This is a genomic window from Lysobacter sp. DMC97, from assembly GCF_056313745.1.
Map to the genome: position 1 here is coordinate 115,344 of NZ_JBQUZR010000001.1, position 230,686 is coordinate 346,029.

Sequence of the window (230,686 nt, forward strand, 5' to 3'; positions counted from 1 at the left end):
CCGCGCGCGAGCTTGTCGAATACCGCGGCATCCAGCGTCTTGTTGTAGCGACCCTCGGCAGACAGCTCGCCGCCGACGTTGTCGTGGGTCATCACCGTGACGCCGATGTGTTCCTCGTACTTGAACATCCGCGACAGTTGCATGTACCGCAGCATGAACATGCGGAACGGCAGCTTGTGGAAGTTCGAGTCCCTCAGCACGAGGCCCTCTTCGAGCCTGGCTTCCATCGTGCCGGTGAAACTGTCCACGCCGCGTAGTCCCGGGATGCGCCCGAACAGCGTGAAGATGGGATCCATGAAAAAGCCGCCGGCGGCGACATGCTGCAGCCCGCTGGCGCGCAGCAGCAACGGCGTCGCCAGCGCACCGGCGCAGACGATGACCCGCTCCGCCCGGTAGCGGACGGCACGGCGGCCGAACGCACCTTCCTTGATCCGGCATTCCACGCCGACCGCGCGCCCGTTCTCGACCAGCACACGGTCGACGAGGGCATCGCACTTGAGCACCGCGCCCTGGCGCACGGCGTCATCGACGAAGGTCAGCGCCTTCCACTTGGCGTCGTACGCGTAGACACCGCTGCACTTCGACTGGTCGATCAGCATCAGCTTCTTCTTCCAGTCGTAACCGGCCGCGATGGCGGCCTCCCGCAGCCTGTGCGTCTGCGGGCTCATCAGATCATCGGGCATCTCGGCGAGCGGAACCTGCACGCGCATCGCATCGTAGGCGGGCTGCAGATCGATGCCGAGCGCGCGATAGGCGCCGATCGGGGGTTCGTCCATGATCGCCAGATACAACGCGCTCGAGCCGCCGGCGGCGTACACCACGGCTTCCATGAGCTTGTCGGCCACACGGACTTCCTTGAGCATGGACCCGAGCGTCCAGAGCGTCTCCTTGAGCGGGAGATAGGGCCCCCGCTCCAGGATCAGCACCTTTTGCCCGCGACCACTGAGTTCGCGCGCGATCGTGGCGCCGGCGGTACCGGAGCCAACCACGATGCAATCGTAGATTCCGTTCTCTTCGGACATGGTCATGGCTTGGCCGGCGCGCGCTGCGCCCCCCTCTTCCCTGAGGCAGTGACTTGCGATGGGCCTGTGTTCGGCAGGCCCCCGACCTGTCGAGGCCGGGGGCCATGCATCAGGCGCCCGGGAGCATCCGGTCAGCGGATGTCTTCGAGGTCGACCAGGTCGACCTTGGCGTGGACGTACTTGTCTTCCAGCAAGCTCGAACGCAGCGTCGTCGCGAAGAACGTGTAGCTGTCATCGACGAGACCCAGGTTCAGGAGCGGGTACGGCACGAAGCCGACGTCCGAAAAACCGACGTCCTGGATCAGCGCCACTTCGACCTTGCCGCTGGGCAGTGGGGTGTAGGTCCACTGGTTGTGGATGCGCTCCAAACGAACCGTGCCGGGCGTCGGCGGCAGGGCGTTGGGCATGCCCACCACGTCGAGCGTGACCTTCTTGGTCGCCTTGTCCTGATGGAAGATGGTCGAGATCAGCAGCTCGCGATCGGCGAACGGTCCCGGGATCGCCACGCGCCAGAGATCACGGTCGTAGCCGCGCTCCCGATTGAAAGGCATGATGCGCTTGAAATCGTTGCAGCCGGGAATCCATTCCTTGCACACCTGCAGCGTGTCGCCGACGCCGATGTGCTGCGAGACCAGCTGGTTCAGCGTGTAGTCGCCCTCCATCACCGTCCGCAGCTTCAGCATCGCGTCGCCCGGCGTCTTCATCGTGTAGACCTTGATGCCATTCTCGTCCTTGGCGAGCTTCCACTGGGCCGAGCCGGAGTTCACCCATGCGACATGCGCGACGAGCGCGGCCATCACGCAAAGGCTGAAGCCGAAATAGAGCCTCTTCCAGAGCGGATCCTTGACCTTCTTGGGGGCGGTGTTCGATACGTCCGTCATGTTGTCTTCCTGTCGTCGCGATGGGGTGGATTGATGGAACACGAGCGCCGCTCGCGCGGGTGCGGCGGTCAGGCCGACACACCCTGCACTGCGGCGGTCGCGTCCCGGGGTTGTGCGAGCGTGTCGGCGAAGTATTTCGCCAGGCAAAGCAGTGTCAGCGTCGGCGCAACCCGCCCGTTCTCGGGGATGAGCGAGCCGTCGCACACGTAAAGATCGCGCACGCTCGTTTCGAGTCTCGCGTCGACATCGCTGCCGACACGCAAAGTACCGAGGGCGCCACCGGAGAACATCGGCGCCTTGAAGATGTCCTTGGCACCGGCGCGTTCGAGGATCGCGCGTGCCGCCTGCTCGCCGCGCGCGAGCTTGTCGAACACCGCGGCATCGAGAGGCTTGTGGTAGCGCCCTTCTTCGGAGAGCCCGCCGCCGACTTCGTCGTGGGCCATCACCGTGACGCCGATGTGTTCCTCGTACTTGAACATCCGCGAAATCTGCATGTACTGCATCATGAACATGCGGAACGGCAGCTTGTGGACGTTCGCGTCCTTCAGGACGATGCCCTCTTCCAGCGTGGTTTCCATGGTGCCGCAGAAACTGTCGACGCCGCGGAAGCCCGGGATGCGCCCGAACAGCGTGAAGCTGGGATCGATGAAATAGCCGCCGGCGGCGACATGCTTCAGCCCGCTGGCGCGCAGCAGTTGCGGCGTCGACAGCGAACCCGTGCAGACGACGACCCGCTCCGCCCGGAACTGGACGGTGCGGCTGCCGAACGCGCCCTGCTTGACCCGGCATTCCACGCCGACCGCACGACCGCTCTCGATCAGCACCCGGTCCACCAGGGTCTCGCAATTGAGCACGGCGCCCTGGCGCACGGCCTCATTGATGAAGGTCAGCGCCTTCCACTTGGCGTCGTATGAATAGACGCCGTTGCACTTCGACTGGTCGATCAGCATCAGCTTCTTCTTCCAGTCGTAACCGAGCGCAAGGGCGGCTTCCCGCACCTTGTGCGCCTGCGGGCTCATGAGCGCATCGGGCATTTCGGCGAGCGGGACCTGCGCGCGGATCGCATCGTAGGCGGGCTGCAGATCGATCCCGAGCGCCCGATAGGCATCGATCGGCGGTTCGTCCATGACCGCCATGTACATCGCGCTGCATCCGCCTGCGGCGTAGACCTTGGCGTCCTTGAGCTTGTCGGCCACGTCGACTTCGTTGAACATCGACCCGAGCGTCCAGAGGTTCTCCTTGAGCGGGAGATATTTCCCCCGCTCGAGGATCAGCACCTTCTGTCCGCGAGCACTGAGCTCGCGCGCGATCACGGCTCCGGCGGTGCCGGAGCCGACCACGATGCAATCGTAATTTTCACTGTTTCCCGACATCGTCATGGTTTGGCCGGCCCCTGGGTCAAAGACTTGCGGTAGAGCTGCATCTGACGCTCGCGATAGGCGAAATCGGTCAGCGAGCGCTGGGTGTGGAATTCGCTGTCGATGGCGACGTTGAACGCGACGGCAGTCGTCTCCACCACGGTGATCCGGCGGCGGAGGAGATTGTTCATCGACGCTTTCGTTGCCAACCACAACTTGCCGAACTGTTTGACCTCGATCACGGAGTATTCCTTGTACAAACGACCGGACGGGTCGTACAGCTCATCTTTGAGCACGTTGAAGCGTTCCTTGTCCACATAGGTCACGATGCGGCTGTAGTACGAACGCTTGCGGCGGCTGGCCGTCGGGGTCATCTCGATCTTCCAGACCCGCCGCCCGCGATACGTCTCCTCTCCGAGCAACCTGTAAGTGTAGTCGCGGATTTTCCTGTCGTCGGACGAGTCCTCGGTCGACACCTCCGATCCGAACATCGCAGCCGCTTCCTTGCCATCGGACACCGCGACCAGACGCTTGACCTTGTTGAGGATGGGCAGGAACACCCAGATGTCGAAAGGCTTGTCGTCGTCGGCGTAGATCCACGAAAGCATCGTCGTCCCCTTGTCGCTGACGGGATCGACGATGACGTCGAGCGACTTGTGGTCGATGCCTCCCTGCGGAGCAGGTTTGTGCGTGCTGAATACTTCGAAGCGGATGTTGCGCGGCTTCTCCACGCAGGAAAGTTTACCGTTCGACAACGCATAACGACACGTCGAGAACTTCATCTGACGGACTGACGATTGATAAGTACGATTGAGTAGATCATCCACCTTGATCATGATCTCGCGGGCATCCTGCGCGAGCGACACGGTTGGTGCGGCCAGAAACAGCACCGCAAGCAAAAAACGGTAGGCGCTTTTCATCCAACTGTCCCCTTTTGAATCCTAGGTCGACGGGATGGGCAGCAACAACGGAAGTGTTGAGCAGACCCATGTGATTGCCGACACATCGAACATGCCAATACCGCACACGCCGACTGCGAAGGCGATCACATTATGCCGAAATTCAGGTTCAATACGAGTGTGTTGGAAGTTTTCCCGGTGACCAGAAAAATGCTGAAAAACAAGGATCCGGCCGTGTCGGAGGCAGCCGACGACCGACCACGATGCAGTGGTCGGTCGTGACCGTTTCATGACATGGTCAGGACATGATCAAGGCTTGGCCGGCGCCGGCGTCCCGCTCCCTCCCTGAGGCAGGAATTTGCGATAGGTCTGCATGTTGCGCTCGCGATACGCGAAGTCGGTGAGCGAGCGCTGGGTCAGGAATTCCTCGTTGATGTCGACGTTGAGCGCGATGTTGGGCTGCACCCAGGTGGTGATTCGACGTTTGACGAGGTTGTTCATCGCGGCGTTCGTGATCATCCAGACCTTGCCGATCTGCTCCACGTCGAGCACGGTGTATTGTTTGTACTGCCTGCCGCTGCGGTCGTAGAGGTCTTCCTTGAGCACGATGAAGCGCTCCTTGTCGACGTAGGCGACGATGCGGCCGTAGTACGAACGCTTGCGGCGGCTGGCCGTCGGGGTCATCTCGATCTTCCAGACCGGGCGGCCACGATAGGTGTCCTCGCCGAGGATCTTGTAGGTGTAATCCCGCACCTTTCTGACGTCGGCGTCTTCGGCCGACACTTCCGAACCGAACACCGCTCCGCTCTCGCCACCGTCGGTGACGGACACGACGCGCTTGACCTTGCTCAGCACGGGCAGATAGACCCAGAAGTCGGAAGGCCTGTCGTCTCCGGCGTAACCCCAGGACAGCATCGCGGTGTTCTTGTCGCTGACCGGCTGCATGATGACGTCGAGCGCCTTGAATTCGATGTCGCGCGTTCCCGGGGGGCTGCGAGTCTTGCTGTACGACTCGATCATCACGATGCGCGGCTTCTCCGCGCAGGACAGCTTGCCGCCATTGATGTTGTAGCGGCAGGTCGTGTACTTGATTTCGCGGACCGACGACGAATAGCTGTGATTCGTCGCATCGTCCACCTTGTTCATGATCTCGAGGGCATTTTGCGCGAAGGATGCCTGGGGGGCGGCGAGAATCATCGCCGCGAACAAAATACTGCAGGGGATTTTCATCCAATTGTCTCCGTTTTGAACTTCGGCTTGAATGTCAGCAAGAGGGCTGGCAAGAGGAACAGGTCGTTGAGCAGGCCCATGAGGATCGCGAGTGCGCCGAACTTGCCCATGTTGGACGTGCCGGCGGCGGAGGCGATCGACATGATGCCGAAGCCCAGGCCCAGAATCAGCGCCGTGAACACCACGCCCGGACCGGTTTCGGCCATGGTCCGCCGCAGCGCCGCGTTGATGTTCCCGTCTTCGGCGATTTGCAGCTGGTAGGTCGACAGGAAGTGCACGGTGTCGTCGATCGAGATGCCGATGATGATCGGCGCGAGCATCATCGTGAAGAAATCGAGCGGAATCCCGCTGATCCCGAGCAGGCCGAGGGTGAGCAACGCGGGGATCAGGTTGGGGAACAGCGCGATCATGCCGACCTTGAACGAGCCGAACACCAGCAGCAGGATCACGCTCACGACGACGAGTGCGATGCCGAAGGAGATGACCTCGTTTTCGGTCAGGTACTGGGCCGCCTGCATCGCCAGCGTGAAGATGCCGGTGATGGACACTTCGGTCTTGGGGTACTTCGCCTTCAGTTTCGCCATCATCTCGTCGATGTCGGCGCGCATCTGCTTGAAGACCTGGTAGTACTCGTACGACCCGTAACTGTGCAGCGAGATCTTGATGTTGGCCTTGCTGTAGCTGTCGTCGACCAGGCGCTGGCGCTCGCTCGGATTCGCGCTGTTGAACAGGAACAGCGTCTGCGCCAGCGTTTCGCGAGTCTCGGGGATGCGCTCGTACTCCGGCGCGTTGCCGTTGAGTTTCCGGTTGGCGTCCTTCGCCACATAGGCGAGGGAGTTGGTCAGCACCACGTACTTGCTGTACTTGGTCTCGAACTTCTTCTGCAGTTCGTCCATCGCCTTCAGCACGTCAGGATCCTGCAGGGCGAAGTCCTCGTGGAAATCGAGGTACAGCACCATGGCGTAGGCGCCCATCATGTGCTTGTCGGCGACCTGGACGCTCTGGGTGAAGTCCGAGTCCTTCGGATACTGGTCCAGGATCTGCGAGTTGACCTTCACCTGGGAGGCGCCGTAGAGCGACACGAGGAGCGTCAGGACGAAGGGAACGATGAACGCGACCGGACGCTTCTCCACCAGCGGGACGATCTTGTCCAGCACGGAGCGGAGGAACGGCAGCACATCCAGGAACCGCTTCTTGTCCGGCGTGTCGACGATCACCTTCTTTTTCGACACCGTCGGCCAGAAGTCGATCAGCACGGGCAGCAGGTAGAACGTCAGGAACAAGGCGAACAGGATGCCGAGGGTCGACATGATCGCGAAGTTCTGGATCGGCACGACCGGCGTGATGTTCAGCGCCAACGTGCCGGCCATGTTGGTGATGCCGGTCAGGAGCAGTGCCACGCCGGCGAACTTGTAGGTGTGGCGCAGCGCGTGCTGGTGGTCCATGCCGGTCGTGCGCAGGCGCGTGTAGCCGGTCAGCGCGTGCACCGAGTCGGCCACGCCGACGGTCAGGATCAGCAGGATGGTGAGGATCAGGAAGCCGGTGACGGTGAGGCCCAGCAAACCGGTGACGCCAAGCGTGAAGACCGTGCTGAGGATGACCGTCAGCATCGCCCACACCACGGCCGACACGGAGCGGAAGAGGAACCACAGCAGCACCATGATGATCACGAACGCGGCCATGTAGAGCATGCCCATCTCTTCGGACATCTGCACGTCGTACTTGGCCGCCGCGGTATTGCCGACCGCGTAGAAATCGAACTGTTTGGCGTATTCGGGCTTGTCGAGGATCTTCTGGATCGCTTCGGACAGTTTCAGGTAGTCGGCCTGGTCGGTGGGCTTGAACTCGACCGGCTTTTCCTCGCCCGTCGGGGCGGGGGCCGCCTGATCCAGCGACAGGACCGTGTCGTCGGTGACCGTCTCCGCATCGACCGGGACGGCGCCGAAATCGGTTTCGATGTAGATGCCGCCGTACTTGTGGTCACGCGAGAAGAACTGCAGCGGCAGCTGTTTCTCGGATTGCGCGATCGCCTTGATCTCGGCGAGCGCTTCGGGCGAGGTGGGCACCGTGTCGCCGACGAGCGGCCTGGCCGCCAGCACGTCACCGTCGACCGTCAGCACCGAGGCGTTGACCAGGGTATCGACCTTGACGATGTGTTCGAGCGCGGATTCCTCGCCTTCCTTGAGTCGGGAGCGGAAGTTGATCAGCTCGTCCTGGATGCGGCGCGCGGTTTCCAGCGAAGCCGGCGAAAACACGTCGCCGTCCTTCGCCTTGTAGACGATGTAGACGCCGTCCTCGCTGCCGAACTGCGCGTGGTAGCGATTGAACGCGACCAGCGTCGGATCATCCTTCTGGAACCAGCCCTCGATGGTCATGTCCATGCGCAGCTTGCTGATGCCGAAGATGCTCACGGCAAGCAGGCCAAGGAAGAAAATGACGACAAGGAAACGTCTCTTCCGCAATGCATCCGGGACGTTTTCGAAGTGCCTGGTCAATCGGTCTACCATTCGCGTTCTAACGGACATGAATGCACTTCCTGTTGATCATCGTGATTGCCATGCAAGGGGTCGCCGCCCCGGCAAAGAAAGACGGGTTGGACTTTCGACGCGGCGATGGGTTCCGCGCCCCGCCGGTGCCATCGGTCACGCGAAGCCGGCGGTTCATTGGAAGATCCCTGCGATCACCGCACTGCCCGCCTTGTTGACGACGGACAGGTGGTCCGCGTCGATGTCGATGCAGACGGGCGGCTTGACCAGGAACTTGTCCCACCCCAGCGACGGCGTCTGGTCGCCGTTGTTGCGCGTCGCACGGATGATCACCGTGTCGCAGGCCTTCGGCAGCTTCTTCACGCGATAGCTGCGGCAGGCGTTCTCGCTGGCGATCGAAAGCCGGTAGGCGCGCATGAAGAGTTCCCTGGACATCCAGAAGCCGTTGCGCCGGGTGACTTCGAGCAGATACTCGGCGCGCTGGTCTTCGGGCACCTGACGGAATTCTTCGACGTTCAACGGCCACTTGCCGCCGAGCTCGTTGATCAGGTCGGTGAACGCGACGGCGATCTCGTCTGTGATGGTGCGGACGGTGGAGGCCGGGCAGCGGCCGTCGATCAGCACCAGCCGCTCGACCGTGATCTTGTTCTTCATCAGCTGGTGCGCCATTTCGAAGGCGACGACCGCGCCGTTGGAATAGCCGAGCAAGCTGAGGCTGCTGCAGTCGCGCAGCGTCGCGAGGGCGCCGATGTTGGTTTCGGCCATCGCCTGGATGTTGTCGAGGGGTTCGCGCTTGCCGTCCAGACCCACGCCCTGGAACGCGAACATCGGCTTGATGCCGGCCATCGCACGGCTCAGCGGCTGGAGCGACAGGACGCTGCCGTCCGATCCCGGGACGGCGAACACGGGCGTCCCCGACGCCTTCATCTGCATCTTGACGAGGATGCTGTCGGAGAACGATTCACGGCTCGTGAACCACGTTTCGATATCGTTCTTCGGCGCCGTGGTCTGCTGCGGCTTCCCAGGCGCGGGCGCAGCAGCGGCGGGCCGGGCGGACGCGGAAGCGGAAGCGGCGGCGACGCGCACGACGTGGATGCCTTCGATCTTGGACTGGTACTGTTCGGCCAAGTGGCGGCCGAGACTGCCGATGTCGGTGTAATTGAACACGACGCTCGGGGACAGGTTCTCGTCGAGCAGGGCAATCATCTTCTCGATCAGCGATGCCATGCCGATCGAATCGAAGCCGAGGTCGATGAAGCTCTGGCCGACATCGATCTCCGCGCGCGGCATGCGCAGGAGGATGGCGGTTTCCTGCGAGAGGAAGCGCACCATCTTCTCCTCGGCATCGAGCGCTTCCGCCCGTTCACCGTCGGCGAGCTTGTCGACGAAGCGCCATTCGCGCGCGGCCTCGCCCTCGCCTGCGCCGCCGTCCTGCCCGTCCTTCGCCTTCGGCCTCGCCACGGTGGGGATGTCCACGCGCGACGACGCATCGTCGTTGGGGTCGAAATCCAGCCAGTAGCGATGCTTGGCAAACGGGTACAGCGGCAGGTCGACCAGCTGCGGCAGCGCCTGCGCGTTGCGACGACGCGTCACGACCACGTCGCGCCAATGGCGCTCCCAGGGCATGTCGATGCCGCCGACCCACAGCAGCGCGATGTCCTTCAGCATGCCTTCGCGCAGGTTTTCGAGCAGCTTGTCCTCGCCGATCTGCGACTTGATCACGTCGAAGACGCGTGCGTTCTCGCGCTCCTGCGGACCGCCGGCGAAGATCGGACCGTTGCCGTCCGACGGCTTGTTGGCGGCCAGTTGCTTCGATGCACGTCCCAGGAGTTCGACCAACTCCTTGTGGCTGGCGGCGATGATGGCGAGCCGATGCTCCATCGGCACGGTGGTCATCTGCAGGGTGTAGGCCATGTCTTCCAGCGCCGGTGCGGGGCGACCGGAGTAGAGGACCAACGATTCCTGCAGGGAATCCTGCGCAAGGGTCAGCGACTCCTGCAGGGATTCGCGCGTGCGCGCCGAGAAGACGAACAACTGGCGGCCGCCCTGCTCCGTGCGCGCGACGCTGCGATCGGTGCGGTATTCCTCGAACAGCAGGTGCACGTTGATGCCGCTGTCGGAGAAGGAGTTGACGCCGGCGCGGATCGGTTCGTCGCCGCGGCGCAGCGTGTCGAACGGCAGCGGATGGTCGGCGATGTACAGCGGATGGGTCGGCGAATCGATGTCGATGAAGCTGTTGAGCTTCTTCTTGGTGATCGTGGCGGGGAATTCCTTGTGGTGCAGCGACAACGCGACCTTGATCGCGCTGGCCACGCCGCTGGCCGGCTCGACATGGCCGATGTTGCCCTTGATGCTGCCGAGCGCACAGTGCTTCTCGCCCGAGGCCGACGTGGCGAACGCGTTCTTGATGCCTTCGAACTCGAAGGAATCACCCCACTTGGTCGCGTAGCCGTCGACTTCGATGTAGCGGACCGAGTTCGGCCCGATGCCGTGCTTCTCATAGCATTCGGCGATCACCTGGGTGATGGCTTCGTGCTTGATCTCGGAGATGAAGCTGGCACGGCCGCGGTTGTTCTGATGGGTCGCGACGACCTTGGCGAAGATGCGGCGGTTGTCGCGCTCGGCGTCATCGAGCCGCGTGAGCACCAGCAGACCGACGCCTTCGCCGCGAGTGAAGCCGTTGGCGGCGTCGTCGAACACGCCGCAGGTGCCGTCGGGCGACAGCAGGCCGTAGCGCGCGATCGCCGCGTAGTCGCTCTGGAAGAGATTGAGCGACACGCCGCCGCAGATGGCCACGTCGCACTCGCCCTGCGCCAGCGACTGGCAGGCACGATGGATCGCGAGGCCGGACGACGCGCAACTGGCGTTGACCACTTCGCTCGGACCCTTGAAGTCGTACAGGAACGAGATGCGGTTGGCGAGGTAGTAGATCGGGCTGGACGAGCTGAGCGCCGGCGCGTTCGGAACGCGGTGCAGATTGCGGCGCAGATGGTGCTCGTATTCGGCGTATTCGTAGCCGATGAAAAGTCCCGTGCGCGTGCCGCGCAGCTTGTCGGCGCGCAGGCCAGCGTGCTGCAGCGCATGGAACAGCGACTGGGTCACCAGGCGTTCCTGCGGGTCGCACAGGCGGGCCTCGTCTTCGGTGAGGCCGAAGAAGGCAGGGTCGAAGCGATCGACATCGTCGATCAGCGCGCCCCAGCGCGGCGCGGCCTCGGCGTCGACGGTGCCCCAGCGCACGCCCTTCAGCGGCGCGATCAGCGAGCGCTGGTCGATCAGGTTGTTCCACAGCGCTTCCGGCGTCCGCGCATCCGCGAAGGTGCAGGCCATGCCGACGATGGCGATGCCGGGGCTGCCGGTCGACACCGCGACCGTCTGCATCTCTTCCGGTTCGGCGCTGCGTTCGTCGACGGACAGACCGTAGTAATGCAGCAGCGCGTCGGCGTGGTGTTCCAGCAGGTGATCGATCAGCGCCTGCTTGGAGGTGAAGCGTTCGCCGCGCAGGTCGAGGCCGTATTCGTCGCGGACGAAAGCCAGCATGCGCCGCAGCCCCGCGGCATCATCGGCGGGCTTCGGCGCCGGTCGCGGCGTCTCCGCGCGGCGGCGCGGGGCTGCAGCCGCAGCGGCCGGTGCCGCCGGCGCCTTGGCCGCGGCGGGAACCGGTTGCGCGGCGGCGGCCGGCGGCGCCTTCGGCGCCGGCGCGGCCGGGGCTGCGTTCATCGAACTGTCGATCATCGCGGCCAACTGGCGGATCGAGTTGACCGTCGTCAGCTGCGCCGGCGTGATCGACACCTTGAGCTGCTTGCTCAGGTTCGTCATCAGCTCGATCGCGATGATCGAGTCCATGCCGAACGAGTCGAAGTCGGCGTCGACGTCCAGTCGCTCGACCGGGATCTTGAGGGTGGACGCGACCGTCTTCGCGATCGTGTCCAGCAATGTCGGTTCCGCCACAGCACTCATCTCACACTCCCTGATCTTCTGCCAACGCGAGGTCGGCGGCGAGCAGCGCCTTCAGGCGCTCCATTTCGTTGCGGTGCGGCGCGCTGCCGGATTGCGGAGGCGCGAATGCCGTGGTTTCCGGCTGCGTTTCCTCGTCCTGCACCGGTTCGTCTTCGGGTTCGACGAAGAACCCGCTCTGCTTCAGCGTCGACATGCTGGTCTTCACGCCGGCGATCACCGCTTCGATGTCCGCGTCGGTGTGGGCCGTGGTCAGGAAGCAGTTGCCCTGGATGTTGGTCTCCACGCCTTCCATGCGCAGCAGGATGAAGAACAGCGCTTCGGTCACGCCCCAGTAGCTGTCGACGAAGCGGAAGCGGAACAGCGAACCGAAGGTGTCGATGACCACCGGCAGGCGCTCTTCGCGGAAGAACGCATTCAGCGTGCCCGCCAGTTGCGTGGTCTTCTCGTTGAGCGTGCGCTGGAAGCAGGTGCAGTTGTCGCACGTCTGCACGCCGTCGCCGCAGCGCTTCTTGATTTCGGTCAGCACCGCCAGGGCCGCGGCGATCTTCAGCGGATTCTGCGAATGCGTGCCGGCCATGCCCGTGCGCTTGGAGCTGGGCATGCTGTCGTCGTCGAACTGCCAGGTGCCGCCATCGACGATGTCCATGTACTTCGCCGCACCGGCGATGACGCCGGTGGGCAGGCCGCCGCCGGGAATCTTGCCGTAGGTGGCCATGTCGGCCTTGATGCCGAAGGTGCCCTGCGCGCCCTGCGGGCAGACGCGGAAGCCGGTGATCATCTCGTCGAGGATCAGCGGGATGTTCTTCTCGATCGTCAGCTGGCGCAGCGCCTTGAGGAATTCCACCGGCTTGCGGTAGGGATGGCGCGATTGCACCGGCTCGACCAGCACGGTGGCGATCTCGCCGGCGTGCTGCTCGATCGTGTCGAGCGACGCCATGTCGCCGTAGTCCAGCACGATGATCTGGTCGGCGAATTCCTGCAGGATGCCGGGCGCCAGCGGGAAGCTGTTGCCGGCGAGGTCGCGGGTGGCGGCCACCGCGTCCGACAGGCCGTGATAGCTGCCGTCGAACAGCACGATCTTCTTGCGGCCGGTCGCGGCGCGCGCGATGCGCACCGCGAACATCACGGCCTCGGTGCCCGACTGCGTGAACAGCGCGCGTTCGTGGCCGGTGATCTCGCAGAACAGCTTGCAGGCCCGGAAGATCATGTCGGAGTAGCCGACCAGCGGAATGCCCTGGTCCAGGCTGTGCTTGACCGCGTCGATCAGGAACGGCGCGCGGTGTCCGAACAGGTTCACGCCCATGTCGCCGGAGATGTCGATGTACTTGTTGCCATCGGCATCGTGGACGTAGGCGCCTTCGGCCTTGGTGTAGGTGATCTGGAAGTGGAGCTTCTTCAGATCCTTGATCAGGTGGAAGGCGCGACGCTGGTCGACGAAGTGGACCTGGTGTTCCAGGACATTGGCCTTGGACTTCGGCACGAAGCGGTCGTACTTCTCGACGAGCGCGGCGATCCAGGCGCGGTGGTCATCGGTCAGGTCGCGCTGGTCGAGCGCCTTCAGGGCGCGCGCGGCGGCCTTGCCGTCGTGCGCCGGCATGATGCCGCCCGCACGGCGGACGATCGCCAGCACTTGCAGCTGCGACTCCTTGTCCAGCGACTGGAACAGGCGCATGGCGTCCTGCTTGTCGATCTGCTTCGACAAGATCTTGTTCGATACGTCTTCAACGGGCATCTGCATGGCGTGATCCATCTCGCGGTCGCTAGAATTGATATTGATATCGGAGGACGAACTGTTTCTGGTCGCGATACGGCCAAGTCCCGCTGCGTTCGTCCCGTTCGTCCGGATAGAACAGTTCGAAATAGACCGTGGAGTTGTCGTCGATCTGGTAGGAACTGAGGAATTTGTGCTGGAACGTGGTGTACGGCCGGTTGTAGATCGTGAGCCAGGTCAGGGTCAGATCGTCGTTGAAGAAGCGATTGGTCACCGACCCGATCAGCGAATACTCGTTGCGCTCGCGGCCGATGATGTCGTCGCGCCAGTCCAGCAACCGGCTCCAGGTGATTTCCGCGCTGTACGTGAGCGGGCGGCCGCCGGGCGAGTAATCGAAGCCGAACGAGGAGTCGAACTGATCGCTTTCCACGATCGTCGGATCGCTGCTGCTCGAGGAGCTCGCGAAGAACGCGCGCGGCTGTTTCAGCGCCACTTCCGTGCGCAGCATCAGGTTGTCGATCGCGAGGTTCGCGGTCAGCCCGAACATGCGGAACCGTTGCTGGCGCACCAGGTAATCGTTGTCGATCAGCCGCGCCGCCATCAGGCTGATGTCGCTCTTGCCGAACGAACGCTTCCAGCGGCCGCCGAATTCGTAGGTGCCGAAGTTGCCCCAGCCGTCATCCGGCGCGTTCTTGTCGAAGGAACCGGGGATGTCGTACTCGGACCCGCGATCCGGATACTTGTTGTAGCCGGGGCGCGGCACCAGGAACGCGGTCCACTGGCCGGAATCGCCGAAGTGGTCCACCGTGAGCATCGCCTGCCCGACCCGCGACTCTTCCAGCGAGATGAAGAAGTACTCGGCGCTGTTGCGGGGACTGACTTCGTCGGTGATCGCGCCGCCCTCCGAAACACCCCACGGCAGGATCTGGTAACCGAGCCGGAAGCTCGTGTTGCCGAAACTGCTCTGCAGGTAGGCTTCGCGAGTGACGAGTTCGTGCAAGGGATTTTCGTCCTTGGCCTGGGCGCGGTGGTCGTTGCCCCAGTGCAGGTTGTATTTGGTGTCCAGGCGGAAGTACAGGTTGCTGGTCAGGGCCTTGGAATACTCCAGACGGACCGACGAGCGATTGTTCACCACGCGCTTCGGCGAGGCGAACTTGTAGGACACTTCGTGCTTCAGGCTGATGCGCAGGGGTTCCAGCCAGGCCGAGAGCGGACTGGCGCCGTCCGCCGCGCCCGTGGTCGTGTCCGCATCGTCGGTCGGCGAGGTCGGGCCTGCAGGTGTCTGGTCCGCAGGCGTTTCCTCCTGGGGCGACTGGCCTGCCGGATCACGGCTCGTGCCCGGATCGCTTTCGGTGTCGATGTCGAGCTCGCCGGCACCGGCCGTCGTGTCGGTGCCCTGTTCCGACTGCGTTGCGGCAGGCGCCTGCTCGCCGTTCGCGACCGGTGCTGCCGGTGGCGTCTCCGTGGGGGCGTCGATGAGGACGCCCTCGAGGAAATCGTTGTCCGGATCGGGGGCAGGCTCGGTCTTCGGCGTCTGGGCACAGGCGCCGAAGGCCACGCCGAGGGCCAGCAGTGAAATCGCGGCGGACCGCAGGGATCCACTCTGCAGTCGATGCGGGCAGCGGCCATGCGGGCCCGTGCGCCCGGCGGGGAGCAGTACGGTCTTCATCGGGGAGGTGTGCGCCTTGCGGATGTCGCCAGGCAGATTCCCGGGTTCGACACCCCGAGGCCTCCGTGGCGTGCCGTCCTGCGGCAACGAAGCGTTCGACGCGCAGATCGATTCCGGCAGGGATGAGAGTGCGTCCTTGACCGCATACGGCAATTCCATGTCTTCGGGGAGGCTGACGCGCAGCCCCTGACGCTGGATGATGACACAACTCCCGGCGTCGTTCGTGTCGGCATCGATGACCGAGCCCCTTGTCCTGATGTGGTTTCGGCGAGGCGGCCGGTCCCGCACGAGACCTTTGCCGATCGTGTCCGACGACGGGATCCCGCGCCCGGTCGAAACCGGCTTGAGCAGAGCGGCATCGGCAGGGGCATGGCGCGTGCGCGACCTGCGTCGGTCTCCGACGGGCTCAGGCCGTTTCCAGCGCGCGCCGCCTTCATCGCGGACTCGACGGAGATCAAGAGCGCGTCGAGTGCGGAAGCGGTGTGCCGCGATGGCGATTCCATTTCCAATGCGTTCATGTCCGTGCGATTCACGATGCGATCGACGCCTCGCCGCCGTACCCGCCCGCTGCGTCCTGATCCCCGTAGTGACGGATTTCCTCCGACACCCACAGATCGTCGAGTGCGCGCTGGGAGAGCACCTTGATCAGCACCAGCTGGTCCATGTCCGAGGCGACGAAGGCTTCCAGCGCCTGCATCGCTTCGTCCGGCTCGATCGATCCGATCCCCCGGCTTTCCATGCGCTTGCGGAAGAACGCATCGGTGACGATGCCGACGCTGCCCCAGTAGCCCCAGTTGACGATCTTGACCGGGTACGGGTGACGCGCGCGCATGGCCTGCGCGAAGCTGTCCTTGAACGTGCATCCGGCGCAGTAGTTCGACTGGCCGGCGTCGCGGTGGAACGACGCCACCGACGAGAAGAACAGCACGAAATCGAGGTCCAGGCCGGCGAAGGCGCGCTCCATGTTGACGCTGACGTCGACCTTGGCCGCAAGGCTCTGGCGGAAGACGGCCTCGTCCATCGCGCGCACCGTCTGGTCCTGCAGCACCAGCGCGGAATGGACCACGCCGTCGATCCGCGGGAAGCGTTCGCGGATGGACGCGACGGCCGCCGTCAGCGCTGCCGCATCGGTGGCGTCTGCCGAGACGTAGTGCGGACGTCGGCCCAGCGTCGCGATCGCATCCAGCTTCGCTTCGATCGCGGCGTCCTGCGGCCGGCGACCGATCCAGATGATCTCGGCGTCGTAGCGCGCGACCATCTGCCGCGTCCAGACTTCGCCGAGGCCACCGGCGCCGCCGATCACGACGTAGACGCCCTTCTGCCGGTAGGCCGCGCGCGGGGACGACAGGCGGCCGACATCGGCGAATTCCTGGTGGAACCACTCGTCGCAGCGGAACGCCAGCCCCCTGCCCTGCTCGTCCCAGGGTAAGGCAAGCAACTCGCGCGGATCGAGATCGTCGGTCGCTTCGATGTCGAGCAGCCGGAAGCGCCACTGCGGCATTTCCTTGGCGACGCTGCCGACCAGGCCATGCACGCTGGCGTGATGCGGCGACACCAGTTCGTCGCCGAAGACCTGCAGCGCGCGGCGGGTGACGATCGTGAACTTGAGCTCGCGCTCGAAGCCGTCGAGCCCGCCCAGGACCTTGAGGATGCGGAACAGCGAAAGCACGCCCGCGTCCTGGCCACGAATGATCGCGTCGTCGTCGCCGACGTCCGCTTCGGGGGCGAACCACAGCAGATGGTCGAATGCGCCATCGGACAGCCACTGTTCGATCCGTTCGAGCGAATCGCCGGCCACGATCGGCTGGTGCCGCAGTTCGATCGGCGCCCGGCGCAGCCAGGCAACCAGCGCCTCGTCACCGCCGAGCAGCAGGCAGCGTTCGCCCGACGCCGGCGTCGTCGCCTCGTGTTCGAAGCGGACCGGATTCCAGATCGGCATCAGCGCGCGCAGCGAGGCGCTGGACGCCGAGGTCGGGACCGGCTTCGCGAGCGCCGGTGCAGCGTCGACGGCGCGCGTCGACGCCACGGCAGGCGCGGACGGGACGGTGCGCGAGATCAGACCACGGATGCTCACCCGCGCCAGCCCCTCGGCGTCGACCAGATCGATGTCCAGCGACGGCATCCCGGCGATGGCCGTGCCCGGCGCGCGACGAACCCAGACCCACATGTCCTCGGTGGTGTCGCCATGGACGATCATGTCGTCGAACGCGAACGGCATCACCGCCGCGCCGCCTTCGCCGTCCAGGCCCGCGATCAGGCAGATCGTGCACTGCATCGCGGAGTCCATCATCGCGGGGTGCAGGCCGAAGCGCGGATCCACGGCGTCCGGCAGGTGCAGGCGCGCGATCACTTCGTTGCCGTCGGTGCGCAGGTCGGCGATGCCCTGCATCATCGGCCCGTAGCGCAAGCCGAGCGCCTCGAAACGCGCGTACAGCACACCGCGATCACGATTCTCGCCATCGACGGCCTCGTCGACCGCTGCGAGATCCACCAGCTCGGCCTCGATGGCCCCTGCACTGCAGCGGACCGTTCCGCGGGCGTGGGTCGTTTCGCCGGCCGCGCCTTCGGAGAAAATCTCGTATTCGAGCCAGCGTCCGCCGTCTTCGTCTTCGCCGTTGTCCTGCAGCGCGACCTTCAGCGCGAACGCATCGTCGACCACCACCGGCTGGATCCAGGCGTGATCCCTGAATTCGAGCGTCTGCGTCAGGTCTGCCGGCAGCGCCAGCGCCACCGCGGCGCGCACCATCTCGACGTAGGCCACGCCCGGCAGCACGCGGTGTCCGAGCACCGCGTGGTCGCGCAGGAAGAATTCCTCGCCGTCGAACTCGGACGCGAACATCAGGCCCGACAGATCGGACACGTTGACGTGCAGCAGGGGATGCAGGTTCGCCGGTGCCGCTGCTGCAGCGGGTTTCTTCGGACTGGCGTCCTCGGGCAGCGCCGGAATCGCGAAGCGCCTTTTCTCGAAGGAATACGTCGGCAGGGCGATGCGCTGCGCTCCGGAGCCGGCGAACAAGGCGTCGAGCGGCAACTTCGCCCCGCGGCAGTACAGGTCCGCGAGCGCGAGCAGCTTGCTGCGCGCTTCGTCGGCCGGCAGACCGCCGAGAAGCTGTTGCACCACGAAATTCGCGAACTCGTCGAGGCCCGGCGTCGCCTTGCCCGAACGCTCGGCGTCGCCGCCGACGAAGCAGTCCGGCGCACGCTTGTGGCGGCCCAGACGCTTGAGCTTGGCGCTCAGTTCGTCGAGATCGTTTGCCACGACCACGCAGCGATGATCGAACTGCGTGCGGCCCGTGGCCAGCGTGAAGGCGATGTCGTCGAGATGCTCGGCATGGCCGGCATCGAGCCAGTCGGCGAGATCGCCGACCTTGCGCCAGAGCGCCGCTTCGGTCTTCGCCGACAGGGCCACCATGCGCGGCATCGGCGCCGCGCGCGACGGCTGCGCCCGCTGCGGCGGCTCTTCCAGCACCATGAAGGCATTGGTGCCGCCGATGCCGAGGCAGTTGATCGCGGCCCGGCGCGGCGTCGCGCCCTCCGGCCAATCGATCACCTCGGTGTTGACGTGGAACGGGCTGCTCTCGAAATCGATCTTGGGATTCGGCGTGGCGAAATTGATGCAGGGCGGAATGCGCCGATGCTTCAGGCACAGTGCGACCTTGATCAGGCTGGCCATGCCGGCCGCGATGTCGAGATGGCCGATGTTGTTCTTGACCGACCCGATCGCGCAGAACTGGCGACGATCGGTCTCGCTGCGGAACAGCCGGGTCAGCGCGAGGGTCTCGATGGGATCGCCCATCGCCGTACCGGTGCCGTGCGCCTCGATGTAACCGATGCTGTCGGCAGAGACGCCGGCATTGCCGAGCGCGGCACGCATGCAGTCGAGCTGGCCTTCGACCTTGGTGGCCAGGAAGCTCATCTTCTGGCCGCCATCGTTGTTGATGGCCGACCCCTTGATCACGGCATGGATGCAGTCGCCGTCGTCGATCGCCTTCTGCAGTGGCTTCAGCAGGACCATGCCCACGCCGCTGCCGAACACGACGCCGCGTGCGTTCGCGTCGAAGGCGCGGACCTGCCCGTCAGCGGAGAGGATGTTGCCGCTCTCGTACAGATACCCCGCCAGATGCGGCGTGCGCACGGCGACCGCGCCGGCCAGGGCCATGTCGCACTCGCCCGAGCGGATGCTCTGGCACGCCATGTGCGTCGCCACCAGCGAGGTCGAGCATGCGGTCTGGACCGCGATGCTCGGGCCACGCAGGTTCAGCTTGTACGACAGGCGCGTCGGAACGAAGTCCTTGTCGTTGGCGACATGCCAGCTGCCACCGGTCTTGCCGATGACTTCGGCGTAGTGCGCGGTGCACGACAGCAGGTGGCTGGACACGATGCCGCCGGACCCGGCGAACACGCCGACCTTTCCGGGTTGGGTTTCGGGCGGATAGCCGGCGTCTTCCATGGCCGACCACGCGCATTCGAGCAGCAACCGGTGCTGCGGATCCATCATTTCCGCATCGCGCGGCGGAATCCAGAAGAATTCCGCGTCGAAGCAGTCGTGGTCCGCCAGCAGCGGCGCGACTTTCACGTAATTCGGATCGGCCAGCGCTTCGGCCGACACGCCGTTGGCCAGCAGTTCTTCGGTGGAAAGCGCAACGATGCCGGAGCGACCGGCGCACAGGTTGGCCCAGAATTCATGCGTCGAGGCCGAGCCGGGAAATCTCCCGGCCATCCCGATGATTGCGATGTCGCTGTGGTGCTTTTCCATTCCGAATCCTGCTGCAATCCATGGTCAGGATGTCTCCGACCTCTCGTGGATTGCGTCCAATGAAACTGTTCGATCAGCGCTCGTAGGCGGCACAGAGATCGCCGACCGTGCGCAGGCCGGTGATCGGCACGTCGCCGCTCGCGAACGGATCGTAGGAAAACTCGATTTCCAGGATCGCGAGGATGCGGGCGATATGCAGCGAGCGGAACCCGAGCGTGTCGATCAGCGCGCTGGAATCGCTGATCGGGCCGAGTTGCACGCCCTCTTCCTCGGCGACGCGACGGAGGGTGTCGTAGATGATCTGCTTGTGTTCGCTCATGACGTTCCTGCAATGGGGTTGAACGGAGGGACCAGCGTGGGGCTGGACATCAGGCGGTGAAGCCGCCGTCGACCGCGAGGGTCTGGCCGGTGATGGCGCGCGTCGACAGCAGGAAGCGCGCGGCGTCGACGATGTCCTGCGTGGTGCACATGGCGCGCATCGGCGTGCGGTTGATGATGCGGGCGAGCTGCGCCTCGGTCAGGTGGCCGACCATCTCGCTTTCGAAGAAGCCCGGCGCGATCGCATTCACGGTGATGCCCTGCGGACCGACTTCGGTCGCGAGGCTGCGCGTGAAGCCCAGCAGCGCCGACTTGGTGGCGCTGTAGACCGCGAGGCCCTTGTGGCCGCGCAGCGCGTTGACCGAGGAAATGTTGAGAATGCTGCCGTGGCGGGCGGCGATCATGCCCTTGAGGCACGCGCGCGTCAGCACGATCGCCGACTCGAGGTTCAGCGTCAGCGACTGGTGGATGTCGCGCTCCGAGGTCATGGTCAGCAGGCCCTCGGTGCCGACGCCGGCATTGTTGATCAGGGCATCAATGCGCTTGTGGCGGCGCAGGACGTTCATGGCGAAGGTCCTGACGCCCTCCAGGTCGGTGCCATCGATCGCTTCCCAGTGGAAACGCGCGCCCTCCGGATCCTCGCTCCGCATCTTGTCGATGAAATCGTTGCTGGAGCGGCTGAACGTGGCGACGAAGTCGCCTGCGTCGAGCCGATCCCGTACCAATGCCTGTCCCAGTCCGCGGCTGCCGCCGCTGATGATGACCACTCGCTTGTCAGTCGACACTCTCTTGCTCCCTTGCGGCATGGTTGACGTCGCCCTGCGCTGCGGGCGCCGGGCGGCGAATCTTCTTGAAGCGTGCACCGAACATCGGGTCCTCGCTGATCTTGATCCCGACCGGCACCTTGTACGGCGGCAGATGCTCCCGGCAGTACGCGCGCACGCGCCGTTCCACGTCCGCTCTCGGCTCGGGGTTGACGAGCTGGACCGTCGCGAAGACCAGGGCACCGGTCAGCGGGCTCGGCTTGCCACTGACGATGACGTCGCTGATGTTGTCGACCTGCAGGATCAGGTCCTCGATCTCGCTCGGGTAGACCTTCTCGCCGCCGACGTTGATGATTTCCGACTTGCGCCCGAGGATGCGCAGGTAACCATCGCGCTCCTCGACCATGTCGCCGGTGTTGAGCCAGCCCTCGTCATCGAACGGCGATGGCGCATTCAGGTAGCCGATCATCGCGGCGTCGGTGCGGATCCAGAGGATGCCGTCGATGATCCGGATTTCGTGCCGCAGGCCGCCGACCTTCATCCAGGTCGAACCCGCGTCTTCCGATTGCGTCGGCAGGATGCCGACTTCGGTGAGCCCGTACGTCTGCTTGCAGCGCACGCCCGGCAAGGCTTCGTTCAAGGCCTTGAGCGTCGCCAGCGACATCGGCTCGGTGCCGTAGGTGATCAACTCCAGCGACGACAGATCGTAGGCCTGGCGCTGGTCCGAAATCAGCAGCATGTTGAGGAAGGTCGGCGTGGTCGGCAGCAGCTGGACGCGCTGCGACTGGATCGCATGGCACACCGTGGACACCGAGCGATCCGCGACGAAGACCGCGGTGCCGCCGTTGCACAGCACGTGCAGCAGCGTGTTGATGCCGCCGATGTGGTCGAACATCAGGAAAATCAGGGTGCGGTAGCCGGTCCCGGGCTTCTGCAGGACATTCGCGATGAGCCGCGAGAAACGATGCACCGAGGCCTTGTTCTTGCCGGTCGACCCGGACGTGAAGAGGATGAGCCCCGCTTCCTTGGGGTCGCCGCGCAGGCGATTGAGCAGCGGATGCTGCTGACCGTAGTCGCAGGACGTGTAGCGGCTGCTGCCGTCGTTCGAGAATTCGAACACGCCATCGACGCAGGCGGTCGCGAGCGCATCTTCCACTTCGAAGTCGGTCGCGGACAGGAACGGCACCACGATGTTCGCGTTCTCGACCAGCGCGAACAACAGCGCGATCATGTCGCCGGAGACTTGTCCGCGCATCGCGATGCATGCGCCCGGGGCGATCCCCGTGGATTGCAGTTGCCCGCGCCAGTGGGAAATCTTCGCGTGCAACTGGGCGTAGTCGAGCGGCGCGCCGTCGCAAACGACCGCCGTGCGCCCAGTCTGATCGGCCCAACCCTCGATGAGTGTCGCGAGATTCTGCATTCAACGCTCCGTGTTCGAAGACCCGCAATGCGGGTGGATCAGCCGATGTTCCGATTTGGATTATCGAGCTGGGGGATGGTTTGATCAACCAAGCTTTCGGCATGTGTTGCGCAGGCATTGCCTGCCTGCGCAATCGCCATGTCGAACGTCATGTGCACTACCGGCATACCTGCTGGAATCGATGCCTGCGTGCCACGGTTGCGGACACGACGGGAGCCATCCGGTTCCGGCTTCGCCGGAGCACATGCGATTCCCGTCATGTCGCGCCTGCTTCGTAGATCGCGTCGAGCGCATCCTCGAATTCGAGGCTCGCCGCACGCTGCGACGCGGGGTCGGGCGCGGCGCTGCGACCGGGTGCGTAGAGCGATTCGAGCATCGAAGCGAACTCGTCCTCGCGCACGCTTTCCGCATCCGGCATCGCCGGGTAGCCGACCATCAGGCCCTTGACCTTGATGAGCACGCGACCTTCGGCATCGAGCACGTCGATGTCGATCACGGCACGATCGTCGTGGCGACCAGCGCCGCGCGCCGGGCGAACCCAGATCACGCCTTCACGCGCACCGACTGCGGCGAACGCGATGCGTTCCAGTGCGAGCAGGGTTGTCGCCGACGGTTGGATGCCGCCGCGGGCCAGATGGTCGAGGCCGGCCAGATGCGCGAGCGAGAGCAGCGCGAAGCTGTCCAGTGCGCCCGCGGCATCGGTGGCGCCATCGCGCTCCGGCAGGCGGAATTCGAGCAACTGCTGCCGCTCGCCGCGACGGCAGGCGACGACGCCGTCCGGCAGGCGGTCGCGGACCATGCCCGCGTCGACCAGGGCGCCATAGAAGGCCGCGGCGTCATGGGTGTCGCCCGGGAACAGCGCGCGCAACTGGGACACGTCGATGCGACCCGGATCTTCGCTCGGCGCGTAGGTGCCCGTGCCTTCGCACAGCATCGACTCGCCGTCGGCACCTGCGGTCTTCACGTTGAAGTCGAAGCCGCTGCCGTCCGTTGCGTACAGATCCAAGGAGACGGTGCCGCTGCGCGATGCCGGCTCGGAGCCCGCCCACGTCAGGGAACGCATTTCGATGCGTGCCTTGTGCCCGCGGTCGCCGAGGGATTCCCGCACCGCCAGCCGCACCATTTCGACCGGCAGCAACTCCGGCAGTCCGGCGTCCGGCCGCAGTGCCGTGCCGCGCAGCGATTTCTCGAGCGTCGCGCTGTCCGAGGCGAACGACTGCCGCCCGAACACCGACACATTGCGATGCAGCAGCGGATGCATGACCGGCTGGTTGCCCGTCTTCTGCTTCTCGGGATCGACGCTGAACCAGTAGCGTTCGCGCGCGAACGCGTAGGTCGGCAGCGAACAGCGGTGCATCCTGTAGCCGGCGTACAGCACCTTCCAGTCGGGCTCCTGGCCCTTCAGCCACACGTCGAGCAGCGAAGCGAGATCGCGATCGCGATCGCCCAGCCACTGCGCGATGGTGCCGGCATCCGTGGGTTTGACGTCCGACTTGCGGCGGACGCTGGCCTGCTTCACGTCGGCCTTGGCTTCGTCGCCGTCGACATAGGCTTGCAGCCGTTCGATCAGGGCCTCGGTCGAGTCCACGATCAGGCCCATGCGCTCGGACATCGCGTCGCGGCCGATCTGCAGGGTGTAGGCGATGTCGGCGAGGTCGTCGTCGGTGCCCTTCGACAGATGCGCGAGCAGCCGTGCCGCGTTGGCGCGCAGGCGATCGGGAGTTTTCGCCGACAGCACGATGAGGTGGGGACCGGCCGGACGGGCATTCGACTGCGCCTGCGCGTCGAGGTACTCCTCCAGCACGATGTGCACGTTCGCGCCGCCGAAACCGAAGGAGCTGATGCCGGCGCGACGCGGGAACGGCCGGCCCTGGTCGTCCAGCGCCGGTTCCCAGGGCTGGGTCTTCGCGACCGGATAAAACGGGGTGTTGTCGAGATTGATGTACGGGTTGAGCTTCTCGAAGTGCAGCAGCGCCGGGATCTGCTTGTGCTTGATCGACAGCAGCACCTTGAGGATGCCGGCGATGCCCGCCGCGGTTTCGAGATGGCCGATGTTGGTCTTGGCCGAGGTCAGGCCGATGTGCGGCTTGGTCGGCGCGGGCAACTGGTGCTTGCGGTAGAGATCGGCGAACGCCTTCTTCATCGCCTGGATCTCGATCGGATCGCCCAGGCTGGTGCCGGTGCCGTGGCATTCCAGGTAACCGACGCTGCGCGGATCGACTTCGGCCTTCTCGTACGCCTCGACCAGCAGGTCGGCCTGCGCGTTCGGGTTCGGCGCGGTAAGCATCGTCGCCTTGCCGCCGTGGTTCTCCGCGGTCGACTTGATCACGGCGTAGATGTGGTCGCCGTCGGCGATCGCGTCTTCCAGCGGACGGATCAGGATCGCGCCCGAGCCTTCGCCGCGCACGTAGCCATTCGCGCGCGAGTCGAAGGTCTTGCACTTGCCGTCGTCGGCCAGCATGCCGGCGGCGCCGAAGGAGATGTGGCCGGCCGGCGTCAGCATGACCTGCACGCCGCCGACGATCGCCATGTCGGAACTGCCGGTGTGGATCGATTCGATCGCACGGTGCAGCGCCACCAGCGAACTGGAGCAGGCGGTGTCGAGCGGCGCGCTCGGCCCGTGGATGTCGAGCAGGAACGACACGCGGTTGACGAGGATCGCGTGCGAGGTGCCGGACGCCGAATAACCGTCGAGATCGGCGTGACTCATCGCCATCATGTCGATGTAGTCGCGGGTCGCCGCGCCGACGAACAGGCCGGTCCGCGTGCCGGCGAGGTCGGACACCTTGTGGCCGGAATCCTCGACCGCGCCCCACACGCTTTCCAGGAAGATGCGCTGCTGCGGGTCCATCATTTCCGCTTCGCGCGGCGAGATGCCCCAGAACAGCGGGTCGAACTTGTCGACCTCGCGCATGAACCCGCCCCACTTCGACAGCGTCTTGTTCTTTTCCTCCATCGGGTTGCCGTAGTACGCCTGCCAGTCCCAGCGGTCCGGCGGGACCAGCGTGACCATGTTGTTCTCGGCGTTCCGCAGCTTTTCCCAGTACTCGTCGACGTCATCGGCCTGCGGCATCACGCCGCTCATGCCGACGATCGCGATCGGGCGCTCGATGAACCGGCGCTGCGGGGAGAACCCGCCGCCGGAGACTTGGCCGCCCGCGGCGGCTGGCGCCGGCGCTTCGGCCTGGTCGAACTTCTTCTTGAACGCGATCGGGGCCTGCTCGGACACGACGGCCGCCGGCGCATCGGCGCGGGCCGCGGCCGCCGCGGCCGCCGCGGTGGCGGGCGCCTGCGCCTTCTGGCCATGCACCCGCAGGACGTTGTCGCGATGGTCCTGGGCGAGGTGCTTCGCGATCTCGCGGATGTTCGGGTATTCGAAGAACGTGACCGGCGTGATGTCGAGGCCGTACTTCTCGTTGACCAGATTGCTGAAGGAGGTGAGACCGATCGAGTCGAAGCCCAGGTCCAGCAGGATCGTGTCGAGATCGATGTCCTCGGCGTCGATCTTGAGGAAGTCCATCACGATCTGCGACAGCCCGCCCTGGACCGCCAGCGCCAGATCGTCGCCGCCGCCCGCGGACGCCGCGGGCGCGGCCGTGCCTGCAGGCGCACCGGCTTGCGCGGCCGGTGCGGTCGCGGCCGGGGTCGCGACGTCCGGCACGCCGATCCCCCAGGCGCGTTCGATCTTCTCGCGCACGCCCTGCATCACGGCGATGTGCGACAGCTCGGTCTGCAGGCCCAGCATGAAGGCCTGCACGCCGACTTCGCGCTGCAGCGGCTTGATGCCGAGGTTGCGTTCGAAGAACAGCGCCGTCTGTTCATCCAGGCGCATGCCGCCTTCGGCCCAGATCGACCAGTTGATGCTGAGCGCCTTGCCGTGGCGTGCGCCGTCGCGCGAGAGCGCGTTGCGCCGCGCGGCGAACGCATCCATGTAGTGGTTGGCGTAGGAGTAATCGCTCTGGCCCGCGTTGCCGGCCAGAGCCGCCAGCGACGAGAACAGCACGAAGAAGTCCAGCGGATCGTCGCGGGTGGCCTCGTCCAGCAGCACGGCGCCGAGGATCTTCGGGGCGAAGACCGCCGCCATGTCCTCCCAGCTCTTGTTGCGGATGTAGGCGTCGTTGAGCACGCCGGCGCTGTGGACGATGCCGTGCACCGCACCGTAGCGCTCGCGGCAGGTGGCCACCAGCCGTTCGACGTCTTCGCGCTTCGACACGTCGGCCTGGACGTATTCGACTTCGGCACCCGCCGCGCGCAGCGCCTCGAGCGTCGCTTCGATCTCCGGCTTGAGCGCACTGCGTCCGCTGAGGACCAGTCGCGCCTGGAACTCCTTCGCCAGGTGCTCGGCGAAGATCAGGCCGAGGCCGCCGGCGCCGCCAGTGATGACGTAGGCGCCGCGATGGCGGACCGGCATCGGGGCGTTGCCGGCGGCGTTGGGCAGAGCGTCAGGCGCCGGGCAGGATTCGATCCGGCGCAGCGAACGACGACCGTCGGCGTAACGGACGCCGAGCGCCTTGGTATCGACATGGTATTCGGCACGGAGCGCCGCGACCACGGACGCATCGAACGTCGTCGTCGGCGGCTGGAACTCGATCACCTTGCAGGCGAGCTTCGGGCTTTCCGCGCGCAGGATGGTGACGAAGCCCTGGATCGCCTCGTCCTGCGGCCGCGCTTCCGGACCATCGCTGAAGTACACGTAATTCAGGCGAACGGAGGCTTCGGCCTTCTGCGCGATGACCGCCTGGCAGAGGTGCAGGAAGGCGTGGACGCCGTTTTCGAGCGACTGCGCGGTGCGCGTCTCGACCGGGAGCGCGCCGTCGACCGGCACGCCCGACCAGGCGAAGCACACCTGCAGCACCGCGGGATGCGCCTCGCGCAGCGCCGAGAACAGCGCTTCGAAGCTGTCGCGACTGCCGCCATCGACGCGATACGTGCGCTCATCGATGCGGGCAAAGCCATCGCCCGGGTAGACCGCGATCAGCGTGCTGGCGTCATCGCCTGCGGCGGCCAGCGCGGCACGGTAGGCCTCGTGGCTGGCGACATCGGGGGCGAACAGCACGATCGTCTGCGGCGTGCCGGCGGCGGCCGCCGGTTCGATCATCGACGACTGCCATTCGGTGCCGTAGTACAGGCTCGAGAACGCGCTGTCGTCGGTGGCCGGCGCGTTCTTCGCGCCACCGCCCTGCCCCGGCTTCTCGTGCACGTCGAGCAGCGGCACGCCGACCGAGTCGCGCACCCGCACCAGCACCTTGCCGTGCTCGTCGACGATGAGCACGTTCATCTTCGAGACGTTCGACGACTTCTTGCCGTCGTTCGCGTCGGTCACGTAGCTGTAGCAGACCGGCGTGAGCGGATGCACGATCTCGACTTCGCCGAGCGAATACGGCACGAACATCTCGCCGCCGGCATCGGCCAGGCGCGCACCCATCGCCACCTGGAACGAGGAGTCGACCAGCGAGGGATGCAGCACGAATTCGTCGAAGCGCAGCGCGTCGAGTTCCGGGATCTTCAGCGCGCCGAGCACTTCGAAGCCGACCTGCGGATTGCGGTAGACCGTCTGCAGCGCCTGGAAGGTCGGACCGAGATCCAGACCCAGTTGCTTGAACTGCGGATAGGCGCGCACGGCGTCGCTGACCGGTTCGCAGCGGCCGCGGATCGCGGCGAGGTCGATGAACTCGTCCTCGGCGGCCTCTTCCTGCGCGGTCGCATACTGCAGCTTGCCCTGGCAGTACAGCTGACGGCCGCCGCCCTCGCGTTCACTGAAGACCTCGAACGACACCATGTCGCCGGACGGCTTCAGCTCGATGAAGACCTCGTTCGGAACGCCGTTCTGGACCGTCAGCGGACTGACCCAGAGGATGTTGCGGATCCTGCGGACCTTGCGCCCGGCGGCGATCTCGCCGGCCTTGCGCGCGAAATCGAGGTACGCGACGCCCGGCAGGGTCGGGATGTCCGACACCAGGTGGTCGTAGATGAAGAATTCGCGATCGTTGAACACCTTGCGGAACAGCTGGCGTTCGAACGTGGATTCGTTGGTGTCGATCAGCGGGTGCAGCGCGCTGGCCGAGGACGCGCCGATCAGCGCCGGGGCGCCGTCCACGGGCTCCAGCCAGTGACGCTTGTCGGCGAAGGGATAGCTCGGCAGCGAAATGCGCCGACCGCGGCCCTGCGCCTGCATGCCCTGCCAATCGGACGCCAGGCCATCGATCCACAGCTGCGACAGCTTCAGCGGATCGCGCGACTTGGCGAGCAGGTCGATGAACGCGTCCTTCTCCTGCCGGTTCAGCAGCTTGGTGATGCCCTCGGCGTTCTTCACGTGGCCGATCAGGATGTGCTCATCCCGGGTGCCGGCCAGGAACGACTTCAGCTTCTCGAGCAACTGCTCGCGGCTACCGGCGATGAGGGCGACGCGGTGGTCGAACGATTTGCGGCCGACCTGCAGCGTGAACGCGATGTCGTCCAGGCTCGGCGCGGAAGCGCTGTCGCGATCCTTCTCGACGAAGGCCTTGAGCCGTTCCGCCGCATGACGCAGCTGTTCCTCGTTGCGCGCGGACAGCGGGAAGATCCGCAGGCCGCGATGGTCCTGCTCGGCAGGCGCGTCGCTCTCGACCGCTTCGAGGATGACGTGGGCGTTCGAACCGCCCGCACCGAACGAGCTGATGCCGGCGCGCAGCGGCTGCGCCACGCCGTCGACCTGCTTGGGCTGCCACGGTTCCAGCTGCTGCTGCACCACGAAAGGCGAATGCGCGAAATCGATGAATTCGTTCAATTCGCCCGAATGCAGCGACGGCACCAGGGTGCGGTGGCGCATCTGCAGCAGGGTCTTGCACACGCCGGCGATGCCGGCAGCGGCTTCCAGATGGCCGATGTTGGTCTTGATCGAACCGATGGCGACGCTGTGCAGTGGCACCTCGTAGCGCTCGAAGGTCTGGTTCAGGCCGGAGATCTCGATCGGATCGCCGAGCTCGGTGCCGGTGCCGTGGGCCTCGATGTAGCCGATGCTGCGCGCATCGATGTCGGCCCGCTTCAGCGCCGCGGTGATGACATCGCACTGGGCCTTGGAGTTCGGCACCGAATAGCCGCTGTTGCGGCCGCCGTGGCTGATCGCGGAGCCCTTGACCACCGCGTAGATGTTGTCGCGATCGCGCCTGGCCTGGGCCAGCGGCTTGAGCAGCAGCGCGCCGACGCCTTCGCCCGGCACGTAGCCGCTGGCACCGCGGCCGAACGCACGGCACAGGCCTTCGTCGGACAGCAGTCCGCCGGCGACGGTGATTTCCTGCTTGCACTGGTGCACGTCGAGATTGACGCCGCCGACGAGGGCGGCGGCGCATTCGCCGCGCTGGATCGCGTCGCAGGCCAGGTGGATCGCGGTGAGGCTGGCCGAGCACGCGGTGTCCACCGCGATGCTGGGGCCGGTGAAATTCATGAAGTAGGAAACGCGGTTCGCGATGCTCCACAGGAAGGAGTTCGCGATCACCCGGTTGCCGGCCAGGCGCTCTTCGGCACCGACCATCTGGTACATCGCCCAGACCGCGCCGACGTACACGCCGATCTGGCGGCCGCCGAGTTCCTCGCTCTGGAAGGCTTCCGGATAGTAGCCGGCGTCTTCCAGCGCTTCCCACGACACTTCGAGGAACAGGCGTTCCTGCGGATCGAGGGTTTCCGCTTCGCGCGGCGAGATGTTGAAGAACAGCGAGTCGAAACGGTCGAGGTCGTCGATGAAGCCGCCGCGATACCGGCCCAGCGCATCGCGGTTGCGTCGGCGCGCGTAGCGCGACTGCGGGATCTCCGTGATGCAGTCGCGGCCGGAGACGAGGTTCTCCCAGAGTTCCTCGGCGTTCCTGGCCTTCGGCAGGCGCGCGGCCATGCCGACGATCGCGATCTCCATGCTCTCGTCGCGCGACGCGTCGACGCGCGAGGGCGCGACTACGGAGGTCGACGCCGCCGGTGCCTGGGCGATCGTGGAAGCCGCGGCGGCAGGCGCCTGAGCGACCGCGGCCTGCGACGTGCCGGTCGCGGCGACGGCGGAAGGGACCGCCGCAGGCGACAGCAGCCGGTGGAGCTGGTGCCGGGCGTTGAGATCCCCCATGCCTTCGGCCACGGCGAGATCCGGGATGTTAACCTTCTGCGCAAACGCCTCGATCAGGCGGTCGCCGAGCTTGCGCACTTCTTCGCTCTTGAGTCCGACCGGGATCGCCAGTCGCACGAGCTGGTTGAGCGGCGAGTTCTGCTGCATGCCGACGCTGTGCGCGCCGCCACGGATGCCGGTCGCGAGGTACAGCCAAGCCACGAACGAGGCCACCGGCGCGGCGAGATCGCGGAATTCGGGGATCCGCTTGACGTCGATGAGCACGCAGTGCGACAGCGACGGCCGCACCACCGGCAGACCGTGCTCCGCCAGTCGCTGCCCCAGCGTACGTACCGCATCGACGCGGCGGCGCACCTGGGTTTCGACGAAGCTGCGGTTCTGCACAGAAGCCGCGATGCACTTGCGGTCGATCGCGTCCAGCGCCTTGCCGCTGCGCTGCTGCAGGACCTGCAGCCGGTCGTGCAGCGCCTGGTCGTTGGTGGCGATCAGCCCGCCCTTGTCGACGCAGAAATCCTTGGCCAGGCTGGCGATCACCGCATCGGCCTGCGACAGCAGGGCCTCGACGACCTGCCACACCGTGGCGTTGCGCCATTCGGACTCGTGTTCGATGACCACCAGCGCGTTCTCGACCACGCGGGTGGCGTCCAGCACGAGGCGGACCGGGTGCCGGTCGCGATAGCGGTCCAGCAGTGCCCTGACCTGCTTGAGGTGGCCCAGCGACACCGCGCCGCCGCCGGCGGCGTTGTCGGTCAGCTCGATGCAGACGTAGCCGATGTCCGCGGCGTGCGCGTCGAGTTCGGCCTGCAGCGCGGCGAGGTCGATATCGCCCTTGAACGGCGCGTCCGACTGCAGGTCCAGGAGGGCCGCCGCAGGCATTTCCTTCGGCGAGAAACCCTTGTCGATCTGGTGGTAGAGGGTGCTCGGGAACAGGACGTTCTGCGGCACGCGGCCCTTCTTGTCCCAGGCCTGGCAGAACAGTTCCTCGGCGGCCCGACCGGAGCCGGTGAGCGTGAAGAACGAGAACGGGAAGACCCGGCGCAGCGACGCGTTGACGTCGACCGGGCGCTGGATCTGCGCGAAGAGGCTGGCCATCTGCTTGTCGATGGCGGGCAGGCTCAGTTGCGCCCAGGAATCGGTCTTGAGATCGAACTCGACCTGGCCCGAGGCGAGGTTCATCGGGTTGAAGCCGGCCGCCTCCAGCGCCTGCCAGCGCGGGCTGGCGGCGAGTTCGACGGTCTGCGCTGCGACACCCGGCGCGGCTGCGACGGCCTGCGTCGCCGGTGCGCTCGCTGCGGGCGCGACGACATCGGCCGCAGGCTCGTCGATCTGGTTCTTCGACGGATCGGCGATCATCAGGATGATGTCGAGCACGTTGTCCGCCCTGCCCGCGTCGGTCGCGCGGCACAGGAAGATGTCCTTGCTCTCCGGACGGAACTTGTTCTTGAACTGGAGGTTGCCCTCGTCGTTGAAGATGTTCTGCTGGCGCAGGTCCTCGAGGATGCGCTCGACCTGCGGGTCGGCGTCCGGCGAATCGCCGAGCTTGCAGCCGTAGGTGCCACCGAGGCTGAACATCCGGCAGCCCTCGTCGCGCAGCATCTTGATGATGTTGACGATCGCGAATTCCAGGCCGCCGAGAGGCATGTCCGGACCGTAGAACTCGAGGTCCATGAGATAGGCCGCGCCGTCCGCCATCGGCGACACCAGGATCGCGTTCTGCAGCGTGTCGTCGACATAGGTCACGAACAGGCGGTGCTCGCGGTCCAGCGTGCCGGCGAGGATTTCCTCCTTCACCACCGGGATCAGCGGATTGACCATCGTGCGCGAGGCGCACCACAGGTCGATGATCGCGGCGATCGCCTCGGCGGTCTTGCGGTCGCTGCCGCAGATGTATTCTTCGGTGCGGCAGGCGCCGGCGTTCGAGAACTTGGACACCAGATAGCGCAGGCGGCGCATCTTCTGACCTTCCAGCGTGAACGACGGCAGGTCCAGCACCCGCTGCATCACGCCGAACGGCGTCGCGGAGAAGGTCTTGCCGCACATCGGCGGAAGCCGGTCTTCCGCGAACAGGTTGAACTGCAGGCCGTTGGCCTCGCAATGGCGATACAGCTCTTCGGCCAGCGGCAGGAAATGTTCTTCGGGGCCGGTGTAGCCGTAGGCCAGCAGGATGCCCTTGCCCTTGCCGCAGTTGAAATACCCCTTCTGCCCAGTGCCGAAGAACAGCAACGGCGCGATCGTCGCGGTGCCGCGCGACACCGAGGACTCGTTCTTGTAGCGATGGAAGATCTCGCGACGACGCTGGCTGAGATCGGGATAACGGTCGAGGTGGCGGATCGCCACCATCGCGGGCGCACGTTCGACCACGGGCGCGGGCGCGGGTGCGGCGATCGCGGCAGGTGCGGGCGCCGGTGCCAGCGAGGCAGGCGCAGCAGGCACGACCGGCGCAGGCGCCGATCCGTCGCCGAACTTGCGCATCAGCGTGTCCGCGTGCGACTTGACGAAATACCGCGCGAGATCGCGAACGTTGAAATTCTCGAACAGCAGGGTCTTCGGCAGCGTTCCGAAATCCTCTTCGAGCCGCTTGAGGATTTTCAGGACAAGGAACGAATTGACGCCGAGCTCGCCGAAAGGCGTTTCCGCATCGAAAACGAGCGCGGTATCCGCGACTTCGCAGATCAGCGACTTCAGGTAGTTTTCGGTGCGTTCTTGCAGGGAATCTTGGTCCATCATCTTTCGGCAATCCTTGCGATCCGATCCTGGCGAGGGAAATCCCCCTCACCCTGAGGAATCATAATAAATCGAGTTTGGTATAACAACATTTCGGCGGAAAATGCAAATTGACAACGATTTCTCGGCCGAAACGACGGGATCATCCGCGATGGCGCCGGTGCGGCCTGCGAATGCTTGCAGATCGTTTGTTATATCGAGATGACAACTTTGCCACTTGCATGACCTGTCTCCACGTAACGGATGGCATCGACGACTTCCGAGAGCGGGAAGCGTCGACCGATGACCGGGCGAAATGCGCCTTGGGCGAGCAGATCGACGAGGGTCTTCAGGGCGGTGGCCGTGGTGTTGCTGCTGACGCAATTCCAGCGTTGGCGACGCGCGAAGAGCGACATCAGCATGACCCGCAGCGCGGGTCGCAGCGGGCCGAACAACCCGTTGGGGGCCGCGCTGCCGACCCAGACGAACCGACCGTCGGCGGCCAGCACGCGCCGGCACTGCCTGAGGCTGCGGCTGCTGACGAGATCGATGATCACGTCGTAGCGGATGTCTTCCGCGGTGAAGTCCTGTTGCCGATAGTCGATGACCCGATCCGCGCCGAGATCGCGCACCATCGCCGCCTTCTCCGCACTGCAGACCGCAGTGACGATGGCGCCGGCATGTTTCGCGAACTGCAGCGCATGGATGCCGATGCCACCGCCGGCGCCGTTGATCAACACCTGCTGGCCCGGGCGCAATCCGCCGAAATTCTGCACGGCGAACAACGCCGTGCACCCGGCGATCGGCAGCGAAGCCGCTTCCTCGAATGACAGCGCAGACGGCATCCGCGCCAGCTGGTCCACGGGAACGCAGAGATATTCGGCGAAAGCGCGCGTGAGGCCCGACAACGGCGTCGTCAGTTCGCCGAAGACGGCATCGCCGGGCCGCAGATCGGTCGTGGTGTCGCCGATCCTGTCGATCACCCCGGCGAAGTCCAGGCCCAGCCCGATGTTCTTCGGACGTCGCAGCCCGGTCAGGGCGCGAAACAGGTAGGGCCAACCGCGGAGCATGTAGACGTCCGCCGGATTGAGCGAGGCGGCACGCACGCGGATACGCACTTCACCCGGCCCGGGTTCGGGGACGGGCACGTCCTCGACCCGCACGCGGTCGGGCGAACCGTATTGCCGGTAGACGGCAGCCTTCATACGCCGCCTCTGACATCGGTTTCGATCTTGACGATCGTGCCCTGCGCGACCGCCACCAGCATCGACTCGCCGCCGCGCACGACGTAGAGCTTGCACTCGCACACCGCCTGGCGCAGCGCGAACGCCAGCACCGTCGCCTTGGCGACCAGCACATCGCCGATGGTCGGCATCACGTAGTTGATCTTGAACTCGGAGGTCACGCAGTTGCCGAGTACCGTCGCGCCCGCAAAAGTGAGGCAATTGTCGGCGAGGTAACTGACGACGCCACCGTGCACGAAGCCGTAGCTCTGCTTGAAATCCTCGCGGATGCGCAGCGACAGTTCGGCATAGCCTTCCGACAGTTCGCACAGCTCGGTGCCCAGCAAGCGACTGAACGGCTGCGAGACGAGGACGTGCTGACCTTTTTCGAAAAATTCACCCACCAGCGTATGTCCTTCCCTGATTTACTGCAGACGCGGATCGTTCAGGCCCATGCGGCCGAGTGCACCGGCACAGGTCTGAACGTCGCGACCGAACGGATTGATCACCTCCCCGAAGGACGCGCCGCTGCCGGCCGGGATGAGGTATTTGACGAACGTCGAGAGCGTGCCGCTCGGGCCAACGTCCACGAAATGGAAGTCGCCACGCTGCAGCAGGCCGCGCACGGTCGCATCGAAGGCGATCGGATGCCGGAACGTGGACCACAGCCGCTGCGGCCACACGCCCGGGTCGGTGTCGCGGTCGTACACGGCGCCGTCGCAGCAGGACACGAACGGGATGCGCAGCGGCTGGAAATCCTGGCGGCGTGCGAGTTCCAGGAACCTCGATTCCAGCGGCTGCTGCATCTCGGTGTGGAACCCGTAATTGACCGCCAGCACCTGATGCAGGATGCCCTCGCCCGACAGCACCTCGCGCAGGCGCTGGATGGCCGCGACCGGTCCGGTGACGACCTGGTGCCGGTCGAAGTTCCGCGCCGTCACCCAGCACCCCGCGAGCGCGTCGGCGTGGGTGTGCGCCAGATCCGGCGCATCGATCACCGCCAGCATCTGCGCCGCCGGGCTTTCGGCCTCGACCATCTTCGCGTACTCGACCGAGAACCGCAGGCCCTGTTCCAGCGACAGGGCGCCGCCGACGATCGCCGCGGCGAGTTCGCCGAGGCTGTAGCCGAGCAGGTACGCCGGTTTCGCGCCGGCCTCCATCAGCACCTTCGCGAGGCTGTATTCCAGGGCGCCCAGCGCCGGATTGGTGTACAGCAGGCGATCGAAGGGCCGGCTCTTGTCGTCGCCCCGATACAGGATCTCGCACAGCGAGCGACCGATCAGCGGTTCCGCGATTTCGTCGCAGTGATCCATCCACATCCGGAAACGCGGATGCCGGTCGTAGAGCTCCCGTCCCATGTGGTGGTACTGGGAGCCCTGGCCGGAGAACATGAAGACGACGGGCAGATCCATGGACGATCAGGCCACCGAAAGCTCGTCGAGGTCGAAGTAGCCGTTGAAGCCTTCCATGTAGACCGCGGCGCGATGGCCGAACAGCACGACGGCCGGCGTGCGCGTGGCCAGTTCGTCCTGCGCCATCGCCGTCGACTTGACGCGCGTGCCGACCGGATGACGGCTGTTCCACTCCGCGACCTTGCGCTCCGCGGCGGCGAACCGGTCGGCGCCGGTGCCGACCGGTTCGGCAGGCTTCGCGGCCGCGGCTGGCGCAGGCGACGCCACGGCGGCCGGCGCGGGTTCGCTCTTCGCCGCAGGCGCTGCAGGTGCCGGTGCGGGCGCGGGCGCAGCCTTGTCGGCGCTGGCCTTCGCGAGCTGCCGGATCTTGAGGATCATCTTCGCCAGCACGTCGCCGTGGCCGACCTCGACGAATTCCATGTCGTCGGCGCGCGACATCAGGTAATGGATCGAATCGCTCCACAGCACCGAACTGTGGATCTGCTTCGACAGGTACTCGACGACGGCGTTGTCCGGATACGGCTTCGCGGTCAGGTTCGCGATCACCGGGATCTTCGGCTTCGAGAACTTGCGCTTCTTGAGGAAGGCCTCGAACTTCTGCGCCGCCGGGATCATCAGCCGCGAATGGAACGCGCCGCTGGTGTTCAGCGGGACATACATCACCTTGTCGAAGTTGAAGATGTCCTGGCAGGCGGCGATGTCGGCGGACGGGCCGGAAATCACGGTCTGCATCGGCGTGTTGCAGTTGGCGATGTCGACGTTGACCAGGCCCTTTTCCTTGAGCAGGGTCTCGATCTGCTCGCGGGTGGCATTGACGATCGCCGCCATCGCGCCTTCGGTGGCCTGGCTCATCAGCTCGCCGCGCTTCTTCACCAGCCTCACGCCGGTCTCGAAATCGAAGCACTCGGCCGCCAGCAGCGCATTGAACTCGCCAAGGCTGTGGCCGGCCAGGAAGTCCGGGGCCCCGCTGTCCTTGACGCGCTTGTAGTACGACAGCGCGTTGACGACGAACAGCGCCGGCTGGGTGAACTGGGTCTTGCTCAGCTCCTTGCGCGGGTCGGTCAGGCACAGTTCCTTGATGGAATAGCCCAGTACTTCATCGGCCTTCGCGGTCAGCTCCGGAAACTCGTCGAACAGTTCGCCGCCCATCCCGCGCGCCTGCGAACCCTGTCCCGGAAACATGTAGGTCTTCATCGAATTCTCCTGAATGAAACGTGTGCCTTGCCAATGCAGACGATTGGTCGCGGCGCTATCGACAGCGCTCGAGACAGACCGCCGTGTTGATGCCGCCGAAGCCCATGCTCATGTTGAGCGCGCGCTCGATGGCGTGATCGACGGGGGACGCCCCCACCCAGCGGAACCCGTCGTCGAAAGGGTTCTCGAGATTGCGCGTCGGATGCAGCCGTCCGGCGCGCATCTGCAGCATGATCGCGATCAGTTCGACCAGGCCCGCGGCGGTCAGGCCGTGCCCGACCAGCGACTTGGTCGCGTTGATCCAGGCGTGGTCGAGTCCGCAGGCGCGCAGCGCCGCCAGTTCGGTCTCGTCGCCGACCCGCGAGGCGGTGCCGTGCGGGTTGACGTAGTCGATGGCGTCGGCCTCCAGGCCGGCCATCGCCAGCGCCTTCCGGATCACCGTCGACTCGCCTTCGAAGGACGGGTTCGGGTTGCGGTTGCCGTCCCAGGCCATCGCCCAGCCGGTCAGCGCCGCGTACGGCGGCGTCCCGTCCGGCCGTGGCGTGCCCTCGCGACGAATCACGACGGCACCGCAAGCCTCGCCGAAGATGAAACCGTCGCGGTCGCGGTCGAACGGCCGGCAGGCGAGCGCCGGTTCGTGGCCGAAACGATCCGAGCCCATGGCGCCCAGCGAGCGGAACGCCTGGCACTCGTAGAACGACAGGTCCATCAGCGCACCGAGCGCGATGCAAACGTCGACCTGCCCCGAGCGCACGGCCTCGATCGCCTGGATCGTCGCCAGCTGTCCGCTGGCGGATGCACCGCCGACGGTGATCGCCAGCCCGCGGATCCCGAACGTCTCGCTGCACAGGCCGCACAGGTCGGTGTCCATGAACGACATCGCGTAGGTCGGACGCAGGAACGCGACGTTGTCCTGGTACTTGAGCATCTGCTGCGCGAGTTCGCGCTGCTGGACGTTGGAACCGCCGACGATCAGGCCGATGCGCGCCGGATCGACCGCATCGAGCCCGGCGTCGTGCCAGGCTTCGTGCAGGGTCGCCACTGCGACCTGCGCCGACCACGATGCGTTGCGGAGCTTCGATGCCGGAATCGAATCCGGCACGCGCAACGCATCGATCTCGGCACCGATGAACGGCGCATCGCCCTCGCCCGCTTCGGGACGCTGGCGGCCCGCGCGCTGCATCGGCGCGAACCGGTGCTCACCGGCGAGCAGGGCGGCGGTGAACGCGTCGCGGCCCTGGCCGATCGACGTGGTCACGCCGATGCCGTCGACGACGAGGCGAGCGGGTGCGGAAGCCTGCATGCTCAGAGCCTTGCGTGCATCAGTCCGGCCAGCTCGCCCATGTTCTCGGCCTTGGCCAGCTCGATCATCGGCATCTTCAGCGACAGCGATTCGAGCGTCATCATGAGGATCTCGGAGCGGTCGATCGAATTGGCGCCGAGCGCGCGCAGCGAATCGGAGAACTGGAACGGATGGTCGTCGAGCCCGGGCACGACTTCCTTGGTATGGCCGGCGATGATGTCGAAGACGTCTTGTACGTTCATGCTGATGTCCTTTGAGGGCGATGGTCGGTGGATGCGCGGTATGCGCCCGTGGCCGACGTGAAACGAAAGGGAATGTGGGGACGGATCGACGATCAAGCTCCGAACAAGGTCGCGATCCTGGCCTTGACTTCCGGTTGGGCGAAGGTCACCCCGTGCATGGCGACTTCCTGCGCGATCGTCGCCGGCAGCGCCTCGCGCAGCGGTGCACTGAGGTGGTCCTTGAGCGCGACCAGCGACACGCGCGGCTTCTCGGCCAGCGTGTTCGCCATGTCGAGCGCGTGGGCCATGACCCGGTCGCGCGGCACGACCGGGAACGGCACGCCGCGCTGCTGCAGTTCCTCGCCGCGGTAGTTGTTCGCGGACAGCATCATTTCCGTGGCCAGGGCGATGCCCAGTTTCTGCGGCAGGATGAACGTCGCGCCCATGCCCGGGGTGAAGCCGTAGCGCATGAAGTTCGTGGTGTAGATGTTCTCGCGACCCAGCACGACCAGGTCGGCGAACAGGCCCAGCACGAACCCGCCGCCGATGCCGTGGCCCTGCATCGCCGAGATCACCGGCACCGGGCAATGCAGCGGCAGGCTGTAGAGGGCGCGGTCGGTGAACGCGCCGCGTCCGTCGGACAGGTTCAGCAACTGCTCCTGGGTGCCGCCGCTGGCGAAGTAGTTGTCGTAGCCGGTGAGGATCACGACCCTGCAGTCCGGCTGCCGCTCCACCTCCGCGAACGCGTCCATCAAGCCCTGGGTGATGGCTTCGGAAAAGGTGTTCTTGCTCACCCGGTCCTGCATCCTGATCTGCAGGACGTGCGGAGCGACGAACTGCAGGTCGACGGCCTTCTCCGTGCTCACGCCGCGCCTTCCCACGGGAACTGCCCCGTCTTCACGTAACGCGAGATGCGCTGCAGGTTCTCGACGTCGGTGAACACCTCGACGTTCGCGGCCAGCGCCTTCGGTTCGGCGGCGGCCAGCGAGCCCTCGATCGACGCCATATAGCGCTTGTAGCGGGCGATGCTGTTCTTGTTGAGGCGGCGCAGGCGCAGCAGGTTCTTGCGCAGCAGGTTCTCGCTGTTGTCCTCGAAGGCGTCGACCAGCCCCCATGCGTGCGCGGTCTGCACCGTCACCGGCTGGGTCGACAGGGTCATGGCGTTGGCCCGGGCGAAGCCGATCCGACGAATCAGGAACGGCAGGACGCAGGCCGGCATCAGCCCGAACAGCAGCTCCGACAGACTGAACACCGCGGCCGAATCGGCCAGCACGAGGTCGCAGGCGGCGACGAAGCCGATGCCGCCCGCATTCGCCTTGCCGCGGACGTGCGCGATCGAGACGAACGGCCCGGTGGCGAGCCGGCGCCACAGCGCGTACATCGGGCCGGGATCCTGCTGCGGCACGCCGTCATGGTCGAAGGTCTTCTGCAGCTCGGCGAAATCCGCGCCGAAGCAGAACACCTCCGGCAGCCCTTCGACCACCACGATCTTGGCGCGCGCGTCGCAGAGGTCCATCGCCGCGACGAACTCGGCGATCAGACGGTCGTTGATCGCGTTGTTCGCGCCGGGGCGATGGATCTGCAGATAGGCGATGTCGTCGTCGAACCGCACGCGCAGTTCGGTGAAGGCACTGGGATCCATCAACCGACCCACTCGTATTCGCGGTGGAATTCCTTGATCTCCTTCAGGAACAGCACCGGCTTGCCCATCGCGGTCCGGGCGCGGGAGATGAAGGTGTCGTCGAGCACGACGTTGCGGGTGCCGAACTTGACGGCGTTGCTGCCGACCAACAGGCGATCGTATTCCTCCATCGTCAGCTCGGTGCGGCGGTCGAGGTGTTCCTTGACGCCCATCTTGCGCAGGCGCTCCTGGCCTTCCTTCCGCGCGACGCCACTGAAGAACTCGGAGCAGCAGCCGGAGCCGTAGGAGAACGCGCCGATGCGCTTGGGCGTCTCGAAGTCGCCGTGCTCGATGGTGCTGAGGATCGCCAGCGACATGGTCGCGCCCATGATGTTCGCGATGCGCTGGCAATAGGCCATGCCGGGCAGGACGCGGTTCTCGAAGTCCTGTTCGATCTCGGCCGGCTTGGCGCGGACCATCTTGCGCATCATGTTGCGGTGCGCGCCCTTGACCATGCCACCGAACGGGCAGTGGTAGGCGATGTACGAGAAGGTCTTGGCGAAGTCCGCGTCCGGCACGCGCTTGCGGTATTCGAGGAAGCTGTTCTCGCAGCAGTCGAGGTACGACAGCAGCGACAGGTCGGAGTCGCCGGCGTCGCCATCGATGGTCGGGCGGCAGGTGTCCATCACCTCGTGGCCATAGTAGCCGTTGGCGCCGACGTCGACCTGGAAGATGTACGGCTGTTCGCTGATCAGCATCGCGACCGCACCCGAGCCGTTGCTGGGCTCGGCGAACGACCAGTCCGCGGTCAGCGCGTCGCCGCCCTCCTCGACCATGAAGCGCGAGATGTCGGTGGCGAGCACCAGCGCCTTCGCGCCCGGCGAGGCCTGCGACAGCACGAAGTTCACCGCCATCTGGATGCCGGCGGCACCGGAATAGCAGGCGTTCTTGATCTCGAACAGGCGGCAGTTGCGATTGAGGCCCAGCAGCGAGTGGCAGTAGGTGCTCATCGACTTGCCGAAGTCGAAGGACGACTCGGTGCAGGTGATCACCATCTCGATGCGGTCGCGCTCCTCGGGGCTCAGCGCATCCACGATCGGCTTCGCGGCGTTGACCGCGAAGGTGATGGGATCTTCGTACGGCAGCGCGACCGTCTTCTCCTTCATCAGCAGATTGTCGAACCGGGTGGTGTCGAGCTTGCGATGCTCGGCCAGCTTGCGGACGTCCAGGTACGCCGTGCCCGCGAAAACGTTCATTGCCTCGATGCCGACTGCTCTCATTACTGTTTCTCCAAACCTTGTAAGGTGTTGATTCCTGTCTTGCCCGCCGCGACCGTCGTCAGCAACGCCGGTCGTCGAGCAGAATCCGCCAATCCATCTTCGCGCCCTTCACCCAGAGTTCCGCGATCTTCTCGATCTCGCCGGTCTCGGCCAGTCGACGGATGAACTCCTGGCCGGCCTGGGTGTCGCCGATCTCGAGTTTGTCGCCGGCGCCGCTGCGGATCGAACCCCGGAACGCCTTGCGGTGATAGAAGTTGTCCTTTTCCTGCAGGAAGCCCTCCAGCAGCTCCTCGAATTCGTCGATCGTGCGGACGACGAAGGCCACGCGCTCCTGCATCTCGGTGCGGCCGGTCTGCAGCGTCCGGGCGATGCGGCGCAGGGTCTCGGCGCTGCGGTCGGTCTTCGCCAGGAATGCCGGATAGGCCTGCAGCGTGGCGTGCAGGGTGTCCGCGTTGCGCGCCGAAAACACCAGCAACTGCGGGGCGTCTGCGTCGTCGTCGTGCGCCGCGCTGCGATCGATGTATTCCTCGATCACGACGTGGGCGTTGGCGCCGCCGAAACCGAAGCTGCTGACGCCACCGATGCGCGTCTGCCCGGCCGGCACCTCCCAGTCGACCGCCTGCTGCGCGACGCGGTACGGCGTGCGGCGCAGGTCGATCAGCGGACTGACGGTGTCGCAGTGCAGGCTTCGCGCGATCTTCTTGTGGCGGATCTGCAGGATCACCTTGATCAGACCGACCACGCCGGCGCCGTATTCGAGATGGCCGATGTTGGACTTGATGCTGCCGAGATAGCACGGCGAGGACGCCTGCTTCTCGACCGCGGCGTCGGCATCCATCAGTTCCTTCGCGACCGTCTTCAGGCCGCTGATCTCGACCGGATCGCCCAGTTCGGTGCCGGTGCCGTGGCATTCGATGTAGCCCACGCGCTGGAAGTCGATGCCGGCGTCCTGGATCGCGCGCCGGATCACCGCCGCCTGCGCGTTCGGATTCGGCGCGGTCAGCGAGGTGGTGCGGCCGCCGTGGTTCTCGGCGGCGCCCTTGATCACCGCGTAGATGTCGTCACCGTCGCGCTGGGCCGCACGCAGCGACTTCAGCATCAGCGTGGCCACGCCCTCGCCGCGCACGTAGCCGTTCGCCTTGTCGGAGAAGGTCTTGCAGCGGCCGTCCTCGCAGAGCATGCCGGACTTGGCGAAGCTGATGTAGACGTCCGGCGCGAGCAGCGCGTTCACGCCGCCGATGATCGCGACCTGGCAATGCCCGCCGCGGATCGCCTGGATCGCGCGGTTCACCGCCACCAGCGAACTGCTGCAGGCGGTGTCGATGGGGTTGCTGGGCCCGTGCCAGTCCATGTAGTAGCTGATGCGGTTGGGTCCGACCGAGGACACGCTGCCCGTGACCGAGTAGGCCTCGACCGGCAGGTGCGCCGTCACGCTGACGTAGCTGGTCGGGCCGCAGCCCATGTAGATGGCGGTGTCGCTGCCCTTCAGGGTGTCGCCGCCGTAGCCCGCGTCCTCGAGGCATTCCCACACCGACTGCATCATGAGCCGCTGTTCCGGGCTCATGTACATCGCTTCCGCCGGGGAGATGCCGAAGAACAGCGGATCGAATTCCTTCATGCCGGAGATGAAGGAGCCCCAGCGGCTGATGCCCGGGTAATCGCGCCAGTCCCAGCGGTCCGCCGGGATCTCGCTGACCATGTCGCGCTCTTCGTCGAGCATCCGCCAGAACTCGTCCGGATTGTTCGCGCCGGCGATGCGGCAGCTCATGCCGATCACGGCGACGTCCTCGTCGCGATAGCTGGCGCGGTTGCGGTAGGCCTCGCGGAATCGGCGCGCGAACTGGGACACCGAGGCGCCGCCGGTCTCCGGCGCGCGTGCCGCCGGCCTGGCGGCGGCCGCGGCGGGAGCCGCTGCCGCATCGGCGACCTTGGCGCTGCCGACCGACAGCTTCCGGGTCATTTCCGCGCCATGGTTGTCGGCGAGGAACTGGCTGAAGCGCAGCAGGTTCGAGGCCTCGAACATCGCCGTCGGCATCAGGTTCAGGTCGTAGACGTGGTTCAGATGCGAGACGAAGCTGGAGATCAGGATCGAGTCGAAGCCGAAGTTGGTCCAGTCCTCGTTCTCGTTGATCTGGTTCGGCTTCATCTTCAGGTGCTGCGCGGCCTGCAGGCGCATTTCCTGCAGGATCTCGCGCTGCAGGCGGTCGAGATCGGCCGACGACTGCTGCGTCGCCGCCGGCGCCGCGGCCGCGACCGCCTTCGGCGGCGCGAACAGCGCGGCCTGCGCGCTCTTCTGCCCGTAGAGCGGCAGCAGGCCCGCATGCGGCGAGGCGATGGCCCGGCGCATGGCCTTCAGGCCTTCGGCGGTGGGCATCGGCTTGATCGCATAGGCGCGCGCCAGCGTCTCGCGGCTCGCGTCGTCGAGCTGCATCGCCCCCTCTTCCCACAGCGGCCAGTTGATCGAGACCGAGATCCCGCGGGCCTGCTGCGTGCGCACGCGCGCCGCGCGGGCCTCGATGTACGCGTCCATGTAGCCGTTGCCGGCGGCGTAGTCGAACTGGCCGGCGTTGCCGAGCGCACCGGCGACCGAGGAGAACGCGACGAAGACGTCGAGCGGACAGGCGGCGGTGGCGCGATCCAGGTTCTGGAGGCCCTGCACCTTGGGCGCGAGCACCCGCTCGATCGACGCGTCGGTCTTGTTGACCAGCAGCGCGTCTTCGAGCAGGCCGGCGGCGTGCACGACGACGTCGATGCCGGGGAACTCGGCCACGATGGCTTCAAGCTCTTCGAGCTTGGCGATATCGCAGCGACGATGGACCACGGTCGCGCCGAGCGCCTGCAGCGCTTCGATGGCCGCGTTCTCCGCCGTGTCCGGCGTGCGCCGGCCCAGCAGGATGAGCGTGCTGCCCTTGCTGCGTTCGGCGATGTCGCGCGCGACCAGCAGACCGAGCGCGCCGAGGCCGCCGGTGATCAGCGCGGTGCAGCCGTCGCGCCAGGCGAACTCGGCGCCCATGTCGGCGTCGGCGTCCTGGAATTCCAGGGCCACGTACTCGTCGCCGGACTTCAGGCGGAAGTCGATCTGCGAATGCTCGATCGACATGGTCTTCATCGCCGCCCACAGGCCGCGCGACAGGCGATCGTCCGCGGCAGTGTGCAGTTCCAGCAGCGCGGGGCCGCCCTTGTCCTGCGCCAACGCCTGCGCGGCCGCGAGCAGCGCGTGGGTCGTGGCGACGTAATCCTCGCCTGCCTGCACCACACGCACGTTGCGATCCCCGGCGGGCGGCGGCGTCGCGACCTTCCAGACCGGCCGACGGAAGTTGAGCGTGTCCTGCCTGGCGTTGAGATCGATCTCGCGGGTCTGGAAGCCCTCGATGATCACCAGCACCCGGCCGTGCTCGTCAGTGGCGGTGTAGTGGAAGCCGTCGGCGCGCTTGCGCGCATGCACGAACATCGTGTCGACGAGCGCATCGACGACCAGCGTGCTGGTCACCGCGAACGGCACCACGTTCGCTTCCGGGTTGTCGACCAGCGCAAGGCCGCTCTGGATGATGCTGTCCAGCGCACCCGCGTCCATCGCCATGCCGCGCGCGGACGAGCCGGGCAGACGGACCTTCGCGAAGCCGTCGTTGCGGTCCTCGGACATGAAAATGTCCTCGACGCCGCGATGCGACGGGCCCAGCTCGACGCCGCGGTTGCGGTAGGTCTGGTAGAACGCGGCCTTCGTCGGGCCCGGCCTGGAGCAGAGCGCACGCAGCGCGGCCAGATCCACGTGACGTTCGTAACCCTTGGCGGCCAGGTAGTCGGCGGTCTTCTGCACCGACACGCGCGACTGGAAGTGGACGCCCTGCTCGGTGCTCACCTCCACGCCGAACTGGCCGGGGCCGCCCGGATAGACCCGGATCGTGACCGTGCGCGGGTCCTTCACCGTCAGCGCGTTGACGAACACGCTGTCGCCGAGCACCAGCATCGTGCCCTCCTCGGGCGGCGCCGAGGCCGCGACCGCGGCGCGGGCGATCTCCAAATAGGCCATGCCGGGCAGGATCTTCTGCCCCTGGATGATGTGGTCGGCAAGGAACGGCTCGCTGCCGTCCAGGACCGCGCGGAATTCGCCGATCGGGTAGTCGCTGGGCTTGTCCATCGATGCCGTCGCGTTCATGGGTTCACCGCCAGGGAAGACGCGGCGCGATCGCCTGCGGCATCGCTGCGGAGCGGTGCCGTCGGCACTAGGGCGCGGACGTGGAAATGAGTGATCTTCACGAGCGATTCGCCGCTTTCGCTGAGGATGTGGATGTTGAACTGGAGGATGCCGGACCCGGCGCCGTGCGCGTCGCCGACCCGCTCGACCAGCGCATGGCAGTGCGGGGTGAGGCTGCCGAGGATCTCGATCTCGTCGATCGCGAACGGCAGGTGCGGCACGCCGCCTTCTTCCGTCGCGAGCAGCGCGACCACGGCCTGCAGGGCGCCGTCGATCAGGGTCGGATGCAGCACGTACTGCTCGAAGTCCTTCGACAGCGACGGATCGAGCACCAGCTTGGCCAGCGCGCAGCCGTCGCCGATCGCGACGCTGTCGATCACCCGGAACGTCGGGCCGTAATCGAAGCCGAGGTTCTGGAAGATGCGGTAGTAACGCTCGCCGTCGCGGGACTCGCCGCAGCGGTGCCGCCATTCCGCCAGCGAAGGCCGTGCGGCGGCTTCCGAGGCCGGGTTCTGGTCGAACAGCGCGCGGCCTTCGCAATGCAGCACCGTCTCCTGATCGTCGTCGACGGTGGTGATCGCGAATTCCGCACCGCTGCCGACGCCGGACTTGCTGCGCAGGCCGATCTTCAAGTCCTGCGGCGGCTCGGTCAGCGACAGCGGCTGCACCCAGTAGATGTCGCGCAACCGGCGCACGCGGCGCTGGCCGGCGATGCTGGCCGCGACGCAGGCCATTTCCAGGAACCCGGCGCCCGGGAACACCGCCTGCCCCTGGATCCGGTGATCGCGGGCGTAGTAGCGGTCGCCGTCGAGCGCGGCGGCGAAGCGGATGCCGTCGAGGGTCGAGACGTTGTGCGAGATGAGCGGATGCAGGCGCGCCGGAGCGGCTGCGGCCGGCGCCATCTCGGCGGTCGCGAAGTCGACCACCCAGTGGCGTTCGCGGGCGAACGGATACACCGGTGCGGCGACGACATGCCGGACCGACCCGTCGTCGAGGCGCGCCCAGTCGACCTTGCCGCCCTCGATCCAGAAGGCGGCGAGCCCGGCGTGATCGCGTGCCGCACACAGCGCCTGCATGCGCTCGCGCTGTTCGCGCGAAGCGAGGGCGGCGCGCGGATCGACACGCCCCTGCCACAGCCGATCGCGGCCGGCGACCAGCGTCGCGTCACCGTCCAGCCAGCGCTGCAGGGTCTGACGCAGCTGCTGCGCACTCGTGACGACCAAGGCCAGGCGTTCGGGCATGGCTTCACGACCGATCTGCAGCGTGTGGCACAGGGCGGCCACGTCGCAGTCCGGGTTGAGCGCCAGGAAATCGACATGGCGCCAGGCGTACTCTCGCAGGCGTTCGGCATTCATCGCCGACAGCACGAACAGCGCATCGCCGCCGCGGGCCGGGGTCGCGATCGCGCGACCTTCGGCGGGCAGGTACTCCTCCAGCACCGCGCAGGCGTTGACGCCACCGGCACCGAACGCATTGACCAGCGCCCGACGCGGGACGCCCGCGGGCGATTCCCACGCCGTCAGCGACGTCTGCAGGTAGCACGGCGCGCGCGCGAAATCGATGTCCGGATTGACGGTGTCGGCATGGATGCTGGGGGCGATCTGCCGGTGCCGGAACTGCATCAGGACCTTGGCGATGCCGGCGATGCTGGTCGCGGACTCGGCGTGGCCGATGTTGGCCTTCAGCGACGCCAGCGCGCAGAAGCCGGTCTCGCTGGTCTGCTGCGCGAAGGCCTGGGTGATGGCCGCGACTTCGAGGCTGTCGCCCATCCGCGTGCCGGTGCCGTGGCCTTCGATGAAGCCGATCGAGCGCGCCGGCACGTCGGCCTGCGCCAGCGCCTGCGCGATGACGTGCGCCTGCGAGTTCGGATTCGGCGTGGCGTAGCCGTTGGAACGCCCGCTGTGGTCGTAGGCGCTGCCGCGGATCACGCCGTAGATGCGATCACCGTCGCGCTCGGCCTGGCGCAGCGGCTTGAGCACGAGCGTGCCGACGCCCTCGCCCGGGATGAAGCCGTCGTCGCCCTCGCCATAGCTGCGGCACTGGTCGCCGAGCGCGAGCATGCGGCGATGGCAGAACGACTGGTACTTGGCGGGGTGCAGGTACAGGTTGACGCCGCCGGCCAGTGCGAGCTGGCACTCGCGACGACGCAGGCTTTCGCAGGCGAGGTGCACCGCGACCAGCGACGACGAGCACGCGGTGTCGATCGGCATGCTCGGTCCCTGCAGATCGAACGCGTACGACACCCGGTTCGCGATCGACCACGGCATGCCGCTGGGCGTGACCATGCGGCCGCGCTGCCAGGCTTCCGGGGCGAGCAGCTGGTACGTGTTGGTGGTCACGCCCACGAACACACCGACGTCGGCGCTCTTGCCCTTGGGATAGCGCTGCTTCAGGCGTTCGCGGGTGTAGCCGGCGTCCTCGATCGCGGACCAGGCGGACTGCAGGAAGCGACGCTCCTGCGGATCGATGATCGCGGCCTCGGCGTCGGCGATATTGAAGAAGCCGGCGTCGAACTTGTCGAAGTCCTCGATGAAGCCGCCCCACTTGCAGTAGATCTTGCCGTTGTCCGACTGCGCCGGATCCGGGTCGTAGAACTCGGCGTAGTTCCAGCGGTTCTCGGGCACGAGCTGGATGAGATCGGCGCCGGAGCGCAGGTGTTCCCAGAGCGCGTCGAGGTCGTCCGCCTGCGGGAACTGGGCGTGCACGCCGATGATCGCGATCGGTTCGGCGTGCGCCGGCACCGCTTCGGCGACGGCGACCGGCAGCGGCGCGGCCAGCGCGACCGGCGCATCGACGGCAGAGGCCGGCGGCGCAGTCGGGGCCGGTGCCGTCGCGGCGGGCGACGCATCGGTGGCGACGGCGAAATGACGGGCCAGGGCCACCGTCGCATGGTCGACGAGGTAGGCCGCGAGATCGGCGACGGTTTCGTATTCGTACATCAGGGTCTTCGGCAGATCGCCGAGATCCTGTTCCAGCGTGGCGTTGAGGCGACCGATCATGATCGAGTCGAAACCGAAGGCCTCGAAGCGTTCGTCGACATCGATCTGGTCGACCGGGATGCGGGTTTCCGCGTGGACCAGCCCGCTGACGTACGCCCTCGCCCGCGCCAGCAGCGCATCGCGGTCGGGCGATGCCGTGCCGGACGCGACGACGGGCGCCGGCGCGCCGGCCGATGCGGCGGCCGCGCCGGCCGGGTCGCAGTGCGCCGCGATCTTCGAGGCGTAGCCATACAGCGCCAGCGCCCGCGACAGATCGGACCGCAGCAGCGTGTCCCAGTAGCCGATGCCGATCTCGGTCGGCACCGCGCTGAGGCCGGTGCGGTCTTCGGTGCGCTGCAGGTCGGCCGCGGACAGCTGCATGCCGCCCTCCAGCCAGTATGGCCAGGCGATCGAGAGGCTCTTGCCGAAACGCTGGTCGCGGACACGGGCGCGTTCGCGATGCTCGGCGAAGGCGTCCATGAAGGCGTTGGCGTAGGCGTAATCGGTCTGGCCGACGTTGCCGAAACTGCCGGCGCCGGAGGAGAACAGCACGAACAGGTCCAGCGGCTCGTCGGCGGTCAGGCGGTCCAGGTGCAGGGTGCCCTGCACCTTCGGCGCCAGCACGCGACGGAAGCGCTCGCGGTCCTTGCGGATCAGCAGCGCGTCATCGCTGACGCCGGCGCTGTGGATCACGCCGTTCAGCGCACCGAAGCGCGCCTTCGCCCCCGCGACCACATCGCGGGCGCGATCGGCGTCGGTGACATCGGCCTGCAGGTAGATCGCCTCGGCACCGAGCGCCTGCAACTGCTGCAGCTTCTGCTCGCCGGCGGCATCGAGCGCCGAGCGGCCGGTGAGCACCAGCCGCGCGCGGTAGCGTTCGGCCAGATGACGCGCGAACAGCAGGCCGAGCCCGCCCAGTCCGCCGGTGATGAGGTAGACGCCGCCCTGCTTCAGCGGCACGTCGCCGGTCGACGAGGCCGACAGCGCCTGTTCGGCCAGCACGCGGACGCGACGCTGCGCGTGGGCACCCTCGCCCGCACGACGACGTACCTCGACCTCGTGCCGCGACGGCGCCTGCAGCTCCTCGACGATCGCGGTGACCGTGTCGATGGCGCGGCTCGCGGGATCGGCGTCGGTGGCGACACCGGGTTCGAGCGCAAGCACGCGCCCCTGGTAGCGGCTGTTCTCCAGCGCGAGCGAACGATGGAACGCGGCGAGGGCCTCGCAGGCCGCGAGATCCGCGCCCTCGTCGGCATGGAAGCACGACAGCAGCGCGGTCGTTCCCTTCTGCGCGCCGGCCGCCGAGAGGGCCTTGCACAGCCCGAACACGGCGTCGACACCGACCTGCAGCGCGCGTTCGGCGGCGCTGCCGTCGGCCTCCATCGGCAGGCGTGCGCCATCGGCGTTGTGGATGACGTGGGTGGGCACGTGGCCCGCGGTGCGGAGCGCGCCCAGCAGCGAGTCGAACTGCCCCGGCTGCGAGGCGTCGACGGTGAAACGGTCCGGCCCGTCCTGGACGAAGGCGCCCTCGCCCAGGCGGGCCAGCACGATCGCCTTCAGCGGCGCGGCGGCATGCAGGCGCGCGCGGATCTGCTCGAACAGCCGGTCGTCGGTGTCGAGGACCAGCAGCACGTCGTCGGCGCCGAAGGCGACCCGTTGCGCGGGCAGCGCGGCGTCGCGCCACACCGGCGCGTAGTAGGTCGCCCGCCTGGCTTCGCCGGCCACGACCGGCGCGGCGGCCGGCTGCGCCACGGCGATGGCCACGGGCACGGGGGCGGCAGGCGCCGGCAGCGGCTGCGGCCAGTAGCGCTCCTTCGCGAACGGATAGCCGGGCACCCGGTGCACCTTCCGCGGCTGCGCATCGCGGTGGTACGCGACCCAGTCGATCTCCGCGCCCTCCACCCAGCGCGCGGCCAGTGCAGTGGACTGCACCGCGCCTTCGCGGCGGAGCAGCGCGGCGGCCTCTTCGGTCGGAATCGCCGTGTCGTGCGTGCGGGTCACGCTGCCGCGCTGTCCGCTCGGACGACCGGCGAGGAAATCGCGCAGCTGCGACTGCAGGTCGGCGATGCTGCCGGCCAACCATGCGGCGCGTTCGCGCATCGGATCGCGACCCGTCTGCAGGGTCCAGGCGAGGTCGCGCAGGTCGAGGCCGCGCTCCTCGCGGTCGAGGAAGGCGAGCAGGTCCCGCACCATCGTCTGCAACTGGTCGGCGGTGCGCGCGGACAGCGGCACCACGCAGGGCTGCGGGCGCACTGGTTCACGGCGCAGCGTGGGCACGTACTCCTCGATCACCACGTGCGCGTTGGTGCCGCTGAAACCGAAGGCGCTGACCGCAGCGCGACGCTTGCGGCCGGAGGCCGGCGTCCACGCATGCGCGCTGCGGCTGACGTAGAACGGGGACGCGCCGAAATCGAACAGCGCGTTTTCCTGCTGGAAGTTCACGTTCGGCGCGAGGGTGCCGCTGCGCAGGCTGAGCAGCACCTTGTGCACGCCCGCGACGCCGGCCGCGCCGGAGGTGTGGCCGAGGTTGGTCTTCACCGCACCGAGGGCGCAGGCGTTGCGCTTGCCGCCGTGTTCCTTGAACACGGTGGACAACGCTTCCAGCTCGATCGGATCGCCGAGCTTCGTGCCGGTGCCGTGGGTCTCGACGTAGTTGATGGTCGAGGCGTCGATGTCGTAACGGCGATAGACGTCGCGCAGCAGCTCGATCTGGCTGTTGACGCTGGGCGCGGTGATGCCGTTGGTCTTGCCGTCCTGGTTGATGCCGGAGCCGATGATGACGCCGTAGATCTCGTCGCCGTCGCGCTCGGCATCCGAAAGGCGCTTCAGCACGACCGTGCCCACGCCCTCGCCGGGCACGAAGCCGTCGGCGCGGTTGTCGAAGGTCTTGCACTGGCCGTCGCGCGAGAGCATGCCGGCGCGGCACATGCCGAGGTAGGACTCGGGGATCAGGTAGAGGCTGACGCCGCCGGCCAGACCCATGTCGATCTCGTGGTTGAGCAGCGCCTGGCTGGCGAGGTGGATCGCGACCAGCGACGAGGAGCAGGCCGTGTCGATCGGGATCGCCGGCCCCTTGAGGTTCAGGTGGTAGGCGACGCGGCCGGCACCGATCGCGAAGCTGTTGCCGGTGGTCTCGACGTTGAGCGGATTGCCCTTCGCCAGCAGCAGCGAATACTCGCTGCTCATGATGCCGAGGTAGACGCCGCACTTGCGATTGCTCAGCGCCGCGCTGGAATAGCCCGCATCCTGGAAGGCGCGGTAGCTTTCCTGCATGAACAGGCGATGCTGCGGATCCATGACCTCGGCCTCGGACGGCGAGATCTGGAAGAACATCGGGTCGAATTCCTCCGCGTCGTCGAGCATGCCCAGCCACTTGCAGTAGACCTTGCCGGGCTTGCCGGGCGTGGGGTCGTAGTAGGCGGACACGTCCCAGCGCGACGGCGGGATTTCGCGGATCGAGTTGCGGCCTTCGATCAGGTTGAGCCAGAACCGTTCGAGGTTGTCGGCACCCGGGTAGCGCCCGGACATGCCGACGATGGCGATCTTCTCCGCGATGCGTTCGACGACATGCACAGGCTGCGCGGACGCAGCGACACCGGTCGCGGCCGGCAGGCTGCGCGAGCGGCGATGCAGCGCGTTCTGCGCGACGGGCGCCGCGGGGACGAAGCCCGGCAGCGGCGCGGGCGCGGGCATCGGCACCGCCATCGCGACCGGCTGCGACGGCGCCGCGACGGGCGCAGCCGTCTCGGTGGCGACCGGCTGCGGGAGGCTATCCGGCGGCAGCTTCGCGAGTTCCTCGTGGACGAAGCGCGCGAGCGCATGCAGGTTGGAATAGTCGTAGACGCGGGTCGCGGAGATCTCGAGCCCGTAGGTCTTGTTGATTGTCTTGACCCACTCGACGCCGACGATCGAATCCAGGCCGAGGTCGACGAACGACTTGTCGTAGTCGATCGCGGATTCGTCCAGATACAGGGCCTGCGCGAGACTGCCGCGCAGTTCCGGCTTCAGCGATTCGGCGGTATGGCGGCTGGCGGGCGCGGACGGTGCGCGCGGCGGCGCGGCGACCACCGGCGGATCGAAGGTCGGCAGATCGAGCACGACGCTCGGCACTGCGGCGGCCGCGGGCACGGGGGCCACGGGGACGGACGCGGCTGGCGCGGGCTGCGGAAGCGACGGCGTCGCCGGCGCCGTCTTCGCGGCGGCCTGCGGCAACTGGCTTTCGACGTAGACGGTCAGCGCCGCGAGGTTCGCGTAGTCGTAGACGCGGGTGGCGCCGATCTCGAGGCCGAGCGCCTTGTTGATGCTCTTGACCCATTCGACGCCGACGATGGAATCCAAGCCGAGGTCGACGAACGGGCGATCGTCGTCGATGCTCGCTTCATCGAGATACAGCGCCTGCGCCAGCGACGTCTTGAGCAGCGCGCGCACGTCGACGCGCGCATTCGCGGTGGCGACGGACGGGGCTGCCGCGACCGGCACGGACGCCGGGAGCGGCGTCGAGACAGACGTCGAGACGGGCGCGGCCGGCGCCTGCACCGAGGCGGTCGCGTCCAGCGCGGCGAGGCGCGAGGCGCTGGGTTTCGGCTGATGGCGGCCGACCACCGAGGGCACCGAGACCGGCTCGGCCAGCGTGATCGCGTTGGGCTTGCCCAGGATCGGCGCATCGAGCACGACGGCGAGCGGCATGGCGGCTGCGGGCTGCGCCACGACATCGGCCGCACCGGCCGGCACGAACCCGCGCCAGCGGAGGGCGACGACGCCGTTGGCGTCGCACCAGTCCATGTCGAGCGTCGGCGTGTCGCCGCCGCTCCAGCGCAGCCACACCCACGTCGGCGAACCGCTGGCCGACAGCACCGCCAGCGAGGCGAGATCGCGCGGCACGAGGCGATCGAGTCCCAGCAGCGGCGCGAGCGCGTCGAACACGCGATCGGCGAACGCGGGATCCAGCAGCAGGCCCGGCGTGGGCACCAGGCGCGCGTCGGTGGCGGCGATCAGCCACTCGCCTGCCCCGCTCCACACGCGCCAGTCGGCCGGCGCGCGATCGCTCGGCCAGGCCGTCGCGGACATGCGGGCCGCGAGCGCGGCGAGATCGAGCCGCTGGCCGGCATCCGAGGACGCCAGCTCGCCGCTGCCCTGCGCATGCACGCAGTCATCGCCGCTGTAGAGGTCGAAGTCGATGCCGCCGGTCGCGGACGGGAACAGCGCGATGTGCAGCGGCCGCGTGCCGTCGGCGACGAAGGGCGACGCGAACCGCAGCGCGCCGAGTTCGACCGCGGTGGTCGCCGTAGGCTCGCGCCGCGCGCAGGCCAGCGCGGCCCGCGCCATTTCCAGCAGCAGCGAGGACGACAGCCCGGCCTCGCCGGCGCCGGTCGCCGGGAACACCGACGAGAAGCGCAGCTGGTCGAGATCCGAGGTGTTCTCGTGCAGCAGCGGGTGCAGGACCGAGGCGCCCTGCACCGCGGGCTTCGGCCCGATGTGCGCGAACAGGCCCACGGTCGGGTCGATCCAGTACTTGTCCTTCGCGAACGGATACGTCGGCAGGTGCATGCGACGCGGCGGATGCTTGCCGTGGAACTTGCGCCAGTCCAGGTCCAGGCCTTTCGACCACAGCTCCGCCAGCTTGGGCAGCTTGCGCTGCGCGATCCATTTGTCGAGGACGGCCTCGTAGTCGTCGTCGGCGACGAACAGGGCGAGCATCTCCTTGTTCGCCTTGATCTGGCCGCGATAGGCGCCGGTCGCGTCGTCGTCGAGGAGCGCGCTCAGGGCCTCCTGCAGATGGGCGGCGGAGTCGACGACGAACGCCAGGCGCTCCTCCATCGCTTCGCGGCCGACCTGCAGCGTGTACGCCAGCGAGGCGAAATCGATCGCGCGTCCGGCATCCGAGGCTTCCTGCAGCAGGAACAGCAGGTCGCGGACCTTCTGCATCAGCTGCTCGGGCGTGCGCGCCGACAGCGGCACGATCGCCGGAAGACCGTCGGCAGCCTGCGCCTCGGGCGCGACGTATTCCTCGATCACGAAGTGCGCGTTGGCGCCACCCGCGCCGAACGAAGACAGGCCGGCGATGCGCGGCATGCGCTTGCCGCCGACGACCGGCGCTTCCCAGTCGCGCAGGCGCTGGTTGACCTCGAACGGCGTAGGGCCGAAATCGATGTTCGGGTTCAGCCGCGCCGAGTGCAGCGACGGCACGATCTGGCGGTGCCGCATCTGCAGCACGACCTTGGTCAGGCCGGCGATGCCCGCCGCGGATTCGCAATGGCCGATGTTCGACTTCGCCGAACCGATCAGGCAGAAACCCGTGTCCTGCGTGTGCTCGCGGAACGCCTTCGACAGCGCCGCGATCTCGATCGGATCGCCCAGCTTGGTGCCCGTGCCGTGCGCTTCGATGTAGCTCACGTGGCGCGCATCGACGCCCGCATCACGCAACGCATCGGCGATCACCGCCGCCTGCGCCTGCGGGTTCGGCACCGTGTAGCCGTTGGTCTTGCCACCGTGGTTCAGCGCGCTGCCGCGGATGATCGCGTGGATCGCGTCACCGTCGCGCTCGGCATCGGACAGGCGCTTGAGCACCGCCACGCCCACGCCTTCGCCCGGGATGTAGCCGTCGCCGCCTTCGCCGAAGCTCTGGCAGTGGCCGGCGCCGGAGATGAACTGCCCGGCGCTGAGCATGCTGTACTTGTCGGGATGGATGCTGAGGTTGACGCCGCCGGCCAGCGCCATGTCGGTGCGACCGAGGCGCAGGTCCTGGCAGGCGAGGTGGATCGCGGTCAGCGACGACGAGCACATGGTGTCGAGCGTCATGCTCGGCCCGTGCACGTTCAGCGCGTAGGACACGCGGTTCGCGATGCTGGCGAGGCTACCCGACCGGTTGTACTCGCCGTACATCACGCCGGCGTACACGCCGACCTGGCCCGGCAGGCCGTTCGTGCGCGGCAGGCGCAAGCTCTTGCGCGAATAGCCGGCGTCCTCGATCGCCATCCACGCGTGCTGCAGGAACATGCGCTCCTGCGGATCGATGTACGGCGCTTCGCGCGGCGAGATGTTGAAGAACTGCGGATCGAACTCGTCGGCGCCGCTGATGAAACCGCCCCACTTGCTGTAGTGGCCCGGCTGCTCGCGGTCGTCGGTGTAATAGTCGCGCCAGTTCCAGCGTTCGGCCGGGATCTCGACGATGCAGTCGCGTCCGTCGTGCAGGTTGCGCCAGAACTCGCGCAGGCTCTCCGATTCCGGATAGCGGCCGCTCAGGCCGACGATGGCGATCGACTCGGACGCCGTCGACGACGCGGACGGGCCGCGGCGCAGCAACACGCCCGGTGCGGCGGCCTTGCCGCGCAGCGTCGGCTTCACGGCCTGGCGCACCGCGGCTGGTTCGGCGGTGGCCTGCACCGCCGGCGAGGCGGTGGGCGCGGCTGCAGCCGGCGTGCCGGCGGCCGGGGCAAGCAGGGCCTGCAGGCGTTCGGCATGGGCCTGCACCAGGTGTTCGCTGAGCGCGGCGATCGTCTGGTATTCGAAGAACAGGGTCTTGGGCAGCGGGCCGAAATGCTTTTCCAGCTTGGCGGTGAGATTCATCGCCAGGATCGAATTGATCCCGTAGCTCTCGAGCGCTTCCTGGATGTCGATCTGGTTCGCGGCGATCTTCAGCACCGGCGCGAATTCGCGGCGCAGGAAATCGCGCGTCCGCGCCAGCAGATCGCCGGCCGGCGCGCTGGCGGCCGCCTCGGTCGCGGTCGCGGCAGGCAGCGGCTCGCGCGCCACGGCAGGGGCCGGCGCTTCCACGCGCGGCGCGGGCGGCGTCGGCGCATCGAACAGCCGGCGCAAGCGACGGGCGTCGCCTTCGATGGCGAACACCTGCGCGTGCGGCGATGCGAGCGCCCGACGGAAGACCGCCAGTCCCGACGCACTGCGCATCGGCACCATGCCGGTCTGCGCCTGCAGCCAGCGCACGGCCTCGGGGTCGGGGCGCATGCCGCCCTCGTCCCACAGCGGCCAGTCGATCGACACGGTCCGACCGCTACGTTCCTGCGCGACCACGCGCGCGGCGCGGGCGGCCGCGAAGGCGTCGAGGAAGCCGTTCGCGGCGGCGTAGTCGGCCTGGCCGACGTTGCCGAACGCGGCCACGCCGGAGGAGAACAGCGCGAAAAAGTCGAGATCGAGCCCGGCGGTGGCGGCGTCCAGATGCCAGGTGCCGCGGACCTTGGGCGCGAGCACCGCAGCCGCGTCCTGCACGGTTTTCTTGAGGATGACTTCGTCGTTGCGGGTGCCGGCGCAGTGCAGCACGCCGCGGATCGGACCGATCTCGCGACCGACCGCGTCGACGACCTGCGCGCACTGCGCGGCGTCGTCCAGATCCAGCTGGCGGTAGTGAACGCGATCGCTGTGGACGCGACCGACGCCGTCGCCGCCTTCGAAGGCGCTCGCGAGCCGCGCGCGGAGGGCCTCGTCGTCCACCGAACGACCGGTGAGCACGACCTGCGCGCCGCCGGACTGCGCCAGGATCTCGCGTGCGAACAGCACGCCGAGACCGCCCAGGCCGCCGGTGAGGAGATAGACGCCGTGTTCGCGATACGGCGACTCGCCCGCGTCGGCGATCGACGGCAGCACCGTCCAGACCTGCGCATGGCGACCGTCCGCGGCGCAGCGCAACTGCGCGAGATGCGGCCTGGCGGCGGCATCGGCGAGATCGGCAGCGAGCCGCTCGGGCGTGGCCTGCGGGTCGACGAGGACCAGTTGGGTCGTCAGCGCCGGATTTTCCAGCGTCGCGGTGCGCAGCATGCCGCCCAAGCCGGCCAGCAGCCGGCCTTCCGCGGTGTCCGCGATCACGCACTGCAGCAGCGTGCGTGCGCCAGCATGCTTCAGCGCGTCCTGCAGGCGTTCGAACACCTGCAGGGCGATGGATTCGTAGCGCTGCGCGGCATGGTCGCCGGCCGTCGCGGCCAGCGCTTCGATGTCGGCACTGGCCAGCTTCGCCGCCAGCCCATCGCGTCCCGGCACGTCGCACAGCAGCACGCGCACCCGGGCGAAGCCCGCGGCGGACGCGGGCTCCACCGACGGCAGCGCTTCACCCCAACCCGGCACCGCGATCAGGGTTTCGGCCGCGCCGGCCTCGGCAAGCGCCGGAACGCTGCGGGCCTCGAAGCGCCGCGCGCTGAAGCCGCGCATCTGCACGCAGAGATTGCCGTGTTCGTCGCAGAGATCCAGATCCAGCGTCAGCTGGGCGGTGTCGGTCGAGGCGCCCTCGGCGCGGCGCACGAACACGTACGGACGCGCGCCGCAGTCGCCGAGGATGCACAGCGATTCGAGCGCGAACGGCAGCATCGGGTCGCCCGGGACCACGCCGCGTTCGCCCAGGCCGAGCGCGGCCTGCAGTGCGCTGTCGATCAGCGACGGATGCAGGACGTAGGCGGCGTTGTCCTGGCCCGCCAGACTCTCGGGCAGCGCCAGTTCGCCGAGCACCTGGCCATCGCCGCTGTCGAGATGGACGATGCCGCGGTGCGCGGGACCGTATTCGATGCCGATCTGCGCATAGGTGGCGTAGACCGTGCCCGCGTCCCAGTGGTCGCGGGTCATCGCGGCGCGCACCTGGGCCAGATCCAGCGGCGCGGCGTCGACGGCGTCGTAGAAGCGCACGCGACCGGAGGCGTGCTCGGCAGGGTGTCCGGTCGCCGCGTCTTCGCTGAACACGCGGAATTCGAGGCAGTCCTCGCCGGCATCGATGTCGATCAGGATCTCGCGCTCGCTTTCGACCGCGAACGGCGACAGCCACAGCACGTCCTCGAACGCCAACAGCGCGCCGTCGGCGAGTTCCGGCACCGCGTCGACGACCGCCGCGCGGGCCATTTCGAGATAGGCCACGCCCGGCAGCACGCCGACCGCAGCGCCCGAGGGCATCCGTACGCGATGGTCACGCAGGAAGAACTCGTCGCCGCGCAGATGCGTGCGATAGCGCTGCTGCGTCAGGGTCGAGACATTGCGATGCACGAGCGGATGCAGTTGCTCGGGCGCCGTCCTGCGCACGGAAAACTGCCTGATCAGCTCCAGCGCACCGGCTTTCCCGAGGCGCTTGCTTTTCAGCTCGCTCACAACGTATTCGACGAAATCCACCATGACATCCGATCTCTAGAGTTTCCTGGATCGCGGCCTCTTGCCGCGAATCTGTGCTGCATGCCGCCTGTTTGACGCTTGATGCCGTGCCTTCAGGCCAACCGGTCCCGGCTCGCGCCGGGCGGCCGGAATCCGGCCCACCCGATTGTGCGGACCGGAGGTTTCACGCCAGTTGCCTCACCCGTGCCGCGACTTCCCCGGTGCTGAGCCGGTCCTCTTCCAGCGCTGCGAACAGCGCGGCGATGGCGTCGAAATCCGGCAGGCCGGCGCCGCCATGGTCGCTGCGCGTCGGCGGTGCCGTACCCGCGGAACTCGCGGCCACCTCTTCCTTCGACGGGATCCAGCAATGCACCCGGGCGAAGGCATAGGTCGGCAGATGGATCCGCTGGGCCCGCCGCGCGGACTCCGCTTCGGCCCCCTGCCCCGCGACGCTGTGCCGGTAGCCCTGCTCGCGCAGGTCGGCAACCTTCTCCTGCAGCAGCGGATGCCGATGCACGGGGCGGTCGCCGCGCTGCACCGGCTGGGCCGCGTAGACGCTGTCCCCCGGCGCGATCCAGTAAGTGTCTTCGGCGAACGGGTACGGCGGCAGCGCGAGCAGCGACGGCCGACGCTCGCCGTGCAGTTTCCCCCAGTCCAGCGCCAGGCCCTTCACCCACAGTTCGCAGAGCCTGGTCAGGTTGCCGTCCGCGATGCAGCGATCGACCACCAGTTCCGCCATGGTCGCATCTTCGTTCAGAAGACGCACGCTTTCGCGGCCCTGGCGCACGTGCGCGGCGAAGGCCCCATGCGGCAGCGAGCGCTGTGCGCCGGCCCCGTCGATGAAGCGGGTGAGCACATCGACCACCTCGCCGAGGCTGTGCGCGACGAAGCACAGACGCTCGTCCATCGCATCGCGATGCAGTTGCAGGGTGCCGGCCAGGGCAACCGGATCGAGCGCCCGGCCCGACTGGACCCCGGTCTGGATCCACTCGCGCAGGTCCTTCGCCTTCTGCATCAGTTGGTCGGCGGTGCGTGCCGACAGCGGGACGATCACGCCCGACGCGGGCATCGGCGCCGGCGCGGCGACGGCAGTGGCCGACGCCACGTGTTCGGCGATCACCAGATGCGCGTTGGTGCCGCTGAAGCCGAACGAGCTGATCGCGGCCTGGCGCGGCCCGTTCGCCGGCGTGGCCCAGTCGCGCAGGGTCGTGTTGACGAAGAACGGGCTGTTGTCGAGATCGAGGTGTTCGTTCGGGGTCTCGTAGTTGATGCTCGGCGGCAGTTGGCGGTGGCGCAGCGCCAGCAGCAGCTTGATGAAGCCGGAGACACCCGCCGCGGTGAGGCAATGGCCGATGTTGGTCTTCACCGAACCGATGGCGCAGTAGCGCTTGCGGTCGGTCGCGGGCAGGAAGGCGGACTTCAGCCCGTCGATCTCGATCGGGTCGCCGAGCTTGGTGCCGGTGCCGTGGGCCTCGATCAGCTCGATCGCGCCGGGGTCGATGCCGAAGCGCGCGTAGACGTCGCGCAACAGGCGCTGCTGGGATTCCGCGTTCGGCGCGGTGATGCCGTTGGTGCGGCCGTCCTGGTTCACGCCCCAGCCGCGGATCACGCCGATGATGTCATCGCCGTCACGTTCGGCATCGGCCAGGCGCTTGAGCATGATCACGCCGACGCCCTCGCCCGGCACGAAACCGTTCGCGCGCTGGTCGAAGGTGTAGCAGCGACCGTCGGGTGACAGCATGCCGGCATGCGCCGTCTTCAGGAACATGTCGGCGCTGGACATCACGTACACGCCGCCGGCCAGCGCCATGTCCGCGGCGCCGGTGATCAGGCTGTCGCAGGCGCTGGAGATCGCGACCAGCGACGACGAGCAGGCGGTGTCGATCGAGACGCAGGGGCCCTGCAGGTTCAGGAAATACGAGACGCGCGCCGCGAGGATCGAAGTGGCGCCGCCGGTGAAGCCCAGCGCGTTGATCTGCTGTTCGCGCGACAGCAGGTTGTAGTCGCCGTGGGCGCAGCCGACGAACACGCCGCAGCGGGTGCCCGACAGCTGTTCGGCGGTGTAGCCGGCATTCTCGATGCCATGCCAGCAGCACTCCATGAAGATGCGCTGCTGCGGGTCCATCGACTCCGCCTCGACCGGCGAGAGGCCGAAGAACAGCGGATCGAAGCGGTCGTGGCCTTCGAGCACGCCCATCCACTTCGAATTGCTCTGACCCACGCCGGGCTGGCCTTCGACGTAATAGGCGTTGGCGTCCCAGCGCGAGGCGGGCACCTCGCTGACGCAGTTGCGGCCGTTGGCGATGTTGTCCCAGAAGGCATCCAGGTCCTTCGCCATCGGGAAGCGGCCGGCCATGCCGATCACCGCGACCTCCGCCGCATGCAGCGCCGGGACCGCGGTCTGCGCGGGCATGACGATCTGCGCGGGAAGCGCCGCGTCGTCGCCGCGCCACGACTGCAGCGCCGGCCAATCGTGGTGCAGGACGTGCGTCGTTGCCGGGCGCATTTCGACCGGCGCCGTCGCGACCGGGGTCGCGGCCGCCTCGGACGTCGCAGCGGGCGCCTGCTCCGCGTCACGCTGTGCCAGCAGATCGCGGACGTGGCGGGCGAACTGTTCGACCGTCGGATAGGTGTAGACGCGTGTGGCTTCGACCTCGGTGCCGTAAGTCCGGTTGATCGCGCGGACCCAGGTGACGCCGGAGATCGAATCCAGGCCGAGTTCGACGAAACCGCGATGTGCGTCGATGCTCTCCGGTTCCTGGCGCAGTTCCTGCGCCAGCAGCTCGATGAGCGTGCGCCGCACCGCGCCCAGATCGACGCGGGCGCGCACCGATGCAGCGGCGGCCGGCGGTGCGGGCTGCGGCGCAGCCTGCGGCGTCGGGAGCGGCGCCTGACGGCTCGGCGGCGGCGTGGCAGCGCGCGCGGGCGCGGCGTCCGCGGGCGGGGCCGCGTCCGTGCCCGCCGACTGCTGGTCGGCCACGTGCTGGGCGAACTTCTGCAGGTTCGGGTAGCTGTAGACCTTGGTCGCCTCGATCGACAGACCAAAGCGTTCGTTGATCTTGCGGATCCACGCCACGCTGGAGATCGAATCCAGGCCCAGGTCGACGAACTGGGTGCGGGGATCGATCTCCCCGTCCTCGAGGCGCAGTTCCTCGGCGAGCAGCCTGCGGATGACCGGCAGGATGTCGGTGGCGGCGGCCGGTGCGGGACGTGCAGCAGTCGTGGTCGCGGGCGCGACCGTGCCGGCGGCCGGCGCATCGGCCTCGACCCGCTGGCCGGGCGCGAACCGCTGTTCGATGCGGTCGAGCGTGTCGCGCTGGCCCACGAGCGTGGACGCGTGCATCTCGACCTCGCGCGCGAGCAGCGCCTGCCACGCCGCGAAGTGCGGCGCCACGCGGGCGACCTTCGCGGCGCACAGGTCTTCGCGCGAACGGCGGGCGTAGCCGCGGGCGATCGCGAGGGCCTGGTCGAGCACCTGGTCACGCGGCAGCACGGTCAGCTGCGGATTGCGTCGCGCCAGTTCCTCGCCGGTGATCTCGCGGCCGGTGAACAGGCTGTCGCGGGCCAGATCGAAGCCCAGCCGCGCCGGCAGGATGCCGGTGGCGCCGGCGCCCGGGGTGAACCCGAAGTTCATGTACGGGCTGAGGTAACGGCTTTCCGCACTGAACAGCACGACGTCGCAGAACAGGCCGAGCGTCCAGCCGGCACCGATGCCGTGGCCCTGCATCGCCGCGATCACCGGCAGCGGGCAGCGCATCGGCAGCTGGAAGACGTCGTGGTCGGTGAAGCGGACCTTGCCTTCCTGGATCGCCTTCAACCCGTCGCGGGTGCCGCCGGAGGAGAAGTAGGTGTCGTAACCGGTGAGCACGACCGCCTTGTACGCCGGCGATTGCGCGATGCGCTCGAAGACCTCCTCCAGGCCGGCGATCAGCGCATCGGAGAACATGTTGCGCGCGTCGCGATCCTCCAGCCGCACCAGCACCACGCCGTCGGCGTCGACGCTGGCGCGGACCACGGTCGACGACAGCGACAGCGCTTCCGCGGTCGCGACGGCGGCAGGCTCGGCCGCGACGGCGTCCTGCGGCGCGGGGGCCGACAGGCGATACGTCGACAGCATGGGCGCGCGCTCGGCGGCGACCTCCGCGAATGCACGCAGGCGCGCCGCGAGCGCGTCGGCCTGCGACCCGTCCTGGACGGGCGCGGCGGCATCAGCGCCTTCGATCGAAGCAGCGGTCGCGGTGATCGCGGCTTCGAATTCACGCGCCAGATGCGTCTTGAGCAGGCGCAGGGCGTTCGCCGACTTGTCGGACAGACCGGCGCGCAGCGCGTCGACCGCGGCGGCGAAGGCCGAACGCGGCACCACGCCCGCGCCCCAGCCGGCGGCCTGCAGGGCGCGACCGTCGAGCGGCTGGGCGTCGGTGACCAGACGCAGCGCCAACGCTTCGCCGAAACGCGCGGCGAGCCACGCGGCGTCGGCGGCATCGAGCACGGACAAGCCGGCGTCGTCACCGGTGAAGCCGTAGCGCTGGTCTTCCACCGCCAGCACCAGATCGCAGGCACAGGCGATGCGGAAGCCGGCGCCGAGCGCCGACCCGGACAGCAGCGCGACGGTCGGCGCGGGGAAGGCGGCCAGCGTCTGCAGCAGGGCGCGCCCGGCCTCGTCGGCGAGGACGCCCGCTTCGCCCTGCAGGAAGACGTCGTCGGCGCTTTCGATCAGCAGCGCCTTGAGCGACGGCAGTCCGCCGGCGAACGCGAGCGCCTGGGCCAGCGCATCGACCAGCCCGGCGTCGACGCGACCGTCGGCGGCGGACAGACGCAGGGCGAAGACGCCCTCGCCTTCCTCGCGCAACGTGACCGAAGCCGGCGCAGCGGCGTCAGCAGCCGTGTCCTCTCGCCCCGCGAGGGACAGCGAGGGCTTGGCCGCGGGCGCGAGCTGCAGTTCGAGCGCCTGATCGGGCACGGACAGCGTGATCGCGGGCTTCGGCAGCACGCCGGTGGACGCGAACGCGGCCGTGCCGACCGCATCGGCCGCGCGTGCCGCGAAGCGGCGTTCGGGCATGGGCGTCGCCGGCGCGGGCGCAGGCAGAGCCGATGCAGCAACCGGCGCAGCGTGGGCGGCGCTCGACGGCAGGGCGACGGTGGCGGCCGGCATTGCGGCGCGCTCGACGCGCGGCGCCGCGGTCACGACGGCCGGCAGCAGCGTCACCGCAGTGAATGCGGCGCAGACCGTGCCGTCTTCGGCGCACAGGTCGATGTCGACGCAGAGTGCGTCGCCCTGCTGCACGCCATGCGGACGGATCGACGCGTGGCGCGGGCGGGCGGCGACGGGATACGCGCGCATCGTCGCGAAGCAGGCGGGCAGCAGGAGCGCATCGTGGCCGGAACGCAGCCAGGGCGCCGCGCACAGCGCCGCATCGACGAGGGACGGATCGATCGCGCAGTCGGCGAACGCGGACGACGGCGCGGCGGCGGCAAAGCTCAGCCACAGCCCCTCCGCGGTGCGCTGCACGGCGACCGTGGCCTGATGCAGCGCGTCCATGTCGATGCCCTGCGCACGATGTGCGGCGAGGATCGCAGTCCGATCGGCATGGAGGGGCGACGCGCCGCGCGTGGCGGCCGCGATGTCGACCACCGGCGCAGCGGCCTCGTCACAGGCGACGAGCAGGCCCTGCGAGAACACGTGGCCATCGCCGGCATCGACGAGTTCGAACGCGGTGCGGTCCAGGTCGGGCCATGCGCCCTGCCCGGGCGGCAGCACCGCGATCTCGAGCTCGATCGGGCCGTCGACCGTGCGCGGCGCGGCGAAACGCACCTCGTGCAGCGCCCAGGCGCCGGCCTGCGGCATGGCGTCCGCCAGCGCGACGCGTGCGGCTTCGATCTGCAGGCCCTGTGGCAGGCCCGCATGGCCCTGGATGCGCAGGCCGGCGATCCGCGGATCGTCGGCGCGGAAGGTACTGGAATACTGCTGGCGTCCCGGCTTCGAGGCGTTGCGGTGGACCAGCGAATGCATGGCCTGCGCCGCGCCTCCGGCGACGGGCGCGTCCGCCGGCGCTTCGCGCCAGTAGCGCTCGCGGGCGAAGGGATACACCGGAAGATGCATGCGCGCGGGCAAGGGCGCGCCGTGCAGCTTCAGCCAATCGAGATCGAGTCCCTTGGTCCAGACGTCGAGCAGTCGCGAGACCTTGCCGGCGACGAACCAGCCGTCGACGCTGGCCTGCAGATCGCGGTCGACCGCGAACAGCGCCATGCTCTCGCGGTGACGACGCGACTGGCCGTAGTACAGATCGTCGGCGAGCGCGCCGTCCTCGGGTTCGGCGAGGGCGAGGAAGGTCGCGAGCTTGTCCAGCAGTTCGGCGCGCGAATCCGCGCGCAGCCCGAGCCGCTCCTCCATCGGCTCGCGGCCGACCTGCAGGGTGTAGGCGAGGCTGTGCAGGTCGAGATCGGCCTTGCGTTCGATGAACGCCTTCAGGTCCTCGGCCTTCTGCCGCAGCTGCGCCAGCGTGCGCGCGGAAAGCAGCATGACGCAGGGCACGCCGTCCTCGCGCACGGCGCGCACGGCGTTGTCGACGTAGGCTTCGATGACCAGATGGGCGTTGCTGCCGCCGGCACCGAACGAGGACAGGCCCGCGATCAGGGGCAGCTCGCGGCCGTCGATCACAGGTGCCCGCCAGGGACGCAGGCGCTGGTTGACCTCGAACGGCGTGGTCTCGAAATCGATGTTCGGATTGAGCCGTTCCGAGTGCAGCGATGGCACGATCTGGCGGTGCTGCATCTGCAGCACGACCTTGGTCAGGCCAGCGATGCCCGCCGCCGATTCGCAATGGCCGATGTTCGACTTCGCCGAACCGATCAGGCAGAAACCCGTGTCCTGCGTGTGCTCGCGGAACGCCTTCGACAGCGCCGCGATCTCGATCGGATCGCCCAGCTTGGTGCCGGTGCCGTGCGCCTCGATGTAGCTCACGTGGCGCGCATCGACGCCCGCGTCGCGCAGCGCATCGGCGATCACCGCCGCCTGCGCCTGCGGGTTCGGCACCGTGTAGCCGTTGGTCTTGCCGCCATGGTTCAGCGCGCTGCCGCGGATGATCGCGTGGATCGCATCGCCGTCGCGCTCGGCGTCGGACAGCCGCTTGAGCACCGCCAGGCCCACGCCTTCGCCCGGGATGTAGCCGTCGCCGCCTTCACCGAAGCTCTGGCAATGGCCGTCGCTGGAAATGAACTGCCCGGCGCTGAGCATGCCGTACTTGCCGGGATGGATGCTGAGGTTGACGCCGCCGGCCAGCGCCATGTCGGTGCGGCCCAGGCGCAGGTCCTGGCAGGCCAGGTGGATCGCGGTCAGCGACGACGAGCACATGGTGTCGAGCGTCATGCTTGGCCCGTGCACGTTCAGCGCGTAGGACACGCGATTGGCGATGCTGGCGAGGCTGCCCGAACGGTTGTATTCGCCGTACATCACGCCGGCGTACACGCCGACCTGGCCGCCGCGATAGGTCTGCAGCGCACCGCGGGTGTAGCCGGCATCCTCCAGCGCCATCCAGGCGTGCTGCAGGAACAGCCGCTCCTGCGGATCGATCTGTTCGGCGTCGCGGGGCGTGATGCTGAAGAAGCGCGGGTCGAATTCGTCCGCACCCTCGATGAAGCCGCCCCACTTGCTGCTGTGCTGCCCGGCGTCGAGGGCCTCGCCCCGGGCCAGCTCGCGATAGAAGTCCTGCCAGCGCCAGCGCTCGGCCGGGATCTCGCGGATGCAGTCCACGCCCTCCGACAGGTTGCGCCAGTAGGCGTCGAGGTCCCAGGCATTCGGATAGCGGCCGCTGAGGCCGACGATCGCGATGGGCTCGTTCGAGACGAGCTTGCCGGCGATCGGCTCGCCCGGAACCGGCGACAGCGCGACCGCGCCCTCCTCCTCCGCACGCATCGCCTCGCGGCGCGGCGGCGCGGCGGTCTTCGTGCGCGCGGAGGCGGTGCGCTTGCCGGGCACCCGCGAGGTCGCCGCGGTCGGCATGGGCACCGCGGCGGGACGCGTCGCGACCTTTTCCGGCGCGAGGATCTCGATCAGGCGTTCCGCATGGGTGTCGCAGAAATAACCGTTGAGCTGCGCGATCGTCTGGTATTCGAAGGCCAGGGTCTTCGGCAGCCGCCCGAAGATCGATTCGAGATGGCTCACCAACTTCATCGCCAGGATCGAATCGATGCCGTACTGCTCCAGCGGCGCCTCCGGGCGCAGGCGCGCGACCGGGATCTTCAGCACCTGGGCGCACTGCACGCAGAGGTATTCGAGCGCACGGGCGCGCAGCGCGTCGTTCATGCCGGCCGACGCCGCATCGCCGTCGACGACGCCAGCCGCGCGCACCGGGGCAGTCACGTGCGCGGCGTCGGGCGTCGAGTCGGAGACTTCCAGCAGCGCCTGCATCGTCGGCAGGTCGCCTTCCATCACCAGCAGCCGGTCGACGCCCAGAGCGAAACCGCGGTAGGTCGCGCGCATCGCGGTGGCGGTGGCCAGCGGCTGCATGCCGGTGTGGTCCTGCAGCCGTTCCCAGGTCGCCGCATCCAGGGTCATGCCACCGTCCCGCCACAGCGGCCAGTTCACCGACAGCGTGCGGCCGCAGCGCTCGCCCCGCTCCGCCAGATGGTTGCGGTGCGCGGCGAAGGCGTCCATGAACGCGTTGGCGGCGGCATAGTCGATCTGGCCGACGATGCCCCAGCAGGCGGAAAACGACGAGCACAGCAGCAGGAAGTCCAGCGGCAGGTCGTAGGTGGCGCGATCCAGATGGACCAGACCGGCGACCTTCGGCGCCAGCACCGCCGCGAAGTCGTCCGCAGACTTGCGGATCGCGAAGGCGTCGCGGGTGATGCCCGCGCAGTGCACGATGCCGCTCGGCGGATGCCCTTCCGTGCGCAGTCGCGCCACCAGCGCTTCGACCGCGTCCGCGCGGGTCACGTCGAGTTCGACGTAATCGATGCGATGCGCGGGCGTGGCCAGCGCATCGATCGCCTTGCGCGCGTCCGCACGCAGCGGCGAACGTCCGCTCAGCACGATCCGCGCGGTGCGGGTCTGGGCGACGATCTCGCGCGCGTACTGCAGGCCGATGCCGCCGGCACCGCCGGTGATCAGGTAGCAGCCGCCTTCCTTGAAGACCACCGGTGCAGCGGCCGGCGCATCGCCTGCGGCGCCTTGCTCCAGCACGCGCCAGCGCGCGATTTCGCGCTGCAGCACGCCGTCGTGGCGGACATGGCGCACGGCCACGCCGCGCGGCGACTCGGTCGCGGATTCATCGCGCACCACGCTGCGCAGCTCGACGCCGTCGATGTCCTCCGGCACCCGCACGGTGCGGACGGCGAAGCGGGGATTCTCCTCCATCGCGGTCCGGCACATCGCCTCGATGCCCGTGGCGACGGCCGCGTCCGCGGCATCGGCGACGACGAGCAGGACGCGCGTCTCGGCAGCGGCGCCGAGCATCGACCGGATCGCCTCGAAGGCCTGCAGGGTCGCCAGCGCGAACACGTCCTCGAACGAGCCGGCCATCGGTGTCGTCAGCTCGACGATGGTCTGGCCGGCGCGCAGCGCCTGCAGCGCGGCCACCGCGTGACGCGGCACGCCCCACAGCAGCACGCGGTCCGGCGCCTGCGCGGCGGAGGCGCGCGCAGGCGAGGACGCCCACTCGACGCCTGCGAGCAGGACACCCTGCCCCGCATCGCGCGTCTGGTGCTTCAGCGACTTGATCCTGACCAGCGCTTCGGCCTGGGTGATTCGACCTTCCGCAACGGCGCGGAAGATGGGCAGCATGGAGTCTTTCATGACAACAACCCGAGTTCTGCGGCTTCTTCGGCCGACATTTCCTTCCTGGAGATGCTGTCCAGCAGCTCCCGATAGAACGCTTCATCGAACGCCCGCGCGTCGTCTTCGTCTTCGTCATCGTCGAAGGCGGCGGTCGCAGGGCCTGCGACCCGCATGCGGTCCACGCTGCGCCAGCCGAAGCCGCGGATGTCGATGCACAGGGCGCCATCGGGCCCGAAGATCGAGACGTCGCAGGCTTCGACGGCGCCGCCTGCGCCGGTGCCGACCGGCGTCAGCACCGCGAGCGCTTCCGCCGGACACGGCGCGTGCAGGGTCAGCGAGCGCAGCGTGAACGGCACCGACGGCGCGTGCGGCAGCGCCTGGAGCGAAGGCAGGAAGCCGACGCACGCCTGCAGGACGGCATCCATGACGCCGGGATGCATGCGATAGGCGTCGATGCCGGCGTTGGCGTCACCGCGCTGCGCGACCAGTTCCACCTCGGCCACCACTTTCCCGCCGGTGCGCGACAGTCTGCGGAGGCCGCGATGGGCCGGACCGTAGTGCAGGCCGCCGCGGTTGAATGCGGCGTAGATCTCGTCGCCCTCCCAGCGCTCGCCACGCTGTGCGGCGGCCAGCAGCGCGGCGTCCGCAGTGCGTTCGCCCACCGCCTCGACCAGGCCGGCCTCGCCCTGGCAGTGCAGGATGCGGGCGTCGCCGGTGCCGCTGACGATCTCGAACACGATCGCGCCGCCCTCGTCCGCGCCGAGCTCGATCTCGACCGTCGTCGGGCCGTCCACGAACAGCGGGCGCCACCAGGCGACATTGCTCAGCACCAGCCGTTCGCGCAGGCCGGCGGCCTCGGCGGCGTCATCGGCGAGCGCATCCGCGATCGCCGCCGCCGCCATTTCCAGGTAGGCGACGCCCGGCAGCACGGATTCGACCGGACCTTCGCCGAAACGCACGCGATGGTCGCGCAGGAAGAATTCGTTGCCGTCGAAGGTGCTGCGATAGCGCTGCTGGCGCAGGGTCGAGGCGTTGGCGTGCACCAGCGGATGCAGCACGCTGGTCGTGAGCGCGCCATCCTGTGCGGGCATCGACGTCGCGTCCTCCAGCCAGTAGCGTTCCTTGGCGAAGGGATACAGCGGCAGTTCGATGCGCTGCGGACGGGCGCCGGCCGCGATGTCGCGATACAGCAGCGGCCAGTGCAGATCGACGCCGTCGACCCACAGCTCCGCGAGCTTGTCGAGCTTGCCTTCGCGCAGGCAGGTCTCGATCAGCACCGCCTGCAGGTCGCCGTCCTGGCCGATGAAGGCCAGCTTGCCGGCGCGCGCCAGGGTACTGCCGACATGCAGGCCGCGCGGTTTGCCGCCTTCGGCGAAGGCGCGCAGGCGTTCGACGAGCTCGGCCCGCGTGCGCGCGACCACCGCGCAGCGCTCTTCCATCGCCTGCCGGCCGATCTGCAGCGTGTAGGCCGCGTCCAGCAGCGAGGGGGCGTTGTCGGCGTCGAGCGCATCGGCGAGTTCCAGCGCCCGCTGCTGCAGCTGTTCGGGGGTCTTGGCCGACAGCGGGATCAGCACCGGCCGCTCCGGACCGGCGTCGCGCGACGTGCGCGGCGCACGTTCCGGCGCGCCCTCCAGCACGAGATGGGCGTTGGTGCCGCTGAAGCCGAAGGCGCTGACCACGCCGACCCGCCCGCCGCGGGCATTCACCGGCCACGGCTTGAGCGTGTGGTTGACCACGAACGGGCTGTCGGAGAGATCGATGTGCGGATTGAGCCGTTCGAAACTCGCCGCAGGCGGCAACTGGCGATGCTTCAGCGCCAGCACCAGCTTGAGCACGCCGGCGATGCCGGCCGCCCACAGGCAGTGGCCGACGTTGCCCTTGACCGAACCGAGCGCGCAGTACTGGGTCTTGTCGGTGTAGTGGCGGAACGCCTGGGTCAGGCCCTCCACTTCGATCGGGTCGCCGAGCTTGGTGCCGGTGCCGTGCGCCTCGATCAGCTGGATGTCCGCCGGGTCGATGCCGAAGCGGTCGTAGACCGCGCGCATCAGCCGCGTCTGCGACACCGGGTTGGGCGCGGTGATGCCGTTGGTCTTGCCGTCCTGGTTGATGCCCCAGCCGCGGATCACGGCGTGGACGATGTCGCCGTCGCGCTCGGCCTCGGCCAGGCGCTTCAGCATCACCGTGCCCACGCCCTCGGCCGGCACGAAACCGTTGGCGCGATGGTCGAAGGCGTAGCAGCGGCCGTCCACCGACAACATCGCGGACTGTCCGGTATTGACGTGCATCATCGGCCCGGCCATGACCGCCACGCCGCTGGCCAGCGCGAGATCGCAGTTCTGCGCCAGCAGGCTGTCGCAGGCGGTGGCGATCGCGACCAGCGAGGACGAGCAGGCGGTGTCGATCGACAGGCACGGGCCTTGCAGGTTGAGGAAATAGGCGATGCGGGCGGCGAGGATCGACACCGCCGCGCCGGTGAAGCCCTGCGTGCTCAGCCGGTGCTCGCGCGAGCGATCGTGGTAATCGGTCGCGCCGCAGCCGACGAACACGCCGCAGCGGCTGCCCGAGAGGCTGCGCGGGTCGATCGCGGCGTTCTCGATCGCATGCCAGCAGTTCTGCAACAGCAGGCGCTGCTGCGGATCCATGACCTCGGCTTCGGTCGGCGCGATGTTGAAGAACAGCGGATCGAAGGCGTCGCAGTCGTCGAGCACGCCCATCCAGCGGCTGTTGGTGGTGCCGGGGATGGAGATGTCTTCGCTGAAATAGCGTTCGATGTCGAAGCGCAGTTCCGGCACGACGTCGATGCACTCCCGTGCCCCGGCGATGTTGCGCCAGAACTCGTCGAGGGACTTCGCGCGCGGGAACTGCCCGGCGATGCCGATCACGGCGATGGCGTCGTGGCCGATCGCCGGGCTGCGGCGGACGCCGCGGTTGCGCCAGGAGCCGAGACGCTGCGCCTGCGGCGCGGCGGCGGTGAGCGCACGTGCGGCGGGCGTGGCGGGCGTGGCGACAGCGGGCTGCGGGACGGCGCGCACGGCCGGCGCAGGCGACGGCGACGGCGAAGCCGGACGCGCAGGCAGCGATGTCGAGAGGAATCGGCTGAACTCGGCCAGCGTCGGATGGCTGTAGACCTTGGTCGCTTCGATCTTCGTGCCGTAGGTCGCGTTGATCCTGCGCACCCAAGTCACGCCGCTGATCGAGTCGAGGCCGAGTTCGACGAACTGGCGATGCTCGTCGACATCGTCCTCCGCCATCTGCAGCTCCTGCGCGAGCATGCGCTTGAGCGCCGCGCACAGCTCGGCCTCGCCGTCGGGCGCGAGGCCGGTCGCGGCCTGCGGCGTCGCGATGACGGCAGACTCGACGACGGCAGGTTCGACGCGGACGATCGGTTCCGGCGCAGGTGCCGGAGCGGGCACCGCAGGCGCGGGCACCACGGGCGCCGGGCCGCGCTTCGCCGACACCAGGGCGACCACGAAGTCGCGGAACTGGCGCAGCGTGGGATGGCTGTAGACCTTCGTCGCCTCGATCTTCGTGCCGTATTCGGCGTTGACCTTGCGGATCCAGGTCACGCCGGTGATCGAATCCAGGCCGAGATCGACGAACTGGGTGTCCTCGTCGACCTCTTCAGCGCGCATCTGCAGTTCGGTCGCCAGCAGCGAGCGCAGGACCTCGGCGATGCCGTCGACGTCGACGGCGGGTGCAGCAGGCGCCGCCGCGACGGGCGGTGCCGCGACCGTGGCGGGCGCCGGTGCGGCGAGCGCGGCCGCCGTGGCCGTCGCGGTGTCGCGATCGTCGCGGAAGTGCTGCATCACGCCCTGCAGGGCGTCGCCGCGACCGACGAAGCTGCGGTCGTGCATCTCCAGTTCGCGGGCATAGGTCGCTTCGACCTCGGCCTGCTGCGCGGCGCTGAAGTGATGCTTGACCGCGATCGCATCCTCGCGGCGGCGCGAGGCGATCGCATCGGCCAGCGCCAGCGCACGCGGCAGCACCTCGGCGCGCGGCACGCAGACGTGCGGCAGACCCTTGCCGCGCAGCTCGCTGCCGGTGTGCTCGCGGGCGGTGAACAGCGTGTCGCGGGCCAGGTCCAGGCCCAGCCGGTTCGGGAACACCAGCGTGGCGCCCGCGCCCGGCGTGAAGCCGTACTGCATGTACGGGCTGATGTAGCGGCTTTCGGCGCTGAACAGGCAGAGGTCGGCGAACATGCCGAGCGTCCAGCCGCCGCCGATGGCGTGGCCCTGCATCGCGGCGATGACCGGCACGCGGCAGCTCGTCGGCAGCTGGTAGACCTTGGTGTCGGTGAACTTCGCGGCGCCCTGCTGGATCGCGAGCAGGCTGTCGCGGGTCCCGCCGCAGGCGAAGTAGGTGTCGTAACCGGTGAGGACAACCGCGCGGTAATCGTCGCAGCCGTCGATGTGCGCGAACACCTCTTCCAGCCCGCGGACGAGCGCCGGCGAGTACATGTTCTTCGCATCGCGGTCGACCATGCGCACGACGAGGACGCCGTTGTCGCGCAGTTCGGTTTCGATCGCGGGCGAGGACGGCAGCGGCGCGGTGCGGCGTTCGCCGGCGACCGGCGCGTCGGCGACTTCGACCGCGACCGCGCGGCGTCGACGCCATTGCTGCAACGCTTCGGGCGAACGCAGCGGCGAAGCATCGACCAGGGCCAGCGCAGCAGCCGATGCGTCGTCGGCGACGATCGCCGCGCCGGCGCTGAGCGCGGCGGCGTCGATCGGCGCACCGCCGAACAGGCACTCGCGGGCGAGGTTGTCGCCGAGGCGACGCGCGAACAGCGGCAGCGCCTGCCGCAGCAGCGCCGGATCGCGCCACAGCGCGTCGGCCGAGGCGCGGCCGGCCGCGCCGTGCACGCAGGCGTCGGCGCTCAGGCCGAGCAGCCAGCCGAGGCCGTCGGCATCGTGCTCGAACGCGACCAGCACCGGCGCCGGGAACGCCGTCAGGCTCGCCTGCAGCGCACCGAAGGCCGCGACGACGGGCGCCGTGTCCGCCTGCGCGCCGAGCGCGGGCAGGAAACCGGGATGGTCGCTGCGCAGCACCAGCACGGCGTGGCCGCGCGGCGCGAGATCGTCGACCGTGGCGCGCAGGTCGGCGAGCAGGCGCGACGGATCGCGGGCCTCGGTGCCGATGCGGATCGAGGCGACCGCGTCGGACAGCATGTCGACGGCGAAGCCGGCGCGCACGGCGGGCCGCTTGCGCGCGGTGGCGGGCGCGGACTTGCGGGCCGCACCCTGCGCGACCTGCGGTCGCGGTTCGCGGCCAAGGCGCTCGACCAGCGGCGCGAGCGTCTCGACCAGACGCGCCTTGAGCAGTTCCAGCGAGGTGCGCGGCTTGGCCGCGATCGACGCAGCGAGCGCGACGGCCGCGGACTCGACCTCCCCGCGTTCGACGATCGGGAAGGTCCAGCCCTTGGCGACCAGCGCCTGGCCGGACTGGACGCCGCCGACATGGAGCAGGTCATCGGCATGCGCGGCGCCGAAACGGGCCGCGAGCAGGTCGGCTTCGGCGTCGGTGGCGAGCAACCCTCGCTGCGGATCGGCGAAGCCATAGCGCGCGTCCTGCGCACCGACCATGAAATCGCACAGCGCGGCGAGCAGGAAGCCGACGCCGATGGTGTCGTCGTGCAACGCGGCGATGGTCGGCAGCGGGAAGCCGAGCAGCGCGCGATGCAGGCCCGCACGGAGGGCCACGTCGAGCGCGGCAGCCTCGCCCGGCGGGAACGCGTGCGCGATGTCGCCGAGCAGCAGCACCTTCGCGTCCGCGCGTTCGCGGACGTGGTCCAGCGCCTGCAGGAGCTGGTCGACGGCGGTGGCCGTCGGCGCGCCCTGCGCGATGCGCAGCGCATAGACGCCGTCACCGAGCGCACGCAGATCGATGCAGGCCGTCGCGAGATCGGCGTCGGCATCGACCACCACGCCATCGCCTGCGCCGTTGCCCGCCAGCGATTCGAGCGAGGGCTTCGGCAGCGCGATCGTGGGGCGCGCAGTGGACAGAGCGCCGAACGCGACCGAATCCGCGGCCGGCAGGGTCAGGGCTTGCGGTTTGACCAGGGGCACCGGCGCACGGACGACCGAGGGCGTCGCGCGCAGGAAGGCGATGCGACGCCCGGCCTCCGGCAGCACCGGTGCCGGCGCGGCCGGCTGCACTTCGATCGCGGGCGGCGCGGCGACAGCCGCGGCCGGGGACGCCGTCGTCGCGGCGACCGTGGCGGCGACCGTGGCGGCGACCGTCGTGACGGCCGCCTCGATCACGCCCTGCCCGACCGGAACGCATGCCAGTTGGAGACCGTGGATCTCGAACGCGGGATGGCCCTGCAGGTCGCAGACGGTCGCGTCCCAGTGCGAAGCGGCGGCATCGGCCGACGTCGAATCGGCGCAGCGCAGCACGAGATAGCCCTGCGGCGCAGTGTGCGCGTGGAACCGGACCGCATCGATGGCGCGGACCTGCCATTCGAACGGCGGCGTCGGCAGCGACCCGAGTTCGGCCGACAGCCAGCCCGCGCCGTCGAGCAACAAAGCGAGCAGGTCGGGCGGCAAGCCCCAGCCGCCAGTCGCGGCGGTGTCGGCGATGGCGTATTCGAAGACCGCCTCGCGTGCAGTGCGCGCGACCCGGCGGGCCGCGGAGGCGTCGGCGCGATCGCCGAGGCCCAGCGCCGCGACCTGCGTCCGGAAGGCGTCGGCGGCGAGTCCGCCGGCGAGCCGCGACGCGAAGCGCTCGACCTCGGCCTGCACGGCCGCGTCGGCGTCGCCGAAACGCGCCAGACCCTGGGCGTGGACCCGCTCCGCATCGCCCTGGGCACTGTGGATCTCGAAACGCAGCGCGTCGTCGCTGTCGGGCAGCAGCGCGATCTGCAGCAGGCAGCCCGGTTCGATACTCAGCTCGTCGTCCAGCGCGATCGCCTCGAAGCGCAGCGCACGCGCGGCGAGATCGTCGGGATAGGCCTCGGCGACGGCGGCGCGCGCCATCTCCAGGCCCAGCAGCGCCGGCAGGCGACGCCGGCCGGCCGCGTCGGCGGCGAGGAAACGTTCGTCGCCCTTCAGTTCGACGCCGTAGGCGGGATAGCGCAGGGTCGAAGTGTTGCGCTGGAGCAGCGGGTGCTTCGCCGCGACGGGCGCACCCGCGCCGAGCGTGCGCTGCGGCGCCATCCAGTGACGGTCGCGCGCGAACGGATAGGTCGGCAGCGGGATGCGGCCGGGACGCGCATCGCCGTACAGCCGCGTCCAGTCGATCTCGACGCCCTTCGCCCAATGCTCGGCGATGCGCGCCAGATCGCGCGCCGCGAGCCAGGCGTCGCAGCGCGCGGCAAAACCGGCGTCGGCGCGGCAGGCGGCGAGGAATTCGCGCTGCTTGCGGACATTCCCGCGCTGCGGCTCGGGATCGACGCGCTGGCCGTCCGCGAGCGCCTGCAGGCGGCGGCGCAGGTCGTCGAGGGAATCGACCTGCAGCACGATCCGCTCGTCCATCGCCTCGCGGCCGACCTGCAACGTGTACACCAGCGAGGCCAGGTCGATGCCGGCGCCTTCGCGACGCAGGAAGGTCGCGAGTTGCCGGATCTTCTCCTGCAACTGCTCGGCGGTACGCGCCGACAGCGGCACCAGCCACGGTCCGGCGTCGCCGGTGCGCGGACGGGCGCGTGCAGGCGCTTCCTGCACGACGAGATGGGCGTTGGCGCCGCCGGCGCCGAACGACGAGAGGCCGGCGATGCGCGGGATTTCGCGCCCGGCCTCGACCGGCGGCTGCCATGCGGCGAGTTCGCGCTGGAGACGGAACGGCGTGGCCTCGAAATCGATCTCGTCGTTGATCTGCTCCGCATGCAGCGACGGCACCAGCTGGCGATGGCGCAACTGCAGCAGGATCTTGGTCAACCCGGCGATGCCTGCGGCGGACTCGCAGTGGCCGATGTTGGATTTCAGCGAACCGATCGCGCAATGCCGGCCGCGTGCGACGCCGTCGGCGCGCGCGCGCTCGCGGAAGGCGCGGGTGAGGCCGGCGACCTCAATCGGATCACCGAGCGCGGTGCCGGTGCCGTGCGCTTCGAGATAACTCACATCGGTGGAATCGACGCCGGCGCGTGCCAGCGCGGTCGAGACCACGTCGGCCTGGGCGACCGGATTCGGCACCGTGTAGCCGTGGGTGCGGCCGCCGGCGTTCAGCGCGCTGGCCTTGATCACCGCATGGATGTGGTCGCCGTCGCGCACCGCCTGCGCCAGCGGCTTGAGGATCACCGCGCCCACGCCCTCGGCGTCGACGAACCCGTCGGCGTTGCGGCCGAACGAGCGGCATTCCGCGCCTTCCGACAGCATGCCGAGCGCGGAGAGCTCGATCATGTGCTGCGGGTCGACGATCAGGCTGACGCCGCCGGCGATCGCGGCGTCGCACAGCCCACCGTAGAGGCTGTCGAGCGCGAGATGGATCGCGGTCAGCGACGAGGAGCAGGCGCTGTCCACCGCGAACGACGGACCGGAGAAATCGAACAGGAACGACACCCGGTTCGCGACCGAGTAGTACAGCGGCTGCACCGTGTAGCGCGAATTCATCACGCCCACGAACACGCCGACCTTGCCGGTCGGCGAGAGGGTCTGCGGCGTGTAGCCGCTGTCCTCGATCGCGTGATAGCTGGTCTCCAGGAACAGGCGTTCCTGCGGATCGATCTTCTTCGCTTCCCGGGGTGCAATCCGGAAGAACAGCGGATCGAACTTGTCGATGTCGCTGATGAATCCGCCCCACCGGCTGTAACTGCTGCCGGCCTTGCCCTTCTCCGGGTCGTAGTAGTCCTGCCAGTGCCAGCGGTCGGCCGGGACCTCGCCGATGCAGTTGCGGCCGGCCGACAGGTTGTCCCAGAAGCGTTCGAGATCGGGCGACTGCGGGTAGCGGCCGCTCAGGCCGATGATGGCGACATCGAACGGCACCGCACCCTGCGCGGGCGCGGTCTCCACCGGCGTGGCCGGCGCGTGGACGGGGATCGACGGAGGCGTCGGCGCGGGCATCGATGCCGCTTCCGGCCTGCGCGGCGCGAAACGGCGGCCTTCGGCGCGTCCGGCGCGCGGCGGCGAAGGCGCGGCGCCAGGCATCGGCGCGATCGCGGCGGCGTTCGACACGCCGGCATTCGCGACGGGGCCGGCAGCGATTCCGCGCTCGGCGAGCACCGACATCACGGCCGCCCGGTCCTTCTCGAAGAAGTGGCGCACCAGGCCGTCGACGCTCTGCACTTCGAAGAACAGCGTGCTGCGCACGTCCGGGAACAGCTTGCGGAAGCGCGTGGTCAGCTGGACCACGAGGATGCTGTCCAGCCCGTAGTGCTCGAGCGCACGATGCGGCTCGATCTCGCGCGGGTCCATGCGCAGCGCGCCGCCGATCATCTCGCGGAACAGCGTCGCGCAGGCCTTGCGCAGGCCGTCATCATCAAGGGCGTCGACCGATGCGGCCACCGCCGGCACCGGTGTCGCAGCGGCGGCCGGGGCCGACATCGAAGACGATGGCAACGTCCGGCGTGCGGGGGCTCTCGACGGTGCCGCCGGCACCGCAGCCTGCGGCGCGGTGCCGACGAGGCCGCGCTCGGCGAGCACCGCCACGACCGTTGCCCGGTCCTTGTCGAGGAAATGGCGCACCAGGCCGTCGATGCTCTTCACTTCGAAGAACAGCGTGCTGCGCACGTCCGGGAACAGCTTGCGGAAGCGCGTGGTCAACTGGACCACGAGGATGCTGTCCAGCCCGTAATGCTCGAGCGCACGCTGGAGTTCGATCTCGCGCGGGTCCATGCGCAACGCGCCGCCGATCATCTCGCGGAACAGCGTCGCGCAGGCCTCGCGCAATGCGGCATCGTCGGTGGTTGCGGTTGCACTTGCGATTGCGGGCGCCGCAGTGGGCGCGTGTACGGGCGCCGGCACACGTGGCCGCGCGGCCGGCGCAGGCACCGCCGCACCGGCGTAAGCGCCCGGCGGAACCAGGCGCTGGCGGACCACACCGTCGCTGGACGCGACCACGACCAGTTGTCCGAGGCCGTGGTCATCGGAGGCGGGGAAACGGATCTCCCTGAACCCCTCCAGTTTCAGGAGCTTTTGCCAGTGCCCGGGCGACAGGCAGGGACAGCCGGGCAGGCGCAGCGATTCGTCCTCGAACAGCCACCAGCCGTCGAGCATGCCGAACGTGAAGTGGGTGTACCACGCCCATTCGCTGAGTTCGTTGATGAGCACGATGCCGCCACGCTTGAGCAGCGCCTTGGCGTTGCGCATCGTCTCGCGCATGTTCGACGTGGCATGCAGCACGTTGGTGGCGATCACCACGTCGTAGTGATCGCCTTCGACCGACTGCAGTGCCAGGGGCTTGCCGGCATCGAAGATCGCCGTGCGGATCGCCGGGAACTGCGGCTGGTAGGTCTCTTCCGCGTGCAACAGGAAGGCCTTGGACAGATCGGTGTAGCAGTATTCCTCGACCAGATCACCGAAGCTGCGCAGCACCGGCAGCAGCATGGCGGTGGTGCCGCCGGTACCGGCGCCGATCTCGAGCAGGCGCAGGCCGCGCTCGCCGCGCGCTGCCCTGCCCGCGAGTTCGGTGCGCAGATGCTCGCCGAGGACGCGGTTGAAATGGTCGGCGATGGGATTGTGCTTGTAGATGCCCTCGACCAGGTGCATCGAGGACTCGGGAAACATCACGTCGGTCGCGCGGACGGCACCGGTCAGGATGTCCGACAGATTGCGCAGGCAGGCATCGATCAGGACCAGATACGCGCGGTGATTGTCGTTGCCGACCCAGGCGACCATCGCCTCGTCCCACGACCGCCACAGCGCATCGAGCGACGCGTCCGTCGTGAATCGACAGCGCTGTCCGTCGACAGCGAGCAGGCCATGGCGTTCAAGATGGCGCAGGCTCGCCTCCAGCCAGCGCGCATGCGCGGGACTCAGGCCGGCGATCGCGTCCGCGGGCAGGCAATCGCCCTGCGTGTCCGCGAACAGCGCGCGCAACTGCGCTGCCACGATGGCCGTGGCCAGGCGCTCGGCATCGACCGGCAGCCGGGCGGCTTCCAGTTCGGACGCGGTCGTGTGCGACGGCGCGTGCCCGCTCCTTGGAGTCTTGTCCGATGCGTTCATGAGCGTTACTACATCCCTGTGAAATTCGTGGATCTTTTTTAGTGACGCGGGTGATGGCGGATCCCTTGCGATACCGCCGGATCGTCGGGCGCTGCATCAGGCACCACCTTCACCAGCACGCGCTGGGCGGGCAGCCTGGCTTCGCTCGCGATCCCCGGCGCATCGAACGCGCCGTGCAGGGCGTTCTGGTCATCGACAGGCGAAAGGATCCGCGTCCCGGAAGACGCCGGCGCGTTGCCGGAAGCCTGCACGAGACGATCAGAAATGAGTTGACGAATCCAATCGAAGGGAGACGACACTTCTGAGACAAATACGCCCAATGCTCGATCCTTCAAGACAACGGCGCGGCGAAACCGCGCACACATCACACTTTCCTTGAGCTTTCAAGGGCTCATCACGCTGGAGGTCGGTCCAAATCTGACGACTTTGCAAATGCCCCTTCCCCACGACCATTCAAACAGACTCCTCGGAATACCGTCAATACGAGGATTTGATGAATCAGCGCACGGAATACGTATACCTAAAACTTTCTTGAGAATGATTCTCAACTTGAGCGCCAGCCTCAGGATCGCTCCATGTGCATGGCGCAATCGCAATCTTTCGAGGAAGCAAACGCATCATCGCCACCGGACAGGACGCGTTCTGCCGAGACCATCCGCGAACCGCGTCGGCAACCACCACGTTGACCGGGATCGCTTCCCTTCGACGTCTCCATCAGGTAATGATGCACACTGAAAGCGACAAATAAAGGAGCGATCGGAGAGGAGAAAGCAGGAGTCTCCAGCGATAGCCTCCGAACGTAACCCATGCATTGACGGGATAGGAAGAATGTCTGCATCCGTGCTGATGCCCAAGGCCCATGCGGTCCCGGCGGCGATGGCAGCCAGTTGCCACGATATCGACATCTGGCTGACCTACTACAACGAGATGATCGACGATCGGCAGCTTCCCGAGCTTCGTTCGCTGCTGAGCGACGAGGAAGCGGCGCGGGAAGGCCGCTTCTATTTCGCCGACGACAGAAAGCGTTATCTCGTCACCCGCGCGATGGTGCGCATGCTGCTTTCGCGCTATGCGCCGATCGCACCGGAACGCTGGATCTTCTCGAAGAACGCCCATGGACGCCCGGCGATCGCGGACACGATCAAGGCTGCCGAAACCGAAGCGCGCGACCTGTTCTTCAACATTTCGCATACGCGCGGGCTGATCGCCCTCGCGGTGACCCGTGGCCGCGAGGTGGGGATCGATGTCGAGAACATCGCCACGCGATCGGTCTCCCTCGACGTCGCGAACCGTTTCTTCTCCCCGACCGAAGTCGCGGAACTCTCGCACGTCGCCCCGGATCGCCAGCAGGACCGATTCTTCGAATACTGGACCTTCAAGGAGTCCTACATCAAGGCGCGCGGCATGGGCCTGTCGCTGCCCCTGAACGGTTTCAGCTTCGAATTCCCGCAACGCAATGCCGTGCGTATCCGCATCGACCCGACCCTGGAAGATCGGGATGAGCGCTGGAGCTTCTGGCAGTACAGGCCGTCCGCGGACTATCTTATGGCGCTCTGCGCAGAACGCCGTGGCGACCGACCGCCATCGGTCAACCTGCGGACCTGCGTCCCGCTCGGCGCAGCATGGGACGTGACGACACCACCGCTGAGGCATTCCCACGTCGTTTGAGGGCGTCTCGACCTGAGACGCAACCGGTCGCCCGGTGCTGGTCAGCCTCGAGCGGTCACCGCTCTACCGGGTCACCGCGCGACAGCCCAGACGCGTCATCGAGGACGATTGCCCCGCTCGTGAGCAAGCAATCGCGGGGCTGCCGAGCCGGGTTGCGATGAATGCCTGCAGACCATGTCTGCCAAGTCGAGCCATCGATCCCGATCGAACATCGAAAGCATCTCCTGGAGCCGACAGGACCGAGTCCAGACCGCCAAGCGTAACGGCCATGCCCGGACACATGCAGAGAAACGCGCGGGCAGGCTCCGCCCTCTGCAGTGCATGCCTCGCATGCACGGCCGGATGTCGAAGGAATTGGCCACCCGCAGGACGGGTCGCGGATCAGAACGGGGACCGGATCTTGAACAACACCTGCTTCTGGTCACGCATGGCCCACCAAAGAACCAATACGGGAATTTGCCGACGAAGCGGCCAGAGTCAGGCTCATTCTGATGTTATCGTTGACAATCAACACCGTCAATAAGCATGTCGGCATGAGGCCGGAAATGAAAATCCTGCAGCGACATCGACGGTGAGAGGTCTGTCGATCCGAAACGTGTGGATTCAGCAGTTCAGCGGGGAATGACAACGCTGGACTCGATTGATCACCCGCACTAGGACTGGTCTCGATCCTGCGCCCGAGCTGGATCAGCAGCACGGAATCGCGATGGGGTTGCCCTGTTCCTCAGCCACACGCCGCGTGGCACGAAGCCATCCGTCACGCGCGTGAAGGAATCGTGGCGCGGACCGCTGACCAGTGACCTGGTGAAGTCCGATCCCGAAATCAGGGAACCGCCGATGCGGCTACCGTGCGAGAAATGGATGCGGATGCCTCCCGCATCAGCACACGACGACGGCATCGCGGTCGACTTCCACCCGCACGCTGCTGCCGACGGCGTCGACGTTGATCACCACGAGCTCGCGCTGCTTCAGCCGCACCAAGTCTCCTTCCATGCCGGCGAGCGGGCCGGACACGATCTTCACCCGCGTTCCGGCCAGCAGTTCGGGGCGCGCCTCGTAATCGTGGCCGCTGTCCACCAGGCGCTTGACGGCGTCCATGTCGCGTTCCGGCAGCACCGCGGCGCGCCCGGCCGACAACACCAGGCCGCAGGAGCCGGGCACGTAGCGCATGCCTTCGTACTGTTCCGGGCGGGGTCTGACGAACACGTAGCCCGGGAAGAGCGGCATTTCCACCACCGAGCGGCGGCTGGAAAGCGAGCGTTGGACGCGGCGCCTCGGGAGATAGGTCTCGACCTGCTTCTGCTGCAGGGCGGCTTCGACCTTGTTTTCGTGCCGACTTCTCGTTCGGAGCACCAGCCACGGATCCGCCGGGTACACGCTGTGCACAAGTCCCTTCATGCCCACCATCGTCCACTGCAATGTTTTGTCGAAAAACACCAGACTTCGGTTCTTGCCATTCGACGACAAGGCTGAACCGAAGCTTGCTGTCAGCATAATCCGATCCTATCAGGATTGAGTTGCTGCAGCGCAACACCCCCGCCCCATCCCGCCGCTTTTGCCATCGGAGCCGGGCCGTGGCAGAATGCGCGGCTTCGTCGGGCGTTCGCCCGACTTTCACGGCAGCGCAGGGCGCATGGCGAAAGACGACGTCATCGAATTCGAAGGGACCGTTTCCGAAACGCTCCCGAACACCATGTTCCGGGTCAAGCTCGAGAACGGCCACGAGATCATCGCCCACATCTCCGGGCGGATGCGCAAGAACTACATCCGCATCCTGACGGGAGACAAGGTCAAGGTCGAAATGACCCCGTATGACCTGACCAAGGGCCGGATCACCTATCGCATGAAGTGATCCACGCAAGACATTGAATGACAAAGGCGGCCGTGGGCCGCCTTTGTTGTTTCCGGCGATGCCGCCGGCGTGAGGGTGATGGCGGGCGCCGCAGCCCTGGGGCCGCGGCGCCCTGCCCGGCTCAGTCGACCGTGGCCGGCAACAGCTTCTCGGGCTCGGCCTGGGATTCGACCACCAGCTCGTCGTCGCGGACGTCGATGTTGACCCGGCCGCCGCCCACCAGACGACCGAACAGCAGCTCGTCCGCCAGCGGACGCTTGATGCGGTCCTGGATCACCCGCGCCATCGGGCGAGCGCCCATCAGCGGGTCGAAGCCGTGCTCCGCCAGCCAGTCGCGGGCCGCCGGGGTGGCCGACAGCGACACGTTCTTCTCGTGCAGCAGGGCTTCCAGCTCGATCAGGAACTTGTCGACCACGCGCAGGATGTGGTCGAAGCCCAGCGCCTGGAACTGCACCACCGCGTCGAGGCGGTTGCGGAATTCCGGGCTGAAGCTGCGACGGATGACTTCCATCGCGTCGGTGCTGTGGTCCTGCTTGGTGAAGCCGATCGACCGGCGCGCGGCCTGCACGGCCCCGGCATTCGTGGTCATCACCACGATCACGTTGCGGAAGTTCGCCTCGCGCCCGTTGGTGTCGGTGAGGATGCCGCGATCCATCACCTGCAGCAGGATGTTGAAGATGTCCGGATGGGCCTTCTCCACCTCGTCCAGCAGCAGCACGCAATGCGGCGTCTTGACGATCTTCTCGGTCAGCAGGCCGCCCTGGTCGAAACCGACGTAACCCGGGGGCGCGCCGATCAGGCGGCTGACCGAGTGCGGCTCCATGTATTCGCTCATGTCGAAGCGCACCAGCTCGATGCCGAGCTGCAGCGCCAACTGGCGCGTGACCTCGGTCTTGCCCACGCCGGTGGGACCGGCGAACAGGAAGCTGCCGATCGGCTTGTCCGGGTTGGCCAGCCCCGAGCGCGCGAGCTTGATCGCGGCGGTCAGGGTCTCGATTGCAGGATCCTGGCCGAAGATCACCATCTTCAGGTTGCGCTCGAGGTGCTGCAGCACATCCTTGTCGGACGCACTGACCTGCTTGGGCGGGATCCGCGCCATCTTGGCGATGATCAGTTCGACTTCCTCGACGTCGATCCGCTGCTTGCGGTTCTCCGGGGCGAGGAGTTGCTGGCGCGCGCCGGCCTCGTCGATGACGTCGATGGCCTTGTCGGGCAGCAGGCGATCGTTGAGGTGCTTCACCGACAGGTCGACCGCCGCCTGGATGGCATCGTCGGCATAGGTGACGTTGTGGTGCGCCTCGTACTTCGGCCGCAGGCCGCGGAGGATCTCGACGGTCTCGCCGATGGTCGGCTCGACCACGTCGATCTTCTGGAAGCGCCGAGCCAGCGCGCGATCCTTCTCGAAGATGCCGCGGTATTCCTGGAAGGTCGTGGAACCGATGCAGCGCAGCTCGCCCGACGCCAGCGCCGGCTTGATCAGGTTGCTGGCATCCATCGTGCCGCCGCTGGCGGAGCCGGCGCCGATGATGGTGTGGATCTCGTCGATGAACAGCACCGCCTGCGGGATCTTCTTCAGCGCGGCCAGCACGGCCTTCAGGCGCTTCTCGAAGTCGCCGCGGTACTTGGTGCCGGCGACCAGCGCACCGAGGTCGAGCGAGAAGATGGTCGCGGCGGCCAGCACGTCGGGCACCTCGCCGTCGACGATGCGGCGCGCCAGGCCCTCGGCGAGCGCGGTCTTGCCCACGCCGGCCTCGCCGACGTACAGCGGATTGTTCTTGCGCCGGCGGCACAGCACCTGGATGGTGCGCTCGATTTCCTCGGCGCGGCCGACCAGCGGGTCGATCCGGCCTTCGCGGGCCATCTGGTTGAGGTTGGTGGCGAATTCGCCCAGCGGGTCGTTGCGGTTCTCGCCGCCCTCGCCCGCCTCGCCGCCCTGCTCGCCGGCGTCCTGGCCCTGCGGCGACGGCGTGTCGCCGGCCTTGGTGATGCCGTGGGACAGGAAATTCACCACGTCCAGCCGGGTCACGCCCTGCTGGTTGAGGTAATAGACGGCGTAGGAGTCCTTCTCGCCGAAGATCGCGACCAGCACGTTGGCGCCCGCGACTTCGCTCTTGCCGGAGGACTGGACGTGGTAGACGGCGCGCTGCAGCACGCGCTGGAAGCCCAGCGTGGCCTGCGTGTCACGGCCGTCGCCTTCGGGCAGCAGCGCGACCGACGTGGAGATGGCCTGTTCGAGATCCGTGCGCAGGCGCTGGAAATCGACGCTGCAGGCCTTCAGCACGGTTTCGGCGGATGGGTTGTCGAGCAGCGCCAGCAGCAGGTGCTCGACGGTCATGTATTCGTGACGCGCTTCGCGGGCGTGCTTGTAGCACTGGCCGATCGCGTATTCGAGGTCTTTGCTGAACATGGTCGTTGCCATCCTCCGAGAGGTTCTGCCGTTCGAGTCCAAGTCTGCCGCGCCGGGGCAATCGGCGAGGTCATTCCCGGACCCGGGATTCAGGATGGGTCGCCCCATCCCGACGCGGAATACCGAAGATCTGAACACTGCGTCATGCCGGAGGCCGGCTTGAAACGACGCGCCCGTCCATGTCACATGACAATGTACCTGCCACGTGTCCGGACGCAAGAGTGCATGCAAATTCCGCGCCATCGGCGCGGGCTTCGGATTCCGTCCGCCGGAGTTGGGGATCGGGTCAGGCCTTTTCCATGGTGCACAGCAGCGGATGCTGGTTCATCCGTGCGTATTCGTTCACCTGGGCGACCTTGGATTCGGCGATCTCGCGGCTGAAGACGCCGCAGACGCCGCGGCCGCGGGTGTGCACGTGGAGCATGATCTGGGTGGCTTTCTCCAGCGGCATGCCGAAGAAGCGCATCAGGACCTCGACCACGAAGTCCATGGGCGTGTAGTCGTCGTTGAGCAGCAGGACGGAGTACAGCGGCGGGCGCGCCACTTCGGGCTTGCTCGGGGCGAGGGCGACGCCGTGGTCGTGTTCGGGGGAGGAGGCCATGCGCAAATTATACGGGGCCGCGACGCCCGAAGCCCGCACCCCGGCGTTCCGGGGTGCGGACCGGCAGCCTCAGTTCCAGGTTCCGTTGACCTGCAGGCAGCCGAGCGTGCCGACGGTGGTGCAGACGTGACGCACCTTGACCGGGGTTTCGCCGTTCCAGCAGATCGCCTTGAGCGACATGACCCGGTCGGCGCCGTTGGGGAAGACGTGGGTCGTCACGGGACTGCCGGTGAAGGCGGTCGTGCCGTCGTCGAAGTCCCAGAAGTACTTCCAGACGAACGAACCGGGACAGGCCGTCGGTGCGGAGGCGGGCCGGTTGGCATCGAAGGTGCATGAGAACTGGGTGAAACCCGCGTTCCAGTTGCACAGGCCCTGGAAGTTCGCGGTCGCGGCCGCGTGGGCAGCGGGCGCAGCCGCCAGGGCGAGCGCCAGCCCGGCGGCAGCGAGGGTCGAGGAAAAGCCGTTGCGTGTCATGGCATCACTCCTTCGAAGATCCCGAGGTGATCGGGCGCGTCCCGGCGGGACGCGTCGCGGGCGGATCGCCCGACCTCGACCCTGCGACCGCCGGAACGGAAAGGACAGGTCAGCCGGCGTCCCGACAAGCACGGCAAGCGCAGCCGACGGCTTCCGCATGGCCCCGACCCCCGCATCTGCGGGAGGCCGGAAGGCCATCCGACCGTGGACGTCGATCCGGACGAAGCGCGACAATGTGTGACAGCGGCGGCCATTCCGGCCGCACCACCAAGGGGAATCGCCCATGTCGTTCTTCCGCTCCTCGGCCATCGCCTCCGCGCTGCTGGTCGGTGCCTTCTTCCTGGCGCCCGTCGCCCATGCCGAAGACGCCTCCGTCAAGTCCCGTCTGGACGCCCGCGGCGTCAAGTACGAAGTCGACGCGGACGGCGACTTCAAGGTCACCTACAACTACTCGAAGGAAAAGCGCACCCAGCTGGTGTTCGTCAGCGGCAGCACCGAAAGCGTCGCCGGCTACACCATCCGCGAAATCTTCGCGCCGGCCGCGCGCGTCGAGAAGGACGGCATCAACGGCGCCAAGGCGCTGGAGCTGCTGGCGGAAAGCCGCAAGAACAAGCTGGGGAGCTGGGAGATCGGCGGCGATGTGCTCTATTTCGTGATCAAGCTGCCCGACACCATCAGCGGCGAGCAGCTCGAGAACGCGATGGACATCGCGGCCGAGACGGCCGACGACATGGAAATCAAGTTCAGCGGCGATCGCGACGACCTCTGAACTCTTCGTTCCGATGAAGGACAACAGCGCGGGCCGCTTCTGGCAGCCGGACGTGACCGTGGCCACCGTGGTGGTGGCCGATGGCCGTCTGCTGTGCGTCGAGGAACGCGCCAACGGCCGGCTGGTGCTGAACCAGCCGGCCGGACATCTGGAACCCGACGAAAGCCTTCAGGACGCGGCCCTGCGCGAGACCCGCGAGGAAACCGGCTGGGACGTGCACCTGACCGGTTTCGTCGGTGCCTATCAATGGAAGGCCCCGGAAACCGGGCGCCACTACCTGCGCTTCGCCTTCGCCGCGGAGCCCGTCCACCACGATCCCGAACGACCGCTCGACGACGGCATCGTCCGCGCGGTGTGGATGACGCCGCAGGAACTGCTCGACGCCCGCGATCGCCACCGCAGCCCGCTGGTCTGGCAGGTGGTGAGCGACTACCTGGCCGGCCAGCGCTTCCCGCTGTCGCTGCTGCGGCAATCGGTCTGAGCCGGCGCATGGCCGCCGCGCGCGTCATCGTCGGCATGTCCGGCGGGGTCGACTCCTCGGTCGCCGCGCTGCGCCTGCGCGACGCCGGCGAATCCATCGCCGGCCTGTTCATGACCAACTGGGCCGACGATGGCAGCGGCGAGTGCCGCGCCGAGGACGACCGCCGCGACGCGGTCGCGGTCTGCGGCCGACTGGGCATCCCGATCCACTTCCGCGATTTCTCGAAGGAATACTGGGCCGGCGTGTTCGAACACTTCCTGGCCGAATACGCCGCCGGGCGCACGCCAAACCCCGACGTGCTGTGCAACCGCGAGATCAAGTTCAAGCATTTCCTCGACGCCGCCCACGACCTCGGCGCCGACGCCATCGCGACCGGGCACTACGCCCGCGTCCGCGAACGCGACGGCCACTGGCAACTGCTGCGCGCCGCCGACCGCGGCAAGGACCAGAGCTACTTCCTGCACCAGCTCGGCCAGACGCAGCTGGCAGCCACCCGCTTCCCGCTGGGCGAGCTGATCAAGACCGACGTGCGCCGCATGGCCGCCGAGGCCGGCCTGCCGACCGCGGCGAAAAAGGATTCCACCGGCATCTGCTTCATCGGCGAGCGCGACTTCCGCAGCTTCCTGTCGCAGTACCTGCCCGCCAGGCCCGGCCCGATGGTCACCCCGGACGGCCGCCACATCGGCGAGCACCCGGGCGTCTTCTATTTCACGCTCGGCCAGCGCGAAGGGCTGCACATCGGCGGCGTGAAGGGCTTCGCCGCCGCGCCGTGGTTCGTGGTCGGCAAGCGCGTGGCCGACAACACGCTGATCGTCGACCAGGGCGCGGATTCGCCGTTCCTGTGCTCGCACCGGCTGTGGACCGAAGCCGCGCACTGGATCGCCGGTGCCCCGCCCGCGCGCGCGTTCGCCTGCACCGCGCAGACGCGCTATCGCCAGCGCGACGAGGCCTGCACGGTCGAGGTCCGCGACGACGGCACGCTCGCCGTCGCCTTCGCCGACGCGCAGCGCGCGGTCACGCCCGGGCAGTCGCTGGTGCTGTACGACGGCGAGGTCTGCCTCGGCGGCGCGGTGATCGCGGCCACCGATGCACCGCTGGAACACGCCGCCCGAGCAGGTGGCGACGACCGCGGCGTGGCATGCGGCGCCTGACCTGCCGGCGCATCCCGGCTATCCTGTCGCCATGACGACGACGGACCTGCGTTCCCGCGTGCTGGCGCTCGCCGGCCTGCTCCATGCCCTGAAACTGGTGCGCCAGATCGCCGACACCGGCCATGCCGATGCCGCCGCCGAGCGCATCGCGCTGGACAGCGTGTACCGGATCGACGCCGACAGCGTCGACGCGGTCTACGGCAGCGCCGGTCTGCTGCGCAACGGCCTGCAACTGCTGCACGCACACCTCGCCGAGCGCGGCGCCGACGAGGCCCTGCCCCGGCTGGGCATGGCCGTGCTGCGGATCGAGCGCGGCTTCGTCGCCGACGACGCGATGACGCGGCAGGTCCTCGACGGCATCCGCGCCGCCGAGGCGATCGCCGAACGCCAGGGCAGCCTGCATCCGGACGCGATCACCCGCCTGGGCAAGCTGTACGCGGACACCATCAGCCAGCTGCAACCGAAGGTCGTCGTGCACGGCAACCCGCACTACCTCCAGCAGCCGGAGGTCGTCGCCGAAATCCGCGCCCTGCTCCTCGCCGCGCTGCGCTCGGCGGTGCTGTGGCGCCAGACCGGCGGCACGATGTGGGACTTCGTGCTGCGCCGGCGCGCGATGGTGCGGGTGATCGAAGCCGAACTCGGCTGAGGGCCGGGCACGACGCGCGGCGTCCGGCAGCGGCGGGTTGCACGATGCCCGGCATCGCCCGGCCTGCGACGATGCCGTGGCATGCTCCGGCCGTCGCCACCGGGACAACTCCCGAGCGGGCGACGTCCCTTCCGCGAAAAGGATTCGCACATGAACGCACGCAACGTCTTCCGCCGCCTGCGCATCGCCGGCGCCATCGCCACGCTCGCCCTCGCCGCCTCGGTCGCCCAGGCCGGGCCCTACGAGTCGGTGTCCGTCACCAGTCACTACGACGCCAACGGCTCGCTCGTCGGCGTCGAGGCCTACGGCAGCTGCGGCTTCCCGCTGTACGGCACCACGGGCGTCACCAGCAGCACCGTCGTCATCAGCTGCGCCGACATCGACCAGGTGCCACTGCCGTTCTGACCACCGCCTCCGGAAACGACGAAGCCCGGTCAATGCCGGGCTTCGTCGTTTCATGCTTTCGGTAGAGCGGCTTGACCAGCCATTCGGCTGTTGAACACCAGGCCGCTGCATTTCACGCTGCGTCGGAGAGCAGCGGCCTGAAGGCCGCTCTACCAGAGGAGCATCAGGCGGCGACGGTGTCCGCGACCTGCTTGTAGTCCTCGATGCGATCGAAGTTCATGTAGCGGTAGATCTCGGCGCCCTTCTCGTTGATCACGCCGACGTCGGCCATGTACTCGGCCTTGGTCGGGATGCGGCCGAGGCGCGAGCAGATCGCCGCCAACTCGGCCGAACCGAGATAGACGTTCGAGTTGCGGCCGAGGCGGTTCGGGAAGTTGCGGGTCGAGGTCGAGAACACCGTCGCGCCCTCGCGCACCTGCGCCTGGTTGCCCATGCACAGCGAGCAGCCCGGCATTTCCATGCGCGCGCCGGCGGTGCCGAACGTGCCGTAATGGCCTTCCTTCGTCAGTTCGGACGCGTCCATCTTGGTCGGCGGCGCGACCCACAGGCGCGTCGGGATGTCGCGCTTGCCTTCCAGCAGCTTCGCGGCGGCGCGGAAGTGGCCGATGTTGGTCATGCACGAACCGATGAACACTTCGTCGATGGTCGCGCCGGCGACTTCCGACAGCGTCTTCACGTCGTCCGGGTCGTTCGGGCAGGCGACGATGGGCTCGTGCACGTCGGCGAGGTCGATCTCGATGACCGCGGCGTACTCGGCGTCGGCATCGGGTTCGAGCAGCTGCGGATCGGCCAGCCACGCTTCCATCTTGGCGATGCGGCGGGCGAGCGAGCGCGCGTCGGCGTAGCCCTCGGCGATCATCCACTTCAGCAGCGTGATGTTGCTGGTGAGGTACTCGATGATCGGTTCCTTGTTGAGGCGCACGGTGCAGCCGGCGGCGGAGCGCTCAGCCGAGGCATCGGACAGCTCGAATGCCTGTTCGACCTTGAGATCCGGCAGACCTTCGATCTCGAGGATGCGGCCGGAGAAGATGTTCTTCTTGCCCTGCTTGGCGACGGTGAGCAGCCCGGCCTTGATCGCGTACAGCGGGATCGCGTTGACGAGGTCGCGCAGGGTCACGCCGGGCTGCATCTGGCCCTTGAAGCGGACCAGCACCGATTCCGGCATGTCCAGCGGCATGACGCCGGTCGCGGCGGCGAACGCCACGAGGCCCGAGCCCGCCGGGAACGAGATGCCCACCGGGAAGCGGGTGTGCGAGTCGCCGCCGGTGCCGACGGTGTCGGGCAGCAGCATGCGGTTGAGCCAGCTGTGGATCACGCCGTCGCCCGGGCGCAGCGAGATGCCGCCGCGGGTCGAGATGAATTCCGGCAGCGTGTGGTGGGTCTTCACGTCGACCGGCTTCGGGTACGCCGCGGTGTGGCAGAACGACTGCATCACCAGGTCAGCGGAGAAGCCGAGGCAGGCGAGGTCCTTCAGTTCGTCGCGGGTCATCGGGCCGGTGGTGTCCTGCGAACCGACCGAGGTCATCTTCGGCTCGCAGTAGGTGCCCGGACGCACGCCCGTGCCTTCCGGCAGGCCGCAGGCGCGACCGACCATCTTCTGCGCCAGCGAATAGCCCTTGCCGGTGTCGGCGGGCTGCTGCGGCAGGCGGAACAGCGTCGACGGCGCCAGGCCGAGCGCCTCGCGCGCCTTCGCGGTCAGGCCGCGGCCGACGATCAGCGGGATGCGGCCGCCGGCGCGCACTTCGTCGAACAGCACGTCCGACTTCACCTGGAATTCGGCGATGACTTCGCCGTTCTTGAGCGCCTTGCCGTCGTACGGGCGCAGCTCGACCACGTCGCCCATTTCCATCTTCGACACGTCGAGTTCGATCGGCAGCGAGCCGGCGTCCTCCATCGTGTTGTAGAAGATCGGTGCGATCTTCGAGCCCAGCGTCACGCCGCCGAAGCGCTTGTTCGGGATGAACGGGATGTCGTCACCCGTCCACCACAGCACGCTGTTGGTCGCGGACTTGCGGCTGGAACCGGTGCCGACCACGTCGCCGACGTAGGCGACGATGTGGCCCTTCTCCTTCAGCGACAGGATCTGCTGGATCGGGCCGCGCTTGCCGTCTTCCTCCGGCACGAACGCCGCGCCTTCACGCTTGTTCTTCAGCATCGCCAACGCGTGCATCGGGATGTCCGGGCGCGTGGTCGCGTCGGGCGCAGGCGAGAGGTCGTCGGTGTTGGTCTCGCCCGGCACCTTGAACACGGTGACGGTGAGCGAGGCCGGCACTTCCGGACGGCTGGTGAACCATTCGGCATCGGCCCAGCTCTGCAGCACGGACTTCGCGTGGGCGTTGCCGGCCTTGGCCTTTTCCTCGACGTCGTGGAAGGCGTCGAACATCAGCAGCGTGTGCTTGAGCGCGTTCGCGGCGATGCCGCCGACGATGGCGTCGTCCAGCAGTTCGACCAGCGGATGGATGTTGTAGCCGCCGAGCATGGTGCCCAGCAGTTCGGTGGCGCGCTCGCGAGAGATCAGCGCGCAGGTTTCCTTGCCGAAGGCGACGGCGGCGAGGTACGACGCCTTGACCTTCGCGGCGTCATCGACGCCGGCGGGCACGCGGTTGGTGATCAGGTCGACGAGGAACGCTTCTTCGCCGGCCGGCGGCGCCTTCAGCAGCTCGATGACCTCGGCGGTCTGCTGCGCGGTCAGCGGCAGCGGCGGGATGCCGAGGGCGGCGCGTTCGGCGACGTGTTGGCGATAGGCGGCGAGCATGGAAGAACTCCTGGGAGGCGGGGCGAAAGTGTCGGGGCGGGGTCAGGCGATTGGAATCAGGCGACCGGGACGATCAGCTTGAGTCCCTTGAAATAATCGCGGAAGAATCGGTCGTCGCGGGTGATCAGTCCATTGCACTGTAGTAGGGCATGGGCACCGATCAGGAAATCGGGGGTGGTCCGCGGCACCGGGCCGTCGGCGCCGGCGCGCTGGCGGTGGCGACGCTGCATCTCGCCGGCGCGCAGGGCGGACTTGGGTTCGAGCGGACTGAAGCGGATGCTCATTTCCTCCAGCACCGCCAGCGCCTCGGCGCCGTCGCGCAGCGCGCCGCAGATCTCGGCCAGCGCCACGTCGCAGACCACCACCGGCCCGGTGCTCAGGCACTGGCGGAGGCAGGCCTCGGCGGCGTCAGCGTGGGGGCCGTCGGTCAGCAGGTCGATGAGCACGGGCGGGTCGACGGCGATCACGCGGCCGGCGCCTCGTCGTCGGCGTCACCGGCGCTACCGCCGCGCACCGCCTGCATCGCAGCGTCGGTGGAGTCGAAGCCGTCCAGCCGGAAGCGGCCGCGGGCCCGGGACACGGCGTCGTCGACGCTCTTGCGCAGCACGATCCGGCTGCCTTCCAGTTCGACCTTGAGCACCGACCCCTTGGTCAGCCCGAGCGCATCGCGCACGGCCTTGGGGAGGGTGATCTGCCCGCGTTCGGCGACGGTGGCTTCCATCGGCGGCTCCCGCTGAAGTATGCGTTCATCATACATACTTTTCCTTGCATACTCCACTGGCGCCGTGCAACGCGCAATCCCGCCGCCGGTGTCCTGCGGCGGCCACGGCCGGGGCCCATAATCGGGACATCCCCCACTCCGGAGCCCGCCATGCGCGATTCCTTCGGCACCCGTGCGCCACTCGACGTCGATGGCCGCCGGTTCGCCCATTTCAGCCTGCCGCGGCTGGAATCCCGCTTCGGTCGCCTCGACCGCCTGCCCTACTCGCTGCGGATCCTGCTCGAGAACCTGCTGCGCCACGAGGACGGCGTCGCCGTGCTGCCGGCCCACATCGCCGCCGTCGCCACCTGGGACCCGGCGAAGGAGCCGGACACCGAGATCGCCTTCATGCCGGCCCGGGTGGTGCTGCAGGACTTCACCGGCGTGCCCTGCGTGGTCGATCTGGCCGCGATGCGCGACGCGATGCGCGCCCTCGGCGGCGACCCGACCCGGATCAATCCGCTGATCCCGTCCGAACTGGTGATCGACCATTCGATCCAGGTCGATGTCTACGGCAAGCGCGAGGCGCTGGACCTCAACGGCCGCATCGAATTCGACCGCAACCGCGAACGCTACGGCTTCCTGCGCTGGGGCCAGCAGGCGTTCGCCGACTTCAAGGTGGTGCCGCCGAACACCGGCATCGTCCACCAGGTCAACCTCGAACACCTCGCCCGGGTGGTGATGACCCGCGAGGCCGCCCTGCCCGACGGCGGCACCGAGACCGTCGCCTTCCCGGACACCGTGTTCGGCACCGACAGCCACACGACGATGATCAACGGCATCGGCGTGCTGGGCTGGGGCGTGGGCGGGATCGAGGCCGAGGCGGCGATGCTCGGCCAGCCCTCGTCGATGCTGATCCCGCAGGTCGTCGGCTTCCGGCTGACCGGCAAGCTGCCGGAGGGCAGCACCGCCACCGACCTGGTGCTCACCGTCACCCAGATGCTGCGCAAGCACGGCGTGGTCGGCAAGTTCGTCGAGTTCTACGGCGACGGCCTGCAGCACCTGCCGCTGGCCGATCGCGCCACCATCGCCAACATGGCGCCGGAATACGGCGCGACCTGCGGCTTCTTCCCGATCGACGCCGAATCGCTCACCTACCTGCGCCTGTCGGGTCGCGACGAGGCGCAGATCGCACTGGTCGAGGCCTACGCGAAGGCGCAGGGCCTGTGGCATGCGCCGGACAGCCCGCATCCGGAATATTCGTCGACGCTGGCGCTGGATCTCGCCGACGTGCGGCCGTCGCTGGCCGGCCCGAAGCGCCCGCAGGACCGCGTGCTGCTGGAAGACGTGCAGGCCGACTATCGCAGCCACCTCGCCGGTTTCACCGCAGGCCGCAAGCCGAAGGCCACCAACGGCGCCGTCTCGGACTTCGTCGAGGAAGGCGGCGGCCAGCCGCAGGCGGAACAACTGGCCGCAGCGCCGCGGGCGAAGGTCCGCCTGCATGACGTCGACTGCACGCTGGGCGACGGCTCGGTGGTGATCGCCGCGATCACCTCCTGCACCAACACCTCGAATCCCGCGGTGATGCTGGGCGCCGGCCTGCTCGCCCGCAACGCCGTCGCGCGCGGCCTGAAGCCCGCACCGTGGGTGAAGACCTCGCTCGGCCCGGGCTCGCGCGTGGTCACCGATTACCTCGCGAAGGCCGGCGTTCTGGACGACCTGGAAGCGCTGGGCTTCTACGTGGTCGGCTACGGCTGCACCACCTGCATCGGCAACTCCGGCCCGCTGCCGGACGCGGTGTCGAAGGCGATCGCCGAGGGCGAACTGGCGGTGGGGTCGGTGCTGTCGGGCAACCGCAATTTCGAGGGCCGCGTGCATCCCGAGGTGAAGATGAACTACCTCGCCTCGCCGCCGCTGGTGGTGGCGTATGCGCTCGCCGGCACGGTCGACATCGACCTCACCCGCGACCCGCTGGGCACCGGCAGCGACGGTGCGCCGGTGTTCCTGCGCGACCTGTGGCCGAGCGCGAAGGAAGTCGGCGACCTTATCGCCGCCACCGTCGGGCCGGAGATGTTCACGCGCAACTACGCCGACGTCTTCGCCGGCGACGCACGCTGGAACGCGATGGCATCGCCCGAGGGCAATGCCTACGCCTGGGACCCGGCCTCGACCTACATCAAGCACCCGCCCTACTTCGACGGCATGACGCTCGACGTCGGCCGGATCGAGGACATCCACGGCGCGCGCGTGCTGGGCCTGTTCGGCGATTCGATCACCACCGACCACATCTCGCCGGCGGGCAGCATCAAGCCGACCTCGCCCGCCGGACTGCACCTGCAGTCGCGCGGCGTGGCGCCGGCCGATTTCAACAGCTACGGCTCGCGCCGCGGCAACGACGACGTGATGGTGCGCGGCACCTTCGCCAACATCCGCATCCGCAACCTGATGCTCGGCGGCGAGGAAGGCGGCAACACCCTGCACCAGCCGTCGGGCGAGAAACTCGCGATCTACGACGCCGCCATGCGCTACAAGGCCGAGGGCGTGCCGCTGGTGGTGCTGGCCGGCAAGGAATATGGCACCGGCTCCAGCCGCGACTGGGCGGCCAAGGGCACGTTGCTGCTGGGCGTCCGCGCGGTGATCGCGGAGAGTTTCGAGCGCATCCATCGCGCGAACCTGGTCGGCATGGGCGTGCTGCCGCTGCAGTTCGTCGAGGGCGAGAACGCGGCGACGCTGGGACTGGACGGCTCGGAGGTCTTCGACATCGTCGGTCTGGCCGACGGCGAATCGCGGACCGCGAAGGTGCTGGTCCGCCGCCGCGACGGCACCGAGGCCCGCTTCCAGGCCCGCGTGCTGCTGCTGACGCCGAAGGAAGTCGAGTATTTCCGCCACGGCGGCATCCTGCACTACGTGCTGCGACAGCTCGCCACGAAAAAGGGCTGACCCCGCTTCGTCACGGGCGGAAACCCGGCCCTCGCGCGCAGGCGCGAGGGCGCTCGACGGCACGCGAACCCGTGGTTCGCCTGCACGAGGACGGCAGCGGCCGGTCCGGCAATGGAAACGGCTCGCATCGGGGGCCGTACGCCGGCGTCTTGCGGCCATATGGAGGCTATGCTCCAATCCGGACGCACATCCAGAGCCGCCATCAGCGGCCACACGCACACTCCCTGGGAGGGGTCTGAATGAATCTCGAGCGTCCCTGGCTTGCGAGCTATCCGGCTGGCATCCCCGATACGGTGAATGTCGACGAGTACGCCTCGATCGTCGCCGTGCTCCAGTCGTCACTGGAGAAATACCGCGACCGCACCGCGTTCTCGAACATGGGGCGCTCCATCACCTACGCCGAGGTCGACCGCTACAGCAAGCAGTTCGCGGCCTACCTGCTGGGCGAGCTCAAGCTCAAGAAGGGCGATCGCGTCGCGATCATGATGCCCAACTGCCTGCAGTATCCGATCGCGATCTTCGGCGTGCTGCGCGCCGGCCTGACCGTGGTGAACGTCAACCCGATGTACACGCCGCGCGAGCTGAAGCACCAGCTCGTCGATTCCGGCGCCAGCGTCATCGTGGTGCTCGACAACTTCGGCCGCACGGTGCAGGACGTGCTCGCGGAGACGCCGGTGAAGCAGGTGGTCGCCACCGGGCTCGGCGACATGCTGCCGTTCCCCAAGGGCAGCATCGTCAACTTCATGCTGCGCCACGTGAAGAAGATGATCCCCGACTACGACATCCCGTCGGCGATCCGCTTCAAGAACGCGCTCACCCTCGGCCAGATGCACGAACTGCCCGAGGTCCGGATCTCCTCCGACGACATCGCCTTCCTGCAGTACACCGGCGGCACCACCGGCGTCGCCAAGGGCGCGATGCTCACCCATCGCAACCTCGTGGCGAACATGCAGCAGGCCTCGGCCTGGGTCTCCGGCATGACGCAGGAAGGCAGCGAACTGATCGTCACCGCGCTGCCGCTGTACCACATCTTCGCGCTGACCGCGAACTGCCTGGTCTTCATGAAGCTGGGCGCGCGCAACCACCTCATCACCAATCCGCGCGACATGCCCGGGTTCGTGAAGGAACTCGCGAGCATTCCCTTCACCGCCATCACCGGCGTCAACACGCTGTTCAACGGGCTGCTGAACACGCCCGGGTTCGACAAGGTCGACTTCTCGCACCTGCGCCTCACCCTCGGCGGCGGCATGGCCGTGCAGCGGGCGGTCGCGGAACGCTGGAAGCAGGTCACCAAGTGCACGCTGGTCGAGGCCTACGGCCTGACCGAGACCTCGCCCGCCGCCTGCATGAACCCGCTGGACCTGCCCGAATACAACGGCGCCATCGGCCTGCCGATCCCTTCGACCACCGCGTGCCTGAAGGACGAGGAAGGCCACACCCTGCTCGGCATCGGCGAAGTGGGCGAACTCTGCATCAAGGGTCCGCAGGTCATGAAGGGCTACTGGCAGCGCCCGGAAGAAACCGCGAAGGTCATCGACGGCGAAGGCTGGCTGCACACCGGCGACATGGCGAAGATGGATGAAAACGGTTTCTTCTACATCGTCGACCGCAAGAAGGACATGATCCTCGTCTCCGGTTTCAACGTGTACCCGAACGAGGTCGAGGACGTGATCGCGATGATGCCCGGCGTGCTCGAAGTGGCCGCCGTCGGCGTGCCCGACGACAAGTCCGGCGAAGCGGTGAAAGTGGTCATCGTGAAGAAGGATCCTTCGCTGTCCGTCGAACAGGTGAAGGCGCACGCCCGCGAGAATCTGACCGGTTACAAGCAGCCGAAATTCGTCGAATTCCGGACCGAGCTGCCGAAGACGAATGTCGGCAAGATCCTGCGTCGCGAACTGCGCGAAAAATCGGGAAGCAGTTGATTAGCGATGAATTAGCGAAAACCGTCGCACTTTGAGAGAAAGACCGGGAGCAATTTCCCGGTCTTTTTTTTGGACATCGGCACAACTTGAAGTTTCAATCAATTCGGCGCATACAGTCGTCGACGGGAAATCAAGCAGCCGTTTGCCGGAGCCAGCACGCCGCGACGGTCGACGGTACTCGAACACAGGGGGATTCATGACCAGCCAGCAGTCACACTGATCCGGGGGCCGATGCCCGGGCGATGCCGACGCCGGCATCGCTCCACCGCCGGGTCCCGCCGGCATCGGCATGCGGGAACGCGTCCCGCACGGATGGCCCGGCCATCCAGGCTCCACCCGATTCCCGCATCCGGAACTGTCACGGGAATCGAAGCGCAGCGTCGATGGCAGGGAGCATCGCGCAGGCGCTCACGTCCCAGCGCATTCCGCGCGTCGCCCAATCCGCACCAGGAAATCGCCACGCAATGGCCAGGAATCCAGTCGCTATCACGGGACTCGGCGTGTTGTCGCCCATCGGCCTCAGCATTGGCGAGGTCGAGGCGTCGATCGCGTCGACGCGATCCGGCATCGTTCCATTCAAGGCGCCACCGCTGAAGAAGACGTTCCCGGCCGGCGTGGTGCAGGCGCGGTTCGACGATCGCTTCACGCCGCTGGAACTGCCGTTCCTGGACCGCTGCCAGCAGATGGCGATCGTGGCCGCCGACCAGGCCATCGCGCAGTCCGGCCACACCGATTTCGACGCCTACGGCATGCGTGCGGCGGTCCACTACGGCAACGTCAACGGCGGCGTGGCGACTGCGCAAGCCTGGTACCGGCAGATGCTGGTCGATGGCAGGCAGGCGTCCCGTCCCTTCACCGCGATGGCGATCATGGGCAACGCGGGTGCGGCGCAGATCTCGATCCGCCGCATCGTCCGCGGGCCGGTCGTCACCCACGCCAGCGCCTGCAGTTCCTCGGGCGTGGCGATCGCCGAGGCGGCGCGCGCGATCGCCGACGGCCATCTCGACGTCGCCATCGCCGGCGGCGCCGAAGCGCCGCTGACCGCGAGCCTGCTCGGCGTGTTCGACGGCACCCGCTCGCTCGCGAAGCTGGACCCGCATGACCCGTCCCGCTCGTGCAAGCCGTTCTCCTCGCAGCGCAGCGGTCTCGTCGTCGGCGAGGGCGCGGCCTTCCTCGTGCTGGAATCCGAGCGCAACGCGCGGGCGCGCGGCGCGGAGATCCTGGGCTACGTCGCCGGCTGCGCGATCGGCAGCGACGCCTGGCACATCGGCATGCCGGATTCGAACGGCCAGCGCGCGACCCTGCGGCAAGCGCTGGCCTGCGCCGAACTGGCACCCGGCGACATCGGCTACGTCAACGCCCATGCCACCGCGACCACCGGCGGCGACGTGATCGAGTCGGACGCGATCCGCTCGGTGTTCGGCACCGGATCGGGCGCGCCCGCGGTGAGTTCCACCAAGGGCGTGCACGGTCACCTGCTGGGCGCGACCAGCGCGCTCGAGGCCGTGATCACGCTCGCCGCGATCCGCACGTCCACCCTCCCTGCCACCGCGCATCTCGACCAGATCGACCCGAAATGCGCGTTGAACCATATCCCCGGCGAAGCCGCGACGGGCACGAAGATCGCACACGCGCTCTCGTTCTCCTGCGGTTTCGGCGGCACCAACGCAGCCCTGATCCTTTCTTCCGCAGTTTGATCCCCTTTCCATTTGACACCCCGGAGAATCCCATGAACGTCACCTCGCAGCTGATGAACTTCGCTTCCGCCAACACCCACAGCCGCGTCACCGCAGAAGTCCGCCGACAGAAGCGGGACAGCCTGTGGCTGACCCTGCATCGCGACGCGAACCGGGGCGTTCACAACTTCACGCCGGCGCTGCTGGGCGAACTGCGCAGCGTCATCGACGGCCTGCGTCGTACCGACGGCCAGTGGCCGGTCGGCTCGACGACGACCGACATCGGCTACCTCGTCCTGAAATCCTCGGATCCGGAATACTTCAGCGTCGGCGGCGACCTCAAGCATTTCCGCACCTGCATCGCCGAAGGCAACAGCGATGCGTTGCTGGCGTATTCCAACCAGTGCCTGGACCTGCTGTCGGACTGGTCGAACCTGCTCAAGGACCGCATGACCTCGATCGCCCTGGTGCAGGGCCGCGCACTCGGCGGCGGCTTCGAGATGGCGCTGAGCGCCGACTACATCATCGCCGAGGAACACAGCTCGTTCGGCTTCCCTGAAATCATGTTCGGCCTCTTCCCCTGCACCGGCGCGATGGGCCTGCTGACCCGCCGCGTGGGCGCGATCCGCGCCGAGCGGATGATGACCGAGAACAAGATCTACACCGCGCAGCAGTTGCTGGACATGGGACTGATCGACGAGGTCTGCCCCACCGGCACCGGCGAACGCGCGACCGAAGCCTACATCGCGCGCCATACCGCCCGGCAGAAGGCGTTCCTCAAGGTGCAGCAGAGCCGCATCCGCATGTCGCCGTTCGACTATGCCGAAGCCGAGCAGATCGTGAAGGACTGGGTGGAACTGGCGATCGGGCTCACGAAGGAGGAACTGCGCACCCTCGACATGCTGATCCTCATGCAGGAAGGCGGCCGCAAGCCGAAGACGGCGGATCGCATGGCGGCGTGACGCGGCGGTCGAGCCCGGCCACGATCAGCCATCCAGCGCGATGCGGTTCTCGAGGATCGCGTTGAGTGATTTGACGCTCTCGACAGCGAGTTCCTGCGCCTCGCGCAGCCACTGGTGTCGCGTGGCGCGCAATTCCTGCGCGCTCAGGCCCATCAGCCTGCCCGCGGTGGACGCGAGTCGGACGGCGCCCACGCTCAGGCTCACGCCCTTGAGCGAATGCGCCTCGTGGCGGATCGCCTCGATGTCCTCGGCGGCCGCGCTGCGGGTGAGCTGTTCGACCAGTTTGTCGATGTCGGAAATGGCGTCGCCCAGCATCGCCTCGAGGAATTGACGCGACGAATTGATTTCCAGGAGATTCTCGATGGCGTCCATGCTGATGTACTCGACGGGCACGATCTTGAGCTGGCTGCGCACATCGAGGACGGGCTGCGATTCCTTCTGTTTCGGCGTCGCCTGCTCCGCATCGCCGATCGTCAGCGGGTAGTCGGCCGGGTCCGCGACCAGCGCCGACCGCAGCTTGTGGAAGGTGATCGGCTTGTGGATCACCCCGCCCGCGCCGACCGCGAGCAGTTTCCGCTGCGTGGTTTCGGAGGTGTCGGCGGTGATGAAGAACGTGGGCGCGGTCTTCACCTTGCCGAAGCGGTAGATCTGGAAGACCTGCGCGCCGTCCATGTCGGTCATGTTGAAGTCGAGGAAGATGGCGTCGTAGTCGTTCGCCGCCAGGCACTCCAGCGCTTCCACGCCCGAATGCACGGCCTCGACGTCGTGCCCGTCCTTGAGCAGCATCTCCTGCAGCAGGCGCAGGTTGACCGGGTGGTCGTCGGCGATGAGGATCCGGCGCCGCGAGACCGGTTCGGGCAGGTCGCGGGCCGGCTCCGGCACCGCGGCCACCTCGTGCGGCGACTTCTTCAGGCGCAGCTCGAACCAGAAGACGCTGCCCTCGCCCGCCCGGCTGTCGACCTGCAGGTTGCCGCCCATGCGGCGCACGTGCTCGTAGGCGATCGACGTGCCCAGGCCGGTGCCGCCGTACTTGCGCTTGGAGCCGGTCTCGACCTGGTAGAAAGGCTCGAAGATCTTGTCGAGGTGTTCCTGCGGGATGCCGATGCCGGTGTCGGAGACGCGGAAGCTGACCACGTATTCGCCGGAGCGGTCGTGGATCAGCGACACGGTGACGGTGACCCGCCCCTTGTCGGTGAACTTCACCGCGTTGCCGGCCAGGTTCATGAGCACGCTGGTCAGCTCGTGCTCGTAACCGAGGATGGGCGCGACGATGCCGTCGTCGTAGACGATGTCGAGCGCGATCCCCTTGCGCAGCGCGATCGGTTCCAGCGCGATGCGGAGATGGCGCGTCACGGCGTCCAGCCGGAACGTCGTCATCTCGCTCTGGCCGGTCCCGGACTGCATCTTCGACAGATCGAGCAACTGCTTGATCTCGCCGTCCAGCGCCGCGGACAGGTCGAGGATCGCGGTGACGCGTTCGAGGATCGACGGATCGTGGTGTTCCGCCGCGATCAGCTGCGCCGAAGACACGATGCCGGTCAGCGGCGTGCGGAGTTCATGGCTGACGTTGGCCAGCAGTTGCGACTTCGCCTTGCTCTCGCTCTCGGCGTGGTTCCTCGCCGCATGCAGGTTGCGGATCAGGGTCGAGGCGTACAGCGGGACGATCAGCAGCACCACGCTGTGCGACACCGCCGCCATGGTTTCGCCCTGCCAGACCGGCGAATAGAGCGCCACCAGGCCGAAGCCCGCGATCGCGACGGCCTGGCAGATGCGCATCGGCAGGATGCCGATCCGGAAACCGAAGCCCAGGATCGTGAACAGGTAGAAGCTGGTGAAGAGGATCGACGCGCGTCCCATCAGGAACAGCCACGCGGACAGCATGATCGGATCGAAGATCGCGGTGAACAGCACCTGGTCGCGCACCGGCAGCAGGCGCTGGTAGCGCGCCATGTACCACGCGGTGAGGTTGTACAGCGTGTAGATGACCGACAGGCCCGCCACCTCGCGCACGCCGATCACCGGCGACGAGGTGCCCCACATCACGATGGCGGCCACGATCAGTGTCAGGACCGGGAATCCCAGCTTCAACCGCAGCGTCGCCTGGGCGCGAACGCTGTCGGTCAGATGCGGGTTTTGAGAGCGGCTTTCCATCGCGGCGACCCTTCGTGACGTGCTACCATGACCAGCGTTTTCGCGCGGAATTCCGCGCGAAAACCGAAACGGCGACCCTGTCGCCCAAGTCGTCAAGCGCAACCTCGCCCGCAGCGGCAGCGGAAACGGTCAGGAGACGCGAAGTGGAAAAGAACAGGATCATGGAGCATCTGATCCGCATGCTCCACGAGAAATTCGGCATCGACCCCGCTTCGGTCACCGCCGAGACGCGACAGCAGGATCTGGGCATCGATTCGATTCTCCTTGTCGATCTGATGCTGGACGTGGAAGACGAACTGGATTTCTCCTTCCAGAGCATGACCCTTCCGCCGAATCCATCGATCGGCGACATGTGCGAACTCATCACGCAGAACATGGACGCCTGAGTCCTGCGACGACGCGCGACGCGGGTCGCCGCACTCCAATCGGCACCATTCCCGCGACGCACCCGTCCCCCTGCCGGAGCCCCTGTCTCCCGCATTCCCAGGACGACAGGCTGGCCGGCGTTCACCTATTGCATTCCAGGTCTGGGCGAACTCGTGGAATAACGTTCGCAGATGTCCTCGAGCCGCGCCCGGTTGTTCACCAGCGCCTGCACGCACTGCGGATCGAACAGCTTGCCGCTCTGCTCCTGCAGGAAGTCGAGGGCGTTGTCGAAGCTCCACGGCGCCTTGTACGGCCGCGGCGAGATCAGCGCGTCGAACACGTCGGCGACGGCGACGATGCGCGCCTCGACCGGAATCTGCTGGCCGCTGAGGCCGTCCGGATAACCGCTGCCGTCGAAGCGCTCGTGATGGCGCAGCGCGATCAGCGCGCCGACCTGGATGAAGCGGTTCTGGCTGCCGCTGAGCAACTCGTGGCCGATCTGCGGATGCCGGCGCATGATGCCGAGTTGCTGTTCATCCAGCGGACCGGGCTTGAGCAGCACGTCGTCGGGGATGGCGATCTTGCCGATGTCGTGCAGCGGCGCAGCCAGTTCGATCAGCCGGACCTCTTCCTCGGACATGCCGAGGCCTTCGGCGATCAGGCCGGCGACATGCGCCATGCGTTCGAGGTAGGCACTGGTGCCGATGTCGCGGTACTCGATCGCCCGCGCCAGTCGCGACAGCGTCTCGCGTTCGCGCTCCTCGACCTCGTGCATGCTCGACAGCAGCCGCTGTTCCAGCGACAGCGCGCGCTGCTTGATCGATTCGGACTGCTGGCGCAACTGCAGCAGGTTGCGGCAACGGGCGCGCAGTTCGCGCGGCCGCACCGGCTTGACCAGGAAGTCGATGACGCCGGCGTCGAGCGCGGCCTGGCGGATCGGTTCGTCGCCGACCACCGTGACCAGCACGATCGGCACGTCGCGGTTGCCCAGCGAGCGGCGGAACCGGCGCGCGAATTCCAGACCGTCGATGACCGGCATGCGGTAGTCGAGCAGCAGCAGGTCCGGACGGTTGTTCTCGGACCAGCGCAGCGCTTCCTCGGAATCGCCGAAGTCGAACACCTCAAGCTCGGGGCTGATGTCCTCGAGAATGTGGCGCAACATCGTGCGCGCGGACGTCTGGTCGTCGACGATGACGATTTTCACGGAGTTGCCCCACATGCGGATACCGTGCGTCCTTGCCTCTGTCGTGATGGGATGGCGCGATGACTTCCTGGACGGAAATTTAAAGCAATTTCCGTGCCTTGTCTCGCATGTTGCCGTTTCGTCACCATCTTAAGCGAAACGGCGGTCCCGAGGGCGGGCGGCCAGCGGGAAATCGCGTGTTTCGTGCCGGAATCGCGACAACGTCCGCCGCGATCGCGGCATCGGGCGATTCACCCGGAAACCCGCCGATCTTCAGGATTCCGGGCGCATGTACGGGAACAGCAGCACGTCGCGGATCGAGACCGAGCCGGTGAGCAGCATCACCAGGCGGTCGATGCCCACGCCGAGGCCGCCGGTCGGCGGCAGGCCCACTTCCAGCGCGCGAATGTAGTCGGCGTCGTAGTGCATGGCCTCGTCGTCGCCGCCCTCCTTCGCCTCGACCTGCGCCCGGAAGCGCGCGGCCTGGTCCTCGGGGTCGTTCAGTTCGGAGAAGCCGTTGGCCATCTCCTTGCCGCCGATGAACAGCTCGAAACGGTCGGTGATGCCCGGCTCGGTGTCCGACTCGCGCGCCAGCGGCGAGACTTCCACCGGGTAATGGGTGATGAAGGTCGGCTGGATCAGGTCGGCCTCGACCGTCTTCTCGAAGATCTCCAGCAGCAGCTTGCCCCAGCCGTACGCCGGCTTGACGTGGATCTTCAGCCGCGCGCAGTGCGCCGCCAGCGCCTCGCGATCGCGGCAATCCGCGACGGAGATCTCCGGGTTGCACTCGCGCACCGCTTCTTCCAGCTTCCAGCGGCGGAACGGCGCGCCGATGTCGATGGTGTTGCCGTCCCAGACCACCTCGTCGATGCCCACGGCCTCGCGGGCGACGTCGCGGATCAGGCCTTCGGTCAGGTCCATCACCTCGGTGTACGTGGCGTAGGCCTCGTACAGTTCGAGCATCGTGAACTCTGGGTTGTGCCGGGTGCTGACGCCTTCGTTGCGGAAGTTGCGGTTGATCTCGTACACCCGCTCGAAACCGCCGACGACGAGGCGCTTGAGGTACAGCTCCGGCGCGACGCGCAGGTACAGGTCGAGGTCCAGCGCGTTGTGGTGCGTGGTGAACGGGCGCGCGGTCGCACCGCCGGCGATGTAATGCATCATCGGCGTCTCGACTTCCTGGAAGCGGCGCGCGTCCAGCCAGCGGCGGATCGCCGAGACGATGCGCGAACGCTTGCGGAAGACCTCGCGCGACTCCGGCGTGACGATCAGGTCGACGTAGCGCTGGCGATAGCGCTGCTCGACGTCCGCCAGCCCGTGCCACTTGTCCGGCAGCGGGCGCAGCGACTTGGTGAGCAGGCGCAGCGATGCGACCTTCACCGACAGTTCGCCGGTCTTCGTGCGCATCAGCGTGCCTTCGGCGCCGACGATGTCGCCGACGTCCCAGTGCTTGAAGGCGTCGTAGGTCTCGCCCAGCGCGTTCGACTGCAGGAACAGCTGGATCGCGCCGGTCATGTCCTGGATCTGCGCGAACGCGGCCTTGCCCATCACGCGCTTGGCCATCAGCCGGCCGGCGACGGCGACACGGCGGCCTTCGGCCTCCAGCGCCTCGCCGGTCCAGCGCTCGGCGTCCTCGTACGCGTCCTGCAGGTCGCGGGCGTAGTCGCGACGCGCGAAGTCGTTCGGGAACGCCACGCCCTGCCCGCGCAGGGCCGCGAGTTTGCCGCGACGCTCCGCAATGAGGGCGTTGTCGTCGGGCGGCAGGGTCTGGTCGTCGGTCATGGTCGTGTTCGCGTGGGGATGGCGTGATGCGTGATCGGAAGAAACACTGCGCGGCAGGCGGCGATCAGACGGCGTCGCTGCGTTTGGCGCCGGCGTCCAGCCCGGATTTCAGGCTGGCTTCGAGGAATTCGTCGAGGTCGCCGTCGAGCACCTTCTGGGTGTCGCTGCGCTCCACGCCGGTGCGCAGATCCTTGATGCGGCTCTGGTCGAGCACGTAGTTGCGGATCTGGCTGCCCCAGCCGATGTCGGCCTTGGTCGCTTCCAGCGCATCCTTCTCGGCATTGCGCTTCTGCACTTCGAGCTCGTACAGCTTGGCCTTCAGCATCTTCATCGCGCGGTCGCGGTTGGCGTGCTGGCTGCGCTCGGTCTGGCAGGCGACGACCGTATTCGTCGGTACGTGGGTGATGCGGACCGCGGACTCGGTCTTGTTCACGTGCTGGCCACCCGCGCCGGACGACCGGTACACGTCGGTCTTCAGGTCCGCCGGGTTGATGTCGATCTCGATGTCGTCGTCGACTTCCGGCGCCACGAACACCGAGGTGAACGAGGTGTGGCGGCGGTTGTCGGAGTCGAACGGCGACTTGCGCACGAGGCGGTGCACGCCGATCTCGGTCTTGAGCCAGCCGTAGGCGTAGTCGCCCTCGACCCGGAACGTGGCCGACTTGATGCCGGCGACGTCGCCGCCGCTGACTTCCATCAGCTCGGCCTTCCAGCCGCGCGATTCGGCCCAGCGCAGGTACATGCGCAGCAGCATTTCCGCCCAGTCCTGCGCCTCGGTGCCGCCGGCGCCGGCCTGGATGTCGACGAACGCGTTGGAGGCGTCCATCTTGCCGGAGAACATGCGCTGGAATTCCAGTTGCTCGACGCCACGGGCATAGCGCTCGACGTCGGCCTGGATGGCCAGCGCGGTGTCGTCGTCCTCTTCCATCTCGACCAGTTCGAGCAGTTCGCCCGCCCCGACCAGGCCGTCCTTCAGGTCGCGGATGCCGTTGACGGTCTTGTCCAGCATGGACCGCTCGCGGCCGAGGGCCTGCGCGCGTTCGGCGTCGTTCCAGACGTCGGGGCTTTCCAGTTCGCGGTTGACTTCTTCCAGACGCTCGACCTTGGCGTCGTAGTCAAAGATACCCCCTCAGCGCATCGAGCCGACCGGTGAGGTCGGCGATGCGCTGGCGGATCGGGTTGAGTTCGATCATGGCGATGTGCGCTTGCAGCAAAGACCCGGGATTCTAGCAGGCCGCGCTGCCGCCACCAGCGCCCGGGCGCCCACGGCCGGTTCAGGCGGCGACGCGGGCGCGCAGGGCGTCGCGGTAGGTGCGGCTGCAGGGCACGACCGCGCCGTCGCGCAGGTGGATCCGGGCATCGCCGCTGTCCAGCGGCTCCAGCGACGCGATCCGGTCCAGGTTGACGATGTAGCTGCGGTGCACGCGCTGGAATCGGGCGGCGTCGAGCCGGGCCTCGATGCCCGCGATGGTGCTGCGCAGCGGGTAGTCGTGGCCGCGGACCCGCAGGTTGACGTAGTTGCCGGCGGCCTGCAGCCACTCGATGTCCTCGGCGGCGATCAGGAAATCGCGGCCCAGCTTGCGGACGAGGAAGCGCTCCGGGCGGTCGACCGGCTCCACCGGCTCGCCCTCGTCGGGACGCCCCAGCAGCGTGGCTTCGCCTTGCAGCCGGCGGATCATGAAGCGATAGGCCTCGATCATCGCGACCAGCATCAGGTAGCCGCGCAGGTCCTTGAGGTACTCGTAGATCAGCTCCCGCGGCCAGTCGCCGAAGTCGTAGTGCCCGCCGAGCGCCGCGTAGGCCAGCTTGCGCAGCGCGACCATGCCGACCACGTGGACCAGCGAGAACACCACGCTGCCCAGCAGATGCAGGGCCAACCGCCGGCCCAGTCCGTCCCACTGGAAGGGCACGCGCCGGGTCCAGGCCAACACGCCGGGCACGAGGGCGAGGACCATCACGCCGCTGGACCACTCCCAGACGGCCGGCTCCCAATCGGCGAAATCCAGCCCGACGCGGCGGATGTCCATCCGCACGGTGATGGTGTTGGCGACGGCGTTGGTCACCGTCATCACGATCCAGAATGCGACCTCGATCGGCCGCCGCCACCGCCAGAAACAGGCGGGACCGGGCAGCGTCCCGAGGCTGGGGGTAGAGACGTCGTTTGCGGGCATCGGCGCATTCTAGGGCGCGCCCCGCGATTCGTCCCCCGGCTCGTCCCGCCGTGGCCGCGCCTCGTCCCTTTTCCATCGCGATCAGGCACTTGGCGCTGGCGACCGTGGGCGTCGCAGCGAGACTGCATCGACTTCCGAGGAGAAACGACGATGCAGCGCCGACACGATCTGGACTGGGTCCGGGTAGCCGCCTTCTTCCTGCTGGTGCTGTACCACACCGGCATGTACTACGTGACCTGGGACTGGCACGTGAAGAGTCCCTACGCCAGCGAGGCGCTGGAGCCGTTCATGCTGATCAGCTCGCCGTGGCGGCTGTCGCTGCTGTTCCTGGTGTCCGGCACGGCGACCGCGTTCCTGTTCGCGAAGAGCGAAGCGACGGGCAAGGGTTTCCTCGGCGCGCGCTCGTGGCGGCTGCTGGTGCCGCTGGTGTTCGGGATGCTGGTCGTCGTGGCCCCGCAGGCCTACTACGAGGTCGTGGAGCAATTGCCCGGCGGCTACCACGACGGCTATCTGGCGTTCTGGGGCCGCTACCTGCACGCCGATCCGAATTTCTGCCGCGACGGTGACTGCCTGGACGTGCCGACCTGGAACCACCTGTGGTTCGTCGCGTACCTGTGGGTCTACACGCTGGTCGCGTGGCTGGGGCTGCGGTGGTTCCCGCGCGCCGTCGAGGCGGCGGGCGCGTGGTGCGAGCGCCACCTCACCGGGGTCGGCCTGCTGCTGTGGCCGTCGCTGTGGCTCGCCCTCGCCCGCCTCGGCCTGCTCGACAAGTTCGAGCAGACGCATGCGCTGGTCGACGACTGGTACAACCACGCCCAGTACCTGCCGCTGTTCCTGCTGGGCATCGTCGTCGCCCGGCGAGAAGCCGTGTGGGACGCCCTGCACCGCCAGCGCCGCATCGCACTGGCGCTGGCCGCAGCCGGCTACGCGTTCATCGTCTGGTACTTCCACGGCAGCGGCTACGACGACGCAACGCCACCGCCCGAGGCGCTGCGCATACTGCAACGGACGGTCTGGGCGCTGTTCCAGTGGACCGCGATCGCCGCGATCCTCGGCTTCGCCCGTGGCTGGATCGTGCGCGAGACGCCGGCACTGCGCTACCTGCGCGAGGCGGTGTTCCCGGTCTACATCCTCCACCAGACCGTGATCGTCGTGCTGGCGCACAACGCCCAGCCGCTGGGGCTGCGGCCGGCCGTCGAAGGTCCGCTGCTGGTGCTGGCGACCTTCGCGCTGTGCTTCCTCGGCTTCGAAATGATCCGCCGCGTGCGCTGGCTGCGGCCGCTGTTCGGGCTGGGGCCGAAGGCGCGACCCCACGCGAACCGCCCGATCGCGCACATGCCGGCGGCGGCGGACGTGCAGTAGGCTCGAACCCCTTGCCCCTTGCGGACCCGCCCATGCCCCTCCGCCGCGCGACCCGCCGCTTCGCTCCACCCTGCCTGGCCCTCCTCGCCTGCGTGTCGGTCGCCGCGTGCGCCACGTCCGGACCGGCGCACCGGGCGGATGCGGAGACCGCGACCGTCTCGCTGCTGACGCGCCAGGCCGAGGCCTGGGACCGGGCGATCGTCCGCAAGGATCGCGACGCGGTGGCGACGAACATGGACGCGGGCTTCCGGCAGATCGACAGCGACGGCGGCTGGCACGACAAGGCCGGGTTCCTCGACGGCATCCTCGACGAGCGCCTGACCATCGCCCCCTACACCGTCGAGGACTTCCAGGTCCGCGTCTACGGCGACACCGCGCTGCTCACCGGCACCACCGACCTGCACGGCACGTGGGACGGCAAGCCGTTCCGCACGCACTATCGCTACACCGACGTGTACGTGAAGCGCGACGGCAGATGGAAGGTGGTGAACGTGCAGACGACGCGGATCGCCGAATAGGCAGGGCGATGGCGCGCCGGCATCGCCGGGCGCGCCATCGGGCATCGCGTCACTTCACCGTGAACTCGCCCACCAGCACGGTCTCGCTCTGCCCGCTCAGGCGCAGGGTCACGGCTTCGTTCTTCTGGCGCGACGTGCCCCAGCCGGTGCTGAAGACGAGGTTGAGGGTGGTCGCGCCGGTGACGATCTGCTGGCGGTCGCCGAAGAAGTTGGCCTCGACCTTGTATTTGCCCGGCTTGGCATTCTTCAACACGAACTCCTCGGGGCCGTAGCCGCCGGTGAAGTCGTCGCTCAGCAGCCCGCCCTGGTAGGTGTTGCGGTTGCCGTAGTAGCACTTCTCGCCGTTGGGGTCCGTCACCCACAGGTCCATGTCGCTGTTGTCGCTGTCCCAGGCCAGCACCACGCGCAGGTCCAGCGGCATGTTCTTCAGCAGGCGCGGATCGATGAACGCGGTGTCCAGCGGCGTCGGGCTGGTGGCGATGATGCCGTTCATCTCGTTCAGCGCGACCAGTTCCACTTCGGAGAAGCGGCCGTCCCACGGCCGCGCGGCCACGTCGTAGAGGTGGCGGATGCCTTCCTGGCGATCGCCCGCCGCGGCCAGCGCCAGCCCGAGATCGCGATGGCTCTGCGGTTCCTCGTCGGCGAGGCGCAGCACCTCGCGCAGCACGTCGACCGCATGATCGAAGTCCTTCGCCTGCATCAGCCGGTAGCCCAGCACGCGCAGCACGTGGCGGTTCTCGAGGTCGAGTTCGGCGAGGTTCGACAGCACGCGCAGCGCCTCGGCACGACGGCCCGCCTTCAGCAGCAGATCGGCGACATCGAGATAGAACGCGGTGCTCGATGCATGGCTGTCGCGCTCGTCGAGGTAGATCGCGTACAGATCCTCGGGCTTGGCTTCGCGGAGGCGGCGGGCGTACGGCGAATCCGGCGCCCAGGTCTGCAAGTGGATCGAGACGCCTTCGCCGGCGTGGCCGTCGTCGCCGTCGGGTTTCGGTGCGGCCGCGGGGGCCGCGGCGGCATCCGCAGCGACTTCCAGATTGGCGGCACGGCCGGCGGGCGCCTCACGCGACTGGAATTCTTCGCTGCGCTGACGCACGGCTTCATCGGCGACCGCAGCGTTCATGGCGGGCGCCGGCGGCGGAGGCGGCGGCGGTGCACCCGCGGCCATCGCCATGGCGACCTTGTCGTCCGCCTTCGGTTTCAGCGGCGCGCCCTTGGGGAAGTCGCGCTTCCACCACGTCAGGCGATCGGCGAAGCGCGACGCCACGTCGTCGAGGCGCTGGCTGCGCGACTGCGCCTGCTCGGTGGCCTGCGTGCGGCGCAGCGCAGCGACCTCGTCGCGGAGCGCGGCCGGCGCCGGGATGTCGTAGCGCACGTAGTCGGCGGCGTTCTCCAGCACGAGCAGCGAGGTACCCGGCGTCACCAGTCCGAAGCGCTGGCCGAGGCGCGTGATCGACGCCCGGCGCAGTTCCGGCTCGGCCATGTCGGCCGCGACCTGCCAAGACGCCCACAGCGTCGCCGCGAGATCGCTCTCCGGCGCGTCGGCCGGCACGCGCACCTCGACGGTGCGGGTCTCGCCGCCGGTGCGCAGCCGCACGCGCACGGTCGCGTCGCGCTCGGTCATGCGCCCGGCCACGCGCACGACCCCACCGTCGATGCGCCACGCCTGCGGCTTCAGGTCGTCGATGCCGTCGCCTTCCAGCGCGACGATGCGCGCGCCGTCGTCCAGCAGCGCGGCCGTCGCGGCGTCGAGCCCGTCGCGGCCCTGCCACTGCACCAGCCGGCCACCGCGGGCCTCGGCCAGCGCGGCGAGGCGCACGGTGTCGCTCTTCGCGCCGGCGGAATCCAGCGCGTACAGCGCCTGGCCTTCGCGCAGACCCGGGAAGGCCTTGCGGCCGTAGTTGCGCAGGCCGTCGCTGACCAGCAGGTATTCACCGACGCCCGCTTCCGGCGTCCAGTCGGCCAGATCGCTGGCACCGTCGTAGACCGCGGATTCCAGTGCCTTGCGCAGCGCGCTCCAGTCGCCGCCGCGGATCTCGAAGCGGCCTGCGTCCTCGCCCACGTCGCGCAGGAAGCGCAGGCGCACGCTGCCGTCGCCCATCGCCTTGAAGTAGCGGTCGAGCAGCGCGAATTCGCCCTGGCGATCACGACTGCGCGCGGATGCCGAGGCGTCCCACAGCAGGCCGACCGACGTCGGCAGCTTGCGCAGGCGGCCGTGTTCGGCCGGGACCGGCACGTCGACCAGCGCGAAGCGCTCGCCATCGTACGCCTGCACCACCGCACCGGCCTCCGCCGCCACCGGCAGGCGCAGGCCGAGCCGGCGCATCCGCGACAGGCAATCGACGCAGTCCACGTGCTCGCGCAGTGCGTCGTACTTCGCGGTCCAGCCGCCGCGGGCACGCTCGAACTTCAGCGTGTCGAAATTGCCGACCTGCACCGGCGCCGTGCGCGGCCCGCGGGCGCGGATCGACAGCGACGCACCGTCGGCCTGATCGAGCAACTGCACCGGCACGTCGATGCGCCAGGCATCGCCTTCGCGACGCAGCGCCTCGTCGATGGTCAGCCGCACCTGGCGCGTGCCGTGTGCGGGGATCGGGTACACGCGCAGCCGGAACTGGTTGCCGGCGGTCTGTTCGAGCAGACCCGGGTCGACGTTGCGCCGCTCCACGCTCTCGAACACCTGCTGCGCCTTCGGTTTCGGCACCGGCACCGCCTCGCGCAGCGTACCGGCGACGTCGAGCGCGAAGCCGCTGACCTGCTGGCCCGGCTGCAGCGGGAAGCTCAGGTTGCCTTCGAGCAGGCGATCGTTCGGATTGAACAGCGTCAGCAGCACGGTGGTGCGCGCGAGGCCGCCGTCGGTCTCGACCTGCACCGACGCGCTGCGCAGGGCGACCGGCACCTTCGCGCCGGGGGCGATGATCAGCGGCGGCGCGACGAGCGCGGGTTCGGGGCGCGGTTCGAGCGCGGTGCGCTGCTGCGCACCGGCGGGCGTGGCGAGGCTCTGGCCGAGCAGCAGCCCGGCAGCGAGGGTGAGAGCGGCGGAGCCGGCGAGACTGCGGGACATGCGGGGGTTCCCCTGGGGCGATGACCGTTCAACGGGCGGTCGCCGCGAACGGGGTCGAAGACAGCGCATCGTAACCGCGCCGCCGCGCGATCCGTCCGACGGCCGACGCCCGGCCGGCGCAGCCGTCAGGCGATGGCGACGGCGTGACGGATGCGCAGTTGCAGCCGGGTTTCGTCGCGGAAGGTGTTGGCGTCCAGCTCGAAGGCCATGCGCACCTGCTGGCCGATCTCCACCGGCCGCACGCCATCGCGGACGGCGCCGAACCAGATGGCCTCGAACCGGTGCGACGCCATGCCGACCGTCAGCTTCAGGTGGGTGCCGTCGCCGACGGCACGCAGGTCGATCACGCGGCCATCGGCGCGGAACACCGGCGATTCCCATTGGCGGCCGAAGGGTTCGAGCGCCGCCAGTTCGTCGATCAATGCGAGATCGGGAAGCGCCGCGAGCACGCCGTCGGTGAGGACGCGCGGGCCCGGCGTCGCGTCGGCGAGGGCACGCTTCGCCGCCCGGTCGAACGCCGCGGTGAAGCGCGCCAGCCCCTCGCGGTGGAGGGTGACGCCACCCGCGCCGGCATGGCCGCCCCAGGCGATGAAGTCCTCCGGATGCGCCGCCGCGATCTCCGCGAGCGCATCGCGGACGTGAAACCCCGGCACCGTGCGCAGCGACGCCGTCAGCGCATCGCCCTCCTGCCGCGGCGAGAAATATGCCACGGGTCGCCCGAACGCCTCGGCCAGGCGCGCCGCGCAGACGCCGTGCACGCCGGGATGGCCTTCCGGGTCGAACACGGTCAGCCCCACGGCACCCGCGGCGGCCTGCGCTTCCGCCATCGGCGTCGCGCGCCGCAGCATGCTCGACTGCACCCGCCTGCGCTCGGTGTTGTGCTCGACGAGCGCCTGCGCCAGCCGCACGGCGTCGTCCTCGTCCGTGCACATCAGCAGGTCCACGGCGCCCAGCGCACAGTCGAGCCGGCCGCGGGCGTTGATGATCGGCCCGAAGCTGAAGCCCAGCGTCGCCGCGGTGATCGGCCCGCTGCACTTCGCGACGCGATGCAGGGCGCGCCAGACCGGGCGCGCATCGGGCGCGTTCATCAGCGCGAGCCCGCGCAACAGCACGGCGCGGTTGTTCTGCGACCGCGCCAGATCCACGCAGTCGGCCATGGTGCCCAGCGCGACGAGATCGAGCAGCCCGCCGAGACGCGGCGCGTTCGACGGCAGATGGCCCATCTCGACCAGCCGCTGCCGCACCGCGCAGCACAGCAGCCAGGCCACGTGCACCCCGGCAATGCGCGGATCGGCGAACGCCGAGTCCTCGCGCATCGGGTTGATGCAGGCCAGCGCCGCGGCGGGCGGGCCTTCGCCGGGGATGCCGTGGTGGTCGGTGACGATGGTCTCGAGCCGGTGCTCGCGCAGCAGCGCGATGCGCGCGTGGTCCGAACTGCCCTGGTCGGCGGTGATGACCAGCGCGGGCCGCGGCGCCGACTCCAGGATCCGCCGGGTCACGCTCTCCGAGACGCCGTAGCCCTCGCGCAGGCGATGGCCGATGTAGCCGTGGATGCGCGCCTCGGGCACGCCGAAGTAATCGCGCAGCGCGATGCGCAGCACCGCGTGCGCGGAGGCGCCGTCGCAGTCGAAATCCGACAGCAGGACGAACGGCAGGCCGTCGATCACGGCGCGGGCCACGGCGTCGGCGGCGACGTCGATGTCGGGCAGGCGATCGGGTGCATCGAGCGCCGCGAGCGCGGGCCGGACCAGCAGCGACACGCGGTCCGCGTCCGCATCGCCAAGCCGACCGGCGATGACTTGCGCCTGCAGCGGCGTGTAGCCGGCGGACAGCGCGGCCTCTTTCACGGCCTGCGACACGGGCCGGTCGACGATGCGGACGGGTTCCGGCATCAGGCGCTCCCGCGCAACGGCCCGGTCGCGGCTTGCGGCCGGACGGCGTTCGGGAACGGCCTCACGCGGCGTTGCCGGCGGCGGACGGCGGCGCCCACGCGCGACGCCAGAAGCGCCAGCGCTGGCCGTGCGTCAGGCGCAGGCGCGTGCCGTCGGCGGCATCGAGATCGAGTGCGGCGAGCTTGCGGGTATCGAGCGCCGCGAACGCCGGCGTCAGCCAGTCGCGCTGGAGCGCGGCGAGATCGCGCACGCGGCGCAGGTCGAACAGCGACAGCGCGTCGGCATCGGCCGCGAAACCGGCCGGCAGCGTGGTCGCGATCCGTCCGGCGCAGGCGGCGAAGGCGCGCAGCGCTTCGTCGTCGCTGTGCAGGCGCGTCGCGGCGCAGGTGCACTGCGTCGGCAGCGTGCCGCCGCCCCAGGCCCACAGCGCGTTGATCGACACCAGGCCGCGCTCGGCGCGGGTCGCATTCCACGGATGGTTGTGCAGCACGATCTGCGCTTCGCTGAGCAGCGTGCGCCAGCGCCGCGCGTCGTCGCCTTCGGGCTGGTGATCGAACAGGTCCTCGCCAAGCGCCGCATCGGGATCGCTGAAGCGCGGCAGCGTCGCCTCGCGTGCGAGGCGCAGGTACCAGCGATCGTGCGCCGGCGCGTCCAGCGCGAAACCGCTGTCGCCGAACAGCGGCCGCAACGCCGGCAGCAGCGCGTCGGCGTCCTCGCGCGACAGCCCGAGCCGCGCGCCGACGCCGAGCAGGCGCGCGCCGTTGATGTCGGCGCGGACGTGCGCGGGATCGATGCGCAGCCAGGCCGCGCCGGCGGCATCGCCGGCGTCGATCTGGCGCGTGAGCGCGGCCGGCGACCAGCGTGCCGGCGTCGGCACGCAGTGGCGCAGGCGCTGCGCGTCGGGGCCGGGTTCGCCGGGCGGCAACACGTCGGCCCGCCCGAGGCGCGCGGCGACGGCATCGGCCAGCGACTGCCGGCCGAAACCGGACCAGGCCGGCAGCAGGAACACTGCTTGCGTCGAAGCCGCCTGCGTCATCGCCGGCCGTCAGCCTTCGTAGGCGACTTCGATCAGTTCGTATTCGCGCTTGCCGGCCGGCGCATCGATCTCGACCGTGTCGCCCTCGTGCTTGCCGATCAGCGCACGCGCCAGCGGCGAGGAAATCGCGATCAGGCCCTGCTTGATGTCGGCTTCGAGGTCGCCCACGATCTGGTAGCGCTTTTCCTCGTCGCTTTCGACATCCGCCAGCACGACGCTGGCGCCGAACACCACGCGGCTGCCGGCGTTCAGCGTGGACACGTCGATGATCTGCGCGTGCGACAGCTCGGCTTCGAGCTGCTTGATGCGGCCCTCGATGAAGCTCTGCTGCTCGCGCGCGGCGTGGTACTCGGCGTTTTCCTTCAGGTCGCCGTGGGCGCGCGCCTCGGCGATCGCGGCGATCACCGCCGGCCGCTGCACCGATTTCAGCTGTTCCAGTTCGCCGCGCAGCCGCTGCGAACCCTTCAGGGTCATCGGCGATCGCATGCCCGCCTCCGTTCGATCATGTCGCTCATGTGCCCTACGTCGATCATCGTGCCAGTTCCTCGTGCAATTCCTGCAGCGCCCAGACCGGGCCGCTGTCGCGGTAGTCGAGAGAATGCAGCAGGGCGCGCGCGCCCGCAATCGTCGTGGAATAGGTCACCCGGTGCTGCAGGGCCTCGCGCCGGATCGAGAACGAGTCGGCGATGGCCTGCTTGCCTTCGGTGGTGTTGACGATGTAGGTGATCTCGCCGTTCTTGATGCGGTCGACGATATGCGGCCGGCCATCGGCGACCTTGTTCACCACCTCGCAGTCCACGCCCTGCGACTGCAGCCACGCGGCGGTGCCGCGGGTCGCGACCACGCCGTAGCCGCGGCGCACCAGTTCGTGCACCACCGCCATCAGGCGCTGCTTGTCGGGATCGCGGACCGACACGAAGGCCTTGCCCTTCGGCGGCGCCTTGATGCCGGCGGCCTCCTGCGCGCGCGCGAACGCGGCGCCGAAGTTGCGGCCGACGCCCATCACCTCTCCGGTGGAGCGCATCTCCGGGCCGAGGATCGGGTCGACGCCCTGGAACTTGGCGAACGGGAAGATCGCTTCCTTCACCGAGTAGTAGTCGGGGATCACTTCGGTCGTGGCGCCCTGCTCCGCCAGGGTCATGCCGGCCATGCAGCGCGCGGCGATCTTCGCCAGCGGCAGGCCGGTGGCCTTGGACACGAACGGCACCGTGCGCGAGGCGCGCGGGTTCACTTCGAGCAGGAAGATGGTGTCGGTGCCGTCAGCCTCGGTCTGGATCGCGAACTGCGTGTTCATCAGCCCGACCACCTTCAGCGCCTTCGCCAGCGCGCGCACCTGGTCGCGCAGGCGATCCTGCGTCTCGGCCGACAGCGAGTACGGCGGCAGCGAGCACGACGAGTCGCCGGAATGCACGCCGGCCTCCTCGATGTGCTCCATCACGCCGCCGATCAGCACGTTGCCATCCTTGTCGGCGATGACGTCCACGTCGACCTCGACCGCGTGGTCGAGGAAGCGATCGAGCAGCACCGGCGAATCGTTCGACACCTTCACCGCATCGCGGATGTAGCGCGACAGGTCGGCGTCGGAGTACACGATCTCCATCGCGCGGCCGCCCAGCACGTAGCTCGGGCGCACCACCAGCGGGTAGCCGATCTCGCGGGCCAGCGCGAGCGCTTCGTCGGGATTGCGCGCGGTGCGGTTGGCCGGCTGCTTCAGGCCGAGCTGTTCGACCAGCTTCTGGAAGCGCTCGCGGTCCTCGGCCAGGTCGATCGAATCCGGCGAGGTGCCGATCACCGGCACGCCGTTCGCTTCCAGCGCCTGCGCCAGCTTCAGCGGCGTCTGCCCGCCGTACTGCACGATCACGCCCTTCGGCTGCTCCAGCTCGACGATCTCCAGCACGTCTTCCAGCGTCAGCGGCTCGAAGTACAGGCGATCGGACGTGTCGTAATCGGTCGAGACGGTTTCCGGGTTGCAGTTGACCATGATGGTCTCGTACCCGTCCTCGCGCAGCGCCAGCGCCGCGTGCACGCAGCAGTAGTCGAACTCGATGCCCTGGCCGATGCGGTTGGGACCGCCGCCGAGCACCATGATCTTGTTGCGGTCCGACGGCGCGGCCTCGCACTCGTCCTCATAGGTCGAATACAGATAGGCCGTGGTCGTGGCGAACTCCGCCGCGCAGGAATCCACGCGCTTGTAGACCGGGCGCACGCCGAACGCCTTGCGCAGCGCGCGCACGGCGGTCTCGTTGGTGCCGGCCAGCTGCGCGAGGCGGGCGTCGGAGAAGCCCATGCGCTTGAGCTTGCGCAGGCGCTTCGCATCGAGGCCTTCGAGGCCCGCCGCGGCGACGTCGCGCTCGGCGGCGACGAGTTCCTCGATCTGGTCGAGGAACCACGGGTCGACGAACGACAGCGCGTGCACGTCCTCCACCGACAGGCCGGCACGGAAGGCGTCGGCGAGATAGAACATGCGCTCGGGGCCGGCTTCCTTCACCTCGCGGCGCAGGCGCACCATGCCTTCGTCGCTGGTCAGGTCGAGGCCGGTCGGATCGAGGCCGATCTTGCCGGTCTCCAGCCCGCGCAGCGCCTTCTGCAGCGATTCCTGGAAGCTGCGGCCGATCGCCATCACCTCGCCCACCGACTTCATCTGCGTCGTCAGGCGCGCATCGGCGGCCGGGAACTTCTCGAACGCGAAGCGCGGGATCTTGGTGACGACGTAGTCGATCGTCGGCTCGAACGACGCCGGGGTCAGGCCGCCGGTGATCTCGTTCTTCAGTTCGTCCAGCGTGTAGCCGATCGCCAGTTTCGCCGCGACCTTGGCGATCGGGAAGCCGGTGGCCTTCGACGCCAGCGCCGACGAACGCGACACGCGCGGGTTCATCTCGATCACCACCACGCGGCCGTCCTGCGCGTTGATGCCGAACTGCACGTTCGAGCCGCCGGTGTCGACGCCGATCTTGCGCAGCACCGCGATCGAGGCGTCGCGCAGGCGCTGGTATTCCTTGTCGGTGAGCGTCTGCGCCGGCGCGACGGTGATGCTGTCGCCGGTGTGCACGCCCATCGGATCGAGGTTCTCGATCGAGCACACGATGATGCAGTTGTCCGCCTTGTCGCGGACCACTTCCATCTCGAATTCCTTCCAGCCCAGCACCGATTCCTCGATCAGCACTTCGTGTACCGGCGAGAGGTCGAGGCCGCGCTTGGCGATCTCCTCGAACTCCTGCTTGTTGTAAGCGATGCCGCCGCCGGTGCCGCCGAGCGTGAAGCTGGGACGGATGATGGTCGGGTAGCCGACCTTGGCCTGGATCTCCAGCGCCTGTTCGTAGCTGCGGGCGACCTCCGCCTTCGGGCATTCCAGGCCGATGTCCTGCATCGCGACGCGGAACAGTTCGCGGTCCTCGGCCATGCGGATGGCCTCGCGCGAGGCACCGATCAGCTCGACGCCGTATTGCTCCAGCACGCCGTTGTCGGCGAGGTCGAGCGCGCAGTTCAGCGCGGTCTGGCCGCCCATCGTCGGCAGCAGCGCGTCGGGCTTTTCCTTGGCGATGATCTTCTCGACCGTCTTCCAGTTGATCGGTTCGATGTAGACCGCGTCCGCCATGTTCGGGTCGGTCATGATCGTCGCGGGGTTGCTGTTGACCAGCACCACGCGATAGCCCTCGTCGCGCAGGGCCTTGCAGGCCTGGGCGCCGGAATAGTCGAATTCGCAGGCCTGGCCGATCACGATCGGACCGGCACCGATGATCAGGACGGTCTGGATGTCTGTGCGCTTGGGCATGGGTTCTCTCAGTACAGGCGCTCGCGCCATTGGTCGGGCGGGAGCCAGGTGATCCGGTGGTCGTCCGCGATGTCGACGCCGCCGGCCTTCACCGCGGCGAGCACGTCCGTGCGCATTTGTGTCCAGCTGTCCGCCCGCGCGCCGATTGCGGCGCCGATGCGGTTGTTGTGTCGATCCATCGCGTTGGCGGCATCGCCGCCCTCGCCGTGCTCCATGAACCGCGTGACCCAGTCCACGAGCCGCGGCGACGCGGTGTAGGCGACGGTCGCGCTGGCGAGACTGTGCCGGTAGGCATCCTTCGGGCCGTTGTGGCCACCCGGAAAGTCGCTGCGCAGCACGGTGGCGTACACGCTGCCGAGCACGAAGGCGGGATAGGCGGCGAGGAGGGCGAACACGGCCGCGCCGCGGCGCAACCAGGGTGGCCCGGCCATGCGGCCGAACATGCGGCCCCTCTGGCGCATCAGATCGACGCTCCGCAGCGTGTGTACGTTTCCTTCTGCAGTCGATCCTTGGTCTGCGGATCCATCTCGAAGTCGCGGGACGCTTCGAGCGCCTGCAGCGCGTTCGAACCGAAGAACCGCATCACCGCAGCCCGGTCCTCTTCGGTGAGGTCGTCGAACAGTCCGTCACCGGTCGGGGCCGGCGCGCCGGTGGATTTGGCCTTCATCGACGCACGGATGAATGCCATGAAGCTGCGCCCCGGCGTCGTTTGCCTGAACTCGGACCAGGCACGGAAGTTCGCGCGATCGACCAGCATGTCGCGGAACTGATCGCGCATCGCATCGCGGAACGCCGGCGTCACCACCTCGAGCACGCATGCGCGCTGCGACGCGGAAAAACCGGCGGTGTCGTCGGACTGATCGAACGCCTGGACGAGGATGTCGGGGACAATCTCGTCCACCGCGAACCAGCTCATGAACTCTTCGACCTCCGCATCGGTGAGCGGTGCCGACGGCGCCGGGGCCTTGAAGTCAGGCAGCAGGGGGTCGACGTCCGCCCGGGCGATCGATGCGCTCACGGCACAGGCTGACACTGCGAAGCCGCAGGCCAGGAGGAAGGTTCGCAGGGATTTCACGGACGACTTTCCATCATCGCGACGAAGCGATCGAACAGCGGCGCGACGTCGTGCGGGCCGGGGCTGGCTTCCGGGTGGCCCTGGAAGCTGAAGGCCGGCGCATCGGTCAGCGCTATGCCCTGGTTGCTGCCGTCGAACAGCGAGCGATGGGTCACGCGCACGTTCGCCGGCAGCGTGGCCTCGTCGACCGCGAAGCCGTGGTTCTGCGAGGTGATCATCACCCGGCCGCTGTCGAGATCGATCACCGGATGGTTGGCGCCGTGGTGGCCGAACTTCATCTTCAGCGTGCGCGCGCCGCTGGCGAGGCCGAGCAGCTGGTGGCCGAGGCAGATGCCGAAGGTCGGGATCTTGCGCGCGATGCATTCGCGGATCGCGGCGATGGCGTAGTCGCAGGGCTCCGGATCGCCGGGACCGTTGGACAGGAACACGCCGTCGGGCTGCAGCGCGAAGACCTCGGCGGCGGGCGTCTTTGCCGGCACCACGGTCACGTCGCAGCCGCGCTCGGCCAGCATGCGCAGGATGTTGCGCTTCACGCCGAAGTCGTAGGCGACGACGCGATGCTTCGGCGCGGCGGCGACGAACGCGCCGGTGTCGAGGTCGAGCTGGCCTTCGCGCCACGGATACGCGGCGTCGGTGGTCACCACCTGCGCGAGGTCCATGCCCTTGAGGCCGGGGAACTTGCGCGCGGCTTCGAGCGCGCGTTCCACATCGATGTCACCTGCCATCAAGGCGCCGTTCTGGGCGCCGCGATCGCGCAGCAGGCGGGTGAGTTTGCGGGTATCGATGCCGGAAATCGCGACGATGCCGCGGGCGCGCAGCCATTCGGGCAATGCGACCTGACTGCGCCAGTTGCTGGGGCGGCGCGGCACGTCACGGACGATCAGGCCGGAGGCCCAGACCTTGCCCGCCTCATCGTCGAGATCGGTACAGCCGGTGTTGCCGATGTGCGGATAGGTCAGCGTGACCAGTTGGCGCGCATACGAGGGATCGGTGAGGATCTCCTGGTAGCCGGTGATGGCGGTGTTGAACACCACCTCGCCCACGGAAAGGCCGGGCGCGCCTGCGGATTCGCCCTCGAACACGGTGCCGTCTTCGAGGACCAGGATTGCGGTTTGGGTCACTGGGGTCGCCTTTGTCGGGCTTGCTTCGGGTTGCACGAAGCCTCGGACGCGGTGCGGGACCGGTCCGGGGCTTCAATGTCAGGCGAGCCGGAATTGTACCGACGCGATGCCGTCGATGCCAGCCTTCCGGGCGATTCGCCCGGGCCGTGGCACAGCCTGAACAGGCGCGTTCAGGCAATCGAATACACTGCGTCGATGACGCCGACTGCCTACTGGACGCACACGCTGCTGGAAGTGGCGGCCTACTCGATCGGGTTCCAGGTATACCGGCGCGAACGGCGCCGGCTGCCGGCGAGCGTGCCGCTCGACCGGGTGCAGGCGTTGCTGCTGATCGCCGGTGCGGCGCTGGGCGCGGCGCTGGGCAGCAAGATCGCCTACTGGCTGTACGACCCGGCGTTCGCCTTCGCCGACTTCCCCGACCCGCGCCGGCTGCTGGCCGGCAAGTCCATCGTCGGCGGGCTGGTGGGCGGGCTGTTCGGCGTGGAGGCCGCGAAATGGCTGGCCGGCGTCCGCGGTTCGACCGGCGACGCCTTCGTGCTGCCGCTGACGGTGGGCATGATCCTCGGCCGCATCGGCTGCTTCCTCGCCGGGCTGGACGACCACACCTACGGCAATCCCACCGCCCTGCCCTGGGCCGTCGATTTCGGCGACGGCGTGCCGCGGCATCCGACGCAGCTGTACGAGATCGCGTTCCTGCTGCTGTGGGGCGGGCTGCTGACGTGGCGCGGCGATCGCCTCGCGCGCCCGGGCGACCGGTTCAAGGCGTTCCTCTCCGGCTATCTGCTGTACCGGCTGGCGATCGAGTCGATCCGGCCGATACCGCATCTCTACTTCGGCGCGCTGTCGGGCATCCAGCTGCTGTGCGTCTTCGGGCTGCTCTACCATGCCCGCGACCTCCCCCGCATCGTGAAGGCGCTGGCATGGCCGCGAAGGTAAGACCGTACCTGTTCTACGACACCGCGGTGTCGGTGTGTTCCACCTGCCTGCGTCGCGTCGAGGCGACCATCTTCTTCAAGGAAGGCAACGTCTACCTGGAAAAATGGTGCCCCCAGCACGGCCGCGAGCGCGTGCTGATCGCCGACGACGTCGACTACTACCGTCTCTGCCGCGAGCGCTTCATCAAGCCGCCGGAACTGCCGCAGCGCTTCAACACCGAGCGCAAATGGGGCTGTCCCTACGACTGCGGCCTCTGCCCCGAGCACATGCAGCACAGCTGCCTGACGCTGATCGAGGTCACCGACCACTGCAACCTGCGCTGCCCGATCTGCTACGCGGACTCCGGCCCGCATCGCCCGGGCTTCCGCGACATGGCGACGATCGAGCGCATGCTCGACGCCGTCGTCGCCAACGAGGGCGAGCCGGACGTCGTGCAGATCTCCGGCGGCGAGCCGACGCTGCATCCGCAGTTCTTCGAGATCCTCGACGCGGCGAAACGGCGGCCGATCCGCCACCTGATGGTCAACACCAACGGCCTGCGCATCGCGAAGGATCCGGACTTCGTCGAACGCCTTGCGGGTTACATGCCGGGCTTCGAGCTGTACCTGCAGTTCGACTCGCTGCGCGACGAGGTCCACCAGCAACTGCGCGGCGCGCGCCTGCGCGACATCCGCCTGCAGGCACTGGAAGCCCTGAACAGGCACGACATCTCGACCACGCTGGTGGTCACGGTGAAGAAGGGCCTCAACGACGGCGAGTTGGGCGAGATCATCGACTTCGCGCGCACCCAGCCCTGCGTGCGCGGCGTGACCTTCCAGCCGATCCAGCACGCCGGCCGCACCGAGGGCTACGACCCGGCGCGCGATCGCCTGACCCTGACCGAAGTGCGGCGCGGCATCCTCGAACAGAGCACGCTGTTCCGGCCCGAGGACCTGATCCCGGTGCCTTGCCATCCCGACGCGCTGGCGATGGCGTACGCGCTGAAGCTGGGAGACGGCGACGCGCAGAAGATCGTGCCGCTGACCGGGATGATCCCGCCCGAGGTGCTGATCGAGGGCGGCCGCAACAGCATCGTGGTCGAGAAGGACGACCAGCTTCGCGAGGCGCTGTTCCGGCTGTTCGCCACCAACCATTCGCCGCAGTCGCAGGCGTGTTCGCTGGCCGACCTGCTGTGCTGCCTGCCGCAGGTGCAGGTGCCGGAGGGGCTGGGCTACCGCAACGTGTTCCGGGTGCTGATCATGGCCTTCATCGACGCCGAGGGCTTCGACCTGCGCTCGGTGAAGAAGAGCTGCGTGCACATCGCCCAGCCGGATGGCACCATCGTCCCGTTCGACACCTACAACCTGTTCTACCGCGACGACCGCCGCAAGCAGCTGGACGCGCTGCGCGCGCGGGTCGACATCGCCGACATCGAAACCGCCGCGCCCGAGGAGCCGCAGACATGAACGATCCGTCCCTGCCCGATCCCGAGGCCCACGAAGTCGCCCCACCCGCCTCCGTGCCTGCGCCCGCCGGCGACGCCGCCGGCCGGCCGCCGCTGCCGGGCTGGCTGAAGGTGATCATCGGCATCCTCGCCCTGATCGGCGGCCTCACCGTGCTGCTGCTGGCGGCCTGCTTCGGGATGATCGCGATGCAGTGAGCGCCGCGGCGCTCGACCGGGTCGGCCCGACGGCCGACAGGCTCAGTCCAGCAGGTCCCGCACCCGGTAGCTGCCGGCGGGACGCCCCGCCAGTCGCGTGGCGACGTGCAGCGCGCCGCGGGCGAAGATCTCGCGGTTCGTGGCGCGATGGATCAATTCGATGCGCTCGCCGGCGGTGGCGAACTGCACCGTGTGCTCGCCGACGATGTCGCCGGCGCGCAGGCTCGCGTAATGCGGGTCCGCGCCGCCGCGCTGGGCCGCGGCGCCGAGCGTGAGCGCGGTGCCCGACGGCGCATCGAGCTTGCGGGTGTGGTGCTGTTCGACGATGTCGCAGTCCCAGCCCTGCAGCACGCCGGCGGCGCGTTCGACCAGATCCTCCAGCACCGCCACGCCGAGGCTGAAATTCGACGCCCACACCGCGGGGATGCGTCGCGACGCGACCTGCAGCGCCGCGCGCTGCTGCACCGCCAGCCCGGTGGTGCCGGAGACCAGCGCGGACCCGCGCGCGTCGCACAGGGCGAGGATGGCGTCGAAGGCCACCGGCAGGCTGAAGTCGATCGCGACGTCGAACGGCGGTACGGCGTCGAGCGCCTCGACCGGATGGAACGGCTGGCCGAGCAGCGCGGCGTCGGGCGACGGCGGCGCGACGGCGGCGACCACGCGCAGGTCGTCGCGTTCGGCGGCCAGTCGCAGCAGGGTCTGGCCCATGCGCCCGCTGGCGCCATGGATCAGGAGACGGAGGGGTTCGGACATCGCGCCAGCGTACCCGCGGCGACGAGTCGACTCAATGCGCCGCGGTCGCCGGCGCGATGCATTCCAGCACGCGCCCGGTGCCGGCGGCGTCGATCTCGGCTGCGGCCGCCTTCACCGCCGAGGCCGCGACCTCGGGCCCGAAGCCGATGCGGAAATGCACTTCGCCCGCCGGCGTGCGCGAGGAGTGGATCGACGACAGGCTGATGCCGTGGCGCTCGAACACGTCGAGCAGCGCGCGCAGCGAGCCGGGGCGATCCTCGGGCAGGTGCACGCTCATCGACGGCCGGTCGACGAGATCGGCCAGCAGGTAGCCGACGCGCTCGAACGCGTAGTTGCCGTCCGCCAGCAATTGCGCGCCGAGGGCGTCGCGATTGGCGTCGAGGAAGCGCGCTCGAAAGGCCGCACGCGCCTCGCCGTCGCCACGCGCGACGAGGTCGCGCAACCCGCCGAGTTCACCGAGCAGGCGATCCAGCATCTCCGGCACGTGCGGATTGCAGAACTGGATGTCTTCGTAGATCTGCGGATTCAGCGACAGGATGCGGGTCATCATCGCCACGTCCAGCTCGAACGAGGCGGTGCGCAGCGGCAGCAGGTCGGCCGGCGCGCCCAGCACCGCCGCGTAGTCGCGCAGCACGCCGGCCTCGGCCAAGTGCGTGGCGTGGACCATCGCCTGGACCAGCGCCATCGCGCGGTCGTGGCGCTCGGGCGACACCCGCACGCACTCGGCCTGCAGGGCATCGAGGAGCGCATCGACCCACGGACGCCACACGTCCAGCCGCGCCTCGCAGACGGCGAGCATGCGGCCTTTCAGCGTCGGTGACTTCGGTGGCGCGGTCATCGGATGCAGGCCCACGACCTCGGCCCGCGATCGCAGCATCGCCGCGACCGGGACCTGCTTGATCGAGGTGACGTCCAGCCACAGCCGGCCCTGCTCGCGACCGGCGGAACGCGCCGTCCATTCGGCGATCACCGCCTCGGTGACGCGGATCGGCGCGGCGAACAGCAGCACGTCGGCCTCGACGAGCAGGCGTTCGACCTCATCACTCGCCGGGTCGGACGGATCGTGCCCGAGCACCGCCAGCCCCGTGCGCTCGACGAAGAACCGGCGCAGCCAGCGGCCGTAGGCGCCGGCGCTGCCGACGATGCCGATGACCGGAGGGGATGTCATGCCGTCGTTCCGTACGCGGGGAGCCTGCATTCTGACGCCTGCCGGCCGCCGCGGGAACCGACCCGGGACATCCCCGGGCCGGTTCCGTGCGTGCGCGTCGCCGTATCGTGCCCTGTCAGGGCGTGGCGTTGATCGCCTTCAGCGCATTCACGCGGCCCCAGCCGATCGGGTACTGCACCGGGCCCATGAACAGGTCGGAGTTGGTCTTGATGAGCGTCTCGCAGGTCGCCGGCAGGCAGTCGGCGCTGGGCTTGGACATCATCATCGCGATCACGCCGGCCACGTGCGGCGTCGACATCGACGTGCCGCTCATGTAGGCATAGGTCGCGGCGCCCGGCGTGGTGGTGCCGGCGTTCCAGGTCGAGGCGATGTTGTAGCCCGGCGCGGCGAGGTCAACGGCGTTGCCCCAGTTCGAGAAGCTCTCCTTGTTGCCGTAGAAGCTGCCGAGGTGACTGAAGGTGGCGACGACGATCACGTTGTTGCAGCTCGCCGGCGTGTAGCCCGACACGTTGGCGTTGTCGTTGCCGGCCGCGACCACGACCACGGTGCCGCGCGAAACCGCACCGTCGATCGCCGACTGCATCGTCGCGCCGCACGCGCCGGCGCCGCCGAGGCTGAGGTTGATCACGTTCGCCTTGTTCGCGCCGACCGCGGGCACGCCGGCGACGCTGCCGCCCGAGGCCCACGTCACCGCATCGGCGATGTCGGCGAGCGTGCCGCCGCAGCGGCCGAGCACGCGCACCGGCAGGATCTTCGCGCTGAAGGCCATGCCGGCGACACCGACGCCATTGTTGGTGACCGCCGCCGCGGTGCCGGCGACGTGGGTGCCGTGCCAGCTGGAATTCGACGCCGGCGAGCCGGCGTAGCAGTACCCGGCCGTCACCCAGTCGCCCGGGTCGGAGGGGTCGGCGTCGCGGCCGCCGCCGTCGTTGGCGATCGCGGCGTTGCTGATGAAGTCGTAGCCGCCCGCGAGCACGTTGGCGGCGAGGTCCGGGTGGCTGGTGAGGCCGGTGTCGACGACCGCGATGATCTTGCCCTGGCCGCGGTAGCCGGTGTCCCAGGCCTGGGTGGCGTAGGTGTTCTCGCCGGTGCTGCTGAAGTTGGTCTGCAGCGAGAAATAGGTGTCGTTCGGGGTGAGGTCGGCGTGCAGGCGGATGTTGGGCTCGACGTAGGCGACCTCGGGATCGAGCGCGAGCCGGCGCATCAGGCGTTCGGCGTCGGCGCGAGCGAGGCGGCGGTCGAAGGCGACCAGCTCGCCGCCGCCGGACAGCGTGCGGGCGCGGCGCAGGCCGGGCGCCGACACGCGGCCGAAGGTGGCGGTCGCGGCGGCGTCGAGGGCGCGCTGGCGCGAGGCGGGATCGGCCTTGAGGAAGCCGGCGCTGCGGTAGCCGACGATGAAGCCGTCGGCGGGGTCATACTGGCTGGCGGGGTCGATGTGCGCACGGCCGGCGGCGAAGACCGGGGTGGCGAGCAACGCGGCGACCACGGCAGACGCCAGTGCGAGACGGCGCGCGGAACGGGAATGGATCGACATGGAACCTCCTTGATCCCGGGCGACATCCTGTCCACCGGCGATGCCGGCCTGTCGGGGAAGGTCGCCCGTGAGCGGGCGATCGCGCGCCGGGCGGCGCGCGTGGCGGCACACCATGTGCCGTCCGCGGCGAGCCTCCGCCCGCCGTCCTGTCCTGTCAACGCATTCCGTCGGAGCGCGGCCGGCGCCGGAGCGCGGTGACGGCCACGCGAGAAGTCGTTGCCGGCTCACCCCGGGCCATCGGCCGAACGCCGGTCAGGACGTCATCCGCTCCCAGAAGCTCTTCACGCCGTCGATGAAGGTGCTGGAGCGCGGCGAGTGGCGGCGGGCGCCTTCGCCGCTGAAGGTGGCCTCGAACTGCTGCAGCAGCTCGCGCTGCTGCGTGGTGAGGTTCACCGGGGTTTCGACCACCACGCGGCAGTACAGATCGCCGGTGCCGCGGCTGCGCACGGACTTCACGCCCTTCTCGCGCAGGCGGAACACGCGACCGGTCTGGGTCTCGGCCGGCACGCGGATCTCGGCCTCGCCGCCCAGCGTCGGCACGCGGATGACGTCGCCCAGTGCCGCCTGCGAGAACCGGATCGGCACCTCGCAGTGCAGGTCGTCCCCGTCGCGCTGGAAGATGTCGTGTTCGCGGACGCGGATCTCGACGTACAGGTCGCCCGCCGGCGCGCCGGCCGGGCCGGCCTCGCCCTCGCCCGCCAGGCGGATGCGGTCGCCGTTGTCCACGCCGGCCGGGATCTTCACCGACAGGACTTTTTCCTCTTCCACGCGGCCGGCGCCATGGCAGGCCTTGCAGGGATTGCTGAGCTTCTGGCCGCGGCCGCCGCAGGTCGGGCACGGCTGCTGCATCGAGAAGATGCCGCGCTGGAAACGCACCTGGCCGCGACCCTGGCAGGTGCCGCAGGTCTCGACCTTGCCGTCCTCGGAGCCGCTGCCGTTGCAGGGCTTGCAGGCCGCCATCGTCGGCACTTCGATGCGCTTGTCGAGGCCGGCGACGGCTTCTTCCAGGTCGAGTTCGACGATCACGCCGACGTCCGCGCCGCGGCGCGGTCCGCGCGCGCCGCCGGCACCGCCGCCGAAGATGTTGCCGAAGATGTCGCCGAAGATGTCGTTGATGTCGGCGTAGCCGGCCTGCCCGCCACCACCGCCGCCCATGCCGTGCTCGAACGCGGCGTGGCCGTGGGCGTCGTAGGCGCGACGCTTGTTGGCGTCGGACAGCACCTCGTAGGCTTCCTTGGCCTCCTTGAACGCGGCCTCGGCGCCGGCATCGTCCGGATTGCGGTCCGGATGGTGCTTCATCGCGAGGCGGCGGTAGGCCTTCTTCAGTTCCTCTTCGCTGGCGGTCTTCGCCACGCCGAGGACTTCGTAGTAGTCGCGTTTGCTCATGCGTTACCTGTCACGATCGGGGAACGCCCGGCGGGCGCTCCCAGGAAAACTTCAGCGGGGAAACTTCAGTCGGCCAGCCGGCGCTCGATCCGGGGATCGGGCGCGAGCCACATCAGGGCGACGGCGACGATCAGCACGCCCGCGGCCCACGGCTGCCAGAACGCGGCCGGGATCGCCAGTCCATACATGGCCAGCGAGGCCTTGCCTTTCAAGTCGTCGCCGATCGCCTTCGCCAGTTCCGAGCGCTCGCCACCGTTGGCGCGGATCAGGCTCGACTGCATCGGCCGCCACGACGCGGCGCACATGAACAGGTTGAAGGCGTAGACCGCGGTCGGAATCGGCGCGAAGTGGTTCTCGCCCATCCAGCCGGTGGTGAACGGCACCAGCGACATCCAGAACAGCAGGTGCAGGTTGGCCCACAGCGCCCGGCCATCGACCCGGTGCGCGGCGTGCAGGAAATGGTGGTGGTTGCTCCAGTAGATGCCGACGTTGGCGAAACTCAGCACGTAGCTGAGGAACACCGGCCACAGCGCGCCCAGGTCGCGCCATTCGGCCCCGTGCGGCACCTTCATCTCCAGCACCATGATGGTGAGGATGATCGCGATCACGCCATCGCTGAACGCTTCGAGCCTGCCCTTCCCCATCCCGTCCCCGGCGCCGTCGAACGGCGGTCTGCACTGCACGCGAAACCCGCGGCGGCCCGGACGCGGGCTGATCCGCACCGGCCCGTCGCGGGCGCTCATGGCCGGCGACGATACCATCCGCCGGACGCGAACCGGCCCCGGAGTCGCCTCCGGGGCCGGCCGTCATCGCTTACTTGTCGTCCTTCACCTCGGTGAACTCGGCGTCGACCACATCGTCGTTGCGCGACGAGGCCGAGGGACCCGGACCCGCCTCGCCCGCCGCCTGCTGGCCGGCACCGGCGGCCGCCTGCAGCGACTGCGCGGCTTCTTCCAGCGCGCGGCTCTTGGCCTCGATCTGGCCCTTGTCGTCGCCCTTCATCGCGGTCTCGAGTTCGGCGATGGCGCCCTCGGCGCGGCCGATGGCCTCGCCCGGGACCTTGTCGCCGTGGTCCTTGATCGCGCTGCGGACGGTGTGGATCAGGCCGTCGGCGTGGTTGCGGGCCTGCACCAGCTCGTGGAACTTCTTGTCCTCCTCGCGGTGCGCTTCCGCGTCCTGCACCATCCGCTGGATCTCGTCGTCCGACAGGCCCGAGCCGGCCTTGATCTCGACCTTCTGCTCCTTGCCGGTCTTCTTGTCCTTCGCCGACACGTGCAGGATGCCGTTGGCGTCGATGTCGAACGACACCTCGATCTGCGGCGTGCCGCGCGGGGCGGCGTCGATGCCGGACAGGTCGAAGCGCGCCAGCGACTTGTTGAAGCGGGCCTGTTCGCGCTCGCCCTGCAGCACGTGCACGGTCACGGCCGACTGGTTGTCGTCGGCGGTGGAGAACGTCTGCGAGGCCTTGGTCGGGATGGTCGTGTTCTTCTCGATGATCTTGGTCATCACGCCGCCCAGGGTCTCGATGCCCAGGCTCAGCGGGGTGACGTCGAGCAGCAGCACGTCCTTCACGTCGCCGGCCAGCACGCCGCCCTGGATCGCGGCGCCGATGGCGACCGCCTCGTCCGGATTGACGTCCTTGCGCGGCTCCTTGCCGAAGAACTCGGCCACCGCCGCCTGCACCTTCGGCATGCGGGTCTGGCCACCGACCAGGATCACCTCGCTGATCTCGGCGGCGCGCAGGCCGGCGTCGTTCAGCGCGATGCGGCAGGGCTCGATCGACTTGCGGATCAGGTCCTCGACCAGCGCTTCGAGCTTGGCGCGGGTGAGCTTGATGTTGAGGTGCTTCGGACCCGAGGCGTCGGCGGTCACGTACGGCAGGTTGACCTCGGTCTGCTGCGACGACGACAGCTCGATCTTCGCGCGCTCGGCGGCGTCCTTCAGACGCTGCAGGGCCAGCGGATCCTTGCGCAGGTCGATGCCCTGCTCCTTCTGGAACTCCTCGACCAGGAAATCGATGATGCGCTTGTCGAAGTCCTCGCCGCCGAGGAACGTGTCACCGTTGGTGGCCAGCACCTCGAACTGCTTCTCGCCGTCGACGTTCGCGATCTCGATGATCGACACGTCGAAGGTGCCGCCGCCGAGGTCGTACACCACGATCTTGCGGTCCTTGCCGTCGCCCTTGTCGAGGCCGTAGGCCAGCGCGGCCGCGGTCGGCTCGTTGATGATGCGCTTGACGTCGAGACCGGCGATGCGGCCGGCGTCCTTGGTCGCCTGGCGCTGGCTGTCGTTGAAGTACGCGGGCACCGTGATGACGGCCTCGGTGACCTTCTCGCCCAGATAGTCCTCGGCGGTCTTCTTCATCTTCTCCAGCACGCGCGCGGAGATTTCCGGCGGCGCCATCTTCTTGCCGTCGCTGGTGCCGACCCACGCGTCGCCGTTCGAGTGCTCGATGATCGCGTACGGCACCAGGTCGAGGTCCTTCTTGACCTCGGCGTCGCCGAACTTGCGGCCGATCAGGCGCTTCACGGCGTAGAAGGTGTTCTTCGGGTTGGTCACGGCCTGGCGCTTGGCGCTGGCGCCGGCCAGCACTTCGCCGTCCTTGGTGTAGGCGATGATCGACGGCGTGGTGCGGTCGCCCTCGCTGTTCTCGATGACCTTGGCCTTGCCGCCTTCCATGATCGCGACGCACGAATTGGTCGTGCCCAGATCGATGCCGATGATCTTGCCCATGATGTGGTTCCTCGGAGATGGGAGGCGGCCGCGCCGCCGATGTGCCGTATGTGGGATGGCCGCGCCGGGGTTTCAAGCGCCGGCCGCCGTGAATCTCTGCAGGCGCGGCGGCCGTTCATCGGCGCCGCGCCCGCGCGGGTCGCGTCAGTCCTGCTTCGCGACCATGACCAGCGCCGGCCGCAGCAGGCGCTCGTTGAGCAGGTAGCCCTTCTGGCAGGTCTGCGCGACCGCGCCGGGGGCGACGCCGGGGACGTCGACCAGACTCATGGCCTGGTGGTGCTCGGGATTGAAGCCGTCGCCGGCCGCCGGGGCCACCGCAACCAGCCCGTTGGCCTGGGCGATGCGTTCGAGCTGGCGCAGGGTCAGCTCCATGCCGGCGCGCACCGGGTCGCCCTCGGGCGCCGCGGCCAGACCGGCCTCCAGGCTGTCGAACAGCGGCAGCAGGTCGCCGAGCAGCCGCTCGTTGGCGAACTTGCGGGCGTTCTCGACCTCGCGCGCCATGCGCTTGCGCTGGTTTTCCAGATCGGCGCGCTCGCGCAGCATGTCGGCGCGCAGTTGTTCGAGCTCGGCGTGCAGCGCTTCGATGACCGCATCCGGGGTCGCGTGATCGGCGGCGTCCGCCATCGAAGCGTCCTGTGACATCGGGTCCTGTGGCGTCGGGGTCTGGGTCATCTGGTTTCCGGGGCTGGGGGCGGGCAATCCGCCGACGGCCGAGGGATGGGGCCGGCCCTTCCGGAATCAAGTGCCCGCGTTCAGGAATCGCCTGCGGCAGCTCCGCGGGCTCAACGGTCGCCCTCGGACCCCAGCGCCTGCGTGAGCGCGTTGGCCGCGGCCTGCACCACCGGGATGACGCGGTCGTAGGCCATCCGGGTGGGACCGATCGCCCCCAGCACGCCCAGCGTGCGCCCGCCGACCCCGTAGGGCGCGGTCACCAGCGACACGCCGTCCAGCGGCGCCATGCCGGTCTCCTCGCCGATGAAGATCCGCACCCCCGGCGCACGCAGGGTGCGTTCGAGCAACTGCAGGATCTCGCGCTTGCTGGCGAAGGCCTCGAACAGTTCGCGCAGGCGGTCGAGGTCGGAGAGGTCCTGCACGCCGATCAGCCGGGTCTGCCCGGCCACCAGCATGTCCTCGGCGTCGCTGGCGAGCGCCTGGTCGGCCAGCTCCAGCGCCTGGGTCATCAGGGTTTCCATCTCGCGCCGGGCGTTGCGCAGCTCGGCGACCAGCAGCGCGCGCGCCTCGGCCAGCGGCCGGCCGGCGTAGTGCTGGTTGAGGTAGTTGGCGATCCGCTCCAGCTCGCCCGGGTCGTAGGCGCGGCGGGTGGGCAGGATGCGGTTCTGCACGTCGTTGTCGGCGAACACCAGGATCGCCAGCACGCGCTGCGCGTCCAGCGGCACGAAATCGACGTGCTTGAAGGCGAACTGCTCGCGCTTGGGCACGCTGACCACGCCGACGAAATGGGTCATCGCCGACACCAGCTCGGACGCGCTGCCGAGCAGGCGCTGGGTGCCGCTGCCGGGCGCCAGTTCGCCGCGCAGGCGGGCCAGTTCGGGTTCGCCCAGCGGGTCGATCTGCAGCAGGCTGTCGACGAAGACCCGGTAGCCCTGCGCCGTTGGCACCCGCCCGGCCGAGGTGTGCGGCGCGGCCAGCAGGCCCACGTCCTCCAGCTCGGCCAGGATGTTGCGGATGGTCGCCGCGCTGACGTCCAGGCCCGCGTGGCGGGCCAAGGTCTGCGAGCCCACCGGTTCGCCGTCGCGGATGTAGCGCGCGATCAGCGTGCGCAGCAGCAGCCGCGCGCGGGGATCGAGGCTGCCCGGGTCGAAGCCGGCGTCGGCGGGTCGGTTCATGCGCAACGGTATAGGCGCAGCCGCCGGCCCGCGCAAGGGGCGGCAAGGCCGGCGCCGGTCTCCGGAGATGAGACGCCATGAGGCACAATGCGCGCCCATGCTGACCCATCTCGCCCTTCGTGATTTCGCCGTCGTCGCAGCCGCCGAACTCGAATTCGGCCCCGGCATGACCGTCATTTCCGGCGAAACCGGCGCCGGCAAGTCGCTGCTGGTCGACGCCCTCGGCTTCCTCTCCGGCCTGCGCGCCGACAGTGGCGTGGTGCGCCACGGCGCCGAACGCGCCGAACTGAGCGCCGAATTCGACCTCGCCGACCACCCGGAAGCCACCGCCTGGCTGCGCGAACAGGAACTGGACGACGCCGACACCTGCCAGCTGCGCCGCACGCTGCGCTCCGACGGCGGCTCCCGCGCCTGGATCAACGGCCGCCCGGCCACCCTCACCCAACTGGGAGAACTGGCCGGGCTGCTGGTCGAGATCCACGGCCAGCACGAGCACCAGGCGTTGCTGTCGCGCACCCGCCAGCTCGCCCTGCTCGACGCCTTCGGCCGCCATGGCCCGGCGCTGGCGGCGGTGGCCGCTGCCGCCGCGGACTGGTCGACGCTGCTGCGCGAGCGCGACGCGCTGTCGAAGACCGGCGACGTCTCCGACCGGATCGCGCTGCTCGAACACCAGCACGCCGAACTCGCCCGCGAGACGCTGGAACCGGCGTCGATCGCCGACCTCCTCGCCCAGCATCGCCGCCACGCCAACGCCGCCGGGCTGATCGACACCTGCGAACGCGCGCTGGCGCGGCTGGAAGGCGACGACGCCCCGTCCCTGCTGCAGACCGTGCAGTCGCTGCGCGGCGACCTCGCACGCGCCCGCGACGACGAGCCGCGGCTGGCCGAAGTGGAAGGCATGCTCGACGCCGCCGCGATCCAGATCGACGAGGCCACGCGCCTGCTGCAGCGGATCCGCGACGACCTCGACCTCGACCCCGACGGCTTCGCCGCGCTGGAGGACCGGCTCGCCCGGCTGCACGCGCTCGGGCGCAAGCACCGGGTACCGGCGGAAGCGCTGTTCGAGCTGCGTGATCGGCTGGCCGAGGACCTCGACGGCCTGCGCAATGCCGGCGCCCGCCTCGTCGCGCTGGACGACGAGATCGCCGCCGCCGCCGCACGCTGGCGCACCGCCGCCGCCGACCTGACCGCGGCCCGGCGCAGCGCCGCCGACACGTTGTCGAACGCCGTGTCCACGCTGATCGCCGACCTCGGCATGGGCGGTGGCCGCTTCGAAGTGGCGCTGGAAGCCGTCGACGCCGGCCGTCCTGACCCGCAAGGCGCCGAGCGCGCCGAATTCCTGGTCTCGGCCAACCTCGGCCAGCCGCCGCGCCCGCTGCGCAAGGTCGCCTCCGGCGGCGAGCTGTCGCGGGTGTCGCTGGCGATCGAGGTCGCGGCGCTGGGCCACGACACCGTGCCGACGATGGTCTTCGACGAGGTCGACACCGGCATCGGCGGCGCCGTCGCCGAGATCGTTGGCCAGAAGCTGCGCGCCCTCGGCGCCCGCCGGCAGGTGCTGTGCGTGACCCACCAGCCGCAGGTCGCGGCGCAGGGCCACGCCCACTACCGCGTGAGCAAGGCCGACGCCGGCGGCATGACCCAGAGCGCGGTGCAGAAGCTCGACGCGAAGGCCCGCCAGGAAGAACTGGCGCGGATGCTGGGTGGCGTCGAAGTCACGAAGGAAGCGCGCGCCGCGGCGAAGCGGCTGCTGGAAAGCGCGGGGTAGGTCGGGCCTTGGCCCGACATCGCGGCCGTCCCGGTCGCGTCGAACGATGATCGAAGCGGCTTCGACCGGAAGCGGCTTCGGTCAGGCGGGTTGCAGACGGGAATCCCGCAATGGCGGGCCAAGGCCCGCCCTACTTTTTCTTGCGGACGTACAGCACCAGCGCGTGGGCCTGGATCTCGTAGCCGTGCTCGGCGGCGATGCGCTGCTGGATCGCCTCGATCTCGGCGCTCTCGAATTCGATGACCTTGCCGGTGTCCACGTCGACCATGTGGTCGTGGTGGTCGCCGCGGTCGAGTTCGTAGACGGCGTGGCCGCCCTCGAAGTTGTGCTTGAGCACGAGGCCGGCGGCCTCGAACTGGGTCAGCACGCGGTAGACCGTCGCCAGCCCGATCTCGTCGCCGTCCTCCACCAGCCGTCGGTAGATGTCTTCGGCCGCCATGTGCCTCGGCTGGGCCTGCTCCAGCATCTCGAGGATCCGCATGCGCGGGTGGGTGACCTTGAGGCCGAGTTTGCGGAGATCTCTGGTTTCCATCGCTGCTTCCGGGGGGGAGGTCGGCGGAGACGGCGGCATCCAATCCGCGATGAACGACGGTCGCCGACCCGACTGCCGGCGGCGCCGAGGCACAGTGTATCATCGACGCCCGCGACACCCCTCCGCTGCCGGCCGTCCCATGCCCATTCCGCACCGTCTCCCGCTCCGCCTGCCCCTGCTGATGCTGACCGTCGCGCTCGCGACCACCGGTTGCGGCATCTTCTACAAGCAGCCGATCTATCAGGGCAACCTCATCGAAAAGCGTGCGGTCGACCAGCTCCAGGTCGGCATGAGCAAGCAGGACGTGCAGACGCTGCTGGGCACCCCGTCGGTGCAGGACCCCTTCAACGCGAGCCGCTGGGACTACACCTCGACGCAGCGCATCGACCGCCGCGGCACCACCCAGATCAAGAATTTCACCGTCTACTTCGAGAACGACGCGGTCGTCCGCTGGGACGGCGACTACTTCCCGGAACAGGACGACGAGCTCGCCCTCAACGCCCGCCGCCAGTTCGGCCCGAACCTGGCCAAGGACGACAAGAAGAAGCAGCGCCGCCGCCGCTGAGCCGGCGCGTCACTTCCCGGCGACGGCGCGACGGCGCCGCGCCTCCTTCGGATCCAGTCGTAGCGGCCGCAGCAGTTCCAGGCGGTCGCCGTCGATCAGCACGCGCTCCGGCGCCACCGCTTCCCCGAACACCGCCAGGCCCGCGGGCGCTTCGCCCTCGAATGCGGCCTCGGCCAGCGCCTCCGCCACGGTCGCACCGGCCGGCAATGTCAGCCCGCGGCTTTCGTGGCGCCGCGGCCACGCGCGGATGACCTCGACGTGGATCGTGCCCTCACCGGCCATCGCTCAGGCTTCCTCGCGGTCGGCCACGCGCACGAAATCGTCGACCATGCGATCGGCCAGGCTCTGGAAGCCCAGCACGAAGGCCGGTCCCAGCAGGCGGCTGTTCGGTTCGAAATCGAGGGTCAGGCTGACCTTGCAGGCCGATTCGTCCAGCGCGTGGAACTGCCAGCGCCCCGACAATTTCCGGAACGGCCCATCGCGCAGCAGCATGTCGATGTGGTGCGGCGGCGTCAGCGTGTTCTCGGTGGTGAACCAGGTGCTGATGCCGCCCAGGCCGAGATCCAGCTTGGCGACCACGCGGGCCTCGCCGGCCTCCAGCACCTCGGCCGCCTCGCACCAGTCGAAGCGACGCGGGTAGGCAGCGACATCGTTCACCAGCGCGAACATCTTCGCGGCGGAATGTTCGACCAGGGCGGAGCGTTGGATGACCGGCATGGGTGGAGGCGTCCCGGATGACTCGCGGGATCGCCCCGCATGGGGGACAATGCCGCGGATGAGCAATCAGAAAGCGCAAAAGGATAAGGCAAAGGGCCCCGGGAAGTCCGACAAGGCCGCACCGCCGATCAAGACCATCGCCCTCAACAAGCGGGCGAAGCACGAATACCACCTCGAGCACCGCTTCGAGGCCGGCATGTCGCTGCAGGGCTGGGAGCTGAAGTCGATCCGCGCCGGCCGCGCCAACATCGGCGACGCCTACGCCATGATCAACGATGGCGAGCTGTTCCTGTACGGCTCGCAGATCACCCCGCTGATCCAGGCCTCGACCCACGTCATCGCCAACGACCGACGCACCCGCAAGCTGCTGATGCACCGGCGCGAGATCGACCAGCTCGTCGGCCGCATCCAGCGCGACGGCTACACCCTCGTCCCCACCGCGCTGTACTGGAAGGGCAACAAGGTGAAGCTGGAAATCGCCCTCGCGAAGGGCAAGCAGGCGCACGACAAGCGCGACGCCGCCCGCGACCGCGACTGGGCCCGCGAGAAGCAGCGCGCCATGCGTGCTCGCAACAAGGACGCGTGATCGGGAGATCGGTGCCGGAAACAGGCATCGAACCTGCACCCGCTTCCACCATCATCCCGAACGCACGTGAGGGATCTGCTTTTACTGCGGTCCGCGATCGTGCCGATGGCAAGCAGATCCCGCCTCGGGCTGCGCCCTCGTTCGGGATGACGGGGTTTCGTCGTGACGCTTGATCCCGCCCCACCCCGCCCCCATACTGCCGGCGTCGATCGAAAGAACGACTCCATCGAAACGAAATTCCCGGTCACGGGGGTGCATTGGCTTCGACGGGGGTTGCGAAATCGCACGGCGCATGCCGAGGGGGCAGCTTTCCTCGTTAATCCAGCGGCAAAAACTCAGACGCCAACGACGACGTCTACGCTCTGGCCGCTTAAGGCCTAGCCCCGAACCCACTTGTGCCTGTGCTCGTGGATGTAGGGTCATTATCACGGGATCGGTTCCGGCGGCGACCCGTCAACCAGGACCTAGATCAAGCGGGTATGCCCTGCGGTGTGCTTCGCACACCGTGTTGCCGCAGAGCGAGATCAAACGGTGAGCTAAGCATGTAGTGCCGGGCATGGAGTGCCTTCGGACGGGGGTTCAATTCCCCCCACCTCCACCAAACGAAAAGCCCCGGGCGCGAGCCCGGGGCTTCTTGTTGTTGGCGACCTGTCCGGCCGACCTGACCGGCTTCAGTACGCGATCACGACCACGCGCGACGCCCCGGGATGGCGCACGACACGCCTGCAACCCCATGAAAACACGGTGGAACACGCCTGCCGGCGATGCCGCGCGGGCCCGGGATCACGTGGCCTTAACCATTGTTTGCGATTGCAGGCACAACTTTTGACAGCGCTGGACAATTGAGTCCGGAAACGTGATCCGCCGCCATCTTTTCATCCGGGCGTAATGCAAGATTGCCGGGCCGGACGACGCATCCCCCTGTCCGCACGGGTCGAGCGATCCCTCGCCTCCGTGCGTCGACCGGCCGCAAGCGCGTGTCGGACATGCCCGGGTTTTCCTCGCGATCGGCTGCGGCCGGCAACGGGCACGCCTGCGCATCGACACGACACATGGAGCAACACAGGAGAACGGAGATGTTCGATCGTTATGCCGTCGTGGGCCATTTCTACGACTTCACCAGCAATCTCTACAGCGGGAAATCGATCCAGCGCTGCAAGGTCGCCCATCTCGACCTGCTCAGGCCCGGCGACATGGTGCTATTCGCGGGCGTCGGCCACGGCCGCGACGCGCTGTACGCCGCCAGGCGCGGCGTCGACGTCACCGTCGTCGATCTGTCGAAGACCATGCTCATGAAATTCTCGCGGGTCATGGCCGCCGACGGCAACGCCGTCGTGGTGCGTCAGGTGCACAGCGACATCATGGCCTTCGACGAACCGGAACGTTACGACATGGTCGTGGCGAATTTCTTCCTCAACGTCTTCAACCGCGAAAGGGTGTCGAAGGTGCTGGCGCACCTGATCACGCAGGCGAAACCCGGCGGCAAGGTCGTCGTCGGCGACTTCGCGCATCCGCACGGCAACGCGCTCGCGCGCATGGCGAAGACGCTGTACTGGTACATCGCGGTGATCTTCTTCTGGCTGATCGCCGGCAACGCCGTGCACGACATCTACGACTATCCGGCGCTCATGGACAAGCTCGGCCTGAAGGTCGACGGGAAGAAGTATTTCCCGATCTTCGGCATGGACTTCTACTGGTCCGTGCTCGGCAGGAAGCCCGGCTGAGGGGAACGGACCTGCCGGGCCGTTCACCGGCCACCGCCGAAGGCATCGGATGCCGTCGCCTCGAACCGCAAAGGAATTGCGCACATGAACGACCAGACGTTCGCCCTGGAGACCCTGCGCCCGCCGCTTGATGCCGCGGGCGAGGTCCGCGGATTCGCCACCGGCAGGCGCGCCGATTTCCTCAAGCGCTATGGCGAGCATTCGATGGCGTTCTCGACGATGCAGCCGGGCATGTCGTACCACGACCGGCTCGGCGTCGGGTATCTGGCGTATGCGCGGCATTGGGGCATCCATTTCGCCCTCGCCGATCCGGTATGCGACCCGCGCGACGTCGAGACGATGATCGACGGCTTTCTCGATGCGCATCCCAACGCCGTGTTTGCGCAGGTCAGCGAACCGGTGGCGTACATCCTGCATCGCAGGCACGGATTCTATGCGACGCAGTTCGGGTCGGAATCGCGGGTACCGCTGCGCGACTGGGACCTGCGCGGCAGCCGCAAGCAGATCATCCGCACCGCGGTGAACCAGACGCGGCAGCAGGGCATCGAGGTGCGCGAAGGACGCTGCGAACAGCAGACGCGCGCAATCTCGGAAGCGTGGATCCGCACGCGCAAGTGCAAGAGCAACGAGATCCGGTTCCTGATCCGTCCGATGCTGATGGATTACGTGGAAGGCACGCGCCATTTCTACGCCTGGCGCGGCGACGAAGCGCTGGGGTTCATCCACTTCGATCCGATCTATCGCGACGGACGGGTCGTCGGCTACGTGCCGAACATTTCCCGCGCGTGCCCGTCGTTCCGGCAAGGGCTGTGGTATCCGATGATGGTGCACGCGATGGACGTCTTCAAAGGCGAAGGCATCGAATACCTCGACATGGGCCTGATCCCGCTGCTGCTGGACGAACGGATGGAAGCGCACGAATCGACAGCGCTGCGCCTCGTGCTCGACGCGATCCTGCGCTGGGGGCATTCGCTGTACAACTTCCGCGGCGTGGCGTTCGCCAAATCGCGCTTCGACGGCGAGCTTCGCAAGAGCTACTTCTGCCATCGGCAACCACTGCCGGCGCTGGCCGCGACGGCGATGTTCCGGCTGACGCGCCTGATCTGACGCCGGAAAGCAAAGCCCCGGGCGATGGCCCGGGGCTTTGCGACACCCTCTTCGCTCACTGCGCGCGATGATAGGCCGGGTCGGCCAGCAGCTCGCGCGTGGGCTGCTGCATCGGCACGTGGCGCACTGCAGCGCTGTGGCTCGCGGTGAAACCGCTGCCGCGTTCCGGCACATATTCGGCCGAGATCCGGCCGTCGCCGACGAGGCGCAGCGGCGCCTGCCACTGGGCACGACCCGCGGCATCCAGCCGCGCCGGCTCGCCGACCGGTTTGCCGTCGACGAGGAACCGCACGCCGCCGCGCGGCACGCCGCGCTGCGCGACCCGCGGCGTCACCTGCGCCACGAACACGGCGACGTCGTCGGGTTTGCCGGACACGGTTTCGAGCAGGCCGGTCATGGTCGCGGCGCGACGCAGCCGGTCGCCGGTCATCGCACCGCGCGCGAACACCGTGTCGCCGGTGGCGGTCACGTCGAACAGGCAGTCCTTGCGCGCACGCGGCTCGGCCACGGGCGCACAGGCCTTGCGCGCACGCGCCGCGAACAGCCGGTTCGGCGGCGGAATCCGCTCGGCCGGGAACGGGTCGACCCGGAAATCGCGCGGCGAGCCGCCTTCGCGATAGTCGAACAGCGACGTCTCGCGGGTGACGCGCCAGGTATCGGCGAAGTCGGGGCGCGTCCACGCCGCGCGGCCGAGCACGCCCATCAGGCCTTCGGTCGCCGGCGTGTGGTAGACGTGCACGTCGATGTACCACTGCTTCTGCGCGGCCCACCAGTTCGAGGTCGCGATCAGCGTGCTGCCGTCGGGGAAATCCACGGTCAGCACGTTGTCCGGCGTGCGCTGCACGCGGCCGCCACCGGAGAGGTCGAGGCCGCCCGCCGGCACCGCCACAACGCCACCGTCGATGCGGACGTCCAGTCCCGCGGGATTCGGCTCGCCGTCCAGCCGCGGCTGCCAGGTCACGCGATGCTTGCCCACGCGCGCCGCCAGCGCCGTGTTGACGCTGACCCACGGCGCCGACGGCACCGGCGTCTGCCGCGTCTGGAGTTCCAGTCCGCCGGGATCGCGCAGCGCGACGAATTCGCCGCCGACCTGGAAGTCGTAGTGCACGCCGTCGACGGTGGTGATGTGCGGGTCGCCGTCGTTGAGGCCGTTGTTGAGCGAACCGTAGTGCAGCAGTTCGTTCGGCGATCCCGCGCCCGGATTGCCGACGCCGCCCCAGCCCGGCGTGCCTGGCGAGACGTTGTCCGCGGCGTGGATCGCGGTCAGCACCATCACCGGCGTCGCCGCCGGATGCGTCTGCAGATACCGCGCCGCGACGCCGGCCACGTGCGGCGATGCCATCGACGTGCCCGACATCGTGTCGGTCGCGTTGTCGCTGGTGATCCCGGCCGACAGGATGTCGACGCCGGGCGCGAACAGATCGACGCAGGTGCCGAAGTCGGAGAAGCCCGCGCGGGCGTCGGTGGTGGGTTCGGTCGCGCCCACCGTGATCGCGGCCGGCGCGCGTGCCGGCGACCAGTTGCAGGCGTTGTCGGTGAAGTTGCCCGCGGCCACGGCATAGGTGACGCCGCTGTTCACCGAATTCGCGATCGCGGTGTCCAGCGTCGGGCTGGCACCGAAGGCGGAGCTGAGGTTCGCCACCGCCGGCAGCGTGCGATTGGCCGTCACCCAGTCGACCGCGGCGATGATCGGCGCGAGATAGGTGTTGGCGCAGTCGCCGGCGCGCACCGGATGCAGCAGCACCTGCTTGGCGATGCCGTAGGTGGCGCCGCCGACGGTGGCGGCGACATGCGTGCCATGGCCGTGGCAATCGCCCGTGCCCGCGGCGGCGTTCATGGTGTTGGTGCCGCCCGACACGCGCCCGCCGAATTCGCTGTGCGTGGCGCGGATGCCGGTGTCGATGATGTAGGCGTGCACGCTGGCGCCGGTCTCGCTGTAGGTGTAGCGCGAATCCAGCGGCAGCAGGCGCTCGCTGACGCGGTCCAGCCCGGTCGGCGGGCCGACCTGCACGGTGTTGAGCGTGCCGACCTGGTCGACTTCGATGTAGGCCACGTCGGGCGACGCGCGCAGCGCCTTCACCGCGCTGTCCGGCAACGTCGCGCTGAAACCGCGCACGGCCGTGGTGTAGACGTAGCCAACCTTGCCGCCCAGCGCGGCGATGCGTTCGCGCAGCGCGCCCGACTGCGCGGCGGCGACGCCCGGCTTGAACACGACGATGTACTGCCCGGGGATGCGCTTGGGCACGTTGGCGTTGATCAGCGGCGCCTGGTCGGGCGGATCGGCGGGCTGCGCGCCGGCGGGGCCGGCGGTCGAGAGGACGGCGGCGAGGGCGACGGCGAGCGAGAGGCCGGCGCGACGGGCGTGGCGGAGGTCGCGCGCGTCCGGGGACGCGCGGCGTTCGTGGATGTTCATGAGACTCTCCATGTGCGATCGAGGGTTTCCCGGCGCAGATCACCGCGGTCATCGCGGGCGCCGACGGACGTGGCGGTGCGGTCGTCGCACCCGGATCCGGTGCGTGCGCGGCCTTCCGCTGCATGCGAGCCAACGCCCTGCTCCCCTGCAACCGGACAGGTGACGACATCGCGATCCACGCCGACCGCCGCGTCGCGACGAAGCGCGATGCGATGCGGCTAGACTTCGCGACGAACGGTCCCGTCATCGAGGCCGCCCCCGCACACGGAGCGCGTTATGCCGACGACCATCGATTCCGTCGATCGTCTTTCCCGCCGCCGCGACCGCATCACCGCGGGCCTGATCGGCCTACTCGTCGGCGACGCGCTGGGCGTGCCCTACGAATTCAACCCGCCGGAACGCATTCCGCCGGCGGACCGGATCGAATACGCGCCGCCGCCCGGCTTCGATCGCTCGCACAAGGGCGTGCCGCCGGGCACGTGGTCCGACGACGGCGCGCAGGCGCTGTGCCTGCTGGCGTCATTGCTCGCATGCGGTCGCCTCGACCTCGCCGACTTCGCACGGCGCCTCGTGCGCTGGTACGACGACGGCTATCTCGCCGTCGACGGCCTCGTGTTCGACGTCGGCATCACCACCGCGCAGGCGATCCGCGCGGTGAAGGGCGGCGAAGCGCTGGAGCACGCCCCGGCCCCGACGGCGTGCACAGCAACGGCAACGGCTCGCTGATGCGCGTGCTGCCGCTGGCGCTGTGGCATCGCGGCGACGACGCGGCGCTCGTGCGCGACGCCCGTGCGCAGTCGCTCGTCACCCACGGCCACCTGCGCGCGCAACTGTGCTGCGCGCTCTACTGCCTGTGGGCGCGACGCCTGCTCGACGACGCCGACGCGCCCTGGGACGACGCCGTGCGCACGCTGCGTGCGCTGATCGCCGACGAGCCCGCGGCGGTGGAGGAACTGGAGTGGTCGATCCGCCCCGACGACCCGCCGATCGGTGAAGGCAGCGGTTACGTCGTCGATTCCCTGCGCTCCGCCCGCTGGGCCGTCGAAGCCCCCGACTACGAAAGCGCCGTCCGCCGCGCCATCCGCCTCGGCCACGACACCGACACCACCGCCTGCATCGCCGGCGGGATCGCGGGGTTGATGCATGGGGTGGAAGGGATTCCGGAGAGGTGGCGGGAGGGGTTGCGGGGGGAGGTGTTGTATCGGCCGTTGCTTAATTATTTTTGAAGGCATGATATTGTTATCTTCACTTCAACAAGAAGTGCTATTAATAGATTTATATAAATTTCAATAAAATAGCAAACTGCAATACGACACAAAACCGCCCCTTCGCCACAAACCCCAATCATAGGCTATTCAAATATAGACGAGGGTCAAATGGAATACAAATGCATAAGCGCAAGGATAGAATACGACCCGAGATATAATTTCTGGTTTGTTCAAATTTTATTGGCAAAAGGAGACTCGCCACCATCTTGGCGGAGGCATCACCAGAAAGACACGCCCGAAATAACTGCACGCGCTTTTCCCACACAACAAGAAGCAGAGGCGCGAGCACTAGAACTTAACTCGCTGTTCGAGCAAGAATTAGCTAATGAGCCTGACGCTGAACGCCGCCTATCGCTTCAACTTCGAGCACAGAAGGCACGCCAGTCACAAAAAAGATTACGGCAGGAAGAAGAACTGATGCTTGCAATAGGCCGTGCGCGCGGATTATCAGAGGCTCCAATGGCAATTCTTCCAGCCAAAATACACCCGGATGACGAAAAATACCGTGATGAAATTGAATCATCGCTCACAAAATATCCTTACGTACGGTCTATAGCCGTAGGGAATGCATTGCAAAGACGATTGGTCAAAAAGCTTGAAGATGGCTCCTGGTCAAAATCCTTCCGCGCCAATCGAAAGGGACTAATAGGAGCACACCGGGCGCCTATTGCGAACGGCTTTGGCTTGAATGAATTCGCTCACTACGGAAAAACAAAAGCAGAAATCAGGCAAATTCTACTCCCAGAAGCCAGTCGCATCCTCATGCTGAGCGGAGTACAAAAATTGCTCGCAGACGCACTGTCGAGGGGGAAAAGCGCCGTAGTCTGGGGCAGCTATGTCTTCTGGCACGAAAAAAACGGCATTGGTTGGCAGGTGAAAGAGCGCAGCGGAAGCGCGGAAAGCGAGAACAATGAAGCAATTTGGTTCGAAGGAAGTATTAATTCCACAAACTATGGGCGAATTGTCGTTCTTCCATATATAAAATCAAACGGCGAACGGGTTCGCGGACATACCAAGAATGCACCACACGATGGCCCAGCAAAACCCAGACCACTTGGCGAAGAACTCATTCTCGAGTTCGAACAACTAGATGGCGACGAGATGCGGGGATTACTTGGGAATTTTCGTTATGAGGCGGGATTTGGCTAACTCATGACAATGATGCGAATTAGCCTTTGTAAAGCCGAAAGCTGCGCCCGGGGATGTGCAGTGAGGCCCACACATCGTCGCTCCCCGGAAGGGGCACTGCTCAAGCAACCAGCCCGGCCTTACGCCTCGTTACGAATTCGGCGATCCCGTTCGATAGGCACGCGATGACAAGGGAGACGCACCCGCTTGGGTGTATTTCACCGGCGCAAAGGAGAGCGCCAACATGGGCGACCCGACTGTGCGGAACCTTCATGTATGGGCGCAGGATCTGCAGCGCAGCGATGTCACCTGTGATCACTGCATGACCCGTGGTATCGCGATATACATCGAAGAAGGAATCGTCGTGGGCCTCGTTCCAGCGCCATCGGATTGCGACATTGCCTTCGTCATGCCGGATAGATACCTCGTTCCTCAACCGGGGTGGGATGACCATATGCGATGGGGACGCGACCCACGGCCCGCAACAATGTGCATGTGTAGGGGCTGCGACGTTACAGGTCTGACGACTGACCACGTTGCCTCGTGTTTTCAGGCGACACCCTCGCACGCCACCAGATGCCCCCACACCCCCGCCAGCGAGACGAGGTCCTGGCGGTTGTGGTCGGCGACGCGGCGGAGGTCGCGGGCAGAGCCGCCGCGGAGGTAGCGGAGCCAGGCGGCCGGGGCTTCGCTGCCGGGGAGGTCGTCCTCGCGGACGATGCCGAGGACGCGGCGTTCGATCGTCGCGAGGCGGCAGTTCTCCCAGCGGCCGCGGTAGCGGCGGCGCACGGGGTGCAGCAGGTCGACGTGGTCGCAGGCGGGCAGCGGGTTCGCCATCCGCGCGAGGCGATAGCGGGCGGCCAGCAGCGGGGCGTCGTAGCTGCGGCCGTTGTAGCTGGCGAGCACGGTGCCGGGCGCCAGCGTCCCGGCGAAGGCAGCCAGCAGGTCGCGCTCGGCGGCCATCGCGGTGAGGTACCACTGCCGCACGTGCAGACCGGCGTCGGTCCAACGCGCGGCGCCGATCATGAAGGCGCGGGTGCCGGTACCGCCGGCAAGGCCGGTGGTCTCGGTGTCGAAGAACAGCACGTCGGCGGTGGCGACGCCGTCCTCGCGGCGGGCGAAGGTCAGCGGCATGCGCGCGGGCAACGGTCCGCACGGATGCAGCGATTCGACGAGGCGCAGTCCCGGCGCGATCTCCTCGCCGACGAGCGCGCGATCGTGCGCGTCGGGCACGGGCCGCGCGAGCGCAGGCGCCCGCACGCGCAGGAGCCGGCGCAGGTCGTCGATGGTTTGCGCAGGTGTCGCACGCGGCGTGGGCGCAGGAGCCGCCGCAGGCACAGGCGATGCGCCCTGCCCCGCCTGCCGACGCAGCGTGCGCAGGCGATCGAGCGTGGCGGCCTGCGTCATCCTCGCCCCCTCTCCCCAACCCCTCTCCCGCGAGGGGAGAGGGGCGTGAAGCAGGCGCAGGCACGATGACGTGGGCGACGACGCGGACGGACTCTCACACCCGGCATGCATCGTTCACCCCACACGGCGATCGATCCCGACCGGACGGCTAGGTCGCGTCTCTCGAAGGCGAACGGTTGTTCTCCCTCCCCTTCAAGGGGAGGGTCGGGGTGGGGATGGGGTATGCAGATCTCCGAGGCGTTCGATACGCGCCGATCAAAAACACCCCATCCCCTCCCTGCCCTCCCCTTGAAGGGGAGGAGAAGGTCGTCGGCGCCGAAGTCCGGCAGCGAGGCGGCGCATGTGGCGCATGTGGCGAGGATCACCCGCTCGCGCCCTCGCCTGCGGCCGACAACGCCGCCAGCACGCGCCGCGCATGCGCCTTCGCGGTGGCGTCGCGAGCGGCGTCGACGGCGAGCACCGGGCCAACGCAGGCCGGGCAGCCGGCGGCGCAGTCGCAGCCGTCGATCAACTCGATCGCGCGGCGCAGCAGTTCCGCTTGCCGCGTCCACAGCGGTTCGGCCAGACCGACGCCGCCGGGATAGTTGTCGTAGAGGTACAGCGTGGGCGTGAACGCGCCCTGCCCGTCGTCCGGCATGGCTTCGTCGCCGACCATGCGCATCTGGCCGCGGCCGCGCGCGTCGGCGGCGGCGAACCACGCGCCGTCGCCGCTGCCGACCGCCTTCTGCAGGTCGGCAGCGTCGGCCATCACCGCAATGCGGGCGACGGTGTGCACCGCGTGCGCCGCGCCGAGGAAACCGTCGAGCGCGTCCTGCCGCGACCCGAACAGGCCGTCGAGCACCGGCTGCGGCAGTTGCCACCACACCGCGGTGGTGTGCATCTCGGCGTCGGGCAGGTTCACCGGCCCGTAGCCGATGTTCTCGTGCGTGTAGTAGCGGATCTTCTTGTAGCCGGAGACGCGCCGCACCACGTGCACCTCGCCGTGGTGGCAGCCGCCGGTGCCGGCGACCACGCCGTCGAACGACTCCAGCACCTTCAGCTTGGTGTAGTCGATGGCGTCGGTGTAGTAGTCGACGTGGGTGCGGACGACATACGCCTTGCGACCATCCCAGTCGAGGCGTTCGACCTGGTACGGCGTCGACTGCACCATGTGGATCGCGCCTTCGTACAGCAGCAGCGGCGCCGAGCTGAAATCGACCTCGGCGATGATGACCTGGCGGCCGTCGGTGCGATCGACCACCACGAAGTTGCCGTCGGCCACCGAGCGCAGGCTCACCGCGTTCGCCGGATAGCTGTCGGCGATCCATTCCCACGTGCCGCCTTCGGCGTGCAGCACGCCGTCCTCGGCGAGCAGTTCGAGATACACCTGCGGCTCGACCGGGCCGAAGGCGTCGCCGTCGCGGAACGGCAGCTCGAACGCGGCGCAGCGGATGTGGTCGAGCAGGATCACCGGCTGGTCCGGCGCGATGCGCGCGTGCTCGGGCGGCGCCGACGAGAAGAAATCGGGATGGCGGACGATGTACTGGTCCAGCGGGTCGGAGCTGGCGACCAGCACGCCCAGCGACGGCTGCTGCCTGCGCCCGGCGCGGCCGATGCGCTGCCACGTCGCGGCGATGCCGCCGGGATAGCCGTTGAGCACGACGACGTCGAGGCTGCCGATGTCCACGCCCAGTTCCAGCGCGGAGGTGGCGACAATGCCGTCGATGCGGCCGGCGCGCATCGCGCGTTCGGCCTCGCGGCGCTCGGTCGGCAGGTAGCCGCCGCGGTAGGCACGGATGCGCGCGGGCTTGCGCGGGTCGTGGTCGAACACGTCCTTGAGGTACTTCGTCAGCACCTCGACCATCGTCCGCGACTGCGCGAACACCAGCGTCTTCAGCCCGGCCCTGATCGCCATGCGCGCGATGCGCGTGCTCTGCGAACGCGCGGACGCGCGCAGGCCGAGATCGGGATTGGTCACCGGCGGGTTCCACAGCAGCACGTGCTTGTCGCCGGTCGGCGCGCCGGACTCGGTGATCGCGGTGACGCGCCGCCCGACCAGTGCCTCTGCGTGCGCCTGCGGATTCCCGATCGTCGCCGAGCACAGCACGAACTGCGGGCGCGCGCCGTAGAACGCGCAGATGCGTTCGAGCCGGCGCAGCACGTTCGCGAGATGCGAGCCGAACACGCCGCGGTAGGTGTGGATCTCGTCGATGACGATGTAGCGCAGGTGCTCGAACAGCTGCGCCCACTTGGTGTGATGCGGCAGGATGCCCTGGTGCAGCATGTCCGGGTTGGTGACGACGATGTCGCCGTTGAGCCGGATCGCCTGGCGCTGGTCGCCGGGGGTATCGCCGTCGAAGGTTGCGGCGCGCACGCCGAGGTCGCCGGCCTTCGTCAGCTCCAGCAGTTCGGCGACCTGGTCCTGTGCCAGCGCCTTGGTCGGAAACAGGTACAGCGCCTTGCCGCGATCGCGCAGCGCGGAAGCAACCACCGGCAGCGTGTAGCAGAGGGTCTTGCCCGACGCGGTCGGCGTGACGACGACGACATCCTCGCCGCGCTGCGTCGCCGCCCACGCCTCGGCCTGGTGGCTGTAGAGCCGGTACAGGCCGCGGGCACGCAGCGCGTCGGCGAGCCGCGGCGGCAGGTCGTCGGGAAACTCGGCGTAGCGGCCTTCGCGGCCCGGCACGTGGATCGCGCCGGTCACGCGATCGGGATACTTGCCGGACAGGCGCACGGCTAGCGACGCGCCGCTGGCGGGCGTCGGCGGTCGCGCGGGTGCGGGCAGGAAGCCAGCGGCCAGCAACGGCAGCTCGGTCGATGGTTCAGGGACAGCGGACATCGGCGGCACCGGGACGACGGGCCGGCAGGTGTACGCCGGGGAGGTCTCACGGGATGAGATCGTCGGTTGCGCAGACAAGACGAACGCCTCCACTTCTCCGTCACCCCGGCGAAAGCCGGGGCCCAGCTCTTCGTCCTGCATGGTCATTCGACAGCGCTGGATCGTTCGATGTGCCCAAAAGCTGGGCCCCGGCTTTCGCCGGGGTGACGGTTCTGTTGGGGTGACGGTTCTTCTCGGGGTGAAGGTTCGTTCGAGGGAACGGTTCTTTCGAGCAGCAGTCCGCTCCGGGTGAGCGTCGTGTCGAGGTGCGGGATCGATCGGGGTGACGAACCGTCGGAAGCGCGCCTACGATGGCGTTTCGCTTTCCGCCGCACGCCCATGGCCGACGTCGCCCGCACATCGCTGCCGAAGATGCCGCCCGGGGTGTGGGTGCTCGGGTTCGTGAGCCTACTGATGGACGTCTCGTCGGAGATGATCCACAGCCTGCTGCCGCTGTTCATGGTCGGCACGCTGGGCGCGAGCGTGTTCTCGGTCGGGCTGATCGAAGGCGTGGCCGAATCGACCGCGCTGATCGTGAAGATCTTCTCCGGCGCGGTCAGCGACTGGCTGGGACGGCGCAAGGGGCTGGCGGTGTTCGGCTACGCGCTGGGCGCGTTCACCAAGCCGCTGTTCGCGTTCGCACCGAGCCTGGGCTGGGTGCTGGCCGGGCGCTTCGTCGACCGCATCGGCAAGGGCATCCGCGGCGCGCCGCGCGACGCGCTGGTGGCGGACATCACGCCGCCGGAGATCCGCGGCGCCGCGTTCGGGCTGCGGCAGTCGCTCGACACCGTGGGCGCGTTCGTCGGCCCCTTGATCGCCACCGGGCTGATGCTGCTGTGGGCCAGCGACGTGCGCGCGGTGTTCAAGGTCGCGATCGTCCCCGGCCTGCTGGCGGTGGCGCTGCTGCTGTTCGGCGTGCGCGAACCCGCGGCGCAGACGGAAGCGAAGCGCCGCGGCAATCCCATCTCGCGGGCGCAACTGGCGCGGCTCGGCGGCGCGTACTGGCAGGTGGTCGCGATCGGTGCGGTGTTCACCCTCGCCCGCTTCAGCGAGGCCTTCCTCGTGCTGCGCGCGGCCGACTGCGGCATCGGCGCGGCGCTGGTGCCGCTGGTGATGGTCGCGATGAACGCGATCTACGCCGGCGTCGCCTACCCGGCCGGCGTGCTGGCCGACCGCATGTCGCATCGCGCGCTGCTGGCGATCGGGCTGGTCGTGCTGGTCGCCGCCGACGTCGTGCTCGCCGGCGCCCGCGACTGGCCGGTGCTGCTCGCCGGCGTGGCGCTGTGGGGCGTGCACATGGGCCTGACCCAGGGCCTGCTGGCGGCGATGGTCGCCGACACCGCACCGGCCGACCTGCGCGGCACGGCGTTCGGCATGTTCAACCTCGCCTCGGGCATCGCGATGCTCATCGCCAGCGCGGTCGCCGGCCTGCTCTGGGACCGGCTCGGCGCCGGCGCGACCTTCCTGACCGGCGCGGGCCTGAGCGTGCTGACGCTGTGCGCGCTGGGCTTGCTGCGCTTCCGCCCCGCGCAAACGCCGACGGCGCCCTGAGCGGACGCCATCGGTCGAGGTGAAGCGCGGGATCGATCAGGAACCGGCCGGCGGAGTCGTCGTCAGCGGCACCACGCGGATCTCGACGCGGCGGTTCTGCGCGCGACCGCTGTCGTTGTCGTTGCTGGCGATCGGGTAGCGCTCGCCCATGCCGACCACTTCGAAGCGCTGGCGCATCAGGCCCTTGCCGACGAGGTAGTTGCTGACCGACGCGGCGCGCTGCTCGGACAGTTTCTGGTTGTAGTCGTCGGTGCCGACGCTGTCGGTGTGGCCGCTGATCTCGACCACGGTCTGGTTGTAGTCGGCCATGGTGCCGGCAACCTGGTCGAGCGCCGGATAGAACTGCGGCTTCAGCGCGGCGCTGTTGAAGTCGAAGGTCACGGCGTCGGGCAGGTTGAGCTTGATGACGTCGCCGTCGCGGGTGACCTCGATGCCGGTGCCGGCGGTGCGACGGCGCAGCTCGGCTTCCTGTCGATCCTGGTAGGCGCCGACGGCGCCGCCGGCGATCGCACCGACGCCCGCACCGACGAGCGCGCGCTGGCGACGCTCCAGCGCATCGTCACCGCTGAGGATGCCGGCGACGGCGCCGATGGCCGCACCGATCAGCGCGCCGTTGCGGGTGCGGTTGGGATCGTCGGGATCGCGGGTCTGGCCGGTGTAGGTGGCGCAGCCGCCGAGCAGCAGGCTGGCGGCGAGTGCGGCGACGACGGGCGTCTTGAACGGAATGCGCATGGGGGTGTCCTCGGAAAATCGGCCATGGGCCGTGGGCGAGGCCACCTTGGGCGCCCGAAGCTGACGTTGCGCTGTCCGGGCGGAATGCGGGGTCGGGCGTGCGGGGTGCGGGGTGCGGGGTGCGGGCGCGGCGGAGCCCACTTCGGTAGGAGCGACGTGAGTCGCGACCCGACAGCGCATGGGGTCGCGACTCACGTCGCTCCTACGAAAAGCTGGGCGTCAGCTCATCATTGCTTCGGCCGCCACAGAGTTCAGCGGCTGTTCCCAGTCGCCCATCAGCGAGAGGTACAGCAACTTCTCGAACTCGGCGCCGAAGCGCTGGATCACGGCGTGCGGGTCGGGGATGAGCTTGGCGTCGGCGATCAGGCCGAAATGCACGCGGCCGTTGTAGCTGAGGATGGACAGGCCGAGGCCGATGGAGCCGGTTTGCGGCACCCAGAACATCATTTCGCGGATGCGGCTGCCGGCGAGGTACAGCGGCTGCTGCGGGCCGGGCACGTTGGTCGCCACCGCCGTCGCCTTGCGGCTGAACAGTTCCAGCGCCAGTTCCTGCACGCCGGACGGCGTCATGCCCAGCGCGGCGAGCAGGCCGTACGCGACGATGGCTTGCCGCGAGTTCTTCAGCTGCTTCATGCACTCGGCGACGTGTTCGAGCCGGCGGATCGGATTGCCGAGGCCGACCGGCAGGTCGAGGAACACCAGGCCGAAGTGGTTACCGAGCTTGCGCGCATGTTCCAGCGGACGCAGGTTGACCGGCACCGTGGCGCGCAGGCTGAGGCCGTCGACCTGTTCGCCGCGTTCGATCATGTAGTCGCGCAACGCGCCGGTGGCGGTAGCCATCAGCACGTCGTTGACCGTGCAGTCGCAGGCGCGGCCGACGGCCTTCACTTCCTCCAGGTCCAGCGGCGGCGCCCAGGCCACGCGCTTGCTCACGCCGAGGCGGCCGCGCAGCAGCGACGGCGGATCGTCGGGCAGCGCCAGCGCCTGCACCAGTTCGCGGGCGATCTCCCCGCCCTCCTTCGCCAGCACGCCGGCCAGCGTCGGATCGCGGTACATGTCCATACCCTTCTCGAACGCCTTCGCGCCGAGCTTGGCGTAGCGCTCCATCGCGCCGACGCGGTTGGCGACCTTCGCGCCGTCCTTCTTCAGCCACGCCTTCGACAGCGGCGTGCCCTTCTCCGGATGCGGCGTGGTGTCGGTCAGCGACAGCAGCACCTGCACCAGCGCGATGCCGTCGGCGTAACTGTGGTGAATGCGCGACACCAGCGCGGAACCGCCGTGGTATTTCTCGACCAGATGGAACTGCCAGAGCGGCTTGGTCTTGTCGAGCGGGCTGGACGCGAGGTTGCCGGCGAAGCGCTCCAGCGTCTTCTGGTCGCCGCGGCCGGGCAGCGCCGACAAGCGCACGTGCCAGTCGAGGTCGAAATCCTCGTCGTCCTGCCACGCCATGCCGCCGGGCGTCTCCACCGGTTTCATGCGGAAGCGGGTGTAGGCGAGGAAGCGTTTCTCGATCACCTTCTTGAGTTTCGCGAGCGTGATCGGCTCGTCGAACATCAGCACGCCGGTGATCATCATCGGGTTGGTCGGCTTCTCCATCCGCAACCAGGCGGTGTCGACCCGCGACATGGATTCCCGGCGCCGGCGCGGCGCTTCGGACGGCTGCGCGGCTGCGCCTGCGGACTGCTGTTCGGCCATGGTGTCCTCCCCAACTGCGGCGAGTGAACCATGCGCCCGGGTCCGGGTCAACGCGGGCGGCGCGTCCCGCCGCCGCCATCGATCACCGCCCCTCGGACGTGTCCCCGCCGATGCCGCGGTACGCCGCCAGCGCGGCCTCGCGCCCCTGCGCGAGGTCGACGATCGGCCGGCGCGGGTAATCCGGCGCCAGCCGCGCGAGCGTGCGCGGTTCGGTCCACGGGGCGAAGCGCAACGCCTGCGGCAGCTTCGCCAGTTCCGGCACCCAGCGGGTGATGTAGGCCGCGTCGGGATCGAACTTCTCCGCCTGCGTCACCGGGTTGAAGATGCGGAAGTACGGCGCGGCGTCGGCGCCGGTGCCGCCGATCCATTGCCAGCCCAGCGTGTTGTTGGCGAGGTCGGCGTCGACCAGCGTGTCCCAGAACCAGCGCGCGCCTTCGCGCCAGTGGTAGCGCAGGTGCTTGCACAGGTAGCTGCCGACGATCATCCGCACGCGGTTGTGCATCCAGCCGGTGGCCCAGAGTTCGCGCATGCCGGCGTCGACGATCGGCACGCCGGTGCGGCCGTGGCGCCAGGCGTCGCGCAGGCGCGGGTCCACACGCGCCCAGTCGAAATCGGCGAAGCGCGGATTGAGGTTGCGCTCCGGCGTCTCCGGGAAGTGGTGCAGCAGGTGACAGGCGAACTCGCGCCACCCGAGCTGGCGCACGAAGCCGTCGATCGCGTTGCCGCCGCCGGGATGCGCGTCGCGCAGCGCATGCACGATCCGCCACGGCGCGATCTCGCCGTGGTGCAGGTGCGGTGACAGCCGCGAGGTGCCGGCGTGGTCGGGACGATCGCGCTCGTCGAGGTACTGCATCGCCGCCGCGTCGACGAACAGGTCCAGCGCCGCGCGCGCGCCGGCCTCGCCGGGCACGAAGCGTTCCCAGAAGCCGGTGTCCCATTCGGGTTTCGGGGCCAGGCCCAACGCATCGAGCGACAGACCGTGCGGGCCGTCGTCGGTGCGCGGCAGCGTCGGCGGGGCGTCGCGCGACGGCGGCAGCGACAGCATCGCGGCGCCCGCCCGCCAGAACGGGGTGAACACCTTGTACGGCCCGCCCTGCTTGTTGAGCAGCTTCCACGGCTCGATCAGCAGCGCGCCGTTGAAGCTTTCCACGCGCAGGCCCTGCCGGCGCAGTGCGGCCTTGATCGCGGTGTCGCGCTTCTCGATCGCCGGCTCGTAGCGGCGATTCCAGAACACGGCTTCGGCGTCGCAGGCGGCGGCCAGCGTCTGCAGGGTCTGCAGCGTCGGCGAGTGGAAGACGCGCAGCCGCGAGCCGCGCTTGCGCAGGTCGGCATCCAGCGCCGCCAGCGATTTCCGCCGCCACGCCAGCACCGCCGCGCCGGGCGTCCAGTCGCCCTCTTCCTCCGGCGCGTGGATGTAGACCGGGATCGGCACGTAACCGCCGTCGAGCGCTGCCTGCAGCGCCGGATGATCGGCGAGGCGGAGATCGTTGCGGAACCAGACGAGGGCGTTGGGCATCGGAACGCTCTGGCGAAGGGGCGGACGCCGGAACCGGCGTGTCGTCGGCCGGAGCATACCCGCCGCGTGGGCGATGGCGAAGCGGTCAGGACGCGGGCGATGCCGCGGGATCGATCGCCGTCTCCGCCAGCGCCTTGCGCAGCGCCGCCGCGCGTGCGCGGATCGCGGCGAGACGCTCCGGCGGCAGGCGGTCGAGGTTGCGCCACTGCATGCCGGCGCGCGGATGGTCGCGGAAGCGGTCGGCGTGGCGGGCGAGGAAATCCCAGTACAGCGTGGTGAACGGGCACGCCTTCGGGCCGACTGCCTCGGCCGGGTCGAACGGGCAGCCGGCGCAGTGGTTCGACATGCGCTGGATGTACTTGCCCGACGCCGCGTACGGCTTCGACACCATCCTGCCGCCGTCGGCGTACTGGCTCATGCCCAGCACGTTGGGCAGCTCCACCCACTCCACCGCGTCGACGTACACCGCGAGGTACCAGGCGTGGATCTCGCGCGGGCGCACGCCGGCGAGCAGCGCGAACAGCCCGGTCACCATCAGTCGCTGGATGTGGTGGGCGTAGCCGAGGTCCAGCGTCTGCCGCAGCGCGTCGCGCAGGCAGGCCATGCGCGTGTCGCCGGTCCAGTAGAAGCCGGGCAGCGGCTGGTCGGCGCCCAGCGCGTTGTCGTCGAGGAAGCCCGGCATCCGCAGCCAGTACACGCCGCGCACGTACTCGCGCCAGCCGAGGATCTGGCGGACGAAGCCTTCGACCGCCTCCAGCGGCGCATGGCCGGCGCGCCACGCGTCGACCGCGGCGTCGATCACGCGGCGCGGCGGCAGCAGCTTGAGGTTCATCGCCGCCGACAGCCGCGAGTGGTACAGCCACGGCTCGCCGGCCCACATCGCGTCCTGATGGCGGCCGAACGACGGCAGCCGGTGTTCGATGAAGTCGGCGAGCGCGGCGTCCGCGTCTTCGGGCGTCAGCGGCCAGTCGAACGCCGACAGCGCGCCGGGATGCGACGCGAACCGCGATTCGACCAGCGCGATCACCTCGCGCGTCACCGCGTCCGGCGGGAACGCGCGCGGCGCGGGCAGCATGCCCGGCCCGCGGCGGCCGAAGGATTCCCGGTTCTCGCTGTCGAAGTTCCAGCGCCCGCCGGCGGGCTGGCCGTCGGCCATCAGCACGTCCTCGCGCTTGCGCAGCCAGCGGTAGAAGAACTCCAGCCGCAGCTCGCGCTTGCCCTTCGCCCAGTCGGCGAAATCCTCGATGGTGCACAGGAAATGCAGGTCCGGGCGCTCGGTCCACGGCACGCCGGCGGCCGCGCAGACTTCGGGCAGCGCTTTTGCCAGCCGCCATTCGCCGGGCTGTACCGCGAGCACGCGCTCGGGTCGCAGCGCGGCGAGATCGGCCGCGAGCGCGTCCTCCAGCGTCGCGTGCGCATGCGCGTCCAGCGCGCGGTACGCCACGCGCCAGCCGCGGGCGCGCAGGGCATCGCGGAAGTGGCGCATCGCGGCGAGGAACACCGCGATCCGCGGCTGCGTGCTCCACACCTGCGTCGCCTCGTGGGCGACTTCCGCCATCCACACGACGTCGCACGCGGGATCGAAGTCGTCGAACACCGCGGAGTGCGGATCGAGCTGGTCGCCGAGCACGACGACCAGATGCCGCACGGGCGCCGCGTCGCGCGGCTCAGCCGTTGTGTGGCGCGCCACCGACGTACTCGCGCGGGATGCGGTCGTTGAGCCCGGTCAGGATCTCGTAGGCGATCGTGCCCGCAGCCTGCGCCACGGCCTCGCAGGCAATCTCGGCGTCGCCCTGCCGGCCGATCAGCACCACCTCGTCCTCGTTGTACGCGGTGCCGCCGGGGCCGAGATCGACCATGAACTGGTCCATGCACACGCGGCCGACGATGGGATGGCGTTCGCCGCGGATCAGCACCTCGCCGCGCGAGGACAGCGAGCGTGGATAGCCGTCGCCGTAACCGATCGGCACCGTCACCACGCGAGTGTCGACGCTCGGCGTCCATGTCGCGCCGTAGCTCACCGGTCGACCGGCGCGCACGACCTTGAAGTAGACGACCTGCGAGACCAGCGACAGCGCCGGGCGCAGGTCGACGGTGCGGTGCGAGGCGGGATCGGGCATCACGCCGTACAGCGCGATGCCAGGCCGCACCATGTCGAGGTGCGTCTCCGGGAAATGCAGCACGCCGCCGGAATTGGCGAGATGCCGCAACGGCATCGGCGCGCCGATGCGCGGGAAGTGCGCGCAGGCATCGAGGAAGCGTTCGAGTTGCAGCGCGGTCATCGGCGACGCCGGATCGTCGGCGCAGGCGAGGTGCGAGTACACGCCCTTCACCGTGCACCAGCGCGACGCGACCGCGGCCTCGATGAACGGCCCGGCGTTCTCGCTGTGCACGCCGATGCGCTCCATGCCGGTGTCGATCTTCAGGTGGATCACCGCCTTGCGCCCCAGCGCCTCGGCAGCGGCCTCGACCTGGCGCAGCTTGGCCGGCGAGGACACCGTGATCTCCAGGTCGTGTTCGATGAAGCGCGTCACCTGCGGCGCGTGGATGCCGCCCAGCACCAGGATCGGCACGGTCACGCCGGCCTCGCGCAGTGCCACGCCCTCCTCCACGAACGCGACGCCCAACTGGTCGACGCCCTGCGCTTCCAGATGCCGCGCGACCGGCACCAGCCCGTGGCCGTAGGCGTTCGCCTTCACGATGCCCATCACCGGCACGCCCGCGTGGGCGCGCAGCGCGTGCAGGTTGTGCGCGAGGGCGTCGAGGTCGACGCGGATGCGCGTCGGCCGGTCGCTGGCCTCGGCGTGGCGATGACGCAGGGCGTCGGGATCGGAGGCGAAGGCGGCGTCGGGCATGCGCGGATTGTAGCCGGCGGGAGCGCACGATCCGCGGCGCATTCGGTCCGTTGCACTCGTTCCCGGCCGCGCCTGCGCCGTCATCGTCCGGGACGCGACCCGGCGAATCGATCGCGGGCGGCGGGCCGCGCGTCAGCCGACGGGGAACTGCCGGGCGATCAGCGCCTGGTAGGTCGCGGGATGGTGCTGCTGCAGCGCCTGCGCGGCCCAGATGTCGCCGTCGATGATGCCGTGGACGAAGTCGCCCGGCAGCGCCTGCCCCGCCTGCGGGTGCGCGTAGCCGATGCCCGCCGCCGCGGCATCCTGGAACAGGTCGGCGACGAGGTCCTTGTCGACGAAGTCCCAGTACAGGCCGTACGGGGCGTACACCTTCTTCAACCCGTCGAAATCCCACCAGCAGAACGGGGCGATGTCGAGGGTGTTGTGGAAGCGCCAGAGGAAACCCTGATCGTTCGGCAGGATGTGGTTGAAGTAGGCATTGAATCCGGTGCCGCCCGCCGTGAGTCCCGCGAACGACCACAGCGCCATGTTGTGCGCCGGTCCGCCGCCGTAGAGCATCGCGTTGAGGTAGGCGAACAGGGTCGGCGTGAGCGTGCCGCCCAAGCTGTGCCCGGTGACGTAGAGGAAGCGCGGCTTCAGCGCGTCCAGGAACTCCAGCAGCGAGGTGTTGCCGCGATCCTTGTCGCGCAGGCGCAGCAGGTCGGACATGCCGTTGAACGTGCCCTTGGAAATCAGCGCATCGGCCGGCACGTTCGGCGGGTCGCCGGGCAACTGGCCGAAAGGCACGGCCTTGTCGAGGTCGAAATCCTGCTTCAGCCAACTGCTCAGGCTTTCGAAGTTGGTGCCGCGGATCACCGCGAAATATTCGCCGGTGCTCGCGTCACCGGCGACGAAGGCGCGGCTGTAGGAAATGCCCTCCCAGTCGCGCAGCTCCACCGGCCCCCAGACCACCGTCAGCCCGGTCGACGACGCGACCTCGGGCGGGATCTCGTGCAGCCCGTCATAGGAAATCGCGCAAAGCGCGATCGCGGTGTTGGGATACCAGTTGTACTTCTGGCCGATCCGCTCGAACACGTCCATGCATGCTTCTCCTAGAGTCGATTGGACTCTGTAAAGATCAGGAAAATGTGAATAGCTGCGAGTTCTGACGATGCCGATTCAAACCAAGGGCAGGTCACCGAAACGCAACAGTCCCACGAAATGTCGCCTTTCCCATCCGATACTGCGTACCTGAATACGGCAGAGCCGTGCCAGCGGTTGGGCGCAACGAAACGAATCGATTTTCCTTGACGGGGGTTCGCCGCAGGCTCGGAATCTGAAGCGCGGGCACGTGCAACGGATCGCTATTGCGATCAACATCATGTGCTGTCGGTGTGGAATTTTCCTCATCCACCACGATGGTCAACACGCCCTCCTTCCATGCAAGGCCGTATTGGGCGCGATAGCGCAACGTGTCTGTCCCAACGAAATTCAGAGCGGGCCGGTAAGTGATTACGTCGCCATAGATCGAAGCACGGCCATGCTGCGGCGCCTCGGCGAGCGAGTAGCTGAGCGTGTCTTTGTTACCGATCGTGCCGGGAAGTGTCATCGAGACAGTACTGTTGGGCAGTGTGCGCCCGACAGCCGAAGGCGCATCCAGAGGGGCATACATTCTCAATATCCTAACGCCTCCGGACACAGACACCATCAACAGAGACCCATCACGAGAAATCCTCGTGCGACCGCCACCATAGGCAGAATTTCCCGTAAAGCTGAAATCATTCTCGAAATCGAGTGAAGCGATGGTCGTGAATCCGTCCATCTCGACAACGCGAACCTCGCGCGTCTGCGCCCAGGGAAAGTAAGCCAGCCGCTGCACGGGGTGGTATGCGCCTCCGATGGGTTGAGGCCCCGCGTACGTGCCAAGTTTTGCCACCTTTTGGTAGACATCGTCGTAGACGAACGTGCCGCCATAGGTGGGAATTGCGAATTGAGCACCGAGGGAGTCCGATGCGATCTCGAAATTGAACCACGAGGTCCCGTTGGTATAGCCGTAGCGCCGGACGACTCCTCCGGTCGGCACATCCACCAACCCCCATTCACCGTCGGAAATATTGCTTTCGGCGAACGCAATGGTCTGGGCATCGCCGCTGGCGGACACCATGGAATTCTGTCGGACGCTTGCAATCGGCGTCCAGACACCGGTATCGATATCCAGCCATCGCATCGGCACCCAGCCGGAACCGAGGAACTGCGAAGTGACATACAGGTGGTTGTTCGACGCGAACGCCACCGACCATACCCCGCCTTCGTAAAAATCCAGCGGCGTCGACATCTTTCTGATCGCCGTATAGGCCAGACCATCGAGATCATCCAGCGACACGAGATAGACGGACAACGAAATACCGTCCGAGTATCCATCCGCAACGGCCAACGTCTTGCCATCGACGGAAAGATCCATCCCGATGAGATTTCCGCCCAGAGGGATGGGCGAGAGGAACGCCTGGCTCCCTACGTCATACCGGAGCACCTCGGCACCGTTGGTGATGTAGACCCGGTCTCTGGCCCCGTCATGCACCATATCTCGCCGGGCCTGGGCAGGAATCAGAGTACCGAGCGCGTGAGCCTCAGGCGCCAGGAGCGTCATGAGCACACACAACGACCATACCAGTATCAGCCAAGTCTTCTGCATGTGCGCCCCCTCCCGAGACAATGCCGCCTGATTCTAGCCCGACAGCATCGTCACAAACCCGCCATTCGTCGCCAATATGCGGGCCTCTGTTGGCTACTCGAAACTCCCCACCGCATCGAACGCCAAGTTGTCGAAGCGGGTGTATTCGCCGAAGAACTTCAGCTTGAATGAGCCGGTCGGGCCCGAACGCTGCTTGCCGATGATGATCTCGGCCAGGCCCTTGTCCGGCGAGGTTTCCTTGTTGTAGTAGTCGTCGCGATAGATGAAGACGATCATGTCCGCGTCCTGCTCGATGGCGCCGGATTCGCGCAGGTCGGCCATCACCGGGCGCTTGTCGGCGCGGGTTTCCAGCGAGCGGTTGAGCTGCGACAGCGCGATCACCGGCACGCTCAGCTCCTTCGCCAGGCCCTTGAGCGAACGCGAGATCTCGGAGATTTCCGTCGCGCGGTTCTCGGTGTTGCCGGGCACCGCCATCAGCTGCAGGTAGTCGATCACGATCAGGCCGAGGCCGTGCTCGCGCTTGAGCCGGCGCGCCTTCGCGCGTAGCGCCTCGGGCGACAGGCCGGGCGTGTCGTCGATGAAGATCTTGGTTTCCTTGATCATGCGGATGGCGCCGCTGACGCGGCTCCAGTCCTCGTCCTCCAGCTGGCCGGTGCGCAGGCGCGTGGCGTTGACGCGGCCGTTCGCGGAGATCAGGCGCAGCGCGAGCTGCGCGGCCGACATTTCCATCGAGAACACCGCGACCGCCTTCTTGGTCTTGATCGCGGCGTGTTCGGCGATGTTCAGCGCGAACGTGGTCTTGCCCATCGCCGGACGCGCGGCGAGGATGATCAGGTCCGTCGGCTGCAGGCCGGCGGTCATCTCGTCGAATTCGGTGTAGCCCGTCGGCAGGCCGGTGACGCCACCGCCGTTCTGGTAGCGGGTCTGGAGGACGTCGAAGGCTTCGGCCATCGCCTTGTTGATCGCGACGAAATCGGTGCGGCCCTGGGCGCGCATTTCCGAGATCGCGAACACGTCCTGCTCGGCCTTGGCGAGGATCTCGTCGCTGTCGCGGCCCTCGGGCTGGAAGGCGTCGTTGACGATGCCGGTGCCGGCCTCGATCAGCTGGCGCAGGATCGACTTGTCGCGGACGATCTCGGCGTAGGCCGTGATGTTGGCGGCCGAAGGCGTGGTGCTGGCCAGTTCGATCAGGTAGGCGCCGCCGGCGACCTGCTCGACCAGCCCGTTGGACTCGAACCACTCGCCCAGCGTCACCGCGTCGTAGGGCTTGCTCTTCTCGGCCAGCTCGCGGATGGCGCGATAGATCAGCTGGTGGTCGCGCCGGTAGAAATCTTCCTCGTTGAGCCGGTCGGCGACGCGGTCGTAGGCGTCGGGCGCCAGCATGAGGCCGCCGAGCACGGCCTGCTCGGCCTCGATCGATTGCGGCGGCACGCGCAACTGGTCGACGCGCGCATCGCCGAAGGTGTCGCGGCGACGCTGGTCGCCGTAGGCGTTGGGACGGAAGGCCATCGGAAGGAGTTGCTCCGGATCGCCGGACGAAAGCGATCATGGAAGGGAGACACGGGGGATACGGCCATCGTACGGACCCCGCCTGTGGACCCGCGATGGAACAAGCTGTGGATAACTCACCGCATCCGGGTCTCACGGAACGAGACGCCGGAAACGGAACGGGCGCCCTGCGGCGCCCGTTCCGGTGTTGCGGTGAGGCGGGAAGCGGCTTACGCGGCTTCCGGCTCGATGACGACCTTGACCGGCACTTCGACGTCGGCGTGCAGGTGCACGAGGACTTCGTGTTCGCCGATGTGGCGCAGCGGGCCTTCGCCCATGATGACTTCCGACTTGCCGACCTTGTGGCCGGCGGCGGTCAGGGCCTCGGCGATGTCGCGCGGGCCGACCGAGCCGTACAGCTTGCCTTCGGTCGAGGCGTTGGCCTTGATCGTGACGCTGACGCCCTCGAGCGCACCGCGGCGGCTCTCGGCCTCGTCGCCCAGGGCCTTGGCCTTGGCTTCGTACTCGGCGCGCTTGGCTTCGAACGCGGCGACGTTGGCGGCGGTCGCCGGCACGGCCTTGCCCTGCGGGACCAAGAAGTTGCGGCCGTAGCCCGGCTTCACGTTGACCTTGTCGCCGAGGTTGCCGAGGTTGACGACCTTCTGCAGCAGAATGAGTTCCATGATGACTCCGTATTCGTTAGCGACGCGATCGCGCCGCAACTGGGGGCTGTCCGAATGGACGGTGGATCGTCAGCGAGCGGAGACACGGGACCCGCCGGAAAGCAGGTCCCTCGCTGCGCTCGGGATGAACGATCAGACGTTGTGGTTGTCCGTGTACGGGATCAGGGCCAGGAAGCGCGCGCGCTTGACGGCGGTCGCGAGCTGGCGCTGGTACTTCGACTTCGTGCCGGTGATGCGGCTGGGCACGATCTTGCCGTTCTCGGTGAGGTTCTGGCGCAGGGTGTTGAGATCCTTGTAATCGATCTCCTTCACGCCCTCGGCGGTGAACTTGCAGAACTTGCGGCGGCGGAAAAACTTGGACATGGTCGGGCTCCTCAGGCTTCGGCGGCGGGTTCGGCGGCTTCTTCGCTGTCGGCAACGCCGACCGCACCGTCGTCGTCACGGCGGCGACGCTCGCCCTTCTCCGCCTTGTCCTTGTCGTCCTTGTTCTTCATGATCAGGGACTGCTCGGTGTCCGGGCCGTCGCGCTTGATCACGAGGTGACGCAGGACCGCGTCGTTGAAGCGGAAGGTGTCGACCAGTTCGTTGAGAACAGCGAGATCGGTCTCGATGTTCATCAGCACGTAGTGGGCCTTGACCAGGTTCTGGATCGGGTAGGCGAGCTGGCGGCGACCCCAGTCTTCGAGACGGTGGATCTTGCCGCTGCCGCCTTCGATGAGCGACTTGTAGCGCTCGACCATCGCCGGCACCTGCTCGCTCTGGTCCGGGTGGACCATGAACACGACTTCGTAATGACGCATTGCGGTTTCCTTGTGGATATCGGCCGCGGGATTGCGGTCCGAAAGCTCCCCTGCGCCGGAACGGCAGCGGTGGAGCAAGGTCTCCCGTCGGAACGGGAGCCGGAAAGTATGGCAGGTTCAAGCACTTGGGCGCAAATCGACCGACACATCGCCGGGTGCCGGCCGCGCCGGGGACTGCCCGGTCCGGCCGTTCCGCGACATAGTGGCGCCTTTCCGGCCCGACCCGCGCCCATGTCCCGTCCGATCCGCCTCCGCCCCGCCATGCTCGCCCTCGCCCTGACCGTCTCGCTCGCGCCCGCCGCGGTGCCGGCGGCCGATCCGCCGCCCGCCGCCATCGCGCCGACCACCGCCGCGCCGCTGCCGGCCGGGCTGGACGACCTCGACGCCTACATCGATGCGGTCCGCAAGACCTTCCAGGTCCCGGGCATCGCGGTCGCGGTGGTCAGCGACGGCCACGTGGTGCTGGAGCGCGGCTGGGGCGAGCGGGCCACGGGCGGCCCCGCCGTCGATGGCAACACCCTGTTCGCCATCGCCTCGAACACCAAGGCCTTCACCGCCGCGTCGCTGTACCTGCTGGCGGAGGAAGGCAAGCTGGACCTCGACGACCGGGTGGTCGACCACCTGCCCTGGTTCCGCATGGCCGACGCCACCGTCACCCGCGAGCTGCGGCTGCGCGACCTGCTGGCCCACCGCAGCGGCCTGAGCCTCGGCGCCGGCGACCTGCTGTACTGGCCGACCACCGACTACACCACCCGCGACGTGGTCGAACGGCTCGGCCAGGTGCCGCTGAAGGGCGGCTTCCGCGACCGCTACGCCTACGACAACATCCTGTTCGCGGCCGCGCAGATGGTGATCGAACAGGCCAGCGGCCAGTCCTACGCCGACTTCCTGCAGCAGCGGTTCTTCACCCCGCTGGGGATGACGTCGACCCGCTACAACAGCGATGCCCTGCGCCCCGGCGACCCCGCCGCCACCGGCTACGCGCTGGCCGACGGCAAGACGCTGGAAGCGGCGCCACGGCTGACCTGGCACAACGCCTCCGGCGCGGGCGGCGTGTATTCCAGCGTCCACGACATGGCTGCGTGGATGCGGATGCAGCTGGCCGGCGGCGTCTACCGCGACGCGGCCGGCACCGAGCATCGCCTGTTCTCGGAGAAGAGCCAGCAGGCGATGTGGCAGATGGTCACGCCGATGCCGATCCCGACGCCGTCCGTGCCGGAACTGGCGCCGGCGCGGCCGAACTTCCTCGGCTACGCGCAGGGCTGGATGACCTCCGACTATCGCGGCGAGCGGCTGGTCTGGCACACCGGCGGCTGGCCGGGCATGGTCTCGCGGGTGACGCTGGTGCCGGGCAAGCGGCTGGGCGTCGTCGTGCTGACCAATGCCGAACTGGGCGGCGCGTTCAACGCGATCACCCTGCGCGTGCTGGACGCCTACCTCGGTGCGCCGAAGACCGACTGGAATGCCGCCTACGGCGCCGCACTGGCGAAATCGCAGGCCAAGGCCGACGACAGCTGGAACCGGCACGTCGCCGCGCGCACCGGCCGGCGCACGCCCTCGCGCGCGCTCGACGCCTACGCCGGCACATGGCGCGACCCGTGGTACGGCGACGTGATCGTCACCCGCGAGGGCGACCGCCTGCGCCTGCGCTTCTCGCGCACGAAGTCGCTGGCCGGCACGCTGGAACACTGGCAGAACGACGCGTTCATCGTCCGCTGGGACGAACGCTGGCTCAACGCCGATGCCTTCCTCACGTTCTCGCTGGATGCCGACGGCAAGCCGGTCGAGGCGCGGATGGAGGCGATCTCGCCCAACACCGACTTCAGCTTCGACTTCCAGGATCTGGTGCTGACGCCGGTGAAGTGACGAGCGAAAGCCTTTGATTGCCGGATTGTTTCGGTAGAGCGGAGCAAAGCTCCGCTGCCACTCCTCCGGAGACTGGGTAGCGGAGCTGCGCTCCGCTCTACGGGTCAAGCATCAACGCCTGGCGTCGATCCACGCGTCGATGTGCTTCTCCAGCGTCTCCAGCGGCACCGAGCCGGTTTCCAGCACGGCGTCGTTGTAGTCGCGCAGGTCGAACTTCGGCCCCAGCTCGCGCGCGGCCTTCGCGCGCAGCTCGGAAATCTTCAGCTGGCCGATCTTGTACGCCAGCGCCTGCCCCGGCGTGCCGATGTAGCGATCGATCTCGTTGACGATGTCCTGGTCGGTCTTCGGGCTGTTGTCCTTGAAGTAGGCGATCGCCTGCGCACGAGTCCAGCCCTTGGCGTGCATGCCGGTGTCGACGACGAGGCGCACCGCGCGCCACATCTCGTAGGCCAGCTGGCCCATGCGGTCGTAGGGATCCTGGTACAGCCCCATCTCGTAGCCGAGCTGCTCGGCGTACAGGCCCCAGCCCTCGCCGTAGGCCACGAAATACGCGGTGCGGCGGAACATCGGCGCGTCCGGCAGTTCCAGCCCGCGCGCGAACTGGAAGTGGTGGCCCGGCACGGCCTCGTGCAGGGTCAGCGGGATCATTTCCCACGTCGGCCGCACTTCCGGCTTGTAGAGGTTCACGTAGTAGAAGCCGGCGCGACTGCCATCGGCGGCGCCCTGCTGGTAGTACGCGGTCGTGGTGTCGGGCGCGATGTTGTCGGGGATCGGGCGCACGCCGTAGGGCTGGCGCGGGATCGTGCGGAACACCTTCACCAGTTCAGGATCGATGCGCTTGGCGGTGGCGCGATAGCGCTGCAGCAGCGCCTCGGGCGTCTTCTCGAAGAACCGCGGATCGGTGCGCAGGAAGGTGAAGAATTCGGCCATCGAGCCCTGGAACCCGACCTCGGCCTTGATCTTCTCCATCTCGCCGCGGATGCGCGCGACTTCCTTCAGGCCGATGGCGTGGATCTCGTCGGCGGTGAGCGAGGTCGTGGTGTAGTAGCCGGCGAGGAAGTCGTAGTAGGCCTTGCCGTCCGGCAGCGCGCTCGCGGCGATGTCGGCGCGGGTCTTCGGCAGGTACTGGTCGTTGAAATAGGTCTGGAAGCGGCGATACGCCGGCACGATGCGCTCGGCGACCACCTGCCGCGCCTCGGCGCGCAGGGCGTCACGCTCGGCGGCGGGGATCGACGGCGGCATGGTCTTGAACGGGCGATAGAACGGGCTCTGCTCGGGATCGGCGACCACCTGCGACGCGATCTGCCCCGGCACGCGGTCCATCAGCACCCGCGGCGGCAGGTTGCCGGCCTTCACGCCCTCGCGCATCAGCGCCATCGTCTGGTCGACCACGGTCGGCACCGCGCGCATCCGCGCCAGCCAGTCGCGGTAGTCCTTGGCGCCGGCGAAGCTCAGGCCTTCCTGCACCCCGTCCAGCGTCTGGACGCCGCCCTGGTGCGACACCGGCTGCAGGTATTCGCGGAACTTCTGCCGGGCGATGGATTGCTGCAGTTCCCAAAGGTAGGTGTCGTAGTTCAGCTGGTCGGCCGGCGACAGCGCGGCGCGATCGAAGCCCTGCAGTGTCTTCAGCGCCGCCCGGTCCTCGGCCTCGCTGTCGGCGATGGCCTTCAGGCTGTTGTCGCTCCAGCGGTCGTTGAAGCGCAGGTCGCCCTGGAACGAGGCGCCCTCGGGATGCTCGCGTAGGCCGCGCTCCCACTCGGCGGCGAAGAAGGCGTTCAGGCGGGCGGCGGCGTCGGACGCGGGCGCGGCGGCGGAGGCGAAACCGGCCAGCAGCGACGCGGCGGTCAGCACCAAGGCCGCACAGGCGGCCCGGCGACGGGAAGGACGGGACATGGACGACTCCGGCACGGGTGATCGCCCGAGTCTAACGCCCCGGTGCGACGGACCGGATGGGACGGAAGTCAGGCCGCGCGGTCGGCGTCGGTGGTGAAGCTGGAGCCGCAGCCGCATTCCCCGGCCACGTTGGGGTTGTGGAACACGAACTGTTCGTTCAGCCCCTGCTTCAGGAAGTCGATCTCGGTGCCGTCGACCATCGGCAGGCTGTCGGCATCGACGAAGACCTGCACGCCGTCCTGCTCGCTGACGGCGTCGCCGTCACGCTGGTCCTTCGCCAGGTCCACGACATAGCTCCAGCCCGAGCAGCCGGTGCGTTTCACGCCGAAGCGCAGGCCGAGGGCGGCGGGGTCGGCGGCGAGGTAGTCGCGGATGCGGTCGAGGGCGGCGGGAGCGAGGGAGATGGCCATGGCGGGGATTGTAGCGTCAGTTAAACTTGGCGACTTCCCACAGATCGGCGCTCCGGCGCAGGAATTCAAGGCATGGCTTTCAGTGGTGTCAAGGCGACGAGCATCCGGGACGCGCTGGCCGGGACCCCCGGCATCGGCAGCACGGTCACGGTCCGGGGCTGGGTGCGGACCCGGCGCGATTCCACCGCGCTCAGCTTCGTTCAGGTCAGCGACGGCTCGTGCTTCGCGCCGATCCAGATCGTCGCCACCGACGCCCTGCCGAATTTCGAGTCCGAGGTGAAGCGGCTGTCGGCCGGCTGTGCGGTGGTCGTGACCGGCACGCTGGCGGCCTCGCAGGGCAAGGGCCAGAGCGTGGAGATCCAGGCGTCCGCGGTCGAGGTGATCGGCTGGGTCGAAGACCCGCTGACCTATCCGATGCAGCCCAAGCAGCATTCGCTGGAATACCTGCGCGAGTTCGCCCACCTGCGCCCCCGCACCAACCTGTTCGGCGCGGTCACCCGCATCCGCCACTGCCTGGCCCAGGCCATCCACCGCTTCTTCCACGAGGACGGCTTCTACTGGGTCAACACCCCGATCATCTCGACCTCCGACGCCGAAGGCGCCGGCCAGATGTTCCGTATCTCCACGCTGGACATGCTGAACCTGCCGCGCACCGGCGACGGCAAGATCGACTTCAGCAAGGACTTCTTCGGCAAGGAGGCGTTCCTGACCGTCTCCGGCCAGCTGAACGTCGAGGGCTACTGCCTCGCGCTGAGCAAGGTCTACACCTTCGGCCCGACCTTCCGCGCCGAGAACAGCCACACCACGCGCCACCTCGCCGAGTTCTGGATGATCGAGCCGGAAATCGCCTTCGCCGATCTCGACGACGACGCGACACTGGCCGAGCAGTTCCTGAAGTACCTGTTCCGCGCCGTGCTGACCGAGCGCGCCGACGACATGGCCTTCATCGCCGAGCGCGTGCAGAAGGACGCCGTGACCCGGCTGGAGACCTTCGTCAACGCGCCGTTCGAGCGCATCGACTACACCGAGGCGGTGAAGCTGCTGCAGGCCAGCAAGCAGAAGTTCGAGTTCCCGGTCGAATGGGGCCTGGACCTGCAGACCGAGCACGAGCGCTGGCTGACCGAAAACCATGTCGGCCGCCCGGTCGTGGTGATGAACTATCCCGAGCACATCAAGGCGTTCTACATGCGCCTGAACGACGACGGCAAGACCGTCGCGGCGATGGACGTGCTGGCGCCGGGCATCGGCGAGATCATCGGCGGCTCGCAGCGCGAGGAACGCCTCGACGTGCTGGACGCGCGCATCCGCCAGTTCGGCCTCGACCCGGCGCACTACGGCTGGTACCGCGACTTCCGCCGCTACGGCACCGTGCCGCACGCCGGCTTCGGCCTCGGCTTCGAGCGCCTGGTGGTCTACGTCTGCGGCCTGGCCAACATCCGCGACGCCATCCCGTTCCCGCGTGCCCCGGGCTCGGCCGAATTCTGATGTGCGCTTTCGTAGGAGCGACGTGAGTCGCGACGCATCGAGCCTTCAGTGGGTCGCGACTCACGTCGCTCCTACGAAAAATCCGGATTTTCCTGCCACATGATCCTCTTCCTCGCCCTCCTCTTCGTCGCCATCGCCATCGCCGGCGCCTGTGCGTTCGTGATCTTCTGGCCGCTGGCGCTCGTGCACATGCGCGACCGCCAGCCGCAGGTCCGCGACACGCTGGGCGCCGCGGCGTTCCTCAACCCGGGTGCGCTGTGGTGGCTGCTGGTCGGCGGCTACCGTGCCGCCGGCGACCGCAATCTCGACGGCCTGGCGACGCCGGCACGCGTGTCGCTGGTCACCATCCTCGGCGGGCTGGCTGCGGCCGGCATCCTCTGGCTGTGGTCGGTGGCCTACCCGTGAGCGACGCCGGCATGAACGCGATGCACGACGCCGCTTCCCCGATCGCGCGCACCGAATGGTGGCTGGCCAGCCTCGGCCGCACGCTGGTGTGGGCGCGCCTGCGCGTGCGCGAGGCCGGCATCGGCGAAGTGTTCGACAGCGACGGCAACACGCTGGTCTACGACAGCGAGGACAGCGCCCGTGCGGCGCTGATGGACGCCGAGTTCGTGTCGTTCGACGGCCTCGACGAGGACGATGCCCTCGCCCGCGGCTTCTCGCTGGACGAAGTCGCGCCGCCGCGCGGCGACGACGACGCGACGCTGCGCGGCGGCATGGTGCAGACCCTCGGCCGCCGGGCCTGAGCCACCGACGCGCCGCGATGTACCTCCCGCGCGCCTTCACCGAACACGACCTCGCTGCGCTCGATGCGCTGATCGAGGCAAACCCCTTCGTCACGCTGGTCAGCGTCGACGGCGACACGCCGGTCGCCAGCCATCTGCCGGTGCTGTACCGGCGCGACGGCGACCGCGTGCTGCTCGAAGGCCACTGGGCGCGGCCGAACCCGCAGGTCGCGCATCCGGGCCGCATGCTGATGATCGTGCACGGCCCGCACGCCTACGTCTCGCCCGGCGTCTATCCGGACAAGGACACCGCCGCGCGCGTGCCGACCTGGAACTACGCCGTCGCCCATCTGCACGGCACGCCGGACGTGTTCGACGACATCGATGCGCTCGGCGACCTCGTCGATCGCCTCAGCCAGCGCTTCGAGGCCACGGTCGGCCGCGACTGGCGCTTCGACATGGCCCGCGACGACCATCGCAGCCAGCTCCGCGGCATCGTCGGCTTCCGTTTCGTGCCGACCCGCATCGACCTGAAATTCAAGCTGAGCCAGAACCATCCGCCCGCCAACCGCACCGCGGTGCACGACGACCTCGCCGCCCGCGACGACGCGCAGGCGCGGGCCGTCGCGGCGCTGATGCGCCTGCGCGACGGTTGAAACAATCGCTGACGCCACCGCCGACGCCACACGCCTGAGGACATCGCCATGGACCTGAATCTCGCCGGCCGCCACGCGCTCGTCTGCGGCGCCTCCGAAGGCATCGGCCGGGCGACGGCGCATGAACTCGCGCTGCTCGGCGCCGATGTCACCGTGCTGTCGCGCCGTGCCGATGCGTTGCAGGCGGTCGTGGCGTCGCTGCCGCGCACCGGCACGCAGGCGCATGCGCTGCTGGCGGCCGATGTCGCCGACACCGACGGTCTGCGCGCGATCGTCACTGCCCACGTGGCGTCGCGGCCGGTGCAGATCCTCGTGAACAACACCGCCGGCCCGGCCGGCGGCGCGGTGCACGCCGCGGACGAGGCCGCCTTCCTCGACACCTTCCGCCGCCATCTGCTGGCGAACCAGGCGCTGGCGCAGGCGGTGCTGCCGGGCATGCGTGCGGCCGGCTGGGGTCGCATCGTCAACGTGATCTCGACCTCGGTATACGAGCCCATCCCGAACCTCGGCGTCTCCAACACCATCCGCGCCGCGGTGGCGGGCTGGGCCAAGACGCTTTCGCGCGAAGTCGCGGGCGACGGCATCACCGTGAACAACGTGCTGCCCGGCTACACCGAAACCGGCCGGTTGACGCAGATCCTCGGCGATCGCGCCCGCATCTCGGGCCAGTCCGAGGACAGCGTGGCCGCGACGATGCGCGCCAGCGTGCCCGCGGGCCGGTTCGCGAAACCGGAGGAAGTGGCGGCCGCGATCGCGTTCCTGTGCGCGCCCGCCGCCGGCTACGTCAACGGCATCAGCCTCGCGGTCGACGGCGGTCGCCTGCAGTCGATCTGAGCCCCGCACCCGCGTCACGTTCGCGCCCACGGGCGACAGGCTATGCTGTGGCCGTCGCTTCCGCCCGGATCCTCCGATGTCACCCGAAGAACGCCGCCGCTCGCCGCGCCAGGACTACGAGTGCCCGGTGCTGATCGCGCGCGGCGTCGACGGTTTCATCGGCCACATCGACAACGTCTCCGCCACCGGCTGCCGGGTCACGCGTCCGCACGACTGGTCGCTGGAGGACGGCACCGAGGTGCGGCTCTACCTGATGATCGACGCGCGCCACGTGTTCGGCGCCGAGGCCCGCGTGGTCTGGGCCGGCCCGCAGTTCATCGGCTTCGAATACCTCGAACCGCAGCCGTTGCCGGGCTGAGCGTCACGCGGCACCGTCGAGCGAGGACTCGACGCCACGCGTACGCGACAACGCCGCGATTCGCACGATCGCTTGCCGCGGCCACCCCGGGTTGCCTCGCCTGCGCGGCTGCGGCAGCCTATGGCCGTGGCTCCCCCTCGCCGTCGCACTTCGCGGAATCGCCATGGAAGACCTCCAGCTCACAGAACGCCGTTTCGCCGACCGGGTGCCGTTCGCGCTCCAGGTGATGATCGTCTACGGCGAACTGGCGTGGGCCGCGGACGTGCTCGATCTCTCCGAGGGCGGCTGCGGCGTGTTCCGCCCCGCCGGTTGCCTGCTGCGCGTCGGCAACGTGTCGCGGCTGCTGTTCTTCCAGGGCTGCGGCCCGGCGGTGCCGGTGTCGGCGCGGATCGCCTGGATCAACGACCGCCACATCGGCTTCGAATACCACGAGCCGCAGGCGATTCCGCCCTGCCCGCCCTGAGCCGCGCATGCCCGAAGGCCCCGAGATCCGCCGCGCCGCCGACCGTCTCGCCGAAGCGGTGGTCGGCCGGCCGCTGCGCAACGTCTGGTTCGCGTTCCCGGCGCTGAAGCCGCACGAGAAGCGCCTGCGCGGGCACCGGATCGAGGCGATCGTGCCGCACGGCAAGGCGCTGCTCACGCAGTTCGACCACGGCTGGACGCTCTACAGCCACAACCAGTTGTACGGCGTGTGGAAGATCGCCGCCGCCGGCGAGCGCCCGGAGACCAGCCGCTCGCTGCGGGTCGCGCTGGAGACCGACGACCGCGCGATCCTGCTGTACTCGGCGTCGGACGTGGCGATGTGGCGCACCGCCGACCTGCCGACGCATCCGTTCCTGTCGAAGCTCGGGCCGGACGTGCTCGACCCGGCGCTCGACGAAGCCGCGGTCGAGCGCCAGTTCGACGACCCGCGCTTCCGCGGCCGTGCACTGGGCGCGCTGCTGCTCGACCAGGCCTTCCTCGCCGGCATGGGCAACTACCTGCGCTCGGAAGTGCTGTTCGCCGCGCACCTGCGGCCCGAACGACGGCCGCAGGATCTTTCGCCCGACGAGCGCCGCGCCCTCGCCCGCGAACTGCTGGCGATCCCGCGCCGCAGCTACGCCACGCGCGGGATCGCGCCGGCCTCCGGCATGCGCGAGGACTACCTCACCGACACGCCCGACGGCTTCCGCTTCGAGGTGTTCGATCGCGAAGGCCAGCCCTGCCCGGCCTGCGGCGGCATGATCGTGCGCCGCGAGGTCGGGACGCGCCGGCTCTACCTCTGCCCGCGCTGCCAGCGCTGAAATCGCGCCGGCTTCAGGCCGGGAACAGGCAGCCGGTGACGGTCCAGCGTGCGCTCGTGGCCGGATAGCTGCTGCCCATCCGGCTGATGTAGATGCTCACGATGGACGCCTTGTCGGCATACAGCGTGACCACGCCGTAGGTCTTGCGGTCGATGACTGAGTAACCCTCCGCGACCGCCAGATCGTGGACGCCGAACGTGCCGCCCACCGTCGTCCCGATCTGGAAGTCGGCGCGATCGGTGGTCGACGCCAAGCGGATGCTGCCGCTCACCTGCTCGATCTGCAGCCGGTAGCCGGCGGGCACGGTGAACTGGCCGGTCACGCCGCTGTAGTTGGCGGGGACGGCGAGCGAGCCCGAGGTCTGGAAAGGTTTGGCGCAGGCATCGCCATGCGCATGGGCCAGGCACGGAGACAGCGCGAGCGCGGCGGCGAGGGTAACGTGGCAGAACTTCATGTCGGGGACACTCCTGCGGGTCGGGGGAAGCGCGCATCGTCGTCGTGCGCGGCGCAAGGGAAAACGCACGGGAACAGTGCAGCCGGACACGGACGCGGCGGTTGCCGGTAAGCTTGTCGCCATGCGCACCTTCCTGCACCTGATCGACGGCGAATCCCGTGCGGCGCGCGACGGACGTACGCTCGAGGTGTTCGATCCCGCCCGTGCGCAACCGTATGCACACGTGGCCGCCGGCGATGCCCGCGATGCCGCCGACGCCGTCGCCGCGGCGCGACGCGCGTTCCCGGCCTGGGCGGCGCTGCCGGCGACCGAACGCGCGCTGCGGCTCGAACGCCTCGCCGCCGCCGTCGAAGCCCGGCTCGACGACTTCGCCCATGCCGAGGCGCTGGACGGCGGCAAGCCGCTGGCGCTGGCGCGCGACGCCGAGATCCCGCGCGCGATCGCCAACCTGCGCTTCTTCGCGCATGCCGCCACCCAGTTCGCCAGCGAATCGCACCACGGCCAGGCCGGGCTGAACTACACGCTGCGCCAGCCGTTGGGCGCGGTGGCGACGATCTCGCCGTGGAACCTGCCGCTGTACCTGTTCACGTGGAAGGTCGCGCCGGCGCTGGCCGCCGGCAACACGGTCGTCGCAAAACCGTCGGAGATCACGCCGGCGACAGCGACGATGCTCGGCGAACTCGCGGCCGACGCCGGCCTGCCGCCGGGCGTGCTGAACATCGTCCACGGCACCGGCCCGGACGTCGGCGAGGCGCTGGTGACCGATCCGGGCATCGCCGCGATCTCGTTCACCGGCAGCACCGCCGTCGGTCGCCGCATCGCGGTGCTCGCGGCGGAACGGCTGAAGAAGGTGTCGCTCGAACTCGGCGGCAAGAACGCCACCCTCGTCTTCGCCGACAGCGACTGGCGCGCCGCGCTCGACACGCTGGTGCGCTCGGCGTTCCAGAACAGCGGGCAGATCTGCCTGTGCGGCTCGCGGCTGCTGGTGGAGCGGCGCATCTTCGCGGAATTCCGCGACGCCTTCGTCGAGCGCGCGCGGACGCTGCGCGTCGGCGACCCGATGGATTCCGACGCGCGCATGGGCCCGCTGGTGTCGCAGGCGCATTTCGACAAGGTCCTGGCCGCGATCGCCCGCGCCCGCGACGAAGGCGCGCACGTGCTCTGCGGCGGACAGGCGCTGGCGCGCCCGGGCTGGTTCGTCGCGCCGACGGTGCTCGACGGCCTCGGCCCCGACTGCGCGACCAATCGCGAGGAAATCTTCGGGCCCGTGGTCACGCTGCAGGCCTTCGACGACGACGACGAGGCCCTCGCGCTGGCCAACGCCTCCGACTACGGCCTCAGCGCCTCGGTCTGGACCAACGACCTGCGCCGTGCACACCGCTTCGCCGCCGAACTGCGCACCGGCATGGTCTGGATCAACACCTGGCTGATGCGCGACCTGCGCACGCCGTTCGGCGGCATGGGTCGCTCCGGACTCGGCCGCGAAGGCGGCCTGGACGCCATGCGATTCTTCACCGAGGCCCGCAACGTGGGCATCGCCCTGTGACCAATGGAGTGAACACGTGAGTCGAACGCTGCAGGATCTGTTACGCAACAACGCCGAATGGGCTGCCCGCGTCCAGCGCGAGGACCCCGGCTTCTTCCAGCGCCTGTCGCAGCAGCAGGCGCCGAAATACCTGTGGATCGGCTGCTCCGATTCGCGCGTGCCGGCGAACCAGGTCGTCGATCTCGCGCCGGGCGAGGTCTTCGTCCACCGCAACATCGCCAACGTCGTCGTCCACACCGATCTCAACTGCCTGTCGGTGATCCAGTTCGCGGTGGACGTGCTGCAGGTCGAGCACATCCTCGTCGTCGGCCACTACGGCTGCGGCGGCGTGCACGCGGCGCTGACCGGCGCGCGCGTCGGGCTCGCCGACAACTGGATCCGTCACGTCGGCGACGTGGTCGTGAAGCACGCGACCCTGCTGGCCGAGGTCGGCAGCGAACCGCTGCAGCACGACAGACTCTGCGAACTCAACGCGCTGGAGCAGGTCTCGAACGTGTGCGAGACCACCATCGTCCGCGATGCCTGGGCGCGCGGACAGGCGCTGACCGTGCACGGCTGGGTCTACACCCTGCGCGACGGTCTGGTGCACGACCTCGGCGTGAACGTCTCCGCCAGCGACCAGCTCGAAGCGCAGTACGCCGCCGCGCTCGCGCGCATCCGCAACGACCGCGAGGACCGGTGATGGCGGACGCCATCCACGCTTCGGGCGCACCTCGCCCCGTCGGCCATTACCCGCATGCGCGGCGGGTCGGCGGGCTGCTGTTCCTGTCGGGCATCGGTCCGCGCGACCCGATCGGCAACGGGATTCCCGGCAACGTCCACGATGCCGAAGGCCGGCTGATCGCGTACGACATCGAAGCCCAGACCCGCGCGGTGTTCGCCAACGTGCGCACCGTGCTCGAAGCCAGCGGCGCGCGCTGGGAAGACCTGGTCGACGTCACCGTCTACCTCACCGACATGGCCCGCGACTTCGCCGCGTACAACACGATCTGGGCCGAATACTTCCCCGACCCGGCCGCCGCCCCGTGCCGGACCACGCTGGGCATCACGGCGCTGCCGACGCCCATCGCGATCGAACTCAAGTGCATCGCCGCACCGAAGGAGTGAACATGCTGCCCGGTCCCGTCAACCTGCAGGCCTGGATCGACGAACACCGCCACCTGCTCAAGCCGCCGGTCGGCAACAAGTGCATCGTCGACGGCGACTTCATCGTGATGATCGTCGGCGGCCCCAACGCGCGCACCGACTACCACTTCGAGGAAGGCCCGGAATGGTTCTTCCAGCTCGAAGGCGAGATGGTGCTGCGCATCCAGGAAGACGGGAAGCCAAGGGACATCCCGATCCGCGCCGGCGAAACCTTCTACCTGCCGCCGCGCGTGCCGCACAGCCCGCAGCGCATGCCGGGCTCGGTCGGCCTGGTGATGGAGCGCAAGCGCCTGCCGCACGAGGACGACGCGCTGATGTGGTTCTGCGTCGAATGCAATCACAAGTTGTACGAGGAATTCTTCCACCTCGTCGACATCGAGCAGGACTTCTTCCGCATCTTCGAGCGCTTCTACCGCGACGACGCGCTGCGCACCTGCAAGGCGTGCGGCACGCTCAACCCGCGGCCGTCGCGCTACGAACTGGCCGCGGATTCGGAAGCGGACGTCACCTGATTCGCGCCCCTCCTCCTGCGCCACGATGCCCATGACCCGATCCTTGCTGAAATCGACATGCCTGGCCCTGCTCGCGCTGTGCGCGACGCTGCCCGGCAAGGCCGCGCCCGCCCGGGACGGCGACCAGGCACGATTCCACCTGAAGTCCATGGCATTGCTGATGCCCGACGCCTTGATCGGCAAGCGGATCGCCGTCGACGACATCGTCGCGCTGACGGACGCGATCGTCGCCGAGACCAATCGCTGGGCGGCCAGCCTCGATGCGGCGCAACAGGTGGACGACTGCACGATCTTCGTCGCGGTGCGCCCCGGTCGCCGCCTGAAAACATGGACATCGTGCCGCTCGTTCGATGGCAGCGCGTTGGATGCGCATGTCACGCGCGCCGTGAACGGAGACAGTATCCCGACGGCCAAAGGCTTGATCCTCTACTCGATCTACGGAAAACGCGCAGATCTGCAAGCGTTTCCCGAGGAGTGGAAGGCGGCGATGGATGGGAAGGAATCCGAGGTGCTGATGACCGCGATCGTCGACAAGGTGTGGCCGGAGTAAGACGCCGATGCTGAAGATCGACACCCACGCCCATTACCTACCCCGCGACTGGCCCGACCTCGCGGCGAAGTACGGCGACATCCGCTTCCCGGTGATCCACCACGGCGACGACGGGCGTTCGCGCATCTACAAGGACGGCAAGTTCTTCCGCGAGATCTGGCCCAAGACCTGGGACCCGAAGATCCGCGTCGAGGAATTCGCCGGCTTCGGCGTGCAGGTGCAGGTGCTGAGCACGGTGCCGGTGATGTTCAGCTACTGGGCGAAGCCGCAGCACGCGCACGACCTGCACCAGGCGCTCAACGACCACATGGCCGAGGCCGTGCGCGATTTCCCGCGGCACTGCGCCGGCATCGGCACGGTCCCGCTGCAATCGCCGCGGCTCGCCGTGCAGGAGCTGGAACGCTGCATGGACCAGCTCGGCCTGCAGGGCGTGCAGATCGGCTCGCACATCAACGACTGGAACCTCGATGCGCCGGAGCTGTTCGACTTTTTCCAGGCCGCCAGCGAACTCGGCGCCGCGATCCTGATCCATCCGTGGGACATGATGGGCAGCGAATCGATGCCGAAATACTGGCTGCCGTGGCTGGTCGGCATGCCCGCCGAACAATCGCGCGCGGCGTGTTCGCTGATCTTCGGCGGCGTGCTGGAACGCCTGCCGCAGCTGAAGATCTGCCTCGCGCACGGCGGCGGCAGTTTCCCGTACACCATCGGCCGCATCGAGCACGGCTTCAACATGCGCCCGGATCTCGTCGCCACCGACAACTTCCGCAATCCGCGCGAATACCTGTCGAGGTTGTATTTCGATTCGTGGGTGGCCGATCCGCGCGCCCTGCGCTACCTGATCGACACCTGCGGCGCCGATCGCATCATGCTCGGCACCGACTACCCGTTCCCCCTCGGCGAACAGCACCCCGGCGCCGGCATCGCCGCGCTGGGACTCGATGCCGAGCAGGAAGCGCGGCTGTACCACGGCACCGCGCTGGAGTGGCTGGGGCTGCCGATGGCGAGGTTCGCGTGAGGCTCCGCCGGGCCCGCATCGGATTCCTCTCCGCCCTCGTCGCGCTGGCCCTCGCGGGTTCGGCCTGCGGAACCGCTGTCGCCTCGACGCCGGCGGTGGCCGGGAGGCCCGCGCAGACCGTGGATGCCGGCCCGGCAGGCGCCAGGACGCTGTTGCAGGCGCTGTATGCCGAGGTCGTCCCCGACGGCGCCGACGACATCGACGCGCTGCTGTCACGCCACGGCTCTCGCGCCCTCGTGGCCGCATTGACCGCCGATCGCGAGGCAACGCCGCCCGGCGAAGTCGGGCGACTGGACTTCGATCCTTTCAGCGACTCGCAGGATCCCGAGATCCGCCGCGTCGTCGTGGGCATGCCGGTCTCCGGCGGAGCCGACGCGTGCCAGATCGACGTCCGTTTCGACAATGCCGGCACGCCGACGCGGATCCGTTTCATGCTGGTCCGCGAGAATGGCACCTGGAAGATCGACGACATGCTCGCCCTTGGGGCCGATGACCGGCCGCGCTGGCGCCTGATCGATATTCTTGCCGCGCCGGCAGCGCCCTCTTCTCCTTGATGATCGCACCATGACCGCATTCAACGGCTCCGCCGACGCACACGCAATGCGACTCGACGCCGCCGACCTGCTGCACGACTTCCGCGACCGTTTCCACATCCCGCGCCACGACGACACGGAGATGGCGTATTTCTGCGGCAATTCCCTCGGCCTGCAGCCGCGCGGCGCGCGGTCGTACGTCGACGAGGTGATGGACAAGTGGGCGCGCGACGCCGTCGAAGGCCATTTCCGCGAACCGGCGCCATGGATGCCGTACCACGCGCTGGTCCGCGACGCGCTGGCCGGCGTGGTCGGGGCGCAGCCGCAGGAAGTGGTGGCGATGAACTCGCTCACCGCGAACCTGCACCTGATGATGGTCAGCTTCTTCCGTCCCGAAGGCCGGCGCAACCGGATCCTGATGGAGGCCGGTGCCTTCCCGTCGGATCGCCACGCGATGGCGTCGCAGTTGCAGTTCCACGGGCTGTCCGTCGACGACTGCCTGATCGAACTCGCGCCCGATCGCGACGACGGCACGTTCTCGATGACGGCGATCGAGCGCGCCATCGCCGAACACGGCGACAGCCTGGCGCTGGTGCTGTGGCCAGGCGTGCAGTACCGCACCGGGCAGGCGTTCGACCTCGCGGAAATCGCGCGGCTCGGCCACACTGCAGGCGCGATCGTCGGCTTCGACCTCGCGCATGCGGTCGGCAACCTGCCGCTCGCGCTGCACGACAGCGGCGCGGACTTTGCGGTGTGGTGCCACTACAAGTACATGAACGCCGGGCCGGGCGCGGTCGCCGGCTGCTTCGTGCATGCGCGACATGCGCACACCGATCGCCCGCGCTTCGCCGGCTGGTGGGGCCACGACGAGACCACGCGCTTCCGCATGGGCCCCGAGTTCGTGCCGACGCCCGGTGCAGACGGCTGGCAGCTGAGCAATCCGCCGATCCTCGGCCTCGCGCCGCTGCGCGCCTCACTCGACCTGTTCGCACAGGCGGGCATGCCGGCGCTGCGCGCGAAGTCGGAACGCCTGACCGGCTTCCTCGACACGCTGATCCGCACGCAGTTGGCCGATGTCCTCGACATCGTTACGCCGGCGAATCCCGCCGAACGTGGCTGCCAGCTGTCGCTGCGCGTCGCCGGCGGCCGCGCGCGCGGGCGCGCACTGTTCGAATTCCTCGCCGCGCGCGGCGTCCTCGGCGACTGGCGCGAACCGGACGTGATCCGGATCTCGCCGACGCCGCTCTACAACACCTTCGCCGACGTGCTGCGCTTCGCGCGCACCGTCCGCGAGTGGCAGCCATGACGGCAGAACCATGAGCGCAATCGCCGATCGACACATCACCCTCGTCGGTGCCGGCCTCGCCGGCGCGCTGCTCGCCACGCTGCTCGCGCAGCGCGGCTGGACCGTCGAGGTCTTCGAACGCCGCGGCGACCCGCGCGTGCACGGCTACGCCGGCGGACGCTCGATCAACCTCGCCCTCGCCGAGCGCGGCCTGAATGCGCTGCGCGCGGCCGGCGTCGCCGACGACGTGATGAAACACGCGGTGATGATGCGCGGGCGCATGGTGCATCCCCGCGATGGCGGCGAACACCTGCAGCGCTACGGCCGCGACGACAGCGAAGTGATCTGGTCGATCAGCCGCGGCGACCTCAACATCGTGCTGCTCGACGCCGCGGAAGCCGCGGGCGTCACCCTGCATTTCGATCGCCGGCTGGAGCGCGTCGACTTCGATGCGCGCATCGCGCATTTCGTCGGCGAGCGCGAGGACATCGCGCGGCCGTTCCAGGCGCTGGTCGGCTGCGACGGTGCCGGCTCCAGCCTGCGCGCGGCGATGCAGGCAGTGTCGGATCTCGGCGAACGCATCGAGGCGATGCCGCACGGCTACAAGGAACTGGAGATCCCGCCCGCTGCGGACGGCGGTTTCCGGATCGAACCCAACGCCCTGCACATCTGGCCGCGCGGCGACTACATGTGCATCGCGCTGCCGAACGACGAACGCACCTTCACCGTCACCCTGTTCCTGCGCAACGAAGGCCCGCTGAGCTTCGCGACCGTGCGCGACGGCGACGACGCCACGGCGCTGTTCGCGCGCGACTTTCCCGACGCGCTGCCGCTGATCCCCGACCTCAAGCATGATTTCGTGGCGAACCCCACCGGAATGCTGGCGACGCTGTACCTCGATCGCTGGCACCTCGATGGCCGCGCGGTGCTGCTCGGCGACGCCGCGCACGCGATGGTGCCGTTCCACGGCCAGGGCATGAACTGCGCGTTCGAGGACTGCGTCGCGCTGGCGGCGCACCTCGACGGCGACGGCGACACCGCGACCGCGTTCGCCGCGTTCGAGGCCGAGCGCAAGCCCAACGCCGCGGCGATCCAGGCGATGGCGCTGGAGAACTACCGCGAGATGAGCGATCGCGTCGACGACGCGGACTTCCTGCTGCAGCGCAAGCTCGAACGCCTGCTCGCCGAGCGCCATCCCGACCGCTTCGTGCCGCGCTACACGATGGTGTCGTTCATGCGCGTGCCGTACGCCGTGGCTTTCGCCCGCGGGCAGGTGCAACGCGCGCTGCTGGTGGAGGCCACGCGCGGACGCGACACGCTCGACGACCTCGACTGGGACGCGATCGACCGCAGGGTGCGGGAACGCCTGTCGCCGCTGGCATCGGAGGACTGAGTGGCCGCGAGCTTCCTGTTCTACGACCTCGAAACCTTCGGCACCGATCCGCGGCGCACGCGGATCGCGCAGTTCGCCGCGATCCGCACCGACGCCGAGCTGAAACAGATCGACGAACCCTGGGATTTCATGGTCAAACCGGCCGACGACCTGCTGCCCTCGCCGACAGCGTCGCTGATCACCGGCATCACGCCGCAGCAGGCGCTGCGCGAGGGCGTGACCGAAGCCGAGGCCTTCGCCCGCATCCACGAGGCGATGGCCACGCCGGAAACGTGCACGCTGGGCTACAACTCGCTGCGCTTCGACGACGAGTTCGTGCGCCACGGGCTGTTCCGCAATTTCTACGAACCGTACGAACGCGAGTGGCGCGGCGGCAATTCGCGCTGGGACCTGCTCGACGTGATGCGGCTGGCGCATGCGCTGCGCCCGGACGGCATCGTCTGGCCGAAGCGCGAGGACGGCGCGCCGTCGTTCAAGCTGGAACACCTCGCCGAAGCCAACGGCGTGCGCGAAGGCGACGCGCACGAGGCGCTGTCCGACGTGCGCGCGCTGATCGGCATGGCGCGCAAGCTCCGGACCGCGCAGCCGAAGCTCTGGGACTACACGCTGAAGCTGCGCGACAAGCGGTTCGCCGCGCGCCTGCTCGACACCGTCGCGATGACGCCGGTGCTGCACGTCTCGCAGCGCTTCCCGGCGGCGCGGCTGTGCGCGGCCGCGGTCGCGCCGCTGGCGCGGCATCCGCGGATCGACAACCGGGTGATCGTGTTCGATCTGCACGAAGACCCGGAACCGCTGTTCGCGCTCGATGCCGACGCCATCGCGGACCGCCTCTACACGCCGATCGCCGACCTGCCCGAAGGCGAGACGCGCATCCCACTGAAGGAAGTGCACCTCAACCGCAGCCCGATGCTGATCGAATGGGCGCATCTGCGCGCGCCGGATTTCGAGCGGCTCGGGATCGATCCCGCGCTCGTCGAAGCCCGCGCCGCGCGGCTGCGCGAGGCCGGGCCGGCACTCGCCGAGAAGCTGCGCCGCATCTACGCCGGGCGCGACCGCTTCGAGCCGGGCGATGTCGACGGTTCGCTGTACGACGGGTTCCTGCAGGACGCCGACAAGCGCAAGTTCGCCGAAGTCCGCGGCACGCCGCCGGAAGCACTGGGGCTGCGCGATTTCGCGTTCGCCGATGCGCGCCTGCCGGAGCTGCTGTTCCGCTACCGCGCCCGCAACCTGCCGGACACGCTCTCCGCCGACGAACGCGCGCGATGGGACACCTACCGCCGCAGCCGGCTGTGCGAAGATCGCGGCCTGTCCGAAATCACGTTCGCGCAGCATCGCGCGGAAGTCGCCGCGCTGCGGCTGGCGCACGCCGGCGACGGCCGCGCGCAGGCGCTGCTCGACCAGGCCCAGGCGTGGGCCGATGCCCTGGAGTCCGATGTCGCATGAGTGCCTACTTCTCCGATCGCAGCTTCCGCTTCCTGCGCGCCCTCGCCCGCCACAACGACCGGACGTGGTTCCAGGACCACAAGCAGGACTACGAGGACCACGTCCGCAAGCCGTTCCTCGCGCTGCTGACCGACCTGCAGGCGCCGCTGCGCGAAGTGAGCGAGCATTACCGCGCCGATCCGAAGATCGTCGGCGGCTCGCTGTTCCGCATCCATCGCGACACCCGCTTCAGCAACGACAAGGCGCCGTACAAGAACTGGCAGGGCGCGCGGCTGTTCCACGAGCGCCACAAGGAAGTCGAGGCGCCGTCGTTCTACCTGCACCTGCAGCCGGGGCACTGCTTCGTCGCCGCCGGCTTGTGGCACCCCGAACCCGAGAGCCTGCGCCGCATCCGCCAGTTCATCGTCGACAACCCGGGCAGTTGGGCGGCCGCCGCGCATGCACCGGCGTTCCGCAAGCGCTTCGACCTGGACGACGACGAGATGCTGGTGCGTCCGCCGCGCGGCTTCCCGGCCGACTTCCCGTACCTCGACGACCTGCGCCGCAAGAACCACGTCGCGATCCGCGCCATCGACGACGCGACCATGACCGGGCCGAAGCTGCTGTCGGGGCTGGCGAAGGACCTGCAGGGCATGGGGCCCTTCGTCGACTACCTCTGCGCGGCGCTCGATCTCGAATTCTGAGCACTTCATCGCAGTTCCGGCATGACGACATGCCGCATCGCGACATGACAGTGTCAATACGGACCCGTATTCTCGGACCGATGCCGCGCTCCAGGGGATGACGGCAGGCGAGGACTGACGCGGCACGCGGCCGCGTCTTCAAGGAACCAGAAACCCAATCGAGGGGACCATCAAGTGCGTAAATACCTCTGCGGGCTCGCGCTCGCTCTGGCGGCACCGTGTGCGTTCGCTGCGACCGGCGTGGCGTTCGTCCACGGCACCGGCTCCCAGACCAACGCCTACAACGATTACTGGCAGCCGACCATGGTCGACTCCGTGCGCGGCGGCCTGCCGAACCCGGCGAACTACGTCGTCATCAACTGCGACTTCACCCAGTACATGTGGGACAGCCGCGCCGCCGGTTGCCTGGCCGGCCAGCTGACCACCTTCATCAACGCCAAGGGCATCGACCGCCTGATCGTCATCACGCATTCCAACGGCGGCAACGTGATGCGCTGGATCCTGTCGAACCCGACCTACGACAGCCGCTACCCGAACATCATCGCCAAGACCGTCCGCGTCAACGCGCTGGCGCCGTCGTCCGCGGGCACCCCGCTGGCCGACGCCGTGATCAGCGGCAACGTGTTCGAGTCCGCCGTGGGCTGGCTGCTGGGCTACAAGAACGATGCCGTCCGCATGCAGCAGACCAGCTGGATGGCGACCTACAACGCGAACTACCTCTACGGCACGAGCGGCCGCCCGGCGCTGCCGAAGCCCTTCCGCAGCGTCGTCGGCACCGACGTCGATTCCTCGCCGTTCGACAGCGACAGCTACTGCGGCGGCTACACCGAGAACGTCGGCCTGGAAGTCACCCAGAACTGGCTGGCCAGTTGCTCGGACGGCTTCCTGAACTGCAGCAGCCAGTCTGCCGCCGGTTCGGTGTGGTTCTACGACACCTCGCGCACCGCCGGCGTGGAACCGCTCTCGCACAACCAGAGCCGCCGCGCCTGCTTCAACCTCAACACCATTCTCCGCACGGACGTCGGACAGTGAGGACTCCCGCCATGAGACTTTCCATCGCCATCGCGCTGGCCCTCGCCTCCTTCGCCGCCTCGGCCGCTCAGCCCCTGCGCGCGCCGGCCGCGACCGACCAGTCGCCCTCCCGCCTCGTCGCGCTGCCGGCCCCGTCGGCGCAGATCGAACGCGCCCCCGTGTCCTTCTCGTGGAAGCTCGATCCCGCGCAGCCGGTCGTCGCGCAGCAGCCGTTCGTGGCCCAGAGCCGCGAGTACTGGCAGACCGTCGACGCCGCGCAGCTCGACAAGGGCCTGGCCCTGAAGATGTCCGCCCCGGGCAGCCTGATCCGCATCAGCCCGGCCGAGGGCGCCCGTGCGCTGCACAGCGACGAGCTGCAGGTGTCCGACGGCCGCGGCGCGGCCAAGCTGGCCCAGGTCGCTTCGGCCGAACAGCTGACCAAGGCCGGCATGGACGTGCAGGCCGGCAGCCTGATCGCCAAGCTCGACGCGCAGGAAGGCGCGGGCACCTACACGGTGCGCGTGCCCAAGGCCCAGGGCAGCTACCTCGTGCACGTGTTCGAGCCCGCCAGCAGCGACGTGCTGCGCGCCGGCACCGATCGCGCGCGCGCGCTGGCCGGCGGCAGCCTGCGATTCGACGTCGACATGAGCCACGCCGGCAAGCGCGGCGGGAACCTGCAGGCCGAAGCCCTGCTGGTCGCGCCCGACGGCCGCACCTGGCCGGTCGCCCTCGCCGCCGACGGCTCCGGTGCGCTCACCGCCGACGTGAAGCTGCCGAACAAGGTCGGCAACACGCCGGGCCTGTGGGAGCTGCAGGTGTTCGCCGATGCCGACGGCATCCAGCGTGATGCCCGCACCGCGTTCGCCGTGTCCGCGCCCACCGCCCGTTTCGGCGGCGTGTTCGCGTTCAACGCGAAGACGATGCGGATGGCGCTGCCGGTGCAGGCCGCGTCCGAAGGCCGCTACGAGGTCCGCGGCACGCTGTTCGCCACCGCGCCCGACGGCGTCATGCGTCCGGTGTCGGAAGCGCACAGCGCCGCGTGGATGAAGCGCGGCAACGGCATGCTGGTGCTGCAGTTCGAGCGCAGCCACCTGCCGGCCGGCTACGGCGCGCCGTTCGAAGTGCGCCAGTTGGAACTGAACGACCAGTCGCGCATGGCGCCGCTGGAAAGTCGCGAGAGCGCGGGCCGCGCCCGCTGATCGCGTCGCAAGCCGCAGGAACGACAAGGGGCCGCGAGGCCCCTTGTCGTTTCCGGGAAGCGAAGAAAGAGCGACGGTCATCCTCGCGCATGCGAGGACCCCAGCGTGATCGTGGCGGAATCCTGGGTCCTCGCTTGCGCGAGGATGACGGCAATACGCGTCGCGTCGCGTATCGGATCGCGTCGAATCGCGACCGCTCAGCGATTCATCACGCCGTGCGGCACGTGCCCGGCGGCGACGTGTTCGCGCGCCGAATCGATGTTGTGCGGCGAATCGTCGAAGAAGATGTCGGCACCGAACGCCTGCAGGAACGGGCCCTTGGGCCGGCCGCCGAGGAACAGCGCCTCGTCGAGGCGGATGCCCCACTCGCGCAGCGTGCGGATCACGCGCTCGTGCGCCGGTGCCGAACGCGCCGTGACCAGCGCGGTGCGGATCGGGCAGCGTTCGACCGGATAGGCCGACTGCAGCCGGTGCAGCGCGTCGAGGAACCCGCGGAACGGCCCGCCCGACAGCGGCTCGTGCGCGCGCTCGCGCTCGTGGCGCGCGAACGCCTCCAGCCCGCCCTCGCGCGAGACCCGCTCGCTTTCGTCGCCGAACAACACCGCGTCGCCGTCGAAGGCGATGCGGATGCGGTCGTCGGCGCCGGGCTGGCCCGCGGGCGACATCGACGGCGACGGCAGCAGCGTGGCCGCGGCGATGCCGTGCTCCAGCGCGCGCTGCACCGATTCGGCGTCGGCCGACAGGAACAGGTGCGCGCCGAACGGCTTGACGTACGGCCACGTCGGCGCGCCCGAGGTGAAGGTCGCGCGACGGATGTCCAGCCCGTGGTGCTGGATCGCGTTGAACACGCGCAGGCCGGTGTCCGACGAATTGCGCGAGAGCAGGATCACCTCGACCCGCGGCGCGTCCTTCGGCGCATCGCCGTTGAGCGCGAGCAGCTTGCGCACCAGCGGGAAGGCGATGCCCGGCGCGAGCAGCTCGTCCTCGCGGCTGCGCTGGAAATCGGCGTAGGCATCGACGCCCTGGGCCTCGAACAGCGCATGGCCTTCCTCCAGGTCGAACAGCGCCCGGGAGGAGATGGCGATGACGAGGGGGTCGGCGGCGGGCGCAGCGTCAGTCATGCGCACAGTGTGCCCGATCCCGGTCGCAGGCGACGAGATGCGCCAAGCCGTCTGCGCCGTGCACGCGCAGTTGCGCGCATCGACACGGGCATGCATGCTCGCACGGTCGCATGCCAAGCGACCCGACCCGCGCGCTACGACGCGCCTGCCCCATGTCTCCGTTCGTTCTGTCCTGCGCCGGCTGCGCGATTGCGACGCTGCCGTCTGCCGTTTCACATGTCGCACCGCCTCGGTGGTCGTGGTGGCGCGAGGCCGGCAGGCGAATGCCACTCTGCAGAACGCCATTCTCGGCGGCAATCTTCCCATCCATGTCGAGACAATCGATCGGGGTCGGCGCTGGATCATCGGCTGGCCGGACGACGACCTCGAACTGCCGCCGGATGCGTTCGAGCGATTCGCGCATTTCGGCATCTGTCTGGTCTGGTGGCTGACGGAAGATCGCCGCCTCGCGAACGACGATGCCGATCACCTGCTGCGTCGGTGGAAGGGGCAATCGCTTGCCGCGCGGAGGAAATGGCGGCCGCGCCGGCCCGGAAGACGCCGATGGATTCCCGGTGATCCGCCATGACGAGAGTGCCGCGCCATCACGGCATCCTGGATGACAGCGGTCCCGACCTGCCTGCATGCCGGGCCGCATGCGCTGGAAACCACTGCCTCACGCCACGAACTGCTCGCTGAGGATCCGTTCCTCGAGGTTGTGCTCGGGGTCGAACAGCAGGGTCACGGTGCGGTCGCGGGATTCGCGCACGGCGACCTCGACCACGTCGCGGACTTCGTGCGAATCGGCGGTGGCGCTGACCGGGCGCTTGTAGGGATCGAGCACGCGGAAGCGCACTTCGGTGTCGGCCTTCAGCAGCGCGCCGCGCCAGCGCCGCGGCCGGAACGGCGCGATCGGCGTCAGCGCGACCACGCCGCTGCCCAGCGGCAGGATCGGACCGCCGGCCGAATAGTTGTAGGCGGTGCTGCCGGCAGAGGTCGCGACCATCACGCCGTCGCAGATCAGTTCGTCGAGACGATTGCGGCCGCTGAGTTCGATGCCGATGTGCGCCGCCTGCCGCGTCTGGCGCAGCAGCGACACTTCGTTGTACGCCAGCGACACCACGGTCGCGCCGGATTCGGTGTGCGCATGCATCTCCAGCGGGCGCAGCACCGCGGGTTCGGCGGCGTCGAGGCGCGCGAGCAGGTCGTCGTCGCCGTACTGGTTCATCAGGAAGCCGACGGTGCCGAGCTTCATGCCGTACACCGGCCGCCCGAGGCCACCGAGGCGATGCAGCGTCTGCAGCATGAAGCCATCGCCGCCGAGTGCGCAGAGCACGTCGGCGTCCTCCGGGGCGTGGTGCCCGTGGCGCTCGACGAGTGCGGCGCGCACGGCCTGCGCATCGGGAATGGGACTTGCGAGGAAGGCGATCTTGCGTGCGGGGGGCATGGAGAGCGCTCCGGACGTCGTCCGCGAGTCCGTGATGCGGGAAATATACTGGAATCATCCTCACGCCACATGCGTTGGCGGCGGCGTCACGTCGAAGCGCGTGCGCCGCGTTTCCCCACGCATACGCCGAAGGTGCGGCTCGCGATCGCACGCGGGTTTCGACAGGAAGGTCGACCACCGGACGCGGACCTGGCGTCCATCGCCACCCGCGCGATCACGACATGAGGAGACGGAGGATGTGGCTGCGCATTCTCGTGACGTTCGCGCTGCCCGCCGTGCTGTCCGCTGTCGCGATCACGTCGTCCGCGCAGGCGATGCCCGACGATGACGCATGGCGGGTCGTGCAGGATGCCTTCGCGGTGTCGATGCACGAACTGGCTTTCCCGGGAATCTCCGGAAACCACGAAGAAGGTGCCGTTCGATCCGCGCCGAGCGAGCCTCTGCAGCCCTGACCGCTTCCTGCAGACGCCGCTCGTGCGACGCCTGTGCGCCCGGCATGCCCGCGCGCGACCCAGCCTCTCCAGGCTTTGGCGCCCTCTCTCGCGCCCCGGAAAACGTGACCGGCGTTGTTATCGAGAACATTCCAGCAGGGTTCTCATCAGGAAAACGATTCCCGTCACAGAACCCGGGGACACCTGTCCCCTATCTTCAGGAAGCGCCTCGGGCACCCCACGGACTTCTCCCCCGACGCGCGCATCGCAACGACACCCGCCGACGCCCTCTCCAGGGCGCGTCGGTCCCTGATGTCTTCACGGAGGAATACCGCATGTCGTCACACCCCTCGTCGCGCGTCGCTCCGGCGCGCACGACCCTGTTCGTCGCGCTCGCCGTCCTGACCCTCGCCACCGCCACGGCCGCGCCGCGGCAGGCGCCGCGCGCGTCGTACGAAACCCCGCAGGCGCCCGCCGAAGCCGCGCCCGCGCCGGGCGTCGAAGCCGACTGGCTGGACAAGCTCAATCCCGAGATCCCGACCGCCGTCGCGACCTACATCGTCGCCAACGACCATCCGATGGGCTCGCAGATCCGCCTGCGCGAGCTCAAGCCCTTCATGCGCGGCGGCATGCTGCACACGATCACCAAGGCCGGCTCGGTCGCCGGCATGGACGTCAGCGGCTACCAGGGCAACGTGAACTGGTCGTCCGCGTACTCCAAGGGCGCGCGCTTCGCCTACGTGAAGGCGACCGAAGGCACGTACTACACCAATCCGTACTTCACGCAGCAGTACAACGGCTCGTACAACGTCGGCATGATCCGCGGCGCGTACCACTTCGCCCGTCCGGACACCACCACCGGCGCCACCCAGGCCGACTACTTCGTCAACCACGGCGGCGGCTGGTCCGCGGACGCGAAGACCCTGCCCGGCGCGCTGGACATGGAATACAACCCCTACGGCGCGACCTGCTACGGCCTGAGCAAGAGCGGCATGGCGGCGTGGATCTCGTCCTTCAGCAGCCGCTACAAGACCCGCACCGGCCGCTATCCGGTGATCTACACCAGCACCAGCTGGTGGTCGACCTGCGTGGGCACGTCGGGCAATTTCAGCGCGACCAGTCCGCTGTGGGTCGCCCGCTACTCCACCAGCGTCGGCACCCTGCCGTATGCGTGGGGCTACTACACGTTCTGGCAGTTCGCCGATTCCGGCACCTTCCCGGGCGACCAGAACACCTTCAACGGCGCCTACGACCGCCTGGTGGTGCTGGCGCGCGGCAGCTGATGCCGTCCCGCGCAGGCGATCGTCGATCGTCGAAGAACGATGATCGCTCGCGCAATCTGCGGCGGGCATGTCCATTCCGATGGGCATGCCCGTCCGTCATGACGGCCCAGGAGCCGTGACCCCGATCACACCCGTCCGGATGCGCTCGGCGTAGCGTCCGGAGGGCGGGCTTGCCGCCGCGACCGGCATCCCGCCCGCGCAAAGGCATGGGGCTCGCTTCCCTTTGCATACGGAGGTGTGAAATGTCCCGTCGCAATCCTTTGCTCGCCAGCGGTGTACTGGCCCTGACCATGATCACCGGCGTCGCCGCAGCGTCCGCGCTCACGCCCGGCGAGCAGGCCGCCACGCAGAATGCCTTCGCGCGCGCCATGCGCAGCACCGATTTCGTCGTGGCCGCGAGGGCCGGCGATGCCGCGATCATGAAGAGCCTGCTTGTCGAGAACGGCGCGCCCGCCGGCCTCGACCTCGTCGCGCAGGGCATCGGGATCCAGTCCACGCCGGATGCCCCGGAACCGTCGCAATCCTTGAACAACGGCGGCATCTGCGTCCGCTGGAAGCTCGTCACCTGGTACAACCCGGTGACGCACAGTTATTACACGATGTGGGTCTGCACCCAGATCATCGCGCCCGCCAGCGGCGTGGTCACCTACGATTCGCCGCTGTAGGCAACGCATCCGCGTCGTTCCCGCGAAAACGAAAGGCGCCGGACGATGCCGGCGCCTTTCGTCGATCCTGACGCGCGTGCGTCAGCCTTCCTGCGACAGCATCGACAGGCGACGCACCGCCACCGAAGCGGTCGGGTAGTCCAGCGACTTCTGCGCCGCGAGTTCCGACAGCATGCCGAGGGTGAAGCGCAGCGCCGCATCGTCGCGGCCGATCCAGTGCGCCAGCTTCGCGTCGGCGGTCGCACCGGTCGCTTCCAGCACCTGCATCGTCAGCTGGCGCTGCTGCGCCGCGAGTTCGTCACGCAGCGAGCCGCGCGCGACCGCGTGCCAGCGACCGTCCACCGGCAGTGCGTCGATCTGCTGGTACAGCCACGGCAGCTGCAGCGCCTGGCCGAGGCGGAAGTGCGCCTTCGCCACGTCGACGGCCTTGAGCTTGCGCGCGCGCGCCACTTCGATGATGTCGCAGCACCATTCCAGGTACGGCAGCGCCGCCAGCTGCTTCGCCAGCGCCTCGGGCAGGCCCTTGGCCTTCCAGTCGGCGTAGGACGCGTCGTAGGCGGGGCGCATCGACTCCGGCAGGATGTCCTTGCCCGCGCGCACTTCGCGGAAGCCGTCGTGGTAGCGCTCGACCGCCACGGTGATGCCCGGGATCGCGCCCGGCCGCGACAGCAGCCAGCGCGTCATCGAGCGCTGCAGCGTCCAGATCACCTGCAGCGCATCGACCTGCACCGACTCCGGCACCTTGCCGTCGAGCGCGTCGATCTCGGCCCACAGGTCGCGCGCGTCCAGCGTCTCGCGGGCGATGGTGAACGCCTTCGCGACCTCGGCCGGCGTGCGGCCGGTGTCCTCGGTCATGCGCAACAGGAACGTCGCGCCCATGCGGTTGATCGTGGAGTTGGTCACCGCGGTGGCGATGATCTCGCGCTTCAGCCGGTGCTGCTGCATCGATTTCTCGTACTTCTTCTGCAGCGGCTGCGGGAAGTAGCGGACCAGCTCCTTCGACAGGTACGGATCTTCCGGCACGTCCGAATCGAGCAGTTGCTGGTACGCCACCAGCTTCGCGTACGACAGCAGCACCGACAGCTCGGGCCGGGTCAGGCCCAGGCCGCGGGCCTTGCGGTCGGCGATCTCCGCGTCGGACGGCAGGAACTCGATCTGGCGATCGAGCAGGCCCTGCGCTTCCAGCGTGCGGATGAAGTGCTGCTTCGAGCCCAGGCGGGTCCGGCTCATGCGCTGCATGAGGCTCAGCGCCTGGTTCTGGCGGTAGTTGTCGTTGAGCACCAGCCCCGCGACTTCGTCGGTCATCGCCGCGAGCAGCGTGTTGCGCTCGGGCATGGTCAGCTTCTTCTTGCGGACCTCGCCGTTCAGCAGGATCTTGATGTTGACCTCGTGGTCCGAGGTATCCACGCCCGCCGAGTTGTCGATGAAGTCGGTGTTGAGCAACACGCCCGACGACAGCGCGGCCTCCACGCGACCGAGCTGGGTCAGGCCGAGGTTGCCGCCCTCGCCCACCACCTTGCAGCGCAGCTCGTTGCCGTTGACGCGCAGGCCGTTGTTGGCGCGGTCGCCGACGTCGGCGTGGGTTTCGCTCGACGCCTTCACGTAGGTGCCGATGCCGCCGTTCCACAGCAGGTCGACCGGCGCCTTCAGGATCGCGTTCATCAGCTCCATCGGGCTCATCGACGCGGCATCGGTGGCGATGCCGAGCGCGGCCTTGATCTCCGGCGACAGCGGGATCGCCTTCGCCGAGCGCGGATACACGCCGCCGCCCTGGCTGATCAGCGCCTTGTCGTAGTCGTCCCAGCTCGAACGCGGCAGCTTGAACAGGCGGTCGCGTTCCTTGAACGAGATCGCGGCGTCCGGGTTCGGGTCGAGGAAGATGTGCCGGTGGTCGAACGCGGCCAGCAGGCGGATGTGTTCGGACAGCAACATGCCGTTGCCGAACACGTCGCCGGACATGTCGCCGATGCCGACGCAGGTGAAGTCGGCGGTCTGCGAATCGCGGCCCATCGCGCGGAAGTGGCGCTTGACCGACTCCCAGCCACCGCGGGCGGTGATGCCCATGCCCTTGTGGTCGTAGCCGACCGAACCGCCGGAGGCGAAGGCGTCGTCCAGCCAGAAGCCGTGCGAACGCGCGATGCCGTTGGCGATGTCGGAGAACGTGGCCGTGCCCTTGTCCGCGGCGACGACGAGGTACGGGTCGTCGCCGTCGTGGCGCACCACTTCGTCGGGCGGCACGATGCGGCCGTCGTTGGCGATGTTGTCGGTGATGTCGAGCAGGCCGTTGATGAAGCGCTTGTAGCAGGCCACGCCTTCGGCGAACCACGCGTCGCGGTTCGTCGCCGCGTCGGGCAACTGCTTGCAGAAGAAGCCGCCCTTCGAGCCGACCGGCACGATCACGGTGTTCTTCACCATCTGCGCCTTCACGAGGCCCAGCACCTCGGTGCGGAAGTCCTCGCGGCGATCGGACCAGCGCAGGCCGCCGCGCGCGACCGGACCGAAGCGCAGATGCACGCCTTCGACGCGCGGGCCGCACACGAAGATCTCGCGGAACGGACGCGGCTTCGGCAGGTCCGGCACCTTCGACGAATCGAACTTGAAGCTGAGGTAGTCGGCCGGGCCGCCGTCGGCGCGCAGGCCGTCCCGGTAGCGGCCGCTGCGGTAGGTGATGTAGTAGTTCGTGCGCAGCGTGGCCTCGATCGCACCGACGAAGCTGCGCAGAATGCGGTCCTCGTCGAGGCTGGAGACGCGATCGAGCAGCGCGGTGATCGCGGCGCGGGCCGCGTCGACCTGCACGTTGCGCTTCGCGGCGCGGGCGGCGATCACCGGCTCCACCGCCGCCAGTACCGCGGCGTCGCCGCCGGCGAGCGCGGTCAACTGCTTGCGGAACAAATCGGCGCCGGCCTTGATCTGCGCCTTCGACTCGCTGCCGGTGGCCGGGTCGAAGCGCGCCTCGAACAGCTCGGTCAGCAGGCGCGCGAGGATCGGGTAGCGCGCGAAGGTTTCCTCGACGTAGCTCTGCGAGAACGGCACGCCCAGCTGCAGCAGGTACTTGCAGTACGCGCGCAGCATCGACACCTGCTTCCACGACAGGTTCGCGGCCAGGATGAGGCCGTTGAAGCCGTCGTTCTCGGCGTTGCCACGCCAGATCTGGCCGAACGCGTCCTCGAACGTCTCGTCGAGGTCGTTCACGTCGATGTCGCCGCGGGCGACCTCGACCTCGAAGTCCTGGATGTAGGCGACGGTGCCGGCGGATTCGATCCGGAACGGGTGCTCCGCGATCACGCGCAGGCCCATGTTCTCCATCATCGGCAGCGCGTCGGACAGCGGGATGTCGTCGTTGAGGCGATAGAACTTGAAGCGCAGGCCACCGTCGGGATCGCGGTAGAGGCTGAGGCTGAGGTCGTGCTCGGGCGTGAGCGCGGACAGCTGCGCGACGTCGTCGGCGGCGATCGCGACCGAGGCCTTCTCGATGTAGCCCGCCGGCAGCGCGCGGCCGAATCCGTTGGCGAGCGCGAGGCCGTGTTCTTCGCCGTGGCGCGTCACCAGCTGTTCGCGCAGGCTGTCCTGCCAGTTGCGGACGATGGCGGCGAGGTGCGCGTTGAGGCGTGCAGCGTCGACATCGACGGCCTCGCCCTTGCGCGGACGCACCAGCATGTGCAGCTGCGCGAGCGGAGAATCGCCGAGCTGGATCGTGGAGTCGACGCGATCCGAATGCATCACGTCCTTGAGCATCGTCTCGATGCGCAGGCGCATCTCGGTGTTGTAGCGATCGCGCGGGATGTAGGCCAGCACCGAGTAGAAGCGGCCGTAGCGATCGTGCCGCAGGAACAGCCGGCTGCGCACGCGCTCCTGCAGGTTCAGCACGCCGGTGGCGAGCGCGAACAGTTCGGCCTCGCTGGCCTGGAACAGTTCGTCGCGCGGCAGCTTCTCGAGGATGTGGCGCAGCGCCTTGCCGCTGTGGCTGTTGATCGACAGGCCGGAGCGCGCCATCACCTGGTCGTGGCGCTCGCGCACCAGCGGGATTTCCCACGGACGGCGGGTGTAGGCGCCGGAGGTGTAGAGGCCGATGAAGCGCTGTTCCGCCACCGGGCGGCCGTCGGCGTCGAAGCTCAGCACGCCGATGTAGTCCATGTAGCCCGGACGGTGCACGGTGGCGCGCGCGTTGGTCTTGGTGAGGATGAGCGGGTCGACCTGGCCCGACTGCTGCATGTCGTGCGCGGCGAGCGTGCCGAGCGGACGCGGCTTGCCGGCGTCCTGGGTGCGCAGCAGGCCGAGGCCGGTCTTCACGTCGGCGGCCAGCACGTCCTCGCCGCCCTGGCGCTTCACGCGGTATTCGCGGTAGCCGAGGAAGGTGAAGTGGTCGGCGGCGGCCCAGCGCAGGAATTCCTGCGCCTCGGCGCGCGCGGCGTCGCCGATCGGCATCGGCCGCTTGCCCAGGTCCTCGGTGATGGCGAGCATGCGCTCGCGCATCGTCGGCCAGTCCTCGACGATCGTGCGCACGTCGGCGAGCACGCCGCGGATCGCAGTCTCGATCTCGGCGGCGTCGGCCGCCGACTGGCGGTCGATCTCCAGGCTCATGATCGATTCGGCATGGCCTTCGCCCACGCCGGTGAGGCGGCCGGCCTTGTCGCGCTGCAGCTTCACGATCGGATGGCCCAGCACGTGCACGCCGATGCCGCGTTCGGCCAGCGCCATCGTCACCGAGTCGACGAGGAACGGCATGTCGTCGTTGACGATCTGCAGCACGGTGTGCGGCGATTCCCAGCCGTGCCTGGCCGCGGTCGGGTTGAACAGCCGCACGTTGGCGGTGCCCGGCTTGCGCAGGCGCACGAATTCGAGGATGTCGCCGGCGAGCGCCGCCCAGGCGTCGGCGGAATGCGCCGGCAGTTCGTCCTCGCTCAGGCGCTGGTAGAACGCGGCGGCGAAGTCGGCGGCGGCGTCCTGGCGGCCCTTGCCGGCGCGGTGGCGGACGGCATCGAGGATCGGCGCGAGCAGTCCCTGCGGGGAGCGGCCCTGGCGGGCAGCGGCGGCGGAACGGGCGGGAGAGCGGGCAGCTTTCTGCGCGCCGGCGGCGGAGGTTTTCTTGGTCATGTCAGGGGCGGTCCGTGGTGCGCCGGGACGGGCGCGTTCCGGTGGCGGAGCAGGCAGGCGCCGGTCGCACGCAGGCGTCGGCGTCCGGGGACGTCGTGGGGGACGTTGGAACGGAGAGACGACCCGGGCGCCCGCCGCCCCGGCGTCGGCCGCGAGGCGCGGCCTGCCGGAGCGGAACGGCGGCGCCGGGCCGCAGGGTCATCAGCGCAGCCCGGTCTCGTTGCGGGCGATCACCAGCCGCTGGATCTCGCTGGTGCCTTCGTAGATCTCGGTGATCTTGGCGTCGCGGAAGTAGCGTTCCAGCGGCATTTCCTTGGAATAGCCCATGCCGCCGTGGATCTGCAGCGCCTGGTGGGTAATGAACATCGCGGCTTCGGACGCCGTCAGCTTGGCGACCGACGCCTCGGTGCTGAAGCGGCCGCCGTTGCGGTCGGTCTGCGCCTTGGTCCAGGCCGCGCGCAGGGTCAGGATCTCGGCCGCATCGAGACGGCACTTCATGTCGGCGATCTTGGCCTGGATCATCTGGAAGCTGCCGATCGGCTGGCCGAAGCTCTTGCGCTCCTTGGCGTAGGCCACCGCCGCCTTGTAGGCCGCCTTCGCCAGGCCCACCGCCTGCGAGGCGATGCCGATGCGGCCGGCGTCGAGCACGCCCATCGCGATCTTGAAGCCCTCGCCTTCCACGCCCACCACTTCGTCGGCGGTGGCGACGTAATCCTGGAACTCGATCTCGCAGGTGGCCGAAGCGCGGATGCCGAGCTTGGGTTCGGTCTTGCCGCGGTGGAAGCCCGGCTTGGCGGTGTCGACCATGAACGCGGTGATGCCCTTCGCGCCCTTCGACGGGTCGGTCATGGCGAACAGGATGATGTACTTGGCGACCGGGCCGGAGGTGATCCAGCTCTTCTTGCCGTTGATGACGTAGGTGCCGTCGGCCTGCTTCACCGCCTTGCAGCGCATGGCGGTGGCGTCGGAGCCGGACTGCGGTTCGGTCAGCGCGAAGGCGCCGATCTCGCGGCCCTCGGCGATGGCGCGCACGTACAGCTGCTTCTGCGCCTCGGTGCCGAACTTCAGGATGCCGTTGCAGAAAAGCGAATTGTTGACCGACACGATGGTCGAGTGCGCGCAGTCGGCCTCGGCGATCTCGATCATGGCCAGCACGTAGCTGACCGGGTCCATGCCGGCGCCGCCGTATTCGGCCGGCACCTCGATGCCCATCAGGCCGGCCTCGCCCAGGGTGCGGATGTTGTCGAGCGGGAATTCGCCGGTGCGGTCATGGTGCTCGGCGCTCGGCGCGATCTTCTCCTGCGCGATGCGGCGGGCGACATCCTGAATCATCAACTGCTCTTCGGTGAAGCGGAAATCCACGGGCGCATCCTCGTCGATGAAATCGAAAACAGCATTGTAGCCGCGGCCCTCGTCCAACCCCAGCACCGGCATCGCAGGCTTGACCGCGGGCCGCCCGGGGGCGGACAATCATCTTTGTATCGCGATATTGAGATATGAGGCCTGCACGATGGATCTCGAAGCCTGGTCGGCCCGTTTGAAGGTGCTGGCGGACGCCACCCGCGTCCGCCTGCTGGCGCTGCTCGAACGCGAGGAACTGACCGTGGCCGAGCTGTCGTCGATCACCCGGCTGGCCCAGCCGCGCGTCTCGACCCATCTGGCGCGGCTGAAGGACGCCGGGCTGGTGCGCGACCGCCGCGCCGGCGTCTCGGCCTATTACCGCTTCGAGGACACCGGCCTGGACGAGCCGCAGCGCGCGCTGTGGCGCACCCTGCGCGAGGGCAGCGACGACCCGCTGCTGCGCCAGGACGAGGAACGCATCCCCGGCGTGCTCGCCGCCCGCGCCGCCGACGCCAACTGGGCCGACAGCGTGGCCGGCGACATGGAGCGCCATTACTCGCCCGGCCGCACCTGGGAGGCGCTGGCGCGCTCGGCGCTGCCGCTGCTGGCCCCGGGCCGGGTGCTGGACATCGCCTCGGGCGACGGCGTGCTGGCCGAACTGCTGGCGCCGCACTCGCAGGAATACGTCTGCGTCGACGCCAGCGCCCGCGTGGTCGCCGCCGCCAGCGACCGCCTGCGCCGGTTCGAGCACGTGGCCGTGCGCGAGGGCGACATGCACGCGCTGCCGTTCGAGGACGGCCACTTCGACCTGGTCGTGCTGATGCACGCCCTCACCTACGCCAGCCGCCCGGCGGTGGCCGTCGCCGAGGCCGCGCGCGTGCTGCGCTCCGGCGGCCGACTGCTGCTGAGCAGCCTCGCCCGGCACGAGCATCGCGCCGCGGTCGAGGCCTACGGACACGTCAACCTGGGCTTCTCCGACCGCGAACTGCGCAAGTTCATGGAGAAGGCCGGGCTGGAGATCGCCACCACGGAAACCGTCACGCGCGAGAAGCGACCGCCGCACTTCGAGGTCATCGCGCTGATCGGGAGGAAACCATGAAGACTCTGCCTTGGCGCGACCCCGCGCGCGTCGCCCGGCTCGAAGCCGACCTCCGTCGCCGCATCCTGCTGCTGGACGGCGCGATGGGCACGATGATCCAGCGCCACGAACTGCAGGAAGCCGACTATCGCGGCACCCGCTTCGCCGACGGCTACGATGCCCAGGCGGCCGCGGACCACACGCACGCCCCCGGCTGCGGCTGCAGCCGCGACCAGAAAGGCAACAACGACCTGCTGTCGCTGACCCGCCCGGAGATCATCCGCGGCATCCACGACGCCTACCTCGAAGCAGGCTCGGACCTGCTCGAGACCAACACCTTCAACTCGACCACGATCTCCCTGGCCGATTACGGGCTGCAGCACCTCGCGCGCGAGTTGAACGAAACCGGCGCCCGCCTCGCCCGCGAGGCCTGCGACGCCGCCGAGGCGAAGGATCCGTCGAAGCCGCGCTACGTCATCGGCGTGCTCGGCCCGACCAGCCGCACCGCGTCGATCAGCCCGGACGTGAACCGCCCCGGCTTCCGCGCGATCTCGTTCGACGAACTGCGCGTCGCCTACCGCGAGGCCGCCGACGGCCTGATCGACGGCGGCGCCGACATCCTGATGGTCGAGACCGTGTTCGACACGCTCAACGCCAAGGCCGCGCTGTTCGCGATCGAGGAAGCGTTCGAGGCCCGCGGCGAGCGGCTGCCGGTGATGATCTCCGGCACGATCACCGACGCCTCCGGGCGCACGCTGTCCGGGCAGACCGCCGAAGCGTTCTGGTACTCGCTGCGCCACGCGCGGCCGCTGGCGATCGGCCTGAACTGCGCGCTCGGCGCGAAGGACCTGCGCGCCCACGTCGACGTGCTGGCGCAAGTCGCCGACGCCTACGTGAGCACGCATCCGAACGCCGGCCTGCCCAACGCCTTCGGCGGCTACGACGAGACGCCCGAGGACATGGCCGCGGTGCTGCGCGAATTCGCCGCGTCCGGCCTGCTCAACCTCGTGGGCGGCTGCTGCGGCACCACGCCCGACCACATCCGCGCGATGGGCCAGGCCATGGCCGGCCTGCCGCCGCGCGCCCTCCCCGACACCGGTGCCGAAGCCGCATGAACGCGCAGCGCATGGACGACGCAATCGCTTCCCTCCCCCGCTTCACCCGCCTCAGCGGCCTCGAACCGCTGGTGATCACGCCGCAGACGAACTTCGTCAACGTCGGCGAGCGCACCAACGTCACCGGCTCGGCGCAGTTCAAGAAGCTCATCCTCGAAGGCCGCCTCGACGAGGCCGTCGTGGTGGCGCGCCAGCAGGTGGAGAACGGCGCCCAGGTGCTCGACGTCAACATGGACGAGGGCATGCTGGATTCCGAGAAGGCGATGGTCGAGTTCCTCAACCTGATCGCCGCCGAGCCGGACATCGCCCGCATCCCGGTGATGGTCGACAGCTCGAAGTTCAGCGTCATCGAAGCCGGCCTGAAATGCCTGCAGGGCAAGGGCATCGTCAACTCGATCTCGATGAAGGAAGGCGAGGCCGAATTCCTGCGCCAGGCACGGCTGGTACGCCGCTACGGTGCAGCCGTGGTGGTGATGGCGTTCGACGAGAAAGGCCAGGCCGACACCTGCGAGCGCAAGGTCGAGATCTGCAGCCGCGCGTATCGCTTGCTGACCGAGACGATCGGCTTCCCGCCCGAAGACATCATCTTCGACCCGAACGTGTTCGCGATCGCCACCGGCATCGAGGAGCACGACCGCTACGCCGTGGATTTCATCGAGGCCACGCGCGAGCTGAAGAAGCGCTTCCCGCTGAGCCATGTCTCCGGCGGCGTGTCCAACGTGTCGTTCTCGTTCCGCGGCAACGAACCGGTGCGCCAGGCGATCCACGTCGTGTTCCTGTACCACGCGATCCGCGCGGGCATGGACATGGGCATCGTCAACGCCGGCGCGCTGCCGCTTTACGACGACCTCGACCCCGAACTGCGCGAGCGCGTCGAGGACGTGGTGCTGAACCGTCGCGCCGACGGCACCGAACGCCTGCTCGCCATCGCTGACCGGTTCAAGGGCAAGAAGGGCGAGAAGAAGGTCGAAGACCTCGCCTGGCGCAGCAAGCCGGTGCGCGAACGCCTGACCCACGCGCTGGTGCACGGCATCGACCAGTACATCGACACCGACACCGAGGAAGCGCGCCTTGCCGCGTCGCGTCCGCTGGACGTGATCGAAGGCCCGCTGATGGACGGCATGAACGTGGTCGGCGACCTGTTCGGCGCCGGCCGCATGTTCCTGCCGCAGGTGGTGAAGTCGGCGCGGGTGATGAAGAAGGCCGTGGCCTGGCTGCTGCCCTGGATCGAAGCCGAGAAGGCACGCACCGGCGACGCCGGCAAGTCCAACGGCAAGATCGTGCTGGCGACGGTGAAGGGCGACGTGCACGACATCGGCAAAAATATTGTGGGCGTCGTGCTGGCCTGCAACAACTTCGACGTGGTCGACCTCGGCGTGATGGTGCCGGCGCAGACCATCCTCGACCGCGCGAAGGAAGAGAACGCCGACCTGATCGGCCTCTCCGGCCTGATCACGCCGTCGCTGGAGGAGATGAGCCACGTCGCCCGCGAACTGCAGCGCCAGGGCTTCGCCACGCCGCTGCTGATCGGCGGCGCCACGACGTCGCGTGCGCACACCGCGCTGAAGATCGATCCGCACTACCAGGCGCCGACCGTGTGGGTGAAGGACGCCTCGCGCGCGGTGGGCGTGGCGCAGTCGCTGATCTCGCCCGACCTGCGCACGCCCTTCGTCGCCGCCAACGACGGCGACTTCGCCGAGATCCGCGCGCGCCATCGCAACAAGGGCGACGGCAAGCGGCTGGTGTCGCTGGAGAAGGCCCGCGGGCAGCGCTTCGACGGCGGCTGGGACACCTACGTCCCGCCCGCGCCGCTGAAGCCCGGCCTGACCGTGCTCGACGACTACCCGCTGCAGGAGCTGGTGGACTGCATCGACTGGACGCCGTTCTTCAGCGCCTGGGAACTCGCCGGCAAGTTCCCGGCGATCCTCGACGACGCCGTCGTCGGCCCCCAGGCGCGCGACCTGTACCGCGACGCGCGGGCGATGCTGCGGAAGATCGTCGACGAGCGCTGGCTGACCGCGAAGGGCGTGTTCGGGCTGTGGCCGGCGAACAGCGTCGGCGACGACGTCCGCATCACCGTCGATGGCCGCGAGGAAACGCTGCACTTCCTGCGCCAGCAGGTCGACAAGCCGGCGGACCGCCCGGACTTCTGCCTCGCCGACTTCATCGCGCCGCAGGATTCGGGCCGGCAGGACTGGATCGGCGCGTTCGCCGTCACCGCGGGGCTGGGCATCGAGCCGCACGTGGCGCGCTTCGAGGCCGACCACGACGACTACAACGCGATCCTGCTCAAGGCGCTGGCCGACCGCCTGGCCGAAGCCTTCGCCGAACGCCTGCACCTGCGCGTGCGCACCGAGTTCTGGGGCTACGCGCCGGACGAGGCCCTGGACAACGACGCGCTGATCGCCGAGAGCTACCGCGGCATCCGCCCGGCGCCGGGCTATCCCGCCTGCCCCGAGCACAGCGAGAAGGCGACGCTGTTCCAGCTGCTCGATGCGCCCGGACATGCGGGCATGTCGCTGACCGAGAACTTCGCGATGCTGCCCACCGCCGCGGTGTCGGGCTACTACTTCAGCCACCCGAAGAGCCAGTATTTCGTGGTCGGCCGGGTGTCGAAGGAGCAGGTCGAGGACTACGCCCGCCGCAAGGGCGTGTCACTGGCGCAGGCCGAACGCTGGCTGGCGTCGAATCTGGATTACGATCCGGAGTGACGGCGCCGCCCGCGCGCCCCGCTCCGCCCGCCGTGCCCGATACCCTCGTCCTCTCCCACGCCAACGGTTTCCCGCTGCCGGTCTACCGGCAGGTGCTGGATGCGCTGCGCCCGGAGTTCGAGGGCACCGGCGTGCTGCGCTTCGGCCACGATCCGGTGCGCCCGCCGACGGTGGGCTGGCCGCATCTGGTCGACGAGCTGGTCGAATTCGTCAACGCGCTGCCGCGCACCGGCGAGCGGCTGTGGCTGGTCGGGCATTCGCTGGGCGGCTACCTCAGCGTGCTCGCCGCCGAGCGCCTGCAGCCGCGGGTGTCCGGGATCGTGCTGCTGGATTCGCCGATCATCGCCGGCGTCAGCGCCGCGGCGGTGCGCGTGGGCCGCGCGACCGGGCTGGACCGCTGGTTCATGCCGCTGGAGGCCACGCGCCAGCGCCGCCACCACTGGTCCGACGTCGACGCCGCGCATGCGCATTACGCCGCGAAGGCCATGTTCGCGCGCTGGGACCCGCGGGTGCTGCGCGACTACGCCGCGCACGGCACCCTGCCCGACGGTCGCGGCGGCCGCACGCTGCTGTTCGATCGCGACGTCGAATTCCGCATCTACCGCTCACTGCCGACCGCCCGCGTCGCGGCCGCGGCGACGCGGCTGCGGGTGCCGATCGCCTTCATCGGCGGCCGCCGTTCGCGCGAACTGCGCAGCGTCGGCCTCGCCGCCACGCGCGCCGCGGTGGGATCGCGGCTGGCGTGGATCGACGGCAGTCACCTGTTCCCGATGGAACACCCCGACGAGACCGCCCGGCTGATCCGCGCGGCCATCGACGGCATGCGCACGGACGCCGACATCGACCTCCACGAACGGCAGCGCGCATGAGCGAACCCGACATCGACGACGACGACCGCGGTAACGAGGCCTTCCTGCTGAAGCACGCGGCGCCGGGACGCATCGGACTGTGCACCGGCGACGAATGGATCAGCAAGCTCATCCGCAAGGCGCAGGCGCCGTTGACCGCCGACGGCCACCGCAGCCTGTGGTCGCACGCGTTCCTCTTCGGCGAGAAGCGCAGCGACGGCCACTGGTGGGTGATCGAATCCGACCTCGACCTGCGCACCCGGCAGATGCGGCTGGGCGTGCAGGAGAACCGGCTGTCGCGCTATTACGACGCCGAGGCGTTCCCGAACATCGCGGTGCTGGATTTCGGCCTCGACACCGCGCAGACACAGCGCGTGATGACGGCCGCGCTCGACCTGCTGTCGGGCCTGCACCACTACTCGCTGAGCGAACTCGTCGGGACGCTGCTGGCGATGCACAGCACGCGCCTGCGCCAGCGCGACAACCTGCTGTCGAAGGAAGGCGCGCTGTACTGCTCGGCGATGGTGCAGCACTGCTACGCCGCGGCCGGCATCGACCTGCTGCCCGGCGTCACCGGCAAGAACATCTCCCCGCACGACATCGCCACCACCCCGCTGCCGCACCACGCGCACCGACTGGTCCGCGACCTCGGCGTCTCCCGCCTGCGCCGCATCGCCGGACGCACGAAGGCGCTGTTGAGCATGCCGGTGGATGAGCTGCTGCCCTGAATGACGGACCAAGCAGGGGCAAAGAGCGCCCCACTGGAATACGGCTTGCCTCCCCCCCATGTCCGGCCGACAATCCCCGAAACAGTTCGGAAGTCGTCTCATGGCCCTGTCCCAAGCGAACCGCCAAAAACTCGGATTGTTCTACGACGCGCTGCAGGATCGCGTCCTAGAGCCCGGTGACCCGGCCTATGTCGAGGGCTTCAATCGGGATCCGGAACACGATGCCGTGGAGGAAATCGCGAACGAGATCGACTGGCAAAGAGGCGGCGGCGTCTGCCTGTTCACCGGCCAGCGCGGTACAGGCAAGAGCACCGAACTCAAGCGCCTCAAGCAGCGCCTCGAAGAATTGGGCTGCATCGTCTTGTATGCCGATCTCTCCGAGTACCTTCTGCTGACCAAGGAAGTGGAAATCACCGACTTCCTCATGTCGCTTGGAGGCGCCATGTCGGAAAAGATCGAAGAGCGTTACCACGCTTGCCCGGGAAACCGCAGCTACTGGGATCGACTCGCGCATTTCCTTCAATCCAGAGTCGAGATCGAAGAGTTCGGCACCACGATCGCCGGCGTCGAACTCAAGGCGTCACTCAAGAATGATCCGGACTTCAAGCAGCAAGTCCAGCAACGCATGCGCGGCCATGTCGCGCAACTGGTACGCGAGGCCCATGAATTCATCGCAGAGGCCGTGCGTTTCGTTCGAGACAGGGAGCATGATCCTGCACGAAAGGTCGTTTTGCTCGTGGACTCGGTCGAACGTATCCGTGGCGTCGGCGAAGAAGCCATGCGTGTCTACGAAAGCGTCCGGAATCTGTTTTTCGGTCATGCAGAACACCTGCGCATCCCCTATCTGCACACCGTCTACACGATACCGCCGTATCTCTCCGTACTTGCTTCAGGTGCCGGGTTGTTGATGGGTGGCGCCGCCACCAGGCGACTGGTGAGCGCGCACATCTACTTGAACCGCAGTCGCGAGTCTGATCCGGCCGGGTTGGCATTGATGCGCACCGTGATCGATCGACGCTTTCCCGACTGGACCACAATTTTCACATCCGAATCACTGGACCGCCTCGCCCTGAGTTCGGGCGGCGATCTGAGGGAGTTCTTTCGTCTGATTCGATTGTGCCTGCCGGCGGTCCGCGATGACGCTCAACTCCCCTTGTCCGAGCCGGCGGCCAAGTCGGCGGAAAACAGTGTTCGTGGCGAGATGCTGCCGATTCCTGCCGATCATCTGGCATGGCTGCAACGGATCACAGACAGTCACGAGACCTGCCTCGCCTCGGATGCCGACCTGCCTACGCTGGCGCACTTCCTCGACAATCGGTTGGTGCTGAATTATCGCAACGGCGACAACTGGTACGACATCCACCCATTGTTGCGCGAAGTCGTCGATGCCCATGGACGAAATCGAACCGTTTGACGCCGCGACCGAAGACGTCGCGACCCATGTGCTGCGGCATCTGGAGTGGCAGCCGAATGTTTTTTCGCTGATGTTCCTGTTTGCCGATGTCGGTCCGGCACTGCGCTTGGCCACGTGGCTGGATGCACAACTGACGCTGGCGGACAGACCGTTGCAGCGGTTCGAGGTTGCGGAAGATTTCGTCGCCGCCCCGGAACGCGCGGTGGATGCACTGGTCGGCAGTCTGACCGAACGTACTCGACACCCCGGCGCCATCTGGTACGGCCTGCAGCGACATCCCGCGGACGATCAGTGGAATGCCGCGCGTCGGCGATTCATCGCCCGCATCAACGAACGTCGTTTCCTGCTGGAACGGGACCTCAAACGCCCGCTCATCCTGGTGCTGCCTACCTCGGGACGTGCCGAGGTGGCCGCGATGGCTCCGGATTTGTGGCACATCCGCGCGGCCAGTCACCTTCTGCGCGCGGATGGACGCCATCAGGCCGTGGACTTGCCACAGGCCCTCGAACGTCAGCAGGAAGGCAACGCGGTGGTCTCACACGGGACGCCGGCTTTCGACGAATGGCGCAGCGCCATCCTGGACTCGGCACCGGAACGCGTTTTCCTGCCGCTTTCGCAGCCGGCGATCGAAGAACTGCTCGCGGCCGGCAGGCCGGCAGATGCCATGGACGTGGCTCGTCAAGCATGCGACATCGCAGAGTCCCGGATCACTGATCACGGCCCACCCGAAGCCCTGCGCGATCTCTCCGCCGCACTGGACAACGTCGGACGGGTCGCCCGCGCGCAGGACGACTGGGCGCAGGCCGAGCGGGTCTGCCGTGAGAGCCTGAAGATCAGCCGCCAGCTCATCGACCGCCTCGGCGGCACCCCCGAAGCCCTGCGCGATCTCTCCGTCTCACTGGAGAACGTCGGACGGGTCGCCCGCGCGCAAAGCGACTGGGCGCAGGCCGAGCAGGTTTACCGCGAGAGCCTGGAGATCAGCCGCCAACTCATCGACCGCCTTGGCAGCACCCCCGAAGCCCTGCGCGACCTCTCGATTTCGCTCGACAACGTCGGACAGGTCGCCAGCGCGCAAGGCGACTGGGCGCAGGCCGAGCGGGTCTACCGCGAGAGCCTAGACATCAGCCGCCAGCTCATCGACCGCCTCGGCGGCACCCCCGAAGCCCTGCGCGATCTCTCCGTCTCACTGGAGAACGTCGGACGGGTCGCCAGCGCGCAAGGCGACTGGGCGCAAACGGAGCGGGTCTACCGCGAAAGCTTGGACATCAGCCGCCAGCTCATCGACCGCCTCGGCGGCACCCCCGAAGCCCTGCGCGATCTCTCCGTCGCACTGGACAACGTCGGACAGCTTGCCCGCGTGCAAGGCGACTGGGCGCAGGCCGAGCGGGTTTACCGCGAGAGCCTGGAGATCAGCCGCCAACTCATCGACCGGCTGGGCGGCACCCCCGAAGCCCTGCGCGATCTCTCCATCGCACTAGACAACGTTGGACGGGTCGCCCGCGCGCAAGGCGACTGGGCACAGGCCGAGCGGGTCTACCGCGAGAGCCTGGAGATTCGCCGCCAACGCATCGATCGCCTCGGCAGCACCCCCGAAGCCCTGCGCGATCTCTCCATTTCGCTCGACAACGTCGGGTCAGTCGCCCGCGCGCAAGGCGACTGGGCGCAGGCCGAGCGGGTCTACCGCGAAAGCCTGGAGATCCGCCGCCAGCGCATCGACCGCTTCGGCGTCACTCCCGAAGCCCTGCGCGACCTCTCGATTTCGCTCGACAACGTCGGACAGGTCGCCAGCGCGCAAGGCGACTGGGCGCAGGCCGAGCGGGTCTACCGCGAGAGCCTGGAGATTCGCCGTCAACGCATCGATCGCCTCGGCAGCACCCCCGAAGCCCTGCGCGATCTCTCGATTGCGCTCAACAACGTCGGACGGATCGCCAGCGCGCAAGGCGACTGGACGCAGGCCGAGCGGGTTTACCGCGAGAGCCTGGAGATCAGCCGCCAACTCATCGACCGCCTTGGCAGCACCCCCGAAGCCCTGCGCGATCTCTCGATATTACTCAACAACATCGGACGGGTCGCTAGCGCGGAAGGCGACTGGGCGCAGGCCGAGCGGGTCTACCGCGAAAGCCTGGAGATCCGCCGCCAACTCATCGACCGCCTCGGCGGTACCCCCGAAGCCTTAAATGATCTGGGTGTTGGATTGATCAACCTCGGCAGTCTGCCGCAAAACGATCAAACGACACTTGCGGAGGCGACCGCCCTCTACCGCGACCTGACGCAGCGTTTTCCGATGGTAGCGAATTACAGGCAAAGGCTGTCAGAAATCGAAGGCCTCATTGCTGGAAAAGCAGACCCTGCGCCACCGTCGTGAATTGACTCACCACACCAGATCGTCCGGTACCTGATACTGCGGATCGGCGTAGGGGTCTTCTTCGGCTGTCGCGTTCGGATCGACCTTCAGCGCGACGGCCGGGGCGAAGATCGCCTCGGCTTCGGTCAGCACCGCGGCGGTCACGAGCAGGTAACGGCCGTCGAGCTGGACCACGCCGAGGTCGCCGGCGTTGAGCGCCTTCAGCTGTTCTGCGTTGACGTAGATGCGCTTGATCTTGCCGCCGTACGGGAAATGCCGGGCGATGTCGGCCGCGGCGTCGTTCAGGCCCTTGTCCTTCACGAACTCGGCGAGCTTCGCCTTGGCCTCGCGGCGCAGGCGGGCTTCTTCCTGCTTCACGCGCTCCGCCTCGATGCGCTCTTCCTTCTCGCGCTGGGCGCGGATGGCGTAGGCCTTGGCGAGGTCGATCTCCTCGCGGGTGCGCGGCTTCTGCGCCTGCGCGCCGCTCTTGTGCGGCGCGCCCTTGTGCGGGGCACCGCCCTTCGACGGCGCGCCGCGCTGCGGCTGCGGCTTGCCGCCCGGACCGGGGCGGCCCTGCGCCTGCCCCTGCGGACGTGCGCCAGCCGGGCGCTGCGGCGCCTGCGGCGGCCGGGCGGGTTTCTCGGGCTTGGGGGCGGGCTTGAAGCCGAGTCCCAGCAATTGGTCGCGGAGAGAGTCGCTCATGGCGGCAGGCAGCGTCAGTAGTGCGGCGGGGGCGGCTCGCTGGCCGGATCGGCCATCAGGTCGCCACGGTGGGTTTTGAGGTCTTCGAGCACGCGGCGCAGCAGGTCGGCGCTGCGCGCGGCTTCGTTGCGCAGCGCGGCCAAGGCGTCGCTGAGCTCGGCCTGCGCCTGCTCCTGGAACGCGAGCCGCGTTTCCAGTTCGACGATGCGCGCCTGCAGATCGGTGTCGTCGGCGGACATGGCCGGTCAGCGCGCCGCGACGAGGATCGAGCGCCCGCGGCCGATGCCGTAGTACGCCAGGCCCGCGGCCTCGACGTCGGCCGGGTCGTAGAGATTGCGGCCGTCGAACACGGCGCCGTCGCGCAGCGCCGCCTTCAGCTTCGCGAAATCCGGGCTGCGGAACTGCTTCCACTCGGTGACCACGACCAGCGCATCGGCGCCCTGCAGCGCCTGCGAGGCCTGCTCGCACAGCACCAATTCGTCGCGCTCGCCGAAGATGCGCCGCGCCTCGTGGCCGGCCTCGGGGTCGAACGCGCGCACGGTGGCGCCGGCGTCCCACAGCAGCTGCAGCAGCGTGCGGCTGGACGCCTCGCGCATGTCATCGGTGTTCGGCTTGAACGCGAGGCCCCACACCGCCAGCGTCTTGCCGCGCAGCGCGCCGGCGTCGCCGTAGTGGCGGACCATCAGCTCGAACAGGTGTTCCTTCTGGCGATGGTTCACCGACTCCACCGCGTCCAGCAGCTCGGCGCGATAGCCGACCTGCTGCGCGGTGCGCGCCAGCGCCTGCACGTCCTTCGGGAAGCACGAGCCGCCGTAGCCGGCGCCCGGGTAGATGAAGTGCCAGCCGATGCGCGGGTCGGAACCGATGCCCTGGCGCACCATCTCGATGTCCGCGCCCACGCGCTCGGCGATGTTCGCGATCTCGTTCATGAAGCTGATCTTGGTCGCCAGCATCGCGTTGGCGGCGTACTTGGTCAGCTCGGCCGAGCGCACGTCCATCACCACGATCCGCTCGTGGTTGCGGTTGAACGGCGCGTACAGGCGCTTGAGCTTCTCGATCGCCGCCGGGCTGTCGGCGCCGATCACGATGCGGTCCGGGCGCATGCAGTCCTCGACCGCCGCGCCTTCCTTCAGGAATTCGGGGTTCGACACCACGTCGCAGACGACGTCGGCGCCGCGCGCGGCCAGCGCCGCGCCGATCGCCGCGCGCACCTTGTCGGCGGTGCCGACCGGCACGGTCGACTTGTCGACGACGACGGCCGGGCGCGCGAGGTGCGTGCCGATCGTCTTCGCCACCGCCAGCACGTACTGCAGGTCGGCGCTGCCGTCCTCGTCGGGCGGGGTGCCGACGGCGATGAAGATCACGTCGCCGTGCGCGATCGCCGAGGCGGCGTCGGTGGTGAATTCGAGCCGGCCTTCGGCGAAGTTCGCCTTGACCATCGGTTCGAGGCCGGGCTCGTAGATCGGGATCACGCCGTTGCGCAGGCCCTCGATCTTGGCCGTGTCGATGTCGACGCAGACCACGTGGTGGCCGACCTCGGCCAGGCAGGTTCCGGTCACCAGGCCGACGTAGCCGGTGCCGAAGATCGTGACGCGCATGCGGGCCTCGCTGGATGCTTGTGCTGTTGCTTGTGTGTTGCGACTGCGAACGCGATGCGCCCGGGACATCGCCGGCGGCGACGCCCCGGGCGCGGACGTGCGATTACGGCTTGACGATCTCGATCAGCTCGACCTCGAACACCAGCGTGGCGTTCGGCGGGATCGGGCCGCCCGGGGTGCCCTGCTCGCCGTAGCCCAGCTTCGCCGGGATCCACAGCTTGTACTTGCTGCCCACCGGCATCAGCTGCAGCGCTTCGGTCCAGCCCGGCACCACCGAGTTCAGCACGAACTGCGCCGGCTCCTTGCGATCGTACGAGCTGTCGAACTTGGTGCCGTCCAGCAGCGTGCCGACGTAATGCACCTTGACCGAATCCGAGGCCTTCGGCTTCGGACCCTTGCCCTCGGTGACGACTTGGTACTGCAGGCCCGAGGCGGTGGTCACCACGCCCGGCTTCTTGCCGTTCTCGGCGAGGAACTTCTCGCCGGCGGCGAGGTTCTTCTTGCCCTGCTCCGCGGCTTCGGCCTGCTTCTTGGCCATCTCCGCTTCCTGCTTCTTCTGCATCTTCACGGCGAAGGCCTGCATGACCTTCATCGCCTGCTCGTCGTTCAGCAGCGGCTTCTTGTCGGCCATCATGTCGCCGATGGCGCGCTGGATGGTGGCCAGATCGATGTCGTCCTTCATCGGCTTCAGCGACTTGCCGATGTCCATGCCGATCATGTAGCTGACCTGCTGCTTCTCGGTCGGCAGCTCGGGCACGTTCAGCGCGCTGCCGTCCTTGCCGGCTTCCGCGGACTTGGCGTCCTTGCCGGCGTCGGCGGCGTTCTTGTCGATCGGCTTGCAGGCGGCGAGCGCGAGCGCGCAGGTCGCGATGCCGACGGCGAGGGTGAGATTGCGCGAAACGTTCATCAACAAGGGCTCCTGGGTGGCTGTTCGCCGCAGCGGCGGCGCGATGGTTGTCGGGGGAATGCGGGTGTCGGGTGTCGGGTGGCGCATGGGGATCCGGGACGACCGGATCGTGGCGGACGGATCCGAATGAATCAGGGCAGACCGAGCAGTTCGACCTCGAAGACGAGCGTGCTGCCGGGCGGGATCGGGCCGCCGGGCGTCCCCTGCTCGCCGTAGGCCAGGTCCTGCGGGATCCACAGCTTGTACTTGCTGCCGACCGGCATCAACTGCAGCGCTTCGGTCCAGCCCGGGATCACCGCGCCCAGGCCGAATTCGGCCGGCTCGTTGCGATCGTAGGAACTGTCGAAGACGGTGCCGTCCAGCAGCGTGCCGCGGTAGTGCACGCGCACGTTGGCGCCGGCGGCCGGCTTCGGACCGGTGCCCGCGGTCAGCACCTGGTACTGCAGGCCCGACGCGGTGGTCACCACGCCCGGCTTCTTGCCGTTCTCGGCGAGGAACGCCTTGCCGGCGGCGAGGTTGCGGTCGAGTTCGACCTTGCGGTCGGCGGCCTGCTTCGCCTGCATCCGCTGGCTGAAGGCCTGCATCGTGGCGGCGGCGTCGGTCTCGTTGAGCTGCGGCGTGCGCCCGGCGAGGACGTCGTCGATGGCGCGCTTGAGCACGGCCAGGTCGACTTCGTCGTGGATCGGCTTCAGCGACTTGCCGATGTCCAGGCCGATCATGTAGCTGACCTTGTCCTTGTCGGTGGTCAGGGGCGCGGGCGCGGCCGGACCGGCGGCCAGGACGGGAGCGGCGGTGGCGGCGGTCGCGAGGGCGAGCAGCGCGCCGGACAGGGCTTGGTTGCGAGGAGTCATCGGAATCCGTTCGGGTCGGGGGATCGGAAGGAAAGGCACGGCAGGCGCCGGCGTCAGGGGATGTCGAGCAGTTCGACGTCGAACGTCAGCGTCGCGTTCGGGCCGATGGTGGGCGGGCTGCCGCGCTCGCCGTAGGCGATCGACGCGGGGATCCAGAAGCGGTACTTCGCGCCCACCGGCATCAGCGACAGGCCCTCGGTCCAGCCGGCGATGACCTGGCTCAGCGCGAACTCGACCGGCTGGCCGCGATCGTACGAACTGTCGAAGACGGTGCCGTCCAGCAGCGTGCCGCGGTAGTGCACGCGGACGCGGTCGCTGGGCCGCGGGCGCGGGCCGTTGCCCTGGCGCAGCACGCGGTACTGCAGGCCGGACGCGGTGGTGATCACGCCCTTCTCGGTGCGGTTCTTCGCCAGGAACGCGGCGCCGGCCTCGGCGTTGCGGCGGCCCGCGTTCGCGGCGCGTTCCTTCTCGCGGGCATCCATCCGCTTGGAGAAATCGGCGCGGATGCGGTCCATGTCGGCCTCGCTCAGCAGCGGCTTCCCGGACGCCATCAGCGTGCGCACCGCCTGCAGGAACACCGGCATCTCGATCTCGTCCTTGATCGGCGCCAGCGAGCGGCCGACGTCGGTGCCGACCATCAGGCCGACCTTGTCCTTCGCCACCGCCGGCGGGCGGGCACCCGGCGGCAAGCCCGGCACCGGACGGCCGTTGCGCTCGGCGATGCGCTGCATCAGCGCGGTGCCGACCGTGCGCGATTCCTCGTCGGACAGCAGCGGCTGACCACCGGAAAAGGCATTGCGGATGGCGCGCTCGAACGCGGCGAAATCCATGTCCGGGCCGGAACTGGCGATCGAGCGGCCGACATCGGCACCGATCATGTAGCTCACGCGATCCCGGTCCGACGTCGGCACGGCCTTGTCGTCCGCAAACGCCAGACCTGCACTCCACAACGACAGCAGCAGGGCCGCCATCCAGGCGGCCAGGCCGCGCACACGCACACTCATCGAACTCTCCGGGAAACGGTCGCGAACGCCGCCGGGCTTCTGCCGGGCGCACGGTCGTCGGGCCGCACATTGTCGCGGCCGGCGCCGGTACGGGCAATCGCCGGGCGGAAGATCGTCGCGCAGGTCGTCATCGCGCGGGCGCGGCGGCCGGCGCCGGCGCGGCGATCGCCTTTTCGATCGCCTGGATCACTTCCGGCGCATCGGGCTTGGTCCGGCTGCCGAAGGTCGCGACGACCTTGCCGTCGCGGCCGATCAGGTACTTGTGGAAGTTCCACTTCGGCGATTCGCCGGTGGCCGATTCCAGTGCCTTGTAGAACGGCGTGACCTCGTCGCCGACCACGTGGACCTTCTGGAACATGGGGAATTTCACGCCGTAGGTGAGCGTGCAGAACTCCTGGATCTTCTTCTCGTCGCCGTATTCCTGGTTCATGAAATCGCCCGACGGGAAGCCCAGCACCGCGAATCCGCGCGGCTTGTAGCGCGCATGCAGGGCCTCCAGCGCCTCGAACTGCGGGGTGAAGCCGCACTTGCTGGCGGTGTTCACCACCAGCAGGACCTGCCCCCGGTAGGCCGTCGCCAGATTCACCGGCGTCTTGCCCGCCAGCGGGCGGTAGCTGTAGTCGAGCAGGCCCTTGCCGGCGGCCAAGGCCAGCAGCGGCAGCACGGACAGGCCGGCGATGGCCAGGATTCTGGGCAGGAAACGGGACATGGCGGGGCTCCGGGCGTGGGCAGGCCGCGAGTATGACTTCAGTTGGGGGAGATTGGTTTCCCGGGCACTTGACCGGGTGTGTTTTGGTGTTATAGTTGCATACAACACCAGTCGACAAGTACAGGAGTCCTCCATGCCTCGCAAGCTCCTCCATGCGCTCCGCAGCCTCGGCATCGCGATGGGCGTCATGAGCGTCGGCCTCTTCGTCGGGCTCGCCGCCCCGGGGGTCGGCACGACCGTCGAGTCGGTCTCCGCCCCCGACGAGGGCGCGCCGGTCACCAGCCGCAGCCACCGCCGGGCCCTGGCCCGCGAGTCCCTCGCGCTGCCCTTCTTCTCCTTCGCGCAGACCCTGCGCCACGGCAACGGGAGCTGACCCCCCATGACCGCCATCCAGTGGAGCGACGGCGCTCCGATCTACCGCCAGCTGAAAGACCGCGTCGTCGCGATGATGCTCGACGGCCTGCTCAAGCCCGGCGATCCCCTCCCCTCGGTGCGCCAGGTGGCCGCCGAGTACCAACTGAACCCCATCACCGTCTCGCGCGCCTACCAGGAACTGGCCGACGAGGCGCTCGTCGAGAAACGCAGAGGACTGGGCATGTACGTGACCGAAGAAGCCGCGAAGAAACTGCTCTCCACCGAGCGCGAGCGTTTCCTGCGCGAAGAGTGGCCGCTGGTGCTGGAACGCATCCAGCGCCTGGGCCTGCGGATGGACGAACTGCTGAAGCCGGTCGCCAACGGGGGTGCCGCATGAACGCCGTCGTCTCCGCACGCGGCCTGCGCAAGGCCTATCGCAACAAAGTCGCGCTGGACAACACCGATTTCGACATCGCCGCCGGCCGCATCGTCGGGCTGATCGGCCCCAACGGCGCCGGCAAGACCACCGCCCTGAAGGCCGTGCTCGGCCTGATCCCGTTCGACGGCGACCTCAAGGTGCTGGGCCGCGACCCGCGCACCGAGCGCGACGCGCTGATGAACGAGGTCTGCTTCATCGCCGACGTGGCCGTGCTGCCGCGCTGGATCAAGGTGAAGGAGGCCATCGAGTTCGTCGCCGGCATCCACCCGCGCTTCGATCGCGCCAAGTGCGAGCGTTTCCTCGCCAACACCCAGCTCAAGCCCGACCTGCGGGTGCGCGAGATGTCCAAGGGCATGATCGTGCAGCTGCACCTGGCGCTGGTGATGGCGATCGACGCGAAGCTGCTGGTGCTGGACGAGCCCACGCTGGGCCTGGACATTCTCTACCGCAAGCAGTTCTACCAGCGCCTGCTGGAAGACTACTTCGACGAGCAGAAGACCATCATCATCACCACCCACCAGGTGGAGGAGATCGAGCACATCCTCACCGACGTGATGTTCATCCGCGACGGCAAGGTCGTGCTCGACGCGACGATGGAAAGCCTGGGCGAGCGTTACGTGGAGGTGCTGACCGGTGCCGACCACCTCGAGGCCGCCCGCGCACTGAAACCGATCGACGAACGCGCGCTGCCGTTCGGCAAGACCGTCATGCTGTTCGACGGCGTGCCCGAAGCGCAGCTGGCCGCCTACGGCGAAACCCGCATTCCCGGCCTCGCCGACCTGTTCGTCGCCACCATGAAGGGGACCTACGCATGAACGCCACCACCCTCGCGCCCGTCGCGACGGCCTCGAACGCCTTCGGCCCGGCGCAGAAACTGAAACTCCTGCTCAAGCGCGAATTCTGGGAAAACCGCAGCTTCCTCTGGGCGCCCGCGATCACCGGCGTGATCGCCACCACGTTCGCCCTGATCGGCATGATCATCGCCACCATCTTCATCCAGCGGGCGAAGAGCGAAGGCAGCTTCCACGACGGCTTCTCGGTCGATGGCGAGCCGGTCGGCCAGACCCTCGGCGCCATCGGCACCGGCATCTTCGCCAACGGCATGTCGCTGGCGATCCTGGTGACGATCTTCGTGGTGTTCTTCTACGCGCTCGGCTCGCTGTACGACGAACGCCGCGACCGCAGCGTGCTGTTCTGGAAGTCGCTGCCGGTGTCCGACGGCCTGGTGGTCCTGTCGAAGGCGCTGTGGGCGCTGGTGCTGGGCCCGGTCATGGGCATGGCGGTCGGCGTGCTGATCGGCCTGGCGGTGTGGCTGCTGGCCGGCGTGGCGATGGCGATCAACGGCGTGCCCGGCGTGGGCGGCTACTTCACCGGATTCAGTCCGTTCCACGTCATCGGCCAGCTGTTCGGCACGCTGCCGGTCTATATCGCCTGGTCGCTGCCCACCGTCGGCTGGCTGATGCTCTGCTCCGCGTGGTCGCGCCGCTTCCCGTTCCTGTGGGCCGTGCTGATCCCGCTGCTGGGCTGCGCCATGGCCAGCATGACCGGCCTGATCTTCAGCGCGGTGACCGGCGCCGAGTTCCCGCACGGCCACCTCTGGTACGTCGTCGCCCTGCGCGGCCTGTGCAGCCTGGTCCCCGGCACCTGGTACGTGCACGCGGCCGATGCGACCCAACTGATGTCGATGGGCCAGGACGACCAGGTCGCCGCCAAGCTCGACCTGATGTCCAGCTGGCAGGCCTTCGGCACGGCGGACATGTGGATCGGTGCCGCCGCGGGCGTGGCGATGATCGTCCTGGCCACCCGCCTGCGCCGCTGGCGCGACGAAGGCTGATCGCCCGGCGTTTCCCCCGCATCGACGACGTTTCGACATTCACTTCCCGGAGTTTCCCATGCGCACGCCATCGCTCCTGACGACGCTTTGCCTGGTCGCCGTGCTTCCCCTGCCCGCCTTCGCCGCCGAACGCTGCGCGTTCTCCGCCGCCCGCGACGCGGATCTCGCCCTCGACGGCGTGAAGACGGTCGTGTTCGACATCGGCCCGTACACGCTCGACCTCCGCGGGAGTGCCCGGCACGGCGGCTTCGTGCACGGGAAGGCCTGCGCCTCCGACGCCAGGCGGCTCGCCGCGCTCACGGTCAGCCAGCATCGCGAAGGCGACAAGCTGATCGTCCGCGCCGACCGCCCGGGCGGGCTGTTCATGGGCTGGTCGGACAAGCAGTACAGCGACCTCACCCTCGATGCCGAGGTGCCGGACACGATCGCCGTGCAGGTCCAGGTCGGCTCCGGCGAAGCGAAAGTCACCGGCGTCGCGTCGCTGGCGGCGGACGTGGGTTCCGGCGAACTCGATGCCACGCACGTGCGCGGCGCCCTGTTCGCCGACGTCGGCTCCGGCGACATCGTCGCCGACGACATCGGCACGCTGCAGGTGGTCTCGGTGGGTTCGGGCGACCTGAAGGCGAACGGCATCCGCGGCGGCGCGACCGTCGGCGGCGTCCACTCGGGCGACCTGTCCATCCGCGGTGCATCGGGCGACGTGCGCATCGACTCGATCGGCTCCGGCGACGCCAAGGTCTCCGGCGTCACCGGCGACGTGACGGTGCACGACATCGGCTCCGGCGACCTGCAGGCGGTCGATGTCCGCGGTAACCTCGTCGTGAGCAGCGTCGGCAGCGGGTCGGTCGACCATCGCAACATCACGGGCCAGGTGCGCATCCCGGCCGACGATTGACGCGCCCCGCGCCTCCCGTCCGGGCCGACATCCCCATCCAGCGACACAGTGGAGCTTCCATGAACAGTTTTCGCATCCCCGTGCTCATGCTGCTGACCAGCCTTTCCCTGCTGGCCTGCTCGAACGACGCGCCGACGCCCGCGGCCAAGGGCCAGGAAGAACCCGGCCTGATCGGCAAGGCGGTCCGCGAGGCGACCGACAAGGCCCGCGAGGAGCTGGCGACCAAGAACATCGAACTGGAGGCCACCGGGCAGCCCAAGGCGGAGATCACGCCGCAGGGCGACCTGCTGATCGGCGGCAAGCCGGTCGTCGCCGACGCCGCGCAGCACAAGCTGCTGCAGGAATACCGCGCCAACGTCGCCGCCATCGCCGAGGCCGGCATCGACATCGGCGTGCAGGGCGCGGACCTGGCCGGCAAGGCGGTCACCGAGGCGCTGGCCGGCGTGTTCACCGGCAAGAGCGAGGACGTCGAGAAGAAGATCGAAGGCCAGGCCGACGGCATCAAGGCCGCGGCCGCGAAGCTCTGCACGAAGCTGCCCGCGCTGCTGGACACCCAGAACCGGCTCGCGGCCAGCCTGCCCGCCTTCCAGCCCTACGCGTCGATGACGCAGCAGGACATCGACGACTGCAACAAGGACGGCAACGTCAACGTGAACGTGCCGAACATGCACATCGCCGGCGGGTTCGACCAGGACGACACGGCGAGCCGCAAGGACGACGCGGCCGGCGAGGCCGAGACGGCGGCCGCGCAGGACGACACCGCCGCGAAGGACGCCGCCGCGAAGCAGTAAGCCGGACGCGGCCCGGGCGCGTCAGCCGCCGCCCGGGCTGCCTTCGCGGATGCCGCCCTCGGTGAGCGCCGCGGGATCCAGCAGCCGACGCAGTTCCGCCGCCGACAGGCCACTGTCCTCCAGCGCCACCTCGAACACCGGACGCCGCTCGCGATACGCCTTCTTGGCGATCGCGGCGGCTTTTTCGTAGCCGATCACCGGATTCAGCGCAGTCACCAGGATCGGGTTGCGCGCCAGCGCGTCGGCCACGCGATCGGGCCGGAACACCAGCCCCGCCACCGCGTCGTCGGCCAGCGCGCGCATCGCGTTGGCGAGCAGGCCGATGCCGTCCAGCAGGTCGGCGGCGATCAGCGGCAGCATCACGTTGAGCTGGAAGTTGCCGCTCTGGCCGGCGATGGTGATCGTCACGTGGTGGCCCATCACCTGCGCGGCGACCATGCACACCGCTTCGGGGATCACCGGGTTGACCTTGCCCGGCATGATCGACGAGCCCGGCTGCAGCGCCGGCAGCTCGATCTCGCCCAGTCCCGCCAGCGGCCCGGAATTCATCCAGCGCAGGTCGTTGGCGATCTTCATCAGCGCCGTCGCCAGCGCGTTGAGCTGGCCGGAGAGTTCGACCGCGTCGTCCTGCGCTGCCAGGCCCTCGAAGGTGTCGTCGGCGGGCACGAACCGCGCGCCGGAGAGCACCGACAGCGTCTGCGCCACGCGCTTGCCGAATCCCGCCGGCGCGTTGATGCCGGTACCGACCGCGGTGCCGCCGATCGGCAGCCGGCGCACGCGCTTCAGACTGTCCTCGATCCGCTGCCGGGCCGAGTCCAGCTGCGACGACCACGCCCCCAGCTCCTGGCCGAAGGTCAGCGGCATCGCGTCCATCAGGTGGGTGCGGCCGGTCTTCACCAGCTTGCGGCCCTCGCGGGCGCGGCGGTCGATCGTGCTGCGCAGGTGCTTGAGCGCCGGCAGCAGGTCCTCGACCACCGCGAGCGTGGCAGCGACGCGGATCGCGCTCGGCACCACGTCGTTGGAGCTCTGGCCGAGGTTCACATCGTCGTTGGGATGCACCCGGCCGCGGCCGGTGCGCATCGCGAGCGCGGCGATGACCTCGTTGGCGTTCATGTTGCTGGAGGTGCCGGAGCCGGTCTGGAAGATGTCGACCGGGAAATGCGCGTCGTGCTCGCCCTCGGCCACCTCCAGCGCGGCCTTGCGGATCGCGGCGGCGCGGGTCTTGGGCAGCAGGCCGAGGCTGGCGTTGGTCTGCGCGGCCGCGGCCTTGATCAGTCCGAGGGCGCGGATGAAGCCGCGCGGCATCGGCCGGCCGGAAATGCGGAAGTTGCGCCGCGCCCGCTCGGTCTGCGCGCCCCAGAGGGCCGCCGCCGGCACCCGCAGCTCGCCCATGCTGTCGTGCTCGATGCGGAAGGGATCGGGGATGGCGTCCGCCGCCGCGTTGCGCCTGGCCATGGCCGGCCTCCGGGGAGCTGTGGGGGTGGCGGGAGCATACGCCGGGCGGGGTTTACAATGCCCGTTTCCCCACGCCGCGGCCGTCCGCCTCCGCTCGCCATGTCCGAATCCGCGCTCCTCGCCCTCTCGCCGCTCGATGGCCGCTATGCCGGCAAGGTCGACGCCCTGCGCCCGATCTTCTCCGAATTCGGCCTGATCAAGGCCCGCGTCAAGGTCGAGGTGGAATGGCTGCTGGCCCTCGCCGCGGAGCCGGCGATCGTCGAACTGGCGCCCTTCTCCGAGGCCGCTGCGGCCCGCCTGCGCGCCCTCGCCGATGGCCTGTCGGTGAAGGACGCGGCCCGGGTCAAGGCGATCGAACGCACGACCAACCACGACGTCAAGGCGGTCGAGTACCTGATCAAGGAGCGGCTGAAGGACGACACCGCGCTGGCACCCGCGCTGGAATTCGTGCATTTCGCCTGCACCAGCGAGGACATCAACAACCTCAGCTACGCGCTGATGCTGAGCGAGGCGCGGCAGGCGGTGCTGCTGCCGACGCTGGACACGCTGATCCAGAAACTCCGCGCGATGGCGCACGAACACGCCGGCCTGCCGATGCTCTCGCGCACGCACGGCCAGACCGCGTCGCCGACCACCGTCGGCAAGGAGCTGGCGAACGTCGTCGCCCGCCTGCAGCGCCAGGGCGAACTGCTGGCCGGCGCGCAGATGCCCGGCAAGATCAACGGCGCGGTCGGCAACTACAACGCCCACGTCGCCGCCTACCCGGATGTCGACTGGGCCGCGTTCTCGCAGCGCTTCGTCGAATCGCTGGGCCTGGACTGGCAGCCCTACACCACCCAGATCGAGCCGCACGACGGCATCGCCGAGGTCTGCGACGCGCAGAAGCGGATCGACACCATCTGCATCGACCTGTGCCGCGACGTCTGGGGCTACATCTCGCTCGGGTACTTCAGGCAGGCGGTGAAGGCCGGCGAAGTCGGCAGCTCGACCATGCCGCACAAGGTCAACCCGATCGATTTTGAGAACGCCGAAGGCAACTTCGGCATCGCCAACGCGCTGTTCGAGCACTTCGCCGCGAAGCTGCCGATCAGCCGCTGGCAGCGCGACCTCACCGATTCCACCGTGCTGCGCGCGCTGGGCACCGCCTTCGGCCACGCGCTGATCGGCTTCGATGCGCTGCTGCGCGGCCTCAACAAGCTCAGCACCAATCCCGACCGTTTGGCCGCCGATCTCGACGCCGCGTGGGAAGTGCTGGCCGAAGCCGTGCAGACGGTGATGCGCCGCCACGGCCTGCCCAATCCGTACGAACAGCTGAAGGCGCTGACCCGCGGCCACGGCATCACCGCCGAGTCGATGCGCGCCTTCATCGAAAGCCTCGACCTGCCCGCCGACGCGAAGCAGCGCCTGCTGGACATGACGCCGGGCGGTTACACCGGCCTGGCCGAATCGCTGGCCCGCGCTGTCTGAGCGCCAAGCGCATGGACACGCGCCTCGCCGGCCTGCTCGCCGCGTCCGTGCTCGTCGCGGTCGTCGCGATGTGCCCCGCGCCGGGCATGGCGTCCGATCCCGCGCGCGACGCCGCCGCGGACGCGTGCATCGCCGCGCATTCGGGCGCGGACTCGATCGATTGCCTGCAGGCGATCGCCGACGCGGCCGATGCCGAGCTGTCGGCGCTGGAAGCCGCGTTCCTCGCTCGCGCGCAGGCGCGGCGGGACGCGGACGACATCGGCGAAACGCACCATGACCTCGCGACGACCGGACTGCGCTCCGCCACCCGGGCCTTCGAGGCCTACGTCGAGCATCAATGCCAGGCCGAAGTGGGCCTCAGCGGCGCGGTCGCGTCGGGCAGCGGCCAGATCGACGGGACGTGCCGGATCCGCCTGAAGGGCGACCGCATCGCGCACCTGCGGGCGCTGCTCGCGCGCGACGCACGGCGCGCCGCCGCATCGTCCACGACACTTTCTCCCGCTCCCCCCTCTCCCGGTATCCCATGAAACGCACATCACGCGCGGCCGCCGCGCCCCCGATCGAAATCGACGCCACCGGCAAGGGCCCGCTGGGCATGTCGCCCGCGAAGTTCCTGCGCGACTACTGGCAGAAACGCCCGCTGCTGATCCGCAACGCCTTCCCCGGCTACGTTTCGCCGGTGTCGCCGGAAGACCTGGCCGGCCTCGCCTGCGAGGAGAGCGCGCTGTCGCGCATCGCCGCCTACGATCGTGGCACCGATGCGTGGACCGTGCGCAGCGGCCCGTTCGACGAAGCCGAGTTCCCCGGCATGCCGCACCACGACTGGACGCTGCTGGTGCAGGACGTCGACAAGTGGGACGCGGACATCCGCGCGCTGCTGGACGATTTCGATTTCCTGCCGCGCTGGCGCATGGACGACATCATGATCTCGTTCGCCGCGCCGGGCGGCTCGGTCGGTGCGCACATCGACCAGTACGACGTGTTCCTGCTGCAGGGCCTGGGCCATCGCCGCTGGATGATCGACACCGCGCCGAACCCCGACGAGACCTACCTCGACAACGTGCCGCTGCGGCTGCTCAAGCACTTCGTGCCGACCCACGACTGGGTGCTGAAGCCGGGCGACATGCTGTACCTGCCGCCGGGCGTGCCGCACCACGGCGTGGCCGAGGACGCGTGCATGACGATCTCGGTCGGCCTGCGCGCGCCGTCCAGCGCCGAGCTGCTGGGCGACTTCATCGACACCCTGACCTGCGACGCCGACGAGGCCGTGCGCTACGCCGACCCGGACCTCGCGCCGGCGAAGGACGGCTACGAGATCGACGCCACCGCGATGGGCCGCGCGATCGAGGCGCTGAACAAGCTGCGCATGCACGACCCGGAACGCCTGGGCGACTGGTTCGGCCGCTTCATCAGCCTCTACCGCAGCGCCGGCGTGCCGCTGGATCCGGATCCGCCGCAGTCGCCCGAAGAGGTCGAATCCGCACTGCAGCAGGGCGCCGTGCTGGCGCGCCATCCGTGGACGCGCGCCGCGTGGCGCCGCAGCACCGAATCCAGGCGCATCGGCAAGCTCTACATCGGCGGCCGCGTGCATGCGCTGCCGCTCGCCGACGCGCGCGCGCTGGCCGCGGCGCAGCAGCTGGATGCCGACGGCTACGCCGCGCTCTCGCCCGACAGCCGCGCGCTGGTGCTCGACCTGCTGGGCGAAGGCCATTACCACCTCGCCGTCGAGGACGACGGCGGCTTCGACGGTGACGAGGACTGACATGACCGAGCGCACGTTCCGGATCGAGCCCATCGACTATGCCACCGGCGTCGACGCCCTGCGCGCGGTGCGCGAACCGGTGTTCGTGCAGGAACAGCAGGTGCCGCTGGCGCTGGAATGGGACGAACTCGATCCGCTGTGCGTGCACGTCATCGCCCGCGACGCCGACGGCCGCCCGATCGGCACCGGGCGGCTGACGCCGGAGCGGAAGATCGGGCGCATGGCTGTGCTGCCCGACTGGCGCGGCCACGGCGTCGGCGACGCGCTGCTGGTCGCGCTGCTCGACGAGGCCCGCACGCGGCGCTGGCCGGAAGTGACCCTCCATGCGCAGGTGTCGGCGATCGGCTTCTACGCGAAGCACGGCTTCGTGCCGGTCGGCGCGCGGTTCATGGAAGCCGGCATCGAACACCAGACCATGCGCCGCCGGCTGGGCGGCGCGACCGAGATCGACAGCCGCGAAGCCGCCGCGGCCATGGTCTGCGCGATCGCCGCCGGCGCCCGCCGCGAACTGTCGATCTACACCCGCGCGCTCGACCCGGGCCTGTTCGACGTGCCCGAGGTGCTGGAGGCCCTGCGCAAGCTCGGCACCCGCCGCCAGCGCGTGGACGTGCGCGTGCTGCTGCAGGACGCGGCGTCGGCGCAGCGCGCGCATGCGCCGCTGATCGGCCTCGCCCAGCGCCTGCCCAGCGTGTTCGCGTTCCGCGAGGTGAGCGATCCGGCCGATCGCGGCTACGCCTCGGCCTACGTCGTCAACGATGATGGCGGCTGGTATTTCCGCACGCTCGGCAACCGCTTCGATGGCGAAGCCGCGATCGACGACGGCGGCCGCGCGCGGCAGCTCGCCGAGAGCTTCCAGTCGGTGTGGGAACGCGCCCGGCTGGTCACCGAATTCCGAGCGCTGGGGTTGTGACGTCCACTGGCCGCTGCGAGCGCGGCGCGCCGGCTCAGCCGCGGGTGAGCGGCGTCGGCGCCAGCGCGACCTCGAAATGCACCTTGCCGCCGTCCTGGCGGATCGACAGCAGCTCCGGCCGGGTGCCGGCCCCGTCCAGCGCGCGCAGCGCGTCGGACACGGTGCGGTTGCTGTCGGCGGTGCCGAGCAGCGTGACCTTCTCGCCGCCGTAGCGGACGTCGGTGATGACGCACTTCGGCGGCATCAGGGCGGCCAGCCGGTCGCGGATGGCCGCCGGTGCGGCCATGCCCGCCGGCACCGCCTGCGGCGGGGCCACCGACAACACCGCCATCGTCGGCGCGGGCGGCGCGGCCGCCGCCGCGGCCTGCGCATCGCGCAGCACCAGCGGGGAATCGGTCAGCGCGAACTCGACATAGCGGCGCGACAGGTCGCTCGACGTCCCGCCGCGGACGACGTCCTTCGGCGCGTCCGGGTCGCGGGAGGCGCCGGCGATCCGCCCCAGCAGGGTGTCCATGTCGGCCGTCGGCGCGGAGTAGCGGATGTGGACCTTGCCCTCGCTCACCTCTACCCGCTCGACCGTGGTGCCCGCCGGGGCCATGGCCTCGATGCTGGCGCGGATCTCCGCCTCCGGCAGGTAGCGGCGGGCGTCCGCGTCGCGCTGCGCCTGCACGCGGGCAGCGTCTTCGGCCTCGATCTCGTCCAGCGGACGCTGGAAGGCCTGCGCGTTCCCGGGCTGCCAGCGCGGGTCGCCGGCCAGCCGCGGCCAGTGGATCTCGCCGGTGAAGGTACCGGTGGGAATCGGCAGGTCGCGGCAGCCGTCGCCGCACCACACGGTGATGCCCACCGTCTTCAGGCCCTTGAACTCGCCGATCACCGAGCCGTCGTCGCCGCGGGTCAGGCGCATGGGCCGCAGTTCGCCACGCGGCAGCTCCAGCCAGCCGCCCTTGCAGACCGGGCCGGTGCCGGAGCGCAGTTCGCGGACGAATTCGGTCTCCGGGCCCAGCCGGGCCAGTTCGGCGTCGTAGCCGGCCTGGCCGTGGGCGGCGATGTAGCGGGCCTTTTCCGGGTCGGACAGCAGGTGGTACCAGCGGCCGTAACGCGGCTTCTCGAATTCCCGGATCACGTCGAGCTGCTGCCGCACGCGGTCGTCGGCGATCCGCCAGCGGAACGTGTAGCTGCCGGGCCCGGCGCGGCGGATGTCGACCGCCTGGATCTGCTCGATCGGCACGCGGTTGCCGTCCGGGCGGCGGAAGGCTTCCTCCATCGCGCCGGCCTGCGAGCCTTCCCGTTCCGGCGGCAGCGAGACCTGGTACGTGCCGTCAAGGTCCGGGCAGCCCAGGGCATCAACCGCCAGCGCAGCAGGGCCGGCACGTCCGACACCGTCCCCGCGGCCGCCGCAGCCGGCCAGCACCACGAGCCCGCACATCGTCACCGCTGTCACCGCCGCGCGTCGAAGTCCCCGCATCCGCCATCCCCCGTTCGATGCGCGGACCATACCAGCGAATGCGCCGTTTTCCCGGTGCGGACCGCGCCGGTATCGCCGGACGCACCGCGCGGCGCAGCAGCTCTCGACCCCGCGCGCGACCGTCGGCACATGTACGTGCGACCAATGTCGAAGCAACGACGGGCCCGCAGGGAGAGTTGCGGTGGTGCGCTGCGGTGAAGCCTCCGGCTATAATTCCGATTCTTTCGCCGCGGGTCCGCCGTGCCGGCAGATTTCCCGGCGGATCAAGCGCTTATCCTCTCCCGCGCCACCCCACCTCCGAGTGTGATCCCCGAGTGGACAGTCTCCTGAAGCAGTTCGCCCAGTCCTCCCAGCTTGGCGCCAACGCCGCCTACATCGAAGACCTCTACGAGCAGTATCTGGTCGCTCCCGACAGCGTCGGCCCGAAGTGGAAGACCTACTTCGACGGCATCCGCGGCCGCGATGGCCAGGACGTCCCGCATTCGGCGGTCATCGACGCCATCGCCGAAGCCGGCCGCCAGGCCGCCCGCGGCGTCGCCGTCGCCTCCGCCTCGGCGGGCGACGAGCGCGAACGCGCGGTGGGCCGCCTGATCACCGCCTACCGCGCCCGCGGCCATCTGGCGGCGACGCTCGACCCGCTGGGCATGATGGACAAGCCGGAGGCGCCTGACCTCGAACTCGCCTTCCACCGCCTGAGCGAGCGCGACCTCGGCGACGAGTTCAGCACCGGCGGCGTCGCCGGCCAGCCGCGCATGAAGCTGCGCGACCTGCTCGCCCTGCTCAAGACGACCTACACCGGCAGCATCGGCGCCGAGTTCATGCACATCACCGACGCCGAGCAGCGTCGCTGGATGTACGAGCGGCTGGAAACCGCCGGCGGCCGCTACGACCGCAGCGCCGACGACCGCCGCCGCATCCTGGAGCGCCTCACCGCCGCCGAAGGCCTGGAGCGCTACCTCCACACCAAGTACGTCGGCCAGAAGCGCTTCTCGCTGGAAGGCGGCGACGCGCTGATCCCGCTGCTGGACGTCACCATCCGCCGCGCCGGCGCCGACGGCGTCAAGGACGTGGTGCTGGGCATGGCCCACCGCGGCCGCCTCAACGTGCTGGTCAACACGCTCGGCAAGCCGCCGCGCAAGCTGTTCGACGAGTTCGAGGGCAAGTTCGAGCACGACGAGCACGCCCACGCCGGCGACGTGAAGTACCACATGGGCTTCAGCGCCGACGTGCAGACACCGGGCGGCCCGGTCCACCTCGCCCTCGCCTTCAACCCGTCGCACCTGGAGATCGTCGATCCGGTGGTCGCCGGCAGCGTGCGCTCGCGCCAGCAGCGCCGCGGCGACAAGGCCCGCCGCCAGGTGCTGCCGATCCTGATGCACGGCGACGCCGCGTTCGCCGGCCAGGGCGTGGTGATGGAACTGTTCCAGATGTCGCAGGCCCGCGGCTTCGCGGTCGGCGGCACCCTGCACATCGTCATCAACAACCAGGTCGGCTTCACCACCAGCGAACGCCAGGACGCCCGCTCCACGCTGTACTGCACCGACGTCGCCAAGATGGTCGAGGCGCCGGTGCTGCACGTGAACGGCGACGACCCGGAAGCGGTCGCGTTCTGCGCCGAACTGGCCTTCGACTTCCGCCAGCGCTTCGCCAAGGACGTGGTGATCGACCTGATCTGCTACCGCCGCCACGGCCACAACGAGGCCGACGAGCCGGCGGCGACGCAGCCGCTGATGTACCAGGCGATCCGCAAGCACAAGACCCCGCGCGAGCTGTACGCCGACCGTCTCGCCGCCGCCGGCGCGCTCGCGGCCGCCGACGCGCAGGCGCTGGTCGACGACTACCGCCGCAAGCTCGACGACGGCGTGGTCACCACCGAACTGGCCGCCAGCAACCCGGATGCCTACGCGATCGACTGGTCGCAGCTGCTGGCCGGCAAGCTGTCCGACCCGGTCGACACCCGCGTCGACCGCGCGAAGCTCGACGGGCTGGCGCAGGTCATCAACACCGTGCCCCAGGGCGCGACCCTGCATCCGCGCGTCGCCAAGATCTACGAGGACCGCGCGAAGATGACCGCCGGCGAGCTGCCGGGCGACTGGGGCTTCGCCGAGAACCTCGCCTACGCGACGCTGCTGGCCGAAGGCTTCCGCCTGCGCCTGGTCGGCCAGGACTGCGGCCGCGGCACGTTCTTCCACCGCCACGCGATCCTGCACGACCAGAAGACCGACGACGACCACATCCCGCTGCGCCAGCTGGTGAAGACGGCCGAGGACGTGACGATCATCGACTCGCTGCTCAGCGAGGAAGCGGTGATGGCGTTCGAGTACGGCTACGCCACCGCCGATCCCATGACCCTCGACATCTGGGAAGGCCAGTTCGGCGACTTCGCCAACGGCGCGCAGGTGGTGATCGACCAGTTCCTGTCGTCGGGCGAGGCCAAGTGGGGCCGCCTCTGCGGCCTGGCGCTGTTCCTGCCGCACGGCTACGAAGGCCAGGGCCCCGAGCACAGTTCGGCCCGCCTGGAGCGCTTCCTCCAGCTGTGCGCGCTGCAGAACATGATCGTCTGCACGCCCACCACGCCGGCGCAGGCGTTCCACATGATCCGCCGGCAGATGCGCATGAAGACGCGCAAGCCGCTGGTGGTGATGACGCCGAAGTCGCTGCTGCGCCACAAGCTGGCGGTGTCGACGCTGGACGAGCTGGCGAATGGCGGCTTCCAGCACCTGATCCCGGACACCCACGCGAAGGACGCGAAGTCGGTCAAGCGCGTCGTGGTCTGCGGTGGCAAGGTCTACTACGACCTGCTGGAAGACGCCCAGAAGCGCGGCCAGACCGACGTCGCCATCATCCGCATCGAACAGCTGTATCCGTTCCCGCGCGAGGCGCTGTCCGCCGAGCTGGCGCGCTACGGCAAGACCGTGCCGGTGGTGTGGTGCCAGGAAGAGCCGATGAACCAGGGCGCCTGGTACCAGATCCAGCACCACCTGCGCGCCTGCCTGCAGGAGAAGCAGTCGGTGCACTATGCCGGCCGCGCGCGTTCGCCCTCGCCGGCCGTCGGCCACTTCAACGACCACGTCGAGGAGCAGCAGAAGCTGATCGCCGACGCGCTGGTGAACCCGCTCAACGGCGTGCTCGCCGACGAATGATCCCCGCCGGCGCCACGTGCGCCGGTTCCACTTTCGAATACCGCTGTCAGGACGTCACCCATGGCCACCGAAATCAAGGTTCCCGTTCTTCCCGAGTCCGTCTCCGATGCCGTCATCGCCACCTGGCACAAGAAGGCGGGCGATGCGGTCAAGCGCGACGAGAACATCGTCGACCTCGAGACCGACAAGGTGGTGCTGGAAGTGCCCTCGACCGTCGACGGCGTGATCAAGGAACTGAAGTTCGCCGAAGGCGCGACCGTCACCAGCCAGCAGGTCATCGCGGTGATCGAGGAAGGCGCCGTCGCCGCGGCCCCAGCCGCCGAAGCGCCGAAGCCCGCCGCCGGCGCACAGCCGGTGCAGCCGAAGCAGGAGGCCGCGAAGGCCGCCGCGGCCGCGCCGGCGAGCACCACGCCCGCACCGGTCGGTGGCGAGCTGCCGCCGGGCGCGCGCTTCGCCGCCGCTACCGCCGGCGTGAACCCGGCCGACGTGCAGGGCACCGGCCGCCGCGGCATGGTCACCAAGGAAGACATCGTCAACTACGCCAGCGGCAAGACCGCCGGCGTCTCCGGCGGCGCGCGTCCGGAAGAGCGCGTGCCCATGACCCGCATGCGCGCCCGCATCGCCGAGCGCCTGATGCAGTCGAAGAACTCGATCGCGATGCTGACCTCGTTCAACGAGGTCAACCTCGCCAAGGTCATGCAGATGCGCAAGGAGCTGGGCGAGTCCTTCGAGAAGGCCAACGGCATCAAGCTCGGCTTCATGAGCTTCTTCGCCAAGGCCGCCGCGAACGCACTGCAGCGCCACCCGATCGTCAACGCCTCTGTCGACGGCAACGACGTGATCTACCACGGCTACGCCGACATCAGCATCGCCGTCGCCACCGAGAAGGGCCTGGTCACGCCGGTGCTGCGCAACGTCGAGCGCATGGGCTTCGCCGACATCGAAGGCGCCATCGCCGGCTACGCCAAGGCGGCGCGCGAAGGCGGCCTGAAGCTCGAAGACCTGCAGGGCGGCACCTTCACCATCACCAACGGCGGCACCTTCGGCTCGCTGATGTCCACGCCGATCGTGAATCCGCCGCAGTCGGCGATCCTCGGCATGCACGCCATCAAGGAGCGTCCGATCGCCGAGAACGGCCAGGTCGTGATCGCGCCGATGATGTACATCGCGCTGAGCTACGACCACCGCATCATCGACGGCAAGGACGCGGTGCTGTTCCTGGTCGACATCAAGAACCAGCTGGAAAACCCGCACCGCATGCTGCTGGGCATGTGATCCCACTCATCCCCTCCCCCGCCCGCGGGGGAGGGTCAGGGTGGGGGCAGCGGACACGGCGCCCCCATCCCGCCCTTCCCCCGCACGCGGGGGAAGGAGACACACCTCAACGGGAAGTGACATGAGCGATCCGCAACAATTCGACGTCGTCGTCATCGGGGCCGGCCCGGCCGGTTACCACGCCGCGATCCGCGCCGCCCAGCTCGGCATGAAGACCGCCTGCATCGATGCCGCGCTCGGCAAGGACGGCAAGCCCGCCCTCGGCGGCACCTGCCTGCGCGTGGGCTGCATCCCGTCGAAGGCCCTGCTCGATTCCTCGCGCCAGTTCTGGAACATGGGCCATATCTTCGGCGAGCACGGCATCAGCTTCGCCGACGCGAAGATCGACGTCGGCGCGATGGTCGGCCGCAAGGACAAGATCGTCAAACAGTTCACCGGCGGCATCGCCCAGTTGTTCAAGGCGAACAAGATCACCGCCTTCTACGGCTTCGCGCAGCTGCAGCCGGGCAACGTGGTGAAGGTGAAGCAGCACGACGGCACCGAGATCGAGCTGAAGGGCACCAACGTCATCCTCGCGGCCGGTTCCGACTCGATCGAACTGCCGTTCGCGAAGTTCGACGGCCAGCACATCGTCGACAACGTCGGCGCGC

161 protein-coding genes and 1 other RNA gene (2 of these 162 only partly in view) are annotated in these 230,686 nt (G+C 68.5%); 73 read left to right on the plus strand and 89 right to left on the minus strand.

Annotated elements, in window-relative coordinates; all coding sequences use genetic code 11:
- The 28 genes from ACT53Q_RS00305 to ACT53Q_RS00440 form a co-directional block, all read right to left on the minus strand.
- Positions 1-1,022, minus strand: the 5' portion of a protein-coding gene (locus tag ACT53Q_RS00305) for a GMC family oxidoreductase N-terminal domain-containing protein (RefSeq protein ID WP_476184672.1). The gene continues 283 nt to the left of window position 1, outside the view; 1,022 of the gene's 1,305 nt are visible here — the first part of the coding sequence; it begins with the start codon at positions 1,020-1,022; its stop codon lies off the left edge, out of view.
- Between the two features lie 131 nt (positions 1,023-1,153).
- Positions 1,154-1,903 (minus strand): SRPBCC family protein, encoded by a 750-nt coding sequence (locus ACT53Q_RS00310; RefSeq protein ID WP_476184673.1) that lies wholly within the window; start codon positions 1,901-1,903, stop codon positions 1,154-1,156.
- 68 nt (positions 1,904-1,971) lie between these two features.
- Positions 1,972-3,282, minus strand: a complete 1,311-nt coding sequence (locus tag ACT53Q_RS00315) for a GMC family oxidoreductase N-terminal domain-containing protein (RefSeq protein WP_476184674.1) — start codon at positions 3,280-3,282, stop codon at positions 1,972-1,974.
- Positions 3,279-4,181: an outer membrane lipoprotein-sorting protein gene (locus ACT53Q_RS00320; RefSeq protein ID WP_476184675.1), complete on the minus strand. Its 903-nt coding sequence runs from the start codon at positions 4,179-4,181 to the stop codon at positions 3,279-3,281. Before ACT53Q_RS00320 ends, ACT53Q_RS00315 begins: the two co-directional genes overlap by 4 nt.
- 288 nt (positions 4,182-4,469) lie before the next feature.
- Positions 4,470-5,390 carry an outer membrane lipoprotein-sorting protein gene (locus tag ACT53Q_RS00325; RefSeq protein ID WP_476184676.1) on the minus strand — a complete coding sequence of 307 codons (921 nt, stop codon included), beginning with the start codon at positions 5,388-5,390 and terminating at the stop codon, positions 4,470-4,472.
- Complete coding sequence (locus ACT53Q_RS00330; protein ID WP_476184677.1) at positions 5,387-7,801, minus strand: efflux RND transporter permease subunit; 2,415 nt, start codon at positions 7,799-7,801, stop codon at positions 5,387-5,389. Before ACT53Q_RS00330 ends, ACT53Q_RS00325 begins: the two co-directional genes overlap by 4 nt.
- 249 nt (positions 7,802-8,050) lie before the next feature.
- On the minus strand, positions 8,051-11,833 hold the full coding sequence (locus ACT53Q_RS00335; RefSeq protein ID WP_476184678.1) for a beta-ketoacyl synthase N-terminal-like domain-containing protein: 3,783 nt from the start codon (positions 11,831-11,833) through the stop codon (positions 8,051-8,053).
- A gap of 1 nt (position 11,834) precedes the next feature.
- A complete protein-coding gene (locus tag ACT53Q_RS00340) occupies positions 11,835-13,571 on the minus strand; it encodes an aminotransferase class III-fold pyridoxal phosphate-dependent enzyme (protein ID WP_476184679.1) in 1,737 nt (578 codons plus the stop codon).
- A 22-nt stretch (positions 13,572-13,593) separates the two neighbouring features.
- The gene (locus ACT53Q_RS00345; RefSeq protein ID WP_476184680.1) at positions 13,594-15,501 is read right to left on the minus strand and encodes a hypothetical protein; all 1,908 of its coding nucleotides are present in this window, start codon (positions 15,499-15,501) and stop codon (positions 13,594-13,596) included.
- Positions 15,502-15,742: 241 nt separating this feature from the next.
- Entirely contained in the window at positions 15,743-19,969 is a 4,227-nt protein-coding gene (locus tag ACT53Q_RS00350; RefSeq protein ID WP_476184681.1) for an SDR family NAD(P)-dependent oxidoreductase, read from the minus strand.
- 73 nt (positions 19,970-20,042) lie between these two features.
- Positions 20,043-20,288: a hypothetical protein gene (locus ACT53Q_RS00355; protein ID WP_476184682.1), complete on the minus strand. Its 246-nt coding sequence runs from the start codon at positions 20,286-20,288 to the stop codon at positions 20,043-20,045.
- Between the two features lie 49 nt (positions 20,289-20,337).
- The gene (locus ACT53Q_RS00360; RefSeq protein WP_476184683.1) at positions 20,338-21,072 is read right to left on the minus strand and encodes an SDR family NAD(P)-dependent oxidoreductase; all 735 of its coding nucleotides are present in this window, start codon (positions 21,070-21,072) and stop codon (positions 20,338-20,340) included.
- The gene (locus tag ACT53Q_RS00365) at positions 21,062-22,471 is read right to left on the minus strand and encodes a class I adenylate-forming enzyme family protein (RefSeq protein ID WP_476184684.1); all 1,410 of its coding nucleotides are present in this window, start codon (positions 22,469-22,471) and stop codon (positions 21,062-21,064) included. Before ACT53Q_RS00365 ends, ACT53Q_RS00360 begins: the two co-directional genes overlap by 11 nt.
- Before the next feature lie 256 nt (positions 22,472-22,727).
- Positions 22,728-33,281, minus strand: coding sequence for an SDR family NAD(P)-dependent oxidoreductase (locus ACT53Q_RS00370; protein ID WP_476184685.1), 10,554 nt, complete (start codon positions 33,279-33,281; stop codon positions 22,728-22,730).
- A gap of 191 nt (positions 33,282-33,472) precedes the next feature.
- Complete coding sequence (locus ACT53Q_RS00375; protein ID WP_476184686.1) at positions 33,473-34,465, minus strand: NAD(P)-dependent alcohol dehydrogenase; 993 nt, start codon at positions 34,463-34,465, stop codon at positions 33,473-33,475.
- Positions 34,462-34,887 carry a PaaI family thioesterase gene (locus ACT53Q_RS00380; RefSeq protein WP_476184687.1) on the minus strand — a complete coding sequence of 142 codons (426 nt, stop codon included), beginning with the start codon at positions 34,885-34,887 and terminating at the stop codon, positions 34,462-34,464. Before ACT53Q_RS00380 ends, ACT53Q_RS00375 begins: the two co-directional genes overlap by 4 nt.
- A gap of 21 nt (positions 34,888-34,908) precedes the next feature.
- Positions 34,909-35,895, minus strand: coding sequence for an acyltransferase domain-containing protein (locus ACT53Q_RS00385; RefSeq protein ID WP_476184688.1), 987 nt, complete (start codon positions 35,893-35,895; stop codon positions 34,909-34,911).
- Between the two features lie 6 nt (positions 35,896-35,901).
- The gene (gene fabD, locus ACT53Q_RS00390) at positions 35,902-37,089 is read right to left on the minus strand and encodes an ACP S-malonyltransferase (protein WP_476184689.1); all 1,188 of its coding nucleotides are present in this window, start codon (positions 37,087-37,089) and stop codon (positions 35,902-35,904) included.
- Between the two features lie 55 nt (positions 37,090-37,144).
- Entirely contained in the window at positions 37,145-38,392 is a 1,248-nt protein-coding gene (locus ACT53Q_RS00395) for a beta-ketoacyl synthase N-terminal-like domain-containing protein (protein WP_476184690.1), read from the minus strand.
- 2 nt (positions 38,393-38,394) lie between these two features.
- Positions 38,395-38,634 (minus strand): acyl carrier protein, encoded by a 240-nt coding sequence (locus tag ACT53Q_RS00400; RefSeq protein ID WP_476184691.1) that lies wholly within the window; start codon positions 38,632-38,634, stop codon positions 38,395-38,397.
- 92 nt (positions 38,635-38,726) lie between these two features.
- Entirely contained in the window at positions 38,727-39,479 is a 753-nt protein-coding gene (locus ACT53Q_RS00405) for a polyketide synthase (protein WP_476184692.1), read from the minus strand.
- Positions 39,476-40,255: an enoyl-CoA hydratase/isomerase gene (locus ACT53Q_RS00410; RefSeq protein ID WP_476184693.1), complete on the minus strand. Its 780-nt coding sequence runs from the start codon at positions 40,253-40,255 to the stop codon at positions 39,476-39,478. The genes ACT53Q_RS00405 and ACT53Q_RS00410 overlap by 4 nt, the downstream gene beginning before the upstream one ends.
- Positions 40,255-41,514: a hydroxymethylglutaryl-CoA synthase family protein gene (locus tag ACT53Q_RS00415; protein WP_476184694.1), complete on the minus strand. Its 1,260-nt coding sequence runs from the start codon at positions 41,512-41,514 to the stop codon at positions 40,255-40,257. Before ACT53Q_RS00415 ends, ACT53Q_RS00410 begins: the two co-directional genes overlap by 1 nt.
- Positions 41,515-41,572: 58 nt before the next feature.
- The gene (locus ACT53Q_RS00420) at positions 41,573-45,670 is read right to left on the minus strand and encodes an SDR family NAD(P)-dependent oxidoreductase (RefSeq protein WP_476184695.1); all 4,098 of its coding nucleotides are present in this window, start codon (positions 45,668-45,670) and stop codon (positions 41,573-41,575) included.
- A complete protein-coding gene (locus ACT53Q_RS00425; protein ID WP_476184696.1) occupies positions 45,667-58,764 on the minus strand; it encodes an SDR family NAD(P)-dependent oxidoreductase in 13,098 nt (4,365 codons plus the stop codon). The genes ACT53Q_RS00420 and ACT53Q_RS00425 overlap by 4 nt, the downstream gene beginning before the upstream one ends.
- A gap of 184 nt (positions 58,765-58,948) precedes the next feature.
- Positions 58,949-68,545 (minus strand): SDR family NAD(P)-dependent oxidoreductase, encoded by a 9,597-nt coding sequence (locus ACT53Q_RS00430; RefSeq protein ID WP_476184697.1) that lies wholly within the window; start codon positions 68,543-68,545, stop codon positions 58,949-58,951.
- An 8-nt stretch (positions 68,546-68,553) separates the two neighbouring features.
- Positions 68,554-79,635 (minus strand): beta-ketoacyl synthase N-terminal-like domain-containing protein, encoded by an 11,082-nt coding sequence (locus tag ACT53Q_RS00435; RefSeq protein ID WP_476184698.1) that lies wholly within the window; start codon positions 79,633-79,635, stop codon positions 68,554-68,556.
- Positions 79,636-79,673: 38 nt separating this feature from the next.
- Positions 79,674-80,000 carry a hypothetical protein gene (locus ACT53Q_RS00440; protein ID WP_476184699.1) on the minus strand — a complete coding sequence of 109 codons (327 nt, stop codon included), beginning with the start codon at positions 79,998-80,000 and terminating at the stop codon, positions 79,674-79,676.
- Between the two features lie 463 nt (positions 80,001-80,463).
- Between ACT53Q_RS00440 and ACT53Q_RS00445 the strand changes: the two genes are divergently transcribed.
- Positions 80,464-81,303 (plus strand): 4'-phosphopantetheinyl transferase family protein, encoded by an 840-nt coding sequence (locus ACT53Q_RS00445; protein ID WP_476184700.1) that lies wholly within the window; start codon positions 80,464-80,466, stop codon positions 81,301-81,303.
- An 879-nt stretch (positions 81,304-82,182) separates the two neighbouring features.
- On the opposite strand, the gene nusG is transcribed toward ACT53Q_RS00445, so the two are convergent.
- Positions 82,183-82,797 (minus strand): transcription termination/antitermination protein NusG, encoded by a 615-nt coding sequence (nusG, locus tag ACT53Q_RS00450; RefSeq protein WP_476184701.1) that lies wholly within the window; start codon positions 82,795-82,797, stop codon positions 82,183-82,185.
- 139 nt (positions 82,798-82,936) lie between these two features.
- On the opposite strand from nusG, the gene infA reads away from it, so the two are divergent.
- Complete coding sequence (gene infA, locus ACT53Q_RS00455) at positions 82,937-83,155, plus strand: translation initiation factor IF-1 (protein WP_117202246.1); 219 nt, start codon at positions 82,937-82,939, stop codon at positions 83,153-83,155.
- Positions 83,156-83,276: 121 nt separating this feature from the next.
- Here infA and clpA read toward each other — a convergent pair whose 3' ends face one another.
- The 3 genes from clpA to ACT53Q_RS00470 form a co-directional block, all read right to left on the minus strand.
- Positions 83,277-85,562 carry an ATP-dependent Clp protease ATP-binding subunit ClpA gene (gene clpA, locus ACT53Q_RS00460; RefSeq protein ID WP_476184702.1) on the minus strand — a complete coding sequence of 762 codons (2,286 nt, stop codon included), beginning with the start codon at positions 85,560-85,562 and terminating at the stop codon, positions 83,277-83,279.
- 286 nt (positions 85,563-85,848) lie between these two features.
- Positions 85,849-86,169 (minus strand): ATP-dependent Clp protease adapter ClpS, encoded by a 321-nt coding sequence (clpS, locus tag ACT53Q_RS00465; protein ID WP_476184703.1) that lies wholly within the window; start codon positions 86,167-86,169, stop codon positions 85,849-85,851.
- Positions 86,170-86,232: 63 nt separating this feature from the next.
- The gene (locus ACT53Q_RS00470; RefSeq protein ID WP_476184704.1) at positions 86,233-86,637 is read right to left on the minus strand and encodes a hypothetical protein; all 405 of its coding nucleotides are present in this window, start codon (positions 86,635-86,637) and stop codon (positions 86,233-86,235) included.
- A gap of 283 nt (positions 86,638-86,920) precedes the next feature.
- Here ACT53Q_RS00470 and ACT53Q_RS00475 point away from each other — a divergent pair, with 283 nt between their 5' ends.
- The 5 genes from ACT53Q_RS00475 to ACT53Q_RS00495 all read left to right on the plus strand — a co-directional run bounded on the left by ACT53Q_RS00475 (position 86,921) and on the right by ACT53Q_RS00495 (position 90,089).
- Positions 86,921-87,406, plus strand: a complete 486-nt coding sequence (locus tag ACT53Q_RS00475) for a hypothetical protein (protein ID WP_476184705.1) — start codon at positions 86,921-86,923, stop codon at positions 87,404-87,406.
- Positions 87,407-87,419: 13 nt separating this feature from the next.
- Positions 87,420-87,887 (plus strand): NUDIX hydrolase, encoded by a 468-nt coding sequence (locus ACT53Q_RS00480; protein ID WP_476184706.1) that lies wholly within the window; start codon positions 87,420-87,422, stop codon positions 87,885-87,887.
- 8 nt (positions 87,888-87,895) lie between these two features.
- A complete protein-coding gene (gene mnmA / locus ACT53Q_RS00485) occupies positions 87,896-89,038 on the plus strand; it encodes a tRNA 2-thiouridine(34) synthase MnmA (protein ID WP_476184707.1) in 1,143 nt (380 codons plus the stop codon).
- A gap of 31 nt (positions 89,039-89,069) precedes the next feature.
- Positions 89,070-89,684: a DUF489 family protein gene (locus tag ACT53Q_RS00490; protein ID WP_476184708.1), complete on the plus strand. Its 615-nt coding sequence runs from the start codon at positions 89,070-89,072 to the stop codon at positions 89,682-89,684.
- 150 nt (positions 89,685-89,834) lie between these two features.
- Positions 89,835-90,089: a hypothetical protein gene (locus ACT53Q_RS00495; protein WP_476184709.1), complete on the plus strand. Its 255-nt coding sequence runs from the start codon at positions 89,835-89,837 to the stop codon at positions 90,087-90,089.
- Positions 90,090-90,252: 163 nt separating this feature from the next.
- Here the strand turns inward: ACT53Q_RS00495 and acnB are convergent, their stop codons facing one another.
- The 3 genes from acnB to ACT53Q_RS00510 are packed head-to-tail and all read right to left on the minus strand — an operon-like array spanning position 90,253 to position 93,565.
- A complete protein-coding gene (acnB, locus tag ACT53Q_RS00500) occupies positions 90,253-92,844 on the minus strand; it encodes a bifunctional aconitate hydratase 2/2-methylisocitrate dehydratase (RefSeq protein ID WP_476184710.1) in 2,592 nt (863 codons plus the stop codon).
- Positions 92,845-92,900: 56 nt separating this feature from the next.
- The gene (locus ACT53Q_RS00505) at positions 92,901-93,311 is read right to left on the minus strand and encodes a type II toxin-antitoxin system VapC family toxin (RefSeq protein ID WP_476184711.1); all 411 of its coding nucleotides are present in this window, start codon (positions 93,309-93,311) and stop codon (positions 92,901-92,903) included.
- Positions 93,308-93,565 (minus strand): AbrB/MazE/SpoVT family DNA-binding domain-containing protein, encoded by a 258-nt coding sequence (locus tag ACT53Q_RS00510; RefSeq protein ID WP_476184712.1) that lies wholly within the window; start codon positions 93,563-93,565, stop codon positions 93,308-93,310. Before ACT53Q_RS00510 ends, ACT53Q_RS00505 begins: the two co-directional genes overlap by 4 nt.
- Positions 93,566-93,715: 150 nt before the next feature.
- Here ACT53Q_RS00510 and acnA point away from each other — a divergent pair, with 150 nt between their 5' ends.
- The 4 genes from acnA (at position 93,716) to ACT53Q_RS00530 (ending at position 101,044) form a co-directional block, all read left to right on the plus strand.
- The gene (gene acnA / locus ACT53Q_RS00515; protein ID WP_476184713.1) at positions 93,716-96,484 is read left to right on the plus strand and encodes an aconitate hydratase AcnA; all 2,769 of its coding nucleotides are present in this window, start codon (positions 93,716-93,718) and stop codon (positions 96,482-96,484) included.
- A 239-nt stretch (positions 96,485-96,723) separates the two neighbouring features.
- Positions 96,724-98,406, plus strand: a complete 1,683-nt coding sequence (locus tag ACT53Q_RS00520) for a long-chain fatty acid--CoA ligase (protein ID WP_476184714.1) — start codon at positions 96,724-96,726, stop codon at positions 98,404-98,406.
- Positions 98,407-98,870: 464 nt separating this feature from the next.
- Entirely contained in the window at positions 98,871-100,103 is a 1,233-nt protein-coding gene (locus ACT53Q_RS00525) for a beta-ketoacyl-[acyl-carrier-protein] synthase family protein (protein WP_476184715.1), read from the plus strand.
- Between the two features lie 32 nt (positions 100,104-100,135).
- Positions 100,136-101,044 carry a crotonase/enoyl-CoA hydratase family protein gene (locus ACT53Q_RS00530; protein WP_476184716.1) on the plus strand — a complete coding sequence of 303 codons (909 nt, stop codon included), beginning with the start codon at positions 100,136-100,138 and terminating at the stop codon, positions 101,042-101,044.
- A gap of 24 nt (positions 101,045-101,068) precedes the next feature.
- Here the strand turns inward: ACT53Q_RS00530 and ACT53Q_RS00535 are convergent, their stop codons facing one another.
- Positions 101,069-103,195, minus strand: coding sequence for an ATP-binding protein (locus ACT53Q_RS00535; protein ID WP_476184717.1), 2,127 nt, complete (start codon positions 103,193-103,195; stop codon positions 101,069-101,071).
- 14 nt (positions 103,196-103,209) lie between these two features.
- Between ACT53Q_RS00535 and ACT53Q_RS00540 the strand changes: the two genes are divergently transcribed.
- Complete coding sequence (locus ACT53Q_RS00540; RefSeq protein WP_476184718.1) at positions 103,210-103,581, plus strand: acyl carrier protein; 372 nt, start codon at positions 103,210-103,212, stop codon at positions 103,579-103,581.
- Between the two features lie 125 nt (positions 103,582-103,706).
- Here ACT53Q_RS00540 and ACT53Q_RS00545 read toward each other — a convergent pair whose 3' ends face one another.
- From ACT53Q_RS00545 to ACT53Q_RS00560, 4 genes are all read right to left on the minus strand, one after another.
- Complete coding sequence (locus tag ACT53Q_RS00545; RefSeq protein ID WP_374298019.1) at positions 103,707-104,765, minus strand: HD-GYP domain-containing protein; 1,059 nt, start codon at positions 104,763-104,765, stop codon at positions 103,707-103,709.
- A gap of 252 nt (positions 104,766-105,017) precedes the next feature.
- Positions 105,018-106,526 carry a lysine--tRNA ligase gene (gene lysS, locus ACT53Q_RS00550; protein ID WP_476184719.1) on the minus strand — a complete coding sequence of 503 codons (1,509 nt, stop codon included), beginning with the start codon at positions 106,524-106,526 and terminating at the stop codon, positions 105,018-105,020.
- Between the two features lie 64 nt (positions 106,527-106,590).
- Positions 106,591-107,719 (minus strand): peptide chain release factor 2 gene (prfB, locus tag ACT53Q_RS00555; RefSeq protein ID WP_476184720.1). Its coding sequence is split into 2 segments (ribosomal slippage): positions 106,591-107,643 and positions 107,645-107,719, totalling 1,128 coding nucleotides; the frame shifts between segments, so codons are not numbered across the junction.
- 81 nt (positions 107,720-107,800) lie between these two features.
- Entirely contained in the window at positions 107,801-108,697 is an 897-nt protein-coding gene (locus tag ACT53Q_RS00560) for a LytTR family DNA-binding domain-containing protein (RefSeq protein WP_476184721.1), read from the minus strand.
- A 150-nt stretch (positions 108,698-108,847) separates the two neighbouring features.
- Between ACT53Q_RS00560 and ACT53Q_RS00565 the strand changes: the two genes are divergently transcribed.
- Positions 108,848-110,059, plus strand: coding sequence for an acyltransferase family protein (locus ACT53Q_RS00565; protein ID WP_476184722.1), 1,212 nt, complete (start codon positions 108,848-108,850; stop codon positions 110,057-110,059).
- Between the two features lie 32 nt (positions 110,060-110,091).
- On the plus strand, positions 110,092-110,577 hold the full coding sequence (locus ACT53Q_RS00570; RefSeq protein WP_476184723.1) for a nuclear transport factor 2 family protein: 486 nt from the start codon (positions 110,092-110,094) through the stop codon (positions 110,575-110,577).
- A gap of 49 nt (positions 110,578-110,626) precedes the next feature.
- Here the strand turns inward: ACT53Q_RS00570 and ACT53Q_RS00575 are convergent, their stop codons facing one another.
- The 8 genes from ACT53Q_RS00575 to carA all read right to left on the minus strand — a co-directional run bounded on the left by ACT53Q_RS00575 (position 110,627) and on the right by carA (position 122,537).
- A complete protein-coding gene (locus ACT53Q_RS00575; protein WP_476184724.1) occupies positions 110,627-113,641 on the minus strand; it encodes a VIT domain-containing protein in 3,015 nt (1,004 codons plus the stop codon).
- A 125-nt stretch (positions 113,642-113,766) separates the two neighbouring features.
- Positions 113,767-115,533 (minus strand): single-stranded-DNA-specific exonuclease RecJ, encoded by a 1,767-nt coding sequence (locus tag ACT53Q_RS00580; protein WP_476184725.1) that lies wholly within the window; start codon positions 115,531-115,533, stop codon positions 113,767-113,769.
- 61 nt (positions 115,534-115,594) lie between these two features.
- A complete protein-coding gene (locus ACT53Q_RS00585) occupies positions 115,595-116,569 on the minus strand; it encodes a phosphoglycerate mutase (RefSeq protein WP_476184726.1) in 975 nt (324 codons plus the stop codon).
- A gap of 9 nt (positions 116,570-116,578) precedes the next feature.
- Positions 116,579-117,055 (minus strand): transcription elongation factor GreA, encoded by a 477-nt coding sequence (greA, locus tag ACT53Q_RS00590; RefSeq protein ID WP_476184727.1) that lies wholly within the window; start codon positions 117,053-117,055, stop codon positions 116,579-116,581.
- Positions 117,056-117,098: 43 nt separating this feature from the next.
- Positions 117,099-120,341 carry a carbamoyl-phosphate synthase large subunit gene (carB, locus tag ACT53Q_RS00595; protein ID WP_476184728.1) on the minus strand — a complete coding sequence of 1,081 codons (3,243 nt, stop codon included), beginning with the start codon at positions 120,339-120,341 and terminating at the stop codon, positions 117,099-117,101.
- 8 nt (positions 120,342-120,349) lie between these two features.
- On the minus strand, positions 120,350-120,772 hold the full coding sequence (locus ACT53Q_RS00600; RefSeq protein WP_476185149.1) for a DUF6973 domain-containing protein: 423 nt from the start codon (positions 120,770-120,772) through the stop codon (positions 120,350-120,352).
- Between the two features lie 29 nt (positions 120,773-120,801).
- A complete protein-coding gene (locus ACT53Q_RS00605; RefSeq protein ID WP_476184729.1) occupies positions 120,802-121,416 on the minus strand; it encodes a hypothetical protein in 615 nt (204 codons plus the stop codon).
- Entirely contained in the window at positions 121,413-122,537 is a 1,125-nt protein-coding gene (gene carA, locus ACT53Q_RS00610; RefSeq protein ID WP_476184730.1) for a glutamine-hydrolyzing carbamoyl-phosphate synthase small subunit, read from the minus strand. The genes ACT53Q_RS00605 and carA overlap by 4 nt, the downstream gene beginning before the upstream one ends.
- A 195-nt stretch (positions 122,538-122,732) precedes the next feature.
- Between carA and ACT53Q_RS00615 the strand changes: the two genes are divergently transcribed.
- The 3 genes from ACT53Q_RS00615 to ACT53Q_RS00625 are packed head-to-tail and all read left to right on the plus strand — an operon-like array spanning position 122,733 to position 125,112.
- On the plus strand, positions 122,733-123,473 hold the full coding sequence (locus ACT53Q_RS00615) for a prolipoprotein diacylglyceryl transferase family protein (RefSeq protein ID WP_476184731.1): 741 nt from the start codon (positions 122,733-122,735) through the stop codon (positions 123,471-123,473).
- Positions 123,458-124,918, plus strand: coding sequence for a radical SAM protein (locus ACT53Q_RS00620; protein WP_476184732.1), 1,461 nt, complete (start codon positions 123,458-123,460; stop codon positions 124,916-124,918). The genes ACT53Q_RS00615 and ACT53Q_RS00620 overlap by 16 nt, the downstream gene beginning before the upstream one ends.
- Complete coding sequence (locus ACT53Q_RS00625; protein ID WP_476184733.1) at positions 124,915-125,112, plus strand: hypothetical protein; 198 nt, start codon at positions 124,915-124,917, stop codon at positions 125,110-125,112. Before ACT53Q_RS00620 ends, ACT53Q_RS00625 begins: the two co-directional genes overlap by 4 nt.
- A gap of 42 nt (positions 125,113-125,154) precedes the next feature.
- On the opposite strand, the gene dapB is transcribed toward ACT53Q_RS00625, so the two are convergent.
- The 8 genes from dapB to hrcA form a co-directional block, all read right to left on the minus strand.
- On the minus strand, positions 125,155-125,865 hold the full coding sequence (dapB, locus tag ACT53Q_RS00630) for a 4-hydroxy-tetrahydrodipicolinate reductase (protein WP_476184734.1): 711 nt from the start codon (positions 125,863-125,865) through the stop codon (positions 125,155-125,157).
- Positions 125,866-125,896: 31 nt separating this feature from the next.
- The gene (locus ACT53Q_RS00635; protein ID WP_476184735.1) at positions 125,897-127,033 is read right to left on the minus strand and encodes a prephenate dehydrogenase; all 1,137 of its coding nucleotides are present in this window, start codon (positions 127,031-127,033) and stop codon (positions 125,897-125,899) included.
- A gap of 115 nt (positions 127,034-127,148) precedes the next feature.
- Positions 127,149-128,567, minus strand: a complete 1,419-nt coding sequence (locus ACT53Q_RS00640) for a S8 family peptidase (protein WP_476184736.1) — start codon at positions 128,565-128,567, stop codon at positions 127,149-127,151.
- Positions 128,568-128,819: 252 nt separating this feature from the next.
- Positions 128,820-129,953: a molecular chaperone DnaJ gene (gene dnaJ / locus ACT53Q_RS00645; RefSeq protein ID WP_476184737.1), complete on the minus strand. Its 1,134-nt coding sequence runs from the start codon at positions 129,951-129,953 to the stop codon at positions 128,820-128,822.
- A 65-nt stretch (positions 129,954-130,018) separates the two neighbouring features.
- Positions 130,019-130,597, minus strand: coding sequence for a TMEM175 family protein (locus ACT53Q_RS00650; protein WP_476184738.1), 579 nt, complete (start codon positions 130,595-130,597; stop codon positions 130,019-130,021).
- Positions 130,598-130,766: 169 nt separating this feature from the next.
- A complete protein-coding gene (dnaK, locus tag ACT53Q_RS00655) occupies positions 130,767-132,689 on the minus strand; it encodes a molecular chaperone DnaK (RefSeq protein ID WP_476185150.1) in 1,923 nt (640 codons plus the stop codon).
- A 141-nt stretch (positions 132,690-132,830) separates the two neighbouring features.
- Positions 132,831-133,358 carry a nucleotide exchange factor GrpE gene (gene grpE / locus ACT53Q_RS00660; protein WP_476184739.1) on the minus strand — a complete coding sequence of 176 codons (528 nt, stop codon included), beginning with the start codon at positions 133,356-133,358 and terminating at the stop codon, positions 132,831-132,833.
- A gap of 110 nt (positions 133,359-133,468) precedes the next feature.
- Complete coding sequence (gene hrcA, locus ACT53Q_RS00665) at positions 133,469-134,533, minus strand: heat-inducible transcriptional repressor HrcA (protein WP_476184740.1); 1,065 nt, start codon at positions 134,531-134,533, stop codon at positions 133,469-133,471.
- Between the two features lie 97 nt (positions 134,534-134,630).
- On the opposite strand from hrcA, the gene recN reads away from it, so the two are divergent.
- The gene (gene recN, locus ACT53Q_RS00670; RefSeq protein ID WP_476184741.1) at positions 134,631-136,298 is read left to right on the plus strand and encodes a DNA repair protein RecN; all 1,668 of its coding nucleotides are present in this window, start codon (positions 134,631-134,633) and stop codon (positions 136,296-136,298) included.
- A gap of 130 nt (positions 136,299-136,428) precedes the next feature.
- Here the strand turns inward: recN and fur are convergent, their stop codons facing one another.
- Positions 136,429-136,830 carry a ferric iron uptake transcriptional regulator gene (gene fur, locus ACT53Q_RS00675; RefSeq protein WP_476184742.1) on the minus strand — a complete coding sequence of 134 codons (402 nt, stop codon included), beginning with the start codon at positions 136,828-136,830 and terminating at the stop codon, positions 136,429-136,431.
- 139 nt (positions 136,831-136,969) lie between these two features.
- Here fur and ACT53Q_RS00680 point away from each other — a divergent pair, with 139 nt between their 5' ends.
- The gene (locus tag ACT53Q_RS00680) at positions 136,970-137,395 is read left to right on the plus strand and encodes an outer membrane protein assembly factor BamE (protein ID WP_476184743.1); all 426 of its coding nucleotides are present in this window, start codon (positions 136,970-136,972) and stop codon (positions 137,393-137,395) included.
- A 9-nt stretch (positions 137,396-137,404) separates the two neighbouring features.
- Here the strand turns inward: ACT53Q_RS00680 and ACT53Q_RS00685 are convergent, their stop codons facing one another.
- Together ACT53Q_RS00685 and ACT53Q_RS00690 are read right to left on the minus strand one after the other, a co-directional pair.
- Complete coding sequence (locus tag ACT53Q_RS00685) at positions 137,405-137,677, minus strand: RnfH family protein (RefSeq protein WP_476184744.1); 273 nt, start codon at positions 137,675-137,677, stop codon at positions 137,405-137,407.
- Positions 137,678-137,680: 3 nt separating this feature from the next.
- Positions 137,681-138,112, minus strand: coding sequence for a type II toxin-antitoxin system RatA family toxin (locus ACT53Q_RS00690; protein ID WP_476184745.1), 432 nt, complete (start codon positions 138,110-138,112; stop codon positions 137,681-137,683).
- A 58-nt stretch (positions 138,113-138,170) separates the two neighbouring features.
- Between ACT53Q_RS00690 and smpB the strand changes: the two genes are divergently transcribed.
- The 4 genes from smpB (at position 138,171) to ACT53Q_RS00710 (ending at position 141,529) form a co-directional block, all read left to right on the plus strand.
- A complete protein-coding gene (smpB, locus tag ACT53Q_RS00695; RefSeq protein ID WP_476171266.1) occupies positions 138,171-138,698 on the plus strand; it encodes an SsrA-binding protein SmpB in 528 nt (175 codons plus the stop codon).
- A 248-nt stretch (positions 138,699-138,946) separates the two neighbouring features.
- Positions 138,947-139,299, plus strand: a transfer-messenger RNA (tmRNA) gene (gene ssrA / locus ACT53Q_RS00700).
- A gap of 475 nt (positions 139,300-139,774) precedes the next feature.
- On the plus strand, positions 139,775-140,422 hold the full coding sequence (locus ACT53Q_RS00705; protein WP_476184746.1) for a class I SAM-dependent methyltransferase: 648 nt from the start codon (positions 139,775-139,777) through the stop codon (positions 140,420-140,422).
- Positions 140,423-140,506: 84 nt separating this feature from the next.
- Entirely contained in the window at positions 140,507-141,529 is a 1,023-nt protein-coding gene (locus ACT53Q_RS00710; RefSeq protein ID WP_476184747.1) for a DUF2156 domain-containing protein, read from the plus strand.
- A 55-nt stretch (positions 141,530-141,584) separates the two neighbouring features.
- On the opposite strand, the gene ACT53Q_RS00715 is transcribed toward ACT53Q_RS00710, so the two are convergent.
- Positions 141,585-143,942, minus strand: coding sequence for a S8 family serine peptidase (locus ACT53Q_RS00715; RefSeq protein ID WP_476184748.1), 2,358 nt, complete (start codon positions 143,940-143,942; stop codon positions 141,585-141,587).
- Between the two features lie 276 nt (positions 143,943-144,218).
- Here ACT53Q_RS00715 and ACT53Q_RS00720 point away from each other — a divergent pair, with 276 nt between their 5' ends.
- From ACT53Q_RS00720 to ACT53Q_RS00730, 3 genes are all read left to right on the plus strand, one after another.
- A complete protein-coding gene (locus tag ACT53Q_RS00720) occupies positions 144,219-144,668 on the plus strand; it encodes an ADP-ribosylglycohydrolase family protein (RefSeq protein ID WP_476184749.1) in 450 nt (149 codons plus the stop codon).
- Positions 144,641-145,168 carry an ADP-ribosylglycohydrolase family protein gene (locus tag ACT53Q_RS00725; protein ID WP_476184750.1) on the plus strand — a complete coding sequence of 176 codons (528 nt, stop codon included), beginning with the start codon at positions 144,641-144,643 and terminating at the stop codon, positions 145,166-145,168. The genes ACT53Q_RS00720 and ACT53Q_RS00725 overlap by 28 nt, the downstream gene beginning before the upstream one ends.
- A gap of 150 nt (positions 145,169-145,318) precedes the next feature.
- Entirely contained in the window at positions 145,319-146,359 is a 1,041-nt protein-coding gene (locus ACT53Q_RS00730) for a hypothetical protein (protein ID WP_476184751.1), read from the plus strand.
- A gap of 528 nt (positions 146,360-146,887) precedes the next feature.
- On the opposite strand, the gene ACT53Q_RS00735 is transcribed toward ACT53Q_RS00730, so the two are convergent.
- Together ACT53Q_RS00735 and ACT53Q_RS00740 are read right to left on the minus strand one after the other, a co-directional pair.
- Entirely contained in the window at positions 146,888-147,745 is an 858-nt protein-coding gene (locus tag ACT53Q_RS00735) for a ribonuclease H-like domain-containing protein (protein ID WP_476184752.1), read from the minus strand.
- Between the two features lie 361 nt (positions 147,746-148,106).
- Positions 148,107-150,563 (minus strand): DEAD/DEAH box helicase, encoded by a 2,457-nt coding sequence (locus tag ACT53Q_RS00740; RefSeq protein WP_476184753.1) that lies wholly within the window; start codon positions 150,561-150,563, stop codon positions 148,107-148,109.
- 378 nt (positions 150,564-150,941) lie between these two features.
- Here ACT53Q_RS00740 and ACT53Q_RS00745 point away from each other — a divergent pair, with 378 nt between their 5' ends.
- Entirely contained in the window at positions 150,942-152,153 is a 1,212-nt protein-coding gene (locus ACT53Q_RS00745) for an MFS transporter (RefSeq protein WP_476184754.1), read from the plus strand.
- Positions 152,154-152,189: 36 nt separating this feature from the next.
- Here ACT53Q_RS00745 and ACT53Q_RS00750 read toward each other — a convergent pair whose 3' ends face one another.
- The 11 genes from ACT53Q_RS00750 to rpsF form a co-directional block, all read right to left on the minus strand.
- Positions 152,190-152,885 carry a YiaD family glycine zipper/OmpA-like lipoprotein gene (locus tag ACT53Q_RS00750; RefSeq protein WP_476184755.1) on the minus strand — a complete coding sequence of 232 codons (696 nt, stop codon included), beginning with the start codon at positions 152,883-152,885 and terminating at the stop codon, positions 152,190-152,192.
- A 219-nt stretch (positions 152,886-153,104) separates the two neighbouring features.
- On the minus strand, positions 153,105-154,580 hold the full coding sequence (locus ACT53Q_RS00755) for a WS/DGAT/MGAT family O-acyltransferase (RefSeq protein WP_476184756.1): 1,476 nt from the start codon (positions 154,578-154,580) through the stop codon (positions 153,105-153,107).
- An 82-nt stretch (positions 154,581-154,662) separates the two neighbouring features.
- Positions 154,663-156,096, minus strand: coding sequence for a cryptochrome/photolyase family protein (locus ACT53Q_RS00760; protein ID WP_476184757.1), 1,434 nt, complete (start codon positions 156,094-156,096; stop codon positions 154,663-154,665).
- An 85-nt stretch (positions 156,097-156,181) separates the two neighbouring features.
- Positions 156,182-157,744, minus strand: a complete 1,563-nt coding sequence (locus ACT53Q_RS00765; protein ID WP_476184758.1) for a cryptochrome/photolyase family protein — start codon at positions 157,742-157,744, stop codon at positions 156,182-156,184.
- A 19-nt stretch (positions 157,745-157,763) separates the two neighbouring features.
- Positions 157,764-158,951 carry an alanine racemase gene (gene alr, locus ACT53Q_RS00770; protein ID WP_476184759.1) on the minus strand — a complete coding sequence of 396 codons (1,188 nt, stop codon included), beginning with the start codon at positions 158,949-158,951 and terminating at the stop codon, positions 157,764-157,766.
- 132 nt (positions 158,952-159,083) lie between these two features.
- A complete protein-coding gene (locus ACT53Q_RS00775; protein ID WP_476184760.1) occupies positions 159,084-160,031 on the minus strand; it encodes an alpha/beta hydrolase family protein in 948 nt (315 codons plus the stop codon).
- A gap of 94 nt (positions 160,032-160,125) precedes the next feature.
- Complete coding sequence (locus tag ACT53Q_RS00780; protein WP_476184761.1) at positions 160,126-161,622, minus strand: Ig-like domain-containing protein; 1,497 nt, start codon at positions 161,620-161,622, stop codon at positions 160,126-160,128.
- Positions 161,623-161,715: 93 nt separating this feature from the next.
- A complete protein-coding gene (locus ACT53Q_RS00785; RefSeq protein ID WP_476184762.1) occupies positions 161,716-163,131 on the minus strand; it encodes a replicative DNA helicase in 1,416 nt (471 codons plus the stop codon).
- A gap of 209 nt (positions 163,132-163,340) precedes the next feature.
- Entirely contained in the window at positions 163,341-163,793 is a 453-nt protein-coding gene (gene rplI, locus ACT53Q_RS00790; protein WP_476184763.1) for a 50S ribosomal protein L9, read from the minus strand.
- Positions 163,794-163,925: 132 nt separating this feature from the next.
- A complete protein-coding gene (rpsR, locus tag ACT53Q_RS00795; protein ID WP_055247656.1) occupies positions 163,926-164,156 on the minus strand; it encodes a 30S ribosomal protein S18 in 231 nt (76 codons plus the stop codon).
- 11 nt (positions 164,157-164,167) lie between these two features.
- Positions 164,168-164,593 (minus strand): 30S ribosomal protein S6, encoded by a 426-nt coding sequence (gene rpsF / locus ACT53Q_RS00800; RefSeq protein ID WP_476171251.1) that lies wholly within the window; start codon positions 164,591-164,593, stop codon positions 164,168-164,170.
- Between the two features lie 231 nt (positions 164,594-164,824).
- Here rpsF and ACT53Q_RS00805 point away from each other — a divergent pair, with 231 nt between their 5' ends.
- A complete protein-coding gene (locus tag ACT53Q_RS00805; RefSeq protein WP_476184764.1) occupies positions 164,825-166,459 on the plus strand; it encodes a serine hydrolase in 1,635 nt (544 codons plus the stop codon).
- Between the two features lie 111 nt (positions 166,460-166,570).
- Here the strand turns inward: ACT53Q_RS00805 and ACT53Q_RS00810 are convergent, their stop codons facing one another.
- Positions 166,571-168,352 carry a DUF885 domain-containing protein gene (locus ACT53Q_RS00810; protein WP_476184765.1) on the minus strand — a complete coding sequence of 594 codons (1,782 nt, stop codon included), beginning with the start codon at positions 168,350-168,352 and terminating at the stop codon, positions 166,571-166,573.
- Positions 168,353-168,420: 68 nt separating this feature from the next.
- Positions 168,421-168,762: a HesB/IscA family protein gene (locus ACT53Q_RS00815; protein WP_476184766.1), complete on the minus strand. Its 342-nt coding sequence runs from the start codon at positions 168,760-168,762 to the stop codon at positions 168,421-168,423.
- A gap of 72 nt (positions 168,763-168,834) precedes the next feature.
- Here ACT53Q_RS00815 and asnS point away from each other — a divergent pair, with 72 nt between their 5' ends.
- From asnS to nei, 8 genes are all read left to right on the plus strand, one after another.
- Complete coding sequence (gene asnS / locus ACT53Q_RS00820; RefSeq protein ID WP_476184767.1) at positions 168,835-170,247, plus strand: asparagine--tRNA ligase; 1,413 nt, start codon at positions 168,835-168,837, stop codon at positions 170,245-170,247.
- A gap of 99 nt (positions 170,248-170,346) precedes the next feature.
- The gene (locus tag ACT53Q_RS00825; RefSeq protein WP_476171245.1) at positions 170,347-170,652 is read left to right on the plus strand and encodes a hypothetical protein; all 306 of its coding nucleotides are present in this window, start codon (positions 170,347-170,349) and stop codon (positions 170,650-170,652) included.
- 20 nt (positions 170,653-170,672) lie between these two features.
- Positions 170,673-170,993: a hypothetical protein gene (locus tag ACT53Q_RS00830; RefSeq protein WP_476185151.1), complete on the plus strand. Its 321-nt coding sequence runs from the start codon at positions 170,673-170,675 to the stop codon at positions 170,991-170,993.
- A gap of 17 nt (positions 170,994-171,010) precedes the next feature.
- Positions 171,011-171,628: an FMN-binding negative transcriptional regulator gene (locus tag ACT53Q_RS00835; protein ID WP_476184768.1), complete on the plus strand. Its 618-nt coding sequence runs from the start codon at positions 171,011-171,013 to the stop codon at positions 171,626-171,628.
- 48 nt (positions 171,629-171,676) lie between these two features.
- On the plus strand, positions 171,677-172,462 hold the full coding sequence (locus ACT53Q_RS00840; protein WP_476184769.1) for an SDR family oxidoreductase: 786 nt from the start codon (positions 171,677-171,679) through the stop codon (positions 172,460-172,462).
- Positions 172,463-172,538: 76 nt separating this feature from the next.
- Positions 172,539-172,820, plus strand: a complete 282-nt coding sequence (locus ACT53Q_RS00845; protein WP_476184770.1) for a PilZ domain-containing protein — start codon at positions 172,539-172,541, stop codon at positions 172,818-172,820.
- Between the two features lie 163 nt (positions 172,821-172,983).
- On the plus strand, positions 172,984-173,283 hold the full coding sequence (locus ACT53Q_RS00850; RefSeq protein WP_476184771.1) for a PilZ domain-containing protein: 300 nt from the start codon (positions 172,984-172,986) through the stop codon (positions 173,281-173,283).
- 7 nt (positions 173,284-173,290) lie between these two features.
- Positions 173,291-174,103 (plus strand): endonuclease VIII, encoded by an 813-nt coding sequence (gene nei / locus ACT53Q_RS00855; RefSeq protein WP_476184772.1) that lies wholly within the window; start codon positions 173,291-173,293, stop codon positions 174,101-174,103.
- A gap of 13 nt (positions 174,104-174,116) precedes the next feature.
- On the opposite strand, the gene ACT53Q_RS00860 is transcribed toward nei, so the two are convergent.
- Complete coding sequence (locus ACT53Q_RS00860) at positions 174,117-174,557, minus strand: hypothetical protein (RefSeq protein ID WP_476184773.1); 441 nt, start codon at positions 174,555-174,557, stop codon at positions 174,117-174,119.
- 121 nt (positions 174,558-174,678) lie between these two features.
- Between ACT53Q_RS00860 and ACT53Q_RS00865 the strand changes: the two genes are divergently transcribed.
- From ACT53Q_RS00865 to ACT53Q_RS00925, 13 genes are all read left to right on the plus strand, one after another.
- Positions 174,679-176,103 (plus strand): aldehyde dehydrogenase, encoded by a 1,425-nt coding sequence (locus tag ACT53Q_RS00865; RefSeq protein WP_476184774.1) that lies wholly within the window; start codon positions 174,679-174,681, stop codon positions 176,101-176,103.
- A gap of 16 nt (positions 176,104-176,119) precedes the next feature.
- Positions 176,120-176,785 carry a carbonate dehydratase gene (gene can / locus ACT53Q_RS00870; protein ID WP_476184775.1) on the plus strand — a complete coding sequence of 222 codons (666 nt, stop codon included), beginning with the start codon at positions 176,120-176,122 and terminating at the stop codon, positions 176,783-176,785.
- Entirely contained in the window at positions 176,785-177,210 is a 426-nt protein-coding gene (locus tag ACT53Q_RS00875; protein ID WP_476184776.1) for a RidA family protein, read from the plus strand. Before can ends, ACT53Q_RS00875 begins: the two co-directional genes overlap by 1 nt.
- Positions 177,211-177,212: 2 nt before the next feature.
- A complete protein-coding gene (locus ACT53Q_RS00880) occupies positions 177,213-177,761 on the plus strand; it encodes a 3-hydroxyanthranilate 3,4-dioxygenase (protein ID WP_476171235.1) in 549 nt (182 codons plus the stop codon).
- A 31-nt stretch (positions 177,762-177,792) separates the two neighbouring features.
- The gene (locus tag ACT53Q_RS00885) at positions 177,793-178,311 is read left to right on the plus strand and encodes a hypothetical protein (protein ID WP_476184777.1); all 519 of its coding nucleotides are present in this window, start codon (positions 177,793-177,795) and stop codon (positions 178,309-178,311) included.
- Between the two features lie 7 nt (positions 178,312-178,318).
- On the plus strand, positions 178,319-179,329 hold the full coding sequence (locus ACT53Q_RS00890) for an amidohydrolase family protein (RefSeq protein ID WP_476184778.1): 1,011 nt from the start codon (positions 178,319-178,321) through the stop codon (positions 179,327-179,329).
- The gene (locus ACT53Q_RS00895) at positions 179,326-179,883 is read left to right on the plus strand and encodes a DUF3828 domain-containing protein (protein ID WP_476184779.1); all 558 of its coding nucleotides are present in this window, start codon (positions 179,326-179,328) and stop codon (positions 179,881-179,883) included. Before ACT53Q_RS00890 ends, ACT53Q_RS00895 begins: the two co-directional genes overlap by 4 nt.
- A 10-nt stretch (positions 179,884-179,893) precedes the next feature.
- Positions 179,894-181,168, plus strand: coding sequence for a kynureninase (gene kynU, locus ACT53Q_RS00900; protein ID WP_476184780.1), 1,275 nt, complete (start codon positions 179,894-179,896; stop codon positions 181,166-181,168).
- Positions 181,169-181,178: 10 nt separating this feature from the next.
- Positions 181,179-182,540, plus strand: coding sequence for an FAD-dependent oxidoreductase (locus ACT53Q_RS00905; RefSeq protein WP_476184781.1), 1,362 nt, complete (start codon positions 181,179-181,181; stop codon positions 182,538-182,540).
- Positions 182,541-183,983, plus strand: coding sequence for an exodeoxyribonuclease I (gene sbcB, locus ACT53Q_RS00910; RefSeq protein WP_476184782.1), 1,443 nt, complete (start codon positions 182,541-182,543; stop codon positions 183,981-183,983). It begins immediately after the preceding gene.
- Positions 183,980-184,666: a DUF2461 domain-containing protein gene (locus ACT53Q_RS00915; protein WP_476184783.1), complete on the plus strand. Its 687-nt coding sequence runs from the start codon at positions 183,980-183,982 to the stop codon at positions 184,664-184,666. Before sbcB ends, ACT53Q_RS00915 begins: the two co-directional genes overlap by 4 nt.
- A 174-nt stretch (positions 184,667-184,840) precedes the next feature.
- Positions 184,841-185,698 carry an alpha/beta hydrolase family protein gene (locus ACT53Q_RS00920; protein ID WP_476184784.1) on the plus strand — a complete coding sequence of 286 codons (858 nt, stop codon included), beginning with the start codon at positions 184,841-184,843 and terminating at the stop codon, positions 185,696-185,698.
- Positions 185,699-185,709: 11 nt separating this feature from the next.
- The gene (locus ACT53Q_RS00925; RefSeq protein ID WP_476184785.1) at positions 185,710-186,876 is read left to right on the plus strand and encodes a DUF4785 domain-containing protein; all 1,167 of its coding nucleotides are present in this window, start codon (positions 185,710-185,712) and stop codon (positions 186,874-186,876) included.
- A gap of 197 nt (positions 186,877-187,073) precedes the next feature.
- Here ACT53Q_RS00925 and ACT53Q_RS00930 read toward each other — a convergent pair whose 3' ends face one another.
- Positions 187,074-187,997 (minus strand): 5'-nucleotidase, encoded by a 924-nt coding sequence (locus tag ACT53Q_RS00930; RefSeq protein ID WP_476184786.1) that lies wholly within the window; start codon positions 187,995-187,997, stop codon positions 187,074-187,076.
- Positions 187,998-188,034: 37 nt separating this feature from the next.
- On the opposite strand from ACT53Q_RS00930, the gene ACT53Q_RS00935 reads away from it, so the two are divergent.
- On the plus strand, positions 188,035-188,565 hold the full coding sequence (locus tag ACT53Q_RS00935; protein WP_476184787.1) for a hypothetical protein: 531 nt from the start codon (positions 188,035-188,037) through the stop codon (positions 188,563-188,565).
- Positions 188,566-188,652: 87 nt separating this feature from the next.
- Here the strand turns inward: ACT53Q_RS00935 and ACT53Q_RS00940 are convergent, their stop codons facing one another.
- Positions 188,653-189,423, minus strand: a complete 771-nt coding sequence (locus ACT53Q_RS00940; protein ID WP_476184788.1) for an NAD kinase — start codon at positions 189,421-189,423, stop codon at positions 188,653-188,655.
- Positions 189,424-189,659: 236 nt separating this feature from the next.
- Here ACT53Q_RS00940 and ACT53Q_RS00945 point away from each other — a divergent pair, with 236 nt between their 5' ends.
- The 3 genes from ACT53Q_RS00945 to ACT53Q_RS00955 all read left to right on the plus strand — a co-directional run bounded on the left by ACT53Q_RS00945 (position 189,660) and on the right by ACT53Q_RS00955 (position 191,802).
- Entirely contained in the window at positions 189,660-189,875 is a 216-nt protein-coding gene (locus ACT53Q_RS00945; protein ID WP_476184789.1) for a hypothetical protein, read from the plus strand.
- A gap of 314 nt (positions 189,876-190,189) precedes the next feature.
- Positions 190,190-191,137 carry a lysozyme gene (locus tag ACT53Q_RS00950; RefSeq protein WP_476184790.1) on the plus strand — a complete coding sequence of 316 codons (948 nt, stop codon included), beginning with the start codon at positions 190,190-190,192 and terminating at the stop codon, positions 191,135-191,137.
- A 242-nt stretch (positions 191,138-191,379) separates the two neighbouring features.
- Entirely contained in the window at positions 191,380-191,802 is a 423-nt protein-coding gene (locus tag ACT53Q_RS00955) for a hypothetical protein (RefSeq protein WP_476184791.1), read from the plus strand.
- Positions 191,803-191,883: 81 nt separating this feature from the next.
- Here the strand turns inward: ACT53Q_RS00955 and ACT53Q_RS00960 are convergent, their stop codons facing one another.
- On the minus strand, positions 191,884-196,896 hold the full coding sequence (locus tag ACT53Q_RS00960) for an NAD-glutamate dehydrogenase (protein WP_476184792.1): 5,013 nt from the start codon (positions 196,894-196,896) through the stop codon (positions 191,884-191,886).
- Between the two features lie 201 nt (positions 196,897-197,097).
- A complete protein-coding gene (locus tag ACT53Q_RS00965) occupies positions 197,098-198,330 on the minus strand; it encodes an acyl-CoA dehydrogenase family protein (RefSeq protein ID WP_476185152.1) in 1,233 nt (410 codons plus the stop codon).
- A gap of 76 nt (positions 198,331-198,406) precedes the next feature.
- Here ACT53Q_RS00965 and ACT53Q_RS00970 point away from each other — a divergent pair, with 76 nt between their 5' ends.
- The 7 genes from ACT53Q_RS00970 to ACT53Q_RS01000 all read left to right on the plus strand — a co-directional run bounded on the left by ACT53Q_RS00970 (position 198,407) and on the right by ACT53Q_RS01000 (position 208,496).
- Positions 198,407-199,336, plus strand: coding sequence for an ArsR/SmtB family transcription factor (locus ACT53Q_RS00970; protein WP_476184793.1), 930 nt, complete (start codon positions 198,407-198,409; stop codon positions 199,334-199,336).
- Complete coding sequence (locus ACT53Q_RS00975) at positions 199,333-200,430, plus strand: homocysteine S-methyltransferase family protein (protein ID WP_476184794.1); 1,098 nt, start codon at positions 199,333-199,335, stop codon at positions 200,428-200,430. Before ACT53Q_RS00970 ends, ACT53Q_RS00975 begins: the two co-directional genes overlap by 4 nt.
- 11 nt (positions 200,431-200,441) lie before the next feature.
- Positions 200,442-203,141 carry a methionine synthase gene (gene metH / locus ACT53Q_RS00980; RefSeq protein ID WP_476185153.1) on the plus strand — a complete coding sequence of 900 codons (2,700 nt, stop codon included), beginning with the start codon at positions 200,442-200,444 and terminating at the stop codon, positions 203,139-203,141.
- A 32-nt stretch (positions 203,142-203,173) separates the two neighbouring features.
- Positions 203,174-204,010 carry an alpha/beta fold hydrolase gene (locus ACT53Q_RS00985; protein WP_476184795.1) on the plus strand — a complete coding sequence of 279 codons (837 nt, stop codon included), beginning with the start codon at positions 203,174-203,176 and terminating at the stop codon, positions 204,008-204,010.
- Positions 204,007-204,717 (plus strand): hypothetical protein, encoded by a 711-nt coding sequence (locus ACT53Q_RS00990; protein WP_476184796.1) that lies wholly within the window; start codon positions 204,007-204,009, stop codon positions 204,715-204,717. The genes ACT53Q_RS00985 and ACT53Q_RS00990 overlap by 4 nt, the downstream gene beginning before the upstream one ends.
- A 100-nt stretch (positions 204,718-204,817) precedes the next feature.
- Positions 204,818-206,131, plus strand: coding sequence for a hypothetical protein (locus ACT53Q_RS00995; protein WP_476184797.1), 1,314 nt, complete (start codon positions 204,818-204,820; stop codon positions 206,129-206,131).
- Positions 206,109-208,496, plus strand: a complete 2,388-nt coding sequence (locus ACT53Q_RS01000; protein WP_476184798.1) for a tetratricopeptide repeat protein — start codon at positions 206,109-206,111, stop codon at positions 208,494-208,496. Before ACT53Q_RS00995 ends, ACT53Q_RS01000 begins: the two co-directional genes overlap by 23 nt.
- A 6-nt stretch (positions 208,497-208,502) precedes the next feature.
- Here the strand turns inward: ACT53Q_RS01000 and ACT53Q_RS01005 are convergent, their stop codons facing one another.
- The 7 genes from ACT53Q_RS01005 to ACT53Q_RS01035 all read right to left on the minus strand — a co-directional run bounded on the left by ACT53Q_RS01005 (position 208,503) and on the right by ACT53Q_RS01035 (position 214,246).
- Positions 208,503-209,177 (minus strand): DUF2058 domain-containing protein, encoded by a 675-nt coding sequence (locus ACT53Q_RS01005; RefSeq protein ID WP_476184799.1) that lies wholly within the window; start codon positions 209,175-209,177, stop codon positions 208,503-208,505.
- 14 nt (positions 209,178-209,191) lie between these two features.
- Positions 209,192-209,416 (minus strand): SlyX family protein, encoded by a 225-nt coding sequence (locus ACT53Q_RS01010; RefSeq protein ID WP_476184800.1) that lies wholly within the window; start codon positions 209,414-209,416, stop codon positions 209,192-209,194.
- A gap of 6 nt (positions 209,417-209,422) precedes the next feature.
- Positions 209,423-210,775, minus strand: coding sequence for a UDP-glucose dehydrogenase family protein (locus ACT53Q_RS01015; protein ID WP_476184801.1), 1,353 nt, complete (start codon positions 210,773-210,775; stop codon positions 209,423-209,425).
- A 103-nt stretch (positions 210,776-210,878) separates the two neighbouring features.
- Positions 210,879-211,682, minus strand: coding sequence for an FKBP-type peptidyl-prolyl cis-trans isomerase (locus ACT53Q_RS01020; RefSeq protein WP_476184802.1), 804 nt, complete (start codon positions 211,680-211,682; stop codon positions 210,879-210,881).
- Positions 211,683-211,813: 131 nt separating this feature from the next.
- A complete protein-coding gene (locus ACT53Q_RS01025) occupies positions 211,814-212,533 on the minus strand; it encodes an FKBP-type peptidyl-prolyl cis-trans isomerase (RefSeq protein ID WP_476184803.1) in 720 nt (239 codons plus the stop codon).
- 53 nt (positions 212,534-212,586) lie between these two features.
- The gene (locus tag ACT53Q_RS01030) at positions 212,587-213,537 is read right to left on the minus strand and encodes an FKBP-type peptidyl-prolyl cis-trans isomerase N-terminal domain-containing protein (RefSeq protein ID WP_476184804.1); all 951 of its coding nucleotides are present in this window, start codon (positions 213,535-213,537) and stop codon (positions 212,587-212,589) included.
- A gap of 127 nt (positions 213,538-213,664) precedes the next feature.
- On the minus strand, positions 213,665-214,246 hold the full coding sequence (locus ACT53Q_RS01035; protein ID WP_476184805.1) for a glutathione peroxidase: 582 nt from the start codon (positions 214,244-214,246) through the stop codon (positions 213,665-213,667).
- 133 nt (positions 214,247-214,379) lie between these two features.
- Between ACT53Q_RS01035 and ACT53Q_RS01040 the strand changes: the two genes are divergently transcribed.
- From ACT53Q_RS01040 to ACT53Q_RS01065, 6 genes are read left to right on the plus strand one after another with little or no spacing between them, the layout of a single operon-like run.
- Positions 214,380-214,619 carry a hypothetical protein gene (locus tag ACT53Q_RS01040; RefSeq protein WP_476184806.1) on the plus strand — a complete coding sequence of 80 codons (240 nt, stop codon included), beginning with the start codon at positions 214,380-214,382 and terminating at the stop codon, positions 214,617-214,619.
- A gap of 6 nt (positions 214,620-214,625) precedes the next feature.
- Positions 214,626-214,997 carry a GntR family transcriptional regulator gene (locus ACT53Q_RS01045; RefSeq protein WP_476184807.1) on the plus strand — a complete coding sequence of 124 codons (372 nt, stop codon included), beginning with the start codon at positions 214,626-214,628 and terminating at the stop codon, positions 214,995-214,997.
- Complete coding sequence (locus ACT53Q_RS01050) at positions 214,994-215,854, plus strand: ABC transporter ATP-binding protein (RefSeq protein ID WP_476184808.1); 861 nt, start codon at positions 214,994-214,996, stop codon at positions 215,852-215,854. Before ACT53Q_RS01045 ends, ACT53Q_RS01050 begins: the two co-directional genes overlap by 4 nt.
- Positions 215,851-216,873 (plus strand): ABC transporter permease, encoded by a 1,023-nt coding sequence (locus ACT53Q_RS01055; protein WP_476184809.1) that lies wholly within the window; start codon positions 215,851-215,853, stop codon positions 216,871-216,873. Before ACT53Q_RS01050 ends, ACT53Q_RS01055 begins: the two co-directional genes overlap by 4 nt.
- Before the next feature lie 58 nt (positions 216,874-216,931).
- Positions 216,932-217,768, plus strand: coding sequence for a DUF4097 family beta strand repeat-containing protein (locus tag ACT53Q_RS01060; protein ID WP_476184810.1), 837 nt, complete (start codon positions 216,932-216,934; stop codon positions 217,766-217,768).
- Between the two features lie 59 nt (positions 217,769-217,827).
- Positions 217,828-218,559, plus strand: coding sequence for a DUF2884 family protein (locus tag ACT53Q_RS01065; protein ID WP_476184811.1), 732 nt, complete (start codon positions 217,828-217,830; stop codon positions 218,557-218,559).
- Between the two features lie 21 nt (positions 218,560-218,580).
- Here ACT53Q_RS01065 and ACT53Q_RS01070 read toward each other — a convergent pair whose 3' ends face one another.
- Complete coding sequence (locus ACT53Q_RS01070; protein ID WP_476184812.1) at positions 218,581-220,014, minus strand: class II fumarate hydratase; 1,434 nt, start codon at positions 220,012-220,014, stop codon at positions 218,581-218,583.
- Positions 220,015-220,113: 99 nt separating this feature from the next.
- On the opposite strand from ACT53Q_RS01070, the gene purB reads away from it, so the two are divergent.
- The 4 genes from purB (at position 220,114) to ACT53Q_RS01090 (ending at position 224,153) form a co-directional block, all read left to right on the plus strand.
- Entirely contained in the window at positions 220,114-221,481 is a 1,368-nt protein-coding gene (gene purB, locus ACT53Q_RS01075) for an adenylosuccinate lyase (protein WP_476184813.1), read from the plus strand.
- Positions 221,482-221,567: 86 nt separating this feature from the next.
- Positions 221,568-222,008 carry a lysozyme inhibitor LprI family protein gene (locus ACT53Q_RS01080; protein ID WP_476184814.1) on the plus strand — a complete coding sequence of 147 codons (441 nt, stop codon included), beginning with the start codon at positions 221,568-221,570 and terminating at the stop codon, positions 222,006-222,008.
- Positions 222,005-223,243, plus strand: a complete 1,239-nt coding sequence (locus tag ACT53Q_RS01085) for a JmjC domain-containing protein (protein WP_476184815.1) — start codon at positions 222,005-222,007, stop codon at positions 223,241-223,243. Before ACT53Q_RS01080 ends, ACT53Q_RS01085 begins: the two co-directional genes overlap by 4 nt.
- 1 nt (position 223,244) lies before the next feature.
- On the plus strand, positions 223,245-224,153 hold the full coding sequence (locus tag ACT53Q_RS01090) for a GNAT family N-acetyltransferase (RefSeq protein WP_476184816.1): 909 nt from the start codon (positions 223,245-223,247) through the stop codon (positions 224,151-224,153).
- 34 nt (positions 224,154-224,187) lie between these two features.
- Here the strand turns inward: ACT53Q_RS01090 and ACT53Q_RS01095 are convergent, their stop codons facing one another.
- Complete coding sequence (locus ACT53Q_RS01095) at positions 224,188-225,579, minus strand: PilN domain-containing protein (RefSeq protein ID WP_476185154.1); 1,392 nt, start codon at positions 225,577-225,579, stop codon at positions 224,188-224,190.
- A gap of 353 nt (positions 225,580-225,932) precedes the next feature.
- Here ACT53Q_RS01095 and ACT53Q_RS01100 point away from each other — a divergent pair, with 353 nt between their 5' ends.
- The 3 genes from ACT53Q_RS01100 to lpdA all read left to right on the plus strand — a co-directional run.
- Positions 225,933-228,761, plus strand: a complete 2,829-nt coding sequence (locus ACT53Q_RS01100; RefSeq protein WP_476184817.1) for a 2-oxoglutarate dehydrogenase E1 component — start codon at positions 225,933-225,935, stop codon at positions 228,759-228,761.
- A 60-nt stretch (positions 228,762-228,821) separates the two neighbouring features.
- On the plus strand, positions 228,822-230,036 hold the full coding sequence (gene sucB, locus ACT53Q_RS01105; protein ID WP_476184818.1) for a dihydrolipoyllysine-residue succinyltransferase: 1,215 nt from the start codon (positions 228,822-228,824) through the stop codon (positions 230,034-230,036).
- Between the two features lie 121 nt (positions 230,037-230,157).
- Positions 230,158-230,686 carry the beginning of a dihydrolipoyl dehydrogenase gene (gene lpdA, locus ACT53Q_RS01110; RefSeq protein WP_476184819.1) on the plus strand. 902 nt of this gene lie beyond the right edge of the window, so the window shows 529 of its 1,431 coding nt (coding positions 1-529); the start codon lies at positions 230,158-230,160; its stop codon lies beyond the right edge, outside the window.

What these genes read in the sequence shown, in the direction of transcription:
- ACT53Q_RS00310 (WP_476184673.1), bottom strand. Translation starts at nt 1,903, where the DNA reads ATGACGGACGTATCGAACACCGCCCCCAAGAAGGTCAAGGATCCGCTC.
- ACT53Q_RS00315 (WP_476184674.1), bottom strand. Translation starts at nt 3,282, where the DNA reads ATGACGATGTCGGGAAACAGTGAAAATTACGATTGCATCGTGGTCGGC.
- ACT53Q_RS00320 (WP_476184675.1), bottom strand. Translation starts at nt 4,181, where the DNA reads ATGAAAAGCGCCTACCGTTTTTTGCTTGCGGTGCTGTTTCTGGCCGCA.
- ACT53Q_RS00325 (WP_476184676.1), bottom strand. Translation starts at nt 5,390, where the DNA reads ATGAAAATCCCCTGCAGTATTTTGTTCGCGGCGATGATTCTCGCCGCC.
- ACT53Q_RS00335 (WP_476184678.1), bottom strand. Translation starts at nt 11,833, where the DNA reads ATGAGTGCTGTGGCGGAACCGACATTGCTGGACACGATCGCGAAGACG.
- ACT53Q_RS00340 (WP_476184679.1), bottom strand. Translation starts at nt 13,571, where the DNA reads ATGCAGATGCCCGTTGAAGACGTATCGAACAAGATCTTGTCGAAGCAG.
- ACT53Q_RS00350 (WP_476184681.1), bottom strand. Translation starts at nt 19,969, where the DNA reads ATGGAAAAGCACCACAGCGACATCGCAATCATCGGGATGGCCGGGAGA.
- ACT53Q_RS00355 (WP_476184682.1), bottom strand. Translation starts at nt 20,288, where the DNA reads ATGAGCGAACACAAGCAGATCATCTACGACACCCTCCGTCGCGTCGCC.
- ACT53Q_RS00365 (WP_476184684.1), bottom strand. Translation starts at nt 22,471, where the DNA reads ATGCAGAATCTCGCGACACTCATCGAGGGTTGGGCCGATCAGACTGGG.
- ACT53Q_RS00370 (WP_476184685.1), bottom strand. Translation starts at nt 33,281, where the DNA reads ATGGACCAAGATTCCCTGCAAGAACGCACCGAAAACTACCTGAAGTCG.
- ACT53Q_RS00375 (WP_476184686.1), bottom strand. Translation starts at nt 34,465, where the DNA reads ATGAAGGCTGCCGTCTACCGGCAATACGGTTCGCCCGACCGCGTGCGG.
- ACT53Q_RS00385 (WP_476184688.1), bottom strand. Translation starts at nt 35,895, where the DNA reads ATGGATCTGCCCGTCGTCTTCATGTTCTCCGGCCAGGGCTCCCAGTAC.
- fabD (WP_476184689.1), bottom strand. Translation starts at nt 37,089, where the DNA reads ATGAAGACCTACATGTTTCCGGGACAGGGTTCGCAGGCGCGCGGGATG.
- ACT53Q_RS00395 (WP_476184690.1), bottom strand. Translation starts at nt 38,392, where the DNA reads ATGCAGGCTTCCGCACCCGCTCGCCTCGTCGTCGACGGCATCGGCGTG.
- ACT53Q_RS00400 (WP_476184691.1), bottom strand. Translation starts at nt 38,634, where the DNA reads ATGAACGTACAAGACGTCTTCGACATCATCGCCGGCCATACCAAGGAA.
- ACT53Q_RS00410 (WP_476184693.1), bottom strand. Translation starts at nt 40,255, where the DNA reads ATGGATCCCAGTGCCTTCACCGAACTGCGCGTGCGGTTCGACGACGAC.
- ACT53Q_RS00415 (WP_476184694.1), bottom strand. Translation starts at nt 41,514, where the DNA reads ATGAGAGCAGTCGGCATCGAGGCAATGAACGTTTTCGCGGGCACGGCG.
- ACT53Q_RS00420 (WP_476184695.1), bottom strand. Translation starts at nt 45,670, where the DNA reads ATGAACGCGACGGCATCGATGGACAAGCCCAGCGACTACCCGATCGGC.
- ACT53Q_RS00430 (WP_476184697.1), bottom strand. Translation starts at nt 68,545, where the DNA reads ATGCTGCCCATCTTCCGCGCCGTTGCGGAAGGTCGAATCACCCAGGCC.
- ACT53Q_RS00435 (WP_476184698.1), bottom strand. Translation starts at nt 79,635, where the DNA reads ATGAACGCATCGGACAAGACTCCAAGGAGCGGGCACGCGCCGTCGCAC.
- ACT53Q_RS00440 (WP_476184699.1), bottom strand. Translation starts at nt 80,000, where the DNA reads ATGTGTGCGCGGTTTCGCCGCGCCGTTGTCTTGAAGGATCGAGCATTG.
- ACT53Q_RS00445 (WP_476184700.1), top strand. Translation starts at nt 80,464, where the DNA reads ATGTCTGCATCCGTGCTGATGCCCAAGGCCCATGCGGTCCCGGCGGCG.
- nusG (WP_476184701.1), bottom strand. Translation starts at nt 82,797, where the DNA reads ATGCTGACAGCAAGCTTCGGTTCAGCCTTGTCGTCGAATGGCAAGAAC.
- infA (WP_117202246.1), top strand. Translation starts at nt 82,937, where the DNA reads ATGGCGAAAGACGACGTCATCGAATTCGAAGGGACCGTTTCCGAAACG.
- clpA (WP_476184702.1), bottom strand. Translation starts at nt 85,562, where the DNA reads ATGTTCAGCAAAGACCTCGAATACGCGATCGGCCAGTGCTACAAGCAC.
- ACT53Q_RS00470 (WP_476184704.1), bottom strand. Translation starts at nt 86,637, where the DNA reads ATGACACGCAACGGCTTTTCCTCGACCCTCGCTGCCGCCGGGCTGGCG.
- ACT53Q_RS00475 (WP_476184705.1), top strand. Translation starts at nt 86,921, where the DNA reads ATGTCGTTCTTCCGCTCCTCGGCCATCGCCTCCGCGCTGCTGGTCGGT.
- ACT53Q_RS00480 (WP_476184706.1), top strand. Translation starts at nt 87,420, where the DNA reads ATGAAGGACAACAGCGCGGGCCGCTTCTGGCAGCCGGACGTGACCGTG.
- mnmA (WP_476184707.1), top strand. Translation starts at nt 87,896, where the DNA reads ATGGCCGCCGCGCGCGTCATCGTCGGCATGTCCGGCGGGGTCGACTCC.
- ACT53Q_RS00490 (WP_476184708.1), top strand. Translation starts at nt 89,070, where the DNA reads ATGACGACGACGGACCTGCGTTCCCGCGTGCTGGCGCTCGCCGGCCTG.
- ACT53Q_RS00495 (WP_476184709.1), top strand. Translation starts at nt 89,835, where the DNA reads ATGAACGCACGCAACGTCTTCCGCCGCCTGCGCATCGCCGGCGCCATC.
- acnB (WP_476184710.1), bottom strand. Translation starts at nt 92,844, where the DNA reads ATGCTCGCCGCCTATCGCCAACACGTCGCCGAACGCGCCGCCCTCGGC.
- ACT53Q_RS00510 (WP_476184712.1), bottom strand. Translation starts at nt 93,565, where the DNA reads ATGGAAGCCACCGTCGCCGAACGCGGGCAGATCACCCTCCCCAAGGCC.
- acnA (WP_476184713.1), top strand. Translation starts at nt 93,716, where the DNA reads ATGCGCGATTCCTTCGGCACCCGTGCGCCACTCGACGTCGATGGCCGC.
- ACT53Q_RS00520 (WP_476184714.1), top strand. Translation starts at nt 96,724, where the DNA reads ATGAATCTCGAGCGTCCCTGGCTTGCGAGCTATCCGGCTGGCATCCCC.
- ACT53Q_RS00525 (WP_476184715.1), top strand. Translation starts at nt 98,871, where the DNA reads ATGGCCAGGAATCCAGTCGCTATCACGGGACTCGGCGTGTTGTCGCCC.
- ACT53Q_RS00530 (WP_476184716.1), top strand. Translation starts at nt 100,136, where the DNA reads ATGAACGTCACCTCGCAGCTGATGAACTTCGCTTCCGCCAACACCCAC.
- ACT53Q_RS00535 (WP_476184717.1), bottom strand. Translation starts at nt 103,195, where the DNA reads ATGGAAAGCCGCTCTCAAAACCCGCATCTGACCGACAGCGTTCGCGCC.
- lysS (WP_476184719.1), bottom strand. Translation starts at nt 106,526, where the DNA reads ATGACCGACGACCAGACCCTGCCGCCCGACGACAACGCCCTCATTGCG.
- ACT53Q_RS00560 (WP_476184721.1), bottom strand. Translation starts at nt 108,697, where the DNA reads ATGCCCGCAAACGACGTCTCTACCCCCAGCCTCGGGACGCTGCCCGGT.
- ACT53Q_RS00565 (WP_476184722.1), top strand. Translation starts at nt 108,848, where the DNA reads ATGCAGCGCCGACACGATCTGGACTGGGTCCGGGTAGCCGCCTTCTTC.
- ACT53Q_RS00570 (WP_476184723.1), top strand. Translation starts at nt 110,092, where the DNA reads ATGCCCCTCCGCCGCGCGACCCGCCGCTTCGCTCCACCCTGCCTGGCC.
- ACT53Q_RS00575 (WP_476184724.1), bottom strand. Translation starts at nt 113,641, where the DNA reads ATGTCCCGCAGTCTCGCCGGCTCCGCCGCTCTCACCCTCGCTGCCGGG.
- ACT53Q_RS00580 (WP_476184725.1), bottom strand. Translation starts at nt 115,533, where the DNA reads ATGCCGGAACCCGTCCGCATCGTCGACCGGCCCGTGTCGCAGGCCGTG.
- ACT53Q_RS00585 (WP_476184726.1), bottom strand. Translation starts at nt 116,569, where the DNA reads ATGACGCAGGCGGCTTCGACGCAAGCAGTGTTCCTGCTGCCGGCCTGG.
- greA (WP_476184727.1), bottom strand. Translation starts at nt 117,055, where the DNA reads ATGCGATCGCCGATGACCCTGAAGGGTTCGCAGCGGCTGCGCGGCGAA.
- carB (WP_476184728.1), bottom strand. Translation starts at nt 120,341, where the DNA reads ATGCCCAAGCGCACAGACATCCAGACCGTCCTGATCATCGGTGCCGGT.
- ACT53Q_RS00600 (WP_476185149.1), bottom strand. Translation starts at nt 120,772, where the DNA reads ATGGCCGGGCCACCCTGGTTGCGCCGCGGCGCGGCCGTGTTCGCCCTC.
- ACT53Q_RS00615 (WP_476184731.1), top strand. Translation starts at nt 122,733, where the DNA reads ATGACGCCGACTGCCTACTGGACGCACACGCTGCTGGAAGTGGCGGCC.
- ACT53Q_RS00620 (WP_476184732.1), top strand. Translation starts at nt 123,458, where the DNA reads ATGGCCGCGAAGGTAAGACCGTACCTGTTCTACGACACCGCGGTGTCG.
- ACT53Q_RS00625 (WP_476184733.1), top strand. Translation starts at nt 124,915, where the DNA reads ATGAACGATCCGTCCCTGCCCGATCCCGAGGCCCACGAAGTCGCCCCA.
- dapB (WP_476184734.1), bottom strand. Translation starts at nt 125,865, where the DNA reads ATGTCCGAACCCCTCCGTCTCCTGATCCATGGCGCCAGCGGGCGCATG.
- ACT53Q_RS00635 (WP_476184735.1), bottom strand. Translation starts at nt 127,033, where the DNA reads ATGACATCCCCTCCGGTCATCGGCATCGTCGGCAGCGCCGGCGCCTAC.
- ACT53Q_RS00640 (WP_476184736.1), bottom strand. Translation starts at nt 128,567, where the DNA reads ATGTCGATCCATTCCCGTTCCGCGCGCCGTCTCGCACTGGCGTCTGCC.
- dnaJ (WP_476184737.1), bottom strand. Translation starts at nt 129,953, where the DNA reads ATGAGCAAACGCGACTACTACGAAGTCCTCGGCGTGGCGAAGACCGCC.
- ACT53Q_RS00650 (WP_476184738.1), bottom strand. Translation starts at nt 130,597, where the DNA reads ATGGGGAAGGGCAGGCTCGAAGCGTTCAGCGATGGCGTGATCGCGATC.
- grpE (WP_476184739.1), bottom strand. Translation starts at nt 133,358, where the DNA reads ATGACCCAGACCCCGACGCCACAGGACCCGATGTCACAGGACGCTTCG.
- hrcA (WP_476184740.1), bottom strand. Translation starts at nt 134,533, where the DNA reads ATGAACCGACCCGCCGACGCCGGCTTCGACCCGGGCAGCCTCGATCCC.
- recN (WP_476184741.1), top strand. Translation starts at nt 134,631, where the DNA reads ATGCTGACCCATCTCGCCCTTCGTGATTTCGCCGTCGTCGCAGCCGCC.
- fur (WP_476184742.1), bottom strand. Translation starts at nt 136,830, where the DNA reads ATGGAAACCAGAGATCTCCGCAAACTCGGCCTCAAGGTCACCCACCCG.
- ACT53Q_RS00680 (WP_476184743.1), top strand. Translation starts at nt 136,970, where the DNA reads ATGCCCATTCCGCACCGTCTCCCGCTCCGCCTGCCCCTGCTGATGCTG.
- ACT53Q_RS00685 (WP_476184744.1), bottom strand. Translation starts at nt 137,677, where the DNA reads ATGGCCGGTGAGGGCACGATCCACGTCGAGGTCATCCGCGCGTGGCCG.
- ACT53Q_RS00690 (WP_476184745.1), bottom strand. Translation starts at nt 138,112, where the DNA reads ATGCCGGTCATCCAACGCTCCGCCCTGGTCGAACATTCCGCCGCGAAG.
- smpB (WP_476171266.1), top strand. Translation starts at nt 138,171, where the DNA reads ATGAGCAATCAGAAAGCGCAAAAGGATAAGGCAAAGGGCCCCGGGAAG.
- ACT53Q_RS00705 (WP_476184746.1), top strand. Translation starts at nt 139,775, where the DNA reads ATGTTCGATCGTTATGCCGTCGTGGGCCATTTCTACGACTTCACCAGC.
- ACT53Q_RS00710 (WP_476184747.1), top strand. Translation starts at nt 140,507, where the DNA reads ATGAACGACCAGACGTTCGCCCTGGAGACCCTGCGCCCGCCGCTTGAT.
- ACT53Q_RS00715 (WP_476184748.1), bottom strand. Translation starts at nt 143,942, where the DNA reads ATGAACATCCACGAACGCCGCGCGTCCCCGGACGCGCGCGACCTCCGC.
- ACT53Q_RS00720 (WP_476184749.1), top strand. Translation starts at nt 144,219, where the DNA reads ATGCCGACGACCATCGATTCCGTCGATCGTCTTTCCCGCCGCCGCGAC.
- ACT53Q_RS00730 (WP_476184751.1), top strand. Translation starts at nt 145,319, where the DNA reads ATGGAATACAAATGCATAAGCGCAAGGATAGAATACGACCCGAGATAT.
- ACT53Q_RS00735 (WP_476184752.1), bottom strand. Translation starts at nt 147,745, where the DNA reads ATGACGCAGGCCGCCACGCTCGATCGCCTGCGCACGCTGCGTCGGCAG.
- ACT53Q_RS00740 (WP_476184753.1), bottom strand. Translation starts at nt 150,563, where the DNA reads ATGTCCGCTGTCCCTGAACCATCGACCGAGCTGCCGTTGCTGGCCGCT.
- ACT53Q_RS00745 (WP_476184754.1), top strand. Translation starts at nt 150,942, where the DNA reads ATGGCCGACGTCGCCCGCACATCGCTGCCGAAGATGCCGCCCGGGGTG.
- ACT53Q_RS00750 (WP_476184755.1), bottom strand. Translation starts at nt 152,885, where the DNA reads ATGCGCATTCCGTTCAAGACGCCCGTCGTCGCCGCACTCGCCGCCAGC.
- ACT53Q_RS00755 (WP_476184756.1), bottom strand. Translation starts at nt 154,580, where the DNA reads ATGGCCGAACAGCAGTCCGCAGGCGCAGCCGCGCAGCCGTCCGAAGCG.
- ACT53Q_RS00760 (WP_476184757.1), bottom strand. Translation starts at nt 156,096, where the DNA reads ATGCCCAACGCCCTCGTCTGGTTCCGCAACGATCTCCGCCTCGCCGAT.
- alr (WP_476184759.1), bottom strand. Translation starts at nt 158,951, where the DNA reads ATGCCCGACGCCGCCTTCGCCTCCGATCCCGACGCCCTGCGTCATCGC.
- ACT53Q_RS00775 (WP_476184760.1), bottom strand. Translation starts at nt 160,031, where the DNA reads ATGGACGTGTTCGAGCGGATCGGCCAGAAGTACAACTGGTATCCCAAC.
- ACT53Q_RS00780 (WP_476184761.1), bottom strand. Translation starts at nt 161,622, where the DNA reads ATGCAGAAGACTTGGCTGATACTGGTATGGTCGTTGTGTGTGCTCATG.
- ACT53Q_RS00785 (WP_476184762.1), bottom strand. Translation starts at nt 163,131, where the DNA reads ATGGCCTTCCGTCCCAACGCCTACGGCGACCAGCGTCGCCGCGACACC.
- rplI (WP_476184763.1), bottom strand. Translation starts at nt 163,793, where the DNA reads ATGGAACTCATTCTGCTGCAGAAGGTCGTCAACCTCGGCAACCTCGGC.
- rpsR (WP_055247656.1), bottom strand. Translation starts at nt 164,156, where the DNA reads ATGTCCAAGTTTTTCCGCCGCCGCAAGTTCTGCAAGTTCACCGCCGAG.
- rpsF (WP_476171251.1), bottom strand. Translation starts at nt 164,593, where the DNA reads ATGCGTCATTACGAAGTCGTGTTCATGGTCCACCCGGACCAGAGCGAG.
- ACT53Q_RS00805 (WP_476184764.1), top strand. Translation starts at nt 164,825, where the DNA reads ATGTCCCGTCCGATCCGCCTCCGCCCCGCCATGCTCGCCCTCGCCCTG.
- ACT53Q_RS00810 (WP_476184765.1), bottom strand. Translation starts at nt 168,352, where the DNA reads ATGTCCCGTCCTTCCCGTCGCCGGGCCGCCTGTGCGGCCTTGGTGCTG.
- ACT53Q_RS00815 (WP_476184766.1), bottom strand. Translation starts at nt 168,762, where the DNA reads ATGGCCATCTCCCTCGCTCCCGCCGCCCTCGACCGCATCCGCGACTAC.
- asnS (WP_476184767.1), top strand. Translation starts at nt 168,835, where the DNA reads ATGGCTTTCAGTGGTGTCAAGGCGACGAGCATCCGGGACGCGCTGGCC.
- ACT53Q_RS00825 (WP_476171245.1), top strand. Translation starts at nt 170,347, where the DNA reads ATGATCCTCTTCCTCGCCCTCCTCTTCGTCGCCATCGCCATCGCCGGC.
- ACT53Q_RS00830 (WP_476185151.1), top strand. Translation starts at nt 170,673, where the DNA reads ATGCACGACGCCGCTTCCCCGATCGCGCGCACCGAATGGTGGCTGGCC.
- ACT53Q_RS00835 (WP_476184768.1), top strand. Translation starts at nt 171,011, where the DNA reads ATGTACCTCCCGCGCGCCTTCACCGAACACGACCTCGCTGCGCTCGAT.
- ACT53Q_RS00840 (WP_476184769.1), top strand. Translation starts at nt 171,677, where the DNA reads ATGGACCTGAATCTCGCCGGCCGCCACGCGCTCGTCTGCGGCGCCTCC.
- ACT53Q_RS00845 (WP_476184770.1), top strand. Translation starts at nt 172,539, where the DNA reads ATGTCACCCGAAGAACGCCGCCGCTCGCCGCGCCAGGACTACGAGTGC.
- ACT53Q_RS00850 (WP_476184771.1), top strand. Translation starts at nt 172,984, where the DNA reads ATGGAAGACCTCCAGCTCACAGAACGCCGTTTCGCCGACCGGGTGCCG.
- nei (WP_476184772.1), top strand. Translation starts at nt 173,291, where the DNA reads ATGCCCGAAGGCCCCGAGATCCGCCGCGCCGCCGACCGTCTCGCCGAA.
- ACT53Q_RS00860 (WP_476184773.1), bottom strand. Translation starts at nt 174,557, where the DNA reads ATGAAGTTCTGCCACGTTACCCTCGCCGCCGCGCTCGCGCTGTCTCCG.
- ACT53Q_RS00865 (WP_476184774.1), top strand. Translation starts at nt 174,679, where the DNA reads ATGCGCACCTTCCTGCACCTGATCGACGGCGAATCCCGTGCGGCGCGC.
- ACT53Q_RS00875 (WP_476184776.1), top strand. Translation starts at nt 176,785, where the DNA reads ATGGCGGACGCCATCCACGCTTCGGGCGCACCTCGCCCCGTCGGCCAT.
- ACT53Q_RS00880 (WP_476171235.1), top strand. Translation starts at nt 177,213, where the DNA reads ATGCTGCCCGGTCCCGTCAACCTGCAGGCCTGGATCGACGAACACCGC.
- ACT53Q_RS00885 (WP_476184777.1), top strand. Translation starts at nt 177,793, where the DNA reads ATGACCCGATCCTTGCTGAAATCGACATGCCTGGCCCTGCTCGCGCTG.
- ACT53Q_RS00890 (WP_476184778.1), top strand. Translation starts at nt 178,319, where the DNA reads ATGCTGAAGATCGACACCCACGCCCATTACCTACCCCGCGACTGGCCC.
- kynU (WP_476184780.1), top strand. Translation starts at nt 179,894, where the DNA reads ATGACCGCATTCAACGGCTCCGCCGACGCACACGCAATGCGACTCGAC.
- ACT53Q_RS00905 (WP_476184781.1), top strand. Translation starts at nt 181,179, where the DNA reads ATGAGCGCAATCGCCGATCGACACATCACCCTCGTCGGTGCCGGCCTC.
- ACT53Q_RS00915 (WP_476184783.1), top strand. Translation starts at nt 183,980, where the DNA reads ATGAGTGCCTACTTCTCCGATCGCAGCTTCCGCTTCCTGCGCGCCCTC.
- ACT53Q_RS00925 (WP_476184785.1), top strand. Translation starts at nt 185,710, where the DNA reads ATGAGACTTTCCATCGCCATCGCGCTGGCCCTCGCCTCCTTCGCCGCC.
- ACT53Q_RS00930 (WP_476184786.1), bottom strand. Translation starts at nt 187,997, where the DNA reads ATGACTGACGCTGCGCCCGCCGCCGACCCCCTCGTCATCGCCATCTCC.
- ACT53Q_RS00935 (WP_476184787.1), top strand. Translation starts at nt 188,035, where the DNA reads ATGCGCCAAGCCGTCTGCGCCGTGCACGCGCAGTTGCGCGCATCGACA.
- ACT53Q_RS00940 (WP_476184788.1), bottom strand. Translation starts at nt 189,423, where the DNA reads ATGCCCCCCGCACGCAAGATCGCCTTCCTCGCAAGTCCCATTCCCGAT.
- ACT53Q_RS00945 (WP_476184789.1), top strand. Translation starts at nt 189,660, where the DNA reads ATGTGGCTGCGCATTCTCGTGACGTTCGCGCTGCCCGCCGTGCTGTCC.
- ACT53Q_RS00950 (WP_476184790.1), top strand. Translation starts at nt 190,190, where the DNA reads ATGTCGTCACACCCCTCGTCGCGCGTCGCTCCGGCGCGCACGACCCTG.
- ACT53Q_RS00955 (WP_476184791.1), top strand. Translation starts at nt 191,380, where the DNA reads ATGTCCCGTCGCAATCCTTTGCTCGCCAGCGGTGTACTGGCCCTGACC.
- ACT53Q_RS00960 (WP_476184792.1), bottom strand. Translation starts at nt 196,896, where the DNA reads ATGACCAAGAAAACCTCCGCCGCCGGCGCGCAGAAAGCTGCCCGCTCT.
- ACT53Q_RS00965 (WP_476185152.1), bottom strand. Translation starts at nt 198,330, where the DNA reads ATGCCGGTGCTGGGGTTGGACGAGGGCCGCGGCTACAATGCTGTTTTC.
- ACT53Q_RS00970 (WP_476184793.1), top strand. Translation starts at nt 198,407, where the DNA reads ATGGATCTCGAAGCCTGGTCGGCCCGTTTGAAGGTGCTGGCGGACGCC.
- ACT53Q_RS00975 (WP_476184794.1), top strand. Translation starts at nt 199,333, where the DNA reads ATGAAGACTCTGCCTTGGCGCGACCCCGCGCGCGTCGCCCGGCTCGAA.
- metH (WP_476185153.1), top strand. Translation starts at nt 200,442, where the DNA reads ATGGACGACGCAATCGCTTCCCTCCCCCGCTTCACCCGCCTCAGCGGC.
- ACT53Q_RS00990 (WP_476184796.1), top strand. Translation starts at nt 204,007, where the DNA reads ATGAGCGAACCCGACATCGACGACGACGACCGCGGTAACGAGGCCTTC.
- ACT53Q_RS00995 (WP_476184797.1), top strand. Translation starts at nt 204,818, where the DNA reads ATGGCCCTGTCCCAAGCGAACCGCCAAAAACTCGGATTGTTCTACGAC.
- ACT53Q_RS01000 (WP_476184798.1), top strand. Translation starts at nt 206,109, where the DNA reads ATGGACGAAATCGAACCGTTTGACGCCGCGACCGAAGACGTCGCGACC.
- ACT53Q_RS01005 (WP_476184799.1), bottom strand. Translation starts at nt 209,177, where the DNA reads ATGAGCGACTCTCTCCGCGACCAATTGCTGGGACTCGGCTTCAAGCCC.
- ACT53Q_RS01010 (WP_476184800.1), bottom strand. Translation starts at nt 209,416, where the DNA reads ATGTCCGCCGACGACACCGATCTGCAGGCGCGCATCGTCGAACTGGAA.
- ACT53Q_RS01015 (WP_476184801.1), bottom strand. Translation starts at nt 210,775, where the DNA reads ATGCGCGTCACGATCTTCGGCACCGGCTACGTCGGCCTGGTGACCGGA.
- ACT53Q_RS01020 (WP_476184802.1), bottom strand. Translation starts at nt 211,682, where the DNA reads ATGAACGTTTCGCGCAATCTCACCCTCGCCGTCGGCATCGCGACCTGC.
- ACT53Q_RS01025 (WP_476184803.1), bottom strand. Translation starts at nt 212,533, where the DNA reads ATGACTCCTCGCAACCAAGCCCTGTCCGGCGCGCTGCTCGCCCTCGCG.
- ACT53Q_RS01030 (WP_476184804.1), bottom strand. Translation starts at nt 213,537, where the DNA reads ATGAGTGTGCGTGTGCGCGGCCTGGCCGCCTGGATGGCGGCCCTGCTG.
- ACT53Q_RS01035 (WP_476184805.1), bottom strand. Translation starts at nt 214,246, where the DNA reads ATGTCCCGTTTCCTGCCCAGAATCCTGGCCATCGCCGGCCTGTCCGTG.
- ACT53Q_RS01040 (WP_476184806.1), top strand. Translation starts at nt 214,380, where the DNA reads ATGCCTCGCAAGCTCCTCCATGCGCTCCGCAGCCTCGGCATCGCGATG.
- ACT53Q_RS01045 (WP_476184807.1), top strand. Translation starts at nt 214,626, where the DNA reads ATGACCGCCATCCAGTGGAGCGACGGCGCTCCGATCTACCGCCAGCTG.
- ACT53Q_RS01050 (WP_476184808.1), top strand. Translation starts at nt 214,994, where the DNA reads ATGAACGCCGTCGTCTCCGCACGCGGCCTGCGCAAGGCCTATCGCAAC.
- ACT53Q_RS01055 (WP_476184809.1), top strand. Translation starts at nt 215,851, where the DNA reads ATGAACGCCACCACCCTCGCGCCCGTCGCGACGGCCTCGAACGCCTTC.
- ACT53Q_RS01060 (WP_476184810.1), top strand. Translation starts at nt 216,932, where the DNA reads ATGCGCACGCCATCGCTCCTGACGACGCTTTGCCTGGTCGCCGTGCTT.
- ACT53Q_RS01065 (WP_476184811.1), top strand. Translation starts at nt 217,828, where the DNA reads ATGAACAGTTTTCGCATCCCCGTGCTCATGCTGCTGACCAGCCTTTCC.
- ACT53Q_RS01070 (WP_476184812.1), bottom strand. Translation starts at nt 220,014, where the DNA reads ATGGCCAGGCGCAACGCGGCGGCGGACGCCATCCCCGATCCCTTCCGC.
- purB (WP_476184813.1), top strand. Translation starts at nt 220,114, where the DNA reads ATGTCCGAATCCGCGCTCCTCGCCCTCTCGCCGCTCGATGGCCGCTAT.
- ACT53Q_RS01080 (WP_476184814.1), top strand. Translation starts at nt 221,568, where the DNA reads ATGGCGTCCGATCCCGCGCGCGACGCCGCCGCGGACGCGTGCATCGCC.
- ACT53Q_RS01085 (WP_476184815.1), top strand. Translation starts at nt 222,005, where the DNA reads ATGAAACGCACATCACGCGCGGCCGCCGCGCCCCCGATCGAAATCGAC.
- ACT53Q_RS01090 (WP_476184816.1), top strand. Translation starts at nt 223,245, where the DNA reads ATGACCGAGCGCACGTTCCGGATCGAGCCCATCGACTATGCCACCGGC.
- ACT53Q_RS01095 (WP_476185154.1), bottom strand. Translation starts at nt 225,579, where the DNA reads ATGTGCGGGCTCGTGGTGCTGGCCGGCTGCGGCGGCCGCGGGGACGGT.
- sucB (WP_476184818.1), top strand. Translation starts at nt 228,822, where the DNA reads ATGGCCACCGAAATCAAGGTTCCCGTTCTTCCCGAGTCCGTCTCCGAT.